At 71.5% G+C, this 229,685-nt stretch carries 200 protein-coding genes, 4 tRNA genes, 9 pseudogenes and 2 CRISPR repeat arrays (2 of these 215 cut by a window edge); of the genes and pseudogenes, 110 read left to right on the top strand and 103 right to left on the bottom strand.

Translation table 11 applies throughout. The features are described from left to right. A protein-coding gene (gene cydD, locus OG552_RS17790) for a thiol reductant ABC exporter subunit CydD (RefSeq protein WP_329134060.1) crosses the window boundary here: on the top strand, positions 1–2,857 show its 3' portion. Its footprint begins 767 nt before the window's first position; the window shows 2,857 of its 3,624 coding nt (coding positions 768–3,624); the start codon falls outside the window, past its left edge; the stop codon is at positions 2,855–2,857. Positions 2,858–3,118: 261 nt separating this feature from the next. Here the strand turns inward: cydD and OG552_RS17785 are convergent, their stop codons facing one another. From OG552_RS17785 to OG552_RS17775, 3 genes are all read right to left on the bottom strand, one after another. Beyond that, positions 3,119–4,018, bottom strand: a complete 900-nt coding sequence (locus OG552_RS17785; protein ID WP_443070959.1) for an HAD family hydrolase — start codon at positions 4,016–4,018, stop codon at positions 3,119–3,121. A gap of 348 nt (positions 4,019–4,366) precedes the next feature. Next, a complete protein-coding gene (locus OG552_RS17780; protein ID WP_329134058.1) occupies positions 4,367–4,765 on the bottom strand; it encodes a VOC family protein in 399 nt (132 codons plus the stop codon). A gap of 103 nt (positions 4,766–4,868) precedes the next feature. Next, on the bottom strand, positions 4,869–5,756 hold the full coding sequence (locus tag OG552_RS17775) for a DUF72 domain-containing protein (protein WP_329134055.1): 888 nt from the start codon (positions 5,754–5,756) through the stop codon (positions 4,869–4,871). A 399-nt stretch (positions 5,757–6,155) separates the two neighbouring features. On the opposite strand from OG552_RS17775, the gene mptB reads away from it, so the two are divergent. After that, entirely contained in the window at positions 6,156–7,646 is a 1,491-nt protein-coding gene (gene mptB / locus OG552_RS17770) for a polyprenol phosphomannose-dependent alpha 1,6 mannosyltransferase MptB (protein ID WP_329134052.1), read from the top strand. A 66-nt stretch (positions 7,647–7,712) separates the two neighbouring features. On the opposite strand, the gene OG552_RS17765 is transcribed toward mptB, so the two are convergent. Together OG552_RS17765 and OG552_RS17760 are read right to left on the bottom strand one after the other, a co-directional pair. Beyond that, the gene (locus tag OG552_RS17765) at positions 7,713–8,504 is read right to left on the bottom strand and encodes a hypothetical protein (protein WP_329134051.1); all 792 of its coding nucleotides are present in this window, start codon (positions 8,502–8,504) and stop codon (positions 7,713–7,715) included. Between the two features lie 212 nt (positions 8,505–8,716). Beyond that, on the bottom strand, positions 8,717–8,854 hold the full coding sequence (locus OG552_RS17760) for an SDR family oxidoreductase (RefSeq protein ID WP_443070958.1): 138 nt from the start codon (positions 8,852–8,854) through the stop codon (positions 8,717–8,719). Between the two features lie 874 nt (positions 8,855–9,728). Between OG552_RS17760 and OG552_RS17755 the strand changes: the two genes are divergently transcribed. From OG552_RS17755 to OG552_RS17725, 7 genes and pseudogenes are all read left to right on the top strand, one after another. After that, positions 9,729–11,300, top strand: a complete 1,572-nt coding sequence (locus OG552_RS17755; protein ID WP_329134049.1) for a glycosyltransferase family 39 protein — start codon at positions 9,729–9,731, stop codon at positions 11,298–11,300. A 100-nt stretch (positions 11,301–11,400) separates the two neighbouring features. Further along, on the top strand, positions 11,401–13,134 hold the full coding sequence (locus tag OG552_RS17750; RefSeq protein WP_329134047.1) for an ABC transporter ATP-binding protein: 1,734 nt from the start codon (positions 11,401–11,403) through the stop codon (positions 13,132–13,134). Further along, on the top strand, positions 13,131–14,876 hold the full coding sequence (locus tag OG552_RS17745) for an ABC transporter ATP-binding protein (RefSeq protein ID WP_329134046.1): 1,746 nt from the start codon (positions 13,131–13,133) through the stop codon (positions 14,874–14,876). Before OG552_RS17750 ends, OG552_RS17745 begins: the two co-directional genes overlap by 4 nt. A gap of 315 nt (positions 14,877–15,191) precedes the next feature. After that, positions 15,192–15,731: a DUF6344 domain-containing protein gene (locus tag OG552_RS17740; RefSeq protein WP_329134044.1), complete on the top strand. Its 540-nt coding sequence runs from the start codon at positions 15,192–15,194 to the stop codon at positions 15,729–15,731. A 798-nt stretch (positions 15,732–16,529) separates the two neighbouring features. After that, positions 16,530–17,351 (top strand): annotated as a pseudogene (locus OG552_RS17735) (RNAseH domain-containing protein). Between the two features lie 268 nt (positions 17,352–17,619). Continuing rightward, complete coding sequence (locus OG552_RS17730) at positions 17,620–18,069, top strand: hypothetical protein (protein WP_329134042.1); 450 nt, start codon at positions 17,620–17,622, stop codon at positions 18,067–18,069. A gap of 64 nt (positions 18,070–18,133) precedes the next feature. Further along, positions 18,134–18,355 (top strand): annotated as a pseudogene (locus OG552_RS17725) (LLM class flavin-dependent oxidoreductase); the annotation flags it as partial. A gap of 60 nt (positions 18,356–18,415) precedes the next feature. Here the strand turns inward: OG552_RS17725 and OG552_RS17720 are convergent. Both OG552_RS17720 and OG552_RS17715 read right to left on the bottom strand, forming a co-directional pair. Further along, positions 18,416–19,561, bottom strand: a complete 1,146-nt coding sequence (locus tag OG552_RS17720) for a Fic family protein (RefSeq protein ID WP_329134040.1) — start codon at positions 19,559–19,561, stop codon at positions 18,416–18,418. Positions 19,562–19,718: 157 nt separating this feature from the next. Next, positions 19,719–20,702, bottom strand: coding sequence for a hypothetical protein (locus OG552_RS17715; protein ID WP_329134039.1), 984 nt, complete (start codon positions 20,700–20,702; stop codon positions 19,719–19,721). A gap of 193 nt (positions 20,703–20,895) precedes the next feature. Between OG552_RS17715 and OG552_RS17710 the strand changes: the two are divergent. Then, positions 20,896–21,144: pseudogene (locus OG552_RS17710) on the top strand (LLM class flavin-dependent oxidoreductase); the annotation flags it as partial. Between the two features lie 79 nt (positions 21,145–21,223). Here OG552_RS17710 and OG552_RS17705 read toward each other — a convergent pair. The 3 genes from OG552_RS17705 to OG552_RS17695 form a co-directional block, all read right to left on the bottom strand. Next, complete coding sequence (locus OG552_RS17705; RefSeq protein WP_329134037.1) at positions 21,224–22,129, bottom strand: LLM class flavin-dependent oxidoreductase; 906 nt, start codon at positions 22,127–22,129, stop codon at positions 21,224–21,226. 323 nt (positions 22,130–22,452) lie between these two features. After that, entirely contained in the window at positions 22,453–23,550 is a 1,098-nt protein-coding gene (locus OG552_RS17700) for a DUF4062 domain-containing protein (protein ID WP_329140903.1), read from the bottom strand. Beyond that, the gene (locus OG552_RS17695) at positions 23,547–24,317 is read right to left on the bottom strand and encodes a transposase (protein ID WP_329133610.1); all 771 of its coding nucleotides are present in this window, start codon (positions 24,315–24,317) and stop codon (positions 23,547–23,549) included. The genes OG552_RS17700 and OG552_RS17695 overlap by 4 nt, the downstream gene beginning before the upstream one ends. Before the next feature lie 194 nt (positions 24,318–24,511). Here OG552_RS17695 and OG552_RS17690 point away from each other — a divergent pair, with 194 nt between their 5' ends. Together OG552_RS17690 and OG552_RS17685 are read left to right on the top strand one after the other, a co-directional pair. Continuing rightward, positions 24,512–24,979: a hypothetical protein gene (locus OG552_RS17690; RefSeq protein WP_329134034.1), complete on the top strand. Its 468-nt coding sequence runs from the start codon at positions 24,512–24,514 to the stop codon at positions 24,977–24,979. A gap of 575 nt (positions 24,980–25,554) precedes the next feature. Beyond that, positions 25,555–27,750 (top strand): ATP-dependent nuclease, encoded by a 2,196-nt coding sequence (locus OG552_RS17685; RefSeq protein ID WP_329134032.1) that lies wholly within the window; start codon positions 25,555–25,557, stop codon positions 27,748–27,750. Between the two features lie 5 nt (positions 27,751–27,755). Here OG552_RS17685 and OG552_RS17680 read toward each other — a convergent pair whose 3' ends face one another. Next, complete coding sequence (locus OG552_RS17680) at positions 27,756–28,478, bottom strand: creatininase family protein (protein WP_329134030.1); 723 nt, start codon at positions 28,476–28,478, stop codon at positions 27,756–27,758. Positions 28,479–28,497: 19 nt separating this feature from the next. Further along, positions 28,498–29,676, bottom strand: a complete 1,179-nt coding sequence (locus tag OG552_RS17675; RefSeq protein ID WP_329134029.1) for a helix-turn-helix transcriptional regulator — start codon at positions 29,674–29,676, stop codon at positions 28,498–28,500. 403 nt (positions 29,677–30,079) lie between these two features. Here OG552_RS17675 and OG552_RS17670 point away from each other — a divergent pair, with 403 nt between their 5' ends. The 3 genes from OG552_RS17670 to OG552_RS17660 all read left to right on the top strand — a co-directional run bounded on the left by OG552_RS17670 (position 30,080) and on the right by OG552_RS17660 (position 31,630). Then, a complete protein-coding gene (locus OG552_RS17670; protein ID WP_329140901.1) occupies positions 30,080–30,529 on the top strand; it encodes an ATP-binding protein in 450 nt (149 codons plus the stop codon). Beyond that, positions 30,526–31,056, top strand: coding sequence for a DUF6907 domain-containing protein (locus tag OG552_RS17665; RefSeq protein ID WP_329134027.1), 531 nt, complete (start codon positions 30,526–30,528; stop codon positions 31,054–31,056). The genes OG552_RS17670 and OG552_RS17665 overlap by 4 nt, the downstream gene beginning before the upstream one ends. A gap of 148 nt (positions 31,057–31,204) precedes the next feature. Further along, positions 31,205–31,630, top strand: coding sequence for a helix-turn-helix domain-containing protein (locus tag OG552_RS17660; protein ID WP_329134025.1), 426 nt, complete (start codon positions 31,205–31,207; stop codon positions 31,628–31,630). 90 nt (positions 31,631–31,720) lie between these two features. Here the strand turns inward: OG552_RS17660 and OG552_RS17655 are convergent, their stop codons facing one another. The 6 genes from OG552_RS17655 to OG552_RS17630 form a co-directional block, all read right to left on the bottom strand. Beyond that, on the bottom strand, positions 31,721–33,442 hold the full coding sequence (locus tag OG552_RS17655; RefSeq protein WP_329134023.1) for a relaxase/mobilization nuclease domain-containing protein: 1,722 nt from the start codon (positions 33,440–33,442) through the stop codon (positions 31,721–31,723). Continuing rightward, positions 33,439–33,912, bottom strand: a complete 474-nt coding sequence (locus OG552_RS17650) for a MobC family plasmid mobilization relaxosome protein (RefSeq protein WP_329134021.1) — start codon at positions 33,910–33,912, stop codon at positions 33,439–33,441. Before OG552_RS17650 ends, OG552_RS17655 begins: the two co-directional genes overlap by 4 nt. A gap of 279 nt (positions 33,913–34,191) precedes the next feature. Further along, a complete protein-coding gene (locus tag OG552_RS17645; protein WP_443070957.1) occupies positions 34,192–35,127 on the bottom strand; it encodes a DUF2637 domain-containing protein in 936 nt (311 codons plus the stop codon). Between the two features lie 207 nt (positions 35,128–35,334). Then, positions 35,335–36,276: a hypothetical protein gene (locus OG552_RS17640; RefSeq protein ID WP_329134019.1), complete on the bottom strand. Its 942-nt coding sequence runs from the start codon at positions 36,274–36,276 to the stop codon at positions 35,335–35,337. Positions 36,277–36,737: 461 nt separating this feature from the next. Then, a complete protein-coding gene (locus tag OG552_RS17635) occupies positions 36,738–36,926 on the bottom strand; it encodes a hypothetical protein (protein ID WP_329134017.1) in 189 nt (62 codons plus the stop codon). 411 nt (positions 36,927–37,337) lie between these two features. After that, complete coding sequence (locus OG552_RS17630) at positions 37,338–38,771, bottom strand: recombinase family protein (protein ID WP_443070956.1); 1,434 nt, start codon at positions 38,769–38,771, stop codon at positions 37,338–37,340. On the opposite strand from OG552_RS17630, the gene OG552_RS17625 reads away from it, so the two are divergent. Continuing rightward, positions 38,653–39,483, top strand: coding sequence for an LLM class flavin-dependent oxidoreductase (locus tag OG552_RS17625; protein WP_443070955.1), 831 nt, complete (start codon positions 38,653–38,655; stop codon positions 39,481–39,483). The genes OG552_RS17630 and OG552_RS17625 overlap by 119 nt on opposite strands. Before the next feature lie 8 nt (positions 39,484–39,491). Here the strand turns inward: OG552_RS17625 and OG552_RS17620 are convergent, their stop codons facing one another. The 3 genes and pseudogenes from OG552_RS17620 to OG552_RS17610 all read right to left on the bottom strand — a co-directional run bounded on the left by OG552_RS17620 (position 39,492) and on the right by OG552_RS17610 (position 43,708). Next, entirely contained in the window at positions 39,492–40,661 is a 1,170-nt protein-coding gene (locus OG552_RS17620) for a MerR family transcriptional regulator (RefSeq protein WP_329134012.1), read from the bottom strand. A 79-nt stretch (positions 40,662–40,740) separates the two neighbouring features. Further along, on the bottom strand, positions 40,741–41,637 hold the full coding sequence (locus tag OG552_RS17615) for a metal-dependent hydrolase (RefSeq protein ID WP_329134010.1): 897 nt from the start codon (positions 41,635–41,637) through the stop codon (positions 40,741–40,743). An 86-nt stretch (positions 41,638–41,723) separates the two neighbouring features. After that, positions 41,724–43,708: pseudogene (locus OG552_RS17610) on the bottom strand (SDR family oxidoreductase). A gap of 323 nt (positions 43,709–44,031) precedes the next feature. Between OG552_RS17610 and OG552_RS17605 the strand changes: the two are divergent. From OG552_RS17605 to OG552_RS17585, 5 genes are all read left to right on the top strand, one after another. Next, on the top strand, positions 44,032–45,054 hold the full coding sequence (locus tag OG552_RS17605) for an ABC transporter ATP-binding protein (RefSeq protein WP_329140897.1): 1,023 nt from the start codon (positions 44,032–44,034) through the stop codon (positions 45,052–45,054). Continuing rightward, positions 45,041–45,985, top strand: coding sequence for an ABC-2 transporter permease (locus OG552_RS17600; protein ID WP_443070954.1), 945 nt, complete (start codon positions 45,041–45,043; stop codon positions 45,983–45,985). Before OG552_RS17605 ends, OG552_RS17600 begins: the two co-directional genes overlap by 14 nt. Then, complete coding sequence (locus OG552_RS17595; protein WP_329134008.1) at positions 45,982–46,899, top strand: ABC transporter ATP-binding protein; 918 nt, start codon at positions 45,982–45,984, stop codon at positions 46,897–46,899. The genes OG552_RS17600 and OG552_RS17595 overlap by 4 nt, the downstream gene beginning before the upstream one ends. A 13-nt stretch (positions 46,900–46,912) precedes the next feature. After that, complete coding sequence (locus OG552_RS17590) at positions 46,913–47,716, top strand: ABC transporter permease subunit (protein WP_329134007.1); 804 nt, start codon at positions 46,913–46,915, stop codon at positions 47,714–47,716. 116 nt (positions 47,717–47,832) lie between these two features. Continuing rightward, positions 47,833–48,594 carry a rhomboid-like protein gene (locus OG552_RS17585; RefSeq protein WP_329134005.1) on the top strand — a complete coding sequence of 254 codons (762 nt, stop codon included), beginning with the start codon at positions 47,833–47,835 and terminating at the stop codon, positions 48,592–48,594. On the opposite strand, the gene OG552_RS17580 is transcribed toward OG552_RS17585, so the two are convergent. The 8 genes from OG552_RS17580 to OG552_RS17545 all read right to left on the bottom strand — a co-directional run bounded on the left by OG552_RS17580 (position 48,527) and on the right by OG552_RS17545 (position 58,144). Further along, positions 48,527–49,360 (bottom strand): HAD family hydrolase, encoded by an 834-nt coding sequence (locus OG552_RS17580; RefSeq protein WP_329134003.1) that lies wholly within the window; start codon positions 49,358–49,360, stop codon positions 48,527–48,529. The two genes, OG552_RS17585 and OG552_RS17580, sit on opposite strands and share 68 nt — an antisense overlap. Then, positions 49,357–50,664 carry a serine--tRNA ligase gene (gene serS, locus OG552_RS17575; protein WP_329134001.1) on the bottom strand — a complete coding sequence of 436 codons (1,308 nt, stop codon included), beginning with the start codon at positions 50,662–50,664 and terminating at the stop codon, positions 49,357–49,359. Before serS ends, OG552_RS17580 begins: the two co-directional genes overlap by 4 nt. Before the next feature lie 717 nt (positions 50,665–51,381). Beyond that, positions 51,382–52,677, bottom strand: coding sequence for an iron uptake transporter deferrochelatase/peroxidase subunit (gene efeB, locus OG552_RS17570; RefSeq protein ID WP_329133999.1), 1,296 nt, complete (start codon positions 52,675–52,677; stop codon positions 51,382–51,384). After that, the gene (locus tag OG552_RS17565; RefSeq protein ID WP_329133997.1) at positions 52,674–54,926 is read right to left on the bottom strand and encodes a copper resistance CopC/CopD family protein; all 2,253 of its coding nucleotides are present in this window, start codon (positions 54,924–54,926) and stop codon (positions 52,674–52,676) included. Before OG552_RS17565 ends, efeB begins: the two co-directional genes overlap by 4 nt. A 7-nt stretch (positions 54,927–54,933) precedes the next feature. Continuing rightward, positions 54,934–55,425: a copper chaperone PCu(A)C gene (locus OG552_RS17560; RefSeq protein WP_329133996.1), complete on the bottom strand. Its 492-nt coding sequence runs from the start codon at positions 55,423–55,425 to the stop codon at positions 54,934–54,936. Next, complete coding sequence (locus OG552_RS17555) at positions 55,422–56,096, bottom strand: SCO family protein (protein WP_329133994.1); 675 nt, start codon at positions 56,094–56,096, stop codon at positions 55,422–55,424. Before OG552_RS17555 ends, OG552_RS17560 begins: the two co-directional genes overlap by 4 nt. Positions 56,097–56,350: 254 nt before the next feature. Next, a complete protein-coding gene (locus tag OG552_RS17550) occupies positions 56,351–57,106 on the bottom strand; it encodes a YcnI family copper-binding membrane protein (protein WP_329133993.1) in 756 nt (251 codons plus the stop codon). Positions 57,107–57,283: 177 nt separating this feature from the next. Then, complete coding sequence (locus tag OG552_RS17545) at positions 57,284–58,144, bottom strand: hypothetical protein (RefSeq protein ID WP_329133991.1); 861 nt, start codon at positions 58,142–58,144, stop codon at positions 57,284–57,286. Positions 58,145–58,361: 217 nt separating this feature from the next. Between OG552_RS17545 and OG552_RS17540 the strand changes: the two genes are divergently transcribed. Further along, positions 58,362–58,811, top strand: coding sequence for an ATP-binding protein (locus tag OG552_RS17540; protein WP_329133989.1), 450 nt, complete (start codon positions 58,362–58,364; stop codon positions 58,809–58,811). Position 58,812: 1 nt separating this feature from the next. On the opposite strand, the gene OG552_RS17535 is transcribed toward OG552_RS17540, so the two are convergent. Beyond that, positions 58,813–60,270, bottom strand: a complete 1,458-nt coding sequence (locus OG552_RS17535; protein WP_443070953.1) for an aminopeptidase P family protein — start codon at positions 60,268–60,270, stop codon at positions 58,813–58,815. Positions 60,271–60,406: 136 nt separating this feature from the next. After that, positions 60,407–61,843, bottom strand: a complete 1,437-nt coding sequence (locus tag OG552_RS17530; protein WP_329133984.1) for a PP2C family protein-serine/threonine phosphatase — start codon at positions 61,841–61,843, stop codon at positions 60,407–60,409. A 599-nt stretch (positions 61,844–62,442) separates the two neighbouring features. Here OG552_RS17530 and OG552_RS17525 point away from each other — a divergent pair. Beyond that, positions 62,443–63,144 (top strand): bifunctional DNA primase/polymerase, encoded by a 702-nt coding sequence (locus OG552_RS17525; RefSeq protein WP_329133982.1) that lies wholly within the window; start codon positions 62,443–62,445, stop codon positions 63,142–63,144. Between the two features lie 144 nt (positions 63,145–63,288). Then, positions 63,289–63,525 (top strand): hypothetical protein, encoded by a 237-nt coding sequence (locus OG552_RS17520; protein ID WP_329133980.1) that lies wholly within the window; start codon positions 63,289–63,291, stop codon positions 63,523–63,525. A 272-nt stretch (positions 63,526–63,797) separates the two neighbouring features. On the opposite strand, the gene OG552_RS17515 is transcribed toward OG552_RS17520, so the two are convergent. From OG552_RS17515 to OG552_RS17505, 3 genes are all read right to left on the bottom strand, one after another. Then, positions 63,798–64,769, bottom strand: a complete 972-nt coding sequence (locus OG552_RS17515) for a DUF5926 family protein (RefSeq protein WP_329133978.1) — start codon at positions 64,767–64,769, stop codon at positions 63,798–63,800. A gap of 91 nt (positions 64,770–64,860) precedes the next feature. Further along, positions 64,861–65,550 (bottom strand): ATP-binding protein, encoded by a 690-nt coding sequence (locus OG552_RS17510; RefSeq protein ID WP_443071170.1) that lies wholly within the window; start codon positions 65,548–65,550, stop codon positions 64,861–64,863. A 319-nt stretch (positions 65,551–65,869) separates the two neighbouring features. Next, a complete protein-coding gene (locus OG552_RS17505; RefSeq protein WP_329133974.1) occupies positions 65,870–66,715 on the bottom strand; it encodes a glycerophosphodiester phosphodiesterase family protein in 846 nt (281 codons plus the stop codon). A gap of 194 nt (positions 66,716–66,909) precedes the next feature. Between OG552_RS17505 and OG552_RS17500 the strand changes: the two genes are divergently transcribed. Further along, a complete protein-coding gene (locus OG552_RS17500) occupies positions 66,910–68,712 on the top strand; it encodes a trypsin-like peptidase domain-containing protein (protein WP_329133972.1) in 1,803 nt (600 codons plus the stop codon). 54 nt (positions 68,713–68,766) lie between these two features. Next, a tRNA-Ser gene (locus tag OG552_RS17495) sits at positions 68,767–68,853 on the top strand. Positions 68,854–69,028: 175 nt separating this feature from the next. On the opposite strand, the gene OG552_RS17490 is transcribed toward OG552_RS17495, so the two are convergent. The 10 genes and pseudogenes from OG552_RS17490 to OG552_RS17445 form a co-directional block, all read right to left on the bottom strand. Further along, positions 69,029–70,447 (bottom strand): tyrosine-type recombinase/integrase, encoded by a 1,419-nt coding sequence (locus OG552_RS17490; protein ID WP_329133970.1) that lies wholly within the window; start codon positions 70,445–70,447, stop codon positions 69,029–69,031. Between the two features lie 62 nt (positions 70,448–70,509). Then, positions 70,510–70,680 (bottom strand): annotated as a pseudogene (locus OG552_RS17485) (helix-turn-helix transcriptional regulator); the annotation flags it as partial. Between the two features lie 158 nt (positions 70,681–70,838). Further along, the gene (locus OG552_RS17480; protein ID WP_329133968.1) at positions 70,839–71,141 is read right to left on the bottom strand and encodes a DUF6303 family protein; all 303 of its coding nucleotides are present in this window, start codon (positions 71,139–71,141) and stop codon (positions 70,839–70,841) included. Continuing rightward, positions 71,141–71,686 (bottom strand): hypothetical protein, encoded by a 546-nt coding sequence (locus tag OG552_RS17475; protein ID WP_329133966.1) that lies wholly within the window; start codon positions 71,684–71,686, stop codon positions 71,141–71,143. Before OG552_RS17475 ends, OG552_RS17480 begins: the two co-directional genes overlap by 1 nt. A 26-nt stretch (positions 71,687–71,712) precedes the next feature. Beyond that, a complete protein-coding gene (locus OG552_RS17470; RefSeq protein WP_329133964.1) occupies positions 71,713–71,937 on the bottom strand; it encodes a hypothetical protein in 225 nt (74 codons plus the stop codon). Positions 71,938–71,954: 17 nt separating this feature from the next. Next, positions 71,955–72,143, bottom strand: coding sequence for a hypothetical protein (locus OG552_RS17465; RefSeq protein WP_329133962.1), 189 nt, complete (start codon positions 72,141–72,143; stop codon positions 71,955–71,957). Positions 72,144–72,167: 24 nt separating this feature from the next. Next, positions 72,168–72,419, bottom strand: a complete 252-nt coding sequence (locus OG552_RS17460; RefSeq protein ID WP_329133961.1) for a hypothetical protein — start codon at positions 72,417–72,419, stop codon at positions 72,168–72,170. Positions 72,420–72,522: 103 nt separating this feature from the next. Further along, complete coding sequence (locus OG552_RS17455; protein ID WP_443070952.1) at positions 72,523–74,595, bottom strand: cell division protein FtsK; 2,073 nt, start codon at positions 74,593–74,595, stop codon at positions 72,523–72,525. 28 nt (positions 74,596–74,623) lie between these two features. After that, positions 74,624–75,775: a hypothetical protein gene (locus tag OG552_RS17450; RefSeq protein ID WP_443070951.1), complete on the bottom strand. Its 1,152-nt coding sequence runs from the start codon at positions 75,773–75,775 to the stop codon at positions 74,624–74,626. Then, entirely contained in the window at positions 75,772–75,927 is a 156-nt protein-coding gene (locus OG552_RS17445) for a hypothetical protein (protein WP_329133957.1), read from the bottom strand. The genes OG552_RS17450 and OG552_RS17445 overlap by 4 nt, the downstream gene beginning before the upstream one ends. Before the next feature lie 494 nt (positions 75,928–76,421). Between OG552_RS17445 and OG552_RS17440 the strand changes: the two genes are divergently transcribed. The 3 genes from OG552_RS17440 to OG552_RS17430 all read left to right on the top strand — a co-directional run bounded on the left by OG552_RS17440 (position 76,422) and on the right by OG552_RS17430 (position 79,230). Further along, positions 76,422–77,210: a GntR family transcriptional regulator gene (locus OG552_RS17440; RefSeq protein ID WP_329140891.1), complete on the top strand. Its 789-nt coding sequence runs from the start codon at positions 76,422–76,424 to the stop codon at positions 77,208–77,210. Beyond that, positions 77,207–77,974: a glycosyltransferase family 2 protein gene (locus tag OG552_RS17435; protein ID WP_329133955.1), complete on the top strand. Its 768-nt coding sequence runs from the start codon at positions 77,207–77,209 to the stop codon at positions 77,972–77,974. Before OG552_RS17440 ends, OG552_RS17435 begins: the two co-directional genes overlap by 4 nt. A 143-nt stretch (positions 77,975–78,117) precedes the next feature. Then, entirely contained in the window at positions 78,118–79,230 is a 1,113-nt protein-coding gene (locus OG552_RS17430) for a hypothetical protein (protein ID WP_329133953.1), read from the top strand. Here the strand turns inward: OG552_RS17430 and OG552_RS17425 are convergent. Next, positions 79,220–79,975, bottom strand: a complete 756-nt coding sequence (locus OG552_RS17425) for a GntR family transcriptional regulator (protein WP_329133951.1) — start codon at positions 79,973–79,975, stop codon at positions 79,220–79,222. The genes OG552_RS17430 and OG552_RS17425 overlap by 11 nt on opposite strands. Positions 79,976–80,054: 79 nt before the next feature. Between OG552_RS17425 and OG552_RS17420 the strand changes: the two genes are divergently transcribed. From OG552_RS17420 to OG552_RS17405, 4 genes are all read left to right on the top strand, one after another. Then, positions 80,055–80,333 (top strand): hypothetical protein, encoded by a 279-nt coding sequence (locus OG552_RS17420; RefSeq protein ID WP_329133949.1) that lies wholly within the window; start codon positions 80,055–80,057, stop codon positions 80,331–80,333. A 263-nt stretch (positions 80,334–80,596) separates the two neighbouring features. Continuing rightward, positions 80,597–81,292, top strand: a complete 696-nt coding sequence (locus OG552_RS17415; RefSeq protein WP_329133946.1) for a GntR family transcriptional regulator — start codon at positions 80,597–80,599, stop codon at positions 81,290–81,292. Further along, on the top strand, positions 81,289–82,119 hold the full coding sequence (locus OG552_RS17410; protein ID WP_329133944.1) for an ATP-binding protein: 831 nt from the start codon (positions 81,289–81,291) through the stop codon (positions 82,117–82,119). Before OG552_RS17415 ends, OG552_RS17410 begins: the two co-directional genes overlap by 4 nt. Then, positions 82,110–82,589 (top strand): DUF6907 domain-containing protein, encoded by a 480-nt coding sequence (locus OG552_RS17405; protein WP_329133942.1) that lies wholly within the window; start codon positions 82,110–82,112, stop codon positions 82,587–82,589. Before OG552_RS17410 ends, OG552_RS17405 begins: the two co-directional genes overlap by 10 nt. Before the next feature lie 67 nt (positions 82,590–82,656). On the opposite strand, the gene OG552_RS17400 is transcribed toward OG552_RS17405, so the two are convergent. Then, positions 82,657–83,577 carry an FkbM family methyltransferase gene (locus tag OG552_RS17400; protein WP_329133940.1) on the bottom strand — a complete coding sequence of 307 codons (921 nt, stop codon included), beginning with the start codon at positions 83,575–83,577 and terminating at the stop codon, positions 82,657–82,659. Between the two features lie 146 nt (positions 83,578–83,723). Between OG552_RS17400 and OG552_RS17395 the strand changes: the two genes are divergently transcribed. From OG552_RS17395 to OG552_RS17355, 9 genes are all read left to right on the top strand, one after another. After that, positions 83,724–84,290: a hypothetical protein gene (locus tag OG552_RS17395; RefSeq protein ID WP_329133938.1), complete on the top strand. Its 567-nt coding sequence runs from the start codon at positions 83,724–83,726 to the stop codon at positions 84,288–84,290. Between the two features lie 202 nt (positions 84,291–84,492). Then, positions 84,493–85,439: direct repeats of the CRISPR family, unit length 29 nt; unit sequence CTGCTCCCCGCACCCGCGGGGCTGTTCCC. A gap of 149 nt (positions 85,440–85,588) precedes the next feature. After that, positions 85,589–90,145 (top strand): type I-E CRISPR-associated protein Cse1/CasA, encoded by a 4,557-nt coding sequence (casA, locus tag OG552_RS17390; RefSeq protein ID WP_329133936.1) that lies wholly within the window; start codon positions 85,589–85,591, stop codon positions 90,143–90,145. Continuing rightward, positions 90,145–90,819, top strand: coding sequence for a type I-E CRISPR-associated protein Cse2/CasB (gene casB, locus OG552_RS17385; protein WP_329133934.1), 675 nt, complete (start codon positions 90,145–90,147; stop codon positions 90,817–90,819). Before casA ends, casB begins: the two co-directional genes overlap by 1 nt. Before the next feature lie 53 nt (positions 90,820–90,872). Continuing rightward, positions 90,873–92,069 carry a type I-E CRISPR-associated protein Cas7/Cse4/CasC gene (gene cas7e, locus OG552_RS17380; protein ID WP_329133932.1) on the top strand — a complete coding sequence of 399 codons (1,197 nt, stop codon included), beginning with the start codon at positions 90,873–90,875 and terminating at the stop codon, positions 92,067–92,069. Next, a complete protein-coding gene (gene cas5e / locus OG552_RS17375; RefSeq protein WP_329133930.1) occupies positions 92,066–92,743 on the top strand; it encodes a type I-E CRISPR-associated protein Cas5/CasD in 678 nt (225 codons plus the stop codon). Before cas7e ends, cas5e begins: the two co-directional genes overlap by 4 nt. Further along, positions 92,743–93,438: a type I-E CRISPR-associated protein Cas6/Cse3/CasE gene (cas6e, locus tag OG552_RS17370; RefSeq protein WP_329133928.1), complete on the top strand. Its 696-nt coding sequence runs from the start codon at positions 92,743–92,745 to the stop codon at positions 93,436–93,438. Before cas5e ends, cas6e begins: the two co-directional genes overlap by 1 nt. Continuing rightward, positions 93,435–94,379: a type I-E CRISPR-associated endonuclease Cas1e gene (gene cas1e / locus OG552_RS17365; protein ID WP_329133926.1), complete on the top strand. Its 945-nt coding sequence runs from the start codon at positions 93,435–93,437 to the stop codon at positions 94,377–94,379. The genes cas6e and cas1e overlap by 4 nt, the downstream gene beginning before the upstream one ends. A gap of 10 nt (positions 94,380–94,389) precedes the next feature. Next, complete coding sequence (gene cas2e / locus OG552_RS17360) at positions 94,390–94,740, top strand: type I-E CRISPR-associated endoribonuclease Cas2e (protein WP_329133924.1); 351 nt, start codon at positions 94,390–94,392, stop codon at positions 94,738–94,740. 98 nt (positions 94,741–94,838) lie between these two features. After that, positions 94,839–95,905: a CRISPR direct-repeat array (repeat unit 29 nt; unit sequence GTGCTCCCCGCAGACGCGGGGCTGTTCCC). Between the two features lie 526 nt (positions 95,906–96,431). Further along, positions 96,432–96,875, top strand: coding sequence for a hypothetical protein (locus OG552_RS17355; RefSeq protein ID WP_329133922.1), 444 nt, complete (start codon positions 96,432–96,434; stop codon positions 96,873–96,875). Positions 96,876–96,991: 116 nt separating this feature from the next. Here OG552_RS17355 and OG552_RS17350 read toward each other — a convergent pair whose 3' ends face one another. Then, the gene (locus OG552_RS17350; protein ID WP_329133920.1) at positions 96,992–97,459 is read right to left on the bottom strand and encodes a hypothetical protein; all 468 of its coding nucleotides are present in this window, start codon (positions 97,457–97,459) and stop codon (positions 96,992–96,994) included. A gap of 640 nt (positions 97,460–98,099) precedes the next feature. Here OG552_RS17350 and OG552_RS17345 point away from each other — a divergent pair. The 3 genes from OG552_RS17345 to OG552_RS17335 all read left to right on the top strand — a co-directional run bounded on the left by OG552_RS17345 (position 98,100) and on the right by OG552_RS17335 (position 101,531). Further along, the gene (locus OG552_RS17345) at positions 98,100–98,987 is read left to right on the top strand and encodes a DUF1906 domain-containing protein (protein ID WP_329133919.1); all 888 of its coding nucleotides are present in this window, start codon (positions 98,100–98,102) and stop codon (positions 98,985–98,987) included. Positions 98,988–99,224: 237 nt separating this feature from the next. After that, entirely contained in the window at positions 99,225–99,788 is a 564-nt protein-coding gene (locus tag OG552_RS17340; protein ID WP_329133916.1) for a SigE family RNA polymerase sigma factor, read from the top strand. Positions 99,789–99,881: 93 nt separating this feature from the next. Then, positions 99,882–101,531, top strand: coding sequence for a long-chain fatty acid--CoA ligase (locus tag OG552_RS17335; RefSeq protein ID WP_329133914.1), 1,650 nt, complete (start codon positions 99,882–99,884; stop codon positions 101,529–101,531). 115 nt (positions 101,532–101,646) lie between these two features. Here OG552_RS17335 and OG552_RS17330 read toward each other — a convergent pair whose 3' ends face one another. After that, on the bottom strand, positions 101,647–105,507 hold the full coding sequence (locus OG552_RS17330) for a PAS domain-containing protein (RefSeq protein WP_329133912.1): 3,861 nt from the start codon (positions 105,505–105,507) through the stop codon (positions 101,647–101,649). 253 nt (positions 105,508–105,760) lie between these two features. Further along, positions 105,761–106,411: a hypothetical protein gene (locus tag OG552_RS17325; RefSeq protein ID WP_329133910.1), complete on the bottom strand. Its 651-nt coding sequence runs from the start codon at positions 106,409–106,411 to the stop codon at positions 105,761–105,763. A gap of 218 nt (positions 106,412–106,629) precedes the next feature. Between OG552_RS17325 and OG552_RS17320 the strand changes: the two genes are divergently transcribed. The 6 genes from OG552_RS17320 (at position 106,630) to OG552_RS17295 (ending at position 111,085) form a co-directional block, all read left to right on the top strand. Next, positions 106,630–106,723 (top strand) — tRNA-Ser (locus OG552_RS17320). Between the two features lie 197 nt (positions 106,724–106,920). Further along, positions 106,921–106,996 (top strand) — tRNA-Arg (locus OG552_RS17315). Between the two features lie 262 nt (positions 106,997–107,258). Next, positions 107,259–108,470 (top strand): helix-turn-helix transcriptional regulator, encoded by a 1,212-nt coding sequence (locus tag OG552_RS17310; protein ID WP_329133908.1) that lies wholly within the window; start codon positions 107,259–107,261, stop codon positions 108,468–108,470. 346 nt (positions 108,471–108,816) lie between these two features. Then, complete coding sequence (locus tag OG552_RS17305; protein ID WP_329133906.1) at positions 108,817–109,038, top strand: hypothetical protein; 222 nt, start codon at positions 108,817–108,819, stop codon at positions 109,036–109,038. Between the two features lie 17 nt (positions 109,039–109,055). Further along, positions 109,056–110,009, top strand: a complete 954-nt coding sequence (locus tag OG552_RS17300; protein ID WP_329133904.1) for an MvdC/MvdD family ATP grasp protein — start codon at positions 109,056–109,058, stop codon at positions 110,007–110,009. After that, positions 110,006–111,085, top strand: a complete 1,080-nt coding sequence (locus tag OG552_RS17295) for a methyltransferase domain-containing protein (protein WP_329133902.1) — start codon at positions 110,006–110,008, stop codon at positions 111,083–111,085. The genes OG552_RS17300 and OG552_RS17295 overlap by 4 nt, the downstream gene beginning before the upstream one ends. On the opposite strand, the gene OG552_RS17290 is transcribed toward OG552_RS17295, so the two are convergent. Beyond that, on the bottom strand, positions 111,047–111,424 hold the full coding sequence (locus tag OG552_RS17290; protein ID WP_329133900.1) for a hypothetical protein: 378 nt from the start codon (positions 111,422–111,424) through the stop codon (positions 111,047–111,049). The two genes, OG552_RS17295 and OG552_RS17290, sit on opposite strands and share 39 nt — an antisense overlap. 3 nt (positions 111,425–111,427) lie before the next feature. Continuing rightward, positions 111,428–111,886 carry a helix-turn-helix domain-containing protein gene (locus OG552_RS17285; RefSeq protein ID WP_329133898.1) on the bottom strand — a complete coding sequence of 153 codons (459 nt, stop codon included), beginning with the start codon at positions 111,884–111,886 and terminating at the stop codon, positions 111,428–111,430. Positions 111,887–112,199: 313 nt separating this feature from the next. Here OG552_RS17285 and OG552_RS17280 point away from each other — a divergent pair, with 313 nt between their 5' ends. After that, positions 112,200–112,433, top strand: a complete 234-nt coding sequence (locus OG552_RS17280) for a hypothetical protein (RefSeq protein ID WP_329133896.1) — start codon at positions 112,200–112,202, stop codon at positions 112,431–112,433. 116 nt (positions 112,434–112,549) lie between these two features. On the opposite strand, the gene OG552_RS17275 is transcribed toward OG552_RS17280, so the two are convergent. Both OG552_RS17275 and OG552_RS17270 read right to left on the bottom strand, forming a co-directional pair. Next, positions 112,550–112,846: a hypothetical protein gene (locus OG552_RS17275; RefSeq protein ID WP_329140889.1), complete on the bottom strand. Its 297-nt coding sequence runs from the start codon at positions 112,844–112,846 to the stop codon at positions 112,550–112,552. Positions 112,847–113,057: 211 nt separating this feature from the next. Further along, positions 113,058–113,999, bottom strand: a complete 942-nt coding sequence (locus OG552_RS17270) for an MEDS domain-containing protein (RefSeq protein ID WP_329133894.1) — start codon at positions 113,997–113,999, stop codon at positions 113,058–113,060. A 198-nt stretch (positions 114,000–114,197) separates the two neighbouring features. On the opposite strand from OG552_RS17270, the gene OG552_RS17265 reads away from it, so the two are divergent. From OG552_RS17265 to OG552_RS17250, 4 genes are all read left to right on the top strand, one after another. Next, positions 114,198–115,010 (top strand): response regulator transcription factor, encoded by an 813-nt coding sequence (locus tag OG552_RS17265; protein ID WP_329133892.1) that lies wholly within the window; start codon positions 114,198–114,200, stop codon positions 115,008–115,010. 230 nt (positions 115,011–115,240) lie between these two features. Further along, positions 115,241–116,776, top strand: a complete 1,536-nt coding sequence (locus tag OG552_RS17260; RefSeq protein WP_329140887.1) for a HAMP domain-containing sensor histidine kinase — start codon at positions 115,241–115,243, stop codon at positions 116,774–116,776. Between the two features lie 25 nt (positions 116,777–116,801). Then, on the top strand, positions 116,802–118,250 hold the full coding sequence (locus tag OG552_RS17255; protein ID WP_329133889.1) for a glycosyltransferase: 1,449 nt from the start codon (positions 116,802–116,804) through the stop codon (positions 118,248–118,250). After that, the gene (locus tag OG552_RS17250; RefSeq protein ID WP_329133888.1) at positions 118,247–120,622 is read left to right on the top strand and encodes an ArnT family glycosyltransferase; all 2,376 of its coding nucleotides are present in this window, start codon (positions 118,247–118,249) and stop codon (positions 120,620–120,622) included. Before OG552_RS17255 ends, OG552_RS17250 begins: the two co-directional genes overlap by 4 nt. Before the next feature lie 64 nt (positions 120,623–120,686). On the opposite strand, the gene OG552_RS17245 is transcribed toward OG552_RS17250, so the two are convergent. From OG552_RS17245 to OG552_RS17235, 3 genes are all read right to left on the bottom strand, one after another. Further along, on the bottom strand, positions 120,687–121,148 hold the full coding sequence (locus OG552_RS17245) for a PPOX class F420-dependent oxidoreductase (RefSeq protein ID WP_329133887.1): 462 nt from the start codon (positions 121,146–121,148) through the stop codon (positions 120,687–120,689). A 225-nt stretch (positions 121,149–121,373) separates the two neighbouring features. Then, positions 121,374–122,936: an MDR family MFS transporter gene (locus tag OG552_RS17240; protein WP_329140885.1), complete on the bottom strand. Its 1,563-nt coding sequence runs from the start codon at positions 122,934–122,936 to the stop codon at positions 121,374–121,376. Between the two features lie 318 nt (positions 122,937–123,254). Beyond that, complete coding sequence (locus OG552_RS17235; protein ID WP_443071169.1) at positions 123,255–124,175, bottom strand: aldo/keto reductase; 921 nt, start codon at positions 124,173–124,175, stop codon at positions 123,255–123,257. Between the two features lie 60 nt (positions 124,176–124,235). Here OG552_RS17235 and OG552_RS17230 point away from each other — a divergent pair, with 60 nt between their 5' ends. After that, positions 124,236–124,445 (top strand): hypothetical protein, encoded by a 210-nt coding sequence (locus OG552_RS17230; RefSeq protein WP_329133883.1) that lies wholly within the window; start codon positions 124,236–124,238, stop codon positions 124,443–124,445. Between the two features lie 75 nt (positions 124,446–124,520). On the opposite strand, the gene OG552_RS17225 is transcribed toward OG552_RS17230, so the two are convergent. The 8 genes from OG552_RS17225 to OG552_RS17190 all read right to left on the bottom strand — a co-directional run bounded on the left by OG552_RS17225 (position 124,521) and on the right by OG552_RS17190 (position 128,864). Next, positions 124,521–125,369, bottom strand: coding sequence for an RNA polymerase sigma factor SigF (locus tag OG552_RS17225; RefSeq protein WP_329133881.1), 849 nt, complete (start codon positions 125,367–125,369; stop codon positions 124,521–124,523). 167 nt (positions 125,370–125,536) lie between these two features. After that, positions 125,537–126,358, bottom strand: a complete 822-nt coding sequence (locus OG552_RS17220; RefSeq protein ID WP_329133879.1) for an RNA polymerase sigma factor SigF — start codon at positions 126,356–126,358, stop codon at positions 125,537–125,539. A 263-nt stretch (positions 126,359–126,621) separates the two neighbouring features. Then, positions 126,622–126,915 carry a Dabb family protein gene (locus tag OG552_RS17215; RefSeq protein WP_329133877.1) on the bottom strand — a complete coding sequence of 98 codons (294 nt, stop codon included), beginning with the start codon at positions 126,913–126,915 and terminating at the stop codon, positions 126,622–126,624. Positions 126,916–126,942: 27 nt separating this feature from the next. Further along, positions 126,943–127,107: a hypothetical protein gene (locus OG552_RS17210; RefSeq protein WP_329133875.1), complete on the bottom strand. Its 165-nt coding sequence runs from the start codon at positions 127,105–127,107 to the stop codon at positions 126,943–126,945. Positions 127,108–127,310: 203 nt separating this feature from the next. Continuing rightward, positions 127,311–127,397: transfer RNA gene (locus OG552_RS17205), tRNA-Ser, on the bottom strand. Between the two features lie 31 nt (positions 127,398–127,428). Then, complete coding sequence (locus OG552_RS17200) at positions 127,429–127,863, bottom strand: nucleoside deaminase (protein ID WP_329140883.1); 435 nt, start codon at positions 127,861–127,863, stop codon at positions 127,429–127,431. A gap of 50 nt (positions 127,864–127,913) precedes the next feature. Then, on the bottom strand, positions 127,914–128,456 hold the full coding sequence (locus OG552_RS17195; RefSeq protein WP_329133872.1) for a tRNA adenosine deaminase-associated protein: 543 nt from the start codon (positions 128,454–128,456) through the stop codon (positions 127,914–127,916). Positions 128,457–128,669: 213 nt separating this feature from the next. Then, positions 128,670–128,864, bottom strand: coding sequence for a hypothetical protein (locus tag OG552_RS17190; RefSeq protein ID WP_443070950.1), 195 nt, complete (start codon positions 128,862–128,864; stop codon positions 128,670–128,672). Positions 128,865–129,023: 159 nt separating this feature from the next. Here OG552_RS17190 and upp point away from each other — a divergent pair, with 159 nt between their 5' ends. Then, positions 129,024–129,659 (top strand): uracil phosphoribosyltransferase, encoded by a 636-nt coding sequence (upp, locus tag OG552_RS17185; protein WP_329133870.1) that lies wholly within the window; start codon positions 129,024–129,026, stop codon positions 129,657–129,659. 158 nt (positions 129,660–129,817) lie between these two features. On the opposite strand, the gene OG552_RS17180 is transcribed toward upp, so the two are convergent. The 3 genes from OG552_RS17180 to OG552_RS17170 form a co-directional block, all read right to left on the bottom strand. Beyond that, the gene (locus tag OG552_RS17180; RefSeq protein ID WP_329133868.1) at positions 129,818–130,564 is read right to left on the bottom strand and encodes a LytR C-terminal domain-containing protein; all 747 of its coding nucleotides are present in this window, start codon (positions 130,562–130,564) and stop codon (positions 129,818–129,820) included. A 21-nt stretch (positions 130,565–130,585) separates the two neighbouring features. Continuing rightward, the gene (locus OG552_RS17175; RefSeq protein WP_093712089.1) at positions 130,586–130,882 is read right to left on the bottom strand and encodes a type II toxin-antitoxin system VapB family antitoxin; all 297 of its coding nucleotides are present in this window, start codon (positions 130,880–130,882) and stop codon (positions 130,586–130,588) included. A gap of 168 nt (positions 130,883–131,050) precedes the next feature. After that, positions 131,051–131,596, bottom strand: a complete 546-nt coding sequence (locus tag OG552_RS17170; protein WP_329133866.1) for a GNAT family N-acetyltransferase — start codon at positions 131,594–131,596, stop codon at positions 131,051–131,053. 295 nt (positions 131,597–131,891) lie between these two features. Between OG552_RS17170 and OG552_RS17165 the strand changes: the two genes are divergently transcribed. The 4 genes from OG552_RS17165 to OG552_RS17150 are packed head-to-tail and all read left to right on the top strand — an operon-like array spanning position 131,892 to position 133,612. Continuing rightward, positions 131,892–132,407: a DUF5994 family protein gene (locus tag OG552_RS17165; protein ID WP_329133864.1), complete on the top strand. Its 516-nt coding sequence runs from the start codon at positions 131,892–131,894 to the stop codon at positions 132,405–132,407. Positions 132,408–132,435: 28 nt separating this feature from the next. After that, positions 132,436–132,594, top strand: a complete 159-nt coding sequence (locus OG552_RS17160; protein ID WP_329133862.1) for a hypothetical protein — start codon at positions 132,436–132,438, stop codon at positions 132,592–132,594. Beyond that, complete coding sequence (locus OG552_RS17155; protein WP_329141391.1) at positions 132,591–133,094, top strand: hypothetical protein; 504 nt, start codon at positions 132,591–132,593, stop codon at positions 133,092–133,094. The genes OG552_RS17160 and OG552_RS17155 overlap by 4 nt, the downstream gene beginning before the upstream one ends. Further along, a complete protein-coding gene (locus OG552_RS17150) occupies positions 133,091–133,612 on the top strand; it encodes a DUF5994 family protein (RefSeq protein ID WP_329133860.1) in 522 nt (173 codons plus the stop codon). The genes OG552_RS17155 and OG552_RS17150 overlap by 4 nt, the downstream gene beginning before the upstream one ends. Here the strand turns inward: OG552_RS17150 and pip are convergent. Further along, a complete protein-coding gene (gene pip, locus OG552_RS17145; protein WP_329133858.1) occupies positions 133,591–134,562 on the bottom strand; it encodes a prolyl aminopeptidase in 972 nt (323 codons plus the stop codon). The genes OG552_RS17150 and pip overlap by 22 nt on opposite strands. Before the next feature lie 229 nt (positions 134,563–134,791). On the opposite strand from pip, the gene OG552_RS17140 reads away from it, so the two are divergent. The 3 genes from OG552_RS17140 to OG552_RS17130 all read left to right on the top strand — a co-directional run bounded on the left by OG552_RS17140 (position 134,792) and on the right by OG552_RS17130 (position 137,666). Then, complete coding sequence (locus tag OG552_RS17140) at positions 134,792–136,501, top strand: SpoIIE family protein phosphatase (protein WP_329133856.1); 1,710 nt, start codon at positions 134,792–134,794, stop codon at positions 136,499–136,501. Between the two features lie 114 nt (positions 136,502–136,615). Then, a complete protein-coding gene (locus OG552_RS17135) occupies positions 136,616–137,098 on the top strand; it encodes a J-domain-containing protein (protein WP_329133854.1) in 483 nt (160 codons plus the stop codon). Further along, positions 137,088–137,666: a hypothetical protein gene (locus OG552_RS17130; RefSeq protein WP_329133852.1), complete on the top strand. Its 579-nt coding sequence runs from the start codon at positions 137,088–137,090 to the stop codon at positions 137,664–137,666. The genes OG552_RS17135 and OG552_RS17130 overlap by 11 nt, the downstream gene beginning before the upstream one ends. Before the next feature lie 29 nt (positions 137,667–137,695). Here OG552_RS17130 and OG552_RS17125 read toward each other — a convergent pair whose 3' ends face one another. From OG552_RS17125 to OG552_RS17115, 3 genes are all read right to left on the bottom strand, one after another. Beyond that, positions 137,696–138,736 carry a hypothetical protein gene (locus OG552_RS17125; RefSeq protein ID WP_329133850.1) on the bottom strand — a complete coding sequence of 347 codons (1,041 nt, stop codon included), beginning with the start codon at positions 138,734–138,736 and terminating at the stop codon, positions 137,696–137,698. Positions 138,737–138,918: 182 nt separating this feature from the next. Beyond that, a complete protein-coding gene (locus OG552_RS17120; protein WP_329133847.1) occupies positions 138,919–139,425 on the bottom strand; it encodes a DUF5949 family protein in 507 nt (168 codons plus the stop codon). 603 nt (positions 139,426–140,028) lie between these two features. Beyond that, entirely contained in the window at positions 140,029–140,586 is a 558-nt protein-coding gene (locus OG552_RS17115; RefSeq protein WP_329133845.1) for a dihydrofolate reductase family protein, read from the bottom strand. Between the two features lie 152 nt (positions 140,587–140,738). Here OG552_RS17115 and OG552_RS17110 point away from each other — a divergent pair, with 152 nt between their 5' ends. Continuing rightward, a complete protein-coding gene (locus OG552_RS17110; RefSeq protein ID WP_329133843.1) occupies positions 140,739–141,005 on the top strand; it encodes a chaplin in 267 nt (88 codons plus the stop codon). A 124-nt stretch (positions 141,006–141,129) separates the two neighbouring features. On the opposite strand, the gene OG552_RS17105 is transcribed toward OG552_RS17110, so the two are convergent. Then, entirely contained in the window at positions 141,130–141,999 is an 870-nt protein-coding gene (locus tag OG552_RS17105; RefSeq protein WP_329133841.1) for a tyrosinase family protein, read from the bottom strand. A gap of 22 nt (positions 142,000–142,021) precedes the next feature. Next, positions 142,022–142,468, bottom strand: coding sequence for a tyrosinase family oxidase copper chaperone (locus OG552_RS17100; protein ID WP_329133839.1), 447 nt, complete (start codon positions 142,466–142,468; stop codon positions 142,022–142,024). A gap of 356 nt (positions 142,469–142,824) precedes the next feature. On the opposite strand from OG552_RS17100, the gene OG552_RS17095 reads away from it, so the two are divergent. Continuing rightward, positions 142,825–144,267, top strand: coding sequence for a glycoside hydrolase family 26 protein (locus OG552_RS17095; protein ID WP_329133837.1), 1,443 nt, complete (start codon positions 142,825–142,827; stop codon positions 144,265–144,267). Positions 144,268–144,328: 61 nt separating this feature from the next. On the opposite strand, the gene OG552_RS17090 is transcribed toward OG552_RS17095, so the two are convergent. From OG552_RS17090 to OG552_RS17055, 8 genes and pseudogenes are all read right to left on the bottom strand, one after another. Then, on the bottom strand, positions 144,329–145,462 hold the full coding sequence (locus OG552_RS17090; protein ID WP_329133835.1) for a GNAT family N-acetyltransferase: 1,134 nt from the start codon (positions 145,460–145,462) through the stop codon (positions 144,329–144,331). Positions 145,463–145,623: 161 nt separating this feature from the next. Then, the gene (locus OG552_RS17085; RefSeq protein ID WP_329133834.1) at positions 145,624–146,289 is read right to left on the bottom strand and encodes a lipopolysaccharide biosynthesis protein; all 666 of its coding nucleotides are present in this window, start codon (positions 146,287–146,289) and stop codon (positions 145,624–145,626) included. 8 nt (positions 146,290–146,297) lie between these two features. Continuing rightward, positions 146,298–147,563, bottom strand: coding sequence for a glycosyltransferase (locus tag OG552_RS17080; protein ID WP_329133832.1), 1,266 nt, complete (start codon positions 147,561–147,563; stop codon positions 146,298–146,300). 284 nt (positions 147,564–147,847) lie between these two features. Continuing rightward, positions 147,848–148,588: pseudogene (locus OG552_RS17075) on the bottom strand (polysaccharide deacetylase family protein); the annotation flags it as partial. Then, positions 148,585–150,219: a murein biosynthesis integral membrane protein MurJ gene (gene murJ, locus OG552_RS17070; protein ID WP_329133830.1), complete on the bottom strand. Its 1,635-nt coding sequence runs from the start codon at positions 150,217–150,219 to the stop codon at positions 148,585–148,587. The pseudogene OG552_RS17075 and the gene murJ, both read right to left, overlap by 4 nt. After that, the gene (locus OG552_RS17065) at positions 150,216–151,538 is read right to left on the bottom strand and encodes an O-antigen ligase family protein (RefSeq protein ID WP_329133828.1); all 1,323 of its coding nucleotides are present in this window, start codon (positions 151,536–151,538) and stop codon (positions 150,216–150,218) included. Before OG552_RS17065 ends, murJ begins: the two co-directional genes overlap by 4 nt. Then, positions 151,538–153,250, bottom strand: coding sequence for a sugar transferase (locus OG552_RS17060; RefSeq protein ID WP_329133826.1), 1,713 nt, complete (start codon positions 153,248–153,250; stop codon positions 151,538–151,540). Before OG552_RS17060 ends, OG552_RS17065 begins: the two co-directional genes overlap by 1 nt. After that, complete coding sequence (locus OG552_RS17055; protein ID WP_329133824.1) at positions 153,247–154,536, bottom strand: glycosyltransferase; 1,290 nt, start codon at positions 154,534–154,536, stop codon at positions 153,247–153,249. Before OG552_RS17055 ends, OG552_RS17060 begins: the two co-directional genes overlap by 4 nt. 403 nt (positions 154,537–154,939) lie before the next feature. Here OG552_RS17055 and OG552_RS17050 point away from each other — a divergent pair, with 403 nt between their 5' ends. The 4 genes from OG552_RS17050 to OG552_RS17035 all read left to right on the top strand — a co-directional run bounded on the left by OG552_RS17050 (position 154,940) and on the right by OG552_RS17035 (position 157,480). Further along, positions 154,940–155,350: a rodlin gene (locus OG552_RS17050; RefSeq protein ID WP_329133822.1), complete on the top strand. Its 411-nt coding sequence runs from the start codon at positions 154,940–154,942 to the stop codon at positions 155,348–155,350. 357 nt (positions 155,351–155,707) lie between these two features. Then, entirely contained in the window at positions 155,708–155,956 is a 249-nt protein-coding gene (locus OG552_RS17045) for a chaplin (protein ID WP_329133820.1), read from the top strand. Between the two features lie 116 nt (positions 155,957–156,072). After that, positions 156,073–156,786, top strand: a complete 714-nt coding sequence (locus OG552_RS17040) for a chaplin (RefSeq protein ID WP_329133818.1) — start codon at positions 156,073–156,075, stop codon at positions 156,784–156,786. A gap of 244 nt (positions 156,787–157,030) precedes the next feature. Then, a complete protein-coding gene (locus OG552_RS17035) occupies positions 157,031–157,480 on the top strand; it encodes a hypothetical protein (protein WP_329133816.1) in 450 nt (149 codons plus the stop codon). Between the two features lie 207 nt (positions 157,481–157,687). Here OG552_RS17035 and OG552_RS17030 read toward each other — a convergent pair whose 3' ends face one another. Further along, positions 157,688–158,665 carry an aminoglycoside phosphotransferase family protein gene (locus OG552_RS17030; protein ID WP_329133814.1) on the bottom strand — a complete coding sequence of 326 codons (978 nt, stop codon included), beginning with the start codon at positions 158,663–158,665 and terminating at the stop codon, positions 157,688–157,690. Between the two features lie 226 nt (positions 158,666–158,891). Here OG552_RS17030 and OG552_RS17025 point away from each other — a divergent pair, with 226 nt between their 5' ends. The 9 genes from OG552_RS17025 (at position 158,892) to OG552_RS16985 (ending at position 170,504) form a co-directional block, all read left to right on the top strand. After that, positions 158,892–159,743 (top strand): ABC transporter ATP-binding protein, encoded by an 852-nt coding sequence (locus OG552_RS17025; protein ID WP_329133812.1) that lies wholly within the window; start codon positions 158,892–158,894, stop codon positions 159,741–159,743. Then, positions 159,743–160,600, top strand: coding sequence for an ABC transporter permease (locus OG552_RS17020; RefSeq protein WP_329133810.1), 858 nt, complete (start codon positions 159,743–159,745; stop codon positions 160,598–160,600). The genes OG552_RS17025 and OG552_RS17020 overlap by 1 nt, the downstream gene beginning before the upstream one ends. After that, entirely contained in the window at positions 160,558–161,868 is a 1,311-nt protein-coding gene (locus OG552_RS17015; protein ID WP_329133808.1) for a sensor histidine kinase, read from the top strand. The genes OG552_RS17020 and OG552_RS17015 overlap by 43 nt, the downstream gene beginning before the upstream one ends. Continuing rightward, positions 161,868–162,503, top strand: coding sequence for a response regulator transcription factor (locus tag OG552_RS17010; RefSeq protein ID WP_329133806.1), 636 nt, complete (start codon positions 161,868–161,870; stop codon positions 162,501–162,503). Before OG552_RS17015 ends, OG552_RS17010 begins: the two co-directional genes overlap by 1 nt. Positions 162,504–162,700: 197 nt before the next feature. Next, positions 162,701–163,480 carry a class I SAM-dependent methyltransferase gene (locus tag OG552_RS17005; RefSeq protein ID WP_329133804.1) on the top strand — a complete coding sequence of 260 codons (780 nt, stop codon included), beginning with the start codon at positions 162,701–162,703 and terminating at the stop codon, positions 163,478–163,480. Between the two features lie 87 nt (positions 163,481–163,567). After that, positions 163,568–167,539: a bifunctional nitrate reductase/sulfite reductase flavoprotein subunit alpha gene (locus tag OG552_RS17000; protein ID WP_329133803.1), complete on the top strand. Its 3,972-nt coding sequence runs from the start codon at positions 163,568–163,570 to the stop codon at positions 167,537–167,539. 76 nt (positions 167,540–167,615) lie between these two features. Then, positions 167,616–169,280, top strand: a complete 1,665-nt coding sequence (locus tag OG552_RS16995) for an MDR family MFS transporter (RefSeq protein ID WP_329133801.1) — start codon at positions 167,616–167,618, stop codon at positions 169,278–169,280. 18 nt (positions 169,281–169,298) lie between these two features. Beyond that, the gene (locus OG552_RS16990) at positions 169,299–169,754 is read left to right on the top strand and encodes a universal stress protein (protein ID WP_329133800.1); all 456 of its coding nucleotides are present in this window, start codon (positions 169,299–169,301) and stop codon (positions 169,752–169,754) included. Between the two features lie 267 nt (positions 169,755–170,021). Beyond that, positions 170,022–170,504 (top strand): Ig-like domain-containing protein, encoded by a 483-nt coding sequence (locus OG552_RS16985; RefSeq protein ID WP_329133798.1) that lies wholly within the window; start codon positions 170,022–170,024, stop codon positions 170,502–170,504. A gap of 93 nt (positions 170,505–170,597) precedes the next feature. Here the strand turns inward: OG552_RS16985 and OG552_RS16980 are convergent, their stop codons facing one another. Further along, positions 170,598–171,068: a MarR family winged helix-turn-helix transcriptional regulator gene (locus tag OG552_RS16980; protein ID WP_329133796.1), complete on the bottom strand. Its 471-nt coding sequence runs from the start codon at positions 171,066–171,068 to the stop codon at positions 170,598–170,600. Positions 171,069–171,272: 204 nt separating this feature from the next. On the opposite strand from OG552_RS16980, the gene OG552_RS16975 reads away from it, so the two are divergent. Then, on the top strand, positions 171,273–173,699 hold the full coding sequence (locus OG552_RS16975) for an FUSC family protein (RefSeq protein WP_329140879.1): 2,427 nt from the start codon (positions 171,273–171,275) through the stop codon (positions 173,697–173,699). A 61-nt stretch (positions 173,700–173,760) separates the two neighbouring features. Here the strand turns inward: OG552_RS16975 and OG552_RS16970 are convergent, their stop codons facing one another. Beyond that, entirely contained in the window at positions 173,761–174,612 is an 852-nt protein-coding gene (locus tag OG552_RS16970; RefSeq protein ID WP_329140878.1) for a D-alanyl-D-alanine carboxypeptidase family protein, read from the bottom strand. A 457-nt stretch (positions 174,613–175,069) separates the two neighbouring features. Between OG552_RS16970 and OG552_RS16965 the strand changes: the two genes are divergently transcribed. Then, positions 175,070–177,976, top strand: a complete 2,907-nt coding sequence (locus OG552_RS16965; protein ID WP_443070949.1) for an FAD-binding and (Fe-S)-binding domain-containing protein — start codon at positions 175,070–175,072, stop codon at positions 177,974–177,976. A 112-nt stretch (positions 177,977–178,088) separates the two neighbouring features. Here OG552_RS16965 and OG552_RS16960 read toward each other — a convergent pair whose 3' ends face one another. Then, on the bottom strand, positions 178,089–179,564 hold the full coding sequence (locus tag OG552_RS16960; RefSeq protein WP_329133792.1) for an aldehyde dehydrogenase family protein: 1,476 nt from the start codon (positions 179,562–179,564) through the stop codon (positions 178,089–178,091). 203 nt (positions 179,565–179,767) lie between these two features. Between OG552_RS16960 and OG552_RS16955 the strand changes: the two genes are divergently transcribed. Continuing rightward, the gene (locus OG552_RS16955; RefSeq protein WP_329133790.1) at positions 179,768–180,613 is read left to right on the top strand and encodes a fumarylacetoacetate hydrolase family protein; all 846 of its coding nucleotides are present in this window, start codon (positions 179,768–179,770) and stop codon (positions 180,611–180,613) included. A gap of 45 nt (positions 180,614–180,658) precedes the next feature. Here OG552_RS16955 and OG552_RS16950 read toward each other — a convergent pair whose 3' ends face one another. Further along, a complete protein-coding gene (locus tag OG552_RS16950) occupies positions 180,659–181,327 on the bottom strand; it encodes a GntR family transcriptional regulator (protein WP_329133788.1) in 669 nt (222 codons plus the stop codon). Between the two features lie 162 nt (positions 181,328–181,489). Next, positions 181,490–182,263, bottom strand: a complete 774-nt coding sequence (locus OG552_RS16945) for an SDR family oxidoreductase (protein WP_329133787.1) — start codon at positions 182,261–182,263, stop codon at positions 181,490–181,492. Between the two features lie 299 nt (positions 182,264–182,562). On the opposite strand from OG552_RS16945, the gene OG552_RS16940 reads away from it, so the two are divergent. From OG552_RS16940 to OG552_RS16885, 12 genes are all read left to right on the top strand, one after another. Next, the gene (locus OG552_RS16940; RefSeq protein ID WP_329133785.1) at positions 182,563–183,840 is read left to right on the top strand and encodes an aconitase/3-isopropylmalate dehydratase large subunit family protein; all 1,278 of its coding nucleotides are present in this window, start codon (positions 182,563–182,565) and stop codon (positions 183,838–183,840) included. Beyond that, the gene (locus OG552_RS16935; protein ID WP_329133783.1) at positions 183,837–184,376 is read left to right on the top strand and encodes a 3-isopropylmalate dehydratase; all 540 of its coding nucleotides are present in this window, start codon (positions 183,837–183,839) and stop codon (positions 184,374–184,376) included. Before OG552_RS16940 ends, OG552_RS16935 begins: the two co-directional genes overlap by 4 nt. Continuing rightward, positions 184,373–185,221, top strand: a complete 849-nt coding sequence (locus OG552_RS16930) for an ABC transporter ATP-binding protein (protein WP_329133781.1) — start codon at positions 184,373–184,375, stop codon at positions 185,219–185,221. The genes OG552_RS16935 and OG552_RS16930 overlap by 4 nt, the downstream gene beginning before the upstream one ends. After that, positions 185,218–186,159 carry an ABC transporter permease gene (locus OG552_RS16925; RefSeq protein WP_329133779.1) on the top strand — a complete coding sequence of 314 codons (942 nt, stop codon included), beginning with the start codon at positions 185,218–185,220 and terminating at the stop codon, positions 186,157–186,159. Before OG552_RS16930 ends, OG552_RS16925 begins: the two co-directional genes overlap by 4 nt. Positions 186,160–186,340: 181 nt before the next feature. Then, the gene (locus OG552_RS16920) at positions 186,341–187,570 is read left to right on the top strand and encodes an ABC transporter substrate-binding protein (RefSeq protein ID WP_329133777.1); all 1,230 of its coding nucleotides are present in this window, start codon (positions 186,341–186,343) and stop codon (positions 187,568–187,570) included. Then, the gene (locus OG552_RS16915; protein WP_329133774.1) at positions 187,567–188,541 is read left to right on the top strand and encodes an NAD(P)-dependent oxidoreductase; all 975 of its coding nucleotides are present in this window, start codon (positions 187,567–187,569) and stop codon (positions 188,539–188,541) included. The genes OG552_RS16920 and OG552_RS16915 overlap by 4 nt, the downstream gene beginning before the upstream one ends. A gap of 57 nt (positions 188,542–188,598) precedes the next feature. Beyond that, the gene (locus OG552_RS16910) at positions 188,599–190,329 is read left to right on the top strand and encodes a thiamine pyrophosphate-binding protein (protein WP_329133772.1); all 1,731 of its coding nucleotides are present in this window, start codon (positions 188,599–188,601) and stop codon (positions 190,327–190,329) included. Between the two features lie 100 nt (positions 190,330–190,429). Next, positions 190,430–191,299 (top strand): SDR family NAD(P)-dependent oxidoreductase, encoded by an 870-nt coding sequence (locus OG552_RS16905; RefSeq protein WP_329133770.1) that lies wholly within the window; start codon positions 190,430–190,432, stop codon positions 191,297–191,299. A 4-nt stretch (positions 191,300–191,303) separates the two neighbouring features. Further along, entirely contained in the window at positions 191,304–191,954 is a 651-nt protein-coding gene (locus OG552_RS16900; RefSeq protein WP_329133767.1) for a carboxymuconolactone decarboxylase family protein, read from the top strand. A gap of 37 nt (positions 191,955–191,991) precedes the next feature. Further along, the gene (locus tag OG552_RS16895) at positions 191,992–192,384 is read left to right on the top strand and encodes a cupin domain-containing protein (protein ID WP_329133765.1); all 393 of its coding nucleotides are present in this window, start codon (positions 191,992–191,994) and stop codon (positions 192,382–192,384) included. Further along, positions 192,381–193,256, top strand: coding sequence for an alpha/beta fold hydrolase (locus OG552_RS16890; RefSeq protein WP_329133763.1), 876 nt, complete (start codon positions 192,381–192,383; stop codon positions 193,254–193,256). The genes OG552_RS16895 and OG552_RS16890 overlap by 4 nt, the downstream gene beginning before the upstream one ends. Beyond that, positions 193,256–194,230 carry a D-2-hydroxyacid dehydrogenase family protein gene (locus OG552_RS16885; RefSeq protein WP_329133761.1) on the top strand — a complete coding sequence of 325 codons (975 nt, stop codon included), beginning with the start codon at positions 193,256–193,258 and terminating at the stop codon, positions 194,228–194,230. Before OG552_RS16890 ends, OG552_RS16885 begins: the two co-directional genes overlap by 1 nt. Here OG552_RS16885 and OG552_RS16880 read toward each other — a convergent pair. Then, positions 194,227–194,769: an NUDIX domain-containing protein gene (locus OG552_RS16880; RefSeq protein WP_443070948.1), complete on the bottom strand. Its 543-nt coding sequence runs from the start codon at positions 194,767–194,769 to the stop codon at positions 194,227–194,229. The genes OG552_RS16885 and OG552_RS16880 overlap by 4 nt on opposite strands. A 168-nt stretch (positions 194,770–194,937) precedes the next feature. On the opposite strand from OG552_RS16880, the gene OG552_RS16875 reads away from it, so the two are divergent. Next, positions 194,938–195,546, top strand: a complete 609-nt coding sequence (locus OG552_RS16875; protein ID WP_329133759.1) for a hypothetical protein — start codon at positions 194,938–194,940, stop codon at positions 195,544–195,546. Then, entirely contained in the window at positions 195,543–196,196 is a 654-nt protein-coding gene (locus OG552_RS16870; RefSeq protein WP_329133757.1) for a uracil-DNA glycosylase, read from the top strand. Before OG552_RS16875 ends, OG552_RS16870 begins: the two co-directional genes overlap by 4 nt. A gap of 79 nt (positions 196,197–196,275) precedes the next feature. Here OG552_RS16870 and OG552_RS16865 read toward each other — a convergent pair whose 3' ends face one another. Continuing rightward, positions 196,276–198,168, bottom strand: a complete 1,893-nt coding sequence (locus OG552_RS16865; RefSeq protein WP_329133755.1) for a discoidin domain-containing protein — start codon at positions 198,166–198,168, stop codon at positions 196,276–196,278. Between the two features lie 369 nt (positions 198,169–198,537). Here OG552_RS16865 and OG552_RS16860 point away from each other — a divergent pair, with 369 nt between their 5' ends. From OG552_RS16860 to OG552_RS16845, 4 genes and pseudogenes are all read left to right on the top strand, one after another. Further along, positions 198,538–198,933 (top strand): SsgA family sporulation/cell division regulator, encoded by a 396-nt coding sequence (locus OG552_RS16860; RefSeq protein ID WP_329133754.1) that lies wholly within the window; start codon positions 198,538–198,540, stop codon positions 198,931–198,933. A 25-nt stretch (positions 198,934–198,958) separates the two neighbouring features. After that, positions 198,959–199,582: pseudogene (locus OG552_RS16855) on the top strand (ATP-binding cassette domain-containing protein); the annotation flags it as partial. Positions 199,583–199,795: 213 nt separating this feature from the next. Continuing rightward, positions 199,796–200,932: pseudogene (locus OG552_RS16850) on the top strand (ATP-binding SpoIIE family protein phosphatase); the annotation flags it as partial. Between the two features lie 19 nt (positions 200,933–200,951). Next, entirely contained in the window at positions 200,952–201,635 is a 684-nt protein-coding gene (locus tag OG552_RS16845; protein ID WP_329133752.1) for an NADPH-dependent F420 reductase, read from the top strand. Between the two features lie 71 nt (positions 201,636–201,706). On the opposite strand, the gene OG552_RS16840 is transcribed toward OG552_RS16845, so the two are convergent. Continuing rightward, entirely contained in the window at positions 201,707–205,318 is a 3,612-nt protein-coding gene (locus OG552_RS16840; protein ID WP_329133750.1) for a choice-of-anchor D domain-containing protein, read from the bottom strand. A 533-nt stretch (positions 205,319–205,851) separates the two neighbouring features. Here OG552_RS16840 and OG552_RS16835 point away from each other — a divergent pair. Next, the gene (locus OG552_RS16835; RefSeq protein WP_329133746.1) at positions 205,852–206,385 is read left to right on the top strand and encodes an EF-hand domain-containing protein; all 534 of its coding nucleotides are present in this window, start codon (positions 205,852–205,854) and stop codon (positions 206,383–206,385) included. Here the strand turns inward: OG552_RS16835 and OG552_RS16830 are convergent, their stop codons facing one another. After that, positions 206,386–207,201, bottom strand: a complete 816-nt coding sequence (locus tag OG552_RS16830) for a methyltransferase domain-containing protein (protein ID WP_329133745.1) — start codon at positions 207,199–207,201, stop codon at positions 206,386–206,388. 165 nt (positions 207,202–207,366) lie between these two features. Between OG552_RS16830 and OG552_RS16825 the strand changes: the two genes are divergently transcribed. The 6 genes and pseudogenes from OG552_RS16825 (at position 207,367) to OG552_RS16800 (ending at position 213,334) form a co-directional block, all read left to right on the top strand. Then, positions 207,367–208,521, top strand: coding sequence for a glutathione-independent formaldehyde dehydrogenase (locus tag OG552_RS16825; RefSeq protein ID WP_329133743.1), 1,155 nt, complete (start codon positions 207,367–207,369; stop codon positions 208,519–208,521). A gap of 137 nt (positions 208,522–208,658) precedes the next feature. Further along, entirely contained in the window at positions 208,659–209,426 is a 768-nt protein-coding gene (locus OG552_RS16820) for an SDR family oxidoreductase (RefSeq protein WP_329133741.1), read from the top strand. 110 nt (positions 209,427–209,536) lie between these two features. Continuing rightward, a pseudogene (locus tag OG552_RS16815) lies at positions 209,537–210,450 on the top strand (SDR family oxidoreductase). A gap of 295 nt (positions 210,451–210,745) precedes the next feature. Further along, positions 210,746–211,054 (top strand): MerR family transcriptional regulator, encoded by a 309-nt coding sequence (locus OG552_RS16810; RefSeq protein WP_329140874.1) that lies wholly within the window; start codon positions 210,746–210,748, stop codon positions 211,052–211,054. Positions 211,055–211,345: 291 nt separating this feature from the next. Continuing rightward, positions 211,346–211,549 (top strand): cold-shock protein, encoded by a 204-nt coding sequence (locus tag OG552_RS16805; protein WP_014061102.1) that lies wholly within the window; start codon positions 211,346–211,348, stop codon positions 211,547–211,549. Positions 211,550–211,825: 276 nt separating this feature from the next. After that, the gene (locus tag OG552_RS16800) at positions 211,826–213,334 is read left to right on the top strand and encodes a DEAD/DEAH box helicase (RefSeq protein ID WP_329133739.1); all 1,509 of its coding nucleotides are present in this window, start codon (positions 211,826–211,828) and stop codon (positions 213,332–213,334) included. 91 nt (positions 213,335–213,425) lie between these two features. On the opposite strand, the gene OG552_RS16795 is transcribed toward OG552_RS16800, so the two are convergent. From OG552_RS16795 to OG552_RS16745, 11 genes are all read right to left on the bottom strand, one after another. Next, the gene (locus tag OG552_RS16795; RefSeq protein WP_329133737.1) at positions 213,426–214,598 is read right to left on the bottom strand and encodes a S1 family peptidase; all 1,173 of its coding nucleotides are present in this window, start codon (positions 214,596–214,598) and stop codon (positions 213,426–213,428) included. Between the two features lie 304 nt (positions 214,599–214,902). After that, positions 214,903–215,229: a putative quinol monooxygenase gene (locus OG552_RS16790; RefSeq protein ID WP_329133735.1), complete on the bottom strand. Its 327-nt coding sequence runs from the start codon at positions 215,227–215,229 to the stop codon at positions 214,903–214,905. A gap of 33 nt (positions 215,230–215,262) precedes the next feature. After that, entirely contained in the window at positions 215,263–216,588 is a 1,326-nt protein-coding gene (locus OG552_RS16785) for an Nramp family divalent metal transporter (RefSeq protein ID WP_329133733.1), read from the bottom strand. Positions 216,589–217,260: 672 nt separating this feature from the next. Continuing rightward, positions 217,261–218,925 carry a chaperonin GroEL gene (gene groL, locus OG552_RS16780; RefSeq protein ID WP_329133731.1) on the bottom strand — a complete coding sequence of 555 codons (1,665 nt, stop codon included), beginning with the start codon at positions 218,923–218,925 and terminating at the stop codon, positions 217,261–217,263. 198 nt (positions 218,926–219,123) lie between these two features. Beyond that, the gene (locus OG552_RS16775) at positions 219,124–220,149 is read right to left on the bottom strand and encodes an NAD(P)-dependent alcohol dehydrogenase (protein WP_329133729.1); all 1,026 of its coding nucleotides are present in this window, start codon (positions 220,147–220,149) and stop codon (positions 219,124–219,126) included. Next, on the bottom strand, positions 220,146–220,892 hold the full coding sequence (locus tag OG552_RS16770; protein ID WP_329133727.1) for an iron-sulfur cluster assembly protein: 747 nt from the start codon (positions 220,890–220,892) through the stop codon (positions 220,146–220,148). The genes OG552_RS16775 and OG552_RS16770 overlap by 4 nt, the downstream gene beginning before the upstream one ends. After that, positions 220,889–221,932, bottom strand: a complete 1,044-nt coding sequence (locus tag OG552_RS16765) for an amidohydrolase family protein (RefSeq protein ID WP_329133725.1) — start codon at positions 221,930–221,932, stop codon at positions 220,889–220,891. The genes OG552_RS16770 and OG552_RS16765 overlap by 4 nt, the downstream gene beginning before the upstream one ends. Positions 221,933–221,945: 13 nt before the next feature. Next, complete coding sequence (gene mimD, locus OG552_RS16760) at positions 221,946–222,326, bottom strand: propane 2-monooxygenase effector subunit MimD (protein ID WP_329133723.1); 381 nt, start codon at positions 222,324–222,326, stop codon at positions 221,946–221,948. Beyond that, positions 222,323–223,423 carry an aromatic/alkene monooxygenase hydroxylase subunit beta gene (locus OG552_RS16755; protein WP_329133721.1) on the bottom strand — a complete coding sequence of 367 codons (1,101 nt, stop codon included), beginning with the start codon at positions 223,421–223,423 and terminating at the stop codon, positions 222,323–222,325. The genes mimD and OG552_RS16755 overlap by 4 nt, the downstream gene beginning before the upstream one ends. 152 nt (positions 223,424–223,575) lie before the next feature. Continuing rightward, the gene (locus OG552_RS16750) at positions 223,576–224,622 is read right to left on the bottom strand and encodes a 2Fe-2S iron-sulfur cluster binding domain-containing protein (protein ID WP_329133719.1); all 1,047 of its coding nucleotides are present in this window, start codon (positions 224,620–224,622) and stop codon (positions 223,576–223,578) included. Between the two features lie 144 nt (positions 224,623–224,766). Then, complete coding sequence (locus OG552_RS16745) at positions 224,767–226,410, bottom strand: methane monooxygenase (RefSeq protein WP_329133717.1); 1,644 nt, start codon at positions 226,408–226,410, stop codon at positions 224,767–224,769. A 250-nt stretch (positions 226,411–226,660) separates the two neighbouring features. Here OG552_RS16745 and OG552_RS16740 point away from each other — a divergent pair, with 250 nt between their 5' ends. Next, positions 226,661–228,562 carry a sigma-54-dependent Fis family transcriptional regulator gene (locus OG552_RS16740; RefSeq protein ID WP_329133716.1) on the top strand — a complete coding sequence of 634 codons (1,902 nt, stop codon included), beginning with the start codon at positions 226,661–226,663 and terminating at the stop codon, positions 228,560–228,562. A gap of 339 nt (positions 228,563–228,901) precedes the next feature. Here OG552_RS16740 and OG552_RS16735 read toward each other — a convergent pair whose 3' ends face one another. Beyond that, entirely contained in the window at positions 228,902–229,108 is a 207-nt protein-coding gene (locus OG552_RS16735) for a hypothetical protein (RefSeq protein ID WP_329133714.1), read from the bottom strand. A 265-nt stretch (positions 229,109–229,373) separates the two neighbouring features. On the opposite strand from OG552_RS16735, the gene OG552_RS16730 reads away from it, so the two are divergent. Further along, a protein-coding gene (locus OG552_RS16730; RefSeq protein WP_329133712.1) for a protein kinase domain-containing protein crosses the window boundary here: on the top strand, positions 229,374–229,685 show its start. 1,542 nt of this gene lie beyond the right edge of the window; 312 of the gene's 1,854 nt are visible here — the first part of the coding sequence; the start codon lies at positions 229,374–229,376; the stop codon falls past the right edge of the window.

Here is a 229,685-nt window from a genome sequence, read left to right as displayed (position 1 = left end):
GGCGCTGGTCGCGGTCAGCATCGGCATGCGGCTGGTGCACGGCGACCTCGATCTGCGGACCGGGCTGATGGTGCTGGTGCTCGCACCCGAGGCATATCTGCCGCTGCGGCAGGTCGGGGCGCAGTACCACGCGGCTGCCGAGGGACTGGCCGCCGCCGAGCAGGTCTTCGAGGTGCTGGAGACGGCCCCGTCGGCGTCCGGCTCGCTGGCCGCGCCCGACCTGCGGACCGCCACTATCAGCGTCGAGGACCTCCAGGTGCGGCAGGACGGCCTGCTGGCCGCCACCACCTTCACGCTGGCACCCGGCGAGACGGTCGCCGTCACCGGACCCAGCGGCATCGGCAAGTCCACCCTGCTCAGCGCGCTGCTCGGCTTCGCCCCGCCGGCCGCCGGGCGGATCCTGGTGGACGGCACGGATCTCACCGACCTCGACCCCGGCTCCTGGCACCGGCAGATCGCCTGGGTGCCGCAGCGTCCGCAGCTGTTCGCCGGCACGGTCGCGGAGAACGTCCGCCTGGCCCGGCCCGATGCCAGTGACACCGAGGTCGGGGCCGCGCTCGCCGCGGTGGGCGCCACGGAGTTCGCGGCGCCCGGGGACCTGATCGGGGAGGACGGCGCCGGGCTCTCCGCAGGGCAGCGGCAACGCCTCGCACTGGCCAGGGCGTTCCTCGCCGACCGGCCACTGCTGCTGCTGGACGAGCCGACCGCCAATCTCGACGGTGAGACGGAGGCGGAGGTCATCGCCGCGCTGGGCGCCCTGGCGGCGACCCGGACGGTGCTGCTGACCGCCCACCGCCCGGCCTTGCTGCCGCTGGCGGACCGGGTGCTCCCGCTCACTTTCCCCGCTCCCCTTCCGGTGGCTGTGCCTTCGGCTGTCGCTGCGGTTGTTCCTGCGGCTGTTCCTTCGGCCGTTCCTGCGGTCGCCGAGCGTCCGGTGACCGCGATCACCGTGCCCGACCAGCAGGCGGCGCCGGCCGAGCCAGCGCCTGCCGGCGGGAAGCGGACCGCCCGTACTGCTCGGACCGGCCGGCCCGTTGAGGCTGCTAGGACCGCTCGGCCTGCTCGGGCTGCCCGGCCCCCGCGGACCGGCCGGACGGCTTGGGCCGGTGGCCCCGCCGGCCTGGTCCGCGGCGCCGGTTTCCGGCGCCGGTTCGCCTGGGCCGCCGTCCTCGGCGTGCTGGCCCTCGGCTGCGCGGTGGGCCTGATGGGCACCTCCGGCTGGCTGATCAGCCGGGCCTCCCAGCACCCGCCGGTCCTCTATCTGATGGTGGCCGTCACCGCGACCCGCACCTTCGGCATCGGCCGGGCCGTCTTCCGCTACGGGGAGCGGCTGGTCGGCCACGACGCCGTGCTGCGCGCCCTGGCCGAGATACGGGTGAACGTCTTCCGCCGGCTGGAGCGGCTGGCGCCCGCCGGGCTGCGGAAGGTCCGCCGCGGTGACCTGCTGTCGCGGCTCGTCGCCGACGTGGACGGCGTCCAGGACCACTTCCTGCGCTGGCTGCTGCCCGCGGTGACCGCCGGCCTCACGGGGCTGGCCGCCGCGGCCTTCACCGGATGGCTGCTGCCCGGCGCCGGGGTCTTCCTCGGGCTCGGGCTGCTGGCGGCCGGCGTGGTGGTGCCGGCCCTGGCCGTGGCGGTGGCGCGCCGCACCGAGGGCCGGATCGCCCCCGCCAGGGGCGACCTCTCCGCCCGGGTGCTCGGCCTGTTCACCGGCACCGCGGAACTCACCGTGGCCGGCGCCCTGACCGGCCGCCGCGAGGAGGCCGACCGGGCCGACCGTACGCTCCGGGCGGTCACCGCCCGGTCGGCCGCCACCACCGCACTCGGCACCGGGCTGACCACCCTGATCAGCGGCATCACCGTGACGGCCTGCGCCTGGGCGGGCGTGCGGGCGGTCGCCGGGCACGAGATGAAGGGCGTTCTGCTGGCCGTGGTCGTGCTGCTGCCGCTGGCCGCGTTCGAGGCGGTCACCGGTATGCCGCTCGCCGCCCAGCAGCGGCAGCGCAGCAGGCGGGCCGCCGCCCGGGTGCGGGAAGTGCTCGACGCTCCCGTGCCGGTCACCGAACCGCGGACTCCCCAGGAGGCGCCCGCGACGCCGTATCCGCTGGTCGTCCGCAGGCTGACGGCCCGTTACCCGGGCCAGGACCGGCCGGCGCTCGACGGGGTGGACCTGACGCTGACGCCCGGCCGCCGGATCGCGGTGGTCGGCCCGTCGGGAGCGGGCAAGACCACGCTGGCACAGGTGCTGCTGCGGTTCCTGGACCCGGCGGCGGGCACGTACACGCTCGCCGGGCAGGACACGGCGGCGCTCGACGGCGACGATGTCCGCCGGCTGGTGGGTCTGTGCGCGCAGGACGCGCATGTCTTCGACAGCACCGTCCGGGAGAACCTGCGGCTGGCCCGGCCGGCCGCGGACGACGCCGAACTGCGGGCCGCGCTGACCGCTGCCCGGCTCGACATCGACCTGGACACCGCGGTCGGCGAGCACGGTGCGCGGCTGTCCGGCGGGATGCGCCAGCGCCTGGCGCTGGCCCGCGCGCTGCTCGCCCGCTTCCCGGTGCTGGTCCTGGACGAACCCGCGGAGCACCTGGACATCCCGACCGCGGACGCGCTGACCGCGGATCTGCTGGCCGCCACCCGGGGCCGTACCACGCTGATCGTCACGCACCGGCTGGCCGGGCTGGCGGACGGCGCGGTGGACGAGATCGTGGTGCTGGACGGCGGCCGGGTGGTGCAGCGCGGCGACTACGCCGAACTGGCCGCGGCGGACGGTCCGTTCCGGCGCACCTTGGAGCGCGAACGGGCGGCGGACCTCAACCTGGCGCCGGCGGGAGGTCTGGCGGGGCTGGCCGCCTGAGCGCGGCGGACGGGCGGCGACCGGGCGGCGGGCGGCGGAACCCGGCTCCGTGTGTGCGGAGGCAGGCTCGTGGCTCGCACGTACGGATGCGGTGCGGACGCTACGGGACGGCACCGGACGCTACGGGACGGCACCGGACGCTACGGGACGGCACCGGCCGGCACGCGGCCGGATCGGACGGCACCGGGACCCGGGTCCGGCGGGAGGCCCCGCTCGGCTCGGGCCCGGGCGTCCGCCGCCGTCAGGATCCGCTGGGCCGGGTCACGACGCCCGGGCGGCCAGGATCCGCTCGATCACCCGGGCCACGCCGTCGTCCTCGTTGCTCGTCGTGTGGCCGGTGGTGGCGGTGAGGACCTGGGGGTGGGCGTTGGCGACGGCGTAGGACGTACCCGCCCAGTCCAGCATCGCCAGGTCGTTCGGCATGTCGCCGAAGGCCACCACCTCGGAGGCGGTCACCCCGCGTTCGGCGCAGCACTTCGCGAGGGTGGTCGCCTTGCTGACGCCGGCGCCGCTCACCTCCAGCAGCGCGGACTCGCTGGAGCGGGTGATCTCGGCCTGGTGCCCCGCGATGCCCAGTGCGGTCGCCAGGAAGTCGTCCGGATCGAGCGAGGGGTGCTTGGCCAGCAGCTTCAGTACCGGCTGGGCGGGGTCCAGGGCCAGCAGCTCTTCGACCGGCCGCCGGGGCCCGGGGCCGTCCGGCTCGATGGCCGGGTAGCCGGGTTCCCGCCGGAATCCGCCGGTCCGCTCGACCGCGAAGGTGGTCCCCGGCACGGCCGCGCGCAGCGCCCGCGCCACTGTCAGTGCCTCCTTCTCCGGGAGCGGGAATGCCTCGATCAGCCGGCCCGCCCGCAGGTCGTACACCGCGGCGCCGTTGGCCAGGATCGCCATCCCGTGCCCCGCCAGGTGCGGTGCGACCACGCCCATCCAGCGTGCCGGCCGTCCGGTGACGAAGAACACCTCGATCCCCGCCGCCTCGGCCGCCGCCAGTGCCGCGACCGTACGCGGGGAGACCGTCTTGTCGTCGCGCAGCAGCGTGCCGTCCAGATCGGTGGCGATCAGCCGGGGCGCGGGATCGGCGAAGGTCGGCCGGTGAAGCCCCAGGTCAGGTCCGGCAGAAGCGTCGTGGGGGCAGGGCTCGCTGACTGAGGTCACAACGCCCATCCTCCCGCACTGCACCCGTGCCCCGTACAAAGGTACGGGTGACTGTCCCGGCCGCCGCGAGGATGCGGTGACGCGGCACCCAGGAGGTACGCGAGACGCAGGTGACGTGCACCAACTCACCCACCGGGTCGAAGACCAACGTACGTTCCACGCCCTGAGGGCGGAGGACGACCTCGATCCGTCCGGGCGAGGGCACCGCAGGCACGCATGACCAGGTAGACGTAATCCTCCAGGTCTTCGAGGGGTTCCGGCGGCACCGTACGTGCGCGCCGAACCGCCGTCGGCGAAGGTCCGGTGAAGGAGAACCGGAAGGACGGCACGGACCCACCTCGGCGGCTCGGAGGATGGTCAGTCGAGACAGAACTCGTTGCCCTCGATGTCCAGCATCGGGATGCACGACTCGTTTTCCTCATCGGCGTACATCGTTTGTACGTGGGTCGCACCCAGCGCGACCAGTCGTGCGCACTCCGCTTCGAGCGCGGCGAGGCGCTCGTCCCCCACAAGCCCGGTGCCGACCCGGACGTCGAGATGCACCCGATTCTTGACGGTCTTCCCTTCGGGGACGCGCTGGAAGTACAGGCGCGGGCCTACGCCTGAGGGGTCGACGCAGGCGAATGACGATCCCTGCGTGGCGGGCTCCTGCGGTGCCGGCGGTATGTCGTACCCCAGCACTTCACACCAGAAGCGAGCGACGCGCTCCGGTTCCGCGCAGTCAAAGGTGACTTGGAACTTCCTGATCGCTGACATCGGCGCACCGTACCGCGTGCCAGGAGGACCCTGCCGCTCATTTCCCCGGAGTATCGGCCCGCCACCCGTCGCATCACCGCGGCTCGGACACCGGGCGGGTGGGTCAGCGCAGGGCCGGTGCCGGGAGGCCGAGGAGGTGGCGCATCGACTCCGCGGCGCGGGCTGCCGCGTCGGCGCAGCAGTTGTTGAAGAGGACGTGGACCTCGTGGGCCTGCTCGGCCAGGGAGTGGATCCGCGGGGTCCACTCGGACAGTTCCTCCGGCGTGTAGGAGTGGCGGAACCTGTCCTCCTTGGTGCCGGTGCCCCAGGCGGTGCTGCGGCCGTGGAAGCGCACCACCGCGAGCCGTGGGGTGGTGACCACCGCGACCGGCGGTACGGAGAGGGGAAGCGTCTGCACCATGTCGACGGCCACCGCGGTCAGGTCCAGTTCCGTCAGCAGCGCGGTCGTCCCGGCCACGTACTCCGGGCGCCACCAGCCGGGATGCCGGAACTCCACCGCCACCGGCCACCCCGCGGCACGCTCCCGGCACTGGCGCAGGAACGCCGCCGCCGGCCTCCCCGGTGCGAGCCGGCGCGGGAACTGGAACACCAGGGTGCCCAGCCGACCGGCCCGGCGCAGCGGTTCGAGGGCTCCGCTGAAGCGGTCCCACACCTCGTCGAGCAGACCGGGATCGGTGCCGGCCTGCCCCGGCTGCCGGGCAAGGGCCGGGCGCAGTTCGGCCGGCAGCGCGGCCGGCCGCGTCGGATGCCCGGTCAGCAGCGAGAACGCCTTGACGTCGAAGCGGAAGTCCTCAGGGGTGCGTTCAGCCCAGAGCAGGCTGTTGCGGGCGCTGGGCAGGCCGTAGTACGTGGCGTCCACTTCCACCACCGGGAACTGCGAGGCGTAGTGCCGCAGCCGGCCCTCCGCGTCACGGCTGCCCGCCGGATACCAACCGCTGGACACCAGTGCCTTGTCCGTCCACGAACACGTGCCGACCCGGATCTCTCCCATTCCGCCCGCCTTCCCCGACGCGACGGCGCCAACGCCGCCCCGTATCGAGCCGGCAGCCGGGCTCCCACCGCATGGGGCTGGGGCGCCTCTGACGGTCCGCCGGGACGGACGCCGTCGGACGAGTTCGTCGGGCTGCCGCCCGGTGGTCGGCTGCCGTTCCCGCGGTGGACCGCCGGGACGGATGTGCTCGACCCACCCGGCGACGCGAGAGGCGGGGCACCGCGGCTCCGGCGCGCGCACCGGAGCCGGGAACCGGCAGGGGGGACCCTCCGCCGTTCAATCGCGAGGACGTCGATGGGTGATACTCCGGAGATACGCGGTGCCGAGGCGCTCCGCGCGGCACCCCAAACGGCCACACCAAGCCTGAGAGCGGCGCTCCGCGCGGCACCCCAACCGGCCGTGGCACTCCAAGCGGCCACCCCCGAAGACCTCCACGCCGCCTCCCGCGAAGCGCTCCGCCACCGGTGGCTCGGCGCCGCCGGCGCCACCGCGCTGAGCGTCGCCAGCGCCTGGGCCGGGGCGCTCCCGGTGTTCCACCCCCTCTCCGACTGGTTCGAACCGCAGTCGGCGGGGACCCTCGCGGCGGCGGCGTTCGGCTACGCCGGCCTGATCGTCCTGGTGACCTCCTGGTGGCGCCTGGGGTGCCTGACCGCTTCCGGCCCCGCCGTCAGCGGGCACGAGATGGTGGTCACCCTGTGCTGGTGGGCGGCCCCCCTGGCGCTCGGCGCCCCCATGTTCAGCCGGGACGTCTACAGCTACGTGGCCCAGGGCGCGATGGCCGCACGGGGATGGGACGTCTACGCCGGCGGCCCTTCGTCGCTCCCCGGGCCGATCTCCGCGGGCGTGGACTGGCTCTGGCGGGACACACCGGCACCGTACGGCCCGGTGTTCGTATGGCTGGCCGCCCATGTGCTGCGGCTGACCGGGGAGCACGTCCTCGCGGCGGTGGTGGGGATGCGGATCCTGGCGGTGAGCGGCTTCGCCCTGATCGTGTGGGCGGTGCGCCGGCTGGCCGTGGCGGCCGGCAGGTGCGAGGCCGGCGCCCTGTGGCTGGCGGTGCTCAACCCGCTGGCCCTGGTGCACCTGGTGGGCGGGGCCCACAACGACGCGGTGATGCTGGGACTGATGCTGTGCGGCCTGGTACTGGCCCGCCGCGGCCGGCTCGCCTGGGGAGCCGTCCTCATCACGCTGGCCATGCTGGTCAAAGTGCCGTCCGGGTTCGCGCTGCTCTTCCTGATACCCCCGCAGATCGGTGGCCGCGGCGGCCCGCTGCGGCGCGCGGCCGTCGTGGCGGCGGCCGCCGCGGCGACCACGGTCGTGACCACCGCGGTGCTCGGCTACGGCTACGGCTGGCTGTCGGCCCTGGGCACCCCGGCGACATCCCCCGGGCTGCTGTCGCTCACAGCCGATGCGGGCAACGTGCTCGGCGCGCTCCTGGGGCCGTTGGGCCTGGCGGCTCCCCTCGGCGTGGCGGCGGCGATCCGTACGGCGGGGGTGGCCGCGGCCGTCGTGGCGCTGCCGTTCTGGCTGTGGCGGATGCCGCGGCTCGGCCCTGAACGCGCGCTCGGCGCGGCGTTGCTGACGGTGGTCGTCCTGGCCCCCGCGGTACAGCCGTGGTACTTCCTGTGGGGGCTGCTGCCGATCGCGGTCACCGCCCCCGGCGGCCGTACCCGCGCGAGGCTCGCGGCGGCGTCCGTCGGGCTGGTCTTCGTGGTGTTCCTGCGTGGTCAGGCCCCGGGCGCGGCCTACGCGGCCTGCTGCTGCGCAGGCGTGGCCGCCGCGCTGGTGACGCTCTACCGGTTCGACCCGGTCGCCGGCTCCACCTGGCGCCTCGCCCTCACCCACCGTCGGTCCGTCAGGCGGCTCTCCCGGCCGGCGCGCGATGCGTGAACCGGGCCCGCCCGGCGCGCTCCCGTCCCCGCGAACGGCGGATGAGGACGGGAGCGCGCCCGTGGGTCACAGGACGAGGGAGGACTCGCTGACCGTCTCGGAGGGCGGCGGGGCGTACACGTGCAGGGGCTTGTCGAAGCCGCTGAAGTCGAGGCTGCCGTCGCCGTCGGTGCCGCCGGAATCGACGATCTTCAGGGCGTACGGCTTGGCGGAGTCGGCGATGTAGACGACGTTCTTGCCGTTGGAACCGCTCTCCGTGATGGGGATGACGGTCTGCCCGTCGAGCCGGATCGGCGCGCCCTTGGTCTTGTCACCGCCGTCGTCCGCCGTGACGGAGTCCATGAACGTCTTCAGGCTGCAGAACGCCTTGAAGTCGGGATCGGACGCGGCGTTTCCCTTGACCTTCAGCCAGCGGCCGTGCAGCGCGTGGCCGAGCGCCGTGCCGTCACTGCCCTGCGCCTTCCAGAAGGCCGCGTTGCCCTTCATGTACGTGTATTCCAGGGTGCTGATGATGTTCGTGGTCCCGCCGTCCTCTCCCACCGTGGCCAGGCATTTGCCGGACGTCGCCACCGTGAGGTGCAGCTCGGCGGGCTTGCCGTCCTCCACGTCCGTCCCGGAAACGGTCACGCTGCTGAGTGCCTTCATCGCGGCGACGGCCTTGTCGGAGATCTCCTGTGCGCTCAGGCCGTCCAGCGGCCCTTTCGGCGCGGTGGTGGCCGGCGCCGGCGCCGTGGTCGGCGCCGTGGTCGCCCGCGCGGACGGTTTCCCGCCCGCGGTGTCCTTACTGCTGTTGCAGCCCGTCAGTACCCCCGCCGTCGTGGCACAGAGCAGTGCCGCGACCAGTACGGTGCGTTTCATCTTCTGGGAGCCCCCTCCTCGTCGTAGGAAGAGGATAGGGATGACCTGTGAAGTCCCTGTGCCGGGGTGGCGTGCCCGCGCCTGGCCGGGGTGGTGTGCGTGGGCGGCCGTGGCCCCCGCGGGCCCCGGCGGCCCTGACCCCGCGTCACCCGCGAGGTCAGGGCTGCCGGGAGGGTGTCCCCGACGGCGGGACCGGCCCGGGGCCGGCGCCCTCAGACCTGGTCGCTGCCGCCGTCGGCGAGAACTTCGGTGCCGGTGACGAAACTGCTCTGGTCCGAGGCGAGGAAGAGCACCGCCGCGGCGATCTCGTCGGGGTCGGCGATACGGCCGAGCGGGACCTGTCCGGCCATCGAGGCGAGGAGCGCCGGCTGATGCCGAAGGTCTGGTCGAAGCGCTCGGGGGTGATCTCGCCGAGCCGACCGCGTACGGCGTCGCGAGGACCCTGCTGCACGAGAACGCCAAGGCGCTGACGCGTGAGGACCGCCCGGCCGGGTGCCTGTCGATCCAGGGCGGCCTGTCCTGCGGCCCCGAGAACGCCTCGGTCTCCGCCTTCCTCGCCGCGAGCCGGCCGGCCGGCGAACAGGCCCTGGCCGCCCGCTTCCGCACCGCCCTCGCCGACGGCGACCTGCCCCCCGGTACCGACCCCGACGCCCTCGCGCGCTACGTCATGGTCGTCTCCGAGGGCCAGGCCGTCCACGCCTCGGCGGGCGCCACCCGCCCCCAACTCCAGGCCACCGTGGACCTCGCCCTCCGCGCCTTCCCACGCAGCCCCGCTTCCCTCCCAACCCCCTGACCGCTCCCTCCGCCCGCCGGGCGAGGGCCAGGCTGGGTGGGATGGGGCGATGAAGGGTGAGGGGTGGCGGGGTGGTGCGAGGGGTGGTGCATGGCTCACAAAGGGCGCGAAAAGAACCGCACATTCCCGGGGATTCGTCACGATACGGAGCCGGTTTGGTAGGCCGTCCCCTTCCTCGTTATGAAGCGAAGGTAAACCGTGGTGCGTCGCCCACGGATTCCGGATCCGTGCGGATCGGCGCGCGGTGTCCGGCTCAACTGCCCGTGTGAGCTGGGGAACTGCCGAGGCGACCGGTGGCGGCCGGACACTCGGCGCCGCTTCCGCTCACCGTCGAGGAGCCCTCGGAGGCCGCGCGCGAGCGCAGCTGGCCTGGTATCCGTGCGGTACTTCCGCCGCTACGCACCACTGGGCACGGCAGTGCAAAATGACGCGTGACCATTGACCACCTCTCGCGTCCGTCGCACGAGGCAGACGACTCCGGCACTCCCGCCGGCCCGGCCGGCGCACCGGCCGGCAACGCATTCCGCTGGATGGTGCCGGTACTCCCCGGACTGGTCACCCTCGCCTTCGGACTGTGGCGCCTGACCCACCCGGCGCTCTGGCGCGACGAGGCGGCCACGATCTCCAGCGCCCACCGCAGCGTCCCTGAGCTGTGGCGGATGACGGGGAACGTGGACGCGGTCCACGGCCTCTACTACCTGCTGATGCACTACCACTTCGCGGTCTTCGGCGTGAGCGCGCTCTCGCTGCGGCTGCCGTCGGTGATCGCCGGCGTCGTGACCGCCGCGCTGATCGCCGCGACCGGCAGCCGGCTGGCGAACCCGCGGGCCGGCCTGCTGGCCGGCCTGTTCTGGTCGGTGCTTCCGGTGATGAGCCGCTATCTGCAAGAGGGCCGTTCCTTCTCGATGGTGGCCATGTGCGTGGCCGCCGCCGCGTACTTCCTGGCCCGCCGCAAGTGGGTCCCCTACGCGGTCGCGGTGGCCTTCGTCGGCGCGCTCAACGTCCTCAGCGTCCTCAGCCTCGCCGGCTTCGCGGTCGGCATCCTGTCGTGGTGGATCCAGGGCTTCTCCAACCGCCGCGAGGTGGTCAGGGCCACGATCGCGACGGTGGTGGCCCTGGCGGTGGGCGCGGCCCCGGTCGCCCTGCGCAGCCACAGCCAGAGCAGCGTGCTGGACTGGATCCCGAAGCCGAGCAGCCACAGCCTGGTGGACCTGGTCCACGCCATGAGCGGCAGCAAGGAGATGGTGATCCCGCTGCTGATGGTCGCCGCGTACGGGTGCTGGCGCGCCTTCCGCGGCAACCGCGGGAGGTTCGGCGGCACCGGTCACGAGCGTCAACTCGCCGCCCTCGCACTGCCACTGGCCGCGCTCCCGCCGCTGCTGCTGATCGCGTACTCCCTGGTCGGCTCGCCGACCTATGTGACGCGGTACGTCCTCTACACCCTCATCGGCGCCGCCTGGCTGGCCGGTCTCGGCCTCGACGCGCTGCTGAGCCTGCTCGCCAGGCTGCCGGGCCGGCTGGGCTCGGCGTGGAACGGCCTGCTGGGCCTGGTCGCGGGCACGCTGGCGGTGGTGGTGGTCGCCGCGTTCGGCTGGCCGGCCCAGGAGCATTACCGCTCGGTGAACGGGCACGGCGACAGGCTGCTGGGGCTGTCGCAGGTGGTCAGGGAGAACGCCCGCCCCGGCGACGGCGTGCTCTTCATCCTGGCCGACCGCCGGTACGCGAAGATCGCCTATCCCTCGTACTTCCGCGAAACCGAGGACCTGATGCTCGCATCGTCACCGGCCAGCTCCGCCTCGCTCTTCGGCGAGGAGTACCCGCTGACCGAGCTGAAGCAGCGGCTCAAGGGCCACACCCGCGTCTTCGTGGTCTGGAGCCGCCTGGCGTGGGCCGACAACCGGACGGACGAACTGGTCCAGATGCGCTCCGCCGGTTACGAGGCGAAGCGGACGTGGGCGCTGCTGCCGTCCCAGCAGGTCGTGCTCTGGATCAAGACGCACTGACACCGCGGCCCGCGAACGCCGGTGAGGCGCCGGGAAGCCCCCCGCTTCCGGCGCCTCACCGGCGTTCCGCCGTCTCGCGGGCGCTGCATAGGGTGCGGCCATGGGTGATTCCTTTCGGCCGCCGGGGACCACGGACATCCGCACCCCGCTCCGTTTCCTGTGGTGGCTGGTGGTCAGCCAGCGGTGGCGGGTGGCGGCCGGCGCGGCACTGGGCAGCACCTGGATGATCGGCCTCGCGGTGCCGCCGTACGTACTGTCCCGGGTGGTCCAGGACGGCCTGACGGAGCGGAACACCCCGGCGCTGCTCGGCTGGACGGCCGCGCTCTTCGCGGTGGGCGCGGTGAACGCGGGGCTCGGGATCTCCCGCCACCGGACCATGACGAAGGTGCGGATGGACGCCTCCTTCCGCACCGTACGGGCCACCGTGCGGCAGGCCACCGTGCTGGGGGACGCGCTGCGCGGCCGGGCCGCCGCCGGTGAGGTGGTCGCCATCGGCATGGGGGACGTGCAGGTCATCGCACAGAGTCTGACCGTGACCGGACCCGGGGTGGGCGCCGTCGTCGCGTACGTCGCGGTCGCCGTCCTGCTGCTGTCGACCTCCCCGCTGCCGGCGGCGGTCGTCCTGGCGGGCGTCCCGCTGCTCGCCGTCACCGTGGGCCCGTTGCAGCGGCGGCTGAGCCGCGTCGGCAGCGGTTACCGCACCCGGCAGGGGGCGCTCACCGTCCTGCTCGTCGATGTGCTGGCCGGGCTGCGGGTGCTGAGCGGGCTCGGCGGCAAGGACGTCTACGCGGCCCGCTACCACGACCGCTCCCAGGACCTACGCGCCCAGGGCTACCGGGTCGGCGCGGTGACCAGCTGGGTCGGCGCGCTCGGAACCGGACTGCCGGCGCTCTTCCTCGCCCTCGTCACCTGGCTCACGGCCCGGATGGCGGCCGGGGGTTCGCTGAGCGTCGCAGACCTGGTCGCGGTCTACGGGTACGCCGCGATGCTCGTCGTGCCGGTCTCCTTCTTCATCGAAGGCGGCTCCGACGTCGCCCGCGCCCTGGTCGCGGCCCGCCGGGTCACCGCCTTCCTCAGCCTGACGCCCCGCCACACCGGGGGCCCGCCCACCGCGCCGGCCCCCTCCGGCCCCGCCGAGCTGTACGATCCGGCGTCGGGCGTACGGGTGCGGCCGGCCGCGCTGACCGCGCTGGCCGGCACCCGGCCCGGGGACGCCGCCACGGTCGTCGAACGGCTCGGCCGCTTCGCCGTCTCGGACGCGACCTGGGGCGGCGAGCGCCTCGACGCGATCGACCTGACCGCGGTACGCGACCGCGTCCTCGTCGCGGACAACGACGCCGACCTCTTCAGCGGCACCGTCCGCGAGGCCGTCGCCGGGCGCCGGGCCGCGGACGACGAGACCGTCCGGGCGGCCGTCCGCACCGCTGCCGCCGACGACGTGCTCCAGGCCCTGCCCGGCGGGCTCGACGCGCTGATCACCGCGCACGGCGGGAATCTCTCCGGTGGCCAGCGCCAGCGCCTACGGCTGGCCCGCGCCCTGTACGCGGAGCCCGAGGTGCTGCTCGCCGTCGAGCCGACTTCCGCCGTCGACGCCCTCACAGAAGCGGCGATGGCGGTCCGGCTGCGCACCGCCAGGGCCGGCCGTACGACCGTACTGACCAGCACCTCGCCGCTCGTTCTGGAACAGGCGGACACCGTGGTCTACCTCAGGGACGGCCGGGCGGTGGCGACCGGCAGCCACCGGGAACTGCTGGCCGCGGAGCCCGGTTACCGCGCGCTGGTCTCCCGCGGCTCCGAGGAGCCCAGCCCGGCGGAAGTGGTGGCCCCGTCATGAGCACACCGCTGCCGGTCGCCGGCCCCGCGCTGGTCCGCCGTGCCGCCTGGCGCGAAGCGGTCACCGACCGGCGGGCGCTGGGCGGCATCCTGCTGCTCAACGCGCTTGCCGCGGCGGCCGGTCTGGCCGGGCCGTGGCTGCTGGGCACCATCGTGAACACCGTCAAGACCTCGACCGGGCCGCGGGCGGTCGCCACCGTGGACCGGCTCGCGCTGCTGATCGTCGCGGCGACGCTGGTCCAGACCGTGCTGGCGCGGTACGCGCTGCTGCTCGGCGCGAGGTTCGGCGAGCGGGCCGCCGCCCGGATCCGCGAGCGGTTCGTGGACCGCACCCTCGCGCTGCCCGCCTCGGTCGTCGAGCACGCTCCCGCGGGTGACCTCACGGTACGCGGCACCACTGATGTCGACACCGTCTCCACCGCGCTGAGCACCGCGGCGCCCGAGGTCTTCATCGCCTCGGTGCAGGCGCTGTTCATCGTCGTCGCGGTACTGGTGCTCGACCCGCTGCTGGGGGTGTGCGGGCTGTCCTGTCTGGCCGTCATCGCCGTCGTGCTGCGCTGGTACCTGCGCCGGGCCCGTACCGGCTACCTCGCCGAGGGCGCCGCGAACTCGGTCCTCGCGGACGTGCTCGCCACCACCGCCGCGGGCGCGCGCACGGTCGAGGCGCTCGGGCTCCAGCGGCAGCGCCTGGACGCGGCGGAGGCGGCGATCGAGAAGGCCAGGGGGACCAGGCTGCGGACGCTGCGGCTGCGGTCCGTGCTCTTCCCGGCGGTGGACATCTCCTACGTGCTGCCGGTCGTCGGGGTCCTGCTGGTCGGCGCGGTCCGCTACCGGCAGGGGGCCGTCGGCCTGGGCGCCGTCGTCGCCGCGGCGGTCTACCTCCGGCAGCTGATGGGGCCGCTGGACACCATTCTGGTGTGGGTCGAGCGACTGCAGAGCAGTGCGGCCTCCTACGCGCGGGTGGAGGGACTGGCCGCCGTGCCGCCGGCCCCGCCGCCCACCGAGGACGTCCCGGCCGGTGACCGGATCGAGGTGGCGGGCGTCCGCTACGCCTACCAGCGCTCCGGTGACGTGCTGCACGGCGTCGACCTCTCGGTCCGGCCCGGTGAACGGCTCGCCGTCGTCGGCCCGTCCGGCGCCGGGAAGTCCACGCTCGGCCGGCTGCTGGCCGGGATCGACCGGCCGCGCACCGGTTCGGTGACGGCCGGCGGGGTCCCGGTGGCGGATCTGCCGCCGGACCGGCTGCGCCGCCAGATCGTGCTGATCGCCCAGGAGCACCACGTCTTCCACGACACGCTCCGCGACAATCTGCTGATCGCCCACCCGACCGCGTCCGACGCGCGGCTGCTCGGCGCGCTGGAGGCGGTGGACGCCCACTGGGCCGGCGAACTCCCCGACGGCCTCGACACCCGGCTCGGCGGCGCGGGCCACCACCTCGACGGTCCGCGGGCGCAGCAGCTCTCGCTGGCGCGGGTGATCCTCGCCGACCCGCACACGGTGATCCTCGACGAGGCGACCGCCCTGCTGGACCCGGCGGCGGCCCGCACCACCGAACGCGCCCTGGCGGCGGCGCTGCGCGGACGCACCGTCATCGCCATCGCCCACCGTCTGCAGACCGCCCACGACGCGGACCGGATCGCCGTGATGGCCGCGGGCGTGATCACCGAACTCGGCACCCACGCCGAACTCCTGGCAGCGGACGCCGGCTACGCAACCCTCTGGCACTCCTGGCACGGCCCCTGACCCCCCGCCCAATCACGGGGCCGTCCACCGCCGCCGGCGCCCACCCGCCAAGCCGGCCCGCAGCGGCGGTCTGACCTGCCGCTATCCGTCCTCGGGCGCTCCGGCCGGGGGCCGCTGAGGCGGGCGGCGGGCCTTCCGGGTGATGGGCCGGCGGCCCGGAATGCGGCGCCGGGAACGCCCCGGTTGGTACAGAAGAGTGGCGTTGATGTGAATATCGGCGAACCCAAGGTGCGGCTCCGTGGATTCTGTGCTGGCTTCCGCATGATCGGACTTGTCAGTTCTCCGCATCATGGGAAAGCGAGAGGTCGTCAGGTCATGGCTGTTACCGGAGAGATCAGGACGTTCTGGGGCGCGCTGCTCAGCGTGCTGCTGAAGTGCATCGCCGCGCTGGGGTTCGCGACCCCGGCGAACCGCACCGTCGCCGCCCACCCGGTGGCGGTCCTTCCCGAGGCCGGCCGTCCGGCCGCGCCCCGTACGGTCGCCAAGGAGGTGGCCGCGGCGGCTCCGAGGGTGCCGGCGCCACGGAGCTACGAGTCGTCCAGGCGTGAGCGCACACTCCCGCCCACGATGAAGCAGCGGATCAACGCCGAGGCACACGGCTCGTCACCGAGCGCCCGCAGCGTACGTACCGGGGACGTGACCGAGGAGATCACCGCGGCGCTGGCCCTGGCGGACGCGGCGGCGAGTCCGTCCGGCACCGTCCGTACCGCGCCCGCCGGCATCCCCCGAGCCCGTACGGCCGCGACCCCTACCGCTCCCGCCCGTATCGGCGCCCCCCGTACCGCCCCCACCGGCACCGCCCCGGCCCGTACGGCTTCCGCCCGCACGGCCGCCCGCACCGCGGTCCTCCGCTGACCGGCCCCGACGGACCGGCCGCCCGAACGGGACCGCAGGGCTCAACACCGCCGCACCGCCCGCCGGCGAAGCGTCATCCGGTGGATGCCGGTCGCGGTGGCGGACACCGGGCCGATCAGCCGCCAGCAGGTCAGTACCGCAACGACAGCAGTGATGGCGACCGTACGGTTGTCCGACGCGATCGCCCGTATCAGCCCCGTATCAGCCCGGTGACACCGAAGGCGACGGCTACGACGACCGTCACGGAACTCCTCCGGGCCATGCCCCTCACGTGGTAGGCACAAAGCAACCGCAGAAGGACCAGGAAAGACCACCGAACTTCAGCGGTATGGAGACCATCGGCGCGGACTCGCCGATCCGCTTCACACCGTCAGTACCGCCAAGCAGCCGCAGCGCCGTGCCCAGCCGGACACCAGCCGGACACGGAACGCCGGCCGCTCGCCGGATGCCAGGCTGTGCACCGATGCAGCGGCGCCGCGGTGACGTACGTGCCCCCGCACGACGGCACCGCCAGGAGCAGCAGCGGCACCGCGTCCTGCGCGGAGATCGGCGCGTGACCACCCCGCGCCCCCTCCCTAGGCACCGCGTGCCGGCTGCGCCCACGCCGCCGTCACCCGCCCGGCGCCCTCGTACCCGCGCCCGCTCAGCGGCCGGAAGCAGATCAGCCCAGGTTCGCGCCGCGGCACCGTCCTGAAGTCGTAGTGGCCGGATCTGTTGCATGGGCACTAACAGGCGGATCGCGCTCTGACTGATGGGCGTACGGCACACGCGCAACCGATCTCGGCGCGAGCGCGCCGAATGGGTGCCGTACCCCACGCTGTTGCTGCTGCTCTCCCAGGCAGCGGAACCGGTGGCGGGAGGAGGGACCGATACAGGAGGCCCTGGCGAGGGCGCGGCTACCCGGGGAGGGCTCCGGGCCTCCGCCCGCCGGGCGTGGAGCAGCACAGGCAGCGAGAGACCGAGCGCCAGATCCGCGCGCTGCTCGTCCAGCTCCGCGACCGCCCGACCCTCCTACTGGTGGACGCCGGGAATTTGCGCCAGTGCCGGCTCGGCCTGCGCAACGGCGAGTTGGTCCGCGACATGCTTGGCTTCGGCACCGAACCCGCCCAGCGCCACACGCTCTACGGCGATGACCTGCGGGTGGTGCTCGTACGGGACGCCAACGCGTGGGAGGAAGTTGCGGAGTGATACGCCCACGATGCCAAGGGTGGGGTCGGCTTTGCCGAGGGCGCGTGGGGGGCGGCGGACACGGAGAGCCGTGTCTTCGCCAGTACGGCCTCGAAGCCGCACACGGTGGCGATACTGCCGAAGGGACTCATGAAGCTGGCCCCCACGGCACAGGGCCGAACAGCACCGGGGAAGACCGCCTGGAACCCAGGGCAGCTGGAGATCACCGTGCTCGGCTGCCTGTCGGAGAAGGCGCTGGCAGACTCGGGGCGTGATGGGGACGCACCTGACCGGCCGGCGGAGTGGGCGACGCTCACACACCAGCTGCGTTACCACGACGACTACCCACCGCTCGCTCGACCCCTCCCGCTGCACTTGGCGCGTCTCGCCGGTCAGTACGTGCTTCCGGTGGCAGGAACGAACCAGGCGGGGAGCACGCCATCCGCTCCATGACCGAGGCGCCCACGCGGGCGTCCCAACGATGGACGCTGATAGCAATCATTGTTCCCCCGTGTGAGTGCCAAAGGTTGAACGTGACCGCGGCCGACGGCGTCTGGGCCGGTGCTGGCTGGAATCACCACGCGCACCTGGCTCGCCCCCGCCTCGACCGCGGCAACCAGGAACGGTTCCGGGGAGTCGAGGTCGCGGCACTCGATGGCGAATGCGACTGCTGCGATGTAGGGTCCGTGCACGTGATCACAGCAAGACCGGGGGGTAGGCAGTGACCGCAGTGGTGGCAGTGCTGGCGGAAGCTCCCGTGTTCGGCAGAGCGGGGAAGCTCGGTGTCGTCATCGACGGGCACAAGGTCGGTCCGGTCCGGCAGGGGGAGATCGCCGAATTCACGGTTGAGCCGGGTCCGCACACTGTGCGGATCACCGGCGGCGGGAGCAGGTCGAACGCTGTCGACGTCACCGTGACCGACGGTGGGGAGTACCGGATCGTCAGTTCCAGCACAGGGCTCGGCGTGGCCGCGGCGATGGTGCCATTGTTGGGACTGATTCTCTGGGCGTTCCCTGGGCTGGTCTTCCGCCTGCGGATCCATGATCCACGTCCGGCGCCGGCGCCGGTACCCGTGGACCATGTAAGCGATGGCGACGCGGGTGGCCCGACCGGTCTGTGGTGGGAATCCGACCCCGTTCTGGCCAAGCGCTACCGCAAAACCGCTGAGTGACCAGGCAACCGCCCTTCCCGAGGCGTCCGTCGCGGCCCTTTAGGCGCCGCGTAGGCTCTTCCTCATGCGTCTGAGCACCGTGATTCTGCCGATCTACCGCTGGAACGACGAGGGGCGGGAGGTGTGGCGGCGGGCTGAGGAGCTGGGGTTCGAGAGCGCCTATACCTACGACCACCTGTCGTGGCGGGTGCCGTTCCGGGATCGGACGTGGTTCGGGGCGGTTCCGACGCTGACCGCTGCCGCGACGGCGACCGAGCGGATCCGGTTGGGGACGATGGTGACGTCGGTCAAGCCGCGTTCATACGTCTCGGGCTGACCTGCGGGGAATCGCTGATGTCCCGGTGAATCAGCCCTCTTGGCGCCTGTACGGATTGATGAACGGCTTGGTTTCGCGGCTCACCTCTGCTGTCACCGGGAGCATGCGGGGGCCGGCGGTGTAGTAGCGACCTCGAGCTTCTCCATGTGAGTTCAGCCAGCCCAGCGCTACCATCTGGCGCATGTCCCGGATGGACTGCTGTTCGCTGAGCTCGGCATCGATCTGGTAGAGCTTCCTCCGTACCTTCTGGCCGAGGAATGCCGGCAGCAGTGCATAGGTGGCCCGTTCATCCAGACCTGACTGTTCGGCTTCGCTGGCCAGCCGAATCCAAGCACGAGACAGCAGTTCGACGCGCCGTTGCGCACCTTGCGCCTGGCGGTGGTGTGCGGTGAGGCAGAACTTGATCCACTGATTGGTGTTCGTCGTGGGGTTCCACTCCGGGCCACCCATCAGTTCCAGAATCGCGTAGTAAGCGAAGGTGTTCTGTCCACGGCCGAGCCACTCCTCGATGGAGGAGAACTCGGGAGGCATGAGCGCTTCGCGGGCGAACACCAGCGTGGACAGCGCCCGCGACATGCGACCGTTGCCGTCTGCCCAGGGATGAATCTTCACCAGATTGAGGTGCGCCATAGAAGCGCGAACATGAACGGGGGAATCCAAGTCACCGTCGTTCAACCAGGCGATCAACTCGGACATGAGTCCCGGTACGGCATCCTTGTCCGGCGCGGTGTACACCGGCACCAGTTCATCGTCCGGATGGGAGATGTAGACCGGTCCTCTCCTCAGCCTGCCAGGGCGTTTCCCCGGTTGATGCTCTTGGACCATGTAGTGGAGACCGTTTATCAGGCCCATGTCGTAACGGAATCCGTCCTCGGCATCGGAGAGCGCCTGGATGTACGTCATCGCTCGTCGATAGCCTTCGATCTCATACCGCGTCTCGTCGCTGGTTTCGAGCGGCGCTTCACCGGCCATGAGGGCTTCGACGTCGTCCACCGTTGCCCGGTAACCCTCGATCGTGTTCGATCCTGCGATCGCGCGCGCGGTGAGGTTGCGTCGTAGTTGCTTCGTCCACCGTTGTTGGGGACGGACATGGTGCCGCAACTCTTCGCGCATCTGCTCGATCTCCTCAAGCACTAGCAGATCCGCGTCATCCAAGGCCGGCGTTTCGTACAGCATGCCTCAATGACACCATGATTGTGTCATCTAGGCAATCACCTGCACGTCGAGGGGGCTGTTCTGCTCCACTGAACCTTGACCGTTTGCCACTGGCCCGTGACCGGCGGCTCCCTCCCTTCTTCGGCGACCTTCGTACAGCGGCTATGGCTGAGGACGGTCAGGGTTGTTGCGCCTTCCCCTGGCCGTCGGCGGCCTCGGTTACTTCGGCCTCCCGACGGTTTTTCCGCTGCGCGCGGGAGCCGGTCCCGCGGGGCTGGTCGCCGCCGTTGCGACGGGGTGGTTCGTCGCCAGTTCCCGCTTTGCTGGGGAGCTTGGTGACCTTCAAACCGGCGATTCGGCCCCGGGTGTCCTGGCCGGTGTCGCAGGTCAGGAGGCGCACGTCGCGGCCGGCGAGAAGCCGGATCGTTGCGGCGCGGTCGATGATCTCGTCATCTTCGATGGGCAGGCGTGCGTGGCCGGGCTGGTCGAGGACGATCTCCACGGTGACCCGTCCGCGGATGGACTGGCCTTCGCCTGGCGCCGGAGGGTGCAGGGTGCCCCAGGTTCCCGAAGTGATCGCCTCGTCCAGCCGGCCGAGTGTGTGGCCGGCCCGCCACCTGGGATGTGCACCGCCCGTCTCCTTGAGCCGGTCGAGTTCGTCGACCACAACGATCGGGAACAGCAGGAGGATCTGCTCGTCGACCGGCAGGCTCATGACCTTGTGGAGGTCGGTGTCGGCGAGGGGCTGGGGACTGTTGAGGTAGAAGCTGGAGTCGGCGACGGCGAGCCACATCGGCCCAACCCAGCGCGTCATGTGTTCGTTGAGGATCGTTGCGGCCGTACTGAGGTCGGCCTCGCGGTCGGCGAGTTCCTGGTTGACCAGGCCGTTTACGAGGCGCTGTTGGTCACTGCCCGTCAGTGTTCCGCAGGCTCCCAGCAGAGCGTAGTAGCGACGTGTCTGGATGAGGCGGTCGATGTCCCTTTCGCTGACCTGGTCTTGCAGGAGCCGGGTGGCGTCAGTGACCCACTCCAGGTACTTCAGGAGCCGCTGGTAGGCGGTGGCGGGGCCGGCGCCCCGGAGGTTGGAGGCTTCCAGGCGGACCTGCTGGAGGGCCTTGAGGATGTTGTCTCGGTGGGCGCCGGGCCGCGGGGTGATGAGCATGGGCTGATCGTGCCAGGGCGTGGCGACGAACGCGGTGGGCATGGTGAAGGAGGAGCTGGGTTGGCGCCTGTACCGAGGTCTCCGGGACTGGAAGTAGGCAGCCACTGGTCAAACTCCAGCGGCAAACGGTCAGGGTTCACGGGCACCGACCAGGGGCGCTCGGCCGGCTCGGCCGGGCCGTATCGTCGTCCTCATGCGTCTGAGCACTGTGATTCTGCCGATCTACCGTTGGAACGACGAGGGGCGGGAGGTGTGGCGGCGGGCTGAGGAGCTGGGGTTCGAGAGCGCCTATACCTATGACCACCTGTCGTGGCGGGTGCCGTTCCGGGATCGGACGTGGTTCGGGGCGGTTCCGACGCTGACCGCTGCCGCGACGGCGACCGAGCGGATCCGGTTGGGGACGATGGTGACGTCAGTCAAGCCGCGTTCACGCATCACGGTCTGAGCTGCGGATAAGGCTAACTCTGACGGCTATTTCGGACATCGCGGTTTTACGGAGCCAGTGATGACAGTGTGGCAAGTCAGCTGAGCTGGGCGGGGGCCTCGGTGGCGATCTGCTCGAAGATACTGGCGTCGTGGCCGAAGATCGTGCCGGGCACCGGCCAGTGCAGCACGATCTCGTCGATGCCGGCCTCGGCGTGGCGTCCGGCGAAGTCCACGAAGGCGTCCACCGAGGTGAGGGGCTCGGCGTAAGCGGGAGTGAAGCCGGTGAGGAAGATCTTCGGCACACCTGCGGGGTCGCGGCCCTCGGCGGCGAGGGCGGCGGAGACGCGTTCGACCTGGCCGCGAATGGCGGCGAGCGACTGCTCGGGGGTTCCCTCCTCGAATACGCTCGGGTCCCCGGTGGTGACCCACGCCTGCCCGTACTTGGCGGCGAGCCGCATGCCGCGTGGCCCGGTGGCGGCCACGGCGAACGGCAGGCGGGGGCTCTGCACGCACCCGGGGATGTTGCGCGCCTCGACGGCCGAGTAGAACCTGCCGCTGAAGCTGCTGCCGCCCCGGGTCAGCAGTCGGTCGAGGAGTTCCACGAACTCGCCGAACCGGTCGGCGCGCTCCTTCGGCGGCCAGGGCTGCTGCCCGAGCACCTCGGCGTCGAACCCCGTTCCGCCGGCCCCGATCCCCAGCGTCAGCCTGCCGTCGCTGACGTCGTCCAGCGTCATCAACTCCTTCGCGAACGGCACCGGATGGCGGAAATTAGGAGAGGTTACGAGGGTTCCCAAGCGCATCCGCTCCGTCACGCCGGCCGCGGCGGTCAGCGTCGGGATGGCTCCGAACCACGTCCTGTCCCGGAAAGGCACCCGCCACGACAGGTGGTCGTAGGTATAGGCGGCGTGGAACCCCAGCTCCTCGGCCCGCCGCCACACCTCCCGTCCCTGCTCGTGCCAGCGGTAGATCGGCAGGATCACAGTGCTCAGACGCAGGCTCATGCGGCCGAGCCTACGGGTCCGTATACGGAGAAGGCGGGACAGTCCTGAGCAACGACGTTGATGGGGCCGGCGCCTCCTGTCCCTGGCCAGGGTTGTGCGCCACTTGTCCAGGGCGTAGGTACACGCAGCGCGGTCCACCGCGCGAGAACCGCCCGCACCTGTGCGTTCGCCCGGATGGCGGCCAGTAACACCTGCCCGATGCCACCGCTGGCGCGGCCGATTCTCCGTCGTCCGCCTCGTGACACGGATGATCTCCGTCGAGCCTTCTTCACACTTCCCTGTGCAGTACGGGTATCTGCCGGATCAGTGGAACCACACCGCAATTACCGCGTAATCTGGGCAAATAGTGTTCGGGAGAGATCGCTCGCGACTTCGTCGGCTCCATTGTCCAAGGCCGTCAAGTTGACGGACTCGTCCGGTGCGGTGCGTAGGTTGAGCGAACGGCCAAAGCCCAGCGGCTGAGCGCGAGTCCGCGAGCGATGCGGATCAAAGGTGTCGACGCTGATGAGCCCGTCTGACGACACACCAACTGCTACGACGACATGCCCCTGCTGGATGATGCCCAACGCTCCAATGAACCGCAGCATTTCCGCGACCTGCTGCGGTAGCACCTTGGAGTCGAGAATTGATCCCATTTGGTCTTTTGGCAGCGTTGCTCTGGTGGAGATCTGACCTGTCCTGTATAGCCGAACTTCCAGGATCTCGCCGGCCAGAGGCTTGTCCCACGTCCGGCGCTGATCGCTCTGGATACTGACGGCCGAATGGTCCTGATATCTGGAAGGGATGAGCGCGACGTCATTCTTGATGTACTCAGTCCTGCGAACACGGTTCACCAACGACTCAATGAGTCGCTCCATTTCGCGAGCAGAGTATCCGGGGTGATTTAGAGGCAGGACGTGGAGTTCGAGCTGAGGGCCTTGATAGCTAACAGAAGGCGCCCTGCTGCTGTTTGTGGCCCAGTTCAGAGAAGGCGGCTCGGCCAACCTCTTGAATTCCAGGGGGGATGGTTGTGACTCCAGTTCGCGCAGCCCTTGGGCGACCTTGGTCTGAAGTTCCAAGCTGTTCTGGAAGGAGTCCCGGAACACGCCCGTCGCGTACGCCTCCACGATGCGTGTGAACTTGTGCTGCTCGGGCTCGAACGTCACCCCAGTCTTGCGGTAGACGAGCCGCCGCATGCCCTTCTGCTGCGCGTGCACCCATTCGTCATGAGTGGCCGACTGACCAGTCTCCGGGAACACATGACCGTAGTTGGGACCCAGAAGGAGCAGGCAGACATCTGCTGACTCCAGAGCAGTCAGGCACGCCTCCCTGCTGGGAGTGGCTTGGGCTGAGAAGTCCTCGAATCGCACCGGCTCATGACCTAAGCGTTGTCCCGTAAATGATCTACGGCGTGCTGGTTGGCCTGCCTGCTTCTTCGTCAGCCGGTCAGGGTGAGGTTGTGGAGGCGGGCTATGCCGAGCATGGCGTGGTGCACGCCGTCGCCTTTGAGGCGGCAGTCGCGGAGGATCTTCCAGGTCTTCATGCGGGCGAAGGCGTGCTCGACGCGGGCGCGGACCTTGCGGTGGGAGGCGTTGTGTTCCTCTTTCCAGGCGGGGAGTTCGGCCTGGCCGGGTTTCTTGCGGTGCGGGATGATGAGGCCGGTTCCCCGGTAGCCGCCGTCCGCGATGACCGTGGTGCGGCCGACGGCGGCCCTGGCGCCGGATTCCTCCCATGCTGTGCAGTCGTTGCGGTTGCCGGGCAGGGGCTTGCCGACGGCGACGACGAGCCGGGTGTCGGCGTCGATGATGACCTGGTGGTTGGTGGAGTACCGGTAGTTCTTCGACTGCGCGGCGACGCTGTGGTCGCGGGTGGGCACCAAGGTGCCGTCGACGATCAGCACCGTGTCCTTGCGGAACCGCTTGCGGGGCTCCAGCGCGAGCATCGGGCCGAGGTGGTCGACGATGCGGCCGGCGGCCGACTTCGAGACGCCGAACAGCGGGGCGAGCTGGCGCAGGGTCAGGTTCGTCCGCCAATAGGCCGCCACCAGCAGGACCCGGTCCTCCAGGGGCAACGACCACGGACGACCCTTGCCCACCGGATCAGCACCCTCCCGCCGCAGGGCCGTGACGAGCTTGCCGAACTGCCGAGGGCTCAACCCGCTGAACGGGGCTATCCACGAGGGCTCCGACGCCGCGATCACACCAGCCACGGCAAGATCATCTCACCTACGACCAGCACTTACGGGACAACGCTTAGCGCCGCGATCAAGCCGGGGAGAGAGTCGCGCTCTTCCTCCAGGCCCTTCCGCACGCTGCTGATGAAAACTCTCACGCTACGGTGTCTCCCCTGGGAGAGGTTTGTCTTTGAACCAGGGTGGTTCGTGCACATGGTATCCGGACGCGGGTGGAGGCGGAGTTGATGGCCGGGATCTCGGAAGAGGCGATACGCGCCTACTGGAAGGAACATCGGGAGCAGTTACGCCAGTGTGAGACTCAGCGCTCGACGTTGACCAACCTCCTGCTCGTCATCACGGCTGCCTTGAGCGCCCTGATCGTGCAACAGCACTTCTCGCTGTATGTCATGCCCTTGTCCGTTTTTGTCGTGCTGGCCGGGCTGTATGGCTCGGTGGCTGTGTCGAAGTACTACGAGCGGGCTTCCTACCACCTGTCTCAGGCGCGGGCCTTGACCAAAGACCTCGTTGGGCGTGGGGTATTGGGCACCGACGAGAGGCTGGTACAGGCGCGAGCAGATCACTACCGTGCCTTCCCCCGGATGCATCGCATCCGACTTCATCGGCTGTGGGTGGTCCTGCACCTCGCCATCGTGCTCTATGGGTTGTCGCTGCTGTCCGTATGCGTGGCGATGGCCTGATCCGGGAATGCCCCCGGAACATCCATCCGGATCTACGTCCGAGCCTCCTTCCGGGATGGGCCGGCGGACCACGATCTCGGTGAAGCGCTGCCCGCGGTGGCGTCCGTCATGAGGACCGAGACCCGCGGAAGTCCGCTGACCTCATGTCGTTGCTGGAGCATCCAAGCCCCCTTCCTTCTTGCGTGGGGCGGCGAGCCGTGACGGGGTCTCCCATGAACCATGCGATGAAGTTCCACTACGTCTCCACAGCGGCGAGTTCGAGTGCGGTCGCTTCGGCATTCGTTCACATGGCGGCCAAGTGGATGCAGTCGAGGGTGGGATGGCGTCCGGCGACAGGTGTTCGGGCCGTCGGGGGTTGGTGATCTCAGCGGCGGACAGGGTGTAGCGACGGCTGCCCACCCCCGGCCCGCGAAAACTGACGGGTGACCACTCAGGATCGAAGTCGACTGTCGATGGTGGAGGTTGCGCCACCGGCTCTTCGGCAGTGCCAAGCCTTGTCGTGATACCAGCCGTGTTTCCAAAAGTGGTTAAGTCCTGCGGAGGCGGCCCGCGGGACACTACGATGTTCGCTCGGCTTGATCATCCTCTGGAGCACCATGCGCCTCGAACATATTTCCATCGACAACTTCCGTGGCCTGAGCCGCGTGGACATGTCATTCTCCCGATTCGGCTGCCTCATCGGTGAGAACAATGCAGGGAAGTCCTCGGTGTTCCAGGCCCTCAACATGTTCCTGCGCTCGACCTCTGCGGTCGACACAGACTTCTTGAATCCAGCACGGCCCATTCGCATCCAACTCACCTTCGCCGGCATCGGGGCGGCAGATCTGCAGCGCCTCGAAGAGAGCCATCGATCACGCATCGAACTTGTGGTGGTGGACGGACGCCTCACGCTGGCAAGGACGTACAGCGGGGCTGGTAAGGGCGCCATGTCGGTAGTCCGGAAAGTGCCGAGCGACCCGCGCTTCCGCAAGGATGCTCTGAAGGAGGTACTTAGGCCCAAGATTTCCGTCGAGGAACTCGAAGCAAATGTGCAGCGAACTTATCCCGAAATTTTTGCGAGACTTTCTGGAAAGATCAACCGTGCCGCCGTGGGGCGGGAATGGGACGAAGACGTCGCTGCCTTGAAGGATGACGAATATACAACAGGCGACGATCCGCTGATGACAGGCTTGGACAAATCGATCGCTCCTCTGCTGCCGGAGCCGATCTACATCCCGGCCGTAAAGGAACTCAACGAGGATCTCAAGACCAGTTCGACAGCAACGTTCGGACGCCTGCTGTCCATCCTGTTCGAGGACATCGAGCATCAACTGCCGCAACTGGAAGCGTCTTTCGAGGTGCTCCGCAGCCAGTTGAACGTCGTATCGCAAAAAGATGGTAGCGAGTCGGATGGCCGACTGCAGGAAGTCCGCGAGATCGAATCGCTGATCCAGCGAAACCTTCAGGAGTCCTTCCCCCGTGCAAGTGTCCGTCTGGAGATCCCTCCTCCACGCCTGCGCAGCCTCCTGGAGGAGGCCCAGATTGCCGTGAACGACGGCATCAGTGGCCCCTTCAAAACCAAGGGCGACGGTCTGCGTCGGTCGGTGGTTTTTGCCATCCTGCGCGCTTACGTGGATCTGAAGACCGCGAAGCCGACCCGGCCGGACAGTGCCCAACAGCCCTGCCTGCTGCTGTTCGAGGAGCCCGAGGTTTTTCTGCACCCACAGGCTCAGCGCAAGCTTTTCGAGGCCCTGACCGTCTTCTCCGACTACAACGATGTCCTGGTCAGTACGCACACGTCGGCTTTCTGTGCGCCCGGGGCCACTGGCACCTTCGTGAAGGTCGTCAAGGACCATAAACTGCAGCCGCCAACCAGTCGGACCTGCGTAATTGACTTGTCCGATATGGACGCCCGCGATCAGTTTGAGATCATCACGCACGAGAACAACGAGGCAGCGTTCTTCGCCACGTCGGTGCTCCTTGTCGAGGGTCCTAGCGACCGCACTCTCATCCCTCATCTCTCGCGTACCCTCAGCCCCCAGTGGGACTTCGACAAGCATGGTGTCGCGATCGCGAAGGTCGAAGGAAAAGGCAGCATCGACCGGTACCGCAGATTCTTCCAGCGCTTCGAGATGAAGGTCGCGGTAATCGCGGACCTGGACGTCGTTCTCGCAGGATTCGACAAATTGGGAGCCAGCGACGATAGCCGTCGACTGCGTGACCGGGTCGCCTCCAAAGTCAACGAACTGGTGGAGGAGGAAGAAATCAAGGTATCCGCTAACTCCCTCAGGAGTCTCAGGAAAAGCGGCAGTGCGCGATCCCTGTGGGACCACGTAGAGCTCAAACATAAAGAATACGACCAAGGATTGTGCGGTTTCGAAGAACTGAATGCGGCAGTCAATATGTTCTTCGATCGCAGCACTTCAGATGTTCCTCGGCGGATCCTCGAAGCAGCCGAGGACCCCGAGTTGAAGGAATTGAAGATGGAGCTGCTTAGAATGCTTAGGAATGAAGATATCTACGTGTGGGAGCGCGGAACGATCGAGGCTTATTATCCCGAACTCCAGGCCAATGAGCCGGGTAACAAGAATGACCGTGCGCGCAACTTCTGTGAGCGCTACACCACCGCCGATTCCATCCGCGGGCTGCCCGTGTTCAAGGAATCAGAAGTATGCGAATTTGATCTCATCTTCGAAGATTTCTTTGGGACGTCACCGCTGCAGTCGGCAGGAGTTGATGTGCCCCGACAAATCGCGGCTGGTAATCCGGAACCCGCACCTGCGGCAGTGTAGGACGGTCAGTCGTGGATGCCCTTCACGCGCAAGGCGTGGAGATGAGCCTCAAAGTCATTGACGAGGCTGACTAGGACCGCCTTGCCCTTCTCGGCTGTCGCATACGAAGGGAAGCCGATGACGCCGGTGTCCGTGTATGCCTTCATGCCCTCCGTGAGGAGGAAGGGGCGGTCGGAGGCGGCGTGGTCGGCGGTGTCGTAGCCGGGGCGGACGAGGTCGGGCTCGGCGTGGAGGAGGATGGACGTCTCGATCTCGCCGGCGTGCATGTCGTCGTGGGCTTCGGAGACGAGGCCGGCCCGTTCGCGGGCGCGGTTCCATTCCTGGCTCTGCGGAAAGAGGCTCATCCGTGGTTCGGCAACGTTTGCTTCCTGCACGACGTTGGACAGGACGTAGTTGCCGCCATGGGCGTTGACGAGGACGAGTTTCCGGATGCCCGATGCTTCGAGGGACTGGGCGAGGTCCGTAATCATGAGGTGGAGGGTCCTGGCGCTGATGCTCACCGTGCCCGGCCAGGCGCTGTGTTCGTGGCTGCAGGCGATGGTGATGGGCGGTAGCAGGAGAACGGGGTAGGCCGCCGCGATCTCGCGGCTGATGACGCAGGCGATCGCGGTGTCGGTGATGAGGGGCAGGTGGCCAGCGTGCTGCTCGAACGACCCGATCGGGAGTACGGCGACGCGCGGCGCCTGTTCCTGGACGTCGACGGTGGTGATCGTGGGAAGCAGGTTCACGGCTCTCCTCGTATGCGGCTCAACTGCCTCTCATAGTGCCCAACCGCTGGTTGAGTGCCGCGATCTCCACCAGCTTGCTCCAGGGCGCGAGGCGCTTCTGCAGCCGGCCCAACTCTGCCAGGATGCGCGCCGAACCCGTCGACTGGGCGATCGGGAGGGCCTGCGAGGCGGCGTTGTAGCCGGCTTCCACGTCTCCCAAGTGTGCGTGAGCGGTGGCAAGTCGGGCCAGGCAGAGACCGCGGTCGCGCTGCTGCTCCGTCGGCCAGGAGGCCAGGCTCGCTTCGAGCATCTTTACCGCGTCCTGTGGGCGGCCGAGTTGGAGGGCGCAGTTCGCGGCCTCCATATCGATGTAGGAGGCCGAGCAGAATGGCGCCAGGCTGCCGGTGTCGTGGTCGGCCTTGTCGATCAGCGACCGTGCTTCGTCCAGCGCGCGAAAGGCTTCGGTGGCGTGTCCCAGCAAGGCGTGGGCGTTGGCGCTGGCTCGAAATGCTACCGCATGGACCTGTCCGGGAAGATGACGCGCTTGGCGCAGGGCCGCGTTGGCGAGCCCTACCGCGTGGCCGGCCTGCCCCGTCTCAGCGGCGATGTTGCTGCGTCGTTGGAACACATAGGAGGTGAGGGCCGGGTCGTCCAGCTCAGATGCGTAGTCGAGAGCGCGGATGGTCCAGAACATGGCTGCGTCGGAGTCGCCCGTGTCCTGATGGAGCCAGCCCAGGAACTCGGCGTAGCGAGCGCCCACCCGAACCACGTCGGTGCGGATAGAAGCAGATGCGCCCTTGCACAGCTCCTCTATGAGCGGCATCTGACTCTGCACGGCAGGTACGAGGAACCGAGCACCCACCAGCGGCTCGGCCTGGGCGTGTTGGACCAGCACCGACTTCAAGTATCGGAGCACTTCAGGGCCAGCTTCGGGTGAAGTCGCGCCTGAGCTGGGCGGCGTGGGTTGGGGGGCCGTCTTCGGAAGGTCGTCTTCGAGGCCCAACTCGGGCAGGCTCGCTTCGTAGACCTCGCAGAAGATCGCCCGGTAGTCCCGCCCTGGAGCGCGCCTCCCGTTCTCGAACATGGAGACCTGGGTCTTCAAACTGGACGGTTCGGGTAACCGGACACCCAACCGTGCGGCCGCGGCTGCCATGGCCTCCATGAGCTGCACCTGTGACCAGCCCTTGGCCGTGCGTGCCGCTTGCAGCTTCGTCTTCATCGCTTTCCCTGCGCCAGACAATGCGGGGCGGACTTTCCATGATGCCAGCACACGCTCAGGGAAGGGCGGTTAACGGTTAACACCCGTGCGCTGTTAACCCTGTCCGCTGTGGGACGGCGATGAATCCGCGTTACTGGGCTCTCCCGCTCGGGGCGTTCTGCACGGTGCGGATGGGAACCGCTGCTTCAGCACGAGGGTCTCGTGACTTCCTCGAACTGGTCCAACCCGCCATCCGTGCAGGCAGATCCCGCGCGGGAACCCACCGGATTTCTGCAACGGAAGGCAGCCCCCCAATGCATCGCTTCAACAGTTGTCGGGAGCGACGGGCCATGCTCGCGGTACCGACGAAAGACCGTCCGGAAACGGTTTCACCCCTACCGGGAGCGTCTCGGTGAGCGAACAGATGCTGCCTCGGGCGGTGGGCGGGTCTGTGCGAGTGAGCAGGTGGGCCCGCAGCCCCCGATGCGTCACTTTGGCCAGGCACGAACTCGTTGCTGCACTGGACGAGTGGAAATTGCCTGAGCTGGCGGACACCGCGGAGCTCGTGCTGTCGGAACTGCTGACGAATGCGCTGCGGCACGCGCGGGTACCGCGGGACCGTCTGATGGAGACGCGGTATGAGCGCTTGTCGGCGGCTGTACGCCTCGAAGTGCACGACGCAGACGAGGCTTGGCCGGTGGTACGGCACGCAGCGGCGGACTCCGAGTGCGGGCGTGGGCTGGCGCTGGTCGGTGCCCTGACTGGTGGTCGGTGGGGTGTGGGCGAGCGCGAAGGGATCGGGAAGTTGGTGTGGGCGGTGGTCGGCGACGCTGCCGAAGAGCCGTTCACCGGTGTCGGGGAGGACGGGCTATGACAGTGGCCCGACCGAGCCTTCCGGGGCTCGCCTCCACAGCCGATGTCTCAGCGGGCGAGCGGGTGGCCGCCTCTGCCGCGGTTGGCCGGCGATGGGTGATGACGACGGCGGCCGGTGTGAAGGTGAAAGGTTATCTGCCCGCGTGGGCCGACTGTGATCCGAGCATGCGCGAGGTGCCGCTCGACGTGCTCCCGTTCCGGCTGGCGGACGTCTGCCACCGCGAAGTGTTCGAGGGGCTGTCGTTACGGGTCTGTTCGCCTCCCTCGGAGGGCGAATCCGGGCAGGAGGGAGAGGAGCAGGTGCTGTGGGGCAGCATCGACTGCTGCCCCTACGCCGAGGAGCCGGAACGTCGCCAACCCCTCGTCAGCGTCGCGTTGGTCGCGGACTTCTGGATCAACGGCCTCGACCCGGAGGGCCTTGCCGATCTCGCGTCCCTTCTCCGTGCTCAGGCGGACCGGCTGGAACACGAGGCGCTTCCGAGGTTGGTCGCGGCCCGTGCCGACTGGGCCGAACACGGGAGTGATTGACGTTGGAGTCGTGCGGCTGGGCCTTGGCCGAGCCGCACGACCGCACGGTGGTGGCATGAGGGCTCATGCCCTCGATGGACGTCGTGGAGGTGGTGTCGTGGTATCGGAGAGACGTCGCCCCGCCAGGCTTCGGCAGGAGCCGGAGGCGGTGGCCTGGGCGAGGGAGAAGGCGGGTCTGACGAAGCGGGAGTTGGCGGGGATGGTCGGCGTTTCGGAGCAGTTGATGGGCGAAATGGAGTCGGGGTGGCGTAGCGCGACTGCGGCGAACCTGGTGAAGATCGCCAAGGTACTGAACTGTCCGCTGGTCGTCCTGGAACGTCCCGCCGACGAAGCAGCCGCCTATGGGACACGGATACAGGATCTGGAAGCGTTCGCCTTCCGCTCCCGCACCACTCTCATCGACCACAGCGAACACCTCGCGTCCCTGCGCAACCGGCCGACCTCCGCTCCCGGGACCTCCACCCCCGGAACCGCTGCGCCAGACTGCGACACCCTCGAACAACGGCTCGGCGTGATCGAGCGCGTGCTGTTCGCTCTCGCCCGCGCGCAGGGCATCGACGCCGCTGCCGAATGAGCGCGTTGGCCGGGCCTGGCGGTCCGCGCCCGGGACCCTCGGAGGCGTCACAGCGGTCCTCGGGGGGTCCGCTGGCGTACTGGTGCGACGTCAGCGTCGGGGATGCCGGTGGCCGTCGCTGTTCGTGGGGCCTGGGGCTGATTCTGGCTGGTGAACTGGTCGCTGGACTGCTGATGCGGGTGGAGTTCGACGTGTGGCAACGGTGCTTCGGGCTTGGGCTGCTCGGGCGCGGGGGCTGGGGGCGGGGCGTGCCGCCAGGCGTTGGATGCGCCAGATCAGAATCTGGGTGGGTGAGTGGGCGTCGGTGAGGGCGCGCTGGTCGGTCGCCTGTTGCAGGAGCCGGCTGGGGTCGTGGCCGGCGGCCTCGGCATCGGTGAGGACAGTGGCGAGGGCCGGCCAGTGGGAGTCGTGGAGGATCTGCTCGGCATAGGCGGAGACGGTCTGGCGTATCCGCTGGGCGTGACGGTCGGCATCCGATTGCGGCGGGGCGCGGTGGGTGAGGGCAGCGAGTGGCGTGTGCGCGGCCTGGTCGTAGGCGACTTGGATGTGGACGAGGGTTCGGCGGGCGGCTTCGACCTGCTGGCCTTGGTGGCGAGCAGCCTGCCAGCGCTGGATGGCGATGAGGGCCAGGAGTGCGGCGTCGAGGAACATTGCCAGTGCGGCTCCGTCGCCGATGGCGGGTTGGCGGGCGATCGCTCGGACGGCGTTGCGCAGCGTTCGGGCGTGTTGGTGGTCGGCTTGGATGCGGGAGCGGCTTGCGCGTTCGAAGTCGATTGCCGCCTGCCGGAGGTGGGGCCGAATCTCCTGGGGTGCGTTGAAAGGGAGGGCATCGAGGGCTTCGGCGAAGGCGGTGATGTGGGCCTGGGATGCGGGGTCGTCATCGTGGTCGAGGTGGTGCGGGATGCGCTCGGCGGCAGCGGTGGCCTGGTGCCACGGGTTGGTCCGGCGCGGGCCGGCCACCGAGGCGAGGTCTGTGGTGGTGAGGCGGTCGCGGATCTGGGGGTAGGACAGGTCGGGGGCGAGGGTGGAGCCGGAGAACCAGATGGGCTGGCCTTGGGCGTTGATGTCGCCCTGGAGGGCGACTTTGTAGCCGCGGATGTCGCCTGAGGGGAAGCGCAGGGTCTCGACGAGGACGCCGCTGCGGGTGAGCAGGTGCAGGTACTCCTCGGGGCTGGTGGACACGGCGACGACGGTGCGGGCGATCGTACGGAGCTGTTCGCGGGGTGTGCGGGTGCGGCCGGTGCGGTGGGCTTTTTCTGTTTCGGCGCGGGTGGGGCGCTTGGCGGCGGTGCCGTCGCCGGGGGTGACGCGGCGCAGGCCGTAGTCGGCTTCGATCCGGCGGGCCTCGGCCTGGGCGCGTTTGTAGGAGTAGGAGTCGCGGGGCTTGGTGCCGTCCTGGCGGACTTTCGTGGCCAGGACGTGGATGTGGTCGTCGGCGTGGCGCACGGCGATCCAGCGGCAGGCGCCGTCGTCACCTTCGGGTGCGATGCCGGTGGCGTGCACCATGCGGCGGGCGATGTCGGCCCATTGGGCGTCGGTGAGCACGGGGTCTTCGGGGGCGGCGCGGACGGAGCAGTGCCAGACGTGCTGCGCGGGGCGTTCGGCGGGGTCGACGGCTTGGACGGGCAGGTCGAGGTAGGCGGCGAGGTGTTTGAAGGTGGCCTGCGGGTCGCGGGCGGGGTCGGGTGCGAGGCCGTCGAGGGAGGCCACGAGGTGGGGGTCGGTGTGGGCCTCGTGGCCGCGGCCGGTGCTGTAGAGGTAGCCGATCGCGCCGACGGAGTGGGCGCCCGGTTTGTGGATCGAGGGGATCACGCGCGTTCCACCAGCTGCTGGGCAGCGGTTTCGAGGCGGGCGGCGGCGCGGCGGACGTCAGCGAGGGCGGCTTCGGCGCCGATGGGGTCACCGCCGGAGTTCAGGGTGCGGGCGATCTGGTTGATGTTGTTGCCGACCCGGGCCAGGTCGGTTCGGGCGGCGACGAGTTCGCGGATGGTGCCGCGCAGGTCGAGCAGGTTCGCCGCGACGCGGTTGATGTCGTGGGCGGCTGCCAGCGATGCCTGGGCCATGAACTTGGCGAGACTTGCGCCGGCGTGGTCGGCGGCCCCTTCGACTTCGGTGCGTTCGGTGGTGCTGAGGCGGACGCTGACGGCGGGGCGCCGCTTGTTCTGACGGGTACGGGTGCGGCGCCGCTGTCGCGTACGGGTCGGAGCTGTCCTTGGTGCGGGGCCGCCCTCGGGCCCGCACCCGTCGCCGGTCGCCCCCTGGCGGCCGGGGACCTGCGCCACTCCCGGGGTGCAGGACCGCGTGCAGGACGCTCCCCCGACGGGGGAGTGTCCCAGCGCACAACTTGCTTCGCTTTCCGGCCGGGGTTGGTCGTCACCTGCACCGGCCACTACAGCACATGAGCCGAGGCGTTCGTCTGTGCGGCGGCCGCCGTCTTGCGTGTGGGGCATGAGGCTCTCCGGGTCTGGTCGAGCCACATCGGGGGATGCCTCTGGCTCGCGTGGGTGTTCTCAGTGCCGGTTTGCGGGGACGGACCGGTCGGCCGCCCCCGCGCGGCTGGTTCAGTCGGTGCTGGGGTGGGGACGGGCTTCGTCGGTGGGCTGGAGGAGCTTGAGGGCTTCGGCTACGCGCTCGTTTCCCGCCGAAATCCCTCGGGCTTCGATGGCCTGGCGGGCCATGGCTCGGGTGACCTGGCCGGAATCCGGAAAGGCCCGGCTGATGATGTCGGCGAGCTGCTCGATCGACGCCTCCGCCTTGCGTCCACCACGACCGATTCGCGACGGTTCACCGGAACTGCCGTTCACCTTGTGAACAGGGCTTTCGTCGTCCGCTGAAGGGGTTGCGTCGCCCTGGGCGGTGAGGTCCTCTACCTCGAGGGCCGGCCCGTCTTCCGCTTCGGCCGCCGAGGTGGACCAAACGGGCGGCTGTCCCACTGGCTCGGCCTGCGGAGGCGTTACCCGCCCCTCGGCCGGAATCGTGGCCGGGGCCGCCGGAATCATGGTGGGAGTTCCGGCGGCGGCGCGACGGCTGCTGCTCTGGCGGCCTATGAGGATGTGCATGTGAGTGGCTCCGGCCAGGGCCAGCGGTGCTATCGCCGACAGGACGGCCACGGTGTGATCACCGAGGGTCAGGGTGTGGACGCCGGGCTGGTTGAGGCGGACGGCGTGCACAGCGTTCGCCCACAGGCTGGCCGCCGTGGCGGTGCCGAACAGGGCCCAGGCGTAGGCACGGGCGGGCCAGGGCGCGTCGCGCAGGACAAGGAGGGCGCGGACGCCGTACGCGATGAACCCATCGACGACCAGCGGGAACAGGTAGGCCAGGTGCGGACGGACATGGACCGCGACGGCCATCTGCCGCAGAGAGTCGTACGACAGCGCGCCGCCGGCCAAGCCGAGCATGATCAGCGCGAGCGGATCCCACCAGGACGAACGGCCGCCGGAAGCGGGCTCGGCTGCCGGGACCTGCTGGGCAGGGGACGGTGTTGCGGTGGTGGGCATGAAGGCTCCAGTCAGGGACGGGCTGATGGCGGGGTGCCCCGGGGCATGCCGGAGGAAGGCGGGGCGGCGAGGGTGTACCTGGGGGTGTCGCCGCAGGTGATCGCCGGGCGGTTGGTTGTTACCGGTGCCGAGCGGGGTGTGGACGTGGATACACGGCGGCTCGTTGACCGCTGCGAGCGGCGACGTTGGACGGTGGGCTGGTGGAGATCAGGCTCTGGAGGGAAGGAGCCCAGCCGCGTCGGCCTGAAGGGCGGCGCGGACTTTGGCCCTGCCGCGGGCAGCGACACTCGCGCGTGCCCCTGTTTCGTTGGGGTCGTTGGCCAAGCCCGCGCAGGGTCGGCAGATGCCTTCGTGCGGGATCGGGCGGGCGCAGGTGCCGCACTCGGACCATCGGGGCTTGGCCGGGGTCGTTGGTTCCGGTGCCGGAGGGAGCTTGCGGGTGAGGCGGTCGCGCAGGATCGCCGGGGCGCTGTGGACGCGGGCGGGCAGGCCGCCGAGGAGTGCCTCGGCCAGGTCGCGCTGGCCGTATCCGCGCTCCAGCCACGGGGTGACCAGCGGCGCCAAGGCCACGGCCTCGACCGTGCCGAGCCGCAGACGCGGCTCGGGCCGCAGCACCCGGAACAGCGTGAAGACCGCCTCGCCAACAGCGGCGTCGGCCGGACCTGTCGTACCGATCCCGTCGGGCTGGATCATGGGCGGCTTCCCCCGCCCGGCCTCCCCTACGGCCGACCCGGCGTCTGCGGGGCGTGACCGCTGGGCGGGGAGGGTGGGTTCTTTCCCACGGTCCTTTGCGGGGTGGGCGCCACGGTCATCGGCTGCCGCTTCGCCGGATCCCGGACGGGTGGGACCCGGACGGAGCTGCGGGGTGTCGTAGACGTGGGCCTCGCTGACGAAGGTGCCGTCGCCGCGCCGAACCCGCTCGACCCGGTAATAACCGGCGGCGGTCAGCTCCCGCAGTGCCTTAGCCACGGCGAGGCGGCCCTGCGGGCTAGTGTCGGCCATGTGGCGGCCGTCCTCGCGCCAGCCGTCGGGGCGGGAAAGGAGGTCGGCCAGCAGGCCGCGGGCGGTGTAGGACAGTCGCCGGTCTTGCAGCAGCGTGTTGGGCAGGACCGTGAAGCCGCGCGCATGGCGGCTACGATGAATCTGCATGAGGAGTTGCTTCTCCTTGTGCCGGACCCCGGAGCGTTGGCGCGCTGCCGGGGTCACCCTATTAAGTTCGTCGGTGACAGAACGTATCACGCAAAGCAGGCCCAATCGCCCGGTGCGCGAAAGAAAATGATCACGCATCAGGCGGTAGGAGGTACTTGCCGCCGATGTCCGTTCAGGCCAGTCAGCACTGCCGGGGCAGCGGTTCACCGAGGCTCCGCTGGCCACACGTTCGGCGCGCTGGCTGACCGGCGGTGCAGGCGGCCGTTGCCGGGCGTAGGCGGGCTGCGGAGGCGCGGCTCGCGACAGTCGAGACATACGCTGGCACATAAGGCTTCCTTACTCGGCGCCGTACCGGCTGGCAGGCCAGCGGCGCCGGGGTAGATCGTTTAGGGCGGTCGTCCGGGAGTCCTTACGGCCCTTGGCGCTCCAACGCCAGGGGCCTCTCCCTCGTCCGGGTCCGTTCAGGCGGCCTGGACGTAGGCCGAGCGGGAGAGCAGGTCCGCGAGCCGGGCGGCGCTGCGCGGACTGATCGTCGTGACGAAGCCAGCGCAGACGCGTTGCAGCGCAGCCTCCCGGGCGTCGTCCGTAGACGGACGGCGGCTGGGAGCAGCAGGCTGGGTCGCGGCAGGCCGCAGTTGGGGTTCGGGCATGGGCGTGTCCTCGGTACGGCACGAGCTGGCAGGCCGTGTGCCGTGGGGGTCGAGCGGGCGGGCGGTCGTCATGCGCTCCGGCGGGTGGTGCTCCAACACCACTGGGCCGGGCGGCCGTCTGCCGGAGATCTGGCGAACTCCGTGCGGCGGATGACAACAATGATCCGCAGAAAACGCGTTTTGCCTGACGGTACTTTCCGGGCTATACGGCGGACCGGCACACCGCATTCCGGGTCGGCCTTCTCCATGAGTCCACCGTCTCTCCCATCGACCTCACGCCTCCTCGCTCGCCACCGGACAGGACTCGTCAGCAGAAGAACCGGTCCCCGGGCTCCCTCGCCGGAGCCGACAGTCCCACGCGATCCGGAGCTGGGTCAGGCCGGAAAACCATGATAGAAGCCGCAGGTCGCCCTATAGCTGGTTCTGCTCGATGCTGATCCGGTCCCAGTCGAAGACACCGCTGGGCTTGGTCGATGCGTCGATGACGATCCCGGCGAAGAGGAAGCGCATCACCGCGTTGCGCCGTTCATCCGTCATGTCCTCGGCTTCCCACGCCTTCGCCGCCCCGGGACCGGTGAGCCCCTCCAACAGCTTCATCGGCCGGACCACCAGGCGTCGCTGCGCCTTGGCGATGCGGTCGGTGATCTCCTTGCGCATCCCGCGATATTCCGCCGTCGTGATCTCTTTTGCAGTCCACATTTGATTCAGCTCATCGAGCTGCTGCTGATCGGCTTCCACGGATCGCGAGGCGGCATCGGGCAGCGAAGTGGAGGTGAGTTGCCCGTTGACGGTGAGCCGGCGCAGAAGGTCAACGGCAGCATCCGTGACGAAGCCTTCCAGCTTCACCGCTGCGATGCGCCGGACGCACTTCTTGTCGCCGTTCCGGCTCTTGCGCGTGCACAGATACGTCGGCACGGCGCCCACCTTGGTGCCCGACATGAGCGTGCCGCATCGTCCGCACATCACCACGCCACGCAGCAGGTAGAAGCGGCGCAGCTCCAGGTTTGTCTGATGGATCGCAGACCGGTATTCGCGCCGGGCGCGGGTCTCCTGCCAGATTCCCGGCTCGATGATCGCCGGCCACTTGCCCGGACCGACCTCTTCGCCCTGGTGCATGCGGATGCCGGCGACGTGCCGCGAGTCGAGGAGAGCACGGACGGTGCCCTGGGACCACTCCTTGCCGTAGACGGTCTTGACGCCGCGCTTGTGGAGGAGGAGTGCGATGGCGCTCGGGCTCTGACCCTTCAGGTAACGGTCGAAGACCTCACGGACGATCTCGGCCTCGTCCTCGCGGATGGTCATGCCGTCCGCCTCGTACCCGAGGCGGCGCTTGCCGGAGTGCGGGAGGCCCGTCTCGGCCCGCTCCTTCAGAGCCGACTTTAGGCGGCGGGAGGTGTCGTCCGAGGAGCGGCAGGCGTGGGCGACCTCGATGCGCAGGATGAAGCGGTCGTCGGGGTCGGAGAGGTTCCGCCGGTTCGCCTCCCCGTGGAGCAGGATCTGGTGGTCGTCCGAGACCTGGAGCAGTTCTTCGAGGTCTCGCGGCTGCCGCATCAGGCGGTCGGGGTGGTAGGCGATGATGTGCCGAAACTCCCGGCGGTGGGCGCTTGCGAGGAGCTGGTCCCAGCCCGGCCGCTTCCGGTTGCGGCGCCAGGCTGAGCGGCTGTTGTCCACGAAGACGTGGCTGGGATCGATGACCAGCCCACGACGCTCGGCGATCTCCCGGCAGATGCGCTCCTGGCGGTCGACGCCGGTCTGGTCGTCGTCGTCCGCCTGGGATATCCGGCAGTACAGAGCCGCCGGTTCACCTGGGGTTACTGTCGTCTCCTGTGCCTCATGTCGCCGCATGGACAGATTGTATGAACATGGATTGGGCTCGCCGAACTTCCGGCACCCGGTGGTGCTCGCCAAGGAGCTGATGACGCTCGACGATGTCAGCGGCGGGCGGATCACGCTGGGGATCGGGTCCGGCGGGACCGGGTTCGACGCGGTGGTGCTCGGAGGTGAGGAGTGGTCGCCGCGGGAACGGGCGGACCGGTTCGCGGAGTTCGTGGGGTTGCTTGACCGGCTGCTGCGGGAGCCGGATGTGACCGCGAAGGGCGAGCACTACTCGGCGTTCGAGGCGCGGAACATCCCCGGGTGCGTCCAGACGCCCCGCGTGCCGTTCGCGGTGGCGGGGACCGGGCCGCGGGGGATGCGGCTGGCGGCTCGCTACGGGCAGGCGTGGGTGACCACGGGGGACCCGGCGTTGTACGAGGACGGGACCCCGCAGGAGTCGGTGGCGGCGATCCGCGGGCAGGTGGAGCGGGTGTCGGCGGCGCTGGAGGCGGAGGGGCGTGAGCCAGGCGCGGTGTCGAAGATCCTGCTGACCGGCTTCACACCGGAACGCAAGGAGCCCTTCGGTTCGGTGGAGGCCTTCGTCGACTTCGCGGGGCGCCACGCCGAGGCCGGGATCGACGAGATCGTCGTGCACTGGCCGATCCCGGATTCCGACTTCGGTTACGACCAGGCGGTCTTCGAGCGGATCGCCACGGAGGCGCCGGCGCGGCTGGGCGGCTGAGCCCGGCCTCAGTCGCCCTCGGCGAGAGCGTCCATCCGCCGCGCGGCCACCTCACGATCGGCGGCCGCCGCCACGAACTCCGGGACCCGCTCGGGCCCGACCAGCGCGCGGACGGCGGCGACCGTGGCCGCCGGCAGTGGCACCGGCACCGGGACGGGCAGCTCGCCGGGGCCCGGGGCAGACACGTCACCCGCGGCGGGGGCGTGGACCGCCTCGCGCGGAGGTTCGCCGGCTCCAGCCGGCAACGGTGGCACAGGGACGGGCAGGTCGGCGTCAGCGAGGTCGTGGGTCGTCCCACGTGCGGGTTCGCCGGAGGCGCCTGACGCCGGTGCCTGCCGGTCGCCGTCTGCGGTAGAGGCGTGGGGCGCCGCACGTGGGGGTTCGTCCGGCCCGAGCGGTGGCGGCACCGGTCCCGGCTCGACCGGTGGGGGCGCCGCGTCCCCCAGGGCGCGGCGGATGTGCTCGGTCGCCCGCGTCCGCATCGCCCGGGCGAGTTCCGCGTCGACGGTCTGCTGGGCGAGGGGGCGGAGCCGGCGGATCAGGCCGGCTGCCTCGGTGGCCTCGGCGTCGGTCGGCGGGTGCTGGAGGAACCGCTGGAAGACGTACTCCGTGGTGAACTCCAGGAACCGCTCGGAGATGTGCTCCACCTGCACCCGCAGCTCCCGGAGATGACCGGTGATCGCGGCCAGCGGCACCCCCGCGGCGTGCAGTTCGACGGCGACCGCCAGCTCCCGGGGGCTCGGTACCAGGAACTCCTCGTCGCCGCCCGGCACCCGCTCCAGCACGCCGAGCCGCAACGCCTCCTCCACCGCGGTCGGATCCGCGCCGCCGCCGAACGCCTCCGCCAGCCCGGCCAGGCCGATCCGGGCCGGCTGCTCGTCGGACCAGGGCCGGTCCACCTCGTCGACCAGACCCAGCACGCCGCCCAGACCCGCACCGGTGTCCCAGGCGGTCAGCAACTCCTTGATGCTGGCCAGGGTGTAGCCGCGTTCCAGCAGGTCGGTGATCTGCCGCAGCCGGGCCAGGTGCGTGTCGTCGTACACGTTGGCCCGGCCGCTGCGCCCCGGCTTGGGGAGCAGGCCGCGGTCGGTGTACGCGCGGATGTTGCGGACCGTGGTCCCGCTCAGCCGGGACAGGTCCTCGATCCGGTACGCGCGCTGCTCGGCGGCGGTGCTCACGCCTTCTCTCCTCGGTCGCCCTGCGCCAACTCATCGGAACCCGCCGGGCCCGACCCCGTCGGTCCCGCGGGAAAAACGCTCAGGAAGCGGCCAGATCACCGGTCGTCTTCGCCGCGACGGCCCGCGCCGCCGGGGATATCGCCAGGTAGTCCACGGCCTTGCGCAGCGAACCCTCCTGGGACGGATGGTACGACCGCCGCAGATAGCGCGGCATCGCCGCGTTGAGCGAGGCCCAGGACGGGAGCAGCCCGCGGCGGGCGGCGGCCCGGTGGTCGCGGAGGCGGTAACGTCCCCCGGCCAGTTGGGGGTCGTGCCGCAGCAGAAAGCGGGCCCCGACGATCCACAGGTAGACCAGCGTCGGCCAGGCCATCACCATGCCCTCGGCCCGGCGCAGGTAGCGGACCGCGCCCTTGCCGCCGACGTGCTGGTACATGTCGAAGGCGACCGCCCGGTGCTCGACCTCTTCCGCGCCGTGCCAGCGCAGCAGGTCAAGCATCACCTCGTCGCTCCCGGCCCGGTCCAGCGCCTCCGCGTCCAGGATCCAGTCGCCGAGCACCGCGGTGAAGTGCTCGATCGCCGCGATCAGCGACAGCCGGAAGCGCAGCCATTCGCGGCGCGGGACCGGCACGACCCGCGGTGGCCGCTCGCCGAGCAGCACGTCGAACATCCACTCCACGTGCCGCGTGTACGCGGTGGTGTCGAGATTCTGCTCGGCCAGATGCTCCAGCACGTACGCGTGCTGGACGCTGTGCGTGGCCTCCTGGCCCATGAACCCCCTGACGTCCTTGAGCAACTGCTCGTCGGTGACCAGCGGCAGCGCCTCCTTGAAGACCTTGACGAACCAGCGCTCCCCCGCGGGCAGCAGCAGGTGCAGCACGTTGATGACGTGCGTCGCGGTCGGCTCGTCCGGAATCCAGTGCAGCGGGGTCCGCTTCCAGTCGAAGGTGACCCGGCGCGGTCTGATGGCGTGGCTCATGAGGTGGCCTCCTTTGCCCGGTGGTCGTGTCGGAAGGGGATTGCCGATCGGAAGGGAATTGCCGAGGATCACTGGAGATCGTTCGTTCACAGCGGCGGGTCGACACGGGCGAGCACCCTCAGCGCGCCGGGGGACAGCCGGGACAGCAGCCGTGCGCCCCGCGCCTCGGGGGTGACAGGGACGACCGCCAGGTCCCGCTGCACCGCTCGCAGCACTGCCCGGGCGACCTTCTCCGGTGGGTAGTTGCGCAGCCGGTAGATCCTGGCCGATGCGGCGCGGCGGCGTTCCTGCTCGGCCTCGTCGACCCCGGCGTGCCGGGCGCTGCCGGTGATGGCGGTGTTGACCAGGCCGGGGCAGATCGCGCTCACCCCGATGCCGTGCGGGGCGAGTTCGGCACGCAGGCATTCGCTGAGCATCAGCACCGCCGCCTTGGAGGTGCTGTACGCGGGCAGCGAGCGCGACGGCTGGAAGGCGGCGGCGGACGCGGTGTTGACGATGTGTCCGCCCTGGCCCCGGTCCACCATCTGCCTGCCGAAGAGCCGGCAGCATGGATCACCCCCCAGAGATTGACGTCGAGGACCTGCTTCCAGTCCTCCGGGGTGGTGTCCAGGAAGGGGCCGGCCAGGCCGATGCCCGCGTTGTTCACCACCACGTCCGGCACGCCGTGCGCGGCGGCGGTCCGTCCGGCGAGCTTCTCCATCGCCTCGGCGTCGGAGACGTCCACGGTCTCCGGCCACGCCTCGGGGGAGCCGGCCAGCCGAGCTGCTTCCGCAGTGCGCGCGGCGCCTGCCGCGTCCCGGTCCACGGCCACGACCCGGGCGCCCGCCTCAGCGAAGGCCAGCGCGGTGGCCCGGCCGATACCGCTGGCTGCCCCGGTGACCAGTACGAGCTGCCCGGCGAACCGTTCACGCGCGCCGGCCAGCCCCTTGCCCAGTACGGATTTCGCCGCCGCCTGCTTCGAGTCCGCCGCCGGGTCACCGCCGTGCCCCGTGGCCGGACCGTCCCCTTGGAGCGGCGCCCCACCCCTGCCGTGCGCCACCGCTGGGTCACCGCCGTGCTCCACCGCCCGGTCCCCGCTCTGCCCTGCGGCCGGACCGCCCCCATGAACCGCCGCCCCACCCACGCCGTGCTCCCCGGCCGCGCCCTCCCCCCGAGCCGCCGGGTCCCCGCCGTGTTCCACCGCCGTCACGAAGCCCGCCACCCAGCGGGCCAGTTGCGCGGGCCGGGAGCGCGGCACCCAGTGCTTGGCCGGGAGGGTACGGCGGATCAGGTCCGGCACCCACCGGCCGAGGTCGTCGTAGAGCCGCGCGGAGAGGAAGGCGTCGCCGGTCGGCGTGATGAGCTGCACCGGCACCCGGGCGAACGCGTCCGGGCGCGGGCTGCCGATCCGCCGCCGGACGTTGTCCCGGTAGAGCCAGGCGCCGTGTGCCGCGTCCTCGGGCAGCGACGCCGTCGGATAGCCGTCGGCGGAGGAGACCCTCTCGGCACGGGCCAGCATCGTGGGCCACCGCCTGCCGAGCGGTCCGCGCCAGGCGAGTTCGGGCAGGGCCGGGGTGTGCAGCGCGTACACGTACCAGGACTTGGCGCCCTGCCCGAGCACCTGCGCCGCCCGGCGGGGGGTGGGGCGCCGGACCCGGCGGCGGATCCAGTGGCCCAAGTGGTCAAGGGACGGGCCGGAGATCGAGGTGAAGGAGGCGAGCCGGCCCTCGCTGGCGGGGACGGTGGCGAACTCCCAGCCCTGCACCGAACCCCAGTCGTGCCCCACCAGATGCACCGGCCGGTCCGGGCTCACCGCCTCGGCCACCGCCAGGAAGTCCTCGGTCAGCTTCTCCAAGGTGAAGCCACCGCGTAGCGGATCGGGCACCCCGGAGCGGCCGTGCCCGCGTACGTCGTAGAGCACGACGTGGAAGCAGTCGGCGAGCAGCCCGGCCACCTGCGACCAGACTTCCTTGCTGTCCGGGTAACCGTGCAGGAGCAGCACCGTCGGCCGGCCGTCCGCAGCGGCCCCGGCGCCGTACTCCGCCACGCACAGCCGCACCCCGTCCGCCCCCGTGACGAACCGCTCCCGCACCGGCCGGGCGTCGCCGCCCCCGCCGAAGTCCCCGCCGTCCGTGCCGGACCCACCGACCGCACCGCCGTCACCAACCGCGCCACCGCCACCGTCCACACCGCCACCCCGTTCCGTGTCCCACCCGACCGGCACACCGCCCGCGCCCACCAACACTGACATCAACCAATGTGACAGCGGCGACTGAGAGATTCAAGACCCCCACCCCCACCCTGTGGAAAACCTCCGGCCCCCTACGGGACCGTCCGCCGCGAGGACGAGCCGGATCCGCGACTCCCGGGGGACGCGATCATGTGGCGCAGACCACTACGGTCGGACCCGTGACAGTGATCGCTACCGAGAGCCTGAGCAAGCGGTACCCAAGGGTGACCGCACTCGACCGGCTGACCGTCGACATCACCCCGGGCGTCACCGGCCTGGTGGGTGCCAACGGGGCCGGCAAATCGACCCTGATCAAGATCCTGCTGGGGCTGTCCCCGGCGACCGAGGGTCGCGCGGCCGTGCTGGGGCTCGACGTGGCGACGTCCGGCGCCGAGATCCGCGGCCTGGTCGGCTACATGCCCGAGCACGACTGCCTGCCGCCCGACGTCTCGGCCACCGAGTTCGTCGTGCACATGGCCCGGATGTCGGGGCTGCCCCCGACCGCCGCCCGGGAACGCACCGCCGACACCCTGCGCCATGTCGGCCTCTACGAAGAGCGCTACCGCCCGATGGGCGGCTACTCCACCGGCATGAAGCAGCGTGTCAAGCTCGCCCAGGCGCTGGTCCACGACCCCAAGCTGGTGCTGCTCGACGAGCCCACCAATGGCCTCGACCCGGCCGGCCGCGACGAGATGCTCGGCCTGATCCGGCGGGTCCACAGCGACTTCGGCATCTCGGTGCTGGTCACCTCCCACCTGCTCGGCGAGCTGGAACGCACCAGTGACCAGATCGTCGTCATCGACGGCGGCAAGCTGCTGCGCGCCTCCACCACCAGCGACTTCACCCAGGCCACCGCCTCCCTCGCGGTCGAGGTCACCGACCGGGAGCAGGAGCTGCTGGCGCTGCTGACCGCCGGCGGCCTGACCGCCCAGCGGGCCGGCCACCTGCTGCTGGTCGACATCGCGGACGACGAGACGTACGACCTGGTACGGGACGCGGTCGCCCAGCTCGGCGTCGGCCTGGTGCGGATGGAGCAGCGCCGCCACCGCATCGCCGAACTCTTCACCGACGACCCGCACATGCCGCCCGACCCCGATGGCCCGTACGCCCCGACCGACCCGACCGACCCGCACCGCCCGACCGACCCGCACGCCCCGCCCCCCACCCCCACCGCGACCCAGGAAGGAGCAGACCGTGACGCAGCCTGACGTGACCACCACGCCACCCCCCGCCGTCCCCGGTGCCGCCGGCACCACCACCCCCGCCGACGTCATCCACAACATCGGCTACCGCAAGTACGACGGCCCGCGCCTCGGCCGCAGCTACGCCCGCCGCTCGCTGTACGTGCAGAGCCTGCGCGGCGCCTACGGCCTCGGCCGCAGCGCCAAGTCCAAGGTGCTGCCGATGCTGCTGCTCGGCGCGATCTGCGCGCCGGCGCTGATCATGGTGGCCGTGGTGGTCTTCACCGACATGAACAAGCTGCCGGTCGACTACACCCGCTACGCGATCGTGCTGCAGGCCGTCATCACGCTCTTCGTCGCCTCCCAGGCCCCGCAGTCCGCCTCCCGCGACCTGCGCTTCAAGATCACGCCGCTGTACTTCTCCCGGCCGATCGAGCGCGTCGACTACGTGGCCGCCAAGTACGCGGCGCTCTCCACCGCGCTCTTCCTGCTGACCGCACTCCCCCTGGTCATCCTTTACGTCGGCGCGCTGCTGGCGAAGCTGAGCTTCGGCACCCAGACCGCCGGGTTTGCGAAGGGTCTGTTGTCCGTCCTGCTGCTCTCCGTGCTCTTCGCCGGCATCGGCCTGGTGATCGCCGCGATCACCCCGCGCCGCGGCTTCGGTGTCGCCGCGATCATCGCGGTCTTCGTCATCACCTATGGCGCGGTCTCCGCCGTCCAGGGCGTCGCCGACACCCAGGAGAAGTACGACGTGATCGGCTGGCTCGGCCTCTTCGCGCCGATCACCCTGATCGACGGCTTCTCCAGCTGGTTCCTCGGCGCGACCTCCGCCTTCCCGCACGCCTCCGGACCGCCGGACGCGTTCGCCGGGATCGTGTATCTGCTGGTCATCGCCGGCATCGTGGCGGGCTCCTTCGGCCTGCTGATGCGCCGCTACCGGAAGGTGGGCCTGTCGTGACGACGATCGGCATCGACAAGGTCTCGCGCTGGTTCGGCAACGTGGTGGCGGTCAACGACATCACCATGACGATCAGTCCCGGCGTGACCGGCCTGCTGGGCCCGAACGGCGCCGGCAAGTCCACCCTGATCAACATGATGGCGGGCTTCCTCGCCCCCTCCACCGGCGCGGTCACCCTGGACGGCGTCCCCGTCTGGCGCAACGAGCAGGCGTACCGCGAGATCGGCATCGTGCCGGAACGGGAGTCGATGTACGACTTCCTGACCGCGTACGAGTTCGTCGTCGCCAACGCCGAGCTGCACGGCCTGCAGGACCCAGGCGCCGCCGCCCAGCGGGCGCTGGCCACCGTGGAGATGGAGTACGCCCAGCACCGGCGGATCGAGACGTACAGCAAGGGCATGCGGCAGCGCGCCAAGATGGCGTCCGCGCTGGTCCACGACCCCTCGGTGCTGCTGCTCGACGAGCCGTTCAACGGCATGGACCCCCGGCAGCGGCTGCAGCTGATGGAGCTGCTGCGGCAGATGGGCGCGAGCGGCCGGACCGTTCTGTTCTCCTCGCACATCCTGGAGGAGGTCGAGCAGCTCGCCCACCACATCGAGGTGGTGGTGGCCGGCCGGCACGCCGCGTCCGGCGACTTCCGCAAGATCCGCCGGCTGATGACCGACCGTCCGCACCGGTACCTCGTACGGTCCAGCGACGACCGGCTGCTCGCCTCCGCCCTGATCGGGCACATGTCCACGGCCGGCATCGAGGTGGACCGGGCGGAGAAGGCGCTGCGCGTCCAGGCCGTCGACTTCGCCGGCTTCACCGAGTTCCTGCCCCGGATCGCCCGTGACCACGGCATCCGGCTCTACACGGTCTCGCCGTCAGACGAGTCCCTGGAGAGCGTCTTCTCTTACCTGGTCACGGCATAAGGAGCCGACACAGATGTCCGCCAACACCGCCGGCGCCCCGACCGTCCAGGCACCTTTGGGCACCCGCCCGCCGCTTGTGAAGTCCGCGGGACCCGCCTTCTACCACCCGACCGTCGCCCGCCTGACCTACCGGGCCCTGCTGGGCCGCCGCCGTGCCCTGCTGCTCTTCGCACTGCCGGCGCTGCTGCTGGTGATCGTCGCCGCCATCCGCGCCCTGGCCGGCGCGGACGACGGCACGACCGCCGACGTGATGCAGGGCTTCGCGCTGGGCACGATGGTGCCGCTGGTCGGCGTCATCGCCGGCACCGGCGCGATCGGGCCGGAGATCGACGACGGCGCGATCGTGTATCTGCTGGCCAAGCCGGTCAGGCGCAGCACGATCATCGCCACCAAGCTGATCGTCGCCATCGGGGTGACCGTCGTCTTCTCCGCCGTGCCCACCCTGCTGGCCGGCTTCGTCCTCGGCGGCAACAGCCAGAACCTCGCGGTCGCCTTCGGGGTCGCCGCGGCGGTCGCGTCCGTCGCCTATGCCGCGATCTTCCTGATGCTCGGGGTGATCACCCGGCACGCGGTGGTGGCGGGACTGGTCTACGCGCTGCTCTGGGAGGCGGTGATCGGCAACTACGTGCCCGGCGCCCGCACCCTGAGCGTCCAGCAGTGGTCGCTCGCCGTCGCCCAGAAGGTGGGTCACGGCGGGCAGATCAGCTCCGACGTCGGCCTGACCACCTCGATGGTGCTGCTGGTGATCGTCACCGTCGCCGCCACCTGGTTCGCCGGCAGGAAACTGCGCACGCTGAAGCTGGCCGGGGACGAGTAACCGCGCCCCTGCCCGCACCCCCGACCCGCACCCTGGTCCGCCCCGCCCCCCGGTCCGTACGCCGGGGAGCCCGCTCATCCGGCGGGCTCCCCGGCGGTCCGTGACACTGGGAGGCGATGGCCCCCAAGTCGCCGGAGGTCGACCGGACCTCCCCACCGCCGCCGGGCCGCCCGTCCCCGCAGGCCGCCGCACCAGGGCGCCGGCCCACCGCAGGGGACGCGCGGCGGTTCGCGGTGGGCCAGGTCACCGGCTGGATACGCGCCACGCCCGGCACCCACATATGGCTGGCGATCCTCGCGGTCACCTGCTGCATAGCCGCCGGACTTCCGCCGCACCTGCGCTCCTATCTCCTGCACAGCGTCAGCACCAATCTGGTGGAGCTGCGGCATCACCCGATCAGAGTCCTGGTGGCCAGCGCCCTGTGGATCGAGACCCCCTCCGGTTTCGCCTGCTACGCCGTCCTCTTCGAGCTGGTGCACGCCACCGCGGAGCGCTGGCTCGGCACCGCCCGCTGGCTGCTGGTCGTCGCCATGGCGCACATCGGAGCCACCCTGATCAGCCAGCGTGCGGTCCGCTTCGGCATCCGCGACGACCGGCTTCCGCGGTCCCTCGCCCACACCGTCGACATAGGGGTGAGCTACGGGCTGGCCGGTGTGATCGGCGTCCTGGCCTACCGGGTGCCCCGGCCGTGGCGGTGGGGCTATCTCGCCGGGGTGCTGGGCTTCTTCGGCTACCCGGTGCTGCGCGACGGTACGTTCACCGATCTCGGCCATCTGACGGCCGTCCTGATCGGGCTGTGCTGCTACGCCGTCACCCCGCCAGGGCGAAGAGCCGGCGCAGCACCGTCGCGATCCCGTCGTCCTCGTTGGACCCGGTGACCTCGTCGGCCACCGCCTTGAGGTCCGGGTGCGCGTTGGCCATCGCCACGCCGTAACCGGCCCAGGCGAACATCGGGATGTCATTGGGCATGTCACCGAAGGCGATCGTCTCGGCGGCCGTCACCCCGAGCCGCCGGGCGGCGAGCGACAGGCCGGTCGCCTTGGTCAGGCCCAGCGGCAGCAGCTCCACGATGCCCTCGCCCGCCATCACCACCCCCACGAGGTCGCCGGCCACCGTCTGCGCGGCCTGCGCGAGGGCGTCGTCGGTGAGGCCGCCCGGGTGCTGGATGTAGATCTTGTTGATCGGCACGGCCCACAGGTCGCCGGGGTCGGCCATGTGGATGACCGGCAACTCGGGGTGGTAGACGTACCCCTTGCCGATCAGCACCTCGCCGGAGAGGCCGTCCCGGCTGGCGGCCACCGCGAGCGGCCCGACCTCGGCCTCGATCTTCGCCAGCGCGAGCGCGGCGAGCTGCCGGTCCAGCGTCACCGAGGTCAGCAGCCGGTGCGCGGCCGCGTCGTACAGCTGGCCGCCCTGCCCGCAGACGGCCAGCCCGTCGTAGCCGAGGTCGTCCAGGACGTGCCGGGTCCAGGGGACCGACCGGCCGGTGACGATGATGTGCGCCGCGCCCGCCGCCGTGACGGCGGCGAGCGTGTCCCGGGAACCCTGGGAGACGGTGTTGTCGCCGCGCAGCAGGGTCCCGTCCAGGTCGGTGGCGATCAGCCGGTACGGCAGGGCGCCGGGCCCGGGGACGGCGGCGGTCACTTGGCCGCGGTGGCCGGCGACGTACGGGCCGGCACGACCGGCTCCAGCGTCTCCCGGCCTCCCAGGTACGGCCGCAGGACTTCGGGCACCCGGACCGAGCCGTCGGCCAGCTGGTGGTTCTCCAGGAGCGCCACGATGGTCCTGGGGACCGCGCAGAGCGTGCCGTTGAGCGTGGCCAGCGGGCGGGTGCCGTCGGCGTCGCGCATCCGGATGTTCAGCCGGCGGGACTGGAACTGGGTGGTGTTGGAGGTCGAGGTCAGCTCGCGGTACTTCCCCTGGGTGGGGACCCACGCCTCGCAGTCGAACTTCCGCGACGCCGAGGAGCCCAGGTCGCCGGAGGCCAGCTCGATCACCTGGAAGGGCAGTTCAAGGGCGCTGAGCCACTGCTTCTCCCACGCCAGCAGGCGGGCGTGCTCGGCCTCCGCCTCCTCCGGCGCGGTGTAGACGAACATCTCCACCTTCTCGAACTGGTGGACCCGGATGATGCCGCGGGTGTCCTTGCCGTACGAGCCGGCCTCGCGGCGATAGCACGGCGAGTAGCCGGCGTAGCGCAGCGGCAGCCGGTTCGCCTCGATGATCTCGTCCATGTGGTAGGCGGCGAGCGGGACCTCGGAGGTGCCGACCAGGTAGAGGTCGTCCTTGTCCAAGTGGTAGACGTCGTCCTCGACCTGGCCGAGGTAGCCGGTGCCGGCCATGGCGGCGGGCTTGACCAGGTTCGGGGTGATCATCGGGGTGAAGCCGGCCGCGGTGGCCTGGGCGACGGCCGCGTTGACCAGGGCCAGCTCCAGCAGGGCGCCGATACCGGTCATGTAGTAGAAGCGCGAGCCGGAGACCTTGGCACCGCGGTCCATGTCGATCGCACCCAGGAGTTCCCCGAGTTCCAGGTGGTCCCTGGGGGTGAAGCCCTCGGCGGCGAAGTCGCGCGGGGTGCCGTGCTGCTCCAGGACGACGAAGTCCTCCTCGCCGCCGATCGGCACGTCGGGGTGGACGAGGTTGCCGAGCCGGAGCGCCAGCTCCTGGGCCTGCTGCGCGGCTTCCTGCTGCTCGGCGTCGGCGGCCTTCACCGCGTCGGCGAGCTCGCGGGTGCGCTTGAGCAGTTCGGTCTTCTCATCGCCCTGGGCCTTGGGGATGAGCTTGCCCAACTGCCGCTGTTCGGCGCGCAGCTGGTCGAAGCTGGTACTGGACGACCTGCGCCGTTCGTCGGCGGAGAGGAGGGCGTCGACGAGGGCGACGTCCTCTCCACGGGCGCGCTGGGAGGCGCGCACACGGTCGGGGTCCTCACGAAGCAGGCGAAGGTCAATCACAGGGCACAGGCTACCGGGGAGCGGGTCCGGGATGCGACGCGTTAGCGGCGTAATGCGTGTTATGTCCCTTTGGAGTGGAAAGCTCAATACGTCACGAAATGGACAATAAAGACCGCTCGTCAACCATATTCGCCCAGTCCCTCCGTCGGGTCATCCGGCTTGTGGAGAACCGGAGTTGATCAACGGTCCGCAAGCCGCCCGGCGGGCTCTCCGGGGCGGTCGGGAGACACTTCCGGCGCGAGTTATCCACAGGCCCCGGAGCGATTTCCGCACCTTGTCCACAGGGTGTGGGGAAGATCTGTGGAGAAGTGCGAAGATCATTTGCGGGGGCGGATGTTCGGCTATGGATTCCCCTTTGAAACCCGCTCCACACTCTCTTTGGAGTGAGAAGTGTTCCCCCGGAAGGATTCACCGGGTGAATTGGGCTGACGTGTCACGACCCGAACCCCTCTGACCATGCCCAGAGTATCTGTACCCATTTGTCGACTTGGTCGGGTTGCTCTGTCGACTTGTCCCCAAGTTACCCACAGGCCGGCGGGAGAGCCTGTGGATAACTCGGTGGATAACTCAGCCACGGCCGTCCAACGTGCGGTTCGGCCAGTCCGCGGCCCCGGTGAACTCGGCGTCCGCGGTCAATGGCGCAGGGACCTGCGCGGCCTGATGACGTGTTCCACGTGGAACACCGGGCCCACCCGCCCCCAACCGGAAGCGCCGGCATCAGCCCTCCAGCAGTCGCTGCCCCACGTACTCGCCGGGCCCCGCGCCGCCCGGCACCGCGAAGAGCCCACTCGCCTCGTGCCGCAGGAAACGGGACAACCCGTCGGCGCCGTCGAGCTTGCGCTGCACCGGGACGAAGCCGCGCATCGGGTCCGCCTGCCAGGCCACGAAGAGCAGCCCGGCGTCCGGAGCGCCGTCGCTCCCGATGCCGTCGTGGTACGAGAAACCACGCCGCAGCATGGCCGCACCGCTGTTGGAGGCCGCGGCGGCCACCCGGATGTGCGCGTCGCCGGCGATGGCGAGCGAGCCGCCGATGAACTTCTCCAGGTCCACCGGGGTCGTCTCGGTCCCCCCGGACAGCGGCGCGCCATCGGACTTCCGGCGCCCGATCACCTTCTCCTGCCGCGCCACCGACAGATGGTCCCAGGAGTCCAGCAGCATCCGGATCCGCCGGACCACCGCGTACGAACCGTCCGCCATCCAGGCGGGGGAGGAACCGGCGGCGCCGCCGGCCGGGACGAAGACCTTGCGGTCGAAGTCGGGCTCGGCCGGCTTCGGGTTGTTGGTGCCGTCGATCTGGCCCATCAGATTGCGTACCGTCCGCGGCCGGGCGGTGGCCCCCGGGGTGCGGTTGAAGCCGTTCATCTGCCAGCGCACCGCGGCGCTGCCGGCCGCCGCCCGCTGCAGCACCCGCAGCGCGTGAAAGGCGACCAGCGCGTCATCGGCGCCGATCTGCACCCACAGATCGCCGTCACTGCGCTTCGGGTCGAGTACGTCGGCCGGGAAGTGCGGCAGCGGCGCGAGGGCCGGCGGCAGGTGCGCGGTCAGACCGGTCCGGCCGAAGAAGCTGCGTCCGAAGCCGAAGGTGACGGTCAGCGAGGAGGGCCCGGCGTCGTCGGCCACCTGGTCGTCGTACGCCGCAGGGGTGGCCGGCCGGTCCGCCCGCGTCATCTCCCGTACCGCGTCCGACCAGCGCCGCAGCAGTCCCGCCGCGGCCTTGCGGTCCGCGCCGGGCGCCAGGTCGAAGGCGACCAGGTGGGCCCGGGCTTGCGCGGGCTGCACGATCCCCGCCTGCCGGGCGCCTTCGAACGGTATGTGCCCGGCGCCCACACTGCTCAGCGCGGTCGGCTCGGAGCGCGCCGCGACAGCGGCCGCGGTCCCGGCGCCGCCGCCGGCCACCAGCCCGGCGACCCCGGCGGCGCCCACCGAACCGAGCAGCCGCCGCCGGCTCACCGCCGCGTCCGGTGCCCCGCTCCTGTCCGCCGTCGCTTCCTTCTTCTCGTTCGCCGTTGTCATGAGCTGACCTGCACGTTCCTGAGCTGGGTGACTTCGTCGATGGCGGAGGTGCGGACGGTGACCGACACCTGCCAGGCGCCCGGCAGCGGAAGCTGGACGCCGGCCGCGGTCCACTGCCCGGTGCCGAGGTGTTTCAGCGGCACCTGGATCGGGCCGAGATGCTGGGCGGGCAGCGTGAACGCCAGCCGGACCTCCGGCACGTCGACCGGGGCCTTGGCCGGGTCGGTGAGCCGCAGCGTGACCGTGTTGGCGGTGGCGGCCCGGGCCGGCGTCAGCGTGACCGCCGCCGTGCCCTTGCCCCGGGGACCGCCGGTGTCGTACGGGATGTCCAGCGCGATCCGGCCGGACGTCCCGGTGGTGGAGGAGGAGGCGGCCGGGGCGTCCGTGAGGCTCTTCTGCTCCTCCGCGGCGCGTCCCGGCTGGGAACCGGTCAGCAGGGTGGTCACGGTCAGCAGCGCCGCCGCCACCACCACTTCGGCCAGCACCGAGCGGCGCAGGCCGCTGCGTGCCGGGTCGGCGTCGCGCACCTTGCGGGCCTTGGCCGTGTCCCGGGCCATCTGCTGGCGGCGCAGCTGCGCGGCGCGTTCCCCCCCACCGGACCCGGACTCGGACCCGGACCCTGAACCCGACCGGGAGCCGGACCCGGACCCGGACCCCGAGCCGGACCCTGACTCGTCCCCGCCACTGCCGGCCGTCGCGGAGCCGCCCGCGCCCGTACCGCCCGTGCCCGGTGCGCCAGAGTCCGCGCTGCCCGCGCTGCCAGCGTTCCCCGCGCCCCCGTCACCCGCGAGCGCCTCGGCCTTCCCCGCCGCCGCCTTGGCCGGCACCGACTTCGTCCCGGCGACCTTCGTACCGGCCGTACCGGCGACCTTCGCAGTGCCCGCCTTCCCACCGGTGGCCTTCACCGTCGCCCTCACCGCGACCGTCGCCGCCGGACCCGTGGCCCCCGCCTCCCCGATCGCCTGCGTCCAGCGCCGGGAGAACCACGCCACCCCCACCAGCACGCACACCAGCCCGACCTTGATCAGCAGCAGCCGTCCGTACGACGTGTCGGTCCACGCCTTCCAGGTGCCGATCTGCCGCCACGCCTGGTAGATGCCGCTGGCGATCAGCGCGGTCACCGCGCCCAGCGCGAGCGTGGAGTAGCGGCGTACCGCGGCCCGTTCGATCAGGTTCGCGGTCGAGGGCGACCACAGCGCGGTCAGCAGCGTGACGAGCCCGCCGAGCCAGACCGCCATCGACAGCAGGTGCACCACGTCGACCGGCATCGCCACCTTGGGCTGGATGCCGACCGAGGCGTGCTCGGCCATCGCCCAGGTCGCCGCGATGCCGACCGCGACCACGCCGCCGCCGATGCCCAGACCCCAGGCCAGATCGGCGCGTTCCGCCGGGTCCTCACGTTTGGCGTAGCTGCCGAAGAGCACCGCGAGGAAGACCGCCGCCGCGGCGAGCAGCAGCAGCCGGGAGATCAGCGCGGCGCCCGGTCTGGTCTCCAGCTGAGCCCGCATCACCTCGATGTCGAGCGCCTGGCCGAGGCCCTTCCCGTTGACGTAGGGGCCGCGGACCATGATCAGCCCTATGGTCGCCACCACCATCGCCACCCAGCCGAGGGAGGCGATCCGCTGCAGGGGCCGCAGCAGGGCGCCCTTCGGCCAGCACACCGACAGGAACACCGAGCCGCCGACCAGCAGTGCGAAGCCGGCGTAGGCGAGATAGCGGCCGATCCCGTAGAGCGTCTTCGCCGCCCCGCCACCGGCCGCCGCCGCACCCGACAGGTCCACGGTGGTCTTCGACGGGGCGCCGATGGAGAAGGTGAAGGCGCCCGCGACCGGGTGGCTGTCCTGCGAGATGGCCCGCCACGCCACGGTGTAGGTGCCGCCGGTGAGGCCCGGCTTCAGGGCGACCGTGGAGGTGGAGCCGGAGTTCTTGCCGGCCGCGTGGCCCGGGGTGCCCACCGCCACATTCGTGCCGCGCGGATCAAGTACCCGCAGGCTGTCGGCGGAGAGCAGCACCCCTTCGGAGAAGGTGAGCACCACCCGTTCCGGTGCCGTCCGCACCACCGTGTTCTCGCCGGGATCGGTACTGATCAGCGCCGCGTGCGCGGAGGCCGGGGCGGCGGTGCCCAGCAGCAGGCCGAGCAGCGCGCCCAGGCCCACCGCGAGCGCGGCGAGTCTGCGCAGCACCGGGCGGCGGCCGGACCGGCGCGCGGGTCGCGGGGGTGCCGGGTTCACGTACGGCCGTGGATTCATGGCCCGCTCAGCCCTCCGGGTGGTACGTCGTGGGTCGCACCGGCACGGTGACGGTCAGCGTGGCGGGCGTGGCATGGGTGAAGTGCAGGGTGAGCGTCACCTTGGCACCGACCGGCGGCTTGCGGGTGAGGTTCTCCAGCATCAGGTGGTTGTCACCGACACCGAGCGTGAGCCGCCCGCCGGCCGGCACGGTCAGCTCCGGGACCTGGTACATCGTGGTGCCCTTGGTGCTGTGCAGGGTGACGTGCGCGGCCAGCGGCGAACTCACCGAGGTGAGCTCGGCGGGCGTACCGCCGGAGTTGGTCACCGTGAAGTACGCGGCGGCCAGGTCGGTGAGCAGCGGCTGGGGTAGGTAACCGCCACTGACCGAGAGCTTCGCGGGCGTGCCGGCCTGCGCGCTCGCGCCGGACCCGCCGGAGAGCAGCACCGCGGCGGTCGCCGCCACCGCGACCGCGGCCGTGCCGCCGAGCGCGCCGGCCAGTGCGCGCCGCCTGCTCACGGTGCCTCGCTCTTGATGATCTTCGGCAGATCGTGCTGGAACTGCTCGGCGGTGGTGCCCGACATGTAGAGCACGTGACCCTTGTTGTCCTTGGGCCAGAAGGCCAGCACCTCGGCGCCGTGCGTGACGGTGATGCTGCCGTCCTTCTCCTTCACCGGCGGGTCGATGCCGACGCCGACCGACCGCGCGGCGGCCTGGATGGCGGGGAACTTGCCGGTCAGGCCGATGAAGCTCTTGTCCATCGCGCCCAGCCACTCATTGAGCCGGGCCGGGGTGTCGCGCTCCGGGTCGGAGCTGACGAACACCACGTCCAGCTTCGCCTGGTCGGTCTTGGAGAGCCGGGACTTGGCCAGCGCGATGTCGCTCATGGTGGTGGGGCAGACGTCGGGGCAGTGCGTGTAGCCGAAGAAGAGCAGCATCGGGTGCCCTGCGGTCTGCTTCACCAGGTCGAACGGCTTGCCGTGGTTGTCGGTGAGGGTGAGCGCCGGCTTGGCGAACGGCGTGTCCAGCAGGGTGCCGGGGCCCTGACTGCCGGAGACGGCCGCCACGTTCCCCGCGTCGGCCGAGACGCCGGACGAATCACCCGAACTGCTGCCGCAGCCGGTCAGCAGCAGGGCGGAGGCGGCGGCCAGCGCGACGGCGGCGCTGCCGAGCTTGACGGTGGTGCGCATGAAGGCGGTTCCTTTGTGCGAGAGGTACGGGGTTGGTGACGTGCGGGGGATCCGGTGGGCCCGGGGATCGGCCGCCTGGGATCGGTCGGGCCCTGCGGTCCCGCGGGCCCCGAGGCCGGGCAGGGCCCGCCCCGAGATCCGGCGGGCCCGGGAGGTGCCGCTCCCGGGGTCCGGCGGGCCGGGTGGCCGCCCGGAAAGGCGCGGCCACCCGGCCCTGACAACGGGTCAGCAGGACCGGGGCCAGGACCCCCGGCTCAGGCGGCCGGTCCCGAGGTCCCGGCGTCCCCCGGGCTGCTGCGGCGCCGTCCGGCGAAGACGCCGAAGCCGACGCCGATCGCCCCGACGACGATCCCGACGATGCCGAGTGCCCTGGCCGTGCCGTCACTGCTGTTCCCGGCGGCCCTGGCGACCACCGGCTTCCCGGTGTCGGCGGCCGGCGCCGCAGCGGCCGTCCCGGCGCCCGCCGCCGGAGTCGCCGCGGTCAGCTGCAGGGTCGGCGCCGGGTTCTGCGGCTCCGGCTGGCCCGGCTGCGGGACCTCGATCCAGCGCACGATGTCACCGTTGTCGTAGGTCTGGAGCGCCTTGAAGGACAGCGAGTCGGCGTCCGACGGCAGCGGCCCGAGGGAGACCGGGAACTGCTGGAACTGTCCCGGTGCGATCTTCCCGCCGCTCCAGGTGATCTTGGAGACGGCCTGGTCCACCGTGCCGTCGTCGGTCTTCATCGGGGTGGCCAGCTTGGTCGTGGTCACCTGGGCGGTCCAGCCGGGCACCGGCTGGATGGAGACCGACGCGATCGGGTGATCGGTCGGCAGATTCACCTCGACCTTGACGGTCGAGGCGCTGTCCTCCTCGTTCGGGACCTTGAAGGCCACCGTGCTGTACGCGCCCTTCTGGGCGGTGGCCGGGGTCACGGTGACATGCGCGAAGGCCGGCACGGCGGCCAGCAGGACGGCGGAGCCGGCGAGTGCGGTGACGGTCGCGGCACGGCCGCGCATACGAGAGCTGCTCATGGCAGGTGCATCTCCACGGTGAAGTGGTGCTGACGGTGACGTGGAACCCCGCTCACCGCACCGGGCGGCAGCGGGACTTCGGGCCGCCGTTCACCCGTACGGGGATACGGCGGCCGGCGGCCACGTACGCGCACCCCCGCGAGTGAAGACAGAGAAACAGCGGAAGGGGAGGGCGCGTCAGGCCGCGAGCACGACCGCCGGCGGACCGCGCCTGGCCACGCAGTGCCGCAGCCAGACCGTGCGGTGCCGGGCGCCGGCCTCCCAGGCCGCGCGCCGGGTCCGCCGCCGGGCGTACGGCACACCGGCCGCGAGCGCCGACAGCAGGGCGTACGCCCTGCGCAGGGCGGCCGGTGACAGCGCGGACAACGTCGCGGCGCCCCGGACCGACAGCCGGATCAGCTGCCACAGCGCGGCCTCGCCGCGGCGCAGCAGCCAGCCCGCGACCACCGCGGCCAGCAAGTGGCCGAGGAGCATCGGCAGCGAGCACATCGATGACATCGACGCCATCGAGGCGGCCGTTGTGAAGGGGCCGGCGCCCGGTATCCCGGAGGCGCCGGCCAGGTGGGCCGCCTGGGCCCCCGTCATGTCCATCCCGGGCATGTGCAGGTGCGCGCCCACGGTCGCCGGGTCGAGCCCGGCGTCCAAAACCACTTGGCGGGCACTCGAAGGGGTGAGCCGCAGCCCCGCGTTGTCACACACCAGCCGGGCCGCGACCGCCATCAGGCCGCGGTCGGAGGAGCCGGGGCCGGTGGCCATCGCCGACGCGGCGCCCGCGCACATCTGGCCGGCGCTGAAGACGGTGTGCAGGACGATCTGCCCGGCCGCGAGCAGTGCGGCGATTCCCGGCAGCGAGCGTTCCCGGCCGGCCAGTGGTGCCACGACCGCGAAGACCGCGAGCCACCCCAGCACCAGCGACCACCCGGGCACCGTACGGCCCGAGGCGATCGAGTGGCCCGCGGCGGCCAGCACGACGCAGACCGCGGTGAAGACCGCGGCCCGCAGCAGTCGCATGCCGGCGCCGGCGCGCACGGAAGGCACGGGAGTGACCATGACGGCGGCCATCTTCTCACCGTGCGTTCCGGCGGGAAACACCGGGTGCCCGGCTCGCGGTGGTGTGCGCCTGTCGTCCCTTTACACCGGTACGCCGGGCCGCGGCATCCGCCGAATGAGCGGTTTGACGTCAACACCACGCTTACCGATGCCTCTTCGCGGCAATACGTAACCGTATGTCGAGCCGCAGCCAGGAGGCTGGAGCATGAGCATCTGGTGGTCCCTCCATTTGCGGCCCGAGGCTGCGAGCGTTCCGCTGGCCAGGAAGCTGCTGCTCGGGACGATGGAGACCGCCGGGGTCGACCCCGACATCTCCTTCGACCTCTCGGTGGCCCTCTCCGAGGCGTGTGCGAACGCCGTGGAACACGCCGGAGCCGCCACGGGGTACAGCGTCACCGCCCAGATCGAGGGTGACCGCTGCCGGATCGAAGTAGCCGACTCCGGGCCGGGTTTCTCCCGCGACCGCGTCCGCCATCCGGCCCGGCCGGCCCTGCGGGGCCAGTACGCCGAACACGGACGCGGACTCTGCCTGATCGAAGCACTCGTGGACCATGTGCAGTTCCACGACCGGCCGGGACACGGCACGGTCGTGGCGTTCGACAAGGTCCTCAAATGGCGTACGGATCGCGCGGACGCGCTGCTGCGGGCGTCGTGACTCAGCCGCGCAGGGCGGCCATCCAGGACTCGACCTCGTCGGCCTGCCGGGGCAGCCCCGCCGAGAGGTTGCGGGCGCCGTCCTGCGTGACGAGGAGGTCGTCCTCGATCCGCACCCCGATGCCCCGGTACTCCGCCGGCACCGTCAGGTCGTCCGGCTGGAAGTACAGACCGGGCTCGACGGTGAGCACCATGCCCGGCTCCAGCGTGCAGTCCACATACGACTCGGTCCGCGCCTGTGCGCAGTCGTGCACGTCCAGGCCGAGCATGTGCCCGGTGCCGTGCAGCGTCCACCGCCGCTGGAGGGCGAGTTCGAGCACCCGCTCGACGGGCCCGTCCAGCAGCCCCCACTCCACCAGCCGCTCGGCGAGCACCCGCTGGGCCGCCTCGTGGAAGTCGCGGTAGGCGGCACCCGGCTTGACCGCCTTGATGCCGGCCTCCTGGGCGTCGTACACCGCGTCGTACACCTGGCGCTGCAGCGCCGAGAAGCGGCCGTTGATTGGCAGCGTACGGGTGACGTCGGCGGTGTAAAGGGAGGTGGTCTCCACGCCGGCGTCCAGCAGCAGCAGTTCGCCGGAGCGGACCGGGCCGTCGTTGCGGACCCAGTGCAGGGTGGTGGCGTGCGGTCCGGCCGCGCAGATGGAGCCGTAGCCGATGTCGTTGCCCTCGACCCGGGCCCGCAGGAAGAAGGTGCCCTCGATGTACCGCTCCGAGGTGGCCTCGGCCCGGTCGAGCACCTTGACGACGTCCTCGAAACCGCGGGCCGTCGAGTCGCACGCCTTCTGCAGCTCGCCGACCTCGTACGCGTCCTTGATCAGCCGCAGTTCGGACAGGAAGGTCTTCAGCTCGGCGTCCCGCTCGGCGGTCACCTTGTCGGCCAGGGCCGCCTCGACGCCCGCGTCGAGGCCGCGGACCACCCGGACCGGTCCTGTCGCCTCACGCAGCGCGCCGGTGAGCTTGCGGACGTCCGCGCACGGGATGCCCAGCAGCTGCTCGCCCTCGGCGAGGCTGTTGCGCCGGCCGACCCACAGCTCGCCCTGGCCGTCCAGCCAGAACTCGCCGTTCTCCCGGTCGGAACGCGGCAGCAGGTACGCGGTCGCGGCGTGCCCGCCCGCCGCCAGCGGCTCCAGGACCAGCACCGCGTCCTGCGTCTGGTCACCGGTGAGGTGGACGTACTCGGTGGCGGCCCGGAAGGGGTAGTCCGTGTCGTTGGAGCGGGTCCGCAGCCGGCCGGCCGGGACCACGATCCGCTCGCCGGGGAAGCGCGCGGACAGGGCGGCGCGGCGGGTGGCGGCGTACGGAGCCTGCTCGATCGGGTCGAGGCCGCGGCGCTCGGTGTCCGCCCATCCGGTCTTCATGACGGCCGCCAGCTCGTCGGATACAGCCGGGTACAGCCCGTTCTTGCGCTGCTTGATGGGCTTGTCCTTCGCCGCGTCCGGCTTCTCCTTGGCCTCCGCCACGTCCTGCCTCCTCATATGCCGCGATGAAACCTTTCGGCCCATCGTATGCGGGGCGGCCCGGGAGCAGGGCGGGCCGTCGGCGCCGGTCCGGTGTCGGCCCCGTCACAGCGGCCACGGGCGCCGGGCGGCGGGGGCGTCACTCGAAGCGCACCACCAGCAGCACCAGATCCTCGGCCCCTTCGGTCCGGTCGAGACCGTCCGGGAGCACCGCGTTCAGGACGTGGTCGGCGAGCCGTTCGGGGTCGTCGCGGACCGCGCCGGAGGCGCTCTGCGCCGCCGCGTGCACCTTGGCGAAGGCCCGGTCGGTGGACTCGCCGGTACGGTGCATCAGGCCGTCGGTGAAGAGCAGCAGGTTCTCGCCGGGCCGGACGAGCAGTTCCACGCTGGGCGCCTCCCAGCAGCTGAGCATGTTCAGGGGCGCCGAGAGCGAGGTCTCCACGTACTCGCACCGCCGCTCCCCGACCACCAGCGGCGGGCAGTGCCCGGCGCCGGCCAGCGTCACCTTGCGGCCACCGGCCACCGGAGTGGTGACATAGCCGAAGAGCGCGGTCGCCGAACGGGCCGGCTCGGTCAGCCGCATCAGCAGTTCCAGGTCGGAGAGGACAGCGACCGGGTCCTCACCCTCCATCACCGCGTACGCCCGCAGCGACGCGCGCAGCCGGCCCATCGCGGCGACCGCGCCGGGACCCGCGCCGGTCACCCCGCCGACGGCCAGGCCCAGCGCGCCTTCGGGCAGCGGCAGCGCGTCGTACCAGTCGCCGCCGCCGCGCGGCCCCGTGCGGTGGCGCACCGCCATCCGTACGCCGGGCGCCCGGGGGAGCCGGGCGGGCAGCAGTTCCGCGGTGAGTGACGCGGTCTCGCCCTGGGCGCGGTGCAGGTCGAGGGCGCGGGCGATGTGCTCGGTGGCGTACCGGAGATAGAGGCCGGCCAGGCGGCGCCGGCGCTCGGTGGGTTCGGCGGGTTCGTCGTAGAACCAGACGGCGGTGCCGAGCCGGCCGCCCCCGGCGGTGAGGCCGAGGGCGTAACTGGCGCCGAGGCCGAGCTGGGCCGCGACGTCCCGGTGGCGTGGGGTGAGGGAGGGGTCGCGCCGGAGGTCGGCGAGGAGGGTCTCCTCGGCGAGGTCCGCCGGAGGGCCGGTGTGCGAGACGGTCTCCAGGGTGCCGAGGTCCCCGTGGCCGAAGCCCAGCCCCACGGTGAGATCGGGCCCCGAGCCGTCGGCCGGCTCCAGCGCGATCAGTCCGCGGGCGGCGCCGACCAGTGTGGCACCGGCCGTCAGCACCTCACGGAGCGTGGCGTCCAGCGTGCGCGTACCGGCCAGCCGCTCGGTCAGTTCGTGCAGCAGGGAGAGGTCGCAGACCCAGGCGGCGAGCCGGTCCTGGACGGCGAGGGAGTGGTCGGCGCTGCCGCGCGGCGGAAGTACCGCCGGGGCCGGGCCGGTGGGAACGGAGCCGGTGGGCGCCGCGGGAACGGTGGCGGCCGGGGCCGCCGAGGAGACCGGAGCGGCGGCATTCTGCGCTGCTCCGGAAGCAGGTGGCTCGGTTCCAGCCACTTTTCTCACGTGGGCGGGGCTCATGGCCGAAGACTTGTGGTCGGCGGCCTGCGGGCGGGGCAATCAGTGCGTTTCCTCCGCAATGCGCGGAGCGTCTGCATGAATAGCATCGCAAACCCCCATGTTGTGCTGCGCCGCTATCAAGGAACCCACTTCTACACGCACGGTTGTGGGCATGTCCAGGATTGTCCTGGTACAAGGAAAGGTGTCGGACTCGGGCACCGGCCTTGCGGAGGCCGGGGCGCGGGCCGTAGGTTGGCCACCACGTTGGCCGGAAATGACCACCCCCGCTTCATGCGCGCTGTCGACTGATGCCAGCCAACAGCGCGTCATATCGCGGGTGATGGGTAGGAACCCGAAGTCCGGCTCAAGCGTCGTAGTACGTGAACAGTTGACGGCCGACCCGACCCCGAGTGGCGAAGGGGTTGCTGCGCCCGATGCAAGGACCACGAACGGTGGTCCGCTCGGGGCACCGAGAGCAAGAAGCGCCAAGCGCACGCCACCCTCGGCCACGTTCCACGCTCGGCTGGCGGCGTGATGCGCTGCCTCGTATGCGGTGTGCTCGACAGTTACGTTGTGTAATGGGCAGATCCATGGGCGTTAACGGAAAGGAACGAGCGCTGATGCGCGAGATCCTCGGAAGGCGACGCAAGCTCTCACTCCAGCGAAAGGGGCGGACCGCGTTGCTCGACGCGGCGCTCACCTACGCCACGCAGTGGAAATGGCGCGTGGTGCCTGGTGTCGGTCACGACGGACGCGGCGGCCGGCGCGCCGCGGGCGGGCAGCCGTGCGGCTGTCTCCGCCCCAACTGCCCGGTGCCCGGCGCCCACCCGGTGAACCCCGGACTGCTCGCCGCGACGCACGACCCGCGGATGGTCCGCTGGTGGTGGACCAGCCGCCCGGACGCCCCTGTCGTGCTGGCCACCGGCGACCAGGTCTCCGCGGCGAGCCTGCCCGCGGCGGCCGGTGAACTGGCCCTGTCGGCCATCGAGAAGCTCGGCTTCCGGGCCGGCCCGGTGGTCGCCACCCCCACCCGCTATGTCTTCCTGGTGGCTCCCTACTCGCTCGCCGAACTCGGCGAACTCCTGGACAGCCAGGACTGGGTGCCGACCTCGTTGCGCTACCACGGCGACGGCGGGTACGTACCGCTGCCGGCGGCAGTGGGTACGGCCGCTGCGACGGCGGCCGGCCGGCCGCGCTGGGTGCGCGAACCGGTGACCGGTCCTGACGAGGCGGCGCCCTGGCTGCCGCGGATCGAGACGCTGGTGGAGGCGCTGGTACGGGCCGGGCGGACGGCGCCGGACGGGGACCGGCTGACGTACTGACGTCCGGATGGTGTGCGGTTGTGGCGTTCTGATGTCGTGTTTTTCCCGGGGGCGGACCGGTCGGGTTACCGGAACGCCCCCTTTTGCAAGGATATGTTCGATCTCACGTCGCCCTTCGGGCAATCGTCGAACAGAGGTGGGCATGTGAAGTCGCAGCAGCCGTCGGACGATCAGGCACGGGTGCGCGCGGAAGGGCTGCGCCGGGTCGCGGTCGCCAGCGTCGCGGCGCTCGCGGTCGTCCTCGTGCTGGCGCTGGCCACTTCGGAACACGGTGACGGGCGCGATGCCGGACACCGGGGGAACGCGGGGCACAGCGTCCTGCACGACCAGGCCGGCCGCGGCGGGGTGGCGGACGCCGGCGGGGTGGCCGGCAGCGACTGAGCCGGGGCGTCCTGGCGGGGGCCGAACGGGGCCCCGGGCCGCCGGTCCTGAGCGTGCCCGCGGGCAGCGAAAGGCCCGGCCGCTGGCGACGGGGGATGCACCAGCGACCGGGCTGTTTAAACGGTAACAAGACTTCGTCCGATCGCAAATTCCCCAACCCCTGGGCCGCCTGGTTCCCTTGGGGTTTCTGGGTGGCTGTGACCGGTATCACGCGAGGCCGGTGACCGACCGCTCATTCGGTACCCCCGGACGGGGGTACGGCCCGATCCCGCTCAGCTCAGCGTGATCTGCCGGTTGGTGAAACCGCTGCGTGCCTTCCGCTCGTCCGCGGTCAGCGGCCCGGTGCGGGCCAGCGTCTCGGTGAGCCGCTCGCCGAAGGCGGCGGCCGGCTTCTCCACCTCGTCCGCGGTCATCCCGGCCGGCAGGTCCCACACCGGCACCACCAGACCGTGCGCGCGGAACGAGCCGACCAGCCGCGTACCCTCCCCGAGCGAGGACGCGCCCGCGGTGTGCAGCCGGGCCAGCGCGTCCAGCAGTGCCTCCTCCGGGTGCGGCATCACCCAGCGCAGGTGGTTCTTCTCCGGCGTCTCGCACCAGTAGGCCGCGTCCACCCCGGTCAGCCGTACGGTCGGGATCGCCGCCTGGTTCGCCTGCTCCAGGGACGCGGCCACCTCGCCGGTCGCCGCCTCGGCGTCCTCCAGCCAGAACGCGAAGCCGGTGTGCACCTCCGGCACGAAGGGCGCGGTCAGGTCGAGCAGGTCCTGCAGCCGCGGACCGTCCGGGTCGGGCCGGCGGCCCTCGACCGGGTTGCCGGGCTCCGCGGTCAGCGCGCGGGTGAGGGTGTCGGCCAGGTCACGGCTCACATCGCCGGAGGCCGCGTCGTTCTGCAGACCCAGCAGGACCGCGCCGGTGTCGCGGCGCAGCCCCGGCCACGCCATCGGGAGCACCGTGCCGAGCGTCACCGACGGCACCCCTTCGGGCAGCGGGTCCCTCAAGGTGAGCGGTACGGTCGCGGCCGGCACGAGTTCGCGCAGGGCCACCCAGTCGCACTCGCCGGGCAGTCCCTCGAACGGGCGGCGGACCAGCTCGGTGACGGCGTGCGCCGCCGCCCGGCCGTGGCACGCCTTGTACCGGCGGCCGGAGCCGCACGGGCAGGGCTCGCGTGCCCCGACAACCGGCACGGCTGCGTCCGATGCGGCCCTGGGGCTCGTGCTCTTGGTGGCGGTCGCGCGCTTCTTGGCCATGGCTCGGTCTCTCCCGTTCCGGCGGTGTTCCGGCCGCGAGCCTAGCGGCAGCAGGACACCGGGTCGGACCACGCGCGGCGGGGCGGACCGGTCAGGCGAGGTCGTCCAGCGACTCCGCCAGGTCCAGCGGAAGCTCCAGCGGTACGCCGATGGGCAGACCGATGCCGGTCCCCTTCACGTCGTCCCGCCGGGCGTGGCGGCCCCGCACCGGCAGCAGCGCCCACACCGTCACCTCACCGGGTGCGTCCCGCACGCCCCAGCGCTGCGTGAGGCTGCCGACGATGCCGAGCCCGCGACCGCCGTGCGCGGTCAGCGAAGGGCTGGCCGGCCGCGGCCTGGTGGGCCCGCCGCCGTCGGTGACCTCCAGGAGCAGCAGCCCGTCCTCGCCGATCGACCACGCGGCCCGTATGCCCGCCCGGTCGGCGCACTCGTCCGGCCGCAAAGGATCGGCGGGCGCCTGGGCGCCCGCCGGACCGGCTTTTCCGTCACCACGGCTGCCCCGGCCGCTTCTGCCGTCCTCCCCGCGGAAGTCGCGGCCCGAGCGGCCCCGGGGATGCCGCGGCTCCCCGTAGGAGACGTCGTCGCCGGAGCCCAGCGGGCGCGCGTGCCGGCAGGAGTTGCTCAGCAGCTCGGAAAGGATCAGGACGGCGTCGTCGATCACCGGTTCCGGTACGTCCTGCGCGTACAGATCCGTTCTCAGTCTTCTGCGTGCATCAGCGACGCCCGTCGGACCATGGGGCAGGGCCATGGTCGTGGACGTCGGCACCTCTTGCGCCACCATCAACGACACCCCCGGAGACCTCCTTCACCCCACGCCACAAGGTCAATGCCCTCTGCGATGCGGCCGGAAACAGGCCAACCGCGTCTATTGACGCACTCCGTACGCGCGATTGCGAAGCGGGCATGCCGTGAGCACGATCCGGCTCCCGGAGACGGGGTGCCGGCTGCCGGTGTGCGCCGGAGTGCGCCGGGGGGACGGGGTGGGGTCCCCGGCGGTGCGGGCATGAGCCGGCTGGCGGGGGCGTGGGTGTCCCGGCGGGGACGCGGGGGCGCTGGCGTCCCGGCGGCGGGCCGGCCCGCGGGGTCGCGTACCGCCGGTCTCAGCGGCCCAGCTGGTCCAGCACCTGCCGGGGCCGGTTGGTGATGATCGCGTCCACCCCGAGCCGCAGGCACAGCTCGACGTCGCCGGGGTCGTCCACCGTCCACACGTGCACCTGGTGCCCGGCGCGGTGCAGACGCGCCACGTACCCCGGGTTGGCCCGCAGGATCCGGATGCCGGGCCCGGCGATCCGTACCCCGGCCGGCAGCCGGCCGTCGCGGTGGCGCGGGGACACGTACTGCATCAGGTAGACGGTCGGCAGCTCCGGCGCGCCCAGCCGGATCCGGCGCAGGGAGCGCGAGGAGAAGCTCATCACCCGGACCCGGGAGTCCTCGCCGGCTGGCGGGCGGTCCAGGCCGAAGCGGCGCAGCAGCTCCAGCAGCCGTTCCTCGACCTGGCCGGCCCAGCGGGTGGGGTGCTTGGTCTCGATCGCCAGCTCGACCCGGCGGTCGGTCTCGACGAGGAGTTCCAGCAGGCGGTGGAGGGTGAGGACCCGGTTGCGTTCCTCGTCGGAGCCGCCGTTCCGGTCCAGCTCGGGGGCCTCCCGGTCGCTGTGCTGGCCCTTCCACGAACCGAAGTCCAGCGCGGCCAGGTCGGCGAGTTCGAGCGAGGAGACGGCGCCGCGGCCGTTGGACGTACGGTTCACCCGCCAGTCGTGCACGCACACCAGCTCGCCGTCCGCGGTCAGCCGTACATCGCACTCCAGCGCGTCAGCGCCGTACTCGATGGCTTTCCGGTAGGCGGCGAGCGTATGTTCTGGTACGTCTTCGGAGGCGCCCCGGTGGGCGACGACCTGCACCGGTCGTCGCGTCGGGTACGCGTCGGGGACGGCGCTCGCGAACGTCACCGGGCCATGGTGCCACCGCGGACCCGCTGGACGCGTGAAGCGCTGCGCCCGGCGGTACGGGACGCGATCCGTGGAAGACGAACGGTCGCGTCCGCGTTGTCGGCGTCGCACAGCTACCGCTTACGGCGGTCCGACACGCCGTGGGAAATGCTGTGCCCAGTCAAATGCTTGTCCTGACCCTGAGGAGAATCGCTGTGAGCACCGAGAACGAAGCCGGGTCGTCGCTGCCGGCTGCGGAGTCGGCGGCGGGCGCACACGAAGGTGCCGCGCGCGACGGTGCCCCGGCCGCCCCCGTGCCCTCCGCTCCCCCGGTTCCGCCGGCCGCGCCCGACGCGCCGCCCGCGGACGCCGTCTCTTCGGGTCCCTCCACCGCGTCGTCCGAGGCCCCGCGGACCGAGGTGCTGCCGGCGCAGGAGCCGCCGGCCGGCGCCGGGTACGTGACGACCTCTCCCGCACCGGTCCAGGCGCCGCCGCCGGTCGGCCCGCCGTCTCCGTACGGGGCGCCGCCGAGCGCGCTGGCGTCGGGCGGGACCTCGCCGTACGAGCCGCCGCGGCCTGCGTCGTCGCCGTACGAGGCGCCGAAGCCGGCGCCTTCCGCGTACGAGGCGCCCTCCTCCGCGTCGCCCTCCGCGCCCTATGACGCGCCGTCCTCCGCGTCCTATGACGCGCCGTCGCCTTATGAGGCGCCGCGGTCGGCGTACGGGTCGGAGGCGGTAAGCCAGGGACCGTCGGAGCAGAGTGGCCCGGCGGACCCCTTCGCGGTGCCGGTGGTGCCGGCGTATGCGGCCCCGCACGCCCAGCCCGGTGGTGAGGGTTTCGGTGGTGGTTTGGGTGGGTCGGGGTGGGGGGCGCAGTTCCCGCCGGCGCCGCCGGAGGGCGGGCGCAGGCGGCGTGGGACGGGTGTGCTGATCGCGGCGGTGGTGGTGGCGGCGCTGGTGGCGGGCGGGGTCGGCGGGGCGATCGGGTACAACGCCGCGAAGGACAACGACACCGGCGGGTCGACGACCGTGTCCGCACCGAAGGACGCCGCGGCCCTGAACCGGGCACCCACCTCGGTGGCCGGCATCGCCAGCACCGCCCTGCCCAGCGTCGTGACGATCAAGGCCAGCGGCAGCCAGGAGTCCGGCACCGGCACCGGCTTCGTCTACGACACCCAGGGCCACATCCTCACCAACAACCACGTGGTCGCCCCCGCCGCCGACGGCGGCAAACTCACCGTGACCTTCTCCAACGGCAACACCTACGACGCCCAGGTCATCGGCCGCGCCCAGGGCTACGACGTCGCCGTCGTCAAACTGAAGAACCCCCACGGCGTGAAACTCACCCCCCTGCCGCTGGGCAACTCCGACAACGCCGCGGTCGGCGACGCCACCATCGCCATCGGCGCCCCCTTCGGCCTGTCCGGGACCGTCACCACCGGCATCGTCAGCGCCGTCCACCGCCCGGTCGCCTCCAGCGACGGCCAGGGCAGCACCTCCTCCTACATGAGCGCCATCCAGACCGACGCCTCCATCAACCCCGGCAACTCCGGCGGCCCCCTCCTCAACGCCAACGGCGCCGTCATCGGCATCAACTCCGCCATCCAGCCCGGCGGCGCCAGCGAACCCGGCGCCCAGGGCGGCAGCGTCGGCCTCGGCTTCGCCATCCCCATCAACCAGGCCAAACGCGTCGCCAACCAGCTCATCAAAACCGGCCGGCCGGTCTACCCCGTCATCGGCGTCAGCCTCGACACCCAGTACGAAGGCGACGGCGCGAAAATCGCCGACGACACCGCCACCGGCGTCACCCCCGGCGGCCCCGGCGCCCAGGCCGGCCTCAAACCCAACGACATCATCACCACGTTCGACAACACCCTCATCGACAGCGGCCAGACCCTCATCGGCGAAATCTGGCAGCACCAGCCCGGCGACAAGGTCAACCTCACCTACACCCGCAACGGCACCACCCACACCACCACCGTCACCCTCGGCAGCCGCACCGGCGACACCGACAACTAACCCGTTAAGCTACCCCCGCGCGGCTTCCCCCTCGGGGGACCCAAGCCCGCGCGGGGAGGCTTGCCCGAGCGGCCTAAGGGAACGGTCTTGAAAACCGTCGTGGCAGCGATGTCACCGTGGGTTCAAATCCCACAGCCTCCGCCGAGGTAGATGTAGTAGCAGGTCAGTGGGGGTGCCCCGAAAATCGGGGCACCCCCACTGACGTATGCCTGTCTCGCCTCCGGCCGCCTGTGTCCCGCCGTGCGCCAGTGCGTGTGGACCAGGAGTGGACCGGATTCGGGGGTGTCAGCCCTGGTCAGGATCGTCGAGGCACCTGTCATCCAGCGTCTTCCGCGAGAGCTTGGGCGATGCGTTCGTTGTCCTGATGCCGGCGGCCGGTGATGACCTTCGCGTAGAAGCGGTAGAGGACGGCAACGCTGTGGCCGGCGCGGCGGGCTACCTCGGTGGCTTCAACACCGGAGCTGAGCCAGAGGGAGACGCCCGCGTGGCGGAGGGAGTACGGGACCTCGGCGAGGGGTGTGGCTGCTTCCTCCGGGGAGAGGGCCTTCTGGCGGGCCGCCTTCCAGAGGTCGGCGTACTCGGTGGAGCGGACCCGGCCACCGCCCGCCGCGCGGAAGAGGCGGCCGTCGGGTGCGGTGCCGTAGTTCGCCCCGTGCGACCGGAGCAGAGTCACAAGTACGGGCGGGACCGGTACGGAGCGAGTGGCCTTGCGGGCTCGCCGCTTGAGGCCCCGCTGTTCGTAGGAGCGTCCGTCGTCCGTCCACCCCGCACCGACCTCGGGGCGGCTCTCGGCGAGGACGAGTTCACCCCATTTGGTCTCGGGGCCGCCGTCGGCAGGCGGAGCTGGCAGCACACAGTCAGCCTCACTGAGCGCCGCCACTTCTCCGGGCCGCATCGCGGCGTAGTAGAGGCAGCCGAAGAACGCTTCCAGGTGCTCACCGCGCGGCCCCTGCTCGCGAACGGCAGCGATCAGACTTCGAGCCTGTCGGGGGTTGGGGACGTAACGGAAATCGATCTCGTCGTCCGTGTCCGGGGGCTGCCAATCCACCTTGCTGAGCGGGAACGCGGCCAAGACCTCGCATTCGACCGCGTAGCGGAGCGCGTTGCTGAACACCGTGTACTTGCGGTGGATGGTGGTCTCGGCGGCCTTGGCACCGTCCTGCCGGAGCGACAGGGCATCCAAGGCGGTACGTAATGTCGCAGCCCGATCGAGTTCCGCCATGTCAACCGACTTCCGACTCATCCAGTCCAAGGCGGCGGCGATCTCGGCCTGCGGTTCCTCCATCTGATACCGCGGCTTTAGTTGACCATAGCCTTCGTCCCGCACGAAGCGGAAGGCCCACGCATAGAGCGCGATCCGCAGCGCGCCTCGGGCGGGGGCGCCGCGGGTGTCACGGACGAGGACCGGCGTGATGGTTGCGAGAGCTTCCGCGATGCCCGCCCGGTGCTTGGCCGAGGCGCTCGGCCACTTCATCCGGGCGTAACCGCTCGCGTGCGCATACCAGGTCGGTGACTGCAACCGGCGGAACTCCGACGCGGGCAGCCCCGAGGTCACGTCGAACTGCTCACGGTCGCGGAGCGCGTTCAGAAGTTCCGTTCGTCGGCCGTCGGCCTGTTCCTTCACCCGGTAGCTCTTGGAGTGGGGCTGGGGACCGACTTTCCAGCGGAGTTGATAGGGGTTGGCCCGATTGGGACGCTTGCGGATACTCCAGATCTTCACGTCATAGGTGAGCATGACGGACCTCCAACAGGAGGGGGGTGCGCCCCTGGACGAGAGGGAGGCACCCCCGGTGCGAGTCAGATGGCGGTTTCCTCGTACTGCTCAAGCCACCTGTCGAGGTCGCTGCGGCGAACGCGTAGCTGACCGTTCGGGAGCTTGATGCACCTCGGCCCCTTGCCCCGAGCGCGGAGCCGGTAGAAGGCAGCGCGGGACATGCCGAGTTCGTCGAGGACTTCGGGGAGCTTGAGATTGCGGCGTGCCGATGCCGTCTGACTCCCGCTCGGCCGAAGCCCGAGCGGTGGCGACGGGGTGTGCGGCATCCTGTTGGCACCTCCTGTGTCTTTGATGGGCTGGGAGGGCCGGAGCAGCGGGTTTCGTCGGCGCGAGGGCCGCTGCTCCGGGCTGGTCAGTCGTCCGGGGTGTTGGGCGTGACGGTGGTGGTGGCGATCAGGGAGACGGTGCCGTCGGGGTCACCCTCGAAGGTGGTTTCCATCCACTCCCAGGTGTGGTGGTCGTCGGCGATCGGGGCGTAGCCGAGCGATTCGAGGGCGGCGTTCCGAGCTGCGGGGCTGGAGACTCCGGCGGTGATGGGGAACGGGACGTGCGGCCATCGGGATTCGTCGGGGAGGGCGACGAAGACCTGCCATTCGGTGCCGTCCCAGGACGTGATCATGTGGGCGCGGAGCGGGTGGATCAGACGCACGGGCATTAACTCGCCTTCGTGAGGAAGCCGTTGGTCTTGGCGAGGTCGAGCAGGTGGTGGAGCGTACGTTCGGCGCGCTCGCCGTAGGCGCACGCGGTGTCGGCCAGGTCGGGGCTCTCGTTGTCCCGGGCGGTGAGGAGCCGGCCGCGGAGGGCGGCGAGGTCGCGGGCGCCGGCGCGGACGGTGAGGGACTGGCTGAGGTCCGGGAGCACCGGGTCCGGGCTGGCCGGGGCGTGGCGGGGGCGCTCGTTGCGAAGTACGGCGGTGAGGGTGTGGGCGGTGCCGTAGGCGTAGGCGAGCGTGGCGGCCTCGTACAGCTCGCGGATTTGCTGCTCCAACCTCGTGTAGAGCGTGGTGAGTTGGCGGAGAGTGTGCTCGTGGGGGCGTACGGGGCCGGCCGCGGACATGACGATGCCCGGGGCCGGGGTGACGCGAGTCGGATCGGTGGTCCACAGGGCGTGGGTCGCGTGCTGGTGGGCGGCACGGAGTTCGCGGGCGGTGGTGGCCAGCGCGTGGACGCCGGCGGTGAGGGTGACGTGCCAGGCGGTCATGGGGTCCTCCGTTGAGTCGGTCGGGCTCAGACGAGGTGCTGGAGCACGGGGTTGCCCGGGGCGGTGCTGAGCAACGCGGTGCGGAGGTCGGTGCCCACGGCGGCGAGTCGCTGTTCGATGGCCTGCCAGGACTCGGGATCGATGGACATCAACGCGGCGATGGCGGTGGGACCTTGGCCGTGTTCGAGGGCGGTCAGGACATCGCGGAGTTCCGCGACAGCCATCAGGGAGATGCGGGGCGGGGTGCACATGTCGTTTCCCTTCGTGGTCAGTTGCCGGGGACGGCGTCGCGCAGGGCGGTCATGATGTGGTCGACGGACGGTGCGGCGCCGCTGCGGGCGAGGTAGAAGCCGAACAGCAGCGCGACGATCGCGGCGCCGGCACTGACCGCCCGGTAGCGCATGAGCAGCGCGAGCAGGACGCCGAAGAGGACGAGGGCGGAGAGGGTGAAGGCCATGGGTGTTCCCCCTTGTGCGGTGGGCTAGTTGTTGCCTTCGCGGTGGAGCCGGGAGACGAGGTTGTAGAGGTGGCGGCCGATCCGGACGCGTTGTCCGTAGCCGCGGCAGCGACGGCACGTCTTGCCGCGGACGAGCCGCCCGCGTCGGTTCTGGTGGACCTTGAAGCCGAAGCCGCCGCACTTGCGGCAGATGCCGAGCGGGCTGAGCGCGCAGAGGGCGGCGTACCCGAGGAGTGCGACGAGGACGAGCGGTACAGCGGTGGCGAGAGAGAGCATCCAGGGCCCCTTTCAGGGCGGGATGAGGATGTGCGGAAGCGGGGCCGCTAGTGGCTAGAAGCCAGGCCAAGCGGCATGTGGGCTGCTAGCAGAGCTGCTAGACCTAGCGGGGGTCGGTGCTGGCGTCGGTGCCCGTCGGGCCGTCCCGTCGGACGGTCGCTTCGGTGATGTCCGTACGACGCAGCCCCCGCCGGTTCACGCCCTTGCCGTCATCGGTGGTGCCCCAGATTTGGACACTGCGAATGCCGTACGGCTTGACGGCGCTCGCCAGTTGCTCGGGTGTCCACTCGCCGTAGACGTCGGCTCGGAGTTCGGCAAGGCGGACGATGATGTCCTCGCTCCATGCCTTCGCCTTGCCGGACGGGAAAGCGGCGGCGAGGTCGGCGAGAAGGTCGTACGAGGGCCGGTCCGCCGCAGGCTCTTCGCCGAGCGCGTGGCCGGTGAGCGTGCCGGCCCGCTTCCGTAGCCCGTGGATACGGACTGCCAGGTCGTCGGCGGTGGGGGCGTTGACCTCAACGCAGCGGACGATACGGGCGTCGGCGCCCTCACCGACGAACCAGCAGATTCCCTTGTCGCCCCACGCAAGGGTGTTGGCCCGAATGCCGCGCTTGTACGAGCCGGTGCCGAGGATCATGTCGTTCTCGATCTGGCCCATGACCTTGAGACACCAACGGACCGTGGCGTTCGCGGAGATGCCGGTCGGAAGGGACTTGGAATCGGGCCGTTGGGTGGCCAGGAGGAGCGTGATTGCGAGGGCCGGGCCGCGCTTGACCAGGTCGGTGCAGTGCTCCTCGAACTCCGCCCCGTGCAGCGGGTGTTCGAACCACTTCTGGCACTCGTCCACGCCGATCAGCATGGGGTGCAGACCGAGTTTGCGCATGTCGGCGAGCGCGGAGGTCACCTTCGACTCCGGGCAGAGGTCTTTCGGGAGTTCGCGGATGACCTTTGCCCGGCGCCGCAACTCCGTCCGCAACTCGCGGAGATCGGCCAGGGCGTACGCGATGTCGTCCTCTTCCTCGCCGGCCCGGTAGCGGTGGGCGACGCGGGCGAGGGCGGAGAGATCGCCTGTGCCCTTGAGGTCGTACGCGTGGATCTCGGCGCGCACGTCCATCGCGGCGATCAGCAGGACCAGGCGGAGGAGATACGTCTTACCCATCCGGGGGACGGCCCCGATGATTCCGGACACGTACATCAACGACTGTGCGACCCAGCGCCCGCGTTGGTCGGTGCCGAACGGCTGGGCCTGGAACAGATCGAGCGGCTTGCCCTCCAACAGCGGCCACTTGGGCGGGCGCGTCCGGGACATGTCCTGGTCTCCGACCCAGAGCCGGAGCCGGCCGGTGTGCTCGTCCGGCACAGTCTCGGGCCAGACGCACCCGAGCGGGCGCCGCAGTCCGGAGGCCAACTTCTCCCGTCGGTCGATGACATCGGTCACCGTGACGCCGTACGGGAGATCGCCCTCGGCGAGCCAGCCGGGGCCGTCGCGGGTGATCGGCGCGGTGAAGCCGAAGCCCGGACTGCCCTTTGCCTGGGCCTGGTTGATGGCCGGAATGCCGAGAGCGCCGAGGGCGCGAAGCACGATGTCGCTCGTGAGCCGGCTGGCACGCGGAATTTCCACAGCCCTGTGGATAACGGGCGCATCGGCGGCTTGGCCGAGCCGACCGAGAGCGAGGGTGGCGATGGCGCCGGAGACGATGAGCAGCCACTCCGGCGCAAGTACGTACAGCGCGCAGGTTATTGCAGTGCCGATGATCATGGTCGCCAAGCCGAGGACCGTACGCCACCGCACACGCCGATCGCGCTGCCGCGAGAGCTTCAGGTACTCGCCAACGTCCTCCCGGGCGGCGGCCCCGTGCCGCAACGGCTCACCTTCCGCGTCGGACAGCCACCGCAGCGAGCCCCGCATCAACCGGGCGGAGCCGCGCGGAGCTTGGAGGGTGAGGCGAAGGACGTACCACGGTGTGCGCAGCGCGTGATAGGCGGCGACGTGCCACCCGTACACGGCGACACCGCGGGCGGCCAGGGTGAACTCCTGGCGTGAGTGCGCCCAAGTGGGGACGACGGGGCGTCGGCGGGCACCCCGCAGTGTGCTCTCCACGCGCGCCGGCCTCGGGGGCTTGTCCACGAGGAGTTGGAGGGGTGAATCGGGTATCGGTACCGGTGAATCTTGCTGCACTGGTTGTTCCTCCTGGCCGGTGACGGGATCAGGACTTCGCTTCGGGTGTGCTCGGGGTGTTCACCGGACGCGGACCGCGTTCGGCGTCGAGGCGGACGAACACGGTGTGGACGTAGCTCGGAGCCCGGGTCGCGCGCCGGGCGGTTTCGCGGACGCTGAGCCCGGCGGCCCAGCCGCTTTCGATCGCGGCCATGGCTTCGGCGGCGGCGAGCTTGGCGGGCGGACGTTCAGGCGGACGCGCATCGGCGTCCGGCCTGGGATCGGTGAACATCGGCCGGGGGTAATGGCGAACGTTCGCCGTGGCCTGAGCCATCTGCCGTCGGACCTGGCCGGCCAGCGCTGAGGCGGACGGGTCCGGCGCCGGGGTCCAGGGGGACGCGAGGGCGATCGTCGCGAGCGATGCCGCGTTCCGCCGGGCGGCGAGCTGATCGAGGAGCTTGTGGCGCTGTTCGTCGTCGGTGCCGACGGAGGCCCTGGCCACCGCAGCGGAAAGGCGGTGGGCGATACGGCGCCCGCGCCGGCCGGCTCGCCGCTGCGCCGGGATCTCGGCGAGCCGCGCGGCAAGAGTGACCGCTCGTACGGTGGCGCGGTCGCGGGTGATCTGGGCGGCGTCGCGCTGGCGTTCGGCGATGCCGAGCCGGGAGAGCAACCGTTCACGCAACTCCCTCGCCAGCAGCGCTCCGAAGCCGTTGGACGATGCCTCGGGTGTACGGTGCCGCAGCTCGATGCCCATGGCGAGATGCCACAGCATGGCCGCCATCACCGGCCCGACGAACGCCCGGACCGTGCCGCCCACCGGCCCCGACTCGGCGTACGCCGGGATGATCTGCACGCCGGTGATCACCCAGACCAGTACCCCTGGAACGCCGGGCGCCGCGTTCGGACCGTTGAGGTTCTGCCGCGCCATCAACGCCGTTGCGAAGAGGGCGAGTTCGGCTGCACCGAACATCGCGCCGCGTTCAACCACGCCGGCCATGTCGAGGTAGTCGGCGGCGAACCGCCACGACGTATCGGCGCTGTAGGCCGTGCAGCCGACCGCGGCCAGGGCGGCAACCCGGATCGCGGGGGCGCCCTCCCGAAGATGCCGAACAGCAATCATGCCAACCATGCCAACGATGACAAGAGCGGCAAGGACGTACGTGATTCGGGCCTCGGGGGCGACAGCGGAGAGGACGTTCACGCCGCCTCCTTCGGCCGCGCCGCCGGAGCCGCACGACCGTCCGCCCGCATCAACTCGGCACCGCCGAGCCGTACGGCGAACAGCGCGTCCTGCATGGCGATGTCGTCCGCCGCGCCCGCTTCCAGCAGCTCCGCGAGCACTTCACGGGCCACGGCCAGGCGCGCCGCCCGCTGGTCGGTCGGCTCCCCCGGGAGCCCCCGGAACAAGTCCCGGAAGTGGCCCGGGAGTTCGGCTAAATCGGCTTCGTCGCCGCATTGGCAGCGACGCGGACACGTACACATGACTCTCCTGACCTCGGACGTAACGAGATGGGGACGGGTGACGGTGGCGCTGGACTGCCGGCCGCCACGGGACGAGTAGTCATGACCTCCGGCACCGACCGACGCCGAGGTGGCGGTGGCCGTGCCGGGATCAAAAGCACTCGTTCGTTTCAGGCGCTCTGTGGAGTTTTCAAGGTGCGGACGCTGCCTTCGGGGCCGCTGGGCGGACCGTCCGGGGGCTTCTCCGGCCGTTCAGGTCCTCTAGAGATCCTGTCCTCAAGTTCTCTTTAGGAGTAAGAGAAACTATGAGGCATGGCCACTAACTCGTCAAGACCTCTTGAGGACTTGTATGCTGAAGGCGCCCGATGATCAGGACGGTGAGCCCCATGGCCAAGGCGTACGAACGGATCGCTGACGATCTACGTCATCGCATCCGCGCAGGTGAGCTGGGCCCAGGCGACCGCCTGCCGGCCGAGACGGTGCTCGTTGAGGAGCACGGCAAGAGCCTCCCGACGATTCGCCAGGCGCTGAGCCTGTTGCAGGCCGAGGGGCTGATCGAGAAGCAGCACGGCCGCGGCAACTTCGTACGCCGACCGCGTACGCAGGTGCGCCGCACGAACCTGCGCCACGAGTGGGAGAAGGGTCGGGCCCGGGACCCGGAGGCGGAGCGGGCGAAGACTGGCGCCACCGAGCACGACACCGGTCTCGAAGTGGATGACCTGGTCTTCCGCGCGGCTTACGAGGAGGTACCGGCGGCGCCCGAGATCGCGGAGGCGCTGGCCGTCCCGGTGGGTACGACGCTGGTCGAGCGTACGTACCGGACCCGGTACCGCGCGGAGCCGGCGCCGTTCACGCTCGTACGGTCTTACCTCGTACGCGACCTGGTCGCCGCGAACCCCGCTCTCCTGGACGCCGCCAACGAGCCCTGGCCTGGCGGTACGCAGAGCCAACTCTTCACGCTCGGCATCGAGTTGGACCGGGTGGAAGAGCTGGTCACGGCCCGGCCGCCGACGGCTGAGGAGACGGAGGAACTGGCGTTGCCGCCGGGCACGGCGGTCATCGTGCTGCGCAAGACGTCGTACGACACCGATGACCGTCCGGTCGAGCACTCCGAGGTGATCCTGCCGGGCGACCGCACGGAAATGCTGTTCACCACTCGCCTGGAAAGGTGGTGACCGGCGTGCCGGCTCGCCGCATCGACGTCATCACCGCCGTGCACGCGCCTTCGGCGCCCTTCCTCGCGGAGGCGTACAAATCGCTGTGCGCGCAGGAACTCCCGGACGGTTGGGAGTGGCACTGGATCATCCAGGAGGACGGCCAGGGCGCGGAGGTCCCGCCGCACGTCCCGGACGACCCGCGCATCACCTTCCACCAGGGCCGGCCCGGCGGGCCCGGCGTCGCCCGCACAATGGCCCTCGCCTACTCGACCGGGCCCTACGTCAAAGTCCTCGACGCCGACGACCAGTTGACCCCGGGCGCCCTCGCCCGCGACCTCGCGCTGCTGGAGGCCGACCCGGAACTCGGCTGGACGACGTCCCGCGTCCTGGATTTGCTGCCCGACGGCTCAACGGCCGGCTTCGACCAGGACCCGGACGACGGCCCGATCGCAAAGGGCACCGTCTACGAGCACTGGAAGGCGAACGGCTACCGCGCCCAGGTCCACCCGGCGACCCTCTTCATCCGCCATAACCTCCTGCTGGCGCTGGGCGGTTGGATGGCCCTCCCCGCCTCGGAAGACACCGGCCTTCTGCTGGCCCTCAACGCGGTATCCCCGGGCTGGTTCACCAGGGAATACGGTCTCTTCTACCGCAAGTGGCCCGGCCAGGCGACCGCGCAGAACTCGCACATGGACGAGGGGGAGTGGGCTGCGCGGGTAGCAATCCTTGCAGAACGTGTCCTTGCCCTGGCTGCGCAGTCGCGGCGGCACCCGTGGGTCTGACGGGCTGACGATAACGAGTCGTCTGTGGCGTCCAGTATCTGGGCAAGGCGAGGCACTCTCACTTCAAGGTCTCAAAAAATTGCCGCTGGGGCTTGTTCAGACAGCTAGTAAGTAGAGAGTCCCGACGCAGCGAGGTGTCCCCTATGCCCGATTGGCGTGAATACTTTGGAATGCCCGAGAAATTATATCCGGTCTCGGATGTTGAATTCACGGGTGTGAAAGTATCCCAGTCGCTTGCGAAAAGTTCAATCTTCTTTGTGACGAGCGGGGGAGTGCCGATAGCGGTGTCTTACACAAAGGGGAAGTGGATCGACTCCGCATCTCTCGAATCCGCACGCTTGAGGCATTCTGATTTGGCTGGCCCCATCGGTGATTATGTACATGTCTCGAGGGTTTCCTTCTTGGGTGTCGGCGTGGGGTCTGGAGAGAAGAGTGATCTCCTGACCTCTGCATTTGAGTACGAGGACGGGAGTATGGTGCGGATCCATTGTTCGCGGGGTCTGGAGATGGAGATCGACTATCACCCATTCGGTATTTCCGCGATCAACCTCATGGTCTCGAAGTATTCGATCTACGATGACGCGATACGTACCAGGGGCTGTTTTCTTTCGGGCGATCTTGGCGAGCTGGATAGATTCATTTGCCAGTACATCGGCCGGGATTACCTTGTGAGGCGGCGTGCGGCGGTTGCAAGCGCACTCCTGATGGACGACTGGATAGCGGAACGCCAGTCAGATGATCGGTTCATCGAAAATTTCAAGAGGCTGATACGCAGGCAGAACTCTGCATGGAAGCCTTTAGGGGAGCTCCAGCTGAATTATCAGTACGTAGGCTCCTTGGATTCGCTCGTCGATCAAAAGGATCTCGGGCACGGTGCGCTGATCGATGCGATCGTCGGCGAGGTTTCGCCGGAGGTTCAGATTTTTTCTCCGGATCTTGACCCGCGAGACCCGGGGCGCACAGAGCGCCTGGTGATGCCAATAATTGACAAGGGTATTTGTGATTTGTTGATGCGGCTAAAACCGATTGAGCGTCGTACTGTATTCTCATGGATATCCGACTCATGGGATGCTTCGGAGAGGTCGTGGGAATCGGCGGCTAGATATGCCGGGCACGCGGATCCCGGGAAGTTTGGGGAAAGAGTTAGGAGAAAGGTTCGAAGGATGGGTGACGAGATGGAGCGTAGAGGGTCACTACGGGTGGACGTGCTGGGACGTGCGAGGAATTCAGCAGCCAGTCGACCAACTAATGCGTAACCGGGACCTCGTAGACGATCTCGCAGGTCGCCGCAGGTACGACGATATCCGCCGTCTCCACCGGCCGGCCGTCTTCCGCGTAGTACGTCCGCACGATGTGCGTCGCCAGCGTGCCCTTCTGGACGCCGAGCAGCGCGGCCTCCTCGGCAGTCACCGCCCTTGGTGAGGGCTGCTCCACCGCGCGGCTGACCGTGACGCCGACCTCCGCCATCCGCCGCACCACGCCCGCCCCGGCGTGCGGACCGCCCTCGGGCAGGACGATCGGTGTGCCGGCCGTCAGCGCGTACGGTTCCCAACTGGTCGAGAGTTGCACCGGCTTGCCGTCCGCCAGGAACTCGTAGGCCGTGCGCACGCACAACTCACCCTCGGCGATGCCGAGTCGGGCCGCGATCTCCGCCGGCGCCGGAACCTTGGCGTCTGTGCGGCTCTCCCACGTCCCCCGCCGACCGAGCGCCGCCATGTCCGACTGGAAGGGCGAACCGCCCGCCTGCTCGCGGTAGATCGACCGCACCATCCGCAGTCGCTCGCGTGGCTCGGCCACGTACGTGCCCGAGCCGGCCCGGCCCTCGAGGACTCCCAGCGAGATCAGCAACTCCTGTGCGCGCCGTATGACGTTGTCGCCGACGCCGTACTGCTGACCGAGTTCGGCGCGCGAGGGGAGGCGATCCCCGGGCATCCAGTCCCGGTTGGCGATGCGCTCGCGGAGCACGTCGGCGATGCGGAGGTACGGCGGCTGATCAGGCATGTGGACAATCTAGTCCACTAGCTCTAATCTAGTTAACTAGCATCACAGAGGGTGCTCACTCGGCAACGGAGGACGCCTTGTGCCACCACGCGACGCCCGTATCGCCGACATCGCCGCGCGCTTCGCCGCCGCCGGACTCGTACCGCAAGTGAAGGAGTACGCCGACCGCACATCCATCGAGGCGCGGGTGCCCGAGCCCTTTCCGGAGGAGACCTGGCCGGCCCTCCTGGCTCTCCTCGAAACGGCCGACTCCTTCGGCCTCGTGACCACCACTCGGGGCCGCTCAGTATGGGCCGCCGTGCGCAAGGACGCCCCCGCTCCCGCCGACGCCGCCGAGACGCCACAAGATCAGCCTTAGGAGCTGACCGCCGTGTTCCATCAATTCCGCCGAGCCGCCGCCCGGATCACCTGGCACCTCTTTACCGCTACGGGAACTCATCGCCAACACCTGCCTTTGAGCACGCGCATAAGCCAACCGGCCAGCGCGGGCTTACGGCGACAGCCCGCGCTGCTGTTCCCGCACCCGGACGATCAACCCGTCGTCCGCCCGTACCTCCTCACGCCCGAGGAATGGGCGCGGCGCCGTGCGGAATCCCGCCCAAGAGACGTGGCGCAGACACTATGACCGCTCGCCACCAGCAAGTTGCCGACGATCTGCGCCGCCTCATCGCATCGGGCATGCACCCTGCGGGGGAGCGGCTGCCATCCGAGTCACGGCTCGCCGCTCGGTACCACGTCAGTACGCCGACACTCCGCGACGCCCTCGAACTCCTCCGTGCCGAGGGACTGATCGAGAAGTTCCAGGGCCGCGGCAACTACGTCCGTCTGCCGTCCGATCGCCTCACCTATCCGGGATCCGGAGGCAATGACCTCCACGTGCAAGTGAGTTGGGCTGACATCTCGGCCAGCGGCGAACTGGCCACCCGATTGCGTATCTCACCGGATACCCCGATCACGGAGTACACCTGCCTGTCCCACCGCGCCGACTCCCCGCAGTGCGTCGCACACATCTACGTTCCGCACACCGCAAGCCGCGCCCACGATTCGCCCGTCGGCGTATCCCCTTGGGGTGACGACATCCTCACCGCGGCGGTGTCGGCGCCGCTGACCAGCACCGACCAGGTCACCGCCCGGTTCCCCTCCGCGGCGGAAGCACAGTCGTTGCGCATCGGCGCCCGTACACCTGTCCTCGCGGTCCAACGGACCGTGGCAGCGGACGACGGCCACATCGTCGCGTTCTCGTTGCTCGTCCTCCCTGGTGACCGCGCGGAGGTCGCCTTCCTCACCCGGATCAACACGAAAGCCGAAGCGCCATGACCGACACCCCAACGGCCCACCCCTTCAGGCCCCCTGAGCCCAGTCCGGAATCCGCACTGCCGCGTCTGCTTCCGTGGACGACTTCGGAGGGGAAGCCTGCTTACCTGAGCGCCGCCGGCGGCTTCCTCTCTGCCGTCGCCGATGACGTTGAGAAGGTTCAGCTCGACTCGGCGCAGCAGGTGTTGGACATTGCCCATGTCGTGCTGGACAACCCCGAGGCCAGCCACGACGAACTGCGCTTCGCGGGAAGGCGGTTGCGCGAATCCCTCCGGGACACGCTGCGCGTGGCGGTGAGCAGACGGCTGTACGCGCGCGAGCTGTCGAACTCGTCGTGCGTGGTGAGGCGATGGCCGCACGACCCTCGATCCGTCGGGCCGGCTCGCCACGAACTGCGCCGCGCCCTGGAAGCATGGGGGCTGGGCGAGTTGGCGGACCAGGCCGAACTCGTCCTGTCCGAACTCCTCACCAACGCCGTCCGCCACGGAATCCCGGCGGAAGGGCGCGAGATTGAGACGCGGTACAAGTGCATAGGCGCGGGCGTACGGATCGAGGTGCACGACACCAACGAGTCCCGGCCGGTGCTTCAAAAAGCCGCCGCCGATGCGGAATCGGGCCGCGGTTTGAGCCTGGTCGATGCTGTTACGGGATCCCGCTGGGGAGTCAGCGAACGAGACGGGGTCGGGAAGTTGGTATGGGCAGTCGTCGGTGCAGAAGGCGAGCTGCCGGAGCTAGCCGTATTACCGAGTCCCAGCGCGGGAACGAAGCTTCTGCGGGCTCCGCGCCATCGAGTTCCGTGCCCTCGTCCAACAGTTCGGCGGTGCCCGTAGATTTCCTTCATACGTGGACCATCGAGACGACCGTGGACCACGCAGTCACGGGCTACCTCCCTGCGTGGGCCGAGGGTGATCCGACCGCAACCGATGTTCCACTCGGACGACTGGCTGTCGTGATGGCCGACATGAGCCACCAAGCGCCCTTCGACGGTCAGTTCGTGGCGGTTCGCTGTCCGTCGATGGAGACGGGGACCGAGACCTCGGACGTTGGAGATGGCCAGTCCAGCACCGAGTACATCCTCTGGGGCAACATCGAGTGCAGCCCCTACGCCCAAGATCCGAACCTCCGTGTCCCGGTCGTAAACATCGCTGTCATCGCGGACTTTTGGATAAACGGTCTCGATCCGGCAGGTCTCGCCGATGTCGCCGGCAAGCTCCGCGCCCAGGCGGATCGCCTGGACCACGAGGTCCGGCCCGCACTCATGGCGGCACGCGCGGACTGGGCTGCGCACCACCGCAGTTGAGCGCAGTTGAGCGACACACCTTCGCCCTCCCGCCACCGCGCTTTGCGGCAGCCGGAGGGCGAGGTGCTTACGGCAGCGTCTCGGCGTCGACCCGCGAGAAAATGAGGTCGCTTTCCCCGGTGATCGGGCCGCGCCAGCGGACGGGGACAGCGGCCGGGCCGCGCAGCGCGGTCGGGTACGACGTCGGCGCGTACTCGTTAGCGAGCCGGTAGACGTTGAAGCCGGCTTCGCGCATGGTGTCCAGCAACTCCACCACGTCGTCACCGAGTTGCGCCATGCGCTCCGGGGTCACTTCGACGGTGACCTCGGCGTCGGGCCGCAATTTGTCGAGCAAGGGCGCCATCCCGCGTACGACGCTGCCCTCCGCGCCTTCCACGTCCACCTTGACGACCCGGGCCCTGGCGATCTCGTCCTCTTCCAGGACATCAGGCAGTGGGAACGCCTCGATGTCGAAGGTGGACTCCGCGGGGCCGTCGTACGGGACGATGCTGTTGGCGCCCATGTTGTTCGAGCTGGCGAGTATGAAGGTAAGGGTCTGCTGCTTGTCGGAGACGGCAGTGTGGACGGCTCGGATGTTGGTGCAGTCGTTGAGGTGGGCGTTCTGAGCCAACCGGTCCTGGAAGTCCTGCGATGCCTCAATGGCGACGACGCGCCCCTCGGGACCGACGAGTTGGGACGCCAGCACGCTGAAGTAGCCGATGTTCGCGCCGACATCCACGAACGTGTCCCCAGGCGCGAGCCGACGCCGAAGCCACTGCGTCATCCGTGGCTCCCAGACGCCGAAGAGGTAGAGGTAGCGCTGGATGAGGTCCTGGGTATCAACGGCGAACCGGGCTCCGATGGCGGACTCGGTTACCCGGCGGCGCGGCTCGTCCCGCAGCCGCGGATTCAGCACGCCGGCGAGCGCGCCCTTGCCGATCGTCACGGGGGCGCTCCGCACGTACCACCGCCCGAGGGTGACCAGCGCCTCTGAAGTGGGGTTGCTCATGCGTACGCCTCTCCGCCGGGTGCCCTGCGCACCGTAACACCGCAGCCCGGCGTGTCCTGCGAGGCCAGTACGCCGAAGCCGGCCCCAAGCCTTCGCCGCTCCTCCTAAAATCCTCAAGACGTCTTTACGACTCGCGGGGCCGGGGGATGCGCGTGGACAGCTCCGAACAGCTCTTGACGATCGCCGCGGTGCTGCTGGGCGCGCTCTCGACGTACGCCACCAACTACTGGACCGAGCGGCAGCGCATCCGCCGCGAACTGCTGACGCGCTGGGACGACAAGAAGCTCGACGCGTACGAGAACTACGTCGACCGCGTCCGCGCGGCCGTCTTCCTCGCGGTGGAGCTGTACGAGCACCGTGAGGGCATCCGCCCGAGCGACGACCCGGAGCCGCAGCTCCGTACGCAGGTCGCGGACGCGATCCGCTTACAGGGCCGGGCCTTCGAGCGGATCATGCTGCTGGCCGGCGACGAGGTGATCGAGGCGGCTCACGCCTTGAACGCCGCCTCGCGCGAGGTGGACTGGCAGGCGACTGGCAGGACCCCGGGCACGCTGGGGGAGTGGCGCGACCGCAACCGCGCCGTCTTCCGAGCCATCAACGATTTCCACGAGGCCGCCCGCGAAGACCTCGGCGTCAGCGGTTCCGTCACGGGGGAGGCCCACCCGGAACGGGACCTACTGCTTCCGCCAGCGCGGCGGGACGGGGAGGGGTGAGATGGCGCCGAATGAGGACGTAAGCAGTCACGGAAGGGTGCTGCTCAGGCACGAGGCAGGGCGGCCTTACGTTCAGGCGTCTGGACATCTGCTTCTCCCGGCCTTGAGCGGGGTATCCGTAGCCGGAACAACCGGAATGCCGGAATTTCGACTCCTGAGTAAAAACGACGGTGCGCGCGCCTAAACTGCCTGCTCACTTCCTCTGCTCCCCGCACCCGCGGGGCTGTTCCCCACCAGCTGGAGAACCCGATCCATGTGGTTGACCTGCTCCCCGCACCCGCGGGGCTGTTCCCCTCGGCAAACGCGCCGACGAAGCCCGCGAACTCTGCTCCCCGCACCCGCGGGGCTGTTCCCATCTCCGGCAGTGGGGCAGGTGCGATGTCGGTCTGCTCCCCGCACCCGCGGGGCTGTTCCCGATCTCGGCGAAGGAGGACGCGTGAAGACCCCCTGCTCCCCGCACCCGCGGGGCTGTTCCCAGCGCCGTCAGCGCGTCTTCGAAGCCGCGCGTGCTGCTCCCCGCACCCGCGGGGCTGTTCCCGATGACCCCACCTTGCAGCCGCAGGGTGGGACCTGCTCCCCGCACCCGCGGGGCTGTTCCCTGGACCGCCGAACAGGCCGAGGCCGCACGGGCCTGCTCCCCGCACCCGCGGGGCTGTTCCCGATGAGTTCGGGGAGTTCGTCGGCGAGGCGGCCTGCTCCCCGCACCCGCGGGGCTGTTCCCGAACGTGCCCTTGCCCTGCACCGTGTACACCACTGCTCCCCGCACCCGCGGGGCTGTTCCCCTCTCACTGTGGCGGACCGGGGTCCTGCACGCTCTGCTCCCCGCACCCGCGGGGCTGTTCCCCGGCCACCGCCCGCTCGTCATCGCCCTCAACCCTGCTCCCCGCACCCGCGGGGCTGTTCCCTGGTACGTGCCGCCGGTGTTGCCCGTCACGAGCTGCTCCCTGCACCCGCGGGGCTGTTCCCGCATGGCATACGCCCTGGCTGACGTCGAACTGCTGCTCCCCGCACCCGCGGGGCTGTTCCCGCAGGCTCCGGCGCGCCATGATCGCCGTCGCCCTGCTCCCCGCACCCGCGGGGCTGTTCCCCCGCCCACTTCCGGGTCCGCGGTGTGGATCGACTGCTCCCCGCACCCGCGGGGTTGTTCCCACCGCCGAGCACGTCCACGGCTGGACCGAGGGCCTCTGCCTGCGCCGAAGAATCGCAGAACCGTTTCCAATTCGGTCAGAAGCGATCATTTTCGATCTATTACTCAGATCATCACTCCTTCTCGGAGGCCCTGGGTGTCCAATACCCGCATGATTCAGAGCCCCGCCAGCCTCGGCGGCGACTTTGCCGGGTTGTCGGTGGCCGCCCGGCGCGCGTGGGGGAAGCACGATCGCAAGACCGAGAGCTGGTTGCCGTTGTGGCAGCACATGGCCGACAGCGGGGCCGTGGGCGGAAAGCTGTGGGACACCTGGCTACCGGGGAACGTCAAAGCGCTCATCGCGGAGGCCATGCCTCAAGGACGCGACGACGCGAGGCGGTTGGCGGTCTGGCTGGCCGCCAGCCATGACACGGGTAAGGCGACGCCGGCGTTCGCTTGCCAGGTGGAGGGGCTGGCCCAGCGGATGCGGGATGCCGGCCTGGAGATGCCGTTTCAGAAGCAGTTCGGCGATGATCGGAAGCTGGCGCCGCACGGATTGGCCGGGCAACTGCTGATCCAGGAGTGGTTGGCCGAACGACACGGCTGGTCGACTCGCGTCAGTGGGCCGTTCGCCGTTGTGGCCGGAGGGCACCACGGTGTGCCTCCCGGGCACCAGAAGATCCACGACCTGGACGTGCACCCGCAGCTGCTGAGGACCCGCGGGCCGAGCGAAACGCGCTGGAAAGCGGTGCAGTACGAGCTGCTCGACGCGTGCGCGCGAGCCGCTGGCGTCGAGGAGCGCCTCGCTGCTTGGGGGACGGTAAAGCTGTCCCAGCCCGTACAAATCCTGCTCACCGCGATCGTGATCCTGTCGGACTGGATCGCCAGTTCGGCAGAGCTGTTCCCCTACGACTCGGTCGGGGACGATCGACTCGCGGCGGCTTGGGGCGGGCTGGATCTGCCGCCCGCCTGGGCTCCCGCCGAACCAACATGCAGCGCGGGGGAGTTGTTTGCCACACGCTTTGACCTGCCGCCATACGCCCAGATCCGGCCTGTCCAGGAAGAGGCCGTACGGATGGCCCGAGAGATGGATCCAGCGGGCCTGCTGATCATCGAAGCGCCGATGGGCGAAGGGAAGACGGAGGCTGCCCTGGCCGCCGCCGAGATCCTCGCCGCGCGCACCGGCGCCGGAGGTTGCCTCATCGCCCTGCCCACCCGGGCGACAAGCGACGCCATGTTCAGCCGCGTGCTGACCTGGCTCGATCATCAGCCGGGCGGCGGTTCGGTGTTCCTCGGGCACGCGAAAGCCGCCCTGAACGACGAGTGGGCCGGTCTCGTACGCAAGGGAAGTCGCCGCATTGAGGCAGTCGACGGCGACGGGACGCAATCCCTGTCTGTGGCCGGCGCGAAGACGCGGACGAGCCCTGCAGGGCTCCAGGCCCACCAATGGCTCCGCGGGCGGAAGAAGGGTCTCCTCGCCTCCTTCTCGGTGGTCACCATCGACCAGGTGCTCTTCGGCGCGCTCAAGAGCCGCCATCTCGCGCTGCGTCACCTGGCTCTCGCCGGCAAGGTCGTCGTTATCGACGAGATACATGCCTACGACGCCTACATGAACACGTACCTGGAGCGCGTCCTGGAGTGGCTGGCCGCGTATCGCGTGCCGGTTGTCCTGCTGTCCGCGACGCTCCCGGGGGGCCGTCGCAAGGCGCTCTTCCAGGCATACACCGGCCTAGAGACCACGCTCGACGCCGATCAGGAATACCCGCTGCTCACCGCCGTCTCCCATGACGGCATCAGGTTGGTGGCCTGCCCGTCCGCTGATTCCGGCCGAGACATCGACGTCCAGGTGGAGCGGCTGGACGACGACGTGGCGTCGCTGGTTGAGCGGTTGGCCAGGGAACTCAGCGACGGCGGCTGTGCCCTGGTCGTGCGGAACACCGTTGACCGCGTGCTGGAGGCTGCCGACCGCCTGCGACAGCGGTTCGGCGAAGACCGAGTCACGGTCGCGCACTCCCGCTTCCTTGCGGCCGACCGGGCACACAAGGACGCCGAACTCCTCCGTGTCTTCGGCCCGGACGGCGACCGACCGGCCGGGCCGCACATCGTCGTGGCGAGCCAGGTCGTCGAGCAGTCGCTCGATGTTGATTTCGACCTCCTGGTCACCGATCTCGCCCCGGTCGACCTGATGTTGCAGCGGATGGGACGGCTGCACCGGCACCCCCGCGACCGCCCGGCCAAGCTCCGCCGAGCGCGCTGCCTCGTCACTGGCGTCATCGACTGGCCGAGCGAACTACCGGAACCCGTACGCGGCTCGATGGCTGTCTACGAGGGCCCGTACCTGCTGCTCCGCACCCTTGCCGCTCTGGGCCCTCATCTCGACGGGCGTCCCGTCCGACTTCCAGCCGACATCGCTCCCCTGGTTGAGGCTGTCTACAGCGAGCGATCGGTCGGATCCGCGGTGTGGGCCGCGAAAATCGGCGAGTCGCGTGCTTCCTATCGGTCGCTGCTTGCCCGGAAGCGGGATCGCGCCGAAGTCTTCCGTCTCGGCCCGGTGCGGAAAGCGGGGAGGCCGGTCATCGGGTGGGTGGACGCGGGCGTAGGCGATGCGGACGACACCCGTGAGGGCAAGGCCCAGGTACGGGACGGCGAGGAGAGTGTAGAGGTGCTGGTCGTTCAGCGCCGCCGGGACGGCACTCTCACCACGGCGAAGTGGCTGGACCGTGGCCGGGGTGGGCGGGAACTTCCCGAGCACGCCGTGCCGACGCCCCAAACGGCGCGTGCCGTGGCCGCGAGTTCACTGACGCTGCCCTGGCAGTTCTCGAAGCCCTGGGTCATCGACCGGACCATCGAGGAGTTGGAGAAGTTCTGCATTCCTGCCTGGCAGGTCAAGGAATGCCCCTGGCTGGCGGGCGAGTTGCTCCTTGTCCTTGATGAGGACGGGCGGGCCCGCCTGGCCGGCTTTGACATCGCATACAGCCCGGCCACCGGTCTGACGGTGGCATCCACCGGAGCGCACGACACACGAGAGGCCGATACCGTCCCTTCCTTCGATCTCATCTCCCGGCCATGGTTGCCGGTACAGCGGCTCGACGGGGCAACTGTCGAACTCTCCCTGCTGGACGTCTTCGCCGAAGCAGGGACTCTGCGTCGGCTGGTCGGCGACGTACCGACTCAGGAGTTCGCACTGCTCCGCCTCCTGTTGGCCATCCTGCACGACGCTCTGAACGGTCCTGAGGACATCGACGCCTGGGGCGAACTGTGGGGAGCGGACGACGCGTTCGCCGCCGTGCCCGCCTACCTCGAACGGCACCGGGACCGGTTCGACCTCCTTCACCCGGAGACTCCCTTTTTCCAGGTCGCCGACCTCCGGACCGAGAAGAACGAGGCAGGTCCGCTGAACCGCGTCGTCGCGGACGTCCCGAACGGTGATGCGTTCTTCAGCATGCGCCAACCGGGCCCGGCCGAAATGGAGTTCGCTGAGGCGTCTCGGTGGCTGGTGCACGTCCATGCCTTCGACGTGTCAGGGATCAAGTCCGGAGCGGTGGGCGATCCGCGGGTTAAGGGAGGCAAGGGCTATCCGCAGGGTGTCGGTTGGGCCGGAAACCTCGGCGGGGTGTTCGCCGAGGGGAAGACCTTGCGCGAGACGCTGCTGCTCAACCTGATCAGCAGGGACAACGATATGCAGGCCGCAGGGAACGATCTCCCGGCATGGCGCCGCCAGCCATCCGGTGCTGCTGAGATCGAGCGGGACCCCGACGACCCCCGCCCGTCCGGCCCGTGCGACCTATACACCTGGCAGAGCCGCCGGGTCCGCCTTCACGTCGAGGACGGCAGGGTCACCGGCGCAGTCCTCGCGTACGGCGATCCGCTCCCGCCGCACAACCAGCAGCATCGCGAACCCATGACCGCTTGGCGCCGCAGCAAGCCGCAGGAAAAGAAGCTGAACCTGCAACAGGTCTACATGCCGCGGCAGCATGATCCCAGCCGTGCCGCATGGCGCGGCCTGGCGGCGCTGCTCGGTGATCGGGGCAGACAGCGCGAGGGCCGCGAACAGCGGCAAGAGGCTGAGGACTTTTTGCCGCCGCCAGTGGTCGAGTGGCTGGCGCGGCTTTCCTACGAAGGATATCTTCCCCGGCACGGCCTGTTGCGTACCAGGACAGTGGGCGCGTTCTACGGGACTCAGCAGTCCGTCATCGACGAGATCGTGGACGACGCGGTGGTGCTGCCGGTGATCGTCCTGCATGAGGAGCGTCCCAAGTACGGCAGGGCTGCGGTGGACGCGGTGACAGACGTGGACGAGGCGGTCAGAGCCCTCGGACACCTCGCTGGCAACCTTGCCAAGGCTGTGGGGTCCGAATCCGCCCCGCCCGAGGACACCGCGCGGGACATGGGGTACGCCGAACTCGACCAACCGTACCGAAACTGGCTGCGGGGCCTCGGAGCTGCCGGCGATCCGGACGAGGCCCGAGCCGCGTGGCAGAAGACCGTCCACACCCTCGTACAGGACCTGGGCCGACGCCTGTTGGACAGTGCGGGCCCGGCCGCAGCCGAGGGCCGTCACGTCGAGCTGAGCGACGGTGGAGTTCGCTGGATCAACGATGCGCAAGCAGAACTCTGGTTTCGCCGCAGGCTCCGTGCGGTGTTGCCCAAAGTCGCAGCTGGGCGGCCTGACACCGTGCACGCGGTGACCGAGACCGTAGACGACGAACTGACGGGGTCACCCTCATGATGACAACCACGCCACGCACGTACGCACTGGTGGGCACGGCGACGGACCGTTTCATCCGTCGGCTGCAGCAGGGATACCGGCAGGACCGGCCCGCTGCCGTCGCGACGCTCGCCCGGCTACGGCGCGGCGCCGGCCGATCCGCGCATGACGTTCCGGACCTCTGGGGACTGACCAGTACCGCGGAACTGGCTGTGCTGCTGGCCGATCTGCCCGCCGCTGAGCAGCGCGCGTTCGACCATGATCGCGCCGAGGAAGCCCTGCATCTGGCCGTGACGCTGTGGGCGTCTCACCAGCAGTCCCACCGCGAAGCTGACATGCACGTCGTCGGCAACAGCCTGGGGCGGGCCGTACGGGTCCTCATGGCGCCGGACACCCTGAGGTCGCAGACCGCCGCGGAGACACGGCCAGGTGTCCAGGACGCCATCGTCAAGGCCGAACCGGAACTCAATGAGCCCCTGCGCAGACGCTTCGTACGCGTCGGCACGGCATCGTCCCTCGAAGCTATGACTCAACGGCTGCGCGAAATAGTCCAGTTGCTACGCCGTGAGGGCCTCGGTCTCGACTACGCCCTGCTCGCCGACCAGGTCCACCGCTGGCAACTGCCCGCCTACCGCGCGGAAGTACGCCGCGAATGGGGGCGGGAGTTCCACCTCGCCGACGCTGCCCGCGGCTAGAGCAAATGACAGGACTGAACCACTCCCGATCACCGGACAGGAACACATCCGTCGTGACCAGAACCATCCTTGATGTTCACATTCTCCAGACCGTGCCGCCGAGCAACATCAACCGGGACGACACCGGCTCGCCCAAGACCGCGATATACGGAGGAGTCCGCAGGTCCCGCGTATCCAGCCAGGCGTGGAAGAGGGCCACGCGGACGAAGTTCGGCGAGCTGCTCGACCCCTCCGAACTGGGCATTCGCACGAAGAAGGTCGCCGAAACGCTCGGCGTCCGGCTGGTGGCTCTGGAGCCGGGCCTGGACAGGGAAGTGGCCCTGGAGTTGGCGGCGGAGACGCTGCGCACCGCCACCGGCTCCAAGATCGACGTGCCGAAGCGAAAGGTGAAGGACGACCAGGCGGCGCCGGCGCCGGAGTCTTCGTACCTGATGTTCCTCAGCGCGGGGCAGTTGGAAGCGCTGGCCGAGTTGACGATCGAGGGCGCGGCGGGCAAGGCCGAGGTTGCGGTGCTCAAGGAGTTCTTCAGAGCCAGGGAGAACAAGGCGCGCGCACGCGAACTCGTCGACAGCCGGCATTCGGTGGATATCGCGCTCTTCGGCCGGATGGTCGCCGACGCCACTGACCTCAACGTAGAGGCCGCTACACAGGTTGCCCACGCCATCAGCGTGCACGCCGTCGACAACGAGTCGGATTACTTCACGGCGGTTGACGACCGCAATACCGACGCCGAGACCGGCGCGGGGATGATCGGCGTCGTCGACTTCAACTCCTCGACCCTGTACCGCTACGCGGCTTTGGACGTCGACCGGCTCCATGCCAACCTGGGCGCCGGCGGCACCCCCACCCGGCGGGCCGTGGAGGCGTTCGTCGAGGGTTTCGTCACCTCGCTTCCCACCGGCAAGGTCAACACCTTCGGCAACCACACCCTGCCGACAGCCATCATCGTCAAGCTCCGTACCAAGCGCCCGATCAGCTTCGTTGCGGCTTTCGAGCGTGCCGTCGTTCCGCTGCATGACGGCGGTTACGTCCGGGCCGCCTGCGAGCAACTGGTTCGATACGTCCCCGAACTGGAGCGGGCGTACGGAGTCGAGGACGCGGACGGCACCTGGATCGTACGGGTGGGGGATGATGCCGAATCCCTGAGCGCTCTTGGCCCGGAGACGAATCTCGCGGATCTCGTGGAGTCCGTGGGGGCCGTGGTGGAGTTGCGGCTGGAGGCCGCGGGTCCCAGCGGGTCCCAGGCGTGAGCGTGCTCCTGCTGAGGCTGGCCGGCCCGCTTCAGTCGTGGGGGTCCGCAGCTCGGTTTGTGCGCCGCACCACAGAGAATGCGCCAACCAAGAGCGGCGTGCTCGGGCTCCTCGCGGCTGCCCAAGGGCGGGAACGGGAGGCTGACCTCTCCGATCTGGTGGCACTCGGCTTCGGCGTGCGGATCGACCAACCGGGCACCCGTGTGCGGGACTTCCAGACTGCTCATCACGCCGTGACTGGCAAGTCCATGCCGCTCTCCGAGCGCTTCTATGTGGCCGATGCGGTGTTCGTCGCTGGGGTGGAGGGATCGCCTGGTGTCATCGCGGAGTTGTACGCGGCCGTCCGTTCCCCCGTCTATCTGCCCTATCTCGGACGCAGGTCGTGCCCGCCGTCAGCGCCTGTGGACCTCGGCGTTCACGACGAACTGGATCTCGTCGAGGCGCTGAAGCGGGCGCCGTGGCAAGCGTCCGACTGGTTCAAGAAGAGGCACTCCGAGCCGGAGTTGGGCCTGCTCCTCGACTGTCGGCCCGATGCGGAGCCCGACTTCAGTCTGAGGGACGCACCCATCACCTTCGATAAACGCCACCGGCGCTACAGCCTGCGCGGAGTCACCACCTCCGCGACCGCAGTACCGCCCGACCACGACCCGACCTCCGTCCTGGGAACTGTCTGATGTATCTGACCCGTTTCCGCATCAACACAGCGCGGCGCGACGGCCGCGAACTTCTGGGCTCACCGCGCCGGATGCACGCCGCGGTCGACATGTCCTTCCCGGGACGGCTCACGCGGGACGGCTCAGGACCCCGCGTGCTGTGGCGGGTCGACCGCAACTCGTCCGAGGTTCTGCTGTTCATCGTCAGTCCGCGCAGGCCCGACCTCACGCACTTGGTGGAGCAGGCCGGTTGGCCGGCCTCCGAGACTCCGGGCTGGCAGAGCTACGACTACGGGACGTTTCTTGACCAGCTGACTGTGGGAAGCACGTGGGCGTTCCGCCTGACCGCGAATCCGGTCCACAGCATCCGGCGTGTGCCGGAAGAGCCCACCAAACGGACCGCGCATCTCACCGCGAAGCACCAGAAGGCGTGGCTCCTCGAACGCCAGCAGCAGAACGGCTTCACCGTCGTGGAGAAGCCGCCGGAAGACCGACTCCTGCCCGAGGGGGATGAGTTGCAACTCGTTGTTCGGGACAAGCGGGATCTCCGATTCGCCAAGGCCGCCGAGCGCCGGACGGTGTCGGTGACGGCAGTCACCTTCGATGGCCGGCTCACCGTCACGGACCCGGCCGTACTGAGGCGTGCCCTCACTCAGGGAATCGGCAAGGCGAAGGCGTTCGGCTGCGGGCTGATGACGCTGGCGCCAGTCCAATGAGCAACGTTGGACGGCGCGGGGCCGCAACGCCTCGCGAACTCGCCCGTGTCGGCGACCGGTTGTCGTTCATCTACCTGGAGCGTTGCGTTGTCCACCGCAACGACAACGCAATCACAGCGGAGGACGCCGAGGGCGTCACACACATCCCGTCCGCCACGATCGGCACGCTGCTCCTGGGACCCGGGACCCGCATCACCCACCAGGCGATGTCCGTTCTCGGCGACAGCGGGGCCGGCGTGGTCTGGGTCGGCGAGCACGGCGTGCGCTTTTACGCAGGTGGGCGCGCACTTACCCGCTCCTCCGGTCTCGTCGAGGCGCAAGCCACCGCGTGGGCCAACCTCCGTACCCGCCTGGACGTCGCCCGCGCGATGTACCGGCTCCGCTTCCCCGGCGAAGACCCGGCTGGCCGCACACGCCAGGAACTGCTCAGCATGGAGGGCCGCCGGGTCAAGGAGTGCTATCACAGCGAGGCCACTCGGACCGGTGTCCCCTGGCGACGGCGCGAGTTCCACCGCGATGATTTTGCCGCGGCCGACCCTCCGAACCAGGCTGTCACCGCCGCGGCGCAGTGCATGTACGGCATCGCGCACGCGGTCGTGGCCGCGATCGGCTGCTCACCCGGCCTCGGTTTCGTCCACTCCGGCCACGAGCGGTCGTTCGTCCTTGATGTGGCCGATCTCTACAAGACCGAAGTCGCCATCCCCGCGGCCTTCGATGCTGCGGCGGAAGGTCCGGAAGATGTCGCGGCACGAACGCGGCGGGCACTGCGCGAGCGCATCAACAAGAGGCGGCTGCTGGACCGTTGTGTCCAGGACATCAAGGGCCTACTCCGCTACGAGGAGGCAGAGACCGAAGGCTCGGCGGACCGGGTCTCCCTCCAGTCCGACCACGGTGCCGAGGTCGAAGCCGGTCGCAACTACGACTCCGAGATCATCTGGTGAGGGCCTCCCCATGACCGTCATCGTCCTCACCAACTGCCCGGCGGGACTTCGCGGCTTCCTCACCCGCTGGCTCCTGGAGATCTCCCCAGGTGTCTTCCTGGGCGCCCCCTCTGCCCGCATCCGTGACCTTCTCTGGGACGAGGTTCGCCAGTACGCCAACCAGGGCCGCGCCCTCCTCGCCCACCAGACCGACACGGAGCAGGGCTACACCTTCCGCACCTACGACCACGCGTGGCATCCGATCGACCACGAAGGCATCACTCTCATCCACCGCCCGTCGGCGGGGTCCGCGGCGGGGCGTGCGCCCGAGCCGGGAGCAGGGTGGAGCAAGGCGGCGAAGCGGAGGAGGTTCGGGAGGTGAGCAAGGCTGTCTCCTTGGAGCAACTGGTCGAAATGTCGGAATCTTCGAAGGTAAGTAAAAACGTTGCACTCGGCGGATGAAGCGGCAGGTCGCGCACTGTGCTCCCCGCAGACGCGGGGCTGTTCCCTCCGCGATCTTTCCTACGACGGGGTCAGTCCTGTGCTCCCCGCAGACGCGGGGCTGTTCCCTACGCCGCGGCCGTGAAGCCTGCCGCCGGGTCGTGCTCCCCGCAGACGCGGGGCTGTTCCCTGGACGTCGCCCGGAAGCTGTCGCCCATGCGGGTGCTCCCCGCAGACGCGGGGCTGTTCCCGAGATGTGGACCGGCGGCGGCTGCGCCCGACGGTGCTCCCCGCAGACGCGGGGCTGTTCCCCCGCAGAAACCAGCGACCCCGCTGACCGGCCGGTGCTCCCCGCAGACGCGGGGCTGTTCCCCGGCAGGCCAGCAAGACGACGCTGTGGTCCGAGTGCTCCCCGCAGACGCGGGGCTGTTCCCTGGCCAAGGACGCCGACGGCACCCATGCACTGGGTGCTCCCCGCAGACGCGGGGCTGTTCCCGCCACCATCGGCGCCGCGATCCCGGTGGAGATGTGCTCCCCGCAGACGCGGGGCTGTTCCCCGGTCTCCGATGGGACGATGCCTTGCCCAGTGGTGCTCCCCGCAGACGCGGGGCTGTTCCCTTGCGCTCCGCGCGGCGGCGGATCGGCTGGTAGTGCTCCCCGCAGACGCGGGGCTGTTCCCGAGGCCGGGCCGCGCGCCGCATGTCCTGCGGCGTGCTCCCCGCAGACGCGGGGCTGTTCCCTGACAGGGGCACCTCATGTCCATCACCGCTCCGTGCTCCCCGCAGACGCGGGGCTGTTCCCTCGCCGCGATGCCCAACCTCCTCGCCGCAGTCGTGCTCCCCGCAGACGCGGGGCTGTTCCCTCTGCTGAGGATGGCGCCGATCAACTCGTCTGGTGCTTCCCGCAGACGCGGGGCTGTTCCCCGGAGAGCGCGGGCACCATCGGCGCCGACATCGTGCTCCCCGCACCCGCGGGGCTGTTCCCTCGTCCACGAACGGGAAGATCGCCGGGTGCGTGTGCTCCCCGCACCCGCGGGGCTGTTCCCACGAAGGCGTAGTGAAGGTCCGCCGGCTTGTCGTGCTCCCCGCAGACGCGGGGTTGTTCCCGGTACGCCGGGCTTCGGTCGGATGGCAGCGCCGTGCTCCCTGAGGGCGCGCGACTGGCTCGGTCCGGTCAGTCCTCTTCACTTGGACGCCTGCGTAGGCCGCCCACCCGGGCTCATCGGCCGTTTGTGGCCCAACCGTGGACCACGTAGGGCGAGTGACTGCGATAACCGGCCTTGGCAGCAGTTCGGGTAAGGGGCTGGGGGCGGGTCGCCGCCCGTCTTGAAAACCGTCGTGGCAGCGATGTCACCGTGGGTTCAAATCCCACAGCCTCCGCCGAGGTAGATGTAGTAGCAGGTCAGAGCGGCTGTCCCGGAGTCCGGGGCAGCCGCTCTGTGCTTGACCTGTCTCACCATGTCTCAGGTCTGTCCACGCTTGACCAGGGCGCGCGGCCAACCTGCGGCCACGATCCTGCTGCGCTCCTTCGATGGGCCAGGGGACGCCGAAGGGCCAGTAGCTGCCGTGTTGGCCCAGCCATTAAGGTCTGGCCGTGTCCAGGTCGGACAAGATCATTGAAGGGCGAACCCTCATGGCTGCCACCAAGCTCGGGGCTACCGATCGAAAGTCCGAACTAAAGTCCGAAGCCAGGCAGGCTGTGCTGCGTACCGATCCGACCGAGAGGCCACGCCTGGTGCTCTTGGCGATAGATGGGCCCAGCCCGTATTTCATGGGTGCGTTGGGGCTGTTCGGCATATTCCTGATCAAGACCTCCTTCATCACCGTCACAGATCGATCCATCTACGTCCATCGTGGCCTTCGCGTGAAGAACCGTCCGCAGAATTTGGTGCATGTCATTCCTCGTGATCAGGCCGGCGGCCTGGTTACCCGCGTCAAGCTGGGCCGCAACTGGAACGCCCTCTTCCTGCAGTTCGCCGGGGATGCGAAGCCGACTCGGCTGAACGTCGCGTACCCCTCTCGCGGTGAGCTGGAAGACTTCCTCAAGAAGTTCCCTCTGGGCGCCGTGCGCGCGTAACGGAGACCGCGCCGGAGCACCTCTCCAGGAGGGGCCGAAAACCTCCGGCCAAGCTCCGCTGTCGGTGGTTCCGGTGGGCCTGGTCGTTCTTCCAGTGTCGCCCTGCCGGGGAGCGGCTATGGAGTTCCGGCCGGGAGAGCGCCCGCATCGGCCCCAAGAGCCGTGAGGAGGTAGTCCATGTGCTGTGGCGCACCGCCCATGAGGATTTCATCGGTACCGTCGCGGCACTCGACCACTTGCCAAAACGGGCGCACCGCCCTCGGGTCCGACTTCCGCCGGTCCCGTATGAGGAGCACGTCAATGTTCCGCACCGGGACGAGACGAGGGAGCAGTCCCGGTACCGAGGTGGGTGTGACGACGAGTGCGGTTCGTGTCGCCGTCAGGTAGCTGATGTCCGGCCGGCAGTAGGGACGTCCGCCGAGGGCGAACCCCTCGAAGGTGACCCCCTCCCCTGCGGCAAACGCCCGCGCTTCCCTTTTCCCAGCGTGGCGGCCGCTGGGTTCCGGCACGAACAGGTCCGCAACGAACTCGATCAGAAAATCGATCACACCAGTACCCCCAGTGACCCGGGCGTAGCCGGGCACCTGTCCAGGTTAGCGCTGATCGGACGCAACCTGGCTGGCTACAAAGGGCCCGTCTACCGCTGAGGGTGCTTCTGTTACCCCGGGGAGGCGCAGATGCGGCTCCGGGGCAACTTGAGAGTGACCGAGGAGATGTGGTCCGGCGCGGGCTTCTTGGGCGGACTTCCGACGGATGGGTACATCGCGTGAAAGAGGCGGCGCCGGGTCGGGCGGCACCAGGGCGAATAGCTTGGCGCTCGCGGAAGTCCGTCCGGTGGTGGCCCTGTTCCCAAGTCCGGGGGGCGCGGTCGAGGGTTTCGGCATCCCTGGCTTGGTGAGAGGACAACCGTTCCGGGCGAATCAAACGACGGGATGGCCCAGGCGAAAGAGGCGGTCGCAAAGAAATGGGTCGGTAGCCGAACTGCGAGGTGCGGGCGGTCGGCTGGAGTGTCACCGCCTGCGCCATCGGCGGGCTCTGTCCACAGCCTGTGGAAAACATTCGGCCGAGTGCTCGACTTGGTCCTCGGTCGAACCCCCAGGTGGGCCCCCACCCGAGCCCTCGCGCCACTCCCCGGCTGCGCATACGGCAGACGAGTGGGCGGCGGCGTGTCTGCGATGATCGCCCGCCCGGTCGTCGTTGACTCGCTGAATGACCGGAAAAAGTATGCTTATCCGTTATGTCCTCACTGGAGCATTCGCTCTCACCGGCCTGTCCTTCCCCACCGCCCCCGCGCAAGCGCAAGCGCAGACGCAGGCTCAAGCGCAGCCACAAGCACGGGCACAGGCACCAGCCCCCGCACGCACCGCCCCGTCCTCCCACCGCGCCCCCACCCGCGTCTTCAGCGGCCAGGGCTTCGACACCTGCCAGGCCCCCGACCTCGCCACCATGGACGCGTGGCGCGAGCACTCCTCGTACCGCGCGGTCGGCATCTACTTCGGCGGCCGGGCCCGCGCCTGCTCGGCCCAGACCTACCTCACCCCGGACTGGGTCCGGCAGACCACCGGGTCCGGCTGGAACCTGTTGCCCATCTACGTCGGCTCGCAGAGCCCGTGCGTGGCCGGCTCCAACAAGAACCCCTACCGTATCGACACCGAGAACCCCTCCGCCCAGGGCACGTCCGAGGGCGCCGACGCGACCGGCGCGGCCAAGGCCCTCGGCCTGGACCCGGGCAGCCCGCTCTATCTCGACATGGAGGCGTACGACATCGGCGACACGGCCTGCACCGCCGCCACGCTGACGTTCGTACAGGCATGGGACCGGCAGGTGCGGGCCGACGGCTATCTCTCCGGCTTCTACAGCAGCGCCGACTCCGGCGTCGCCCACCTGGAGAACGCGCGCCGGGCCGGCGCCGGCGACCTCCCGGACGTCATCTGGTTCGCCCGCTGGGGCGTCCCCGCGAACCTGGCCGGCGAGCCCTCGCTGGCGGCCGGCGCCTGGACGCCGCACGCCCGGATCCACCAGTACCACGGCAGCATCACCGAGACGTACGGCGGCAAGGCGCTGACCATCGACCGCGATCTGATCGACGCGCCGGTGGCCGTGGTGAGCTGACCGTGACGGACCGAGGGCGCCGCCGGGCGGACCGCCGGACCCCGAGCGGCGCCAGGCCGGCCAGGCCGGACCCCGGGGTACGCCTCGGGGTCGTGCCGGGTCCATCCCCCACGGAACCCCACCCCCCGGCTCCAACCTCCGAAGGTGGGGACAGCCCCCGGCCTACGACCTGAGAGTGATCCCCGGTCGGCACCTGCGGCCGATCCGCCCACCCCCGCCTGCTCCTAGCGTGGAGTCATGACCACGCCCGTGTGCACCAGCGCCAGCACGACCCAGTTCACGGCTTATGTCCGCACCAAAGGCCCCACGCTGCTGCGCACCGCGCGCACCCTGACCCCCAACCCCGCCGACGCCGAGGACCTGCTGCAGACGGCGCTCACCAAGACGTACCTCGCCTGGGACCGGATCGAGGACCACCGGGCGGTCGACGGCTACGTCCGCCGGACCCTGGTCAACACCCGGACCTCGCAGTGGCGCAAGCGCAAGGTCGACGAGTTCAGCACCGACGAACTGCCCGAGCGGCCCGGCACCGGACCCGACCTCACCGAGCAGCAGGCACAGCGCGACGCCCTGCTGCGCGCGATAACCAGGCTGCCGCCGCGGCAGCGCGCGATGGTCGTACTGCGCTACTTCGAGGACATGAGCGAGGTGCAGACCGCCGAGCGGCTCGGCGTCTCGGTCGGCACGGTGAAGAGCGCGGTCTCCCGGGCGCTGGGCAAACTGCGGGACGATCCGGAGCTGGAGGCGCTGCGCCTCCACCCCGACGACCCGGCGGCGGGCGAGGAGCTGACCGCGGCGTAACCGGAACGTGGCGCGCGGAGGTAGTGACATACCAGGTGGTATGCCAGCAGAATCGCGGGAAACCCCACTTCGCCGACGCCGCCGGAGGCCCGAGTGCTGAGCACCATGCAGGATGTTCCGCTGACCGTCACCCGCATCCTCCTCCATGGTGCCCTCGTGCACGGCGGATCCACGGTCACCACCTGGACCGGGGAGGGCGAACCCCGGCGCCGTACCTTCCGGGAGATCGGCGCCCGCTCGATCCAGCTGGCCAACGCGCTCCGTGACGAGCTGGGCGTCGAACGCGGCGACCGGGTGGCGACCCTCATGTGGAACAACGGCGAGCACATGGAGGCGTACCTCGCCATCCCCTCGATGGGCGCGGTACTGCACACCCTCAATCTGCGACTGCCCGCCGACCAGCTGGTCTTCATCGTCAACCACGCCGCGGACCGGGTGATCCTGGTCAACGGCACCCTGCTGCCGCTGCTCGCCCCGCTGCTCCCCCGGCTGGAATCGGTCGAGCACCTGGTCGTCGTCGGGCCCGGCGACCTGTCGCTGCTTGCGGGCACCCGGGCGAGCGTGCACGTGTACGAGGAGCTGCTGGACGGGCGGCCGGAGCGGTACGACTGGCCTGAGCTGGACGAACGCGAGGCCGCGGCCATGTGCTACACCTCCGGGACCACCGGCGACCCCAAGGGCGTCGTCTTCTCCCACCGCTCGGTCTATCTGCACTCGATGCAGGTGAACACCACCGAGTCGATGGGGCTCACCTCGCACGACACCTCGCTGCCGGTCGTGCCGATGTTCCACGTCAACGCCTGGGGGCTGCCGCACGCGGCCTTCATGTCGGGCATCAATCTGCTGATGCCGGACCGCTTCCTGCAGCCCGCGCCGCTCGCCGAGATGATCGAGAGCGAACGGCCCACGCACGCCGCCGCGGTGCCCACCATCTGGCAGGGACTGCTCGCCGAACTCACCGCCAAGCCACGGGACATCAGCTCCCTGCGGCAGGTCACCATCGGGGGCTCGGCCTGCCCGCCGGCCCTGATGAAGGCGTTCGACGAGCAGTTGGGCGTACGGCTCTGCCACGCCTGGGGGATGACCGAGACCTCACCGCTCGGCACCGTCGCCCAGCCGCCGGCCGGGGTCAGCGGCGAGGAGGAGTGGGCGTACCGGATCACGCAGGGGCGGTTCCCGGCCTCGGTCGAGGCCCGGCTGATCGGGCCCGACGGCGAGGTGATGCCGTGGGACGGCGAGTCGGCCGGTGAGCTGGAGGTGCGCGGGCCGTGGATCGCGGGTGCGTACTTCGGGGGTGTCGGCGAGGAACCGCTGCGGCCCGAGGACAAGTTCAGCCCCGACGGCTGGCTGCGTACCGGCGACGTCGGCGTCATCTCCGGCGACGGCTTCCTGACCCTCACCGACCGGGCGAAGGACGTCATCAAGTCGGGCGGCGAGTGGATCTCCTCGGTCGACCTGGAGAACCACCTGATGGCCCACCCGGACGTCGCCGAGGCCGCGGTGGTGGCGGTGCCCGACGAGCGGTGGGGCGAACGGCCGCTGGCCACCGTCGTCCTGCGGGAGGGCGCCACCACGGACTACGCGGACCTGCGCGCGTTCCTGGAGGGCCGGATCGCCCGCTGGCAGGTGCCGGAGCGGTGGGCGGTCGTGCCGTCGGTGCCGAAGACGAGCGTGGGCAAGTTCGACAAGAAGGTGATCCGTAAGTCCTACGCGGACGGGGAGCTGGACGTCACCCGGTTGTGAAGGGCGGCGAGGCGTGGCCACGGGTGTGAGGACCGGTGACGGGTGTGAGGAGTGGTGAGGCGGGCGGGGTCGGCGCGGGGACGAACCGCCGCAGGCCCCGCCCGCGTCACGGGACTCAGGTGCCGATCTTGCCGAGCAGGTCGACGATCCGGGACTGCACATCCGCACTGGTCGACCGCTCGGCGAGGAAGAGCACGGTCTCGCCGGAGGCCAGCCGGGGCAGCTCGGCGGGGTCGATGTCGGCGGAGGTGTAGACCACCAGCGGGGTGCTGTTGAGGCGGGAGTTGCCGCGCAGCCAGTCCACGATGCCCTGCCGGCGGCGCCGGATCAGCATCAGGTCCATCACCACCAGGTTCGGGTGGATCTGGGCCGCCTTCGTCATCGCGTCGGACTCCGAGTCGGCGTGCGTGACCTGCATACCGCGCCGTTCCAGGGTCGCGGCGAAAGCATGCGCTATCGGTTCGTGGCTCTCCACCAGCAGGACGCGCGGCGGGTGCTGCTCACTGTCGCGCGGTGCAAGCGCCTTGAGCAGGACCGCCGGGTCGGCGCCGTAGGCGGCCTCCCGGGTGGCCTGGCCGAGCCCCGCGGTCACCAGCACCGGTACGTCGGCGGCGGCGGCCGCCTGGCGCAGCGACTGCAGGGCGGTACGGGTGATCGGGCCGGTCAGCGGGTCCACGAACAGGGCGGCGGGCGGCTCGGCCACCTGGGCGTCGACCTCTTCGCGCGACCGTACGATGACCGGCCGGTAGCCGCGGTCGGTCAGCGCCTGCCGGGTCGAGACGTCGGGCTCCGGCCACACCAGCAGGCGGCGCGGCTCGTCGAGCGGCTCCTCCAGGTGGTCGTCGGTCACATCGGTGACGTCGACGGCGCCGTTGGGTCCGTCCAGTGGCTCCGGGCCCTCGGCGGCGCCTTCCGCGGGGGCGCCGATCGCGTACGAACGGCCGGGGGCCTGCGGGGGGAGCGGGGCGGGTGCCGGGCCGGCGGGCGGCGCGGGGCTGTTCGCGGTGCCGGCTGTCGGCGCGGTGGGGGCGGAGTGGGCGGTGTGCGTGCCGTTGGCGTTGGGGTTGCCGTTGGCGTTGGCGTTACGGGTCGGCAGCCGGCCGCTGTCCGGGTCGGCTTGCGGGTGCTGGCGGGCCTGCGATTCGCCGCCGGGGCCGTTGGTCTGGCTGGGGACCTGCGGCAGGATCGGGCTCTGCGCGGGCTGGGCGAGCCGCCGGCGCCTGCCGGAGCCGCCGGCCGCGACCTCGGCGGGCAGGCCCTGCGGGTTCTGCGCCTGTACGGCCTGGGTCGGGGTCTGCGCGGTCTGCGGCTCCATGGCGAAGGGGACGCCCTGGCCCAGGGTGCGGACGCTGATGGCCCGGCCATGGCTCTGGTGCGAGGGGTCCTTCGTGGGCGGGGCCGGGGTCGCCTGCGGCCACGGGGAGTGCGGCGGCTGGGGCTGGCCGGACAGCGCGGGCAGGGCCGGCTGCTCCGGTGGGACGGAACCGGGGGCGGGCCACGAGGTCGGGGCGGGCGGCTCGGGGGCGGGGGCCTGCGCGGCCGGCGGGAGGGCCGGCGTGCTGTCGGGCGCGGCCGGCTCCAGGGCGCGGCGGGCCCGGCGGCCCGTGCCGGGGCCCTCCGGGGCGGTGGGCGGGGCGGTGTCGGCGCCGCCGCCCGGGGCGCGCCGGGGGTCGGCCGACCCGGGGGTGTGCGGGCTGTCCGGGCGGCCGGGGGTGTCCATCCGGGGGGAGTCCGCCGCGGGGCCCATCCGGTCGGGCTGCATGCCGGAGGGGTTGACCGGGCCGAGCTGGGACCCGGGGGTGTGGTGGGCGCCGGGGTTGCCGTGGTGGGTGCTGGGGGTGTGGTTGCCGCCGGTGGGGCCGGGCGGGGGGCCCGGGGGGGTGGTGTGGGGGGTGCCGAGGCCGCCCGGCCCCACCGGTCCGAGCTGGCCCGGGGGGTTGCCGTGCTGGGCCCCCGGGGTCAGGTGACCGCCGGGGTTGCCCTGGTGACCGGCGAGGTTGCCCTGCCCCGGGGGGGTGCCGTGCTGCCCCCCGGGGTTGCCTTGCCCCGAGGGGTTGGCCGCCTGCCCTCCCGCGTCCAGTTGACCCGCGGGACGCGCAGCCCGCCGCTCCGCCTCCCCTTGCCCCGAGGGGGGCCCACCCGGGCCCGCTTCCCCCGCCCCCTCCGGAAGCGCCCGCGCCCGCCGCCCGCGCCGCCCCGTGGCGGCCACGTCCTCGCCGGCGCCGGAGACGGAGGAGCCCGCCGTCCCACCGGCCCCGGTTCCGCCCCCGCCCTCCGGCCTGCGCAGCGCCCTGCGCCGCCCGGTCGGCGCCTCACTCTGGTCGGCCGCCGCAGGAATCGCCCAGGGCGCGACAACCGTGCCCGTCTCGTCCTGCCCTTGTCCCTGCCCCTGCCGGTGCCGCGTACCGGAGGACGCTCCCGCGGCCGGCGACGTACCCGTGTCCGTATCGCCGGAACGGCCCCCGGACGTACCGGAACCCGCCCCCGCGCCCTCGCCCCTCTTCGCCGGGCCGCCGGGCGCGTCGGGACCGACCGGCACCTCCAGCACGTACGCGCTGCCCTGCCCGGGCACCTCGTGCGTCTGCAGCACCCCGCCGTGCCGCTCCACGATCCCGCGCGCCAGCGGCAGATGCACCGGGTCCCCGCCCGCGCTCGGCCCGCGTACGTCGATCCGCACCACGTCCCCGCGCTGCGCCGCCGCGACCACGATCGTCGAGTCGCCGCTGTACGCGATGGCGTTGCCCGCCGCGTCCACCCCGGCGACGTCCGCGATCAGATGCGCCAGCGCCTGCACCATCCGGGGCGCGTCCACCGACGCCTGGATCGGCGGCGCGTGCACCGCGTACTGCGCCCGCCCGGGCCCGATCAGCTCGACCGCGCCCTCCACCGCCGCGCCGATCACGTCGTCCAGCCCGACCGGCGCGCGGTTCAGCTTGTCCTCACCGCGGTCGAGCCGCTGGAACGCCAGCACGTTGTCGATCAGCGTGGTGATCCGGGCGTAGCCGGCCGCGAGGTGGTGCAGGATCTGGTTGGCCTCGGGCCACAACTGCCCCGCCGGGTCGGCCGCGAGACCGGTCAGCTCACCGCGCAGCTCCGCCAGCGGCCCGCGCAGCGACGTGTCCAGCAGCGCCCGCAACTGCACCGTCCGCGCCGCCAGCGCGTCGTACTGCGACCGGTCGGTGAAGGTCATCACCGCCCCGACCAGCTGCTCCCCGTCCCGTACCGGAGCCGTCGTCAGGTCCACCGGCACGGCCTTGCCGTCCTTGCGCCACAGCACCTGGCCGCGGACCCGGTGCTTGCGCCCGGACCGCAGCGTGTCGGCCAGCGGCGTCTCCTCGTACGCCAGCGGCGACCCGTCCGGCCGCGAGTGGTGCACCAGCGGGTGCAGCTCCTTGCCGCCGAGGTCGGTCGCGCGGTGTCCGAGGATCTGCGCGGCCGACGGGTTGACCAGCACGATCTTGCCGGCCGTGTCGACGCCCACCACACCCTCGGCGGCGGCGCGCAGGATCATCTCGGTCTGCCGCTGCTGCCGGGCGAGTTCGGCCTCGGTGTCCACGGTCCCCGACAGGTCCCGGACCACCAGCATCAGCAACTCGTCGCCGGTGTAGTGCGGGACGCCGTCGCCGAGGTCCGCGTACGGCGTACGGCCGTCCTCCAGATTGGCGCTGGTCACCTGGACCGGGAACTCGGTCCCGTCGGTCCGCCGCGCCGTCATCCGTGTCGGCTTGGTCCTGGTGTCCTCCTCCGCCTCGCGGGGGCTGCGCATCGACCCGGGGATCCGCTTCGGGTCGAACGACGGCAGCAGGTCGAGCAGACCCCGCCCCACCAGCGCCGTACCCGGCGTCTCGAACGTCTCCAGGGCGATCGCGTTGGCGTTGACCACGGTGCCGTTGGCGTTGACCAGAAGCAGCGCGTCGGGGAGGGCGTCGAGTATCGAGGCGAGGCGAGCAGCGCCTCGGGATGGCCTGCTGCTCACGGACGCGTCCTCCTTGTTACCGCATGTGTTGCCGCGCTGCCCTGCGCTCCCGGGGCGGCCCCGCGTGCGTCCCTTTCACGCGACGCGGTCGGCTGTCGTCACGGGCGGCCCATCTTGCCGCCACCCCCGGGACATGTCACTAGACCGAGTGTACGGGTCGGGCCTCCCGGAGGTGCCTCGGATGCCCATGTGCCGTTCCCTGTTTGACCGTTGAGGGTTGTACGTGCTCGGCCGCCACTGCGTGTGGCATACGTCACGGGTGACTCTTCGGGCCTTTCAGCACTTGAGTTGGCTGCGCGGGAGTCTCTTCTCCGGTGGGGAGCCCCTTCTCCGGCGGGGCGGGCAGCACCGGCGCCATCTGGGCCCACCGCGCGACCTCGCACCCGTTCGTCCGGCGGTACGTCTCCCGCACGTCCCGCCCTTCCCACGTCCCGCGGACCCCGGCGGTCTGCGGCCCGCCGTAGATCATCGAGCACGCCTGCCCGCCGGCGACCGGCCCCACCGGGCCGCCGATCGCCCGCAACCGCCGGCACCGGTCGCCGCCGCCGGCCTGTCCGCACACCACGACGTACGTCCGGCGGTGCCCGGCGCCGTCGTCGTACGCCACGGTCAGCACCCCGCCTTCGCCATGGGGCCGCGGCAGCCCCACGGCCTGAACCGTCCCCGGCCCCCCGGCCACCAGCGCGGTGGCGAACAGCGCGACGAGAACGAGCCGGGCCTTCGGGGGAACGGTGCGGGGAGGGGTGGTGGGGCCGGAGGGGTTCGTACGGCCGGGGGTGGGGCCGGCGGGGCTTGTACGGCTGGGGGTGCCGGCGGCGGTGACCGTACGGCCGAGGGTGCCGTCGGCTGTGGCCCTACGGAAAAGGGTGGCCGCGGAGCTCGTGGAGGGACCGGTGAGAGGCATGCCGCCTCCCTACCTCCCGGGCCCGCCGCGCCCCGGCACCTCATCCTTCCGTGGGCGCGTCCGTGGGCGCGCTCACCACCGCCCGGTCCTGCGCCCCGCCCCGAACCCCTTTGCCCTGCCCAGCCCCCGCCTTGTACCGTAGTCTGCGATTGGTCGCGGCCCTCCAGGCTGTGCCATCATTTCCCCACGCGCCCACGCACCACCCGGGCACGTACCCAGGAGGCGTCGCCTAGTCCGGTCTATGGCGCCGCACTGCTAATGCGGTTTGGGCTTTACCGTCCATCGAGGGTTCAAATCCCTCCGCCTCCGCCAGCACCACCTTCTCCACCCAGGAGCCCCGCGCCCACCCCGCGGGGCTCCTCCCGTTTCCCCCTCCGTTCCCCCTCGCGGATGCCCCCACAACCCCCATCCCCGCAGCTCACCCCACCCCCCGCTTATCGATTTCACCTCCCGCGCGACCTCATGTAATGTTGTCCACGCAACGCCGACGGGCCCCAAACCCGCCCCCCGCACTCGTAGCTCAACGGATAGAGCATCTGACTACGGATCAGAAGGTTGCAGGTTCGAATCCTGCCGAGTGCACCACGAAACACCAGGTCAGAGGCCCTGTATCGCATAGGCGATCCGGGGCCTTTTCCGTGATCTCTCACCATCACCGACGACGTTCAGCCCGTGCACGTTCGCCGACTTGTCGGCCGGGTCGGACCCGTACGGCACCGGGTCCGTACAAGCCGCACGGGCGGGCGGACGACCGCGCGGGCCGGAATGCTGGAAGCCCTCGCGCAGCCTCCCCGGGCTTCGCTCAGGTCACCTCGGCACGTCCAAACGCCAGGGGTACCGTGACAGCGTGGCGAACGAGGACCTGGGCAAAACGCTGCGGCGTCTGCGCCGTCTGGCCGACCTCACACAGGAGGAGCTGGCAGAGCGCTCGGACGTGTCCGTTGACGTGATCCGTCAGCTTGAACAGGGGCGGAAGCACTCGGCGCGGCTTCCCACACTGCACGCGTTGGCGAATGGACTGGGCGTGGAGCTGACAACGCTTCTCGGTGACCCGCCCGCCGTCGCCTCGGGAGAGAACGACGGGCCGCGCTTCGTCGCCGTACGACGGGCGATCATGCCCGCCCTCTGGGGACCGCCGCAGGCCGGAGTCGGTCCGGACTTCTCCCTGAGCCGCCTGCGTGATCAGATCGCGGAGGCGTGGACGAATTACCACGCGGCCGAATTCGACAGCGTGATGAAGGCGCTCCCTGACCTTGTCTCGGAGGCTCGTGCCGCCACGGTCTCGGGCAGCGACGACGACCGGAAAGCCGGGTTCGCAGCCCTGGGGAAGGCGCTGCAGCTCGGTGGTCACGTCGCCGTTCGCATGGGCAAAACGGACCTCGCGCTGACGAGCCTGGAACGCGCGATCAGCGCCGCCGAGCAGTCCTCCGATCCGCTGCTCGTGCCGATGATCGTCAATTCGACGGCGTGGACCTACCAGCGTCAGGGCCGCTTGGAGGACGCGTTGAGCATCGCGCTCCGTGCCGCCGACGACATGAAGAAGGCCGGCCGCACCGACACGGCCGACGGGCTCAAAGTGTGGGGCGGCCTGACCATGAGCGCCGCCACGTCCGCCGCGAGAAGCGGCGACTACGAGCGAGCGGCAGCGATGATGGAGACCGCCGAGACGGAGGCCGCCCGCGTCTCCAAGCTGCCCGCCGGCAGTGACGACCGCATGATCAGCGTCTTCAGCCCGTCCTCGGTCCGTATCGAACGCGTCCGCCTGGCCGTCCAGTACGGGCACTCCGCCGACGCCCTGGCCCTCGCCAAGGGGATGCGCCTGTCGAAGGACACGCCCCCCTCGTGGCGTACATGGCTGCTTCTCGACGTGGCCCGAGCGCACTCGGACGTCGGAGACGCGGCGGGGGCCGTGAAGACGCTGGAATCACTTCGCCGTGTCGCGCCCACGTGGATGCAGCACCACACCTTGGCCGTCGCCATCGTGCGCGATCTTTGGGCACTGCCCAAACACCCCCCGGGACTACGGTCGTTGGCCGAGTTCCTCGGCATCGCCGATTAGCGTCCGGAAACTAGGACGCTGCGCCCCTGTCGCTGCCCTCAGAGCCCCGGAAGCCTGGACACCGAGTTCCCCGCGACCGCGTGACCGGCCGGGGGCGTGGCCGATCCGAAGGGCAGACCGACGTGCCAGAACCCACAACTCCCGCTGAGGCCCCCGTACTCGCATCCGAACTTCTCGCGGTGGCCGAGACGCACGGGTGGCGCCGAACGGCCGATCCGATCCCGGACGCCCACCGGGGCGATACCCCGCTGAACTTCCCTGCCGCCTAACCCGGTTGGCGGGGAGCACACGGCAACACCCAACGACGGGGAGACCTCTCCGCCGGCCCATTGAAATCGGAGGACTCATGACCACCGCAAGCATTCCGATGGCCGCCCGTGCCGCCGCCGTACCGCCTCTCGTCCAGACCACGGCCCGGGGAGTCACGTGGGACGACGATCGTCAGCTCAATGTGGGGCCGGACGGATCGCCGTGGCACACCGCGCCGCAGGCGGCCTCGTGCACGGACACCAACCAGGACGGCCAGGGTGACGACGTGGACGACCCCTATTACGCACCGGGCGCCTGATGGGAGCCAGACGACCGGTGCTCGTTGTCGCTGAACGGCTGGACGCCTCCGCCGACGTGGTTGTTGACGAGTTGAACCGACGGGACGTCCCGGTCATGCGCTACGACACCGCGGAGTTCCCGCAGACACTCACCCTGACCGCCTCCCACGCGGCGGAACGGTCCGGGTGGCGGGGTGTCCTGGACAACGGGCAACGGTCGATCCGGCTGGAGGAGGTCCGGGCTGTCTACTACAGGCGGCCCGGACGTCCCGCCATCGCCGAGAACGTCCCCGAGCCTTACGCCACCTGGGCCCGGAACCAGGCGGATGGGGCGCTGTTGAACGTCATCTCAGCCCTTCCGGTGCGCTGGATCAACAACCCACATGTTGACCGGGTCGCGTCGCACAAGCCGCAGCAACTCGTCGCGGCGGTACGGGCAGGTCTGCATGTGCCCCGAAGCATCATCACCAATGATCCGGAGGCCGCACGGGAGTTCGCCGCGGAGATCAAGGGGCCGTTGATCTCCAAGCCCGTGCTCGGCGGGCGGCTGGACACGGGGACGGGACGGCCGCTGATGGTGGCCACCCACGCACTCGATCCCGCAGAGATTGATGACAGTCTGCGGCTGACCGCCCACTACCTGCAGGAGGAGATCCCCAAGGCACACGAAGTACGCCTTACCGTCGTGGCCGGCCGGCCCTTCGCATGCACCATCACCGCCACCACGGACCAGGCGCACACCGACTGGCGAACCGACCCTGACGGCATCGACCTCGGGACGACGACCGTTCCCGAACCGGTAGCCGCAGGCGTCCGCCGCTTCATGGCCGAACACGGCATCGTCTTCGGTGCATTCGACTTCGCCGTGACGCCGGCCGGGGACTGGGTGTTCTTCGAGTGCAACCCCTGCGGCACCTGGGCATGGGTCGAGAACCGCACCGGGCTGGCCATCGCCTCCGCGCACGCCGACTACCTTCAAGGGACAGCATGAGCCACGATCCGACCGCATCCCTGCGTGAAGAGTTCGCCGCCACCATCGGGGACGGGGTGGACAGCCCCTGGCGCGCAGCCTTCGCCGCCGTGCCCCGTCACACCTTCACCCCGGAGTTCTTCGACCAGGATCAGCGCGGTCAGTGGCGCCGGGTCACGCGGTCGGACGACGGATACCTGCGAACCGTCTATTCCGACACCGCGCTGATGACCCAACTCGACTCCAACGGCGTTCCCACGTCGTCATCCAGTGAACCCGGCCTCATGCTGGCCATGCTCGACGCGCTCGACGCCCACCCGGGCGACAACGTATTCGAGCTGGGGACGGGCACTGGCTACAACGCGGCGCTCCTCGCGCACCGGCTCGGTGCCGAGAACGTGACCAGCGTGGACGTTGACCCTGAACTGGTAGCCCTCGCCACACGCAGGCTCGCCGAGGTCGGATGCCAGCCGTTCGTGCACGCGGGAGACGGTGCACTCGGCTACCCGCAGCGCGCTCCCTACTCACGGATCATCGCCACCGCTGCGGTGCGTTCCCTCCATCCGGCACTGATGGAACAGGCCGCGGTCGGTGCCGTGATCGTCGCTCCGATCGGCTACGGCGTCGTTCGAGCTACCGTGACCGAGCCCGGCCACGCCGAAGGCCGCTTCCTCCCACGCCCGGCGCTGTTCATGCCCAGACGCGCCCCGAGCAGGGGGCCCGATTTCGAGGCCCTGCGAGAACAGAGTCCCGAGACCACCGCCCTGCCTGTGGCGGACACGCTCGGACGCTGGAAATTCCCGCTGTCGCTCGCCCTGCCCGGCTACAACTCCTGCTCATGGCGCTCCGACGACGGCACGGTCACCGGGGTAGGACTGTGGACCGAAGACGGCTCCACCGCCACCGCCCGCACAAGCGGCCATGTCCGGCAGGCCGGCCCCCGCCGGCTGTGGGACACCGTCGAAGAACTCGCCGCCCTCTTCTCCGACGGGCAGCCGGCCCGCGACGACTTCGGCATCACCATCACCCCCGAGGCACAACGGGTCTGGTACGGAACCTCAGAAGGACCTTCCTGGTCCCTGGCGACCGACCAATAGCTGGGACACGTGGAAGGACACAGCGCGGGACACTGGGACACGGGCCTGTTGCGCCAGCACGTGCCGGTCGTCGGGGTCAGGCAGCTGGACCGCGTCGATGAGCGGCTCGTACCCGAGGACCAGGCAGTCCCGGACCGCCCTCTTCATCGCGTTCCGGGTCCGGTCCAGCTTGTCCGGGTCGGGGTCGGGCCTGTTGGCCATCAGGTTCCGGAAGGTCTCGTCGAGGATGGTCTCGGTCCACTTGGCCTGCACCAGTCCCGCCGCGGCGACGCGGATCAGAACATCCCGCAGGACGCTCGGGTACAGCACGTTGGCGTCGTAGACGGCGACAAAGGCCATGGGTCACATCAGTCCCATCTCCTGGCCGAGTTGCGTCACCTCGTCGGCAGCCGCTCGCCGCCGCTGGTCGTCCTGCAGCTTGTACTCGATCAGCGAGGACGCCTTGATCCTGCGGTGGGTTCCGACGTTCCGGTACTCGATCTCGCCGGCGTTGAGCAGGCCGACGAGAAAGGGCCGGGAGACATTGAGCATGTCCGCGGCCTGCTGGGTGGTGAGTTCGGCGTCCGCCGGGACGACGGAGACGCCACGGCCGGCTCCCAGGTGCGCGAGCAGGCCGGCCAGTAGCTCGACGGCCTCGCGAGGCAGCGTCAGCGGCTCCGGTTCGCCGTCCGCGACGGTCACGGTGATCTCGCGGCGGTCTTTATGGGTTTCCAGGTAGCTGCGGACCTGCCTGAGGGCCTGGTTTGTGGACGCGGTCTGCTCGGGGGAGATCGTCACTGGCCTGATGTCTGTCCTGGTCATCGCGCACCCCTTTCCACTCCGGTGGACGGTACGTCCATGGCCGGTAAGTGCAGTATCCGAAATAATCGAAACATCTGCAACAGCCCAGCGCGCTGCCGGGTGCCACCAGCAGGCCCACAGCCCTTCTGGACGGTCCGGGCAGCGCGACGTGGAGGGTGACGGTGTCGGTGCCGCCGGTGTGGGTGAGTGAGACCGCCTTCCTGCCGTTCACCGGCAGCGGGCCGCGTTCCTGCTTGAGTCCGCGGGCCCGGATGGGGCGAACCCGGGGGGTTGAGGGCGCGCGGGTGGCGGTGGGAGGTGCGACAGTGGGGGCATGGACCGAGACGAAGCACGTCGCGCAGCCGTCGCGCATTTCACTGATGACGGCACCAAGCACGCGGGGTGGACGATCACTGGTCCCATCTCTCAGGACGTGACGACGCCGGAAGGTGCGCGGTCGACGCTGGTCTTCAAGTTCCGGCCGCCGGCCGGTGACGCCTATTCGCGCAGGTCGGCGCCGCAGAGTGTCGGGGTCGACCCCGCGACGGGCGTGGCGGCGGCGCTGTAGGCGGGCGGCCCCGGGGATGCGGCCCCGGGTGGGCGCCGCCCCGTGGGCGCTTCGGCGGCGAGGTCCGGTGACGGCCCCGGCGAGCCGCAAAAGGGCCGGGGCCAAGAAGCGCGCGGCTAGTTCTCCGCGTGCGACTCGATGCAGGTCAGGTCGATGTCGTCGAGCACCGCTTCGTACGTGCGGCCCGACATCTTCGCGTCCTGTTCGATCAGTACGGCGGCCCAGCCGCACAGGCCCATCGTGAGCAGGCGCAGGCCGTCCGCGCCGTGCTGGGCCAGAACGCGGTCGGCGGTGGCCAGCGCTTCCGCCGGGATGCGTTCGGCCGGTTCGACGCCGACGACGCGGCGCAGCAGATCAACGGTGGTGCGGGACATCTCCGGGGCGAGCACCGCCAACCGGCGCTCTTCGTCCATGTCCACGCGGGCCTCCCCTCGACTACGAAGCGTGCTGGCTCCATCACAGCAGAAGCGGGGCGCGGGCGGAGGGCTAATCGCGCTTCTGCGTTCGACCCGCGGGAGCGAGCACCAACTTCCGGCCGGGGGAGGCGACTTCCCCGAGGGCGCCCCCCCGCGCCGGCGGTACGGATACGTACCAGGTGAGCCCCCGCGGAGCGGCTCGCCCCCCTCAGCCCCCGCACCCCCGTACCCGGAGGGTGGGCCGTCCCGCTGGTTCCGTGCGGACCTCCACCACCCCGCACAGGCCGAGGAGCCGGTGCTGCGCTGCCGTGCACTCCAGAGCCACGCCCGCGCCGAGGCGCAGCAGGGCCCGTACGCAGTAGGCGTCGATGAAGGCGAGGCCGGTCAGGTCGATCGCGGTGAGGCCGGGCTGCCGGACGGCGTCGCGTACCGCGTCCTCGAAGGCGAACCGCGTGGCCAGGTCGGCGTCGCCGGACAGCCGCAGGACGTCGCCCTCGCGGGAGGCGTGCAGCGCGCCGGGCAGCGGCAGTACGTGCAGCGGGTGCGCGGCCAGTACGCCGTCATAGCGCTCGGCCGGGAACCTCTCCCGGTCGTACTCGCACATCGCGGCGAGCCGCAGCTTCGCCAGCACCGGCGTCAACGCGACCTCGTACGCGGTCAGTTGCCCGCTGCCCACCTCGGGCGACGACGCCCAGCCCATGTCGCCGGCCGCCCGCACCCCGGCGAAGCCGAGCGCCGCGCTCTGCCGGGTAAGCGTCACCCAGTGATCGATCCGCGCCGCGTTGTCCAGGCCCCGCCCGGGTACGTACCCGGGGACGGTCCCCACCACCTCGACCCGCCCGGCGGCGTACGGCCGCCCGGGAGAGCCGCCCAGAGCCCCGCCCACCGTCCCTCCCATCGGCACGCCGAAGGAGGCCAGCCGGTCGAGACCCTCCCCCTCCGTGCCGGGTTCGACGAAGAACACCACCCGTTCCCCGCGGGTGATCCCCGCGATGGCGTACGCCGCCCGCAGCGCCCACCGCTCTTCCTCACCGCGGGCGCCCCCGAACCACAGGCATGCGTGATCCCCCGCATTCAGCCGCTCGACGGCGACCGTCCGGGGTGCGGCCCCCGGTATGTCCTCGCCCAGGCCGCAGATCTCTCCCGCCATACTCCAGAACGTACGCCCCGACGTGCGCCGAACGACCCCGCCGACCGCTTCTCCCCCGCCGCTGACCGCAACTGTCCGGCCGGGACCGGAAACGATCACCGGACCGGGACCGTCCGACCGGGTCGCGCCGGGGAATTCTCAGACGTTTCACAGAAACGGCCAAGACTCCTTTCATAGCGAGCGCACAGGGTGGTCACCATGCCTTCCACCTCATCGCTCTCCTCGCTCACCGGTACCGCAAGCCCGCAGGCCCGCCCGGGCCACCAGACCCTCGGCCAGCCGACCCAGGCGGCCACCGACCTCGCCCGTCCGGACGGTTCCCCGGTCCGCGTCCTGGTCGTGGACGACGAGACCCCGCTGGCCGACCTGCTCTCGATGGCGCTGCGCTACGAGGGCTGGCAGGTCCGTACCGAGTCCGACGGCGCGAGCGCGCTGCGCGCGGCCCGCGAGTCCCGCCCCGACGCGGTCGTGCTCGACGTGATGCTGCCCGACATGGACGGCCTCGAAGTGCTGGCCAGGCTCCGTCGCGAGACCCCGGACGTACCCGTCCTCTTCCTGACCGCGAAGGACGCGGTGGAGGACCGGATCGCGGGGCTCACCGCGGGCGGGGACGACTACGTGACCAAGCCGTTCAGCCTGGAGGAGGTCGTGGCCCGGCTGCGCGGACTGCTGCGGCGCTCCGGCGCGGCCGCCACCCGCAACGAGTCGCTGCTGATCGTCGGCGACCTGGTGCTCAACGAGGACAGCCACGAGGTCAGCCGGGGCGGCGCCAACATCCACCTCACCGCGACCGAGTTCGAGCTGCTGCGCTACCTGATGCGCAATCCGCGGCGCGTGCTCAGCAAGGCGCAGATACTGGACCGCGTCTGGAGCTACGACTTCGGCGGCCAGGCCAATGTCGTCGAGCTCTACATCTCCTACCTGCGCCGGAAGATCGACGTCGGGCACCCGCCGATGATCCACACGCGGCGCGGCGCCGGCTACCTGATCAAGCCCGGCGAACCGGCGTGAGGTCCCCTGCGGGGCAGTCCGTGCGGACCCCGCACCCCGCAGGCGGGTCCGGGGCGGACAACACCCCGCCGGAAGCGCGGGCGAGCACCCGGGCGAGCACGCGGACGAGCACCTGGGCGAAGGCCCGGGCAAGCACCCCGGCGAAGGGACGGGCGAACACCCGCGCCGACACCCGCGCGAAGGTCCGCGCCAAGGTCAGGGCAGGAAACGCCCGGGCGGGAAAGGCCCGGCTGCGCGGCACCCCCGCACGCACGTCCCCCGCCCCCACCCGCCGCTGGTCGTTGCGCCGCCGCCTCGTCGTGTCCTGCGTCGCCCTGGTCGCCGCCGTCTGCGCGGTGATCGGCGCGGTGACGATATTCGCCCTGCACGACTTCCTGTACGGGCAACTGGACAGCAAGGTGGGGGAGTTGGCGGTCCGGGCAGCAGGCCCGCACGGCCCGGACCCCGGCGGCCCCCGGGCCGACGGCGGCTTCGATCCGCTCAACTTCCTGGTCGGCGGCGGCCAGCCCGGCGAGACGGTCGGCGCGGTCCGTACCGCGAGCGGCGCGATCGGGCACGCGGCGGTCAGCGCCACCAGCTCCGGCAGCCCCGGCCTGGTCGCCGACACCCTCAGTACGGCCCAGGCCACCGCCTTCACCCAGGTCCCGCTCGACGGCAGACCGCACACCCTGCACATCTCCGGCCTCGGCGACTTCCGGGTGGAGTCCGCGCGCCCTGGCACCGACGGCACCACGACCCTGGTGGGCCTGTCCACCTCCGGCGCGCACGACACCCTGTCCACCCTGGTCTGGGTGGAGGTCTCGGTGACCGCGGCCGGCCTGGTCGCCGCGGGGCTGGCCGGCTCCGCCCTGATGCGGATCACCCTGCAGCCGCTCAGAAGGGTCGCCGCCACCGCCACCCGCGTCTCCGAACTGCCCCTGCACAGCGGCGAAGTGGCACTGCACGAACGCGTCCCCGACACCGACACCGACCCGCGCACCGAGGTCGGTCAGGTCGGCGCCGCGCTCAACCGCATGCTGGGGCACGTCGGTTCGGCGCTGCACGCCCGGCAGGAGAGCGAGACCCGGGTCCGCCGCTTCGTCGCCGACGCGAGCCACGAACTGCGCACCCCGCTCGCCTCGATCCGCGGTTACGCCGAACTCACCCGCCGCGGCGGGGAGCCGGTCGGCCCGGACACGCGACACGCCCTGGGCCGGATCGAGTCCGAGGCGGAACGGATGACCACCCTGGTGGAGGACCTGCTGCTGCTCGCCCGGCTGGACGCCGGCCGCCCGCTCGACCTCGCCGACACCGACGTCTCGCCGCTGGTGGTGGACGCGGTCGGCGACGCCCGCGCGGTCGGCCACGGCCACCACTGGCGGCTCGACCTGCCCGACGAACCCGCCACCGTCCGCGGCGACCCGCAGCGCCTGCACCAGGTGCTCACCAACCTGCTGGCCAACGCCCGCACCCACACCCCGCCGGGTACGACGGTCACCGGGCGTGTCCGCCGGCGGGGCGACGAGGTGCTGCTGCAGGTCGAGGACGACGGCCCCGGCATCCCGCCGGAGCTGTGCCGGCATGTCTTCGAACGCTTCGCCCGTGGCGACGCCTCACGGTCAAGGTCCGCGGGCAGTACGGGACTTGGGCTCGCCATCGTGCACTCCGTGGTCACCGCGCACGGCGGCGAGGTGGCCGTGAGCAGCGCCCCGGGCCGTACCGTGTTCACCGTCACTCTTCCGGCCGCGCTCTCACAGGCTGTGCCCAGGCCGGCCACACGGTCATGACAGCGGGGCGGCCGAGGCTCATGGCATGGATACGAACCTCGGCGAACTGCCCGCCCGGCGGCACCTGCCGGCCAGGGCCGCGGAACCGCATCCGGTAGCCCGCGAAGCCCCCTCCCACCGGGCCGGGCCGGCGCGGCCCGTCCCACCCGTCCTCGACGTCGTCGTCCCGGTGTACAACGAGGAGGACGACCTGGAGCGGTGCGTACGAAGACTGCACGCGCACCTCACGGCGACCTTCCCCTACCCCTTCCGGATCACCGTCGCGGACAACGCGAGCACCGACCGGACCGCGCAGGTGGCCGCCGCACTCGCCGCGGAACTACCCGAGGTCGAGTCCTTCCGGCTGGAGCAGAAGGGCCGCGGCCGGGCACTGCGCACGGTGTGGACCGCGTCGGAGGCGCCGGTACTGGCGTACATGGACGTGGACCTGTCCACCGACCTCAACGCGCTGCTGCCGCTGGTCGCCCCGCTGATCTCCGGCCACTCGGACCTCGCCATCGGCTCGCGGCTGGCCCGCTCCTCGCGGGTGGTGCGCGGCGCCAAGCGGGAGGTGATCTCCCGCGTCTACAACCTGATCCTCCGCGGTTCGCTCGCCGCCCGCTTCTCGGACGCCCAGTGCGGCTTCAAGGCGATCCGCGGCGATGTCGCCGAGCGGCTGCTGCCGATGGTCGAGGACACCGGCTGGTTCTTCGACACCGAGATGCTGGTGCTGGCCGAGCGGGCCGGCCTGCGGATCCACGAGGTGCCGGTGGACTGGGTCGACGACCCGGACAGCAGCGTCGACCTGGTCCGTACCGCGACCGACGATCTGCGGGGTGTCTGGCGGGTCGGACGGGCCCTGGCCACCGGGCAGTTGGCGCTCGACCGGCTGCGCAGGCCGTTCGGCGACGATCCGCGTGACCGCGAACTGTCCGGTGTACCGGCCGGGCTGGCCCGGCAGCTGGTCGGCTTCAGCGCGGTCGGGGCGTTCAGCACGCTGGCCTACCTCCTGCTGTTCTTCCTCTTCCGCCTCGGCCTCGGCGCCCAACTGGCCAACGCCCTGGCGCTGTTGGTGTCCGCCTTCGCCAACACCGCGGCGAACCGGCGGCTCACCTTCGGGGTGCGCGGCCGGGACCGGGCGGTACGGCACCAGGCACAGGGACTCGTTGTCTTCGCCATCGGCCTGGCGCTGACCAGCGGTTCGCTCGCCGCCCTGCACGCGGCCACCCCGCACCCCGGCCACAGCACCGAACTCGCCGTGCTGATCGCCGCCAACCTCGCGGCGACCGTGCTGCGCTTCCTGCTCTTCCGTGCCTGGCTCTTCCCCGGCGGGAGCCCACCGGCGCCCGCACCCCGCGAGGAGCCCGCCCGCCCGGAGGCCGCCTCGCCGTCCGCCCCCGTCTACACCGCCGGCCCGTACGGCGCAGGCGCCGGCTCCGCGCAGGAGCCCACCCCTTACGACCCCGCCCCCTACGACAACAGGAGCGCCCGATGAACCCGCCGCGCGACACGCCCTCCGACGCCGCGCCCCTCGCCGCGCCGGCCCCCGGCGGCCGGCCGGCGGCCCAGGACCTCGCCGTCCGGCAACCGTCCGATCCCGTACAGCCGCCCGCCGGGCCGCCCCCCGCCGGGCCGCTCCCGGGCGGTGCGCACGCCGCCCCGTCCGGCAGCCGGGCGGCCCGGCTGTGGCGGGGCCGCCCGCAGGACCCGGCATGGGCCCGCCCCGCGCTCCTGGCCCTGCTGCTGGGCACCCTCGTGCTCTACCTCTACGACCTCGGCGCCTCCGGATACGCCAACTCCTTCTACTCCGCGGCCGTCCAGGCCGGCAGCCAGAGCTGGAAGGCGCTCTTTTTCGGCTCCTCCGACGCGGCGAACTCCATCACCGTCGACAAACCCCCGGCCGCCCTGTGGCCGATGGAGCTGTCGGTACGGGTCTTCGGCCTCGGCTCCTGGCAGATCCTGGTCCCCGAGGCGCTGATGGGCGTCGCCGCGGTCGGTGTGCTCTTCGCCGCCGTACGCCGCCGGTTCGGTCCTGCCGCGGGTCTGCTGGCCGGCGCGGTGCTCGCGCTGACCCCGGTGGCCGCGCTGATGTTCCGCTTCAACAACCCCGACGCGATGCTGGCGTTGCTCATGGTCAGCACCATCTACTGCGTGCTGCGCGCCCTGGAGGACGCCCGCACCAAGTGGCTGCTGTGGGCCGGCGGCCTGCTCGGCCTGGCCTTTCTCACCAAGACCCTGCAGGCATGGCTGATCCTGCCCGCCCTCGCGGTGGTCTACGGAGTCTGCGCACCGACGACGCTGCGCCGCCGGCTGCTCCAACTCCTTTACGGCGCCGGGGCGATGCTGCTCGCGGGCGGCTGGTGGGTGGCGATCGTCCAGCTGTGGCCGAAGTCCTCCCGCCCGTACATCGGCGGCTCCCAGGACAACAGCTTCCTCGGCCTGACTTTCGGCTACAACGGCTTCGGCCGGATCACCGGCGACGAGACCGGCAGCGTCGGCGGCGGAGGCGGGGGCGCGCCCGGCGGTGGCGGCGGTGGCGGTCAGTGGGGCGCGACCGGCATCGGGCGGCTCTTCAACGCCGAGATGGGCGGGCAGATCGCCTGGCTGCTGCCCGCGGCCTTCCTCTTTCTGCTGGCAGGACTGTGGATCACCCGCCGGGCCCGCCGTACCGACCCGCAACGCTCCGCCTTCCTGGTCTGGGGCGGTGCGCTGCTGATCACCTTCGCGACCTTCAGCTTCATGTCCGGGATCTTCCACCAGTACTACAACATCGCTCTGGCGCCCTACATCGCGGCGCTGACCGGCATGGGAGCGGTGCTGCTCTGGCGGCGGCGCGGCCACATCGCGGCGGCGGCGACGCTGGCGGCGGCGGTGCTGGGTACGGCGATCTGGGCGTCGGTGCTGCTCGACCGGTCGGCGGACTGGCTGCCCTGGCTGCGGGTCGCGCTCGTGGTGGCCGGGCTGCTCGCCGCGGCCGCGCTGCTGGCGGGCGCGCTGCCCGGGCTGACGCCCAGGAGCCGGCTCGGCGCACGGCTCGGCTTCGTCGCGGCGGTCGTCGGCCTGGTGGCCGCGCTCGGCGGCCCGGTCGCCTACACCCTGAACACGGTGAACACCCCGCACGAGGGGTCCATCGTGACCGCGGGACCCGCGGTCCAGGGCGGTATGGGCGGCCCGGGCGGCGGCAGTGGCCCACGGGGCGGCTTCGGCGGCAACGGGGCACCGCGCACCGGCACCGGGACCGGTACCGGCGCCGGGACCGGCGGCTTCCCGGGCTTCGGCGGCCAGGGCGGCGGTACGGGCGGCGGCGGTACGGGCACGGCCCCCGGAACGGGCACCGGCACCGCTCCTGGCGCGGGCACCGCGCCCGGCGGGAACGGCTTCCCCGGCGGCGGCACCTTCGGCCGGGGCACGGGGCAGGGCAACGGCCAGGCCGCTGAGGGCCGGGGCGGCGCCCCCGGCGCCGGCGGCGGCATGGGCGGCCTGCTCAACGGCACCAAGGTCAGCGCGGCCATGAAGAAGCTGCTCGGCACCGACGCCGACCGCTACACCTGGGCCGCGGCCGCCATCGGTTCGCAGAATCAGGCGAGTTACCAGCTGGCCACCGGCAAACCGGTGATGTCCATCGGCGGCTTCAACGGCAGCGACCCGTCCCCCACCCTCGCCCAGTTCGAGAAGTACGTGGCCGACGGCCGTATCCACTACTTCATCGGCAGCGGCACCGGCGGCGGTTTCGGCGGCATGGGCGGCAGCGGCACGGCGTCCGGGATCACCTCCTGGGTCGAGGCGCACTACACCGCCAAGACGGTCGGCAGTACCACGGTCTACGACCTGACGGCGCCGAAGTCGTCGGCCACCACCACCGGCTGAGCACGGCAGACGGGGCCCCTGACCGCTCACCGGTCGGGGGCCCCGCCTCGTGCTGCCGCCGGCGCTACGCCAGCCGGGCCGGGAAGCCGCCGGTGGCGACCGGTCCCCACCGCTCCGGGGTGATCCGGATCAGCGACTTGCCCTGCCGGACCATCGCCTCGCGGTACTCCGCCCAGTCCGGGTGCTCCCCGGAGATGTTGCGGAAGTACTCCACGAGCCCTTCCACCGACTCGGGTGCGTCGATCACCTCGGCGGCGCCGTCCACCTGCACCCACGGGCCGCCGAAGTCGTCGGACAGGACGATGACGCTGACCCGCGGGTCGCGCTTGGCGTTGCGGGTCTTGGCCCGCTCCGGGTAGGTGGAGACGACGATCCGGCCGGAGTCGTCCACCCCGCAGGTGAGCGGGGAGCCCTGGGGCCGGCCGTCCGCACGGGTGGTGAGCAGGATCGCGTGGTGCCGCGGACGGACGAAGTCCAGCAGCTCTTCCAGCGTGACGGTCGTGTTCGTGGCGATGTTGGGAGCCATGCGGGCACTGTACGACGCGGGAGCGCCGGTACGGAGAACAGGGCCTGCCGGGCGGGCCGCCGAGTCCGTCCCTGGTCGCGGCGGCCGCCCCTTACCGCTGGATCCCGGCAGGCGGCCTGCGCCGTCCCCTGCGCCCGCTGCCGCCAGGACCCGGTCCCGTACCGCCCGTCTGGACCTCTCCGCAGTGGGAACAGGCGGGCCGGACGGGAGGTCGTGGTGTCCGGTCTACTCGATGACCTCCGCCGCAGGGGCCGCCTCCGCCTGCGCCGAACGCCCCGTACCCGCGGTGGCCTGCTGCAAACCGCTCCGGTCCCGCAGCGCGACCTCCTTCACGAAGAGCACCAGCAGGAAGGCGATGAGCGCGAACGGGGCCGTGTAGAGGAACACATCACCGACCCCGTGGCCGTAGGCGCCCTCGACCACTCCCCGTACCGGTGCCGGCAGCGTCGAGACGTCGGGGATGGAGCCGCCGGAGTCCGCCGCGCCGCCCTTGATGTGCAGCGAGGCGAGGCCGTCGGAGACGAAGTGGGTGACCCGGTTGCCGAGCACCGCGCCCAGCGCGGTGACGCCGATCGCGCCGCCGAGCGAGCGGAAGAAGGTGACCAGCGAACTGGCCGCGCCGAGATCGGCGACCGAGACCTGGTTCTGCACGGCGAGCACCAGGTTCTGCATCATCATGCCGACGCCGAGGCCCAGCAGGGCCATGTAGACGGCGACTTCGGCGTACGGGGTGTCCTGCCGGATCAGGCCGAGCGTCGCCGACCCGGCGGTGACCAGCAGGCCGCCGGCGACCAGGAACACCTTCCAGCGGCCGGTGCGGGTGATGATCCGTCCGCTGACCATGGAGGCGATGAAGAGTCCGCCGATCAGCGGGATCGTCATCAGTCCTGACATCGTCGGGGTCCTGCCGCGGGCCAGCTGGAAGTACTGGCTGAGGAAGACGGTGCCGGCGAACATCGCCACCCCGACGAAGAGCGAGGCGAAGGAGGTCAGCGTGATCGTCGGGTTGCGGAAGAGCCGCAGCGGCATGATCGGCTGCTCGGCGCGCCCCTCGACGAAGAGGAAGACAAGACCGAGGACGAGGGCGAGCGGCACCAGGACGCAGGTCTGCCAGGACAGCCACGGGTAGCTCTGGCCGCCGAGCGAGACCCAGATCATCAGCAGCGAGACGGCCGCGGTGATGAAGAAGGCGCCGGTCCAGTCGATCTTCACCGCGCGCTTGACCACCGGCAGGTGCAGCGTCTTCTGCAGCACGATCAGCGCGACGACCGCGAACGGCACGCCCACGTAGAAGCACCAGCGCCAGCCGAGGGCGGAGTCGACGATTACGCCGCCGACCAGCGGGCCGCCGACGGTGGCGACGGCGAAGGTGGCGCCGATGTAGCCGCTGTAGCGGCCGCGCTGCCGCGGCGAGATCATCGCGGCCATGATCACCTGGGTGAGCGCGGACAGGCCGCCGGCCCCGACGCCCTGGAGCAGCCGGCAGGTGATGAGCATGCCGGGACTGGTGGAGAAGCCCGCCACCACCGAGCCGACCACGTAGATCACCAGCGAGAGCTGGATCAGCAGCTTCTTGCTGAACAGGTCGGAGAGCTTGCCCCAGATCGGGGTGGTCGCAGTGACCGCGAGCAGCGAGGCGGTGACCACCCAGGTGTACGCGCTCTGGCCGCCGCCGATGTCGCTGAGGATCCGGGGCAGCGCGTTGGAGACGATCGTGGAGGAGAGGATCGCCACGAAGAGGCCGAGCAGCAGCCCGGAGAGCGCCTCCATGATCTGACGGTGCGACATCGGGGCGGTTTCGCCGCCGGGCTCCGGGGCCGCGCCGCTCGGCAGGTTCTGCTGGGTGGTGGGTGTCGCCATGTGACCTTCCGACCGTCCTTTTGGTTGCCTCAAGCAACTTTAAGAACGGATGGTTGTATAAGGCAAGTGCTGTGGGTCTGCTGAGAGTAAGGTCACAAAGGAGCCCGCCCGCTTCCGGTCAGGGGAGGCGGGCGGGCTCAGGCCGTTGAGGATGTGCGGCGCCCTAGGGACGTACGGTCCGGCGGATCCCCGCGGTCAGGCGGAGGCCGCGGTCCGGCGGATCCCCGCGGTCAGGCGGAGGTGGGGTCAGGCGGAGGCCGCGGTCAGCGCCGCGATCTCCTCGCCGGTCAGCTTCAGGCCGGGCACCGCGAGCAGCGCCGGCACCTGCTCCACCGTGCGGGCGCTGGCGATCGGCGCCACCACCGTCGGCTGGGCGGCCAGCCAGGCCAGCGCCACCGTGGCGAGTTCGGCGCCGTGCGCGGCGGCCACCTCGTCCAGGGCGGCGAGCACCTTCGGGCCGCGCTCCTGCTTCAGGTACTCCCCGGCGCGCCCGGCCCTGGCACTGTCCACCGCGGGGCCGCCCGGCCGGTACTTACCGGTGAGGAAGCCCAGCGCGAGCCCGAAGTACGGCGCCGACGACAGGCCGCGTGCTGCCGCAAGGTCGGCCAGCGGGCCCTCGTACTGCGCGCGCTCCACCAGGTTGTAGTGCGGCTGCAGGATCTCGTACCGCGCCAGGCCCTCGCGCTCGGAGAAGTCCAGCGAGGCGGCCAGCCGCTCGGGGGAGATGTTGGAGGCGCCGATCACCCGGACCTTGCCCTCCTTCACCAGGCCGTCGAGCGTGGTGATGATCTCCTCGACCGGGACCTCGGGGTCGTCGAAGTGCGTGTAATAGAGGTCGATGTGGTCGGCGCCGAGGCGGCGCAGCGAGGCTTCCGCGCCCTTGCGGATGGTGTCGGCCTTCAGCCCCTTGAGGTCGGGGTGCGCGCCGACCTTGGTGGCCACCGTGATGTCGTCGCGCCGGCCGCGGCTGTCCAGCCATCTGCCGATGATCTCCTCGGACCGGCCACCGCCGCCGTAGAGGTCGGCGGTGTCCACGAAGTCGCCGCCACCGGCCGCGTACGCGTCCAGGACCGCGAACGACTGCGCCTCGTCGGCTGTGTTGCCGAAGACGTTGCCACCGAGGGAGAGGGGGAAGACGTCGAGTTCAGAATTGCCGATTCGTGCCATAGCCATGGATAACGGGTGGGGGGTGCACGGTATTCCACCGACACGCTAGGGTCAGGCCCCATGTCGAATCCCACGCCGCACCCCACGCCGCAGCCGGACAACAACTACGACCCCGCGGGCAACACGCAGATGTTCCGCGCCTTCGTCGACGAGCAGCCGCCGCCCGCTCAGGTGCAGCGCGCCGAGACCCGCAGCCGGGCCGGCCTGATCATCGGTCTGATCGTCGCCGTCGTGGTGATTGTCGGAGTGGTCGCGCTCGCGATGAAGTGACGCGGGCGGCAGCGGTTCCGCCCGGGTCCCGGGCGGAGCGGGTCGCCCTGGCCGGCGACCACTCCGTTCACGTCCTCATGCCTCCGCGGTCAGACCGTCCCGCAGCTGGGCGAGTGTGCGGGTCAGCAGCCGGGAGACGTGCATCTGCGAGATGCCGACCTCCTCGCCGATCTGCGACTGCGTCATGTTGGCGAAGAAGCGCAGCATGATGATCTGCCGCTCGCGCGGCGGCAGTTGCGCCAGCAGCGGCTTGAGCGACTCGCGGTACTCGACGCCTTCCAGCGCGGTGTCCTCGTAGCCGAGGCGGTCCGCGAGGGTGCCCTCGCTGCCGTCGTCCTCGGGCGGCGGGGAGTCCAGCGAGCTGGCGGTGTAGGCGTTGCCGACCGCCAGGCCGTCGACCACGTCCTCCTCGGAGACCCCGAGGCAGACCGCCAACTCGGCGACGGTCGGGGAGCGGTCGAGCCGCTGCGAGAGGTCGTCGCTCGCCTTGGTCAGCGCCAGCCGCAGCTCCTGGAGCCGGCGCGGGACGCGCACCGACCAGGAGGTGTCCCGGAAGAATCGCTTCACCTCACCGACGATGGTGGGCATCGCGAAGGTCGGGAACTCCACCCCGCGCTCGCAGTCGAACCGGTCGATCGCCTTGATCAGGCCGATGGTGCCGACCTGGACGATGTCCTCCATCGGCTCGTTGCGGCTGCGGAACCGGGCCGCGGCGTACCGCACCAGAGGCAGGTTCAGCTCGATGAGCGTGTCACGTACGTAGGTGCGTTCCGGGCTGTCCACCGGCAGTTCCGCCAGGCGCAGGAAGAGCGAACGGGACAGGGTACGGGTGTCGATGGCCTCGGTGTGAAGAGCATCGTGCGGTGCGTCTGTGCCATGGGATTCATGACGGAGCACCTTGGGACTGCCCACCTGTACGGACATGCCACCCCCTTGAGGTCGCGGACGGGTGTCGCGAGCGACGGTTGTTCCTCCTCTGGAATACCGGAGGTCCGCTCGCGACAAACGCGGTACCCGCAGAATGTCACATGTCGGCAACACGCTGTAGCGCCATGTCGACATATCTGTGCAGGTGACTTAATCCGTATCGGTTACGCTTCGAGCTGGTTTGCGGACCTCAGACGGGCGAAGCTGCGTGACAGCAGCCGGGACACATGCATCTGGGAGACGCCCAGTTCAGCGCTGATCTGCGACTGGGTGAGGTTGCCGAAGTAGCGCAGCAGCAGAATCCGCCGCTCCCGCTCGGGCAGTTGGACCAGCAGGTGCCGTACGAGGTCGCGGTGTTCGACTCCACTGAGTGCCGGGTCCTCGTAGCCGAGCCGGTCCAGCAGGCCGGGGGCGCCGTCACCCTCCTGCGCCGCCTCCAGCGAGGTCGCGTGGTAGGCCCGGCCGGCCTCCAGACAGGCCAGCACCTCGTCCTCGGAGAGCTTGAGGCGGTCGGCGATCTCCGCGGTGGTGGGCGAACGCCCGTGCAGCACCGTCAGATCCTCGATGGCGCCGCTGACCTGGACCCACAGTTCGTGCAGCCGCCGGGGCACGTGCACGGTCCGCACGTTGTCCCTGAAGTAACGTTTGATCTCGCCGACCACGGTCGGCATCGCGAAGGTCGGGAACTGCACCCCGCGCTCCGGGTCGAACCGGTCGATCGCGTTGATCAGCCCGATGGTGCCGACCTGGACCACGTCCTCCATCGGCTCGTTGCGGCTGCGGAACCGCGCGGCGGCGTACCGCACCAGCGGCAGGTTCACCTCGATCAGCGCGGCCCGCACCCGGGTGTGCTCGGCGGTCCCCGCCTCCAGCTTGCTGAACTGCTCGAAGAGCACCTGGGTGAGCGCCCGTGCGTCCGCCGCGTTGGTGCTGGGCGTTCTCGTCCGGGCACGGGGATACGTTGTTGACGCCGTACGGGCCGACATCGGCACACCAGACCCCTCATCGGTCCACACAACTTCCGGCAAAAGCGGTCATAGCATCACAATTCATGTGTGCTTTGTGCAAGCACCGCATATTGCCGTGTTGTACGACGCAGGCCCGGCCGGTGGCCGTTCCGGCGCGGCGGACGGGTGAGCGGGGAGCGCGAGGGGCGTGCGCGGAAGTACGACAAAGCCCTCCGCGCACAACGGCGGAGGGCTGGTGGAACGGCCGCGGTACGGACGGCGGGAAGCCGGCCCGCCGGGCGTCAGATCTCGTAGTCGGCGATCACCCAGGTGGCGAAGTCGGACCAGGGCCGCACGGCGGCCTGGTGCGCGGGGTGCTCCACATACGTCTTCAGCGCGGCGGCGTCCGCGACCGAGGAGTTGATGGCGAAGTCGTACGCGATGGGGCGGTCGCTCACGTTCCAGCCGCACTCCCAGGTGATCACCTCGGGCACCAGCGCGCCGAGTTCGAAGAATCCCTCGGCAGCGGCGGCGACCCGCGGCTCGTCCGGCCGCACGCCGTCGTTCAGCTTGAACAGCACCAGATGACGGATCATGACACCCTCGCCTCGTCCGTGCCGCGGCTAGTTGGCCAGGTCGTGCATGAACTTCCCGACGCTCTTGGCGGCGTTCGATATCCCCTCGAACCCTACCTGCACAAGATCCGCCGCCCGGGCCGGCTGGTCGATGATCGTGTAGAGAATGAAGATCACCAGCACATACATGGTGATCTTTCTCGCCTGCGCCATGCTCCCTGCCCTCCCCAGCCGCAGCGCCGCACCGGTCAAGAGTGTGCAATCGGTGGAGTCTATCCACCGGACGGCGTAACGATACGGCCACCACTCCCATCATCGTTTAAACAGACGGGAGTTCAGGAGGGCAGGTCGGCCCCACGCAGAACACCGGAGGCAGCGACTCCCATGAGTCACTGCCTCCGGTGAAGGTGCTGGAGCGGTAGCGGTGGGATTTGAACCCACGGAGGAGTTGCCCCCTCACACGCTTTCGAGGCGTGCTCCTTAGGCCGCTCGGACACGCTACCGAGAGGAAGCTTAGCCCACGCGGAGGGGTGCTCAGAAATCGTTTGGGCGGAAGAAGCGGGTGAGGAGGGCCGCGGCGGGCGCCGGGAGGACCCCGGGGACGACCTCGGGGCGGTGGTTGAGGCGGCGGTCGCGGACCAGGTCCCACAGGGAGCCGGCGGCGCCCGCCTTGGGGTCGGGGGCCGCGTAGACGACCCGGTCGAGACGGGCGAGCACGATCGCGCCCGCGCACATCGTGCAGGGTTCGAGGGTCACCACGAGGGTGCACCCGGTGAGCCGCCAGGCACCGACGGCGACGGCCGCGCGGCGGATGGCGAGCACCTCCGCGTGGGCGGTGGGGTCACCGGTCGCCTCACGCTCGTTGCACGCCCGGGCCAGCACGCTGCCGTCGGGGGCCAGCACGACCGCGCCCACCGGCACATCGCCGGTGAGCGGGGCGCGCTCGGCCTCCGCCAGGGCCAGCCGCATGGCGGGCACCCAGCGGTCTCGTAGGGGGTCGGGGGTGGAATCGGCTGGGGTCAGCGGACCGCCTCCAGCACGTCGCCGCAGCCGAGCGCGTCGGCGATCTCGCCGAGTGCCTCCCCGGTGAGCGCCCCGTCGCCGCTGAGCGCCAGCAGCTCCTTGCCGCTCATCCCGAGGTCCGCCAGCAGCTCGGTCTCGCCGAGCGGGCCGGTCGGCACGTGGTCGTCGGAAGAACCGGCCACCGCCTCATCGTCGTCGTCGCCGTCCTCGGTGCCGTCGAGGTCGACCAGGTCGACCAGGTCGTCGACGTCCTCCGGGTCGCGGCCGAGCACCTCGTCGGTGAGCAGGATCTCCCCGTACGAGCTGCGGGAGGCCGCCGCCGCGTCGGACACATAGATTCTGGGATCCTCTTCACCGTCGACCCGGATGACGCCGAACCAGGCGTCCTCCTGCTCGATGAAGACGAGAACCGTTTCCTCCTCGTCGCCGGCCGCGCGGGCCAGTTCACTCAGATCGGCGAGGGTTTCCACATCGTCGAGATCGGGTTCGCTCGCTTGCCAACCGTCCTCGGTGCGCGCGAGCAGTGCGGCGAAGTACACCGTGACTCTCCCACAGGTCTCAGGCCGTCCGGACCGGGTAGGGCCGTGCGGCCGTTCATGATGGCCACTAGATGGTCCCACCCACTCGGCATCGTGGCAGAAACCGGGGCGCCGCGAGAGGTCTTCGCCACCGCGACGTGCCAGCTCTTCGTCACTTCCGGGTAAATCCTGGGCCGCCTGAGACCGCTGTGACACCCGAATGACCGCCGGCGGTCACCAGCGGAAGGTCCGCATCCGCATCTGCTGACGCATCCTGGCCGCCCGGGCGCGCCGGGGCTGGACCCGATCGCGGAGCTCCTTGGCCTCGTTCAGCTCGCGCAGGAACACCGCCCGTTTGCGCCGCCGCTCCTGGCCGCGCTCGTCCGACCCGCTCGCGGGGGTCTCCGGCATCTCGGGCATGTCCGGCATACAGGTCACCGTCCTCGCCGTTCGGTTCACCCGGGAGGCGCACCGGGCATGCCCGTCCAGCTTCCCCCGATCGGACGGTTCATCCCATCTCGGGCGCACAAGGGTGCCAGGTCACACGGCCCGAGGACGCCGGTGGAGCCGCCGGATACAGTCGTCCCCATGCGTCTCCACGTAGTCGACCACCCGCTGGTCGCGCACAAGCTCACCACCCTGCGCGACGAGCGCACCGACTCACCGACCTTCCGGCGGCTCGCCGACGAGCTGGTCACGCTGCTCGCCTACGAGGCCACCAGGGACGTCAGGACCGAGCAGGTCGACATCCGTACGCCGGTCGCCCCGACCACCGGCGTACGGCTCTCCCACCCGCGCCCGCTGGTGGTGCCGATCCTGCGGGCCGGGCTCGGCATGCTGGACGGCATGGTCCGGCTGCTGCCGACCGCCGAGGTCGGCTTCCTCGGCATGGTCCGCGACGAGAACACGCTGGAGGCCAGGACGTACGCCACCCGGATGCCCGAGGACCTCTCCGGGCGGCAGGTGTACGTGGTGGACCCGATGCTGGCCACCGGCGGCACCCTGGTGGCGGCGATCCGGCTGCTGATCGAGCGCGGCGCCGACGACGTGACCGCGCTGTGCCTGCTGGCGGCGCCGGAGGGCGTCGAGGTGATGGAGCGGGAGCTGGCGGGCAAGCCGGTCACCGTGGTCACCGCGGCGGTGGACGAGCGGCTCAACGAGCGGGGCTTCATCGTCCCCGGCCTCGGCGACGCGGGCGACCGCCTCTACGGCACGGTCGGCTAGCGGCGGCTCAGCACGGCACGCGGGTCCGGGCAGGCGCCCGGACCCGTGAACGCGCCGCCGGCCCGGACTCCTACGAGCCCGGGCCGGCGGCGCGTTCGGGAAGATGCCGGGCGGCGGACCGCCAGGCCCTGGTCGGGACCGGTGGGGACGGGGGCCGGTCAGGGCTTGGACGTGGCCTTGCCGTCCGCTGTGCCGCCTGCCTTGTCGCCTGTTGCGTCCGTGGACTTGCCGGTGGTCTTGCCGGTCGAGCTGCCGGATGCCACCGGCCCGCAGACCGGCTTCGGCGGCGGCGGGTTCGCCGCGACCACCCGCGCCCTGGCCGCGTCCGCCGGACTCGCCAGCGCCGCGAAGCCGTCCCCGATCAGCAGGTCGACCGTCTTGTCCTTGCGGGCCGGGTCGATCTTCACCGTCGAGCCGGCCACCTGCGTACCGGCCTCGCGGGCCGCCGCCTCGCCGGCCGGACCCGCGACCAGCAGCGCCGACTGGGTGACCTTCTGGTCGTAGGGCGCGGTCGCGTTGCCGAACTTGGCCACCTTGAAGCCCCTGCTCGCCAGCGCGTCCGCGGTGGTCTTGGCGAGGCCGCCGCGGGAAGTGGCGTTGAGCACGTTCAGCGTGACGCCGGACGGCTGCGGCAGCGGGGTGGGCTTGCCGGTGTGCGCCGGGGTGGGCGCCGGCTTGCAGGTGACCTGGTTCTGCGGCGCGGCGTTCGCCTTGGTGTCCCCGTTGTCGCCGTTGAAGACATGGAAGAGCTGCAACGCCCCCCAGCCGAACAGGCCGAGGACGACCACCGAGGCGACGACGGCCGCGAGGATACGGCCACGGCGTCTGGGTCGGCGCATCCTCGGATACGCGTTACCGGTGACCCGGTACTTCCCACCCATCCCGGAGGGGGTCAACATGCTCATGAGCGCAGAGTAAGCGGATTGTCAGTCCATCTCCAGGACCCGGGCATGCAACACCTGCCGCTGCTGCAGTGCGGCACGTACCGCCCGGTGCAGCCCGTCCTCGAGATAGAGGTCACCCTGCCATTTCACGACATGGGCGAAGAGGTCCCCGTAAAAGGTGGAATCCTCGGCCAGCAACGTCTCCAGGTCGAGCTGCCCCTTGGTGGTAACCAGCTGGTCCAGCCGCACGGGACGGGGGGCGACGTCCGCCCACTCGCGCGTGCTCACCCGGCCGTGGTCCGGGTACGGCCGCCCGTTTCCGATGCGCTTGAAGATCACACGGAAAGCCTACCGGCCCGGCTTGTCCGGGCGCAGCAGTGGCGACGGGTTGCCCGGTGGACGAAGCCGGGGCATTTCGGCCATGTGGGGTTGTCGGGTGGTGCAGCGGAGTATTTCTGTGCCGGAATCCGTCAATCGCGGGGCGCCACGGCGGTGCTTCCCGGGGGGTCAGTCGCCGCCGAGGGCGCGGGTCCACACCTGGCGGGCCGGGGCGTCAGGTCCGAAGCGCGCCTCGCCGATCCGGTCCCAGCCGAGCGCCCGCAGCGCGCTGCCCGCGCCCGGCTCCCCCGGGTCCACGAGCGCGGAGGCCAGCGTGGCCTCGCTGCGCAGCAGCAACTGCTCCATCAGCCGGGCCGCCACGCCCTGCCGCCGGTAGGCCGGCCGCACCATCAGTTCGGCGAGGGCGAAGACCTGCCCGGAGGCGGTCAGTTCCTCCAGCCGCGGCGGCGGATTGCCGGTGAAGTTCCGCCACCAGTTGTCGGCGCGGTCCAGCCGGAAGCCGTACGCGGCGCCGACCGTCGCGCCTTCGCTCGCCGCCACCATGTCGAAGCCCTCGCGCGCGGTGTCGTGGTCGAAGCGCGCCAGGAACGCCTCGCGGTGGCTGAACTCCTCGCCGGCCGGCCCGTGGTACGCCTCCACGTACAGGTCGGCGATCTCGTCCCGCTGCTGTTCCGCCTGCCACCTCGACAGGCGGCGGGTGAAGACCTCGGCCACGCGTTCCCTCCCCTGCGCTGCCGCGTCCGGAACCCCGGTCCGGGTGCGGCCCGCGCGATCGGCTCCGCGCCATGATCGCAGGCGGAGGCCGGGGCCGGAACAGTGCCTCGGGGCCGGGCCGCCGGGTGGTGAGGGGCCGGCGGCGGGCGTAATGTTCGAATTGTTCGAATTTTCGGCGAGGGTCGGGTGTAGGGTTACGGGACCGAGGGCATTTCGCACGCCGGCGTTCATGCCGGTGTCGTTCGCGGCGAACGACACTGCCGGACCCGGTCGGGTCCGGAGACGGGCCCCGGACATGTCTGCGCTCACTCAGCCCACCCCCGGCACTTCCCCTGTGGTGGCGCCCCTCGCGGCGCCGGTCACCGGACCGCCGGTACGGATCTCCCTGTCGGCGGCGAGCACCGCTCCCGGCGCGCCGATGCCGGGCCACGGACCGCTGGACGGCGCCTGGTGGCCGAGGTCCCGTGACCTGGCCGTCGAACTTCCGCTGCTGATCGAGGCGTTGGAGTCCCGCTGGGGCCGCGTCTCGCGGGTGGCGGTCAACCCGCGCCACTGGCCGGTGATTCCGAAGAAGGTCGCGCTGTCCGGCCGGGTGGTGCACGTCGGCTGGTTCGGCCCCGAGCAGGACCCGAACGCGCTGCTGCTGCTCGGCAACCGGGAGGGCCGCTGGGACCTGCTGGTGATCCCGCCGCAGACCTCCGAGGAGACGGCGGCACGGCTGATGGCCGAGGCATCCGCTCCGCACAACCTCCGTAATGCGGCCGCTCTGATGGCCGGGACGGACGGGCAGAACGCGGACCTGGCGGCCTGACGCCGCCGCGACTGAAGGGACCGGAGCCATGCAGAACTTCATCACCGTCGCGGTGATCCTCGCGATGATCGCCATGAGCGTCTCACTCATCGACCTGCTCAACGGCAACCGGTGGACACCCACCGCGGGTGCCGGCCGCCGGGGCCACCGGAGCCACCGGTTTCCGCCGGCGGGAGGCAGCAGATGACCCCCTCCGGCCCGGACCGCCCCACCACCCCCGGGCCGGCCGGCCGCGACGACGCGGCCTCGCCGAGCGGTGACACCACCGGAGCGGCGGACGACGACCGGGAAACAGGGCACCCGCTGCCCGGTCCCGGGCACGCCGAAGTCCACATCGTCGCCGCCTCCCCTGGCGTCGCCCGGAAAGTGGCGGAGGCGCTGCGGCTGCGGTTCGCCGCGGCCGAGCAGCGCAGCTATCCGGCCGGTGACGAGAGCGGCGGCACCCGGCTGGTGCTGACCGTCGACACCGTCCACCTGCCCGAGGCGTCCGGTCCTTTCCAGCTCCGGCTGGTGGGCGGCAACAACCGTCCGACGGCCGGGAGGGACGTGACCAGGGACGGGCCCAGGGAAGGGGCCGGAGCCGGGACCGCGGACGTGAGCAGGGACGTGACCCCGCGTGGCCGCAGAAAACCGCCGCCCCCCACACAGACCCCGGACGACTCGTCCGGAGACGGGCCCACCCCATGAGAACCTCCGACCGCCCGGCGCTCTCCCGTCCAGGCCGGCCGGCACCGGTGTCCGCACCGGCGCCGGCCGCGTCGGTCCCGGGCCCGGCAGGACCCGCCTTCGGACTGCCCGCGTGGGACGGGCCGCCGGTACGGCTCTCGCTCGTACCGCCGGACCGGGGTCCGGTACGGATCGACGGGGCCTGGTGGCCGCGGAGCGACGATCTGGCGAAGGAGCTGCTGCCGCTGCTCGCGGCGCTGGGCGTCCGCTGGGGACGGATCACCCACATCACTGTTGACGCCGCCGCCTGGCAGGACGGCCCCCCGGCGCTGGTGCTCGGCGGTCACACCCTGCGGGTGAAGCGGTCCTGCCACGCCGGGCAACGGGAGGCGATCTGCCTGGTGTGCCCTGGTGTCGGCCGCTGCGACCTGGTCGTGGTGCCGCCGGAGACGCCCCGCGTGCAGGCACACCGCGCGCTCGGCGCGGCCTCGCCGGCCAGGCAGCGGGCGCCGCGCTCTCAGCTGCCCGCCGCGTACTGATCCAGCGCCTCCCGTACCAGCCGGCTCATCGACGCGCTGCCCTTGTGGCCGGAGTCCGGCACGATCTCCAGCCGGGCGTCCGGCCAGGCCCGGGCGAGCTGCCAGGCGGTGTCCGGCGGGCCGCCCAGGTCGTGGCGGCCGTGCAGAAGCGTGCCGGGGATGCCGGCCAGCCGGTCCGCGCCGCTGATCAGCGCGCCTTCCTCCAGCCAAGCCGCGTGGGCGAAGTAGTGGGTGCAGATCCGCACGAAGGCGAGCCGGGCGGCGGAGGGGCGCTCGCCGTACGGGTGCGGGGAACCGCTCGGTTCGAGGGAGAGCACCGCGTCCTCCCAGGCGCACCAGGCGGCGGTGGCCCGCTGCCGTACGGCAGGGTCGGGATCGCCGGCGAGGCGCGCGTAGGCCGCGACCAGGCCCCCGGCGACCGGGTCGGCCGGGTCGGCGACCGGTCCCGCCGCCGCCTTGAAGGTCTCCCACTGCTCAGGGAAGAAGCGGCCCACCCCCCGGTAGAGCCAGTCCAGCTCGTGCCGCCGGGTGGTGGTCACCCCGTTGATCACGATCTCCGTCACCCGCTCCGGGTGCCGCTCGGCGTACGCGAGGATCAGCGTCGAGCCCCATGAGCCGCCCAGGAGCAGCCAGCGGTCGATGCCGAGGTGGACGCGGAGGCGTTCCATGTCGGCGATCAGATGGCCGGTGGTGTTGGTGCTGAGGCCGACCGCCGGGTCGCTCGCGTGCGGGCGGGAGCGGCCGCAGCCGCGCTGGTCGAAGAGGACCACGCGGTAGCGCTCGGGGTCGAAGTGCTCCCGGTGCCCGGGTGAGCACCCCGACCCGGGTCCGCCGTGCACGACCAGCGCGGGCCTGCCCGCGGGATTTCCGCAGACCTCCCAGTACACGAGGTTCCCGTCGCCGACATCGAGCAGTCCGTGCTCATAGGGTTCGACCGGCTTGCGTGACATCGCGCTTCCTCCCGGGACGGCGTACGGCGGCGGCCGGCACCGTACCGCCGCCCCGGTGGTCCGCTCCACCGGAAATCACCACCGGATGAACCGGATGAACCGGATGAACCGGATGAACCGTACAAAGGGGTCCGCTGCACCCCCTCGCGCCTCCTGAATCGCCGATCCGCGGAGCTGCCCGCACTGTGGAACCTACGGAAGGGCGGCAGCGGGAGGAGGCGGGACGCCGATGCGCATCGACCCTGCGCCGGCCGACCCTCCGCCGGCCGGCCCGCCACCCGGCTGGGTGTGGGAGGCGCTGCTCAGCGGGACGCAGGCCGGGGTGGCCGTGCTGGACACCGGGCTGCGCTACCGGTACGTGAATCCGGCGCTGGCCCGGATCAACGGGGTGCGCGTCGCGGAGCACATCGGGCGGACGATGTCCGAGGTGGTGCCCGGGGTCGAGACGCGCGAGGACCTGATGCGGCAGGTGCTGGCCGACGGGATACCCCGGGAGCTGGTCTCCAGTGGCCAGACCCGGGCCGAGTCGCCGCACCCGCAGCGCTTCTGGCAGGGCAGCTACCACCGGCTGACCGAACCCGACGGGCAGGTCGTCGGGCTGGGCGCGGTCATCTTGGAGGTGAGCGCGGACCGGGAGATCCAGCTGGAGCTGGAGCGGGCCAGGGAACGCCTGCTGCTGCTCGACGCGGCCGCCGTACGGATCGGCTCGACGCTGGACATGGACCGGACCTGCCAGGAGCTCGCCGACCTGCTGGTCGAGGTACTGGCCGACGCCGCGGGCGTCGAGGTGCTGGCGTCCGGCCGGGGCGACGGCCACGGTCCGCCGCCGCCCGGCACCGTCCGGCTGCGCCGGGCCGCCATGGCGGCCCGTCCCGAACTGCGCCACCATGTCATCGCGTTCGGTGTGCCCGGCGAGTACGTCGACTACCAGCGGGGCTCCTCCGTGCCGCGCTGCCTGGAGACGGGCCTGCCGGTGGTGCAGAACCTGCTGCCGGACGAGGAGATGGGCCGGTCCGCGCCGAACAGCGAGCGGGTCGAGAGCTACCGGGCGGCCGGCATCCACTCCGCGCTGATCGTGCCGCTCTCCGCCCGCGGCGATCAGCTCGGCACCGTCACCATGGTCAGGGCCGGTTCGTCGGCCGGCTTCGACGACGAGGACGTCGCGGTGGCCCGCGCGCTCGCCGACCGGGCCGCGATCAGCCTGGACAACGCCCGCCGCTACAGCCGCGAGCACGGGATAGCGGTCGAACTGCAGCGTGCGCTGCTGGCCGCCCCGGGTGCCCCGCACCCACGGGTCGACGTGGCCACCCGCTATCTGCCGGCCGGGGCGACCGACCTGGTCGGCGGCGACTGGTTCGACACCCTCGCCCTGCCCGGCGGGCTGACCCTGCTGGCGATGGGCGACGTGATGGGGCACGGCGTCGAGGCGGCCGTCGAGATGAGCCACTACCGCTCGATGCTCCGCGTGGTGGCCGGCGGCGGCGACCGCCCCGGCCTGGTGCTTGCCCGGATGGACGCGGTGCTCTCGGCGGCCGGCGCCGAACGCCCCGCGACCTGCCTGCTGGGCCTCGCCGACCCGGTCCGCGGCGGCGCCTGGTTCGCCAGCGCCGGGCACCTCCCGCCGGCCGTGATCTCCCCGCGCGGTGAGGTCGCCCTGCTCGACGTGCCGCCGGGGCCGCCGCTCGGCGCCGACCTGCGGGGGACGTACGAGACGGTGTACGTACCGTGGCACCCGGGTCACACGCTGCTGCTCTACACCGACGGACTGGTCGAGCGCCGTACCGAGGACATCGACACCTCGCTCGCCCGCCTGGCGGGTCTGGTGCTGCCGCACGCCACCGGCCCCCTGGACGCCCTGCTCGCCCGGATCGTGCACCGTCTGTCCCCGACCGCCGCCGAGGACGACGTGGCCATCCTCGCCGCGCGCGCCCGCCCCTGAATCCCGCGCCCGCCCGCCCCCTCAATCCCGCCGGTGGGCGGCCTGCCCGCTTCCCCCGGCGGCCTTGTAGCCTCGAAAGAGCCGGTGGTCGTGGAGCGAGCCGAGGAGCGAGTGATGACCGAACGCAAGCCGCCCGGTGTTTCCTTCGAGTCCTGGACCGACAAGCAGATCCGCGAGGCGGAGGCGCGGGGCGCCTTCGCCGGGCTGACCGGCGCGGGCAAGCCGCTGGCGTCGCTGAACACGCCGTACGACGAACTGTGGTGGCTCAAGGGCAAGATGCAGCGCGAGGGCCTGTCGGTGCTGCCGCCCACCCTGGCCCTGCGCAAGGAGGCCGAGGACACCCTGGAGGCGGTCGCGGAGGCCCGCTCCGAGCAGCAGGTACGCCGGCTCCTCGGCGACCTCAACGCCAAGATCGAGGCCGCGATCCGCCGCCCGCCGCAGGGCCCGCCGCTGAATCTCGCGCCCTTCGACATCGAGCGGCTGGTCGGGGAGTGGCGGGAGAGCCGGCCGGCCCCCGCGCAGGAGCCGCCGCCCGAGTCCGAGTCCGAGCCGGTGGCCGCCAAGCGCCGCAGATGGTGGGGCCGGCGTGCGGTTTGACGCGGTGCCGATGCCGCCGGCCGTCGCCGCCCGGCCGCGGGACCCCCGCGGTTATCCGGTGCCCGCGATCACCCCCTGGCACGACGGACAGCCGCAGTTCGCGCTCACCGACTACGGCCGCAGCGCCGACTGCGCCCGCGGCAGGCTCTGTTCGGTGTGCGATGTGCTGATCCCGCGCGGCCCGGTGTGGCGGGTGGTGGGTGCCACCGAGAGCGCCGCCATCGCCGCCGCCCGCGCGGCCGGGCGCCCGTACCGCAACATGGCGCCGACACCGGAGGGCCCGGGGCACCGCGCCTGCATGCTCTACGCCGCGATGGTCTGCCCCTACCTGGCCCGGCCCAACGCCCGGCGCGGGACGGACGCGCGGGCCCCGGACGCCATGACGGCACATGTGGTCCGGGGCGCGGTACGCGGCGACTCGGGCGCGGTGGTCGGATACGGCGACTACGAGTTCGCGGTCACCCCTACGCAGGTGCTCTTCCGCTTCCTGGACGTGGTGGAGTTCCTGCCGCATGACACCGGTGACGCCCATCTGGCGGAGCTGCGAGCCGAGTTGGACCGCGGCTGACGCCACCCTCCGACGTTTCTGACGCTGCGTCAGGACGCGCGGAAGGCCGGCAGGCCGCGGTAGTCCGAGACCACGACCGGGGCGTGCGAGCCGTCGGCCGGCAGCGTCACGATGCCGTCGGGCGTCCGGGCGGCGATCACCGTGCCGCCGGGCGAGAAGGCAGGCTCGGTGTAGTCGGTGGTGGCACCGGGCGTGAGGTCCTTCTCCACCAGATGGCCGTTGCCGTCGGACCTGTCGAGGAACAGGTGGTCGTGGCCGGCCACCGACCGGACAAAGACGACCCCCTCGTCCCCGCTCGGGTCGAAGGCCGGCTCGGAGCCGGGGGCGACCTGGTAGCCCTGCTGCCGCAGGTTGTCGTCGCGGACGTAGACGTGGCCGTCGGCGGAGTTGGCGTACACCGAACCGCCCTGCGTGCCACCGCCGTTGGGCCACAGGTTGCCGGTCTGCGGGAGCGGCTTTTCGTCGCCGCCCGGCTCGCCGTTCAGCCCGAGCACCTTCGGGGTGGCGTTCTCGCCGGTGGCCGGGACGGTGTAGAGCCGGGAGACGCCGGCCGCCGTACGCACCGCGAACTGGAGGTTGTCCGCGGCCGGTACGCCGTACGACGGGTCGTAGGTGCGCACCTGCCAGGTCGGGTGCGACCAGTTCTGGCTGCCCGGGTTCTTCGCGACGACCCTGCGGCCGCTGCCGTCGGCGGCGGCCACCGCGAGATCGCCGTCGCCGTCCACGAAGGCGGCCTTCTTGCCGTCGGGCGACCAGGCGAGGTCGCGGACGGCGGTGCCGAAGTCGACCCGGGTGCCGTTCATCACCACGTAACGGGTGCCGTCGCTGATGGTCAGGCCGTTGTGCGCGGTGCCGTTGAGCAGCGGGGCCTTCGAAGCGGCCGGGTCGGCGCCGGCGGTGGTGGGCGGCGGGGTGCTGCCGCCGGGGGCCGGCGGGGTGTGGGTCGCCTTGCCGTAGTCGGGGCGGGAGTCGGGGCCGCAGGCGGAGAGCAGCAGCGTGGCGCCGGCGGTCAGGCTCGCCGCCAGGGTGATGGCGGCGGCGGTACGGCGACGGCTTCGGGCGACAGGCATGGCGGTTCCCCCCAGGAACGTTGACAGCGTCTCTCCGCACTGCGAGCGGTGGCGGAATCAGCGTGTCAAGCGAACGTCCTTACGCCGTCAGTCCGTTGTCACGGCCGGGCAACAGCGGCCGGGGGCAAGGAAAGGGGGGTGTCCCCATCGGGGCGCCCCCCTTCCGGTCTTCCGTCCGGGACTCAGCCGCGCACCGAGGTCACCGGCACCAGGAAGTGCGCTGCGGTGCCCAGGACTTCGGGGTCGCCGGCGAAGTCCCGCAGCGTCTCGACGTCGACGTCGACGCCCGGTGCCGCCTCCGGCCAGGGGCGGCTGGCGAAGATCACGTACACCGCCTTGCGGGCGCGGGCCGCGGCCGACCACTGGTCGGGCACCGGGCAGGCCGCGTAGAGGTACGGCATGCTGAGCACCGCCCTGCCACCCTCGACGAGCACCGAGATCCCCGTCTTCGGGGCGTGCGACACATCGAAGATCTCGCCGCCGACCGGCAGGCCGATCTCCCGGGCGGCGGCCAGCACCGCGGCCTCGGACGCCGCCGGGCCGTCCGACCCGTCGCCGAGCGAATAAGCCATCAGGAACGGCATGTCCGCGCCGTCCGCGGCGTACTCGCCGGCCCACGGGATCACCACGAGGGTGCCCAGGCGGCGCTGCAGGGAGGACGCGGACGCAGCGGTGTTGGTCTGGCTCATGGGCGGGACCCTAACCGCCGGCCGTCCCCGGCAGCGGCGGATGTCACCTCCGCGGGCGACGGGGCGCGCCGGATTCCCCCGTTCGTGGCGCTCCCGCCGTCGGGACGCACCCCAACGGCCCAGTTGCCGGACGCGGCCCGCCGGACGGTGAACACCGAATCCGTACACCGGACTTGCGGGCCCGGGCCGGGTCCGTCCGCGGCGGGCCGGGGGCGCTTCGGTTGCGCGAGGGCGTGCGGCTTTTCACGGTGGTCGAGGTAGGTGCCGACCCCCGAAGGGAATCACCCGCATGTTCACTCACCGGATCACCGGCGTGGTCGTCTCCCCGGCGCTCGCCGCCACTCCCACCGGCGGCGTGCTCGGTGCCCCGTCCGCTTCCGCCGGCACCCACCACCGGCACACGGCACTTGGCGCTCGCAGCCAAGCCGGCCGCGCCGCCCGCCCCGGCTCTTCCGGCCGCCCCGACCGCCCCCGCTGTGCCCGCCGTGCCCTCCGCGTGAATCGCTGACCGCCGGCGTACCGGACCGGCTTCCGGCCCCGGCCGCCCACCAGCGGACGGGTCCGGGGGCCTCGCACTGGTCCGGCCCTGGGGACGGGGCCGGATCAGCGCTCGTACCGCAGCAGTACCACCCCGTTGCCGAAGGTCCGTGACTCGGCGAGCCGCAGCTTGCGGACCGCGTCCGCGGCCGGGAAGAGCCGCTTGCCGCCGCCGACCAGCACCGGGTGGACATAGATACGGAACGTGTCGACCAGGTCGTGCCGCAGGAACTCGGCGCTCAGTTCCGCCCCGCCGAGCGTCAGGTCGCCGCCCGGCTCCGCCGTGAGCGCCCGTACCTGGGCGGGGTCCACCTCCGGCACCACGGTGGTGTTCCAGCCGGCCTCCCGCAGCGTCCTGGAGTAGACGATCTTCGGCTTCTCCCGCCAGATCCCGGCGAACTCCGCCATTTCCGGGGTACTCGCCGGGTCGGCGTCCGCCGTCGGCCAGAAATCGGCCATCAGCTGATACGTCACCCGCCCGCTGAGAAAGGCGCCGGCCGCGGCGAGCTGGTCGTTGAAGTGCTGATGCAGCTCCTCGTCGACCTGGTGCCAGTCGATGTCGCCGCCGGGTCCCTCGATGAAGCCGTCAAGAGACATCGACATGAAGAGGATGATCTTCCGCATAGGGTTTCTCCTTCTTTCACTCGATCGGCTTATTCTTGCGCGAAGTCACCGGTTCAGCCCAACTTGCGTGACTATTCGTGATCCCGCCCCGTTGCGCAGAGCGTCAAAAGCCGCAGGTCCTTGCGGCTGGTTTTCATCTCAGGGAGATCTTGATGTCGCGTATCGCGAAGGCTGCGGCTGTCACCGCTGCCGCGGGTGCCGTTCTGGCCGCTGGTGCTGGTATGGCCTCGGCGGACTCCGGCGCCCAGGGTGCCGCCGTCGGTTCTCCGGGTGTGCTGTCCGGCAACCTCATCCAGGTGCCCGTGCACGTTCCGGTGAACGTCTGTGGCAACACGGTGGACGTCATCGGCGCGCTGAACCCGGCGTTCGGCAACACGTGCGAGAACGTCTCCGCTCACGAGGTCGGCGGCGACTGGTAAGTCCGGTCCTGGCGAGCGGCCCTCCCGTCCCATCAGGGACGCGGGGGCCGCTTCTTTTGTGCCGGCGGGCAGTCGGGCGGGCAGGCGGGCAGGCGGGCGGACAGGCGAGAGGTGCGGCCCGCGGTCAGTTCTCCTCGTACGTGTAGTACTTCCGGTGGTCGAAGACCGCCGACGGCCGCACCCCGAAGGGCGGCATCGTGTCCTCGGTGCTGATCACCCGGCCGTGCTGCGGGTCCTTCGAGGCGAGCGGCTTGCTCGGCAGGTACGACGACTTCGGGTGCAGCCGCTGCCAGCGCACCCAGATCAGGTCGATGAAGGCGTGGTGCAGCCAGAACACCGGGTCGTTCGGCGAGGAGGCCCCGATCATGTGCCCGCCCACCCACTGGTGCACCCGGTTGTGCAGATAGCCGCCCTGGGTGTCGCTGACGGTCCAGCCCTCGATCTTGTTGCGGAAGCCCTTGGTGCTCGGCGCGGAGTTCCACGGCGAGGTGTCGTACACCGCCATCGTCAGCGCGTCGTCCAGCTCCGCCTTGGTGGGCAGCCTGATCGGCCGGTCCGGGCGGCCCATGTTCCGGGTGAGGTACCGCTCCTCGGTGACGCCGTAGGTGATCGGCCAGGCGCCGTACCGGTACGCGAACGGGCCGGTCATCACCTGGCCGTCACTGGTCCGCCCGTTGCCGCCCATGAAGTCGTCGTCCCACAGCGAGGACGAGGCGGAACTGTCGGTGGTCCAGTCCCAGTAGGGAATGGTGACGCCCGGGTCGACCGTGCGCAGTTCGCGTTCGAAGGTGAGCAGGAACTGCCGGTGCCAGGGGAAGAAGGTGGGCGCCATGTGCGCCACCCGCAGGCCGCTCTCGCCGTCCGCCGCGAAGTACTTGCTGTGCAGCGAGACGTACTTCTCGTATGCGCCCCTCCGCTTGATCTCCAGGACGGCCCGGACGAAGCGGCTGCGCTGCAGGCTGGTGAGGTTGCGCTGATTGATGCGGGTGTACACGGGTGCGGCCCCTCAGCGGTCGTCAGTGGTGGTGGCCGGAGTCCATGGACATCCCGTTCATGGACAGCTCGGCCCGTCCGATGACGTCGACGGCGCCCCGGGCGGTGGCGATCGGCGTCGTATAGGGCTGGAAGTGGTTCGCCACGCTGATCCAGCTGCCGTCGTAGCGGCGCATCAGCTCCAGCGGCCGGCCGTCGATGTAGAGGTCGACACCGGCTTCCGCGTCGGAGGGGAAACCCTGGATGCGGCGGTCCCGGTAGACCTCGTCGAAGAGCGGAGCGGCACTGCCCTCGGCGCCTTCGCGCGGTCCTTCCAGCGGTGCGGCGGCGGCTTTCGCGTCGGTCAGCGCGGCGGTCCGGGTGTCGCTCCGATCCCCGGCGGTGAGCATCGGCCGCAGTGCGGCGGCCGTGCCGCCCACCGCGGCCACGGTTGTCAGGCCGGTCCTCAGCACTCTTCTGCGTGTCACCATGGCCCGGCTCCTCTCACCCGTTCGTGTTCGCAGCCCGGCGTTTACCGGACCGGATGCCGCGCATCACCTGCTGTGTGTCGCGGCACATCATGCCGCCGCGGGGGTGAGCCACAGCGGATCATTGGTGGGGAATGCACTGAATTTCATTCGCCCGAGTGATGCAGCGGGCGGCTTGTTCCGCTATTGACGGTCCGCCAGAAAATGCTTTTAGCGGTGGAATTGGCTCGGCGCGTCGGCCTCCTTTTCGGCCGGCCACACGGACGGCGTAACCAGAGCGCGCATCATTTCGACCTACGTTATGACTGGTCGTCAGGGGGCGTGACAGCGCGCCGCCGCTCAGGAGCAAAGGAGAGACCATGGCGGAACGACGCCAGTGGTTGACGAGAACGGGCGTCGGGGTGGTCGCGGCCGCGCTGCTCCTTTCCGGCCTCACCACATCCGCCATCGGCGACGAGGTCCCCTCGTCGCCGGCTGCCGCACCGGCGCCGTCCCCGCAGGCCGCCGGGACCGGCGCCGGTGCCGGTACGGGATCGGCCGGCTCGCTGCCGAGCGGGCCGCACTCCGGAGGCGGCCTGCCGCCGATGGGTGCCTTCACCGACTCGGGGCCGGACGGGATCCGCAGCCTCGCCGAGATGTCGCAGTGGCTCGGCGGTACCGACGTGCGGGTCGGCCACACCTACCTGCCCGGTGAGGACTGGGACGGCATCGAGGGCGGCAGCGGCCTGCTGGAACCGTGGGCGCAGTGGGCGAAGGCCGAGCAGGACCGGCTCTTCGTGCTGAACGTGCCCATGCAGGAGAACAACGAGGACCACCTCTCGGACGAGGAGGTGCGCGGCCGGATCGAGGCCGGGGCGAGCGGCGCCTACGACGCCCACTTCACCAAGCTGGCCCAGCGGCTGGTGGAACTCGGCGTCCCGGACACCGTGATCGTGCTCGGCTGGGAGATGAACGGCACCACGTACACCCACCGCTGCGCGCCCGACCCGGACGGCTGGAAGACGTACTGGAACCGGATCGTCACCGCCATGCGGGCCGTGCCCGGGCAGCACTTCCGCTTCGACTTCGCGCCCAACCGCGGTCAGGACGCGATCGGTTGGACCGAGTGCTACCCCGGGGACAGCACCGTCGACATCATCGGCATGGACTCCTACGACCAGCCGCCGGGCGAGACCTTCTTTCAGCAGGTGACCGAGCCGTACGGGCTGCAGGCGCAGGTGGACTTCGCGGCCGAGCACGGCAAGCCGATCTCTTACCCGGAGTGGGGGCTGTTCCGCAACGGCGACAACCCCGAGTACATGACCCTGATGATCGGCTGGATCACCGGGCACAAACCGGTCTACCAGACGATCACCGACTACTGCCCGCACGGCGTATGGAGCTGCAAGGAGAACCCGGCGTCCGCGCAGATCTACCGCGCGCTCTTCTACGGCCGCAAGGCGGCGCCCGCTTCGGGGCCCGCCGCCACACCCGCGCCGGCGGTCACCCCCACGCCCGCCCCGCCCACGGTGACGCCGGCCCCCACCGGCACGCCCACCGGGATCCCGGTGCCGGGCGGGCTGCCCACCGTCCCGGTTCCCGGGGTGCCGCAGCAGTCCGGGTCGGATCCCACCTCACCGGTCGAGTCATGCGTGCCGATGCCGCTCACCGCGGAGCTGGAGCAGCAGTACGCGAGCGGCCAGGTCTGCGTCAAGCTCACCCCGAAGGAGGCCAAGGCCGCCGCCAGACCCGCCGCGACCCCTGCGGGGACCTCTGCTGGGACCTCTGCTGGGACCTCTGCTGGGACCGCAGCGGAGAACTAGGCCGGGTCGCGGAAGCGGCGCCGTCCGCCCGGCGGCTGGGCCGTGACTTCCGCGGCACGGCTTATCCGCCGCCTCGGTGCCGGGTCTCCCGGCCGGGGCGGCGCAGGGACGCGAGGCGGTCGCGCCAGGCCCGCAGCCGCGGGCAGCCGGCCGCCGCCGCCCTGACCCGGGCCGGGCCGTAGCGGAGCAGCAGCAGCGGGGCCGTCGGGGCGCCCGACAGCAGCAGCCGCCGGTTGGCCACGTGTTCGGGGCGCCAGTGGAACTTGTACGGTTCCGCGCCGCGCAGCAGGCTCAGCGTGGTGCGGCCGGCACCGGCCGTGTGCCGTACGCCGTGCCGGGTCAGCAGCGTGTTGAGGTCCACTTTGGTGCCGCGCAGGCGCGGGTGGGCGCCGTAGAGGTAACCGCCGGCCAGCGTGGGGGAGAGCACGGTCAGATTGGCGGCGACCACCTCGCCGGCCAGCCGGAATTCGGTGACCACCGCGTCGCCGGAGGCCACCATCCGGGTCATCGCCCGGGTCAGGTGGGCGGCGAACCGCGGCCGTTCGTGCTCGGGGTTCACCCCGCGGCCCTGCCATTGGAGCAGGTGCAGCCGCACCAGGTTCGCCACCGCGGAGGGCACCTCGGCGGGCGGCACATCGCGTTCGGTGATCCCGGCGGCGTCCAGCTTCCGCAGCGTGGAGCGGATCCGCTGGCCGCGCGAACTTCCGACCCGGGCGATCAGTCCTTCCATCGGCAGGCCGGGCAGCTCCAGGCACGTGGAGTCGGTGAGCTGCCGCTTCGGGCCGCGCCACCGCGCGTACAGCGCCTCGGCCGCGGCGCCCGCCCGTACCTCCCGCAGCTCGACCACGGACCCGCGCGCTGCGGTCCGCACCCCGGCGGCCAGCGCCGCGCTCACCGCGCCGTCGGCGTCCGCCCTCGCGTCCACCAGCACATCTCCGTAGTCGGTGACCGCCCCGCCGAGCCCGGTCAGCACGGGATACGGCCGGTACGCGCGCATCAGCGGCGCAGCGGCGGCCAACTCCCCGCCCCGCCAGACCAGTACGAGCCGCAGCCTGCCCGGCACGCCGTACGACAGCCACCACGAGTGGAGCCAGGCGTGCGACTGGAAGGGGGTCGCGGGCGGGCAGTCGCGGTGAAGCGTTTCCCACGCGGGGGCGAGCGCCGCGAATTCGCCGGCGTCCCGGCAGAAGGTCACCCGGAGCGGGCGCTGCGCGGCGGGACCGGCGTTGGGGCCGGGATCGGGGGCGGGGGGCGGGGTGTGGTGGTTTTCCGGGGGGCGTGGCTCGGGCAGTGCGGCGGGGGGTGCTGCGGACGCGGTTGCGGGCGGTGGGGGTGCCGGGGTGCCTCGGTGCGGGGTCACAGCGCTGTCCGGGCGGGTTCGCGTACGCCGTGGGCCGGGGCGGGGACCGTCGCGTCCGGGGCTTCGGGCTGTTCGCGGGGGCGGACCAGGAGGGCCAGGGCGCCGAGGAGGGCGCCGGCGCTGGCGCCGACCGCGGCCGAGAGCGGGACGGAAGGGGAGGCAGGGGAGGTGGGCGCGACCGCCGGGGAGAAGACCAGCAGGCGCACACCCGTGGCGGCGGAGTCGCGGTTGCCGGTCTCGGCAAGGGATGCGGCGACCGCGTTGGCGATGCGGGCCGCGTCCTGACCGCCGTCCGCGGTGCCGGTCACGGAGATCATCGGCGCGTCCGGCGAGGTCTGCGCCTGGACGTGGTCACCGAGGCCGGCGACCGGCGTGCGGGCGGCGGCCGACGCGCCGGCCAGCACCGCGGAACCGGTGACGATCCGTCCGTAGGCCTGGGCGAAGCCGAGCGCGGTCGGCGAATCCCCGGTGTGCTGCGGTACGACCATGACGTAGCTGGTCGCGGCGTACTGCGGGGTCGCCGCCAGCCCGTACCCGAGCCCGCCGGCCAGCCCGATCCCCAGGCCCAGCGGCAGCGGCACCCAGCGGGGCAGCGCCCGCCACCGCGACCGGCGGCGCGCGCTGCGGCGGTGGGCGTCGCGGTGTTCTGCGAACTCGTCCATGGGGTCTCTCATTTCTCGGCGGGGACAGCCTGGGTGACGTCGGCGGTGCCGGAGCCCGGCGCGGCCCCGGTTCCGGTTGCGGCGGCCTCGGATCGGGGTGCGGCTCCGGCTCGGGTATCCGCTCCGGAAGGCGTGCTCCCGGGGACCGGCTGGCCCGGGACGGGGGCCGGGGTGCGGGCGGCGCGGCGGCCGTGGACGGCCGTTTCGTACAGCGCCATCACGTCCGCCGCGGTGCGGTCGATGTGGTAACGCTCGACGGCGGCCGGCACCGGGAGGCGGCGGGGGCCGGCCGCGTGCTCCTCGCATACCGCGGCCGGGAGTTCGTAGCGGGTGACGGCGCGGGCGCCGGGCGCGTCCTGCGGCGGCAGGTCCTCCACCGCGGGGCAGGCGACGTAGAGCGCGGGCAGCCCGGCGGCGAGCGCCTCGACCAGGGCGAGGCCGAAGGACTCCTCGGCGGACGGCGAGACGAACAGGTCCATCGCCGCCAGGAGCCCGGCCAGTTCGCCGTCGGCGTGCGCGGGACCGGCGAAGTGGACGCGGCCCGCGGCCCCGAGGTCCTGCACGAGCCGCAGCAGCGGCACCCGTTCGGGGCCGTCGCCGGCCAGGATCAGGTGGACGCCGGGGAGGGCGGCGACCGTGCGGATCAGGTCGTCGAAGTTCTTCGCCGCCACCTGCCGGCCCACCCCGCCGACGACGTAGGCGCCCTCGGGGACGCCGAGGCGGGCGCGGGCGGCCGTGCGGGCCCGGTCGGAGAAGCGGAAGACCGCCGGGTCGATGCCGTTGGGGGCGAGGTGGACGCGGTCGCCGGGCACGCCCCAGGCGGTCAGGCGGCGCTCGACGGTCGCGGAGACGGCCAGCGTGCCGGCGCCGAGGCGTTCGGTGGCCCGGTAGAGGGCCCGGGTGCCGATGCCGAGCGGGCGGCCCTCGATCTGGGTGACGCCCAGCGAGTGCTCGGTGGCGACCACGGCCCGTACGCCCGCCAGCCGGGCGGCCACCCGGCCGTAGACGCACGCCCGGTAGAGGTGGGTGTGCACCACGTCGTAGCCGCCCGCGCGGATGAACGAGACCAGCCGGGGCAGCACGCCCAGGTCGCGGTTCCCGCCCATCCCGAGGTGCGTGACGGGCACGCCGTCCGCCTCAAGGCCGTCGGCGACCGGACCGGGGTTGGTCAGCGTCACCACCTCGCAGTCCACCGGCAGCCGGCGCACCAGCAGCCTCAACTGCTGTTCTGCGCCGCCGATGCCGAGCCCGGTGATGATGTGCAGGACCTTCACGGGTGACCTCCGGGGGAGTCGGTGAGCGGTGCGGGGGCCTGCGGGCCGGGTGCGTCCTGGCCCGCGGGGGAGCCGGTGGTCCGGCCCCGCTCCGGGCGCGGGGTGTCGTCAGCGGACGGAGCGGCGGGTGCGGGATGCCCGGCGCTCCGTGTGTCCGCGTCGGCCGGGTGGTCGCCGGAACGGTGGTGCGCCACCTCGCCGTACGGCGGGGTCCTGGCGGGTGACGGGCCGGTCTCCGGGGGCCGCGGCGACCCGGCGAGCGCCGCCGCGGGCAGGTCGGGGAGGGCGGGGAGGCGGCGGCTGTGGAAATCGTGGAGGGCGCGTTTGGCGTGCAGGCGCGGCGCGGTCTCGCGGTTGCCGATGTGGGTGCGGGGGAGCGCGAGCAGCGAGGTCAGCGGACCGGGGGTGATCGCGCAGGCGTACGTGTACCCGGCGCGGCGTACCGCGGCGATCACCCGCGCGTCCACCGTGCCGTACGGGTAGCAGAAACCGATCGGCGCGGTGCCGGTCACCTCGGCCAGCAGCTCCCGGCTCTCGCCCACTTCGGCGGCGAGCGCCGCGTCGTCCAGCTCCGTCAGGTCCCGGTGCAGCAGTCCGTGCGAGCCGATCTCCATGCCCGCGCCGGCCGCCTCGCGGATGCCCTGTGCGTCGAGCAGTTGTTTGACCGGGCCGTCCGGGTCCCACGCGTTGGTGCCGCCGAGCCGCCCGGCGAGCACGAACACCGTTGCCGTGTGGCCGTGTTCGCGCAGCGCGGGTACGGCCAGGTGCAGGAAGTCGGCGTAGCCGTCGTCGAAGGTGAGCCCGACCAGGCCCTGGTCCCGCCCGGCCGCGCGGGCGGCGAGCAGTTCGCGCATGCCGACCCCGGTCAGACCGTGCCGGTTGAGCCAGCGCAGCTGGGCGGCGAGCCGGCCGGGGTCGACGGTGATCAGGTACGGGTCGTTCCTCGAGTCCCCGACGGAGTGGTACATCAGCGTCCAGGGCACCCGCGCGCTGCGGCGGCCCGGAGTGGTCGGTTCGGCGGTCATCGGCGGCCCTTCCGTGTCACGGTGGCGAGCAGATACGGCAGTTCCGGTACGCGTACGGCGAAGGCCGCCAGCGTGAAGACGGCCGGTACGGCGAGGCCGCAGGCCGCGGTGGCGGCGAACGCGCCGGGGACGCGCGTGCTGACGAGCCAGCCCGCGGCGGTGGCCACCGCCGCGGCCAGCAGCGTCCGGGTCAGACCGGGCGCGATCGTGCGGACCCGCACCGCGATGCTGTGGCCGCCGAGGCCGCGCAGCAGCAGGCCCGCGGTGACGGTGATGCCCAGCGCGTTGCCCGCGGCGATGCCGTAGGCGCCCCAGGGCCCGACCGCGGCGGCGTCCGCGACGGCGGTGACCAGCAGGCCGGCCGCCATCGAGGCGGCCGGATACCAGGTGGGGCGGCCCGCGGAGAAGAACGGCCGGATCAGGGTGCCGACGAGGCTCTGGCCGAGCAGGCCGAGCGCGTACACCCGCATCACCGCCGCCGTCGCCGCGGTGTCGTCCGCGCTGAACTCGCCCCGCTGGAAGAGGACATAGATCAGCTGGGGGGCGCAGGCGATGACGTATGCGGTGCCGGTCAGGACCACGACGCAGGCGAGGGTGAGGTCGCGTTCGACGCGTTCGCGGGCCTTTTCCCGGTCGCCCTCGGCCAGTGCTCGGGAGACGGCGGGGAAGGTGACCGTGCAGATCATCACGGACAGCGCCATCGGCAACTGGGCCACTTTCTGCGCGTAGTTGAGGTGCGAGATCGCGCCCGCCGGCAGGGGGGCGGCGAAGAACCGCTCGACCAGGACCTGGGCCTGGCGGCTGAGAGTGAACAGGACGACCGGGGCGAGCAGCGCGAGGGCGAGCGTGCGGTGCGGCGCGCGGGGCGCACCGGCCGGGACTCGGTGGCCGCGCAACTCGGCGATGGCGGAGGGTAGTTGGACGGCGACCATCAGGCAGCCGCCGACCGCGACGCCGGCCGCCGCGGCCAGCACGCCGTAACGGCCGTGCAGGGCGAGGAGGGTGGCGATGATGCCGGCGTTGTAGGCGACGTAGATCGCGGCGGGCGGCACGAAACGGCGGTGTGCCCGCAGGGCGGCGGAGAGATAGCCGGCCAGGCCGAAGGTGAGGACGCTCACCGCGGTCAGCCGGGTGCACGCGACCGCTTCCGCCGGGTCCGCGAGTCCGGGCGCCAGCACCCGCACCACCCAGGGCGCGCCCGCCACCAGGACGGCGGTCAGCACGCCCAGCACCGCGAGCAGCCGGGGCAGCGTCCCCCTGACCAGACCGGGGACCGCCCCGCCGCGCGCGAGCGCGGCACTGAAGGCGGGCACCATCAGCAGCGCCATCGCGTCCTCGATCAGCACGGTCGCCGCGACTTCCGGCAGCGTCCACGCCACCAGGAACGCGTCCGACTCCGCACCCGCCCCGAAGAGGTGCGCGATGGTCTGATCCCGCACCAGCCCCACCACCGACCCGGCCACGCTCAGCCCGGCCGTCACCCCGGCCGCCCACGCCAGCCCCTGCGACCCGCCGCCGGCCGGCCCGGATGCGGCGGGCGCCGGGCGCCGGCCCGCCGGGACGGTCGCGGCGGGCTCCGCCGCAGGGCCGGCCGGTGAGGGGATCGTGTCGCGCGCCCGCGCCTCGGTCATGGGCGCGGTCCGTTCGCGGGGGCGAGGGCGTACCAGCCGGTGAGCCCGAGCAGGGTGGCGGTGAGGACGGTGCACGGGCCGCCGATGTCGGCGTAGAGGAAGTCGACCAGGGTCCACAGCAGCAGGCCGACGGCGGCGAGGCCGGGGGCCGAAGGGACGCGGCGCAGGCGGGCGGTGGCGCCGGCGAGCAGGGCCGCCCAGGAGCCGGTGAGCAGCGCGCAGCCGACCAGGCCCTGCTCGCTCAGCGCGAGCAGGTACATGTTGTGCGGCGAGAGCAGCGGCTCCCGCTTGAACCCCTGGCCGGCGCCCGCCGTGTCGCTGCCGGAGGAGAGCCCGAGCCCGGCCCGGCCGTCGCGTTCGTCAGGGAACCGCTTGAGGCCCACTCCGGCCACCGGGTGCTCGCGCCACATCGAGACCGCCGCGGCCCACAGGGTGTACCGGTCGGTCACCGACGGGTCCGGCGCGTCGGTGACCTGGGTGATGCTGGCGACGCGCGCGCCGATCAGCTGCGACCCGACCCCGACCCCGCCGACCAGCAGCACCGCGCTCGCCGCCAGCACCCCGAAGACCCGTACCGCCTGCCGCCACCCGGCCAGCACCGTCATCGCCGCGCAGGCGACCGCCGTCGCGATCCAGGTGCCCCGGCTGAAGGAGACCGTCAGCGGCACCGCGAGCGCCACCGCGCAGCCCAGCGCGGTGAGCCGCATCCGCACCGGCCCCGCGCCCAGCGCCCAGCCGACCGCGATCACCAGCCCGTACGCGACCACCGTGGCCATGCCCATGACGTCCGAGGGCCCGAAGGTGCCGACCGCCCGGATGTCCTCGCCCTGGTACGACGCGCCGGTCCCGGTCGCGTACTGCCACACCCCGACCGTGCCCTGCACCAGCGCCAGCGCCACGATGCTCCCGGCGATCACCGCGAAGTCCCGCCGGTCGCGCAGCAGCAGTACGACCGCGGCCGGCACAGCCACGAACACCTGGGCGTAGCGCAGGAATCCGGCCAGCCCGGCGCCGGGGTCGAGCGACGTCGCCGCGGACAGCGCGAAGCCGGCCACCGGCGCCCCGAGCACGATCGCCGCCGCCGGGCTCAGCACCCGCCGCCGGGCCCGCACCAGCCGTACCGCGCAGGTCAGGACGAGCACCGCCGAGGCCGCGTCGGCCGGGGTGACCTTGCCCGACCTGCTGACGTCACCGGTGCCGACCGGCGCCGCGAGCAGCAGCACCGTGGCGACCGCCGGAAGCAGCGGAACCAGCCAGGCGAGCTGACGCAGCGTCGGTGCGGTGCGGCGCGGCAGGGTGCCGGCGAAGGTGAGGGCCATCAGCTGCCGCCGAACCGGAAGACCGCGCAGACGGTACGGGCGAGGATCGCCACGTCCTGCCAGAACGACCAGCTGTCGATGTAGTGGTTGTCGAACCTGGCCCGGTCCGCGATCGAGGTGTCCCCGCGCAGCCCGTGCACCTGGGCCAGCCCGGTGATGCCGGCGGGCATCCGGTGCCGGTCCTGGTAGCCGGGGTGCGCGGTGCTGAACTGCGCGACGAAGTGCGGGCGTTCGGGACGCGGACCGACCAGGCTCATGTCGCCGCGCAGGACGTTCCACAGTTGCGGCAGCTCGTCCAGCGAGGTCTGCCGCAGCACTCGACCGACTGCGCTCATCCGCCGGTCGTGCGCGATGGACCACCGCGTCGCCGACTCGCTCTCGTCGCTCGGCCGCAGGGTGCGGAACTTCAGCAGCGTGAACGGCCGCCCGCCGAGCCCGATCCGCTCCTGCCGGAAGAGCACCCCCGGCCCGTCGGCCAGCCGTACGGCGAGCGCGCAGGCGCCCAGCACGGGTGCGAAGCAGAGCAGCGCGATGCCGGAGACCACCGCGTCCAGCGCCCGCTTGGCCCGCCGGCCCGGCGCCTGCGGCACCCCGCGCGGGTCGGGTTCCAGGCGCCGGCAGGCGAATCCCCACAGGTGCCCGGGCGGCACCGGACCGCGGCCGGTGCTCAGCTGCCACACCTGGCAGCCCTGCGCGACCAGCAGCCGCACCGTCGCGGTGGTCCGCGCGTCCAGGGCCGGCGGCCCGGTGACGACCGCGTACCTGACCGCGTTCTGGATCACCGCGCGGATGGTCTGGCCGTGCCCGGCGAGCACCGGCAGCGGGACCTCGGCGGCCAGTTGCCGTACCGCCGGGTCGGTCGCGTCGGTGCCGGGACCCGGGGCGACGACGCCCACCGGCCGCATGCCGTACTCGGGGTGCGTCTGGAGCGCGGCGGCGATCTGCCGCACGGCCGGGCCGGCGCCGACGATCAGCGTGGACCCGGGGTGGCGCAGGGCCGCCGCGCGCCGCAGCCGGTAGGTGAGCGCCCGCAGCGCGCACGCCACGGTCACGGTGAGCACGATCGCGGTCACCAGCGCCTCGCGGCCGAGCCCGGCGCCGGTCACCGCGGCGGCGAACCCCCAGGCGAGCGCGGCCCGTACGGCCACGGCGGGCACTTCGCGCAGGGCGCCGGGGTCGAACCCGGGGCGGTAGAGGCCGGCCTGCCGGCAGCCCAGCAGCAGGATGCCGAGCGCGACGGCGCCGCAGCGGGCCGCGTCGCCCGCGGTGGCGGCGCCGGCCACGGCCTGCGCGGCCATGGCGCCGGCCAGTACGGCCAGGCAGTCGCCGGCGGCCAGTGCGCCGCCGGCCCGCTCCCGCAGAGCGCGGCGGTGGGAGCCGGGCCCGGTGGAGGTGTCCCGCGCCGGCCGGACCGGCCGGCCGGCGCGGGGTGCCGCGACCGTGACGCGGTCGGTGGTCGCGTTGCCGCCGCGCAGGCGGTCGGCGTGCCGGCCGGCAGCCGTACCGCCGCCCCGGGATCTGTCGGCGGTGCGGCCGGTGGGTCTCTCCGAGCCGGCTGCCGTGCCCGGGGAGCGGTCGCCGGTGCGGTCGGCCGGTGCCTTGCCGCGGGGTGCGGGCGCGGCGGCGGGGAGCGGGCCGGTGCCGTGGCCGTAGGTGGTCGGGGACGGGTTCTGCGTACCCGGGCCGGGGATACGCGGGGCGGAGCGCGTCATCGGGGGGCCCTCTCCACAGGGTGCGGATGGGGGAGGGAGAGCAGGTCGCGGTAGAGGGCCGAGACCGCGGCGGCCGCCCTGCGTACGTCGTGCCGGTCGCGGACGTGGGCCACGGCGCGGGCGGTGACCGCGGCACGCAGCGGGGGGTCGCCGAGCAGCCGTACGAGGGCGCGGGCCAGTGCCGCGGGATCGGCCGCGGTGACCAGGCCGGTGGCGGTGTCGGCCGGCGGCAGGCTCTCCCGGGCGCCGGCCACGTCGGTGAGCAGCACCGCCCGGCCGCAGGCCATCGCCTCCAGCGGTGCCAGCGCCATGCCCTCCCACCGGGAGGGCTGCACCACCAGGTCGGCGGCGCGGTACCAGGCCCGCGGGTCGGCGGTCGGCCCCGCGAAGGTCACGCCGGGCGGGGCCGCGCGCAGCAGCCGGCCGCGGTCGGGGCCGTCGCCGACGAGGGCGAGCCGGGCGGCGGGGAGCCGGGCGGTCACCTCCGGCCAGGCGCGCAGCAGGACGTCCTGGCCCTTCTGCGGGCAGAGCCGTCCGACGCACACCACCAGCGGGGCGCCGGGCGGCAGTCCGGCCAGGGCGGGGAGGCCGGCCCGTACTGAGCCGGGGTCGGCGGCAGGCGTGAAGTGGGTGGTGTCCACGCCGTTGGGGACGACCGACCAGGCGGCCCGCAGCCCGTGCCGTAGGCCGGCTTCCCGTTCGGCCGCGCTGACGCAGAGGACCCGGTCGGTCCAGCGGGTGGCGTACCGCTCCCAGCGCAGCGCGGCCGACGCGACCGGGCCGGTCACCGCGTCGTACGACCAGGCGTGCGGCTGGAAGACGGTGGGCACGCGGCCCCGGGCGGCGAGGCGTCCGGCCAGTCCGGCCTTGGCGCTGTGCAGGTGGAGCAGGTCGGGGCGGACGGCGGCCAGGACGCGGGCGGCGGCGGCGACTTCGCGGGGGAGCCAGGGGCCGGGGGAGCGGCGCGCGGGCCACCGTACGGCCTCGGCGCCCACCGCGGCGAGCCGGCGCGCGAACGGGCCGGGCTCCGCGTCCGGCGGCCGGGCGGGCTCCGGTGCCTCCGGTGCCTGCGACGACCCCGACGGCTGGGGCGGCACCGCGGGTCCTGAGGGTCGCGCGGGCCGGCCGGGCGCCGCAGGGCCCGCCGGTGAGGCGACCACGACGCGGGCCCCGGCGCGCACCTGGGCCGTCACCAGGTCCATGACGACGCGGGCGACGCCGCCCTCGACCGGCTGCGTCATATGGAGCACCGTCAGCCCGGCGAGTTCGTACTCGTGTTGCGGCATCGCGCGCCGTTCTCCCTCTCGGCAACCCGGAGAAGCCGAAGTCCGGTCAAGTTCCGCTGCCGCGTGATCGGGCGGCGATCAGCGGCTGCGTGCAGTCAACGAATCCCATGCCTGTCAGGTAATTCCTACGAATCAGGAATGCACGGTCGCAGACGTCACGGTGTGAATCGCGGGAGGCGCGCGGGCCGTTGACCAGGCCGGATTTCTTATGACCATCGCATGAGCTGTGTTGACCGCTCGTCAACACACGTAGGGAGCCATCACCCTTTCGGTGGGCGTGCGCGATGTGCCTGCACCCGCACGCGCCATTCGGGTGAACGATCATGACCAACGGGCCTTGACGCTGTTGGTCACGGCGCGCCTCTGATACCCGGGGGCCGTCTCCCCTGAAGGACCCACCGTGATGATCAAGAAGCTTCTCGCCACGGCCGCCGTCGCGGCCTCGCTCGCGGGAGTCTCGGCGACCGTCGCCCCGCAGGCGATGGCGATCGGCGACTCCGGCGGCACCACGACCGCAGGTGGCAACGCCGCCGCGCAGGACTACGGCAACGTGTACACCGGCGGTTACCTGAGCCCGTCGTTCGCGCTGGTCTCCGGCTCGCTCGACAAGCCGTGCGCCGGCCTGCCCGCCAAGGCCGACGCCGGTTCGCCGGCCGGCGTCGTGCCGGTCTCCGTCCAGGACCTCAACGTGCTCTCCTCGCCGCAGAACCAGCGGTGCGTGGAGAACTCCACCCAGGCCAAGGGCGACGAGACCCTCTCGGACATCCTGGACGACAGCCCGGTGCTGTCCGCGAAGGGCGCGGGCAACAGCTGATCACCCCGCGCGGCCCTGGGTGGCCCCGATCGCCGGCAGTTCGCCGGACGGCCGGGGCCACCCGGTATTTCCGGCCGGTTCCGGCGGCCGGCGCCGCCGGATTCCGCCGGGGCCGGATTTCCCCCCGGATTTCCCGGTGCCCTGCCCGGAATTCCGCCTGCGGATTCGGCCGGCCACGCCGCCGGTTCGCAGCCATTCGGGTGGATAGTGCGCAGCAGTCAAGGCCGGGGAGTTGCCTTCGGCGATCAGCCGTCGTTGGTCCCGGCGTAGCGGCGTCCAGGGCACGGAAATACGTGGCCCGGGCCACCACGAAGGTCGTGGCGGCGTCAGACGCCGCTTACCGAAAAGGAGCTAACCGTGAAGTTCTCGAAGGTCGCGGCCGTTGCCGCCGGCTCGCTGCTCGCGATGGGCGTCGCCGCTCCCGCGTTCGCCGACTCCGACGCCGGCGCCATCGCCGCGCACTCCCCGGGCCTGCTGTCCGGCAACGTCGGCCAGGCCCCGGTGCACGTGCCGGTCAACCTCTGCGGCAACACCGTGGACATCCTCGCGCTGCTGAACCCGGCGTTCGGCAACAGCTGCACCAACGCCAGCCTCAGCAGCGAGTGACGCAGACCTGTCGGGCCGTCAGGTCCTGAACAGGTACCGCCCCGGTGTGCGTCCAGCGCCCGGGGCGGTGCGTCTCACGCGTTACGTCTCACCGACAGTGCGGAGAAGAAAAGCCGATGCGACAGATCCTGGGCCGGAGCCTGCTCACCGTCGCTGCCGCGAGCAGCATTCTCGCCGCGACCGGAGGGTACGCCAGCGCGGACACCGGTGCCGTGAGCGGCACGTCCAACTCACCCGGGCTGTTGTCCGGCGACAGCGTCTCGGCACCGGTGGACGTACCGGTGAATGTCTGCGGCAACTCGGTGGACGCCGTGGCCCTCGCCAACCCCGCGTCCGGCAACGACTGCGGGAACATCTCGCACAGCACCGGCCGGGATTCCGGGCAGCAGGCGGGTTCCGGGAGCTATTCGACGGGTTACGGCTCCGGGTCGCCGGGTGTTCTCTCCGGCAACTCGGCGGAGATTCCGGTCCATGTACCGGTGAACGCGTGCGGAAACACGGTGGACGTCCTGGCACTGCTGAATCCCACGTTCGGGAATTCCTGCGACGCGAGCGCCGCCGTCCTCGCGCCGCCGGTCAGCACCCCGCCGGCGCCGGCCCCGCCGCACGCGCGCCCGCCGCGGGCGCACGACCTGCCGCCGGCCCCCGAAGCACCCGCCCCTGAGGTGTCCGTGCCGGCCCAGCGGACGAGTCCGCAGCTGGCCGAGACGGGTTTCAGCGGCCGGGCGATCGGTGCGGCCGGTGTCACCAGTGCGGCGCTCCTGCTCGGCGGCGCGATGCTCTACCGGCGCGGCGTGCGCCCGGCGTACGCGGGGCGCACGCACCTGTGACCGCCGCCGTCGGACGACGGCGAAGGGTGTGGAGAACAACGGTGTGCGGAAAAGGCGGCGGCCCGGAATCTCATCGGAGAAATGGGTCGCCGCCTCCTCACTTACGAGTGATTGTCCGCCGACCGGTCAACCCGTCGTTTCCGTTGTTCTCCGCGGTCGTTGACCAATGCAGAAAGACCGCCGAGCACTTCGGCGTCAGCTACTGAAAGGGTGGCCAGTGAAGTACTCGAAGGTTGCAGCGACTGTGGCCGGTTCCATGATGGCGGTCGGCGTGGCCGCCCCCGCGTTCGCCGACAGTTCCGTCCCGGACAACACGTTCACCGGCGCGGTGTCGACAGTCCCGGCGGCGGCGACGGTCCCGGTGGCGCCCGCGCTCCCGACGACGCCTGCGCTCCCGACGACGCCTGCGCTCCCGGCGGTGGCCACGACCCCGGCCGTGCCGATGAGCGTCAGCGGCGGTGTCGACCAGGTCGTCGCGGCGCAGCCGGTGCAGCAGGTCGTCGACGGCACCAAGGTCGGCACCGTGCTGAACACGGTGGGCGGCGCCGCGCAGGACCTGCGGGGGCAGACCTCGGTCGACTCCCTGCTCAGCCAGGCCACCGGCATCGCAAAGAACGGTCCGTTCTCCACGGTCACCGGTGCCGTCCCCGGCTCCGCCCTGCTCGGTGGCCTGCCGCTCGGTGGCCTCCGCTGAGCCCACCGGCTCCCCGCCGTCCCTCCGGCCGGTTGCCCCGGGGGCTCGCCCCTCGGGGTGAAGGGCCGGAAGCGGACCTCGTGTGAGCGGTCGGTCCGATCGCTCCGAAGCTTTGCGGAACCGTGCGACGGCTGACCGCTGCCCGACTGACACCTGCCCCATCGCGGGCCGCCGGCCTTCCCCCCTGCCGGCGGCCCGTTCGGCGTTTCAGCTGCCGAACGCCCTGGTCTGGCCCATGGTCCGGGGGGCGTGTGCGCGGTCGGCCGCCGTGTCGGCGACGAGGTCGGCCAGGCGCCGGCGGACGCGGGCGGCGTGCTCCGGGTCGGCGTCCGGGCCGAGTTCGGCCGGGCGGGGCAGGATGCCGGACAGACCCCAGGCGCGGCCACGGGCCCAGGTGGCGCCGTCCACCGCGAGTTCGGCGCGGAAGGCGCCGCGGGCCTCGCCGTCCAGGAAGGTCCAGGCGGCGATGAGGTCCACCGCCGGGTCACCGACCGCGAGGGTGCCGAAGTCGATGACGGCGCTCAGGCGCCCGCCGGAGGCGAGCAGATTGCCCGGCGCCGGGTCACCGTGCACCCACACCGGAGCCCGGTCCCAGACGGGCGCGGCCAGCGCGTCCGCCCAGACGGCGGCGAGCGCGTCGGTGTCCGTCAGCCCCTCCAGAGCGGCGATCCGCTCGCGCATCCGGCCCGCCACCACCGGGGAGTCCCGCTCGTCGGCGAGGTCGCAGCCGCGGAAGCCGTTGCTCCAGCCGGGGGCCGGGCCGCCGGCCGGGTCGACGGACTGCAGGGCGCGCAGGAAACGGGCGAGTTCCACACCGGTCTGCCGGGGGTCGGTGAGCTCGCCGAGGTCGGCACGGTCGCCGTCGAGCCAGCGGTAGACCGACCAGACGAAGGGGTAGCCCTCCCCCGGCTCACCCTGCGCCAGCGGGACGGGCACGGCGAGCGGCAGCAGCGGTCCCAGCCGGGGCAGCCACTCCTGCTCCCGGGGCACCTGCCCCTCCCAGCGGGCGAAGCGCGGCAGCCGCACCGACATGGCGTCGCCCAGCCGGTAGGTGATGTTGTCCACCCCCGGCGTCCCGACCGCCACCACCGGAAGCCCGGCCCAGTGCGGGAACTGCGCCGCCAGCAGGCGCCGTACGAGATCGGGTCCGGCGGTGACGGGCCCGGTCGGTGCGGTGGCGGTCACGTGATACTCCCGGGAGCCGAGTGAAAGGGGTGTCCATTGCAACGTGCCTGCCGGCCCCGGGGCCACCGGTTTTCCGCCGCCGCGCTGCCCGGTTCCGACCGCCGGCCGGCGCGCGCCCCGCCGTCCGTAGCGCCTCCGCGGGCGGTGCGCTGTCCACCGTCCGGTGGACAGCGGTGCACCCGGCCGGTCGATCCGGTGGACCCCGGCCGGCCGCCAGAGTGGACGTATGACGGAATACGCGGTGCGGGTACGGGGGCTTCGCAAGCGGTACGGCGAGGTCACCGCGGTGGACGGGGTGGATCTGGACATCCGGCGCGGGGAGGTGTTCGGGATCCTCGGGCCCAACGGGGCCGGCAAGAGCACGACGGTGGAGATCCTGCAGGGGTACCGGGACCGGGACGGCGGTGAGATCACCGTGCTGGGGGAGGACCCCGGCCGCGCCGGACGCCACTGGCAGGCGAGGATCGGGATCGTCTGGCAGGACGAGTCCACGGCGACGGAGTCGACGGTCGCCGAGACCGTACGGCACTTCGCGCGCTACTACCCGCGGCCCCGCGACCCGGACGAGGTGATCGCGCTGGTGGGCCTCGAAGCGAAGGCGGGCAGCCGGACGAAGGCCCTGTCCGGCGGGCAACGACGGCGCCTGGACGTGGCGTTGGGGGTGATCGGCCGCCCCGAACTGCTGCTGCTCGACGAGCCCACGACCGGCTTCGACCCGGCGGCGCGGCGCCAGTTCTGGGGTCTGATCCGCGAACTGGCCGCCGAGGGCACGACGATCGTGCTCACCACGCACTACCTGGAAGAGGCCGAGGCCCTCACCGACCGCCTCGCGGTGATCGCCGGCGGCAGGGTCCGCGCCCTCGGCGAGGCGGCCACCCTGGCCGGCCGGTCCGGAGCCCGGGCCACCGTGCACTGGACAGAGCCGGACGGCACCGCGCGGACGCGGGAGACCGGCACCCCCACCGAGGCGGTCGCCGAGCTGAGCCGCCGCTTCGCCGGGGAGATCCCGGACCTGCGGATCACCCGCCCCACCCTTGAGGACGTCTACCTGCGGCTCATCGGACAGGAGAACCCGTGATGACCACCACCGACAGCGCCGCGGCCGTCGCGCGGCAGACCGGCGCCGCCGCCCCGCGGCTCCCCGGCGCCTGGCGACTCGGCCTGCTGCGGGGGGCCTTGGAGGTCAGGCTCTTCTTCCGCCGGCGCGAGCAGGTCGTCTTCACCTTCGCCTTCCCGATCGTCTTCCTCTTCCTCTTCGCCTCGATCTTCGGCGACGACATGGCGGGGACCGGTGCCACCGCGTCGCAGTACTACGTGGCCTCGATGATCGCGGCCGGCATCATGTCGACCAGCTTCCAGTCGCTGGGCATCTCGATCGCCGTGGAACGCGACGAGAAGATGCTGCGCAGGCTGCGCGGCACCCCGATGCCGCCGGCCGCGTACTTCCTGGGCAAGATCTGGCTGGTGCTGGTCACCGGGGTGCTGGAGACCGCGCTGCTGCTGGTCTTCGGCACCGCCGTCTACGGCCTCGACCTGCCGGCGGACGTGTCGGGCTGGCTCACCTTCGGCTGGATCTTCGTGCTCGGTATCACCGGCTGCGCGCTGCTGGGCATCGCCATCAGCAGCGTGCCCAAGTCGTCCCGCAGCGCAACCTCGGTGGTCGTCCTGCCGTTCCTGGTGCTGCAGTTCATCTCCGGGGTGTACATCCTCATCGACACCGTGCCGAACTGGATGCTGACCGTCGGGTCGTTCTTCCCGCTGAAGTGGATGTGCCAGGGGCTGCGCGGGGTGTTCCTGCCGCAGGCGGCGGCAGCGCTGGAGCCGGCCGGGAGCTGGGAGTACGGGCGGGCCGCCCTGGTGCTGGGGGCCTGGTGCGTCGGAGGATTGGTGCTGTGCCTGCTGACCTTCCGCTGGAAGAACCGGAGCGACGGGTGACGGTCGCCGCCGCCGGCGAGCCGGCCGACCCGCATGTCTGGGAGCGCGGATTCCTCTCCTGGGACTGCTACTTCGCGGTGGTGTGGGTGGCGACCGTGCTCTTCGCACTCGCCGCGGAGAGCCCCGGCCCGCACGTCCGGGCGGTGGCGGCGGCGCTCTTCGGGCTGCTGGTGCCGTGGTACGTCCGGGTGGGCCGGCCGCTGCTGGTCGCCGACCGGCCCGCCGACCGGGCTGCCGACCGGGCGGTGATCGGCTACGTCGCCGGTCTGGTGGTGCTCTTCCTGCCGCCCGCGGTGCTGGTCGGCGAGACCCGGCTGGCGACCTTCGCGCTCGTTCCGCAGTGCTTCATGCTGCTGCGGATGCCGGGCGCGCTGACCGCCGTCGCCGTCATCAACATCGCACCGGTCGCGGGCTGGGCACTGGTGTGGCGGCCGGATGCCCACGACCTCTACTACAACTCGGTCTTCGCGGTGGTGACGCTGGCGTTCTCCATGGTGCTCGGCAGCTGGATCATCCGGATCATCGAGCAGAGCGCCGAACGGGCCGCGCTGCTGGCCGAGTTGCGGGCCAGCCGGGAGGAGGTCGCCCGGCTCTCCGCGGAGCGCGGGGCGCTCGCCGAGCGGGAGCGGTTCTCCCGGGAGATCCACGACACCCTCGCGCAGGGCTTCACCAGCCTGCTGATGCTGGTCCAGGCGGTGGAATCACAGGTCGACCGTGATCCCGGACAGGCCCACCGCCACCTGGAGCTGATGGCGCGCACCGCGCGGGAGAACCTCGCCGAGGCCCGCGCCCTGGTGGCCGGCGGCGCCCCCGCCGATCTGGCCGGCGGCTCGCTGCCGGACGCGGTGCGGCGGCTGGCCGCCCGGCACGCGGAGCAGACCGGGGCCGCCGCGCGGGTGGCGGTCACCGGGACGGTACGGGGGCTGCCCGCGGCGCTGGAGGTGGTGGCGCTGCGCACCTGCCAGGAGGCGCTCGCCAACGCCCGCCGCCACGCGGGACCGGGGGCGCCGGTGGACCTCCGGCTTTATTACGAGGAAGGGGCGCTGGTGCTCGCGGTGCGGGACGAGGGCCGCGGTTTCGAGCCGGGCGGTGCGGCGGCGGGCTACGGACTGCCCGGACTGCGGGCCCGGGCAGCGGAGTTGGGAGGTGCCGCGGAGGTGGAGAGCGTGCCGGGGCAGGGGACGACGGTACGGGTGACGCTGCCGGTGGAGCGCGCGGGAGATCCGCGGCCGGCCCGCCCCGGCGCCCGTACCGGGGGCGGCCTGTGATGCCGCCGGCCGGCACCATCCGGATCCTGCTCGCCGACGACCACCCCGTGGTCCGGCAGGGGCTCGCCGCGATGCTGGGGGCGGAGCCGGACCTGGAGGTGGTCGGGGAGGCGGCGAGCGGCCCGCAGGCGGAGGCGCTGAGCGCGGCGCTGACGCCGGACATCGTGCTGATGGACCTGCGGATGCCGGGCGGCGGCGGGGTCGAGTCGATCGAGCGGATGACCGCCGCCGGGCTGCCCTGCCGGATCATCGTGCTGACCACGTACGAGACCGACGGGGACATCCTGCGGGCGGTGGAGGCCGGCGCGGCCGGCTATCTGCTGAAGGACGTGGCCCTCGCCGAACTCGCCGGCGCGATCAGGGCCGCCGCCCGCGGTGAGACGGTGCTCGCGCCGTCCATCGCGACCCGCCTGGTGGACCGGCTGCGGAGCCGGCCGGAGGTGCCCCGGCTCTCGGACCGGGAGACCGCGGTGCTGCGGCTGGTGGCGGAGGGGTGCACCAACGCGGAGATCGGGCGCCGGCTGTTCATCGGCGAGTCCACCGTGAAGACGCATCTGCTGCGTGCCTTCGGCAAGCTGGGGGTGGCTGACCGTACGGCCGCGGTGACCAGCGCGATGCGGCACGGATTGCTGTGAGCCGGCGGCGGTGCGGCGGTGCGGCGGTGCGGTGGTGCGGTGGTGCGGTGGTGCGGTGGTGCGGTGGTGCGGCGGTGCGGTGGTGCCGCCCGGCGAACCGGCGTCCGGCGAACCGCGTCCGGCGAACCGGCGTTCGGCGTCCTGCGGCCGGCCGGCGACCTGGCAGGTGCTGCGGGACCGGGCCTAGATTGGCCGTTATGCGGGAGACACGGGTGGACGGCAGCGCGGGGGACGTGGACTACGGGGTCGTGGGAGCGGGGTACGCCGGCTACCGGCGGCCCGACGCGCGGATCGCCGCGGTGATCGAGGAGGCGCTGGGAGACGCCCGGACGGTGGTCAACGTCGGGGCGGGGGCCGGGTCCTACGAGTCGGCGGCGCGCGAGGTGACCCCGGTGGAGCCGTCCGCGGCGATGCGCGCGCAGCGGCCCACCGGGCGGCCGGCCGCAATTGACGCGGTGGCCGAGCGACTTCCCTTCCCCGACGGCGCGTTCGACGCCGCGATGACCACGTTCAGCGTCCACCAGTGGAGTGACGCCGCTGCGGGCCTGCGCGAGATGCGCCGGGTGGCCCGCGGCCCCGTTCTGGTGCTGACCTGCGACCCGGACCTGGTACGGGACTTCTGGCTTTACGCCTACGCGCCCGAGGTGCTGGACACCGAGGCCCGCCGCTACCCCGCGATCGCCGAACTCACCGCGGCGCTGGGCGGACACACCACCGTCACACCCGTACCGATCCCCGCCGACTGCACCGACGGCTTCAACGAGGCGTACTTCGCCCGTCCCGAGCTGCTGCTCGACCCGGGGGCCCGGCAGGCGTGCTCCGCGTGGAGCTTCGTGGACGAGACCGCCAGGATCCGGTTCGCCGCCGAACTGCGGACCGACCTGGACAGCGGCGCCTGGGACGAGCGGTACGGGGACTTGCGGGCGCTGCCGTCCTACGAGGGCTCGCTGGTGCTGCTCCGCTCGCTGCCCGGCTGACCCGCCGCGGCCCGGGCTCACACCGCCGCCCCCGCCGGTGTGCAGAGGGTGTAACCCCCGCCGCCCGGCCGGTGTGACCAGCGCGTAATGGTCCCTTCGTACCGTCGGTCCCCAGTGACCGGGGACACGAAGGGGCCGCGTGTGACCACCACGACCAGCCGGGTGCGGACGGTCTGCTCGTACTGCGGTGTCGGCTGCGGCATGGTGCTTGAGGTCGGCGCGGGCCCGGACGGCCGCCGCCGCGTGCTCGCGGTGAGCGGTGACAAGGAGCACCCGGCGAACGCCGGCCGGCTCTGCACCAAGGGCGCCACCACCGCCGACATGCTCGCCGCCCCCGGCCGCCTGGGGCACGCCCTGATCCGGCCCGCCCGCGGCGCCGAGCAGGAACCCGTACCGGTCGCGGACGCCGTCGCCGAGACCGGGCGGCGGCTGCGCGCGGTCATCGAAGAACACGGCCCGGACGCGGTCGCGTTCTACGTCTCGGGCCAGATGACCCTGGAGGCGCAGTACCTCGCCAACAAGCTCGCCAAGGGCTTCGTCCGGACCAACCGGATCGAGTCCAACTCCCGGCTGTGCATGGCCAGTGCGGGCAGCGGCTACAAGCTGTCGCTGGGCGCGGACGGCCCGCCCGGGTCGTACGAGGACCTGGACCGGGCGGATGTCTTCCTGGTCATCGGCGCCAACATGGCCGACTGCCACCCGGTCCTCTTCCTGCGGATGATGGACCGGGTCAGGGCGGGCGCCAAGCTGATCGTGGTGGACCCGCGGCGCACCGCCACCGCCGACCGGGCCGACCTCTTCCTGCGTCTGCGGCCGGGCACCGATCTCGCCCTGCTCAACGGCCTGTTGCACCTGATCCACGCCAACGGCCACACCGACCAGGAGTTCATCGCGGAGCACACCGAGGGCTGGGCGGCGATGCCCGGCTTCCTCGCCGACTACCCGCCCGCCGTGGTCGCCGGGATCACCGGGATACCCGAGGAGCAACTGCGGGCCGCAGCATGGCTGATCGGCGAGGCCGGCGCGTGGACCAGTTGCTGGACGATGGGCCTGAACCAGTCCACCCACGGCACCTGGAACACCAACGCGCTGATCAACCTCCATCTGGCAACCGGGGCCATCTGCCGCCCGGGGAGCGGACCGTTCTCGCTCACCGGGCAGCCCAACGCGATGGGCGGCCGGGAAATGGGCTACATGGGCCCGGGGCTGCCCGGCCAGCGGTCCGTACTCGCCGACGCCGACCGGGCGTTCACCGAGGAGCTGTGGCGGCTGCCGCCCGGCACGATCCGCGCGGACGGCTCCGGCCAGGGCACCGTCGAGATGTTCGGCGCGATGGCCGCCGGCCGGATCAAGGCGTGCTGGATCATCTGCACCAACCCGGTCGCCTCGGTGGCCAACCGCACGGCCGTCGTCGAGGGCCTTGAGGCGGCCGAACTCGTCATCACCCAGGACGTGTTCGCCGACACCGAGACCAACGCGTACGCCGACATCGTGCTCCCCGCGGCGATGTGGGCCGAGACCGACGGCGTCCTGGTCAACAGCGAACGCGGCCTGACCCTCGCCCGGCAGGCCGCCGACGCCCCGGGCGAGGCGCTGCCGGACTGGCGGCTGATCGCCGAGGTGGCGTGCGCGATGGGCTACGCGGACGGCTTCACCTACAGCGGTCCCGAGGAGATCTTCGAGGAGCTGAAGCGGGCCTGGAACCCGGTCACCGGCTGGGATCTGCGCGGCATCACCTACGAGCGGCTGCGCGGCACCCCCGTGCAGTGGCCGGCCGCCGATCCGGCCGGTCCCGACCGCAATCCGATCCGGTACGTGGCAGGGGGCGCCCCGCGCTTCCCCACCGCGAGCGGCCGGGCGGTGTTCTACCCCAGGCCGCACGTGCCGCCGGCCGAGCTGCCGGACGACGGCTTCCCGTACGCGCTCAGCACCGGGCGGGTGCAGCACCAGTGGCACACGCTGACCAAGACCGGGAAGGTCGGGCGCCTGAACAAGCTCAACCCGGGGCCCTTCGTGGAGGTGAACCCGCAGGACGCAAGGGAGTTGGGGGTGGTGGACGGCGACCGGCTGGCGGTGGCGTCCCGGCGCGGCCGGGCGGTGCTGCCGGTGGTGGTCACCGACCGCGTACAGCCGGGGTGCTGCTTCGCGCCCTTCCACTGGAACGACCTCTTCGGCGCGGACCTGAGCGTCAACGCGGTCACGAACGACGCGGTGGACCCGATCTCCTTCCAGCCCGAATTCAAGCTGTGCGCGGTGGCGTTGACGAAGGTGGCGGGCCGGGTTGCCGAGGTCACGCGGGCGGTGGTGCCGGTTCCGGCTCCCGTGCCGGTGCCCTCGGTGCCGGTGCCGTCCGGCGGCCGTCCCGTCGTGGTGCTGTGGGCCTCGCAGACCGGAAACGCCGAGGGGTTCGCCGCGGTGGCCGCCGCCCGGCTCACCGAGGGCGGCCACCCGGCGGCCCTGGCCGGCATGGACACCGCGGGCCCGGACGAACTCGCCTCCGGCGCCGACCTGTTGCTGATCACCAGCACCTTCGGCGACGGGGACGCCCCCGACAACGGCGCCGTCTTCTGGGACGCCCTCCGCGCCCCGGACGCGCCCCGGCTGGACGGGGTGCGGTACGCCGTGCTCGCCCTCGGGGACTCCTCCTACGGCGACTTCTGCGGTCACGGCCGCCGGCTGGACGAGCGGCTGAGCGAACTCGGCGGGGTGCGGCTCGCCCCGCGGACCGACTGCGAACCGGAGTACGAGGGGCCGGCGGAGGCGTGGCTGGAGCGGGTCCGCGGGGCACTGGCGGGGCCGCGCGCGGGCGCCCTGGCCGCCCCGGCCTCGGCTGTGCGGCCGGCCCCCTCCCGTAGAGCCGCCGCAGCCGCCTCGGTGAAGCCCGCGCCCGTGGCCGCCGCAGCCGCCTCCGCGCGGTCCGCGCCCGCCCAGCCCGCGCCCGTCAAGCCCGCCCCCTTCACCGCCCATCTCGTCGGCAACCGCCTGCTCAGCCTGCCCGGCGCCGGCAAGGAGGTCCGCCGGTTCACCTTCGACACCCGGGCCGCCGGGGCGCCGCCGGCCTACGCGGCGGGCGACGCCCTGGGCGTCCGCCCGGTCAACTCCCCCGCCCTGGTGGCCGAGTGGCTGACGGCCACCGGTCTGGACGGCGCCGCGGAGGTCACCGTCGCGGGCACCCGGATGCCGCTGCACGAGGCCCTGCTCGGCCACCTCGACATCAGCCGCCTCAGCCCGGCTCTCCTGCGGTTCGTCGCCGACCGGACCGGTGACCGTACCCTGCGCAATCTCCTGCGCCCGGACAACAGAACCGAGTTGGCGCGCTGGTCCTGGGGACGGCAGGCGGCCGACGTACTGGCCGAGTTCCCGGTACGGGCCGGCGCCGAGGAGTGGGCCCGGCTGCTCGGCCCGCTGCGGCCCCGGCTCTACTCGATCTGCTCCAGCCCGCTCACCGACCCGCACCGGGTGTCGCTGACCGTCTCGGTGGTCCGCTACGAGAGCCTGCGCGGCCGGTCCCGCGGCGGCGTCTGCTCGTCCTTCCTGGCCGACGCCGCCGTGGGCACCCCGGTCACCGTGCACCTGCAGCGCGCCGCGCACTTCCGGCCGCCCGCGGACCCGGCCGTACCGGCGGTGATGGTCGGACCCGGCACCGGCGTCGCCCCCTTCCTCGGTTTCCTCCAGGACCGCCGCGCGCGTGGCCACACCGCCCCGAACTGGCTCTTCTTCGGTGAGCAGCACCGCGCCACCGACTTCTACTACGAGCACGAACTGGCCGCGCTGCGGGCCGACGGCACCCTGACCCGGCTGGACACCGCCTTCTCGCGTGACCAGCGCGCCAAGACCTACGTCCAGGACCGTATGCGCGAGCACGGCCCCCGGCTGTGGTCCTGGCTCCAGGACGGCGCCCACTTCTATGTCTGCGGCGACGCCTCCCGGATGGCCAAGGACGTCGACCGGGCGCTGCGTGACATCGCTGTCACCCACGGTGGTCTGGATCAGGAGCGCGCGAGCGGATACGTCAGGCAACTGGCCGCGGACGGGCGCTACCTCCGCGATGTCTACTGACCCGCGGCTGCCACTCCCGCCTCCTGAGCAGTAATGTTGCCCAGGGCAAGCAAAGATCCGGGAGGACGACCCGACAATGAGCGCCGAAGCAGATGCCTCGTCGACCGGCACCGCAGCACCTCCGTCGGCGTATTCGCACCGTCAGATCATGATCATCCTGTCCGGGCTGCTGCTGGGCATGTTCCTGGCCGCCCTGGACCAGACCGTCGTCTCGACGGCCATCTACAAGATCGGCGAGAGCCTCAACGGGCTGACCGCGCAGGCGTGGGTGACCACCGCCTTCCTGATCACCTCGACCATCGCCACCCCGCTGTACGGGAAGCTCTCCGACCAGTACGGCCGCAAGCCGTTCTTCCTCTTCGCGATCGCGGTCTTCATCGTCGGCTCGGCGCTGTGCATGCTGTCGACGTCGATGTACATGCTGGCCGCGTTCCGCGCGTTCCAGGGCATCGGCGCCGGCGGTCTGTTCTCGCTCGCCTTCGCGATCGTCGGCGACATCATCCCGCCGCGTGAACGGGCGAAGTACCAGGGCTACTTCATGGCCGTCTTCGGCACCTCCAGCGTGCTCGGACCGGTCGTCGGCGGCGCGCTCGCCGGGCAGGACCAGCTGCTGGGCATCGACGGCTGGCGCTGGATCTTCCTGCTCAACGTGCCGATCGGCGTCCTGGCCCTGGTCGTGGTCGGCAGGGTGCTGCACGTCAAGCACGACCCGCGCCGGCACAAGGTCGACTACCCGGGTGCCGTCGCGCTGATCGTCGCGCTGGTGCCGTTGCTGATCATCGCCGAGCAGGGCCGGGAGTGGGGCTGGGGCAGCGCGACCGCCTTCGCCTGCTACATCGTCGGCGCGATAGGCATCGTGGCCTTCCTCTTCGCCGAACGCCGGGCCGGTGACGAGGCGTTGCTCCCGATGCGGCTCTTCCGCAACGGTGTCTTCGCGCTCGGCTCCGCCCAGTCCGCGATCATCGGTATCGGCATGTTCGGCGGCATCACGCTGCTGCCGCTCTATCTGCAGCTGGTGAAGGGCAACTCCCCGACGAAGGCGGGTCTGCTGACCCTGCCGCTGGTGCTCGGCATCATGCTGCTCTCGATGGTGTCCGGCCAGATCACCTCCAGGACCGGCCGCTACAAGATCTTCCCGATCATCGGCAGCGCGCTGCTGGTGGTGGGCATGCTGATGCTCTGGCGGCTGAGCGCGGACAGCGGCCTGGTCTACGTCGACCTCGCGATGTTCGTGGTCGGCGCCGGGCTCGGCCTCAACATGCAGACCATCGTGCTGGCGATGCAGAACGCGGTCCCGCCGCAGGACATCGGCGTCGCCACCTCGTCGACCACCTTCTTCCGGCAGATGGGCGGCACGCTGGGCGTGGCCGTCTTCCTCTCCATCGTCTACTCGGTGGTCGGCGACCGGATCGGCTCGGCCTTCGCCGACGCGCGCGGCCAGGCGGCCTTTGACGCGGCGGCCAAGGCCCATCCGGACCAGCTGAAGATCCTCACCTCGGCGTCGTCCGGCGGCACCGGCACCCTCAACGACACGTCGTTCCTCAAGCACATCGAACCTGTGCTCGGTCACCCCTTCAAGGTGGGCTTCACTGATGCGATCGATGTGGCCTTCCTGGTCGGCGCGGGTGTTCTGGTGGTCGCCTTCGTGCTGTCCTGCCTGATCAAGGAGGTGCCGCTGCGGACCATGGCGGCGGCCTTCGCGGAGAAGCCGGCCACGGTGGCCGACGAACCGGCCTCCTAGGCCGGCCGTCGTACGACCGTGGGTTCCGACCGGAAAGCCGCCGACGGCGGTCGCGTCATCGTGGCCGGCGTCGACGGCTCCGACTCCTCCTGGCGGGCCACCGCCTTCGCCGTCGGCCTGGCCCGCCGCCAGGACGCCCTCCTCGTCCTCGTCTACGTCCTCCCGCTCCACTCCGCGGCGATCATGGCGGGCGTGGCCTGGATGCTCGCCGAGAGCGACCTGCTGATCGCCGAGCAGCTCCGCCGCCGTGTCGCCGACGGCCTCGCCTGCACCGGGGAAGCGGATTCGCTCCGCTGGGAGTTCCATGTCCTGCGGGCGCCTGACGTGGTGGCCGGCCTCACGCAGACCGCGGACGAACTCCGCGCGGACTCCGTCGTCATCGGCACGTCCCGCACGCTGCGCCACCGCCTCTTCGGCTCCGCCGGCGTCCGCCTGGTCAAATCCGGCAAGTGGCCAGTGATCGTGGTGCCGTAAGGGCGCCGCGAGGGCGCCCGCGGGCCAGGCCCGCCGACACCCGGGCCGCCGGGGCCGCTGGGGCTTCCGGGCGGCCGGTCCCGGGGGGCCGTCGGGGTCACGGTCCCCGGTGCCGGGGCGGGGCGTCGACCATTCGGACGGTTTTCTGGCCGCCCACGTCCATAGGATCGTCTTATTTCCGACATCAAGGACATCGCCCCGTAGGGTTTCGCTCCCGGATCAGCTGCGGCGAATCGCGCCGCAACGGCCGAACAGGGAGTCGAATCCGTGAAACCTCGGCAGAAGCAGCAGTCCTGGAAGATCGTCGTCATCGCGGCACTGGCCTCGGTGGTGGCCTTCGCCTCGCCCGCGGCGGCGGCGGTCCCGTCGACCACGACCGTGCAGGCGGTCCCCGCGGCGGCCACCGTCGGCGAGCAGGTGACCCTCAATGCGACGGTGACCTGCTCGGCCGACCCCAGCGGCGGGCTCGGCGTGACCTTCTTCGACGGTCCGGACCTCCTGACCACGGTGCCCGTCACCGCCGGCGGGTCCGCCACATACGCGACGACGTTCACCACTGCCGGCTCTCACCTCATCACTGCCGCGTACAACGGCAACGACAACTGCAGCGCGTCCAACAGCGAGACGACGGTCACGGTGTCGTCGGCGCCGACGCCGCCCACTCCGCCCACCAGCTTCTGCCTGCTCGTATGCGGCAGCCTGATCGGCTTCACCGTCGGTGACATCAACAACGTGACCGTGATCCGCTGACACGTGCGCTGACGCATCCGCTGACACGTGCACCCGCCCGGCCGCCCGCGTCCCCGCGCGTCCGCGACGGCCGGTCGGGCAGCCGCCCCGGGGTCAGGCCGGGGCGGGGGCCGGGGCATCGGTGAGGAACTTCGCGGCGACCGCCCGGTTGTACTTGGTGAACATCGTCGCCAGCGTCCGGAGGTCCTCCTCGGACCAGCCCTCCAGGAGGTCGGCGTGGTTGCGGGCGCGGCGGGTGCGGACCTCTTCCATCAGGTGGAGGCCCTCCTCGGTGGGGGTGATGATGCTGCGCCTGCGGTCCTCCTCGGCGGGGGACTTGGCGACGAGGCCCAGCTTGCGCAGCGAGGTGACCTGGCGGCCGGCCGTGGAGGGGTCGAGCCCGAGGAGGGCGGCCAGTGAGTTGATGTCCTGCGGGCCGCACGCGGCGAGGATGCGCAGCAGCAGATACTCCGCCCGGTCCAGCTCGTCGTGGACATCGGTGCGCCGGTGGAGCAGCTCGAAGTTCCGTACCAGGACCGCCGACTGGTACTCGATCACGTCAAGCGCCCGGTGTTCGCCGTTCACGCCCGCTCCCATGCCTGCCTGCCCGCCCTGCCGTTGTGCCGACGCCCGCCGCGCGGACGTCCCGAACGTATGTGCCCCGCGCCGCCGGGGCGCCCCCGCATTCTAATGATGCAGGTGCATGTTAATATCGGCATCATACCGGCGATTATCCCGTGGGGCGCCGGCCGGTGCCCCGGGACGACCGAGGAAAGGCATTGGGTGGCCATGGCGGCAACCGGCTGGATATCCGAGACCTGGGACCGGGTCGTAGGTTCCGACCCGGGACTGCAGCGGCTGCGCAGTGCGCTGTCCGCCGGACTGGCGATGGCCAGCGCCCTGGGTCTGGAGTACGGCTACGGGAAGCTCACCCACGGCGGCGCCCAGGGCACCATGATCGCGATGATGCTCGGCACGGTCATGGCCATGATGGGATCGATGGCGCTGGGCGGCGCCGAGAAGGCGTGGGCCAAGGCCAAGCTGGCCGTCTGCTTCCCGGTGGCCATCGGCTCCGGGATGCTGGTCGGCGTCGCGGTGGCAGGACACACCGACACGATGCTCGCGATGTTCGTCGTGGTGATGTTCGTGGCGGTCTTCATCCGCCGGTTCGGGATGCCGTTCTTCTTCTACGGCTTCATGATCTGGATGGGGTACTTCTTCGCCGCGTTCCTCAACGCGAAGATCGGCCAGGTCCCCACGCTGATGGGCGCGGTCTGCCTGGCCGTGGTGTGGGTGCTGCTGCTCTCCACGACGGTGCTGCGCACCAACCCGCAGCGCACCCTGGCCCGGGTACGGCGGGCCTTCGACGCCCGCGCTCGCTCGGTGGCCCGGGTCTGCGCCGACCTGCTGGCAGCCGACGCGCACGACGTACGGCGTCAGGTCCGGCTGCGGCGCCGGCTGCACTCGCGGCAACTGCGGCTCGCCGAGGCCGCGTTGGTGATAGAGGGCTGGTCCGCGGACCCGGGCGCGCTGCCGGCCGGGCTCTCCGCGGCGACGGTACGGCGGCGGGCGCTCGACGCGCATCTGGCCATCGACGCGATGGCCATCGCGGTGGAGGGCATGGCGGGCACGGACGCGCGGTACCAGCAGGAAGCGGCCCGCATCGCCGGACACCTGGCGGGCAGTGACTACGCAGCCGCCGAGCGGGAGGCGCGGGCGCTGCTGGCGGGGGAGGGCGACCGGTCCGATCTCGACGCGGAGTGGGCGTCGCTTGCGAAGGACGGCACCGCGGATGTCACCTCGCTCACCAAGGCCGCCACCGAGCGCACCGCGCGGGCCGGCGCCGGGGTGCGGGACATCGACTGCCTGGCGCACCATCTGGCCACCGCCGTATGGGAGTTCACCGTGCTGGCGCGGCAGGCCGGCACTCCGGACAACAGCCAGGACGGCGAGGAGGCGTTCGCGCCTGCCGTGATGCTGATGATGGGCGCGCTGCCCGGGTCGGCGGCCGTGGTCGCGGGTGGCTCGGTCGCCGCCCGCAGCCGCTGGAATCCGGTCGGCAGACTGATGCTGCCGACCCGCCAGGCGATCCAGGTGGCGGTGGCCGGCACGCTGGCGATCCTGGCCGGCCGGGAACTGTCCGAGGCGCGCTACTACTGGGCGGTGCTGGCCACGTTCATCGCGTTCAGCGGTACGGCGACGCGCTCCGAGACGTTCATCAAGGCGACCAACCGGGTGGTCGGCACGCTGGTCGGACTCGGCGCAGGGATCGGTCTGGCGCACGTGACCGCCGGGCACACGTACTGGATCCTCGCGGTCATCGTGGTCAGTATGACCTGCGGGTTCTACCTGGTGAGCGTCTCCTACGCGGCGATGATCTTCTTCATCACGATCATGGTGTCGCAGCTGTACAGCGAACTGCACGAGTTCTCCGCGTCGTTGCTGATGCTGCGGCTCGAAGAGACCGCGATCGGGGCGGCGATCGGCATCGGGGTGGCGCTGCTGGTGCTGCCGACGAGCACCCGGGACACCGTCAACAGCGCACGGAGCGGCTACTACACGGCGCTCGGTGAACTGCTGCGGTCCAGCGCGGTGTGGCTGGACGGGGCGAAGGACGCGCCCGATCTGGACGCCCAGATCCGGGTGGTGGACCACCGGCTGCAGCAACTCGCCCTGGTCGCCCGGCCGTTGACCCGGCCGCTGGTCTGGGGCAACGACCCGCGGACGGTCCGCCACCGCCTCACCCTCTACGCGGCGGTCACCCGGCAGATCCGCGCCCTCGCGCTCGGCCCGCACCGGGCCCCCGGCCTGGATCCGGTGCCCCACTTGGCGGCGGCCGGCCGCGCGCTCGCCGACGCGGCCACCGCGCTCGCGCTGGCCCCGGCCCCGAAGAGCCGGCCGGCGCCCGAGGTGGACCGGGCGCTGCGCGCCGCCGACGCGGCGCTGCTCGGCCACCTCCCGGAGCCCGGCACGGTCCTCCCCCCGGTCACCCGCCCCCTGCTGCGGCTGCGCCAGCTCCTCCACGAACTGGCGGTGGAGACCCCGGTCGTCGACCGCCCCGCCCGCGGGACCGCCACCGGCTCGCGCGTCGTCACCGGCAGCGGCGCCTCGCTGCGGGGGGCGGGCCCGGTACCCGAAGGCACCGGCGGCGCACCGGCCGGCCACCCGGCCGACCGGGCCGACCACCCGTCCGGCCGGGCCCGGCAGCGCCCTTGAGGCCCCCGCGACCGGCGGGGCCGCCACCGCACGGTGGCGGCCCCGCCGGTCGCGGCGCGGGTCACTTCTTGAACGCGTAGTCCATCAGTTTCTTCGCGTCGCTCACCCGGACGGTGACCGACGAGGAGGCGAGGACGGTGCCGATGACGGTCTTCTTGCCGCGGGTGGCGGCGAAGACCAGGCAGTAGCCGGCCGAGGGGCCGGAGCCGGTCTTGACGCCGATGGTGCCGGAGTAAGTGCCCAGCAGCGTATTGGTGTTGGTCCAGGACATGTAGCGGTAGCCGCCGGACTTGGTGGTGACCTTCTGCTTGGTGGACTTGGTGCCGACCAGGGCGCGGAAGGTGGAGAACTTCATGGCGCTGGAGGCGAGCTTCGTCAGGTCGCGGGGAGTGGAGTAGTTCGACCCGTTCCCTATTCCGTCGAAGGAGTCGAAGTGGGTGTTCTTCAGGCCCATCGCGGCGGCGCTGCGGTTCATCGAGCCGATGAAGGACTTCACCCGGGCGGCGCGGGTGGAGCCGGAGCCGAACTTGTCGGCCAGCGCGTAGGCCGCGTCGCAGCCCGAGGGCAGCATCAGGGCGTAGAGCAACTGCCGCACGGTGGGCTTGTCGCCGACGATCAGGTGCGCCGAGGAGGCGCCCTTGGCGACGATGTAGTCGCTGTACGCCTTCTGGACGGTGACTTTCGCGTTCAGGTTCAGGTGCTTGTTCGCCAGCACCACCCGGGCCGTCATGATCTTGGTGGTCGAGCCGGTCGACCGCCGGGTGTCCGCGGCCTTCGTGTACAGGCTCGTCCCGGTGGCGTTGTTCATCACGTATCCGCCCTTGGCCACGATCGTGGGCGTGGCGAGCGTGGCGGCCTGCGCGGGGAGGGCGAACCCCCCGACCGCCAGGAGCGCTCCGGCGGTCACCGTCACCGCGGCGGTCCGGCGCACTCTGGTCACATCGATTCTCAAAGGATCTCCCCCTGCTTGTCTGCGGCGGGTCCGGCGTAGGGACCGTCTGATGATGAGACACCCCGGACGCCGATGGGATGTACCGAAACCTGAAAATTTCCGCGCGTCGTCGGCGGCGACCCGTGCCCGCCGTGCCGGAGCGCGCCGGGCCGCGCCCGCCGGGCGGGTCACCGCAGGCGGCGAAGTGCCGGTGACAGGCCGCGTTGCCACGGCCCGTCCGCCCGGCCGCGCTTAGGCTGCCGGAGATGTGACGGGGCCGGCGCTCCCCATCCCCGGCCCCGTCAACCCGGCGGGTCCGGGTTCGTCCTGCCGGACCGGGTGCCGGTTGGTCCGGCAGGTGCCGGCGGGTGCTGGCGGGTGCTGGCGGGTGTGTCGCGGACCCGGCGGGCGGTCAGCCGCCCTTCTTCGTACATGAGATATGGTGTCTGCTGTATTGCGTGACGTTGCTCGGCGGCAGAACCGGAGGGTGTCCGTGGCGGCTGGCAGGGTGGAAGAGGCGCTGGTCGGGGGGCTGCGGCGAGCAGGGGTCCGGGAGGTGGAGGCCGGGGTCCGGCGGCGGGCCGAGTACGGGTCCGACGCGTCGAACTACCGGGTGGTGCCCCGGGCCGTGGTCTTCCCCCGGGACGCCGACGAGGTGCTGGCCACCCTGGAGGTGTGCCGGCGCGAGGGCGTACCGCTGACCGCCCGGGGCGCCGGGACCTCCATCGCCGGGAACGCCGTCGGTCCTGGCGTGGTCCTGGACTTCTCCCGGCACATGAACAAGGTGCTGGAGATCGACCCCGGCGCACGTACCGCCGTCGTCCAGCCGGGCGCCGTCCTGGACGAGATCACCGCGGCGGCGGCTCCCTACGGGCTGCGCTTCGGGCCCGACCCGTCCACGCACGCGCGGGCCACCATCGGCGGTTCGCTGGGCAACAACGCGTGCGGGGCACGGGCGTTGGCCTACGGGCGCAGCGCCGACAACACCGTCGCGCTGGACGTGGTCACCGGCGGCGGAGTGCGCTTCACCGCGGGCCGGCTGAGCACGGACGCAGCTGGACCTGAACGCGAACTGCTCGCCGGGCTGGACGCGTTGGTACGCGGCCGGCTCGCCCTGATCCGCACCGAGTTCGGCCGCTTCACCCGCCAGGTGTCCGGCTACTCCCTGGAACACCTGCTGCCGGAGAACGGCGCCGACCTGGCGAAGTTCCTGGTCGGCACCGAAGGCACCCTCGCCCTGCTGCTCCAGGCGACGGTACGGCTGGTGGAGGCGCCCCGGTACACCGCGATGGCGGTGCTCGGCTACCCGGACATGTCCGCCGCGGCGGACGCCGTACCCGCGCTGCTGCCGCACCGGCCGGTCGCGCTGGAGGGCATGAGCGCCCGGCTGGTGGACGTGGTGCGCGAGCGGCGCGGCCAGGCCGCGGTGCCCGCCGTGCTGCCGCGCGGTGACGGCTGGGTGTTCGCCGAGACCACCGGGCAGAGCCAGGCCGAGGCCGTCGCCGCGGCGCACGCGCTGGCCGCCGACGGCGGCTGCCTGGACTCCGCCGTGGTCACCGGCGCCGCGGCCGGGGCACTGTGGCGGATCCGGGAGGACGGCGCCGGCCTCGGCGGCCGCACCCCGGCCGGGGAGCCGGCCTGGCCCGGCTGGGAGGACTCCGCGGTGCCGCCGGAGCGGCTGGGGGACTACATGCGCGAACTCACCGCGCTCATGCGTGAGTTCCACCTCGACGGGCTGATGTACGGGCACTTCGGGGACGGTTGTCTGCATGTGCGGATCGACTTCCCGCTGGCCGGCGAACCGGCCCGCTTCCGGGACTTCCTGGAGGCGGCCGCCGCGCTCGCCGGGCGGCACGGCGGTTCGATGTCCGGCGAGCACGGCGACGGGCGGGCCCGCGGCGGGCTGCTCCACCACATGTACTCCGCGCAGGCGCTGGAGACGCTGGCCGCGGTCAAGCACGCCTTCGACCCCGGCGACGTACTCAACCCGGGTGTGATCGTCCGGCCCCGGCCGGTGGACGCCGACCTCCGGCTGCCCGCCGCCAAGGCCACGCTGGGACCGCTCGCCTTCGCCTACCCGCACGACCGGGGGGACTTCGGCACGGCCGTCCACCGCTGTGTGGGCGTCGGCAAGTGCCGCGCCGACGGCACGGGCACCGACGCGGTGATGTGCCCGTCGTTCCTTGCCACCCGGGACGAGAAGGACTCCACCCGCGGCCGGGCCCGGGTGCTCCAGGAGCTGGCCAACGGCACGCTGGTCAGCGGCGGTTGGGGCTCGCCGGAGATCGCCGAGTCACTGGATCTGTGCCTGTCCTGCAAGGGCTGCGCCGCCGACTGCCCGGCCGGGGTGGACATGGCCACCTACAAGGCCGAGGCGCTGCACCAGCGGTACCGCGGGCGGCTGCGGCCGCCGTCGCACTACGCGCTGGGCCTGCTGCCGCGCTGGGCCCGGCTCGCCGCACGGGCGCCCCGGCTGGTCAACGCGGTGCTGGGGATCGGACCGCTGGCCGCGCTGGCCAAGCGCGGCGGCGGGATCGACGCGCGCCGGCCGCTGCCGAGGTTCGCCACCAGGACCTTCCGGCAGTGGTTCGCGGGGCACCGCGCCGCCGGCGGCACGGACCGGCCGCCGGTGCTGCTGTGGGTGGACACCTTCACCGACCACTTCTCGCCCGAGGTCGGACAGGCCGCGGTACGGGTCCTGGAGCACGCCGGCTACGACGTGCGGGTCACCGGGCGCGAGGTGTGCTGCGGGCTGACCTGGATCTCCACCGGCCAACTCGACGGCGCCAAGGCCAGGTTGCGGCAGACCCTCGACGCCCTGGCGCCCGCACTTCAGGCGGGCTGGCCGGTCGTCGGCCTGGAGCCCTCCTGCACCGCGGTGCTCCGCGATGAGCTCACCGCACTCCTGCCGGACGATCCCCGCGCGGTTCTGGCGGCCACCTCGACCCGTACCCTCGCCGAACTCCTCACCGCCACCCCCGGCTGGACCCCGCCCGACCTCACCGGCGTGCACGGTGTCGCCCAGCCGCACTGCCACCAGCACGCGGTGCTCGGCTGGGACGCGGACGCGGCGCTGCTGCGGGACGGCGGGGCCGAGGTCGCGGCGGTCGGCGGCTGCTGCGGGCTGGCCGGCAACTTCGGTGTGGAGAAGGGACATTACGAGGTCTCGGTGGCCGTCGCGGAGAACGCGCTGCTGCCCGCGGTGCGCGGCGCCGCCCCGGGCGCGGTGGTGCTGGCTGACGGCTTCTCCTGCCGCACCCAGCTCGACCAGCTCGCCGACATCCCGGGCACCCACCTCGCCCAGCTCCTCGCGGCCCGCCTGCCGGACGCCGGCGCGGAGGCGTGACGCGAGGTCGTAAAGCGGGGGCGTAACGCCACGTCGTAATAATCTGCGCCCCGTTCGGCCGGACCGCTGAGGTCTTCCGGCCGGACGGGGCGGAACCGCCGGGGGCGGCCGGTCAGGAGTGGTCGAAGCCCAGGTACACCGACTTCGTCCAGGTGTAGAAGTCGGTGGCCGCCGCGCCCTGTTCGCGGTAGGTGTTGGTGGAGGACTCCTTGACCCCGCCGAAGGGCACATTCGGGTCGACGCCGCTGGTGGGGCGGTTGACCTTGACGATGCCTGCCTGGACGCGGTCGATGAAGCGGTGGGCCTCGCGCATGTCGTTGGTGACGATGCCCGCCGAGAGGCCGAACGGGATGTCGTTGGCGATGTCCACCGCGTGGTCCGGGTTGTCGGCCGCGAGCACGCCGACGACCGGGCCGAAGACCTCCTCCTGGGCGATCCGGTGCGACGGCTTCACGCCGATGAGCACGGTGGGGTCGAGGAACTGGCCCGCGTCGCCCGACTGTTCGCCCGCCACCACCGCCTGCGCCCCCTCCTCGGTTGCGGTCTCGATCCACCGCAGGTCGGAGCGCATCTGGGAGCCGCTGACCACCGGGCCCATCAGGGTGCCGCGGTCCAGGCCGTCGCCGGGGCGGTAACGGGCGGCCTGCGCGGCGAGTTCGGCCACGAAGCGGTCGTGGACCCCCGGGGTGCAGATCACCCGGCTGGTGGCGGTGCACGCCTGTCCGGTGACGCCGAAGCCGCTGTCGGCGGCGATCCTGGCGGCGAGCACCGGGTCGGCGTCGTCCAGCACCACCAGCGGGTTCTTGCCGCCCATCTCCAGCAGGACGCGGGCGCCGCGCTCCTGGACCTGGCGCTCTATCCGGCGGCCCACCTCGTTGGAGCCGGTGAAGGAGACCGCGGCCAGGCCCGGGTGGCCGGCGATGGTCTCGCCGACCGTACCGCCGGGCCCGTAGACGAGGTTGAGCACGCCGGGCGGCAGCCCCGCGTCGGCCAGCGCGGCGGCGAGGTGCCAGGCGCACAGCGGGGTGAGGCCGGCCGGTTTGAGCACCACCGTGTTGCCGGAGATCAGTGCCGGGGAGGTCTTCCAGGCCGGGATGGCGATCGGGAAGTTCCACGGGGTGATGATGCCGACCGCGCCCAGTGGTTCGCGGCGGGTGTAGGCCATGGTGTGCGGGGTGCCCGAGGGGATCAACTCGCCCCGGCCGCGGCGCCCTTCGCCGCCGTAGAACTGCAGGATCTCGATCGCGCGGCCGACTTCGCCGTACGCCTCCGCCCAGGTCTTGCCCTCCTCGCGGACCAGGTCGGTGGTGACCTGGTCGCGGCGGGCGGACAGGATGCCGCCGGCCCGCAGCAGGATCGCGCCCCGGGCCGGTGCGGGCAGGGCGGCCCAGCCGGGCTGGGCGGCCAGCGCCGCCTCCACCGCCTGGTCGACCGTCGTGGCGTCGCCGCGGGGGGTCGCGGCCACCACCTCGTCCGGGTGGGCGGGATTGCGACGTTCCTCCTCCGGTTCTCCCAGGAGGCGGTCACCGATGCGGTGATGGAGCAGCGCGGTGCTGCCGGGGATCGAGGTCGGAACGTCTGCGGTCATCGGCGGTCTCTCTCTCAACGAGGACGTTGCTCTCGCGCGGGCGGGTGCTGCCTCCGGCGGTCTGACGCCGGGATGGGCAGGCGGGAGAGGCAGTGGCTCACGCAGTATCGTATCTCGTATAGTTGATATCTGGTATGGCGTATAGTGATCGTCGCGAGGCTGTCGGACGGACCGCCCGCGCCCGGCAACAGGGGGTTCCACCGATGCAGTTGGCCACCATCCGGGAGGACGGCCAGGAGATCGCGGTCGCCGTCGATCCGCCGCGGGGACTGGTACGGCTCCGCGATCTCGCCGAGCCGGTCGCGGGCGGGGCGCTGGACGTCATCGCCTCGGTGCCGCCGCGGCAATTCACCGAGCGGGTCGCCGCGACTCCCGCCGGACGCTTCGAACCGGTCGAGGGGCACACCTTCACCGCGCCCTACCGCACCCCGCACAAGATCTGGGGGATCGGGCTCAACTACCGTGACCACGCCGACGATCTGACCGCCGGCTACCCGGACGAACCGGCGTCCTTCATCAAGGCGGACCACACGGTGATCGGCCCCGGTGACCCGATTCCGCTGCCCGCGCAGAGCGAGCGGGTCACCGCGGAGGCCGAACTCGGCCTGGTGATGGGGCCGTACACCCGCGATGTGAGCCAGGCGGAGGCGCTCTCCCGGCTCTGGGGCGTCTGCCCGGTGCTCGACCAGACGGCCGAGGACATCCTGCAGCGCAACCCGCGGTTCCTCACCCGGGCCAAGAACTTCCCGGGCTTCTTCTCCTTCGGCCCCGGCATCACCCCGATCGGAGAGGTACTGGCGCGCTTCGGTTCGCTCGACGCGGTCGAGGTCGCCACGGTCCGCAACGGTGAGGTGGTGCGGAGCAACTCCGTGGCCGGCATGATCTTCAGCCCGGAGTTCCTGATCAGCTTCCACAGCAAGGTGATGCCGCTGTACCCCGGCGACATCATCTCCTCGGGCACCCCGGGCGCCGCGGTGATCAGGGACGGCGACACCGCGGAGTGCCGGATCGCCGGCATCGGGGTGCTCGGCAATCCGGTGTCGGCCTGACCGGGCTGCGTCCTGGGCGGCGCCCCCGGCGACGGGCGACGGGCGTTACTTGTCGGCCGCCGCGAGCACCGTCGCCATCACCTGGGTGATGTGGTCGTGCATCCCCCGCGCCGCCGCTTCGGCGTCACCGGCCTTGATGGCCTCGGCGATGTCGACGTGCTGCTGTCCGCAGTGCACCGAGTCGTCCAGGGTCAGCACGTCGCGGGAGCGGAGCGTGAAGGCGAGGACCAGCGAGTCGTCGACCGCCTTGGACAGCAGCCGGTTGCCGGTCGCCTGCGCCACCACACTGTGAAAGCTGGTGTCCCATTGGCTGAAACCCGCCGTGTCCTGCGAACGGGCGGAGTCCAGCGAGTTCTTGGCCGCGCCGGCGATCGCCTGCCGCTGGGCGGCGTCGGCCCGGTCGGCGGCGGTACGGGCCGCGCCGGCCTCCAGGCCGCTGCGCAGTTCGTAGGCGTCGCGGATCAGGTCCCGGTTGGGCATGATCACCCGCAGGCCCCGGGTGTTGGGCTCCACCAGCCCGACGTGGCACAGCCGCAGCAGTGCCTCCCGGACGGGTGTCTTGCTGACCTGCAGCATCTCGCTCAGCATCGACTCGCTGACCCGGGTGCCGGGTTGCAGGGTCCGGTTCACGATCGCGTCCCGGATCCGGTCGAACGCGATCTCGGTCAGGCTCTGCGGTCGGAGGCCGACCGGCTGGACCGCTGTTGTGGTCATGGTGTTTCGACCCTCCTCCACTGTCGTCGGGCAGCTGTGCGGCCGGGGCGGCCGGCCGTGTCCGTCCTGCTCTGTGTGCTGTGGTTGTCACTCGTGCTCCGTGCCGCCGTCCCGCACAGGTGCGTACGGGGCCCGCGGCGCGGGAAGTCCGTGGCTGCCACCTCAGACACCGCTGATCACTCCGCCGTCGCAACGGACGGTGGAGCCGGTGACGTATGAGGCGCGGGTGCTGCTGAGAAAGGCTACGAGCGTACCGAACTCGTCGGGCCTGCCGTACCGGCGTGCGGGGATCGTCGCCACCGAAGCCTCCCGGACCTCGTCGGTGCTGCGGCCGGTGCGCTCGGCCGCCCGGCGGTCGAGGAAGGCCACCCGGTCGGTGGCGATCCGGCCCGGCAGCACCATGTTGACCGTGACGCCGTCGGCGGCCACCTCACCGGCCAGTGTCTTGAGGTAGGCGGCCAGCGCCGCCCGGCCGGTGTTGGACGCGGCGAGGCCGGGCAGCGGCGCGGCCACCGCGCTGGAACCTATCGCCACGATCCGGCCCCAGCCGCGCTCGCGCATGCCGGGCAGCACCCGGCGGACCAGGGCGACATGGACCGCGACGAGCCGGGCGACGGCCTGCCCGACGTCTTCGGGTCCGAGGTCGGCGGCGGTGCCGGGCGCCGGCCCCGGGCCGTTGAGGACCAGGACGTCCACCGGGCCGAGGGCTTCGGTGGTGGCGTCGACCAGGGTGTCGGCGGCGCCCGCCGCCGTGAGGTCCACGCCGATGCCGACCGCCCGTTCCAGTCCTGCGGCGATCTCGGCGGCCCGGTCGGCCCGGCGGCCGGAGACCGCCACCGCGGCGCCCTCGGCGGCCAGCGCCTGGGCACTGGCCAGCCCGAGACCGCCGGTGGAGGCGCAGACCAGAGCCACCCGGCCCTTCAGTCCGAGGTCCATCCGGGCCCTCCCCTTTTATAGCGATTGATGCTCTTCCGTCCCACCGGTTACGAGCAGATTGCGGGCTCTTGTCGGGTGATGACGTTGAGTCTTGACGGCTCGTGCGGTGGCCCTTAGCGTACCAGACATCAGATATGGAATCCGAGATGGCCGACGGGGTTCCAGCCACCTCCCGGGCGACCCGACCCGATGTGACCCGATGTGTGATCAGCGCGAACACATGTGACCTGACGCCGTCCGGTTCGACCAACAGCGCACGTTTTCCGGCTCGTTCGAGAGGTTGATCTATGGGAATGACCATGGCGCACAAGGTTCTGGCCGCACACAGCGGCGAGAAGACGGTCACCCCGGGCCAGTTGGTGGTGACCGAGGTCGACCTCGTGGTGATGGCGGACAGCGTCTTCTACAAGACCGCCGAGCGGCTGCCCGACGATCTGCTCAAGGTCGCCCACCCCGAACGGGTCGCGGTCCTCCTCGACCACGCCATCCCGGCCCCCACCGTCAAGGCGGCCACCGCCCACAAGCGGGCCAGGGAGCACAGCGAGCGGCTCGGCTTCAGGTACTTCTCCGACATCGGCCGCGGCGGCATCGAGCACCAGATCATCCTCGAACAGCGGCTCGCGCTGCCCGGTCAGCTGATCGCCTGCAACGACTCGCACACCAGCGCCGCCGGCGTCCTCAACGCCGCCGCCCGTGGCCTGGGCATGGCCGACATCGTGCAGCTCGTCTGTACCGGCCGCACCTGGTACAAGGTCTCCCCCACCGTGCTCTTCCGGCTGGAGGGGCGGCTGCCCTACGGGACGTACGGCAAGGACGTGTTCCTGCACATAGCGCAGGAGTACGGCAGCCAGGAGGGCCACGACGTCGAGTTCGCCGGTGACGGACTCGGCTCCCTGTCGCTCGACGACCGGGCCACCCTCTCCACGATGTGCACCGAGCTCAACGCCAACTTCGTGATGATGCCCGCCGACCAGCTCATCCTCGACTACGTCTCCACCGTCACCGACCGGGTCTACACCCCGGTGTACAGCGACCCGGACGCCGAGTACGACGCGGTGCACACCGTCGATCTCAGCGCGGTCCGCCCCTCGGTGGCACTGCCCGACGCGATGAACAAGAACGTGAAGTCCGCCGCCCAGGTCGGCGACGAGAAGGTCCGCATCGACCAGGCGTTCGTCGGCTCCTGCGCCAACGGCAAGCTCTCCGACCTCAAGATCGCCGCTGACATCGTGCGCGGCCGCAAGATCGCCGGCCATGTGCGCTTCCTGGTCACCCCGGCCTCCCAGTCGGTGTACCTGGAGGCGGTCAAGGCCGGCTATGTGGAGACGCTGACCGAGGCCGGGGCGATGGTCACCAGCTCCACCTGCGGGGCCTGCTCCGGCGGCCACATGGGTGTGCTCGGCCCCGGCGAGACCTGCATCACCTCCAGCACCCGCAACTACCGCGGCCGGATGGGCAGCGCCGACGCGAAGATCTACATGGGCTCGTCCGCGACCGTGGCAGCCTCGGCGCTCACCGGTTACGTCACCGACCCCATGCCGTACCTCGAAGCGCTCGACCTGGAGGTGGCCCGGTGACCGCCACCGTCACGCGCCGCGACGTCCACGACATCACCGGCCGCTGCTGGGTGATGCCGCAGGACTACATCAACACCGACTCGATCATGCCCCGCCGGGGGTACGACCTCCCCCCGCACGAGCAGCGGATGCTGGTGCTGCAGACCGTCCGGGAGGGCTGGGCGGAACAGGTCCGCCCCGGCGACATCCTCATCGCCGGCCGCAACTTCGGCACCGGGTCGAGCCGGCCGGCCGTCACGCTCCTGGCCCAGCTGGGCATCGTCGCGCTGGTCGGCGAGTCGATCTCGGAGATCTTCTTCCGCAACTGCGTCAGCTACGCGATGCCCGCGCTCGAACTGCCCGGCGTCCTCGGCATGGTGACCGAAGGCGACACGGTCAGCGTCGACATCGGCAGCGGGCGCTTCGAGAACGTCACCACCGGCCAACGGGCGCAGGGCGCCGCGATGCCGGCCGCACTGCTGGAGACCATCGCCGTGGGCGGCGCGTACGTCCAGCTCAGGGCCGAGGGCTACATGGGACAGGAGACCGGGGCATGAGTGCGGATTCCGTGACCGCGCGGGCGCAGGCCCCGCTGGACATCCCGCCCTACGCCGTCCGGCACTCGCCGGACGAGCAGTTCGGGGTCCGCGGCATGACCCTGCGGTACTGGTCCCGCGACGCGACCTACGTCGAGGCGCTCAGCGACATCGATCTGTCCATCAGGCAGGGCGAGTTCATCGCCCTGCTGGGTCCCTCCGGCTGCGGCAAGAGCAGCCTGCTGCGGATCCTGTGCGGACTGACGGAACCCACCTCGGGCGAGATCGACTTCCAGGGCCGGCCGATCGGCAAGGCCGACCGCAAGGTGGGCCTGGTCCCGCAGGCGGCGACGCTGATGCCCTGGCTGAACATCGTCGAGAACGTGATGCTGCCCGCCAAGATCCTCCGGCTGCCGAAGGCACAGGCCAGGACCCGGGCCATGGAACTGCTGGAGATGACCGGCCTGGCCGGCTTCGAGGAGAAGTACCCCCGGCAGCTCTCCGGCGGTATGCAGCAGCGCGCCTCGATCGCCCGGGCGCTCGTCCACGACCCCGATCTGCTGCTGATGGACGAGCCGTTCGCCGCGCTCGACGCCCTCACCCGCGAGCGGATGTCGGACGAACTGCAGGCGATCTGGATGGCCACCGGCAAGACGGTCGTCTTCGTCACCCACAGCATCGGCGAGGCGGTCTTCCTCGCCGACCGGATCCTGGTGATGTCCCGCCGGCCCGGCCGCATCATCTCGGAGTTCACCCCCGGGGCCGAGCGCCCGCGCAGCCTCGACAAGGGACCGGCCGACGCCGCGGCGCTGACGGCCACCATCCGGCACGTCCTCGAAGGCGACGCGATCAGGGAGGAGTCGTGAGCGTGACAACGAAGTCCGCTGTCAAAGGCACCAAGGCCGACGGGGGTTCCGGCGGTGCGGCCGGACCGGCCGCCGCAGGCCGCCCGGTGCAGGCCGGTCCGTCCGTGGGCAAGCGGCGGCTGCGCAAGGCCCGTGGCGCCGGTGTCACCGCGCTGTATCTGGTGCTCGCGCTGATCGCCGGCCTGGCGGTCTGGCAGCTCGCCATCGAGGTGTACTCGCCGGCCCCCTACATCATTCCCTCGCCGCGCTCGGTCTGGCACGCGCTGACCTCGCTGGTGTGGGCCGACCCGACGATGACCGGCGGGCTGTGGGTGGCGCTCGGCGCCACCATGAAGGCCACCCTGCTCGGCTTCGCGATCGGCGGTGGCGGTGGCATCGTGCTGGGCATCGCGGCCGGTGAATTCCGGCTGGTGCAGCGGCTGTTGTACCCGTATCTGGTGGCCATCCAGAGCCTGCCGAAGGTCGCACTGGTGCCGCTGCTCGCCACCTGGTTCGGGTTCGGACTCACCGCCAAGACCAGCCTGGTCGTGCTTTTCGTCTTCTTCCCGGTGCTGGTCAACACCCTGCAAGGGGTGGTCACCGCCGAGCAGGACCGGATCGACCTGGTGCGGTCGCTCTCCGGCAGCCGCTGGCAGCAACTGTGGCGGGTGCGGCTCTTCAGCGCGCTGCCCGGGATCTTCACCGGCCTCGAACTCGGCATCACCTACGCCTTCCTGGGCGCGGTGCTGGCCGAGATGAGCGGCTCGCAGGACGGCGTCGGCGTCCTCATCTCGCAATTCCAGAACAACTCCGACACGCAGGCGACCTTCGCCACCCTGATCATCCTCGCGGTCGTGGGCTATCTGCTCAACACCATCGTGCGGTTCGCCCATCGCCGGGTCGTCTTCTGGGAGGCCACCTCCGACAAGGACTTCCGCGCCACCAACGCCGGCGGCTGACCGGCCCGGCGGCGCCCCAGCCGCAGCCGAACACAGCGCACGCAGCCCACACAGCCGCGCACATCGCACGCAGCCGCGCACATCGCACGCAGCCGCGCACAGCGCACACAGCGCACACAGCGCACGCAGCCGCGCGCACCGCACCACCAGACCCGTACCGAGCACAGAGAGGTGCCTCCCCGTGTCGAAAGAAGAGGGCAGAGACCCACGCCGAGCCGCGGGCGCCCGCCCGCGCCGCCGCAGCCGCCGGATCGTCGCGGCGCTCGCCATCACCTCGGCCGTCGCGCTGACCGCCGCGGCCTGCGGCGGTTCGGGCGGCGGGGGCGGCGGCACGGCCGCCGACGGGAGCCCGCTCAAGCCGATCAAGATCGGCATTCCGTCGCCCGCGGTCACGGTGTTCAGCGCCAACTACGCCATCGGCCAGTACACCGGCTGCTACAAGCGGTACGGCTACAAGTTCTCCACCGTGGTCACCACCAACCCCTCGCAGCTGACGGCCGCGATGCACCGCGGCGCCGTCGACGTCGGCGTCCCGGGCAGCGACCAGTACCTGAACATGCTCAAGACCATCAACTCCTCCGGCGGCGGGCTGCCGTTGACCGCCTTCTACCAGCTGTACTACCCGTTCAAGTACGGCCTGGCGGTCAAGCCGGACAGCGACATCACCTCGCTCAAGCAGCTGGAGGGCAAGACCGTCGGCGTCGACGTCCTCTCCGACAGCAGCTCCACCGCGCTCAAGGCGCTGCTGAAGCAGAACGGCGTGGACCCGGACAAGGTGAAGATCATCGCCACCGGCACCGGCGCCGCCTCCGGGCAGGCGCTGGACTCCGGGAAGGTGGCCGGCCTCTTCTACTACGACGTCGGTTTCGGCACCATCCTGCAGGCCGGCATCAAGCTGAAGTTCCTCACCGTGGACGGCAAGCCGCCGTACCTCAACGTCTCCGGCATCATGGCGATCGCCAACTCCGACGACATGGCCAAGGACAAGGCGAAGTACCAGGCGTTCGCCCGCTGCACCACCGAGGGCGACATCTTCGTCGAGAACAACCCCCAGGCGGCGGCGTACATCATGCTCAAGATGTACCCGACGCTGGGCAAGCCCGGTGAGTCGCTGGAGAAGCAGATCGAGGACCTGACGCTGCCGCTGCTGCTGCGCCAGAAGCTGATCAAGAACCCCGCGGCCGGCGGGACGTACGGCCAGATCAACCCGGACGAGTTCACCCAGGACATGAAGATCCTGACCGACCAGGACCCGGGCACGGTGGACACCAGCAAGATCTACTCCAACGCCGATGTGCCGCAGCTGACCGACGCCGAGATCGCCGCGGTGAAGAAGCAGGCCGTGGACTTCACGATCCCGGGCGTCAGCGGCACCATCAAGCTGCCGACCGTCCCGCCGAACGCGCCGTGACGGTACGGATCGCGCTGCTCTCCCGGATCGTCGCCGCGAGCGAGGCGTCGATGCGCCGGCTGCGCGAACTCGGCGTCGAGATCGTCCTCGACCTGCCCGGTTACGACGCGCTCGGCGGTGACCGCGACCGCTGGGACGCGGTGCTGCGGGAGATCGACGGCCTGGTCGTCGGCCTCCAGCCGGTCGACCGCCGGCTCTTGGAGACCGCGTCCAAGCTGCGCTACGTGCTGCGGATCGGCACCGGGCTCGACAACGTCGACACCGCGGCGGCGGCCGAGTTCGGCGTGCGGGTCGACTCGCTGCCGGGTCTGAACGCCGCGGCGGTGGCCGAGTACGCCTTCGGGCTGCTGCTGGCCGCCGCCCGGCGGATCCCGGAGGCCGACGCGTCGATGCGGGCGGGGGAGTGGACCCGGTTCTCCGGCCGCCACCTCGGCGGCCGCACGCTCGGCCTGATCGGCTACGGCGCCATCGGTTCGCTGATGGTGCCCAAGGCGCGCGGCTTCGGCATGGACGTCCTGGTGCACCGCCGCGGCGGCGGCGCGGTCGGCGAGCCGGGCGTGCGGACCGTGCCGCTCGACGAACTCCTCGCCGCCGCGGACTTCATCAGCCTGCACGTACCGCTCACCGAAGAGACCAGGTCGCTCCTCGGCGAGCGGGAGTTCGCCCTGATGAAGCCGGGGGTGGTCCTGGTCAACACCGCACGGGGAGAGGTGCTGGACCAGGCCGCGCTGGCGGCGGCGCTGGCGGGGGGACGGCTCGGCGCGCTCGCGCTCGACGTCTTCCCGCAGGAGCCGCCGGCCCCCTCACCCCTGCTGCGGACGCTGCTGGCCCGGCGCGATGTGGTGCTGTCGCCGCACAACGGCGGCTACAGCGACCTGGTGATGGAGCAGAGCGCCGCCGCGGCGGTGGACGCGCTGGCCGGTGCGCTGCTCGCCACCGGGATGCCGGGCGCGGGCCCGCCCCGGCACTGACTGTCCCGACCACGGGCCGTAACCGGCCCCCTCCGACCCTCTGTGAGGAGCCCTCTCATGCCAGCGTCACCCCTCGTCCCGTCACCGGTGCACGTCACCGAGGCCATCGTCCGTGCCCTGGAGGACGCCGGCGTGGACACCGTCTTCGGAATGTCGGGCGGCAACACCGGCCGTATCCACAGCGCGCTGGCCGCGCACACCGGCACCATCCGCTCGGTGCTGGTCCGCAACGAGGCGTACGCCACCTCGGCGGCGGAGGCGTACGCCCGGCACACCGGCAAGGTCGCGGTGGCGATGGCGCAGGGCAGCTGGCTGATGGGGCAGGGTGTGGTCGGCACGCTCGAAGCACTCTTCAGCGGCACCCCTTTGGTGCTGCTCGGCGACCTGAGCGACGGCGCCCCCTTCTCGCAGCACGCGCCCTACCAGTCCGCCACCGGTGAGTACGGCAGCTGGGACGCGCGGCTGGCCTTCAAGGGCATCACCAAACTGGTGCTGGAGGCGCACGACCCGGTGTCGGCCGTGCAGAGCGTCCAGTTGGCGGTGAAGCACGCGCTGGCCGGGCAGCCAGGACCGGTCGCGGTGCTCTTCCACTCCGCGGCGCTGGCAGGCGAGGTCGGCCCCGACTCCGTACCGCGGCTCTACTCCAGCCGCGGCTACCTCACCCAGCAGGGCCCGGCCCGGCCCGACATGGCGCCCACCGCCGACGCTCTGCGCACCGCCTCCGCCCCGGTGCTGCTGGCCGGCAACGGGATACGCGCGGCCCGCGCCGAGGCCGCGCTGCTGCGGCTGGCCGAGGCAACCGGTGCCCCGGTGGTGACCACGTCCGGCGGCAAGGGTGTCTTCCCGGAGGAACACCCGCAGGCCGCCGGGGTGTTCGGCAACTTCGGGGTGCCACTGGCCAACGACACGCTCGGTGCCGCCGACACCGTGCTCGTCCTCGGCAGCAAACTCGGCCCGAGCGACACCGCGCTGGAGGCGCCCGAGCTCATCGACCCGGCCCGGCAGCGGATCATCCACATCGACATCGAAGAGCTCAACGCGGGCTGGACCATGCCCACCTCCGAGGTGATCGTCGCCGAACTGGGCGCCGCGCTGGGGGCGTTGCTGGACGCGCTGGCCGCCGAGCCGGTCGCCGGTTCCGCGGTACGTGCCCGCGGCGCGGTCCTGGCCGCCCGCCGGACGGCGGCCGGCCAGGACGCCATCGAGGCCGGCTCCACCGCGGTGCCGATCCACCCGCAGCGGGCCATCGCCGGCCTGCGCGAGGCGCTGCCCGACGACGTGGTGATCTGCGCCGACGCCGGTGAGAACCGGCTGCTGATGTGCCGCTACTTCGAGTCCCGCGCCGGCGGCGGCTACCTCCAGCCGGCCGGCGCCGGCGGCATGGGCTACGCCATCCCGGCCGCGATCGGGGTCAAGACCGCCGACCCGGACCGTACCGTCGTCGCGGTCTGCGGCGACGGCGGTCTTTCCATGTCGCTGGCCGCGCTGATGACGGCGGTCGAGGAGAAGCTGCCGTTCGTGGTGGTCGTGCTCAACAACGGCATCCTCGGCTGGGTCAAGCACAGCCAGCGCTCCCGCGGCGAGCAGGAGTACAAGTCCACCCTGCACGCCTTCGACTACACCGCGATCGGCCGGGCCATCGGCTTCGACGCCTTCCACGTCGCCGAACCCGGCGAACTGGCACCGGCGCTGGCGGACGCGCTCAAGGCGGACGGCCCGGCGCTGGTGGTCGTCGACGTCTCCACCGAGCAGACCTTCACCGATCTGCGCACCCCGCTCATGGGATAGGGCGGGGCCACAGGACCGGGCGGCTGCTGTGCCCGGGGCCGCAGCCGCCCCCTTCCCTCACCACCGTGCACCACCACGATCACCCATGAAGGAGCAGGACATGAGGCTCGAAGGCAAGGTCGCCATCATCTTCGGCGCGGGACAGCTGGAAGGGCGGACGGTCGGCAACGGCAAGGCCGTCGCCCTGATGTTCGCCCGCGAAGGAGCCAAGGTCTTCTGCGTGGACATCAACAAGGCCGGCGCACAGGAGACGGTCGCCGCCATCCGCGCGGAGGGCGGCACCGCTGAGGCGTTCGAGGCCGACGTCACCGACGAGGACACCGTCGTCGCCGCGGTGCGTACCGCCTACGAACTGTGGGGCAGCATCGACATCCTGCACAACAACGTGGGCGTGAGCATCGCGGCCGGCGACGCGACGATCACCGACATCACCATCGAGTCCTTCGACCGGGTGATGGCGATCAACCTGCGGGGCATGGTGCTGACCATCAAGCACGTGCTGCCGATCATGCGGAAGCAGGGGTCGGGCTCGATCATCAACATCTCCTCCGCCGCGGCCTTCAACAACTACCCGTACGTCGGCTACAAGACCTCCAAGGCCGCGGTGGTCGCGCTCAGCAACCACGTGGCGATCCGCAACGCGGAGTACGGCGTGCGCTGCAACGTCATCCTCCCCGGCCTGCTCAACACCCCCACCGCGGTGGAGAACCGGGTGAAGAAGTTCGGCCTCAGCTTCGAGGAGGTCGTCGCCCAGCGCGACAAGGAGGTGCCGCTGCGGCGCAAGATGGGCACCGCCTGGGACATCGCCTACGCCGCGACCTTCCTCGCCTCGGAGGAGGCGTCGTTCATCACCGGCGTCTCGCTGCCCGTCGACGGCGGCCAGAGCCAGCAGATCGGCCGCCAGCCCTCCCCCGCCGAGGTGGCCGAGGAGAAGAAGGCCGCCGAGGCCGCCGCGGCGACGGTGGCCTGACGGCATGGGAACGGCGGCGGACAGCGGCGGCAGCGCGGGCACCGGCGTACGGGGCCGGCTCGAACCCCTGCGGGAAGGCCGGCTGACCAAGGCCCAGCGGGAGATGTGGGACGAGCTGGGTCAGGGCCCGCGGGGCGCCACCGCGGTACGGCCCGAAGGGTTTCTGACCGGGCCGTTCGACGTGCTGCTGCGCAGCCCCCGGATCGGACGGGCGGTGGCGGGACTCGGCGCCCTGCTCCGCTACGACTCGGAACTGGAGCCCCGCCACCGGGAGTTGGTGATCCTCACGGTGGCGGCCCGCTGGCACGCCGACTTCGCCTGGCTGCGGCACGACCTCTACGGCCGCAACGCCGGCCTGCCCGAAGCGGCGATCCGGGACATCGCGGCGGGGAAGGCAGAACCTGGCTTCGACAAGGACGCCGACCGGGTCGTGCACGCCTTCGTCCACCAGTTGGTGCACACCGGCGCGGTGGACCGGGAGCGGTACGACGCCGCGCTGGCGCTGCTCGGCGAGCGGCCCTTGGTGGAACTGGTCAGCCTCACCGGCTACTACTGCCTCAGCTCGATGGTCCTCAACGCCTTCGAGGTCCCGCTCCCCGAAGGCGCCTCCGTACCCTGGCCACCGAGGGCGTCCGACCCGCCCGCGGCACCGTGAGACCCGACCGACCGGCTCCGAGAGAGAGAACAGACCGTTGACCGACGAACCCGGATTCGCCTACGTGCGCCCAGTGGACCTCGCGCGCTTCGCCGCCCTCGCCCCCGACGAGCGGCTCTCACAGAAACTGCTCGACCGCACCAGCGGGGCCGACAGCGTGGCCGTCAAGTACATCCGCACCCCGCCTGGCGGCGGTTCCCCCGAGGGCCTGCACACCCACGTCGTCGAGCAGGTCTTCTTCGTACTGGCCGGCACCATGACCGTCGAGGTGGACGGCGCCGTCCAGCAGGCGCCGGCCGGCAGCCTGGTCGTCTTCCCGAAGAACGTCCCGCACCGCAACTGGAACGACACCGACGCCGAGACCGTCCACCTGGCGATCGAGGCCCCCGCCCCGCAGCTCGGCGAGCCCTTCGCGAGGCCGGTCGTATGAGCATCTGGACCCGGCTGTCGGACGGCCCGTTCGCCGTGGAGTTCGTCGACGCCGCCGGGGTGCGGACCCGTTCCCTGCGGGTCGAGGGGGCCGGCGCCCGCGAGGCCGTCGTCCTGCTGCACGGCACCAGCAGCCACCTGGAGGTCTGGGCCGGCAATGTGCGCGCTTACGCCGACGCCGGATTCGCCGCCCACGCCGTCGACATGCTCGGCCACGGCTTCACCGACTCCGCCGAGCACGACTGCGAAGTCCCGGACTACGTCCAGCACCTGCTCGACTATCTGGACGCGCGCGGCCTGGACCGGGTGCACCTGGTCGGTGAGTCACTGGGCGGCTGGGTCGCGGCGTGGTTCGCCGGCGTGCACCCGGAGCGGGTCCGCAGCCTGCAACTGGTCGCCTCCGGCGGCACCCGGGCGGTGCCGGCGATCATGCGCCGCATCCGGGAGACCACCACGCTCGCCGTCACCAGCCCGGAGCGCCGCTACACCCGCGAGCGGCTGGCCGGCCTCCTCTACGACCCCGGGAGCGTGGACGAGGAACTGGTCGACGTGCGTTACGAGATCTACCACCGGCCCGCGTTCCAGAAGGCCCTGCCGCACCTGCTGTGCATGCAGGACCCCGAGGTGCGGGCGCGCAATCTGCTGACGCCGCAGCGGATGGCCCGGATCTCCGCACCGACCCTGGTCTTCTGGGGCCGGCACAACCCGATGGGGGACGTGTCGGAGGCCGCGGGGATCCACGCCGCCGTTCCGGACGCCGGCCTGCACATCTTCGACGAGTGCGGGCACTTCCCGCAGATCGAGTACCCGGCACGATTCAATGAGCTGTCGGTGGAGTTCCTCCGGCAGGTCACCGCGAAGGAGAAGCCGTAGTGTCCGTATCGATCGCCGTGCTGGACGACTACCAGCAGGTCGCCCCGGCCATGGCGGACTGGTCCGGGCAGCTGCCCGGCTCGTCGGTGACCTGCTTCGACCGGCACATCGCCGACGAGGACGAACTGGTCGCCGCGCTGGCCCCGTTCGAGGTGATCGTGGCGATGCGTGAGCGCACGCCGTTCCCGCGCACGGTGCTGGAGCGGCTGCCGAAGCTGCGGCTGCTGGTCACCACCGGGATGCGCAACGCCTCCTTCGACCTGGCCGCGGCCGCCGACCTCGGCATCACCGTGTGCGGCACCCGGGCGCACTCGCCCGGCACCTCCGAGCTGACCTGGGCGCTCATCCTCGGGCTGCTGCGTGACGTGGGGGCAGCCGACGCCCGGATGCGGGCCGGCGGGTGGCAGTCCACCATCGCGCAGGACCTGGACGGGGAGGTGCTCGGCGTGGTCGGCCTGGGCCGGCTCGGCGGCCGGGTCGCCACGATCGGTGCGGCTTTCGGCATGGACGTCGTCGCGTGGAGCCCGAACCTCACGCACGAGCGGGCCGCGGAACACGGCGCCCGGCTGGTGTCCAAGGAGGAACTCTTCGCCGGTGCGAAGGTGGTCACCGTCCACATGGTGCTCAGCGACCGCTCCCGCGGGCTGATCGGCGCGCCCGAACTGGCCGCCATGCGCGAGGACGCGTACCTGGTGAACACCTCCCGCTTCCCGATCCTGGATGCCGAGGCGCTGCGCGCCGCCCTCACCACCGGTTCCCGCCCGGCCGGCGTGGCGCTGGACGTCTACGACACCGAGCCGCTCCCGGCCGGCCACTGGCTGCGCACCGCTCCCCGCACGCTCCTCTCCCCGCACATGGGGTACGTCACCGAGAAGACCTACCGGATCTTCTACGCCGACGCGGTCGAGGACATCGCGGCCTTCCTCACCGACCCGACAGCCCCGGTCCGCCCGCTCACCGGGCAATACACCTAGGGCCAGCCGTGCTCCGAGATCCCCGGGGCGCTCTCGCCGGCCAGGTAGCCGCGCAGGGCGCGGCCGGTGGAGGGGACGAAGGGCTCGGGGAGCGCGCCGACCGGGACCCAGCCGACCCGGTCGTGCTTGCCGGGTTCGGTGTTGACCGGTTCCCCGCTCCATTCGTGCGCCGCGAACACCACGGTGAGGAAGCCGTTCGGCGACTCCACACCCCACGCGCCGTGGATGACGTGCACCAGCCGCAGCGCGCCGGGGCGCACCACCAGTCCGGTCTCCTCCGCCAGTTCCCGCACGGCGGTGGCCGTGACCGCCTCCCCCGGGTCGCTCTTCCCCGACGGCAGGTCCCACATCCCCTGCCCGAACTTCGCCCTCTCGCCCCGCCGCAGCAGCACCACCCGTCCGGCCGCCAGGTCGTGCACGATGACCGCCGCCACCAGCAGCGTCATCCCGCCCACCGCCGCCGGCAGCGCCCCCGCCCGCTCCGCTCCGCTTGGCACCCGCACTCCACCGTCCCCTTCATCACCCAGCCTTCCGAGCATGTTAAGCAGGCCCGATGACACCTCCCCGGGCCTGACGCCCCCGTCGCCGGGGCCTGAAGCGGGTGGTGGGGCACGTGTTGGGAGGTCGGGGGAGGGACAGGGCGCGTAGCGTGCCGTTGCGTACGGGTGGATGGGCCGGGTTCGACGCGGAGAGGTGAGAACGGGTTGGTGGCGCACGTGTGGAAGGCGTTGCACGGGGAGGTCACGGAGCGGCTGGGCGCTGCTTCGGAAGGGGAGCGGACGGTGTTCGCCGCGGCGGTGGCGGAGCGGCTGCTGCGGGCGCACGAGCAGTTGCCGGCGGCGGAGCAGCGAGCGTACACGCTCGGGCAGCGCGGGCTGCTGGACGCGGTGTGGGCCGGCGCGCTCGGCGACAGGGCGGCGTTCCGGACGGTGAAGCACGGCCTCGGGACGTACTACCTGAGCGAGCACTGCCACAACGACGGGCCCGACGGCTCCGACGACGCCGACGAGTCGGCCGCGGCGGCGGTGCTGTACGCCGCCCTCTGCCATCTCCACGGCTGCACCGACTTCGCGGTCTTCGCCAGCGGCCGGGCCCTCGAAGCGATCGACGAAGTCGCCCAGGACGACGACGACTTCGCCGACGACCCGGACGAACTGCGCGCCGAGGACGTACGCCGTCAGCTGCGCGACCTCGATCTGATCGCGGACCACGCGGCCGAGCTGCGGCACGCCCGCTTCGGCCTGGCCGCCGAGCGGACCGCCGAGCTGCAGACCGCCCTGCGGCGGCCCCTGTCACTCGCGGACGACCTCGGGTGACGGCGAGCGCGGACCTGCACCGGTTCCTGGAGACCGTACGCGCGCTGCCCGCCCCGCCGGACGCGGAGGCGCTCTACGGGCCGCAGGACCCCGGGCCGCTGCGGAGCCGGAATCTGCTCCACTATCTGGAGCTGATGCGGGAGATCGCCCCGAAGGTGCTGCTGGTCGCCGAGGCGCCCGGCTACCGGGGGATGACGGTCACCGGCGTGCCCTTCATGAGCGTGCGGCAGCTCACCACGCGTCCGGGGCCGCTCACCGGCCGGCCGGAGGGCGACGGGTTCGAGGTGCCGGCGGACCCGGCCGCGCAGTGGGAGGCGTCCTCGGCGGCGGTGTGGGGCGCGCTCGCCGGGTGGCGGGGCCGCAAGCCGCTGCTCTGGGGGATCTACCCGCACCACCCGTACGTGCCGGGGGACCCGCTCACCAACCGCACGCCCCGCGCCGCCGAGGTCGCCGCGGGCGCCCCGGTGGCGCTGGCGCTGGCCGCGGTGTACGGCATCACGAGCCTGGTCGCGGTCGGCCGCAAGGCCCAGGGCGCGCTGGCCGCGGCGGGCATCGACGCGCCCGCGGTGCGCCACCCCGCGCAGGGCGGCGCCCGGATCTTCACCGAGCAGCTCGCCGCGCTCAACGCCGGCCGGGAAGAAGGGGATTGACAGTGCCCCGGCCCACCGCGGGGGCGGGCCGGGGCACAGGGGCCGGTCACCGGGTCGGCGACCGGCCGGGTGGGCGCGGTCAGCTGCCGAAGACCTGGAACTCCCAGAGCGAGTAGCCGTACTGGGTGCTGCGGGCGGTGCCGTACAGCCGCACGTAGCGGCCGGAGCCGGTCACCGGGATGGTCTGGACGCCGCCGGTCGCGGTGGTGGTGGAGTAGACGGTGGTCCAGTTGGTGCCGTCGGCCGAGGTCTGGAGCTGGAAGGCCTTGCCGTAGGCGGTCTCCCAGTTGAGGACGACCTGGCTGATGGTGTGGCTGGCGCCGAGGTCGACCTGGAGCCACTGCGGGTCGGAGAAGGCGCTCGACCAGCGGGTGCCGGTGTCGCCGTCCACCGCCGCGGACGCCGGGGTGCCGACGTTCTCGGTCGAGGACGCGGTCGCGGTCCTGCCCTGCGAGAGCAGGGTGGTGGGCCCGCCCGGGTTGCTGCCGCCGGACGACGGCGTTCCGTAGAGGGCGAGTTCGTAGAGCGAGTCGCCGTACTGCGAGGCTCTGCTGGTCGCGTAGACCCGAACGTAGCGGCCGGTACTGCTCAGTGCGGTGTCCTGGATGTCGGCGGGACTGTTGTTGTTGGTGTAGACGGTCGTCCAGTTGGTGCCGTCGGTGGACGTCTGCAACTGGTAGGCCGATGCCGCGGCCGCCTCCCAGGTGACCGTGGCGTGCGTCAGGTTGTAGTTCTGGCCGAGGTCGACCTGGAGCCACTGCGGGTCGGAGAAGCCGCTCGACCAGCGGGTGGTGACATCGCCGTCGGTCGCGTTGGACGCCGGGAACTGGGCGCTCTCGGTCGAAGAGGCGGTGGTGGGCTTGCCCTTGGCGATGTTGGTGCCCGATGCCGCGGCCGGCGCCTTGTTGTAGACGGCCACGTAGTCGATGTTCATCTGACCGCCGGAGACCGTCGCGGCGTTGGGGCCGCCGCCGAACGCGGCCGGGAAGCCGCCGCCGATCGCCAGGTCGAAGATGATGTAGAAGCTGTGGTCGACGGCGTTCGCCCACGCGGTGGCGTCGACCTGGTTCGAGTTCAGGGTGAAGTAGTTGGCGCCGTCGAGGTACCAGCGGATCTGCTCGGGCGAGGTCGAGCGGTCGACCTCCACCGCGTAGGTGTGGTAGCCGGTCTGGCAGCCGGCGCAGGCGTGCTCGCCGCTGCCCACCCCGCTGGTCTCGTTGCAGGGACCGCCCTGGCCGACACCGCAGTGCAGCGTGCCGAAGACCGAACTGCGGCCGTTGATGTCCTCCAGGATGTCCACTTCGCCGGAGCCGGGCCACGGCACCCCGACCCGCAGCGGGGAGCCCAGCATCCAGAACGCGGGCCAGTATCCTGCCCCGTTGGCGGTGGTGACGTTCGGCTGCTGGATGGACGCCTGCATCCGGACCACGCCGCCGGGCTGCGCGCCGAAGCCGTCGGCCTGTGTCTCGACCCGGCCCGAGGTCCAGTTGGTGTTCGGGTCGGTGCCGGAGTGCAGCGCCTTGAGCACCAGGTGGCCGCTGCCGTCCTGGTAGACGTTGGCGGTGCTGTTGGTCATCGTCTCGATCTCACCGGTGCCGAAGGTCCAGCCCTCGCCGGCGTCGTACCGCCAGGTGTCGGTGTTCAGACCGGTGTTGGCGGCGCCGTTGAAGTCGTCGCTCCAGGTGGTGCTGAAGCCGGCCGGGGCGGCCGGCACGGTGTTCGGCTGTACGGCGGCGGCCTGCCGTGGCGTGGACCCGGCGGGCGCGGACGACCCGGACGCTGCTGACGAGCCGGACGCTGCTGATGAGCCGGCCGGCGCCGAGGACCCGGACGCCGCCGAGGGGGAAGCGGTCGCGGCGGGCGAGCCCGCGAGGGCGACCGCCGCGACGGCGGCGACCGCGACCAGCCCGACGGTGAACCGTTTGCCGGGCCTGCGGCGCGGCAGCCGTAGCCGCGTGCCTGAGGTGGACATGCGTACTCCTTCTCCTCTGTGGGGGTTCAGCGCGTCACGTCCGGCCGGAACGGGGCGCGCTGGAGTGGGGGGTGAGGTGTGTGAGAGCGCTCTCAGGAGAGTGTTCCTCCGCTCCGAGCCCTGTCAAGGGACCCGGCAACGTTTACGGAACATTGGGATGGCCGGGGCGACTTGAGGGTGTGCTACCCGGGTTGGCCCCGCCCGCGGCACCTGGCGGCTCCACCTGGTGGCCGCCACGTGCGAGAGGGCACCGCGCGCGAAAACCGCCGGGGCAGCCTTGTTTGGAATGCCGGCGGCTGGACAGACGCTGCTTGAACTGCGGGCCACGGACAGACCGCGGGCCGGTGCGGGTGGGGAGGGAGTGGTCCGGTGGAAGTCAGAACAACGGGATGCGTGGATCTGCCGGGCGACGAAGCGGCCGTGGTGACCGCCGACCTGGTCTACCGGCCGCGTGACTGCCTCGCGGTGAACATGGTGCTGCGCGGACCGGACGGCGTCGCGGTCGGCTGGACCTTCGCCTGGGAACTGCTCAGCCAGGGCCTGGTCGGCCCGGCCGGGGAGGGCGACATCAGGGTCCGTCCCCTGCGGGGCGCGGAGCCGCTGGTCGAGGTGGTGCTCGCGACCTCCTTCGGCGCCCGGGTGCGCTTCCCGGCACGGGACATCGGGTTCTTCGTCAGCCGGGTACGGGCCTTCGCCTCGCACGACGAGCCGCACATCGCCAGGAGCCTGGACGCCGAACTGGCGACGATCATGGAAGAGGCGTGACCGCCCGTATCCCCCTCGTACGGCGGTGACTTCGCACTTCCCGGGACTTTTCTCTGCGTCCCCGGTGCGCTTGCCGGCTCTCCCGGGCAAACTCAGGTCTCACGCCGGCGTGCACAGGACCGGCCCGGTCTTGGAGGTGGTTCCCGTGAGCGGCAGTCCCCTGCTGACCGTGCGTGGGGTCTCCAAGCGGTTCGGCGCCGTACAGGCGCTCTGCGAGGTCGACCTGGAGATCGGTGTCGGTGAGGCGGTCGGCCTGGTCGGCAGCAACGGCGCCGGCAAGTCCACCCTGGTCAACGCGATCTGCGGGGTCTTCCCGCCGGACACCGGGACCATCGAGTGGAAGGGCAGGCCGGTCGATATCCGCCGCCCGCTGGACGCCCAGCAGCTCGGCATCGCCACCATCCACCAGGACCTCGCGCTCTGCGACAACCTCGACACCGTCGACAATCTCTTCCTCGGCCGGCCGCTGCGCCGCTTCGGCATGCTCAACGAGGTCGGGATGGAGAAGCGCTCCCGGGTGCTGCTCGAATCGCTGACCGTCCGCGTCCCCAGCCTGCGGGTGCCGGTCGCTTCCCTGTCGGCCGCCCAGCGGCAGGGCGTCGCCATCGCCCGGGCGCTGATCGGCGAACCCGAACTCGTCATCCTCGACGAGCCCACCGCGGCGCTCGGCCCCAGCCAGGCCGCCATCGTGCTGGAACTCGTCCAGCGGCTGCGCGACCAGGGCCTCGGCGTGCTCCTGGTCAGCCATGAGATGGACGAGGTGCGGTCGGTCGCGGACCGGGTCGCGGTGCTGCGGGTCGGCCGCAACCGCGGCGTCTTCGACACGAAGTACACCACCCAGGAGCAGCTCGACTCGGCCATCACCGGCAACCACGCGGCGGCCGTCAACCTCCAGCAGAGCCTGCTGCCGCACGGGCTGCCGGAGCAGGACGCGCTGGACGTCGCCTACCGCTATCTGCCCGCGCAGGCCGGCGTCGGCGGCGACTGGTTCGACGTCATCCCGCTGCCGGGCGCGCGGGTGGCACTGGTCGTCGGCGACATCGTGGGGCACGGCATGCACGCCGCCGCGACCATGGGGCGGCTGCGGACCGCGGTGCACAACTTCTCCATGCTCGACCTGCCGCCCGAAGAGCTCCTCGCCCACCTCGACGACCTGGTGGGCCGGATCGACAAGGACGAGGAGCCGGCCGGCGGCGCCCCGATCGCCGGCGCGACCTGCCTCTACGCGATCTACGACCCGGTCACCCGCCGCTGCCAGCTGGCCAGGGCCGGCCATCTGCCGCCCGGCCTGGTGCACCCCGACGGCAGCGTCGAGTTCCTCGACGTGCCGGCCGGCCCGCCGCTGGGCCTCGGCGGCCTGCCCTTCGAGTCGGTGGAGCGGGAACTGCCCGAGGACAGCCGCCTGGTGCTCTACACGGACGGTCTGGTCGAGGACCGCAGGCGGGACATCGATGTCGGCCTGGAACTGCTCCGCAAGGCGCTGACCGGGCCGGGCCGTACGCCCGAGGAGACCTGCAGGTCGGTGCTCGAAGCGCTGCTGCCGGAGAACCCCCGCGACGACATAGCCCTGCTCATCGCCCGTACCAGGGTGCTGCCCGCCGACCGCACCGCCGACTGGGACGTCCCCGCCGACCCGGCCGCCGTCGGGGCGGTCCGTGAGGACGCCACCCGGCGGCTGGCCGAGTGGGGGCTGGACGACCTGGCGTTCACCACCGAGCTGATCCTCAGCGAACTGGTCACCAACGCGATCCGGTACGCCACCGGCCCGATCCACGTCCGGCTGCTCCGCGAGCGCACGCTGATCTGCGAGGTCGCGGACGCCAGCAACACCTCACCGCACCTGCGCTACGCGGCCACCACCGACGAGGGCGGCCGGGGGCTGTTCCTGGTCGCGCAGCTCGCCGAGCACTGGGGGACGCGGTACACCCCCGGCGGAAAGATCATCTGGGCGGAGCAGCGGCTTCCGCTGAGCGGCACCGCGGCGGAACACATCCGCTGAAGAGATCGTTCCCGTCTGTATGGCGACTTTGGGACTCATCGGCAGTGGACACATCGGAAGCACCCTCGCGCGGCTGGCCGTGGACGCCGGCCTCGACGTGGTGCTCAGCAACTCGCGGGGACCGGAAACCCTCGCCGGCCTGGTGGCGGAGCTGGGCCCGCGGGCCCGTGCGGGCACCGCGGCCGAGGCCGCGGCGGCCGGGGACTGGGTGGTGGTGACCATCCCGGTGCGGGCCATCGGGCAGGTACCGCAGGAGCCGCTGGCCGGGAAGACGGTGCTGGACACCGGGAACTACTACCCGCAGCGCGACGGCGACATCGCCGCGCTCGACTCGGGCGAGAAGACCACGAGCCGGCTGCTCCAGGACCACCTTCCCGATGCGCACGTGGTGAAGGCGTTCAACAACATCTTCTTCAAGCACCTCGCGGCCCTGCCCCGCCCGGCCGGTGCCGCCGACCGCACCTCGCTGCCGATCGCGGGCGACGACGCGGACGCCAAGGCGCACGCCACCGAGCTGCTGGACCTGCTGGGGTATGACGCGGTGGACGCAGGACCGCTCGACGAGGGCCGCCGCTTCGAGCCGGGCACCCCGGCCTACGGGCCGCCGTACGCGCAGGGCTCGGTGGCGAACTTCATGGAGGTGCCCGCGGGCCCGGCCTCCGCGGACGAGATCAAGGCCGCCCTCGCGGCGGCGAAGGTCTGACAGGTCGCTCTCCTGACGTGCGCGGGTCCCGCCCCCGACGGAGGGCGGGAACCGCGCACGGGGCGGTCAGGTCAGACGTTCCAGACCTGCACCTCGGAGAACTGGCCGGCCGGCCAGCCGGTGTTGCCGGTGACGTTCACCCGCAGGTAGCGCTGGGAGGACGCCGGGAAGGTGATGGTGACGGTGTTGCCGGACGGGGTGAAGGCGTAGGTGGCCGACGCCTTCACGGTGGTGAAGGCGGAGTTGTCGGTGCTGCCGGTCACCGAGAACGTCTCGTTGCGGGCGCCCCAGGTGGCGGGGAGCTGCAGCACGACGCGGGAGACGCTCTGCGCCGAGCCGAGGTCCACCTGCACCCACTGCGGGAAGGCGTTGTTGGCGCTCTCCCAGTAGGTGTTCTGGTTGCCGTCCGTCACATTCGACGAGGAATACACGTCGGCGTGGCTGGACTCGCTGGTCGGTTTCCCGGCCGCCAGATTGGTGCTCACCGTGCCGGTGCCGGTGCCCGCCAGCGCGACCGTGGTCGGGCTGTTCGACGCGTTGCCGGTGATGGTGAGGCTGCCGGTGCGGGCACCTGCCGCGGTCGGCGTGAACTTCACGCTCACCGTGCACGAGGCTCCCGCCGCGACCGACGTCCCGCAGGTGTTGGTCTGCGTGAAGTCACCGCTGGTGGCGACGGAGGAGACGCCGGCCGCCGCGGTGCCGGTGTTGGTCACCGTGACGCTCTGCGCCGCGCTGGTGCTGCCCGGTGCCAGGCTGCCGAAGGTGAGCGAGCCCGGGTCGGCGGTCAGCGTTCCGGTGGCCGGGCCGGTGCCGCCCCCGCTCGGGAAGACCTGGAGACCCGACAACTGGGCCGCGGACCAGCCGGTGTTGGCGGTGATGTTCACCCGTACGTACCGGGCGGTGCCGGGCGTGAAGGTGATGCTCACCGTGTTGTTGTTGGCACTGGGGTCGAAGGTGCGCCCGGCCGAGGCGGCCAGCGTGGCGAAGTCCGTCCCGTTGGTGGACCCCTGGACCGACAGGGTCTCGGTGCGGGTCGCCCATGCCGCCGACGGCGGGAGCCGGAGAGTGACCTTGCCGACGCTGTAGCTCTGGCCGAGGTCGACCTGCGCCCACTGCGGGAACGAGGCGGCGCTCTCCCAGTACGTCGAGGCGTCGGTGTCGGTGATGTTCGCGGCCACGTACGGGGCGTTGCCGGAACTGGCGGTCGCCGGACGGCCGGCCGCGATGTCGGTGGTGCTGTCGATGCCGCTGCCGCTCAGCGCGACAGTGGCCGGGCTGTTGTTGGCGTTGCTGGTGACGGTCAGGCTGCCGCTGCGGGCGCCGCCCGCGGTGGGCTTGAAGCCGACCGTGACGGTGCAGGACGAACCGACCGCGAGCGCCGCGCAGTTGTTGGTCTGGCTGAAGTCACCGGTCGCCGTGACGCCCGAGACGGTGGCCGCCGAGGTGCCGGAGTTGGTCACCGTCACGGTCTGCGTGGCGGCCGGTGAGCCGACCACGGTGCCGGCGAACGAGAGACTCGCCGGGTTGGTGTTCAGCACCGGTCCCGGCGCGATGCCGGTCCCGGACAGGCTCACCGTGCTGGTGTTCCCGCCCGCGTTGACGGTCAGGGTGCCGCTGCGGTCACCGTTCGCGGTCGGTGCGAACCTGACGCTGACGGTGCACGAGCCGTTCGCCGGGATCGACGAGCCGCAGGTGTTGGTCTGCGAGAAGTCACCGCCGGTGGAGACCGCGGCGACCGCCGCCGCCGCGCCGGTCGGGTTGCTGACGGTGACGGTCTGCGCCGCGCTGGTCGTACCGGTGGCGACCGAGCCGAAGTTGAGCGCGCTCGGGTTCGCGGTCACCCCGGTCGGCGGGTAGGGCGGGAAGACCGGGGCGGGGAAGCCGCCGCACAGCGGCGTACCGCTGATGCCGGAGTTGCCGCCGCCGTCGGTGACCTGGAAGTTGCCGCCCTCACAGCTGTAGACCGGTGACGAGGCGCCGATCCCGGTGGCCGTGACATTGGTGAACGTCGCGGCGCCGCCGGTCTGTTCCTGCAGGGCGAAGGTGCCCGCGCCGGCGATGGTCACATTGCTGAGATTGACCCCGCTGACCGTGCCCTCGACCCACTGGACCGCTTCGTAAGGGCTCTGCTGGATCAGCGCGTTGGTCACGTTGATCGGTCCGGTGATCGCGCCCTGGCTGCCGTCGAACCACAGCGCGCCCACGCCGAACTGCCAGTTGGGGTCGAGACTGCCGTCCCTGATCAGGGTGTTGCCGGAGATCGTGGTGGTGCCGACCGGGGTGGAGGTGAAGCGCTGCCCGACATGGATGCCGCCGCCCTGGGCGAGGCCGGTGTCCTGCACCAGATTGCCGCTGACGGTGTTGTCGTGGCCGCCGTAGATGGCGATGCCGTTGGCGAGGATCTGGGTCTCCACCGTGTTGTCGGAGATCGTGTCGTTGGCGTCCGCGCCCAGCCCGGAGTCCGCCCAGGTCGCGATGCCGTCGTCACCGGTGTTGCGGATCTCGCTGTTGGTGACCGTCGAATTGGTCACGCCGCCGTGGAAGTTGATGCCGTCGGCGGTGGTGTCGCGGATCCGCATCCCGGTGAAGGTCAGCTTGTCCATCGGTCCGTCCATCCACGCGCCGACCTTGAGGTGGTCGATCCAGACGCTGGAGACGGTCGAGTTGCTCAGCGCGCCGCCGATGCCGTTGACCTGGGCGGAGTCGTCGCGCTCCTGGACGTTGCCGAAGATCGCGAAGTTCTGCAGACGCACATTGCTGCTCGGGGACGGCGCGGAGTTGCCGTAGAAGCCGGGCGCCGTACCGGTGACCGTGGAGTACCACATGCCGGCGCCGGCCACCGTCACGTTGTTGACCGCGATGTGCCCGGGGATGTTGTACGTGCCCGGCGGTATCCACACCGTGCCGCCGGCGCCGGCCGCGCTGATCGCCGCGTTGAAGGCCGCGGTCGAGTCACCGGCGCCGCTCGCGTCGGCGCCCTTGCTGGTCACCGAGACCGACCCCGAGGGCTGCGGCAGGGCCGCGCCCACCTGCTCGAAGTCGGCGAAGTCGAGGGTGTAGGAGGACGCGGTGTCGCCCGCGTCGACCTGCAGCTTGAAGGTGGTGCCGGCCGGATAGGACTGCGGGAGCAGCCGGTGCGCCTCGTCGTAGAAGTGGTGCGGGTTGCTGCCCGGGGAGTTGGTGAACGGGTAGCTGCCGTAGTACCAGCTGTACGCGTTCGTCAGGGTGAAGTCGGGCTGCTTGACGCCGTCGATGTAGAGCGAGAGCGGGGCGGTGTAGACCGCGCCGCCCGCACCGTCCGGGATGCTGTACCGGAAGTCGATCGAGTTGGTCGCCACCGGCGTGGTGAAGGAGACGTACGCGCCGGTGCCCTGCAAGGTCACGGCCTTGCGGTACGACGCCTCGTCGGCGAGCTGGCCGGCTGTGAAACTCGGGCCGATCACCGCTCCGTTGGTGGCGGAGTTCTCCGCCTGGACCTCGACGTACGGCAGACTCGCGCCGTTTCCGCCGGTGGCCGCGGCGACGGCGGCCGGTGCGGAGAGGGCGAGGACGCCGGCGGCCGACAGCAGCGCGGTGACGCCGCCGACGGCCACCGCCTTCCTGACCCTGAGCCTGAGCCTGCGCTGACCTCTGCCTCTGCGGTAGCGGCCGAGTCTGCTGAGTTCTCGGAACGACGGGAACATCGGGTGCTCCTTTCGACGCGGAATGCCGGGCCTGCACAGGTGGCACCGCCGTCAAGCGGGGGGTGGAGCGGCGTGGCGCGGCCGTACGCGGGCCGGTGGGGGGTGGGGGGTGGTGCGCGGGCCGGGTGCAGGGGAGTGCGGGAGGGGCGGCAACGCAAGGGGAACCGTAATCTCGCGGACACCGGTGCGCAATATCCGTGCGCGGCTTTGCCGAATCAGTAACTTTCTCCTGCAAGATTCGATGCTGCGGCCGGTTCCGGGCGCGTGGGGCAGGCGCGGAGGGCCGGCGGGAGCACCGCCCCGATGGGCCGCGGGGCCGCCCCGAGGGTCCACGGGGGCCGCCTGGAGTGTCGGCGGAGGGGCTGCCCCGGTCCGGGGCGCGCGGGGGTGCGGAGGGGCGCAACGCCCCCCGGCGGGCCTCGTGTTCATCCGTTCCGGTGAAGGCCGGGCATCGGCCGGACCGGCCCGCGACCGCCTTGCATAGTGAAAAACGGGGCGTGCGCCGGTCATCCCCCGACGAAAGGTGGAACTCCATGCGGACGGAAGCAGTCAATCGCGTCAAGCTGGTATTCACGCTGTTCGACGCCGACGGCAATGGCTTCATCGAAGCCGCGGACTTCGAACTCATGGCGGCCCGCGTCATCGAGGCGGTGCCCGACGCCGACGAGGCACGGAAGAACGCGATGCTCGCGGCCTTCAGGAATTACTGGACCACCCTCGCCACCGAACTCGACGCCGATCACGACAACAAGGTCTCCTTCGAGGAGTACGCCGCGTGCGTGCTCGCCCCGGAGCGCTTCGCCGCCGCCATCAGCGAGTTCGCCCGGTCGCTGGCCGCCATGGGCGACCCGGACGGCGACGGGCTCATCGAACGGCCGGTCTTCGTCGCGCTGATGACCGCGATCGGCTTCGACCTCCCGAACATTCACGCCCTCTTCGACGCATTCGGGCCGACAGCGGCCGACCGGATCACGGTGCCGGTCTGGGTCGCCGGTATCGAGGAGTTCTACGCCCCCGACAAGGCGGGCATCCCCGGTGACTTCCTGGTGAAGGAACCCGCGGCCTGATCACCGCGGTTTACGTCCCCACGCGGTGAACACCGCGAGCGAGAGGTCGTGGAAATCCGGTGCGGCCAACTCCTGGTAGGCCGCGTCGAATACCGCGTCCTCCACCAGGCCGGCGGCCACCATCGCCGACCGTGACTGTTCCAGGTTCAGCCGCCACCACTGGGCCTCGTCGTCACCGCCGCTGACGAGCTGCAGCCGCGCGTCGAGTCCGATCCCGACGAGCCCCGCCTTCTCCAGCGGCACCGGGAGCGTACGGGCCCAGCCGGTGTCCGAGCCCACCGACTCTTCGAGGTGGGTCCGGAAGGCGCGCATCACCGTGCGGTAGGCCGGGTGCGGGGAGTCCATCACCGGAAAGGAGGCGGGCTCCTCCACCAGCAGCACCCCGCCCGGACGCAGCCAGCCGGCCAGCCGCGCGACCGCGCGGTCCGGATCGGGCAGGTGCAGCACCACGTAACGGGCGTGCACGGCATCGAAGGACCCGGGCGGGAAGTCCTCGGTGTACATGTCGTGCCGCAGCACCCGTACCCCTTGTTCGGCCAGGTCGCCGAGGAAGGTGGTGTCGAGGTCGGTCACCGTCACCCGCGCCCCCTTCCCGGCGAGCCAGCGCGCCACCGATCCCCCGCCGCCGCCGACCTCCAGCACCTCCTGCCCGGCGCGCAGCCCCAGCGCCTCGAACCGGGCCCTGGTGTGCCCGTCCAGCAGCTTCTCCAGCAGTTCGAGCCGCCGCCGCTCGCTGCTGATCGCATGGCTGAAGATCCCGTGCCGGTACCGCTCCTGCGTCCACTCCCAGCGGTCCCCCGCCACGCTCGCGTCCATGGCGCCCACGGTGACAGCCCGCCGGGGCGGAATACGGGCTTTCCCGGACATTGGCCGGATAACGCCGGGGTCGTACCGGACAGCTGTCCGCTTGAATCGTCCGGTGGGCGGGCGTTAGCTGGAAGGGACCCGTCCGGAGCAGTCCATGCCACGGAGGTGGCGAAGATGAAGGCAGTTGTCTACGAGAAGCCCTACGCGGTCAAGGTCGCGGAGGTGCCGGATCCCCGGATCCAGCACCCCAACGACGTCGTTGTGAAGATCACGTCCTCCGCGATCTGCGGTTCGGACCTGCATATGTACGAGGGCCGCACCGCGGCCGAGTCGGGCATCGTGTTCGGGCACGAGAATCTCGGCGTGATCGAGGAGACCGGCGACGGGGTGACCTCCCTCAATCCCGGCGACCGGGTCGTGATGCCGTTCAACGTGGCGTGCGGCTTCTGCAAGAACTGTCTGGCCGGGTACACCGGCTTCTGTCTCACGGTGAACCCCGGCTTCGCCGGCGGCGCCTACGGATATGTGGCGATGGGCCCCTACCCCGGCGGTCAGGCCGAGCGGCTGCGCGTGCCGTTCGCCGACTTCAACTGCCTGAAACTCCCCGAGGGCGACGCGTTCGAGACGGACTTCGTGCTGCTCGCCGACATCTTCCCGACCGGCTACCACGGCTGCGAGCTCGCGCAGGTCTCGCCCGGCGAGACCGTCGCGGTCTACGGCGCCGGGCCGGTGGGACTGATGGCCGCGTACTCGGCGCTGCTGCGCGGTGCGGCCAAGGTGTTCGTCGTCGACCGGGTGCCCGAGCGGCTGGCCAAGGCCGAGGAGATCGGTGCCATCCCCATCGACTTCAGCCAGTCGGAGCCCGCGGACCAGATCCGCGAGCAGACCGGCGGCGAAGGCACCGACAAGGGTGTCGACGCGGTCGGCTACCAGGCCCAGGCGCACCACGCGGGCCGCGAGGACCACGAGGAACCGGCGACCGTGCTCAACGCGCTCGTCGAGACGGTCCGGCCCACCGGCATGCTCGGCATCCCCGGCCTCTACGTCCCGTCCGACCCCGGCGGCCCGGACGACCACGCCAAGCAGGGCCAGCTTCTCGTCTCCATCGGCAAGATGTTCGAGAAGGGACAGCGGATGGGGACCGGGCAGTGCAACGTCAAGCGGTACAACCGCCAGCTGCGCGACCTGATCACCGCCGGCCGGGCCAAGCCCAGCTTCGTGGTCTCCCACGAACTCCCGCTGGACCAGGCGCCCTTGGCGTACGAGAAGTTCGACAAGCGGATCGAGGGCTACACAAAGGTGGTCCTGCACCCCGCGCTCGCGGCCTGACCGCCCGGCAGACCGCCTGACCGCCCGCCGCCTCCGGCGTCCCCGGTGTTCCACCAGGACGCCGGAGCCGGCGCGCCCGGCGGCCCCGAAGGTCCGAACGGCCGCCGCCGGGCGAACGACGACTGGAGGCAGACTCCATGAGTACTTCCCCTGACACGCAGGACCCCGGCGCCGCGACCACGCCCCGGGTGGCGATCGTCACCGGCGGATCGGGCGGTATCGGCCGGGCGGTGAGTGAACGCCTGGCCGCCGACGGCATGAAGGTCGTCGTGCACTACGCCGGCAACAAGGACCGCGCCGACGAGGTGGTGGGAGCGATCACCGGCGCCGGCGGCACCGCGACCGCGCTCGCGGCGGACGTGGCCGAGGAGAGCGAGGTGGCCGCGCTCTTCGAGGCGGCCGGGCAGACCTACGGCGGTGTGGACGTGGTCGTCCACACGGCCGGCATCATGCTGCTCTCCCCGCTCACCGAACTGTCCCTGGACGACCTCGACCGGATGCACCGCACCAACATCCGCGGGACCTTCGTGGTGAGCCAGCAGGCCGCCCGGCGGCTGCGCCGGGGCGGGGCGCTGATCAACTTCTCCTCCTCGGTGGTGAAGATCGCCCTGACCGGCTACACCGCCTACGCGGCCACCAAGGGAGCCGTGGACGCGATGACGCTGATCCTGGCGAAGGAGCTGCGCGGCCGGGACATCACGGTCAACGCGGTGGCCCCCGGGCCGACCGCGACCTCGCTCTTCCTGCACGGCAAGGACCAGGCCGCCATCGACAAGCTCGCCTCGATGTCCCCGCTGGAGCGCCTCGGTGTTCCCGAGGACATCGCAGAAGCGGTGGCTTTCCTGGCCGGCCCGGCCCGCTGGGTGAACGGACAGATCCTCTACGCCAACGGCGGGGTCGTCTGACCCGAGCCGGCCGAGCCGAGCCGCGGCGGAGCCCAGAGGTCCGGCTCCGCCGTCCCAGCCGTGCGGAAACCCGCACGGCACGCACGCGAGATACGGAAGCAGGCAGCACCATGCCCGAGAAGAACTCCCAGACCATCGTGGTGACCGGGGCGTCGAGCGGGTTCGGCGCCATGACCGTACGGGCGCTCGCCGACGCCGGTCACACCGTCTACGCCGGAATGCGCGACACCACCGGCCACAACGCGCAGGCCGCCGCCGACGCCGAGGGCTACGCCGGCGAGGACGCCGGCAAGGGCCGGCTGCACGCGGTCGAGATGGACGTCAGTGACCAGGCGTCGGTGGACGCCGCCGTCGACCTGATCTCAAGGAGGCCGGGCGGCTCGACGTGGTCGTGCACAACGCCGGACACATGGTCCTCGGCCCGGCGGAAGCCTTCACCCCTGAGCAGATCGCCGAGATCTACGACGTCAACGTGCTCTCCACCCAGCGGGTCAACCGGGCCGTGCTGCCGCACCTGCGGGCTCAGCGTGACGGCCTGCTGCTCTGGGTCGGCTCGTCCAGCACCCGCGGTGGCACCCCGCCCTACCTCGGCCCGTACTTCGCCGCCAAGGCCGCCGAGGACGCCCTCGCGGTCACCTACGCGGCCGAGGTCGCCCGCTTCGGCATCGACACCACCATCGTCGTCCCCGGCTCCTTCACCACCGGCACCAACCACTTCGCGCACGCAGGTCACGCGGCGGACAAGGAGGTCGCGGACGCGTACGAGGAGCACTACGCGGGGATCATGGACCAGGTCGCCGAGAAGCTCGCCGCCCTCGCGCCCGCGGACGCCGACCCCCAGGAAGTCGCCCGGGCCATCGTCCGGGTGGTCGGCACGCCCAAGGGCGAGCGCCCCTTCCGGGTGCACATCGACCCCGCCAATGACGGGGCCGAGGAGGTCAACGAGGTCGGCGACCGGATCAGGACCCGGTTCTACGAGCGGATCGGCCTCACCGATCTGCTCGGCCCGGCGAGCACCCGCTGAGCGGCCTGGTGACCACCCCATGACCGGCCCGGTCGTCATCCGGGTCGTCATGCGGGTCGTCATCCGGGCGGCGCGGGCGGACACCGACGGGGGACGTGGTGGAGGGAGCCGGGCGGTTGCCGCCCCTGACGGCATAGGATTTCTTCCGTAGCCAGTGGAGTTATCCCCGGCGCGGACGGGAGCACTGCCGGAAGGTGCTGGACCTCGTCGGGACCCAGAAGAGGTGCACGTGACCCCGGAAACCACCCCGCCCACCCGCGATCTGTTCGACGACGACGACTATCCCGCGTACACCATGGGCCGGGCCGCCGAGATGATCGGCAGCACGCCCGCCTTCCTGCGGGCCATCGGCGAGGCGCGGCTCATCACGCCGCTGCGCTCCGAGGGCGGGCACCGGCGCTATTCGCGCTACCAGCTGCGGATCGCCGCCCGGGCCCGGGAGCTGGTCGACGCCGGCACGCCGATCGACGCCGCCTGCCGGATCGTCATCCTGGAGGACCAGCTCGAAGAGGCGCTGCGGCTCAACGAGGAGCTGCGCAGGCCCGCCGGCGGGGCGGACGGGGCGGACGGGGCAGGCTCTGCGGGCACGGGGAGCGGTGCCTGACCGCGAGAATATCTGTCGCCGCAGGCACAGAAATTACCGCAATGCGCGATGAGGATTTATGATCCGGCAACACAAACGCGGGCAATGTTGTGCTTCGCGGCGCGGTCCGTGCTACTGTTTCTCTCAGTTGCAGTTGTGGTTCCCATAGACTTCAAGTGCTCTCGTTGATTTCAACGTCGATGAGCGCACTTTTGTATGTCCGGGTTATTTCTTATCCGGAGGGGCAATCATCGCGGCGACGCGGAGTTCGCACACGGCGGGCTCCGGGCACTGCCCCGAAGGAGATTCAATATGGCATCTGGCACCGTGAAGTGGTTCAACGCGGAAAAGGGTTTCGGCTTCATCGAGCAGGACGGCGGCGGCGCTGACGTCTTCGCCCACTACTCGAACATCGCCGCCCAGGGCTTCCGTGAGCTTCAGGAAGGCCAGAAGGTGAACTTCGACGTCACGCAGGGCCAGAAGGGCCCCCAGGCCGAGAACATCGTTCCCGCCTGACGCTGACGCGTTCTACACAGCTGGGGCCCGCACCATGGGTGCGGGCCCCAGCTCGTTTTTTCGTGAGTCCGCCACCGGGGACGCTTCCCGGTGCGGCACGATCCGGCGCTCCGGCCGAATTTCCCGGCCAGGCCGTTCCCCCCGCGGGACATGGGGCCCGTTCTTTTCCGCCCCGCACCGTCCCGCTCTTTCGCTCGGCCCGTCTCTTGCGACTCCTCGGGTGGCTCACCGCCGCCGGGAACGCCTCGATACGTGCCGCATCGAGGAAGGTTCCGCATGAATCGCACAGCTCGCTCGGACGACCGCTACTCCCGTAAGAACGACCGCTACTCCCGCTCCGGCGGGTCGGCCGGCGGTCGCAGTGGCGGCTACGGCGGCGGCCGGTCGGCCGGCCGCTCCGGCGCCCCGTCGTCGAACCGCTCCGGCGGTTACGGACGCCGTCCCTCCGCCGTGCAGGGCGAGTTCGCCCTGCCGGTCACCATCACCCCGCCGCTGCCGCCGGTCGCGACCTTCGCCGAACTGGACCTGCCGTCCCCGGTGCTGAAGACGCTCACCGGCCTGGGCATGAACGAACCGTTCCCGATCCAGGCGGCCACGCTGCCGAACTCGCTGGCCGGCCGCGACGTGCTGGGCCGTGGCCGTACCGGCTCCGGCAAGACGCTCGCCTTCGGTCTCGCGCTGCTGGCCCGTACCGCGGGACAGCGCGCCGAACCCCGGCAGCCGCTGGCCCTGGTGCTGGTCCCGACCCGGGAGCTGGCCCAGCAGGTCACCGACGCCCTGACCCCGTACGCTCGGAGCCTCGGGCTGCGGATGACCACGGTCGTCGGCGGTATGTCGATCGGCCGCCAGTCCAGTGCGCTGCGCGGCGGGGTCGAGGTCGTCGTCGCCACCCCGGGACGGCTCAAGGACCTCATCGACCGCGGCGACTGCGCGCTGGGCCGGGTCGCCGTCACGGTGCTGGACGAGGCCGACCAGATGGCGGACATGGGCTTCATGCCGCAGGTCACCGAACTCCTTGACCAGGTACGGCCCGGGGGGCAGCGGATGCTCTTCTCGGCGACCCTGGACCGCAATATCGACCTGCTGGTCCGGCGTTACCTCTCCGACCCGGTGGTCCACTCGGTCGACGCGTCGGTGGGCACGGTGACCGCGATGGAGCACCACGTGCTGCAGGTCCACGACGCCGACAAGTACGCCACGATCACCGAGATCGCGGCCCGTGACGGCCGGGTCCTGATGTTCCTGGACACCAAGCACGCCGTGGACAAGCTCACCCAGCACCTGCTGAAGAGCGGGGTACGGGCGGCGGCGCTGCACGGCGGCAAGTCGCAGCCGCAGCGCACGCGCACCCTGGCCCAGTTCAAGACCGGGCACGTCACGGTGCTGGTGGCCACCAATGTGGCGGCCCGCGGCATCCATGTCGACGACCTCGACCTGGTGGTGAACGTCGACCCGCCGGCCGACCACAAGGACTATCTGCACCGCGGTGGCCGTACCGCGCGGGCCGGCGAGTCCGGCAGTGTCGTCACCCTGGTGCTGCCGAGCCAGCGCCGTGAGATGGCGCGGCTGATGGCGATGGCCGGCATCACCCCGCAGACCACCCCGGTCCGCTCGGGTGAGGCCGAACTGAGCCGCATCACCGGTGCGCAGGCGCCCAGCGGGGTGCCGGTCACCATCACCTCACCGGTGGCGGACCGGCCCGGCCGCGGCGCCTCCTCCGCCCGCGGCCGGCGCAGCCGCCCCAGCCAGGCCCGCCGCCGCTCCTCTTTCAGCAGCGCCGCCTGACCCCTGCTCCTCACCGCGTCATCCCGCCCGGCCCCTCCCCTTCACGGGGGAGGACGCCGGGCGGTCCGCTGCCCGATGCGGGGCGGCCGGGTCAGGCGGTGACCAGGGTCAGCCCGTAGGTGGAGAGGATCTCGTTCACCGGCTGGAACCAGGTCTGGCCGCCGCTCGTGCAGTCACCCCAGCCGCCGGAGGTGACCCCCTGCGCCTGGTCGCCGGTGATGAACGAGCCGCCGGAGTCGCCCGGTTCCGCGCACACATTGGTGCCGGTGAGCTGGTAGACCGCGCCCTGGCTGTAGTTGACGGTCTCGTTCTGGGTCAGCACGGTGCCGCAGTGCCAGTGGCTGGTGGATCCGGAGCGGCAGATGGACGAGCCGACCGGCGCGACCGCGGAGCCGCGCACCAGTACGTCGCTGACCGTGCCCCAGCCGAGCACCACCGGGACCGTCCACCAGCCGTTGCCGATGGTGATGTACGAGTAGTCGTTGCCGGGGAAGGAGGAGCCGGCGAAGGAGCCCATCGCCGAACCGTCCCAGCCGGCCACCGAACTGCCCGGCGTACCGCAGTGCCCCGCGCTGACGAAGCCGCCGACCACCGAGAAGCCGATGGAACAGCGGGTGTTGCCGTTGATGTAGTACGGGTCGCCGCCGACTGTTCCGGCGGAGAGGGTACGCGCCGCCGGGGCGGCGGTCTCCTGGACGGTGAGCAGACCGCGGTCGCGGGCGGGCGCGAGGAAGGCGGCGACGTCCGGCCGGGTCGCGGTGCCGACCGCGACCTCGGCGACCACCTGGCTGGTGCGGGGGTCCACATGCCAGCTGTGGACGGCGGCGGGCGCGCCGGCGCCGGCCGAAGCCCGGCTGTCCAGCAGGGACTTGGCCGCGTCCAGGGTCCTGGCGCTGTGCGCTACGCGGACGGCGGTCGCCCCGGTGGCCCGGACCGCGTCCGCGGCGGACCCGTCGGTGACGGCGACCACCAGGGTGTTCTTGGCCGCGTCGAACCAGGCACCGCCGTAGGCCGCGCCGGCCGCCCGCTGCGCTTTCGGGGCGAGGGCGGAAGCGGTCGCCTCCGCGTGCAGGCGGGCGGTCGCCTGCGCCGGATCGAGCCCGAGGTCGCGCTGCATGGCGCCGACCAGGCCGGGCGACATCTCGCGCACGGCGGGCGCGCTGCCGCCGGTATCGGCCGAGGACGCGGGCGCGAGGCCCAACGCGCTTGTCCCCAGGGCCAGGAGAACGGACAACCCCCATGTCAGACGAGTGCTGCGACGCATCGACACGCTCCTTCGTTGCCCGCGACCGGGCAGAGGGGGACCGCGACGCGACCGGTGACCGGGGCGACGGATGGGGCTACGGTGACGGAAGGGTTTCTTCCGCGACCGCGCCGGGCCGGTGGTGGGGGGTCCCAGCGGAAGCTTTCGGATGACGGGTGCTCTTTGAGCTTCGTTTACCTGTCGTGCCCATGTCAATAGTCTGGACCATGCCGCCCACCGTGCGGCGCCCACCGCCCACCGTGCGGCGGGCGGCGGATGGCGGATGGCGGATGGCAGATGGTGGGCGCGCGGTGCCGGACGCGTCCTACGGGCGCGGGGTGATCTCGGCCATGGGGGACCAACCCTGGGTGTCGGTGCGGACGTTGATGATGTCCGGCGTGGTGGCGACGACGTCCGGCATCCAGGACATCGCGGTCTTGAAGTGCGGGGAGGCGACGTGGTCCGCGCCGGCCTCGGGGGAGGCGAAGGCTTCGAGGAGGATGAAGCGGTTGGGGTCGGCGGTGTCGGTGGACCACTCGAAGAAGAGGTTGCCGGGTTCCGCGCGGGTCGCGGCGGTGAAGTCGGCGACGCGGGAGAGCCACTGGTCGCGGTGGTCCGGGCGGACGGTGAAGCGGACGGCGATGAAGATCATGCGGTGCTCCGGGAGGTGGAGGGGGCGGCGGGGTCAGAGCAGGCTCAGCAGCAGGGCCGCGTTGAGGGCGATCACCAGCGCGGTGACGGCCCAGCCGGCCCACGTGGTGGACCGGCGGTTGGTCCAGCGGCCCATCACCGCCGGATCGCGGGTGAGCCGGATGAGCGGGACGAGCGCGAAGGGGATGCCGAAGGAGAGCACGACCTGGCTCAGCACCAGGCAGTCGGTGGGGCTGACACCCCCGGCGAGGACGGCGAGCGCGGGGGCCATGGTGAGCAGCCGGCGTAGCAGCAGCGGGATGCGGCGCCCGAGGAAACCGCCCATCACCACCTCGCCGGCGTACATTCCGACGCTGGTGCCGGCCAGGCCCGAGATGAGCAGCGCCAGCGCGAAGACGAGCGCCGCGGCCGGGCTCACCAGCCGCCCGTAGGCCGCGTGCGCCGCGTCGAGCGAGTGCGCGGCCTCGGGGACGCCGGGGTGGAAGAGGGTCGCGGCGGAGACCAGCAGGGCGACGTTCACCGCGCCGGCCAGGCCCATGGCGATAAGTACGTCGGCCCGTACGAGGCGGAGCAGCCGGCGCCGCAGCGGACGGTCCGGGTCGGCGGCGGGGCCGCCGCCGGCCTCGGCGGAACCGGGGGTCAGGGAGAGGCTGTAGCGGTCGCTGGTCAGCGCGGAGTGCAGGTAGATGACGTGCGGCATCACGGTGGCGCCGACGATGCCGCCGGCCAGGACGAGGCTCTCGGTGCCGGACAGGCCCGGCAGCAGGCCGCCGGCCGCGGTCGACAACGGCGAGCCGGTGCCGAGCACTTGGCGCAGGAAGAGGCCCAGCAGGCAGGCCAGGCACCCCGCCATGAGCACCTCGAACCGCCGCTGCCCGCGCCCCCGCATCGGCATCACCGCGAGTGAGGCCGCGCCGACGGTGAGGCCGCCGAGCCACAGCGGCAGGCCGAAGAGCAGGTGCATCGCGATGGCCCCGCCGACGACCTCGGCGAGGTCGGTCATCACCACGACGGCTTCGGCCTGCGCCCACAGGCCCCACACCACGGGGCGCCGGTAACGGGTGCGGCACAGCTGCGGCAGGCTCATCCCGGTGGCGACGCCGAGCTTGGCGGAGAGGTACTGCAGCAGCATCGCGACGACGTTGGCGGTGAGCAGCACCCACAGCAGCAGCGGGCCGAAGGTCGCGCCGGCCTGGATGTTGGTGGCGAAGTTCCCGGGGTCGACGTAGGCGATCGCGGCGACGAAGGCGGGGCCGAGCAGTGTGTACGACAGCCCCGCCCGCAGCCGCGGCCGCCGCTCCCCCGGCGCCCGCCCACTCGCCCTCCCGGGCGGGGGCAGCGGGCCGCTCCCGTGCGGCACGGATGCCCTGCCGGGCGGGCTGAGCGGGCTGCTCCCGTGCGGTGCGGATGCCCTCCCGGGCGGGCTGAGCGGGCTGCTCCCGTGCGGTGCGGATGCCCTGCCGGGCGGGCTGAGCGGGCTGCTCCCGTGCGGTGCGGATGCCCTGCCGGGCGGGCTGAGCGGGCTGCTCCCGTGCGGTGCGGATGCCGGTGCGGCGGACGGGGTGGAGGGGTCGGGCGTCATGGCGGTGGGGCCTCCTTACCTTTGCTCCGGTGGCGGGGGGACCCGTGCCCCGAAGGGGCGCGGGGAACTGCGCGCGCAACCGGTCACCGGCCGGTGGTCCGGGAACGACAGCGACTGCCCCTTTGGGCCGGTGACGGGGTGCGCCCTCGTCGTGCCTGGTCGCGCAGTTCCCCGCGCCCCTAACGGGGCGAGCTGCTCCGCTTTCGGAGGGCCCCCGAAGGGGCGCTGGGGGTACCCCCGGACGAAGTCTGGGGGAGGAACTGCGCGCGCAACCGGTCACCGGCCGGTGGTCCGGGAACGACAGCGGCTGCCCCTTTGGGCCGGTGACGGGGTGCGGCGCCGTCGTGGCCGGTCGCGCAGTTCCCCGCGCCCCTGGTAAGGCACCGTTCGCCGGTAAGGGCCCCGCAGGGGAGGGCACCGTTTGGCGGTGAAGGCGCCCGCAGGGCGGGGTCAGGGGATGTTGGAAGGGCGGGGGAGGCCCTCCGCGAGGTCGCCGAAGGCGGGGGCGACGATCGCGCCCGGGTTGACGAGGACCTCCTCGACGACCAGCGTCTCCGTGGTGAGGAGAAGCGCCGCGATCGACGCCGCACTGAGCAGCGCACTGCGCGTCACCTTGACCGGGTCGATCACCCCCCGCACGTGGAGGTCCGCGTAATCACCCCGGAGCGCGTCCAGCCCGAACCCCTCGGGCAGCGACACCACCCGCCGCTCCGCCTCCTCGGGATCGAGCCCCGCGTTGATCGCGATCCACCGCAACGGCTCCGCAAGGGACTTCGCCACGATCGCGCGCCCCACCGCCGCGTCGCCGGAGGGCGCGTCCGGGTCGTCGGCCAGCGCCACGATCGCCCCGCGCGCGTGCACGAGCGCCGCGCCGCCGCCCGCGACCACCCCCTCCTCCTCCGCCGCCCGGGTCGCGGCGAGCGAGTCTTCCAGCCGCATCTGCTTCTCCTTGAGCTCGACGCCACTGGCCGCGCCGACCCGGATCACCGCGACGCCGCCCGAGAGCTTGGCGATGCGCTCGCCGAGCTTGTCCCGGTCGTGGTCGTTGGTGGCCCGCTCCAGCTCGGTCTTGAGGTTCTCGATACGCGCGGTCACCTGCTCCGTACCGCCCGCCCCGCCGAGGATCGTGGTGGAGCGCTCGGTGGCGACCACCTTCTCCGCGCGGCCCAGGTCCGCCAGCCCGACACCCTCCAGCGTGCGGCCGGCCGTACCGGTGATGACCCGCCCGCCGGTGAGCGCCGCCATGTCCTCCAGCTCCGCGATCCGCCGGAAGCCGAAGCCGGGCGCCCGCACCGCCAGCGAACGGAACGTGCCGTGCGCCGCGTTGGTGACGAGCATGCCGAGCGCCGGACCCTCGACGTTCTCCGCGACGACGACCAGCGGTGACCCGGTCCTGGTCACCAGCTCCAGGATCGGCATGAGCTCCTGCACCCGGCTGATCTTGGTGTCGCAGTAGAGCAGGTACGGGTTCTCCAGCACCGCCTCCATGCGGCCCTGGTCGGTGACCATGTACGGCGAGGCCCAGCCGTTGTCGAACTCCAGCCCCTCCGCGTACTCCACGCTCAGCCCGAAGGCCGCGGACTCCTCGACGGTGACGACCCCGCTGCGGCCTACCCGGGCCACCGCCTCCGCGATGGCCCCGCCGATCGCCGGGTCGTTGTTGGCGGACAGGGCGGCGACCCGGACCAGTTCCTCGTCCGAACGCACCGGCCGGGACTGGGCGGCAAGCGAAGTCACCGCGGCGGCCACCGCCGCCTCGATGCCGTTCTTCAACAGCACGGGATTCGCACCGTCGTTGACCGCCTTCAGGCCCTCGCGGACCAGGGCCTGGGCGAGCACGGTCGCGGTGGTGGTGCCGTCGCCGACATCCCCGTTGGTGCGGGTGGCCACCTCCTTGACCAACTGCGCGCCCATATTGGCGAAGGGGTCCTTGAGCTGGATCTCGCGGGCGATGGTGACGCCGTCGTTGGTGATGGTCGGCGGGCCGGTCAGCTTCTCCAGCACCGCGTTGCGGCCTTTCGGCCCGAGGGTGACGCGTACGGCGTCGGCCAGCGCGTTCACCCCGCTCTCCAGCAGTGCGCGCGCTTCGGCGTTGAAGCGCAGTTCCTTCGCCATGGCGGTGTGGTCCCTTCCGTCCAGCGGGATGTACGGGGGTGGTGCGGACGCGGCGCGTGACAGCGCGTAGAGGGGGCGGTGGCGGCGGCCGGTGCGGTGTCCGTGGTGCGCCGACCTGTGACAGGTCCACGGGCCGTCCGCCGCCACCGGTTCTGGGGTGACATTAGGAGTGGTGCGGGGAGATGAGCCGGACGGCCGTCAGGGCACGAGCACCGCCCGCCCCCGCACCCGGCCGTGGTCCAGGTCGTCCAGTGCCCGGCCGAAGGCGTCCAGCGGATAGGAGACGGTGTGCAGGGTGACCAGACCGCGTGCGGCGAGGTCCATCAGCTCCACCAGGTCGGTGTACGAACCCACCAGGTTTCCCACGAAGTTGATCTCGCTGGAGATGATGTCGATCGTCGGTACGGACAAGGTGCCGCCGTACCCGATGACGTAGTAGTCACCGGCCCGCCGCAGCATCCGTACCCCGTCCTCCAGCGCGCCGCCCTCGCCGACGAAGTCGAGCACCGCCTCGGCGCCCTGGCCGCCGGTGAGTTCGGCGACCTGGTCCACCTGGCCGCCGTCGGCGGTCACGGTGTGGTGCGCGCCCAACTGCCCGGCGAGCTTGAGCGCCTCCGCGGAGGAGTCGACGACGATCAACTCGGCCGGGGTCAGGGCCCGTAGCACCTGGATGCCGATGTGCCCGAGGCCCCCGGCGCCGATCACCACCGCCTTGTCGCCCGGCGCGAGCCGTCTGGCCGCCTTCTTGGCCGCGTGGTAGGCGGTCAGGCCGGCGTCGGCAAGCGCCGCCACGTCCGCGGGGACGAGTTCCGGGCCGAGCGGCACGACGGCGCGGGCGTTGGTCCGCAGGTACTGCGCGAAGCCACCGTCCGCGTCGATGCCGGGGAAGGCGCTCGCCGCGCAGTGCACGTCGTCGCCGCGCCGGCAGGCCGGGCAGAGCCCGCAGGTGACCAGCGGGTGCAGGATCACCGGGTCGCCGGGGGCGAGCCCGGTGACCGCGGAGCCGACCTCCGCGATCCAGCCGGCGTTCTCATGCCCCTGGATGTACGGCAGTCGCACCCCGCTCTTGGCCTGCCACTGGCCCTCGATGATGTGCAGATCGGTCCGGCAGACCCCGGCGCCGCCGATCCTGACGATCACATCGAGCGGCCCGGAGATCACCGGGTCGGGCACTTCGTCGAGCACGGGTTGCCGCTCGTAGGCGTGCAGCCGTACGGCTTTCATCCGGAGACCTCCCGTCGTGGCTGCTGTGACCCGCCTGCCGCGGTGCCGCCCGGCCCGTAACGGGCGGCGAGCAGGCCCTCGCAGACCTCGGTGTTGGCGGTGATGCCCACCCCCGCGGTACGCGCCCGCCGCAGGTGCCATTCGAGCCCGGCGGCCGGCACCGCCTGCCCCGTGTCGTCGGCGAACAGCGGGGCGGCCGGGCCGGCCGGCAGGCCGAGCAGGGCGCGGCGCCTGCGCAGCGTCACGGTGAGCCGTTCCGGCAGGTCGGCGAGGGTCGCGTCGGCGAGCTGGCCCATGGTCCAGCCGCGCTCCAGCAGCCGTTTGCCGAGCCTGGCCTGCGCGGCCAGATGGCCCTTGCGCAGGAAGGTGGCGCGCAGCTCCGCCAGCCGGTCGGGGTCGGCGAGGCCGGGGAAGGCGTCGGCGAAGCCCTTGCCGCAGCCGACGCCCTCGTTGATCTCGTCGGACGCGAAGTGGTCCTCCAGGATCACCCGGCAGTCCCCGGACCAGGTCAGCCCGGCCAGGGCCCGCCGGGCGTCCTCGACCATCAGCCAGGCGAAGTTGGGGGCGCAGAAGTAGGTGGGCAGCCGCAGGGTGGCCTCCACCGAACCGTCCGCGCCGACACTGACCGAGCGGACGAAGCCCAGTTCGGTGATCGGCCGGTCGAGTTCCGGGTCGAGTACCGTCGCCAGCGCGGTGTTGACGGCGGTGACCCGGTCCACCGCCTCGCCGACGGCGGCCGTCATGCCGCCGCCGATCCGGTGTTCGGCCCCACCGACGCCCCGTCCTGCGGCGGGTCCGCGGGCAGTTGGGCGTGCTCGGGGACCTTCAGGTCGTACAGCCGGGCGTGGTTGAGGCCGAGGATCTTCCGCTTGACCGCGGTGGTCAGCACCCCGTACTCGCTCTGCAGGTCCTCGGGGATCTGGAAGTCGACGAACCGCTCGATGAGCCACTTCGGGCTCCAGATCGCGTAGTCGCTGCCGAACACGATCCGGTCCTCGTCCAGCCAGTAGAGGAGTTCGCCGATGATCTTGGCGAAGTACCGGGGCCGGGTGTGGATCAGCGGGATGACCACCGACAGGCCCGCATAGACGTTCGGTTCCTGGGTGGCTATCCAGCAGAAGTCGTCCAGGCGGGGCAGGCCGGCGTGCTCCACGATGAAGTTCAGCTCGGGGAAGGCGCTGGCCGCGTGGTCGACGTCGGCGACATCGAAGGCGTCGCGGTTGAGCGGCCAGATGGTGGGGCCCTTGTGGATGTGGATGTTGCGGATGCCGAGCCGCGCGCACAGCGCCAGGTACTCCTGCGCCTCGGGGTCGGAGAGCTTCCAGCCCTTGGACGAACCGCGCCACTCGGCGGTGTAGAGCTTGACCCCGCGCAGATTCCACTCGGCGTGCAGCTTCTCCAGCCGCTCCAGGCCGGGTTCGCCCTCGCGTGGGTCGAACGCGCCGTTGACGATGAGCTTGTCGGGGTGCTTGCGGGCCAGCGCGCCATTGCGCTCGGTGGTGTTGAAGCCCTCACGGTAGAACTCGGAGAGGTACGTGGGCTGGAAGATCGCCCAGTCCGCGTAGCCGGTCTCGAAGATGTCGTGGACCAGGTCCTGCTCGCTGTACTTGCGGAACTTCTCCAGCGGCCACACCCACTCCTGCGGGCTGAGGTTGCGCTGGTAGTCGTAGAAGCAGCGGATGAACCCCTCGCCGTACTTGTTGGAGGTGTTCTCCTCGCTGGCGTCCCAGTAGTGGATGTGCCCGTCGACGATGAAGTAGTCGACTCCGTCCTTGTGGTACATGCAATCCCTGCTTTCAGTCGACCGGAGCGACGGGAACGAGATCGAAGTCGATGTACTCCGCGGCGTCCTCGGGGTTGGCGAAGAGGATGGTGCGGTCGTCCAGGTGGACCATCCGCCCGTAGTGGGTGGACATGATCTCCTCGAAGTCACTGACGTCGAAGTCGAAGCCGAGCGCGTCGGAGATCTCCGCGAAGTCGAAGGTCAGCAGGCGGACGCCGTCCACCCGGATCATCGACGGGAAGTCGGTGACGGTGACGTTCTCCTTGCCGCGCATCACATCGGCGACGACATGGCCGTTCTGGTTGTTCATGAGGGTGACCCCGCAGCGGTTGGAGGAGCTGCGGTCGACCGCGAAGGCGGCCGGGGCCGGGTTGGTGCCGGGTGTGGTGGTCACTGTTTTGTCCCTTCTGCGGAGGTGCTCAGGCCAAGGCCGTCCAGGAGCCGGACGAAGCGGTCCTTGGCCCGGTCGAGGCTGTCCTCGAAACGCAGCACCTTCTCGTCGGCCTGCGACCACAGCGGCTGCAGGCGGCGCGCGGCGTCCAGGCAGCGCGGCAGCCAGCGGTCCAGCCACCCGGTCGCGACGGCCCGGTTGGCGGCGGCGAACTCCTCCTCGTTGAAGACCAGTTCGAACAGCGCGCGGGTCCAGCGCAGGTCGCGGTCGTAGTCGCCCTCGCCGGCACCGATCACCGCCGGGGAGGTGAAGTCGCCGTTGCGGGCCGCGATCTGCATCACCAAATGGCTGCGGAAGAGCTCACCGACCAGCGGTTCGAAGACCAGGTTGGCGGCGAAGGCCGCCTCCGCCCAGTCCTCGACGGCGGTGAGCCGCTCCACCGTCTCCCGTACGCCCTGCCAGACCGGGTCCTGCTGCCAGGCCGCGATGTGCGCCGAGCCGTCGAAGGACGGCAACTGCTCCTCGATGTCGAGGTTGTAGAGCGCGAGGTCCTGCGCGAAGCGGAGCTTGTGGGTGCCGTTCACCGCGAGCGCGTTGTTGATCATGTTGGTCGGCGCGGACCGCTGGACGGCGACGAACACATGCATGCCCAGGCCCTGTTCTGCGTGCATCCAGGCGCCGATGTTGCGCTCGACGAACCGGGTCCAGGTGGGGGTCCACTGCTGGTAGGCGTCGGCCTTGCGGGCGTTGGCGAGATTCTGCTGGATCTGCCGCACCACATTGGCGTTGTTGCGGTAGATCGTCTGCTCCCACTCCTCGTTGGGGTCGCGGAAGCGGTGCCAGTCACCGGAGCGCAGCGCGGTCCAGTCGTGCGGGTAGCCGCCCTGGCCGTCGGCGAAGCCGTAGATCCAGCCCTGCAGCAGGTGCCGTTCGGGGTCGGGCTGGACGTCGAAGGTGACGTCCTCGTACATCGTGGCCCGCATCTTCTGCGGCGTGTAGTAGGTGAAGGCGCGGCTGCCGGAGCTGGGGAAGACGAGCGCTCCGGCCTCGGCGTCGGTGAACTGCGGTTGGGGGAAACTGCGTGGGGTTGCGGTGGTCATCGGGTTCCGCTCCTTGGCTGAGCTGGCGGGAAATGACGGGCGTGCCGGTGCTTGGCACAGCAGCGGGTACGGGGGCACGGCGGCACCGGGGGCACCGGGGGCACGGCGGGACTGCGGTTACGGCGGGGCGGGCGGGCCTCGGGGCCGGCCGGTCAGGGCGCGGCGGAGGTGGTGAAGCGGTCCAGGAAGACCCGCTCCTCGGGCAGGCCCTTCGCGGTGAGCACCGCCTGCGCGGCGTCGCACATCCCGGGCGGGCCGCACAGGTACGCGTCGGTGCCGGACAGGTCGCCCTCGCGCGCGTCCAGCACGTCGGTGATAAGCCCCTGCGCGTACCCGCCGTCCGCCGGGCCCGGCTCGGAGAGCGCCGGTACGAAGGCGAAGTCCGCCAGCCGGGAGCCGAGTTCGGCGATCTCGTCGAGCGCGAAGAGATCAGCCGCGGTCCTGGCCCCGTAGTAGAAGCGGACCCGCCGGGTGGAGCCGGTCGCGGCCAGTGCCCGCAACTGGGCCAGGATCGGCGCCATTCCGGCGCCGCCGGCCAGCAGCAGCAGGTCCCGGTCAGGTGCGTCCCGCAGGACGCAGGTCCCGTACGGTCCCTTGACCCGCAGCCGGTCGCCGGGGCTCAGCGTGCCCTCCCCGGTGCCCAGCAGGCCGGAGAACATCCCGCCCGGGTAGCGCTTGATGAGGAACTCCAGGCTGCCGCCCGGCCCTTCGGCCGGCAGGCCGGCCATCGAGAAGGACCGCCACTGGCCGGCGCCGGGCACCTCGATGTCCATGTACTGCCCGGTGCGGTAGGGGATCTCCGCGTCGGCGTCGAGGTCCAGCACCAGCCGGACGATGTCATGGGTGAGCGGCTGCACCGCGGCGACGGTGGCACCCGCCTCCCGCGGCGGAATGCCGTTGAGCAGCATCTCCTCGTCGTAGTTGATGAGTTCGACGTTCAGATCGCCGAACGCGTGCACACGGCAGAGCAGGACGTACCCCTCGTCGCTCTCGTAGTCGGCCAGCGCGAAGGTGGAGTAGCGCTCCATCTGCTGGTCGCCGTCGAGCAGGAAGGACTTGCAGGAGGAGCACTGGCCCTCCTTGCAGCCGTGCATCAGCATGACGCCCTGGCGGAACGCGGCGTCCAGCACGGTCTCGTCCTCGTCGGCCTCGATCTCGATGCCGACCGGTTCGAATCGGATGCGGTGCTTGTCGCCCATGGGGACCAGCCTTCCGGGGCGGTTGCCGGCAGGGGCCGCGCCGCACCTGGTGGTGCCCGCGACGGCGGCGCGCCCCTGCCGTTGCCGCCCCTGGTGATCAACGGCGGACGGTGGACGGGTGGGTGGTTCGTTGCCGGGGACGGCTCAGAGCATCGACGGCGTGATGTTGCTGCGGCTGCGGTAGTCCGCGACGTGCGCCTCGCGCTCCTCGTCGGACATCTCGTTGAGCGACACATTGGGGCTGATGAAGGTGTTGCCCCGCACGTCGTCCAGCGTCCACAGCTTCTTCGGGTCGTCCAGGTCCAGGTGCGGCTGCGGCACCAGCGTCCTGCCGTCGTCACGCACGTAGCCGAGGTCGGTGACGATGTCGGCGAGGTCCTGCCCGTGGTAGACGGTCTCCCACTCGCGCTTGCCGGTCAGCCGCCCCATCGACGGCGTCGCGCGGCCCTCGTAACTCGGCCGGAAGGCCGTCGTGTCGGTCCAGGCGCAGGTCTCCGAGCAGTACGTACGCCACTGCCCGTCGACCTTGTCGACCACCATGTCCTGGCGGATCAGGCACGGCACCATGCAGGTCCAGCAGCGGTGCGGGTACTGGTAGCCGACGTCCTCGAAGGCGATCGGCTTGTTGGCGCCCGGGTGCCGCAGCCGGTTGTACGCCTCCCACCACGCGCCGTACTCCGCGTACCAGCCCGGGTACTTGGACTCGAACCACTCGAAGTCGTCGTCCGTCATCCCGTCGATCCGCCAGAAGTTCACCGGCCACCCGGTGGCGAAGAACTGGGCCACCTTGTGCACATAGCCCTGGTTCCAGATCCGGTGCCACGCCTGCTCGACCAGGTCGTGCGGGATCTTCAGCCCGTACTTCTCCAGCGGCATCAGATACGACCGGTAGTAGTCGTCGTAGATCCAGCGGCGCCACATCTCGGCGTAGCTGTCCCGGTCCTTGCGGCGGTCCTTGCTGCCGTACTCGATGAACGTGCCGATGGCGGCGTCCACCACGCAGTGGTTGTTCCACCAGGCGTACCGCAGGTCCCGCTCCAGCAGCTGCCGGTTCTCCTCGTCGGCGAGCGCCATCAGCAGGATCGAGTACCCGTTGGAGATGTGCCGCGACTCGTCGGACTGCACCGAGTGGAAGACGGTCGGCAGCAGGTAGTCCCCGTTCGCGGCGGCCTCGGCGGGCATCGCCACGAACAGGGTGTTGGTGAAGGCGGTCTCGGCGACCAGCGTCAGGTACACGTTGGCGGCGGTGATCGCGTCGCCGGTGATGAACCCCTCGCCGAACTGCCGCCCGATGGTGCCCGCGTAGCAGTTGGCGAACGCCTTCTCGGAGATGTCGAACCCGGCCGGGTCGATGTAGTGGTTCATGTAGAGGCGCTTGAGGTTCATCTGGATCGTCGAGTGCCGCACCTCGTCGATCATCTGCACGGCGAGGCCGTTGTGCAGCTGCGGGTTGGGCACCGCGCCGATCGCCATCGGCATCGCCCGGGCCGCGCTGATCTCGGGGAACGGGATGATCGACAGGAACAGCTTCTGCCACTCCATCCAGCGCTGCTGGACCTGGCGGAACATGTTGCCGCGGATCGCGCCGTCCATCGCGCCGTAGACCCGGTTGTCCTTCTCCTCCTCCATCGGGAAGTAGGAGCGCAGGACCTGCTTGAGCGGGTCCTTCTTCGGGGACTTGTCGAAGCGGTAGTCGGTCGCGAAGCGGTTGGCCGGCGTGGCGAACGTCGGCTCCCACGACAACTCGGTGATCTTCTTGTGCGCCTTGCTCAGGCTCTGTCGGCTCACGGGTGATGCTCCTCCGGCTGACTCGGCGGCGAGGTGGAACCTCGGTGGACCCGGCACCGCGGCGGCGCACTGCCGTCTTCGGCCGGGGCGGTTGCCATCGTGGCGGCGGAGCGGACCGCCGTACGTCTCAAGTTGAGACAGCCGTCCGGGTACGGGTCTGGCCACCGCGGGAGGACCGGACGTAACGTGCTGGAAATCCCCGAATCCGCAGAGTCAGCGCACGGCAGAGGGGGCCCAGCCCATGGAACCCGTGGAACGAAGGAAGCCTCCGCTCGCGCCGTCGCGGCTCGGTCTGGACCGTCCGGTGCCGCATCTGAACCCGGTGCGGGCGCGGAACCAATTCATGGAGGGCGGCAGCGTCTCCCGGACGGAAGTACGCTCGCCGATCCTCGACTCCTGGCAGCGCTCGCGCTTCTGGGGGGTGGACGCCGACCGCATCGAGGCCCCGTACAACGCCGACTTCGACCCGCACTCGCGGCTCACCACCGCCGCCCGGCCGGTCCTCGACCGGCTCTCCGACGCGCTGCACGACACCCCGATGTGCCTGATCCTCACCGATTCGCGGGGACGGGTACGGGACCGGCGGACCGGGGACCGCGCGCTCCACCGGCACCTGGACGACATCAGCCTCGCGCCCGGGTTCAGCTACGCCGAGGAGCACGTCGGCACCAACGGCATCGGCACCGCCGCCGAAGAGGGCTGCACCTCCCATGTCTTCGGCTCCGAGCACTTCTCGGAGCGCCTGCAGCGGGTGTCGTGCGCCGCCGCGCCGATCCGCAACCCCGCCAGCGGACGCGTCCTCGGCCTGATCGACCTCACGTCCTGGCAGCACTCCGCCTCCCCGCTGATGGTGGCGCTGGTCCGGGAGGCCGCCGCCGACATCGAGGAACGTCTGCTGGACATCGGCTCCGAACGTGAACGGGCCGCGCTGCGGGCCTTCTTGACCTCGCGGCCCAGCTCGCGCCGGGCGCTGGTCACCCTCACCGACGGGCTGCTGCTCGCCGACGCCGCGGCCACCGAGATGCTGAGCCCGGCCGACCACCGCAGGCTCCGGGAGATCGCCGAGGACCTGCACAAGCACCCGGAACAGCGGCTGCTGCTCAGCGACGGCAGGACCGTGCAGGTACGGGGCGAGCCGGTGGCGGGCAGCGCGCGGGGCGCCTCTCCGGCGGGCTACCTGATCGAACTGCGGGTCATCGCCGAGCGCCGCGAGCCGGCCGCCCGGCCGGCCCCCAGGGCCCTGCGGCTGCCCGGCGTCAGCGGGTCGACACCGGTGTTCCGCGGCGTGGTGGCGCAGTTGGTACGGAACTGCGAGCAGAGCCGGTGGACGCTGGTGGACGGTGAGGCGGGCACCGGAAAGCTCGAACTGGTCCGCGCCACACACCGCTATGTGAACCCGGCGGGGCCGCTCGCGGTGCACGACGCCGCGGACGCCCGTGGGGGGACGGCGAGTTGGCTGCGGACGGTGTTCCAGGACCTCGCCGACGACCAGGGCACGGTCGTTCTGCGCCACCTCGACCTGCTGCCGGCGCCCGTACTCGGTCAGCTCGACGCGGTGCTGCGGGCGACGGCGGGGCGCTCCGGCTGGGTCACCGCGCTCCTCACCCGGGACCGGCGTACCGCGACGGCGTCCGGCACGTCCCCTATTGACCCGCCGCAGGGGGCACCGGACCAGTGGCGTGGGGCCGCGGCGGCGTCCGCGTTCGCCTCCCTGACCGGCAGGTTCAGCGCGGAGGTGACGGTGCCGCCGCTCCGGCACCGCACCGCGGACATCCCGGCGCTGGCGGCGAACCTGCTGGCCCGGCACACCCGGGACGGTGGTGAGACGAGCTGTACGGACGCGGCTCTGCGGGCCTTGAGCCGCGCTCCCTGGCCGGGCAACGTCCGCCAGCTCGAAGGGTCCCTCCGCTATGCGGCGGCCCACCGGTCCGGCCCGGCGATCGACGACACCGACCTGCCGCCGGCCCTCCTCTCCCAGGCCCAGCACCCGCTCTCCGCCTGGGAGTCCACCGAACGCGACATGATCGTCCAGGCCCTCCTGGACCACGGCGGCGACAAATCCAAAGCGGCCCGCTCACTGGGCATCTCCCGCGCCACGATCTACCGCAAGATCACCGCGTACGGGATCCGCGTGGGAGCGGAGAAGGGGTGACGGGTGTGTGCTCCGGGCGGCGGGCTCGACGCCCCTCGTTGGGGGGCACGTTGCTTCAGGCGAGGCGAAGCGGCCTGCCCTGAGCGGGAGTTGGGATGTCGGCCTGAACGCCCTTTGGCGAAGGTTGTGTTGCGTGCGGTGGCGTCAACGTCGCGCGGAGCGAGGTCAGTTGAGTGCACCCGCACCAACGGGGCTGTGGCGAAACGGGGTTGTAAGGTTCGATCCGAACAGGTCTCCGCCAGAGGCACATTGGGGCGCTGACCTCGAACCCGAAGCCGACGTGCGGGCGTTGGGGCTCTCTGTCGGCGCCGCGACCGGGGGTACGGGCTCGGGCCCGGATCAGCGGTGGTCGCCGGAGGCCGTACCGTACGTGGCGGTGAGCCAGAGGCCAACGGCTTCCCAGGCGGCGAGGGACGCGCCGGTAAGGGCGAGGGCCGGCCCGGACGCGGCGTTCGCGACCGTGGCGCCCGCGCCCGCCAGACCCAGCACAACTCCCAGCCCGCAGAACCCCTTGAGCCGCTCCCGATGCCCCCACCGCTTCCCCACGATCACCCTCCTCCGCCATCCCCCCACCCTGCCGTGCCCGGCCACTCCCCGCCGTCTCATCCTGAGACACCCCCCTCCGTCCGAAGGACGGCAGTACGTACCGTCGCGCCGTACCGCGTGCCAGTGCCAAGGAACCCCCCGGGCAGTAATGTGCGTCGACTTCTACGACCGCGCCCGGGGCGCGGTGACGGCTTCCGGTCCGGCGAAACCCCTTGCGGGCAAAGGGCCGAGAGCCGTCGGGGGCGCGTAAGGGGGACGGCACACGATGGACGCAAGCGGCGGTTCCGGCAGACCCGCGGACGGCGGGCCGGGCGATGGCGGTACCGGGCGCTGGGTGGTGCCCGGCTACACCCACGAACGTGAACTCGGCGCGGGCGCCTCCGGATCGGTGGTGCTCGCCCGGCACGACGCGACCGGCACCGCGGTCGCCATCAAGTACCTGTCCGCACAGTACGGCGAGGACCAGCGGTTCCGCGCGGCGTTCCGGGACGAGGCCCAGCTCCTCGGCGGCCTGCACTCCCCGTACATCGCCCGCTTCTACGAATACGTCGAGGACGGCCCCGACGCGGCCATCGTG

The organism is Streptomyces sp. NBC_01476 (assembly GCF_036227265.1).
Lineage (GTDB): Bacteria > Actinomycetota > Actinomycetes > Streptomycetales > Streptomycetaceae > Actinacidiphila.
This window is presented reverse-complemented; position numbering and strand designations above follow the sequence as displayed.

Coding starts and splice junctions, on each gene's coding strand:
- OG552_RS17785 (WP_443070959.1), bottom strand. CDS start 4,018: ATGGGCGTTGTGACCTCAGTCAGCGAGCCCTGCCCCCACGACGCTTCT.
- OG552_RS17780 (WP_329134058.1), bottom strand. CDS start 4,765: ATGTCAGCGATCAGGAAGTTCCAAGTCACCTTTGACTGCGCGGAACCG.
- OG552_RS17775 (WP_329134055.1), bottom strand. CDS start 5,756: ATGGGAGAGATCCGGGTCGGCACGTGTTCGTGGACGGACAAGGCACTG.
- OG552_RS17765 (WP_329134051.1), bottom strand. CDS start 8,504: ATGAAACGCACCGTACTGGTCGCGGCACTGCTCTGTGCCACGACGGCG.
- OG552_RS17760 (WP_443070958.1), bottom strand. CDS start 8,854: ATGGCCGGACAGGTCCCGCTCGGCCGTATCGCCGACCCCGACGAGATC.
- OG552_RS17750 (WP_329134047.1), top strand. CDS start 11,401: ATGGGTGATTCCTTTCGGCCGCCGGGGACCACGGACATCCGCACCCCG.
- OG552_RS17745 (WP_329134046.1), top strand. CDS start 13,131: ATGAGCACACCGCTGCCGGTCGCCGGCCCCGCGCTGGTCCGCCGTGCC.
- OG552_RS17740 (WP_329134044.1), top strand. CDS start 15,192: ATGGCTGTTACCGGAGAGATCAGGACGTTCTGGGGCGCGCTGCTCAGC.
- OG552_RS17720 (WP_329134040.1), bottom strand. CDS start 19,561: ATGCTGTACGAAACGCCGGCCTTGGATGACGCGGATCTGCTAGTGCTT.
- OG552_RS17715 (WP_329134039.1), bottom strand. CDS start 20,702: ATGCTCATCACCCCGCGGCCCGGCGCCCACCGAGACAACATCCTCAAG.
- OG552_RS17705 (WP_329134037.1), bottom strand. CDS start 22,129: ATGAGCCTGCGTCTGAGCACTGTGATCCTGCCGATCTACCGCTGGCAC.
- OG552_RS17675 (WP_329134029.1), bottom strand. CDS start 29,676: ATGAAGACGAAGCTGCAAGCGGCACGCACGGCCAAGGGCTGGTCACAG.
- OG552_RS17670 (WP_329140901.1), top strand. CDS start 30,080: ATGCTGCCTCGGGCGGTGGGCGGGTCTGTGCGAGTGAGCAGGTGGGCC.
- OG552_RS17665 (WP_329134027.1), top strand. CDS start 30,526: ATGACAGTGGCCCGACCGAGCCTTCCGGGGCTCGCCTCCACAGCCGAT.
- OG552_RS17645 (WP_443070957.1), bottom strand. CDS start 35,127: ATGCCCACCACCGCAACACCGTCCCCTGCCCAGCAGGTCCCGGCAGCC.
- OG552_RS17640 (WP_329134019.1), bottom strand. CDS start 36,276: ATGCAGATTCATCGTAGCCGCCATGCGCGCGGCTTCACGGTCCTGCCC.
- OG552_RS17635 (WP_329134017.1), bottom strand. CDS start 36,926: ATGCCCGAACCCCAACTGCGGCCTGCCGCGACCCAGCCTGCTGCTCCC.
- OG552_RS17625 (WP_443070955.1), top strand. CDS start 38,653: ATGCGCTCCTGGCGGTCGACGCCGGTCTGGTCGTCGTCGTCCGCCTGG.
- OG552_RS17630 (WP_443070956.1), bottom strand. CDS start 38,771: ATGCGGCGACATGAGGCACAGGAGACGACAGTAACCCCAGGTGAACCG.
- OG552_RS17615 (WP_329134010.1), bottom strand. CDS start 41,637: ATGAGCCACGCCATCAGACCGCGCCGGGTCACCTTCGACTGGAAGCGG.
- OG552_RS17590 (WP_329134007.1), top strand. CDS start 46,913: ATGTCCGCCAACACCGCCGGCGCCCCGACCGTCCAGGCACCTTTGGGC.
- OG552_RS17585 (WP_329134005.1), top strand. CDS start 47,833: ATGGCCCCCAAGTCGCCGGAGGTCGACCGGACCTCCCCACCGCCGCCG.
- efeB (WP_329133999.1), bottom strand. CDS start 52,677: ATGACAACGGCGAACGAGAAGAAGGAAGCGACGGCGGACAGGAGCGGG.
- OG552_RS17565 (WP_329133997.1), bottom strand. CDS start 54,926: ATGAATCCACGGCCGTACGTGAACCCGGCACCCCCGCGACCCGCGCGC.
- OG552_RS17555 (WP_329133994.1), bottom strand. CDS start 56,096: ATGCGCACCACCGTCAAGCTCGGCAGCGCCGCCGTCGCGCTGGCCGCC.
- OG552_RS17550 (WP_329133993.1), bottom strand. CDS start 57,106: ATGAGCAGCTCTCGTATGCGCGGCCGTGCCGCGACCGTCACCGCACTC.
- OG552_RS17540 (WP_329133989.1), top strand. CDS start 58,362: ATGAGCATCTGGTGGTCCCTCCATTTGCGGCCCGAGGCTGCGAGCGTT.
- OG552_RS17530 (WP_329133984.1), bottom strand. CDS start 61,843: ATGAGCCCCGCCCACGTGAGAAAAGTGGCTGGAACCGAGCCACCTGCT.
- OG552_RS17525 (WP_329133982.1), top strand. CDS start 62,443: ATGCGCGAGATCCTCGGAAGGCGACGCAAGCTCTCACTCCAGCGAAAG.
- OG552_RS17515 (WP_329133978.1), bottom strand. CDS start 64,769: ATGGCCAAGAAGCGCGCGACCGCCACCAAGAGCACGAGCCCCAGGGCC.
- OG552_RS17510 (WP_443071170.1), bottom strand. CDS start 65,550: ATGGTGGCGCAAGAGGTGCCGACGTCCACGACCATGGCCCTGCCCCAT.
- OG552_RS17490 (WP_329133970.1), bottom strand. CDS start 70,447: ATGCTCACCTATGACGTGAAGATCTGGAGTATCCGCAAGCGTCCCAAT.
- OG552_RS17480 (WP_329133968.1), bottom strand. CDS start 71,141: ATGCCCGTGCGTCTGATCCACCCGCTCCGCGCCCACATGATCACGTCC.
- OG552_RS17475 (WP_329133966.1), bottom strand. CDS start 71,686: ATGACCGCCTGGCACGTCACCCTCACCGCCGGCGTCCACGCGCTGGCC.
- OG552_RS17470 (WP_329133964.1), bottom strand. CDS start 71,937: ATGTGCACCCCGCCCCGCATCTCCCTGATGGCTGTCGCGGAACTCCGC.
- OG552_RS17465 (WP_329133962.1), bottom strand. CDS start 72,143: ATGGCCTTCACCCTCTCCGCCCTCGTCCTCTTCGGCGTCCTGCTCGCG.
- OG552_RS17460 (WP_329133961.1), bottom strand. CDS start 72,419: ATGCTCTCTCTCGCCACCGCTGTACCGCTCGTCCTCGTCGCACTCCTC.
- OG552_RS17440 (WP_329140891.1), top strand. CDS start 76,422: ATGGCCAAGGCGTACGAACGGATCGCTGACGATCTACGTCATCGCATC.
- OG552_RS17430 (WP_329133953.1), top strand. CDS start 78,118: ATGCCCGATTGGCGTGAATACTTTGGAATGCCCGAGAAATTATATCCG.
- OG552_RS17425 (WP_329133951.1), bottom strand. CDS start 79,975: ATGCCTGATCAGCCGCCGTACCTCCGCATCGCCGACGTGCTCCGCGAG.
- OG552_RS17415 (WP_329133946.1), top strand. CDS start 80,597: ATGACCGCTCGCCACCAGCAAGTTGCCGACGATCTGCGCCGCCTCATC.
- OG552_RS17410 (WP_329133944.1), top strand. CDS start 81,289: ATGACCGACACCCCAACGGCCCACCCCTTCAGGCCCCCTGAGCCCAGT.
- OG552_RS17400 (WP_329133940.1), bottom strand. CDS start 83,577: ATGAGCAACCCCACTTCAGAGGCGCTGGTCACCCTCGGGCGGTGGTAC.
- OG552_RS17395 (WP_329133938.1), top strand. CDS start 83,724: ATGCGCGTGGACAGCTCCGAACAGCTCTTGACGATCGCCGCGGTGCTG.
- casA (WP_329133936.1), top strand. CDS start 85,589: ATGATTCAGAGCCCCGCCAGCCTCGGCGGCGACTTTGCCGGGTTGTCG.
- casB (WP_329133934.1), top strand. CDS start 90,145: ATGACAACCACGCCACGCACGTACGCACTGGTGGGCACGGCGACGGAC.
- cas6e (WP_329133928.1), top strand. CDS start 92,743: ATGTATCTGACCCGTTTCCGCATCAACACAGCGCGGCGCGACGGCCGC.
- cas1e (WP_329133926.1), top strand. CDS start 93,435: ATGAGCAACGTTGGACGGCGCGGGGCCGCAACGCCTCGCGAACTCGCC.
- cas2e (WP_329133924.1), top strand. CDS start 94,390: ATGACCGTCATCGTCCTCACCAACTGCCCGGCGGGACTTCGCGGCTTC.
- OG552_RS17355 (WP_329133922.1), top strand. CDS start 96,432: ATGGCTGCCACCAAGCTCGGGGCTACCGATCGAAAGTCCGAACTAAAG.
- OG552_RS17345 (WP_329133919.1), top strand. CDS start 98,100: ATGCTTATCCGTTATGTCCTCACTGGAGCATTCGCTCTCACCGGCCTG.
- OG552_RS17340 (WP_329133916.1), top strand. CDS start 99,225: ATGACCACGCCCGTGTGCACCAGCGCCAGCACGACCCAGTTCACGGCT.
- OG552_RS17325 (WP_329133910.1), bottom strand. CDS start 106,411: ATGCCTCTCACCGGTCCCTCCACGAGCTCCGCGGCCACCCTTTTCCGT.
- OG552_RS17305 (WP_329133906.1), top strand. CDS start 108,817: ATGACCACCGCAAGCATTCCGATGGCCGCCCGTGCCGCCGCCGTACCG.
- OG552_RS17295 (WP_329133902.1), top strand. CDS start 110,006: ATGAGCCACGATCCGACCGCATCCCTGCGTGAAGAGTTCGCCGCCACC.
- OG552_RS17290 (WP_329133900.1), bottom strand. CDS start 111,424: ATGGCCTTTGTCGCCGTCTACGACGCCAACGTGCTGTACCCGAGCGTC.
- OG552_RS17285 (WP_329133898.1), bottom strand. CDS start 111,886: ATGACCAGGACAGACATCAGGCCAGTGACGATCTCCCCCGAGCAGACC.
- OG552_RS17280 (WP_329133896.1), top strand. CDS start 112,200: ATGGACCGAGACGAAGCACGTCGCGCAGCCGTCGCGCATTTCACTGAT.
- OG552_RS17275 (WP_329140889.1), bottom strand. CDS start 112,846: ATGGACGAAGAGCGCCGGTTGGCGGTGCTCGCCCCGGAGATGTCCCGC.
- OG552_RS17270 (WP_329133894.1), bottom strand. CDS start 113,999: ATGGCGGGAGAGATCTGCGGCCTGGGCGAGGACATACCGGGGGCCGCA.
- OG552_RS17265 (WP_329133892.1), top strand. CDS start 114,198: ATGCCTTCCACCTCATCGCTCTCCTCGCTCACCGGTACCGCAAGCCCG.
- OG552_RS17255 (WP_329133889.1), top strand. CDS start 116,802: ATGGATACGAACCTCGGCGAACTGCCCGCCCGGCGGCACCTGCCGGCC.
- OG552_RS17250 (WP_329133888.1), top strand. CDS start 118,247: ATGAACCCGCCGCGCGACACGCCCTCCGACGCCGCGCCCCTCGCCGCG.
- OG552_RS17245 (WP_329133887.1), bottom strand. CDS start 121,148: ATGGCTCCCAACATCGCCACGAACACGACCGTCACGCTGGAAGAGCTG.
- OG552_RS17240 (WP_329140885.1), bottom strand. CDS start 122,936: ATGTCGCACCGTCAGATCATGGAGGCGCTCTCCGGGCTGCTGCTCGGC.
- OG552_RS17235 (WP_443071169.1), bottom strand. CDS start 124,175: ATGGCACGAATCGGCAATTCTGAACTCGACGTCTTCCCCCTCTCCCTC.
- OG552_RS17230 (WP_329133883.1), top strand. CDS start 124,236: ATGTCGAATCCCACGCCGCACCCCACGCCGCAGCCGGACAACAACTAC.
- OG552_RS17225 (WP_329133881.1), bottom strand. CDS start 125,369: ATGTCCGTACAGGTGGGCAGTCCCAAGGTGCTCCGTCATGAATCCCAT.
- OG552_RS17220 (WP_329133879.1), bottom strand. CDS start 126,358: ATGTCGGCCCGTACGGCGTCAACAACGTATCCCCGTGCCCGGACGAGA.
- OG552_RS17215 (WP_329133877.1), bottom strand. CDS start 126,915: ATGATCCGTCATCTGGTGCTGTTCAAGCTGAACGACGGCGTGCGGCCG.
- OG552_RS17210 (WP_329133875.1), bottom strand. CDS start 127,107: ATGGCGCAGGCGAGAAAGATCACCATGTATGTGCTGGTGATCTTCATT.
- OG552_RS17200 (WP_329140883.1), bottom strand. CDS start 127,863: ATGCGGCTGGCCCTGGCGGAGGCCGAGCGCGCCCCGCTCACCGGCGAT.
- OG552_RS17190 (WP_443070950.1), bottom strand. CDS start 128,864: ATGCCGGACATGCCCGAGATGCCGGAGACCCCCGCGAGCGGGTCGGAC.
- upp (WP_329133870.1), top strand. CDS start 129,024: ATGCGTCTCCACGTAGTCGACCACCCGCTGGTCGCGCACAAGCTCACC.
- OG552_RS17180 (WP_329133868.1), bottom strand. CDS start 130,564: ATGAGCATGTTGACCCCCTCCGGGATGGGTGGGAAGTACCGGGTCACC.
- OG552_RS17165 (WP_329133864.1), top strand. CDS start 131,892: ATGTCTGCGCTCACTCAGCCCACCCCCGGCACTTCCCCTGTGGTGGCG.
- OG552_RS17160 (WP_329133862.1), top strand. CDS start 132,436: ATGCAGAACTTCATCACCGTCGCGGTGATCCTCGCGATGATCGCCATG.
- OG552_RS17155 (WP_329141391.1), top strand. CDS start 132,591: ATGACCCCCTCCGGCCCGGACCGCCCCACCACCCCCGGGCCGGCCGGC.
- OG552_RS17150 (WP_329133860.1), top strand. CDS start 133,091: ATGAGAACCTCCGACCGCCCGGCGCTCTCCCGTCCAGGCCGGCCGGCA.
- pip (WP_329133858.1), bottom strand. CDS start 134,562: ATGTCACGCAAGCCGGTCGAACCCTATGAGCACGGACTGCTCGATGTC.
- OG552_RS17140 (WP_329133856.1), top strand. CDS start 134,792: ATGCGCATCGACCCTGCGCCGGCCGACCCTCCGCCGGCCGGCCCGCCA.
- OG552_RS17135 (WP_329133854.1), top strand. CDS start 136,616: ATGACCGAACGCAAGCCGCCCGGTGTTTCCTTCGAGTCCTGGACCGAC.
- OG552_RS17125 (WP_329133850.1), bottom strand. CDS start 138,736: ATGCCTGTCGCCCGAAGCCGTCGCCGTACCGCCGCCGCCATCACCCTG.
- OG552_RS17120 (WP_329133847.1), bottom strand. CDS start 139,425: ATGAGCCAGACCAACACCGCTGCGTCCGCGTCCTCCCTGCAGCGCCGC.
- OG552_RS17115 (WP_329133845.1), bottom strand. CDS start 140,586: ATGCGGAAGATCATCCTCTTCATGTCGATGTCTCTTGACGGCTTCATC.
- OG552_RS17110 (WP_329133843.1), top strand. CDS start 140,739: ATGTCGCGTATCGCGAAGGCTGCGGCTGTCACCGCTGCCGCGGGTGCC.
- OG552_RS17100 (WP_329133839.1), bottom strand. CDS start 142,468: ATGGTGACACGCAGAAGAGTGCTGAGGACCGGCCTGACAACCGTGGCC.
- OG552_RS17095 (WP_329133837.1), top strand. CDS start 142,825: ATGGCGGAACGACGCCAGTGGTTGACGAGAACGGGCGTCGGGGTGGTC.
- OG552_RS17085 (WP_329133834.1), bottom strand. CDS start 146,289: ATGGACGAGTTCGCAGAACACCGCGACGCCCACCGCCGCAGCGCGCGC.
- murJ (WP_329133830.1), bottom strand. CDS start 150,219: ATGACCGAGGCGCGGGCGCGCGACACGATCCCCTCACCGGCCGGCCCT.
- OG552_RS17065 (WP_329133828.1), bottom strand. CDS start 151,538: ATGGCCCTCACCTTCGCCGGCACCCTGCCGCGCCGCACCGCACCGACG.
- OG552_RS17060 (WP_329133826.1), bottom strand. CDS start 153,250: ATGACGCGCTCCGCCCCGCGTATCCCCGGCCCGGGTACGCAGAACCCG.
- OG552_RS17055 (WP_329133824.1), bottom strand. CDS start 154,536: ATGCCGCAACACGAGTACGAACTCGCCGGGCTGACGGTGCTCCATATG.
- OG552_RS17050 (WP_329133822.1), top strand. CDS start 154,940: ATGATCAAGAAGCTTCTCGCCACGGCCGCCGTCGCGGCCTCGCTCGCG.
- OG552_RS17040 (WP_329133818.1), top strand. CDS start 156,073: ATGCGACAGATCCTGGGCCGGAGCCTGCTCACCGTCGCTGCCGCGAGC.
- OG552_RS17025 (WP_329133812.1), top strand. CDS start 158,892: ATGACGGAATACGCGGTGCGGGTACGGGGGCTTCGCAAGCGGTACGGC.
- OG552_RS17020 (WP_329133810.1), top strand. CDS start 159,743: ATGACCACCACCGACAGCGCCGCGGCCGTCGCGCGGCAGACCGGCGCC.
- OG552_RS17010 (WP_329133806.1), top strand. CDS start 161,868: ATGCCGCCGGCCGGCACCATCCGGATCCTGCTCGCCGACGACCACCCC.
- OG552_RS17005 (WP_329133804.1), top strand. CDS start 162,701: ATGCGGGAGACACGGGTGGACGGCAGCGCGGGGGACGTGGACTACGGG.
- OG552_RS17000 (WP_329133803.1), top strand. CDS start 163,568: ATGGTCCCTTCGTACCGTCGGTCCCCAGTGACCGGGGACACGAAGGGG.
- OG552_RS16995 (WP_329133801.1), top strand. CDS start 167,616: ATGAGCGCCGAAGCAGATGCCTCGTCGACCGGCACCGCAGCACCTCCG.
- OG552_RS16975 (WP_329140879.1), top strand. CDS start 171,273: ATGGCGGCAACCGGCTGGATATCCGAGACCTGGGACCGGGTCGTAGGT.
- OG552_RS16965 (WP_443070949.1), top strand. CDS start 175,070: ATGGTGTCTGCTGTATTGCGTGACGTTGCTCGGCGGCAGAACCGGAGG.
- OG552_RS16960 (WP_329133792.1), bottom strand. CDS start 179,564: ATGACCGCAGACGTTCCGACCTCGATCCCCGGCAGCACCGCGCTGCTC.
- OG552_RS16955 (WP_329133790.1), top strand. CDS start 179,768: ATGCAGTTGGCCACCATCCGGGAGGACGGCCAGGAGATCGCGGTCGCC.
- OG552_RS16950 (WP_329133788.1), bottom strand. CDS start 181,327: ATGACCACAACAGCGGTCCAGCCGGTCGGCCTCCGACCGCAGAGCCTG.
- OG552_RS16945 (WP_329133787.1), bottom strand. CDS start 182,263: ATGGACCTCGGACTGAAGGGCCGGGTGGCTCTGGTCTGCGCCTCCACC.
- OG552_RS16940 (WP_329133785.1), top strand. CDS start 182,563: ATGGCGCACAAGGTTCTGGCCGCACACAGCGGCGAGAAGACGGTCACC.
- OG552_RS16930 (WP_329133781.1), top strand. CDS start 184,373: ATGAGTGCGGATTCCGTGACCGCGCGGGCGCAGGCCCCGCTGGACATC.
- OG552_RS16910 (WP_329133772.1), top strand. CDS start 188,599: ATGCCAGCGTCACCCCTCGTCCCGTCACCGGTGCACGTCACCGAGGCC.
- OG552_RS16905 (WP_329133770.1), top strand. CDS start 190,430: ATGAGGCTCGAAGGCAAGGTCGCCATCATCTTCGGCGCGGGACAGCTG.
- OG552_RS16900 (WP_329133767.1), top strand. CDS start 191,304: ATGGGAACGGCGGCGGACAGCGGCGGCAGCGCGGGCACCGGCGTACGG.
- OG552_RS16890 (WP_329133763.1), top strand. CDS start 192,381: ATGAGCATCTGGACCCGGCTGTCGGACGGCCCGTTCGCCGTGGAGTTC.
- OG552_RS16880 (WP_443070948.1), bottom strand. CDS start 194,769: ATGCTCGGAAGGCTGGGTGATGAAGGGGACGGTGGAGTGCGGGTGCCA.
- OG552_RS16865 (WP_329133755.1), bottom strand. CDS start 198,168: ATGTCCACCTCAGGCACGCGGCTACGGCTGCCGCGCCGCAGGCCCGGC.
- OG552_RS16845 (WP_329133752.1), top strand. CDS start 200,952: ATGGCGACTTTGGGACTCATCGGCAGTGGACACATCGGAAGCACCCTC.
- OG552_RS16840 (WP_329133750.1), bottom strand. CDS start 205,318: ATGTTCCCGTCGTTCCGAGAACTCAGCAGACTCGGCCGCTACCGCAGA.
- OG552_RS16835 (WP_329133746.1), top strand. CDS start 205,852: ATGCGGACGGAAGCAGTCAATCGCGTCAAGCTGGTATTCACGCTGTTC.
- OG552_RS16830 (WP_329133745.1), bottom strand. CDS start 207,201: ATGGACGCGAGCGTGGCGGGGGACCGCTGGGAGTGGACGCAGGAGCGG.
- OG552_RS16825 (WP_329133743.1), top strand. CDS start 207,367: ATGAAGGCAGTTGTCTACGAGAAGCCCTACGCGGTCAAGGTCGCGGAG.
- OG552_RS16820 (WP_329133741.1), top strand. CDS start 208,659: ATGAGTACTTCCCCTGACACGCAGGACCCCGGCGCCGCGACCACGCCC.
- OG552_RS16810 (WP_329140874.1), top strand. CDS start 210,746: ATGGGCCGGGCCGCCGAGATGATCGGCAGCACGCCCGCCTTCCTGCGG.
- OG552_RS16805 (WP_014061102.1), top strand. CDS start 211,346: ATGGCATCTGGCACCGTGAAGTGGTTCAACGCGGAAAAGGGTTTCGGC.
- OG552_RS16800 (WP_329133739.1), top strand. CDS start 211,826: ATGAATCGCACAGCTCGCTCGGACGACCGCTACTCCCGTAAGAACGAC.
- OG552_RS16795 (WP_329133737.1), bottom strand. CDS start 214,598: ATGCGTCGCAGCACTCGTCTGACATGGGGGTTGTCCGTTCTCCTGGCC.
- OG552_RS16790 (WP_329133735.1), bottom strand. CDS start 215,229: ATGATCTTCATCGCCGTCCGCTTCACCGTCCGCCCGGACCACCGCGAC.
- groL (WP_329133731.1), bottom strand. CDS start 218,925: ATGGCGAAGGAACTGCGCTTCAACGCCGAAGCGCGCGCACTGCTGGAG.
- OG552_RS16775 (WP_329133729.1), bottom strand. CDS start 220,149: ATGAAAGCCGTACGGCTGCACGCCTACGAGCGGCAACCCGTGCTCGAC.
- OG552_RS16770 (WP_329133727.1), bottom strand. CDS start 220,892: ATGACGGCCGCCGTCGGCGAGGCGGTGGACCGGGTCACCGCCGTCAAC.
- OG552_RS16765 (WP_329133725.1), bottom strand. CDS start 221,932: ATGTACCACAAGGACGGAGTCGACTACTTCATCGTCGACGGGCACATC.
- OG552_RS16755 (WP_329133721.1), bottom strand. CDS start 223,423: ATGACCACCGCAACCCCACGCAGTTTCCCCCAACCGCAGTTCACCGAC.
- OG552_RS16750 (WP_329133719.1), bottom strand. CDS start 224,622: ATGGGCGACAAGCACCGCATCCGATTCGAACCGGTCGGCATCGAGATC.